Origin of the sequence: Prevotella sp. E13-27 (assembly GCF_023217965.1) — a bacterium.
In the GTDB taxonomy this organism is placed as follows: domain Bacteria; phylum Bacteroidota; class Bacteroidia; order Bacteroidales; family Bacteroidaceae; genus Prevotella.
Window position 1 is genome coordinate 978,561 of record NZ_JALPSC010000002.1, and the last position, 230,686, is coordinate 1,209,246.

The 230,686-nt window shown below is 47.3% G+C and carries 190 protein-coding genes, 4 tRNA genes and 4 pseudogenes (2 of these 198 only partly in view); 114 read left to right on the top strand and 84 right to left on the bottom strand.

The genetic code is table 11. From position 1 onward, the window contains the following. The 28 genes from M1L52_RS13110 to M1L52_RS13245 form a co-directional block, all read left to right on the top strand. Positions 1 to 532: the 3' portion of a nitroreductase family protein gene (locus M1L52_RS13110; protein WP_248615491.1), read on the top strand. It extends 155 nt beyond the left edge of the window; only the last 532 of its 687 coding nucleotides appear in the window; its start codon lies off the left edge, out of view; its stop codon occupies positions 530 to 532. Next, the gene (locus tag M1L52_RS13115) at positions 529 to 903 is read left to right on the top strand and encodes an MmcQ/YjbR family DNA-binding protein (RefSeq protein WP_248615492.1); all 375 of its coding nucleotides are present in this window, start codon (positions 529 to 531) and stop codon (positions 901 to 903) included. The genes M1L52_RS13110 and M1L52_RS13115 overlap by 4 nt, the downstream gene beginning before the upstream one ends. A gap of 37 nt (positions 904 to 940) precedes the next feature. Continuing rightward, positions 941 to 1,519, top strand: a complete 579-nt coding sequence (locus M1L52_RS13120) for a DapH/DapD/GlmU-related protein (protein WP_248615493.1) — start codon at positions 941 to 943, stop codon at positions 1,517 to 1,519. A 10-nt stretch (positions 1,520 to 1,529) separates the two neighbouring features. Beyond that, complete coding sequence (locus tag M1L52_RS13125; RefSeq protein ID WP_248615494.1) at positions 1,530 to 2,171, top strand: CatB-related O-acetyltransferase; 642 nt, start codon at positions 1,530 to 1,532, stop codon at positions 2,169 to 2,171. Between the two features lie 11 nt (positions 2,172 to 2,182). Continuing rightward, positions 2,183 to 2,683 carry a nucleotidyltransferase family protein gene (locus M1L52_RS13130; protein ID WP_248615495.1) on the top strand — a complete coding sequence of 167 codons (501 nt, stop codon included), beginning with the start codon at positions 2,183 to 2,185 and terminating at the stop codon, positions 2,681 to 2,683. A gap of 11 nt (positions 2,684 to 2,694) precedes the next feature. Then, a complete protein-coding gene (locus tag M1L52_RS13135) occupies positions 2,695 to 3,093 on the top strand; it encodes a hypothetical protein (RefSeq protein WP_248615496.1) in 399 nt (132 codons plus the stop codon). A 27-nt stretch (positions 3,094 to 3,120) separates the two neighbouring features. After that, a complete protein-coding gene (locus tag M1L52_RS13140) occupies positions 3,121 to 3,825 on the top strand; it encodes an SDR family oxidoreductase (RefSeq protein WP_248615497.1) in 705 nt (234 codons plus the stop codon). Between the two features lie 24 nt (positions 3,826 to 3,849). Then, a complete protein-coding gene (locus tag M1L52_RS13145; protein ID WP_248615498.1) occupies positions 3,850 to 4,926 on the top strand; it encodes a winged helix DNA-binding domain-containing protein in 1,077 nt (358 codons plus the stop codon). A gap of 10 nt (positions 4,927 to 4,936) precedes the next feature. Then, positions 4,937 to 5,365, top strand: coding sequence for an MmcQ/YjbR family DNA-binding protein (locus M1L52_RS13150; protein ID WP_248615499.1), 429 nt, complete (start codon positions 4,937 to 4,939; stop codon positions 5,363 to 5,365). Between the two features lie 19 nt (positions 5,366 to 5,384). Then, positions 5,385 to 6,041: a flavodoxin family protein gene (locus M1L52_RS13155; RefSeq protein WP_248615500.1), complete on the top strand. Its 657-nt coding sequence runs from the start codon at positions 5,385 to 5,387 to the stop codon at positions 6,039 to 6,041. A 26-nt stretch (positions 6,042 to 6,067) separates the two neighbouring features. Next, a complete protein-coding gene (locus M1L52_RS13160) occupies positions 6,068 to 6,772 on the top strand; it encodes an acyl-[acyl-carrier-protein] thioesterase (protein WP_248615501.1) in 705 nt (234 codons plus the stop codon). A gap of 15 nt (positions 6,773 to 6,787) precedes the next feature. Continuing rightward, the gene (locus M1L52_RS13165) at positions 6,788 to 7,525 is read left to right on the top strand and encodes a DUF1349 domain-containing protein (protein WP_248615502.1); all 738 of its coding nucleotides are present in this window, start codon (positions 6,788 to 6,790) and stop codon (positions 7,523 to 7,525) included. 27 nt (positions 7,526 to 7,552) lie between these two features. Next, complete coding sequence (locus M1L52_RS13170; RefSeq protein WP_248615503.1) at positions 7,553 to 7,978, top strand: hypothetical protein; 426 nt, start codon at positions 7,553 to 7,555, stop codon at positions 7,976 to 7,978. A 29-nt stretch (positions 7,979 to 8,007) separates the two neighbouring features. Further along, complete coding sequence (locus M1L52_RS13175) at positions 8,008 to 8,628, top strand: flavodoxin family protein (RefSeq protein WP_248615504.1); 621 nt, start codon at positions 8,008 to 8,010, stop codon at positions 8,626 to 8,628. Positions 8,629 to 8,631: 3 nt separating this feature from the next. Further along, entirely contained in the window at positions 8,632 to 9,453 is an 822-nt protein-coding gene (locus tag M1L52_RS13180; protein WP_248615505.1) for an acyl-[acyl-carrier-protein] thioesterase, read from the top strand. Positions 9,454 to 9,557: 104 nt separating this feature from the next. Beyond that, positions 9,558 to 10,499: an alpha/beta hydrolase-fold protein gene (locus M1L52_RS13185; protein ID WP_248615506.1), complete on the top strand. Its 942-nt coding sequence runs from the start codon at positions 9,558 to 9,560 to the stop codon at positions 10,497 to 10,499. 24 nt (positions 10,500 to 10,523) lie between these two features. Then, positions 10,524 to 11,819 (top strand): hypothetical protein, encoded by a 1,296-nt coding sequence (locus M1L52_RS13190; protein ID WP_248615507.1) that lies wholly within the window; start codon positions 10,524 to 10,526, stop codon positions 11,817 to 11,819. A gap of 157 nt (positions 11,820 to 11,976) precedes the next feature. Further along, complete coding sequence (locus M1L52_RS13195; protein WP_410896796.1) at positions 11,977 to 12,228, top strand: MmcQ/YjbR family DNA-binding protein; 252 nt, start codon at positions 11,977 to 11,979, stop codon at positions 12,226 to 12,228. A 78-nt stretch (positions 12,229 to 12,306) separates the two neighbouring features. Next, the gene (locus M1L52_RS13200) at positions 12,307 to 12,624 is read left to right on the top strand and encodes a heavy metal-binding domain-containing protein (protein ID WP_248615509.1); all 318 of its coding nucleotides are present in this window, start codon (positions 12,307 to 12,309) and stop codon (positions 12,622 to 12,624) included. Between the two features lie 2 nt (positions 12,625 to 12,626). After that, positions 12,627 to 13,448: a 4Fe-4S binding protein gene (locus tag M1L52_RS13205; protein ID WP_248615510.1), complete on the top strand. Its 822-nt coding sequence runs from the start codon at positions 12,627 to 12,629 to the stop codon at positions 13,446 to 13,448. A 262-nt stretch (positions 13,449 to 13,710) separates the two neighbouring features. Continuing rightward, positions 13,711 to 14,253, top strand: a complete 543-nt coding sequence (locus M1L52_RS13210) for a glutathione peroxidase (RefSeq protein ID WP_248615511.1) — start codon at positions 13,711 to 13,713, stop codon at positions 14,251 to 14,253. 17 nt (positions 14,254 to 14,270) lie between these two features. Next, the gene (locus tag M1L52_RS13215) at positions 14,271 to 14,720 is read left to right on the top strand and encodes a MarR family winged helix-turn-helix transcriptional regulator (RefSeq protein ID WP_248615512.1); all 450 of its coding nucleotides are present in this window, start codon (positions 14,271 to 14,273) and stop codon (positions 14,718 to 14,720) included. Positions 14,721 to 14,724: 4 nt separating this feature from the next. Then, on the top strand, positions 14,725 to 14,910 hold the full coding sequence (locus M1L52_RS13220) for a hypothetical protein (protein WP_248615513.1): 186 nt from the start codon (positions 14,725 to 14,727) through the stop codon (positions 14,908 to 14,910). 9 nt (positions 14,911 to 14,919) lie between these two features. Beyond that, a complete protein-coding gene (locus tag M1L52_RS13225; RefSeq protein WP_248615514.1) occupies positions 14,920 to 15,618 on the top strand; it encodes a 4Fe-4S binding protein in 699 nt (232 codons plus the stop codon). 4 nt (positions 15,619 to 15,622) lie between these two features. Further along, entirely contained in the window at positions 15,623 to 15,943 is a 321-nt protein-coding gene (gene trxA, locus M1L52_RS13230) for a thioredoxin (RefSeq protein ID WP_248615515.1), read from the top strand. A gap of 146 nt (positions 15,944 to 16,089) precedes the next feature. Then, positions 16,090 to 16,335: a DUF4112 domain-containing protein gene (locus M1L52_RS13235; protein WP_248615516.1), complete on the top strand. Its 246-nt coding sequence runs from the start codon at positions 16,090 to 16,092 to the stop codon at positions 16,333 to 16,335. Between the two features lie 3 nt (positions 16,336 to 16,338). Continuing rightward, positions 16,339 to 16,515, top strand: a complete 177-nt coding sequence (locus M1L52_RS13240) for a hypothetical protein (RefSeq protein WP_248615517.1) — start codon at positions 16,339 to 16,341, stop codon at positions 16,513 to 16,515. A gap of 213 nt (positions 16,516 to 16,728) precedes the next feature. Continuing rightward, the gene (locus tag M1L52_RS13245) at positions 16,729 to 17,139 is read left to right on the top strand and encodes an Hsp20/alpha crystallin family protein (protein ID WP_248615518.1); all 411 of its coding nucleotides are present in this window, start codon (positions 16,729 to 16,731) and stop codon (positions 17,137 to 17,139) included. Between the two features lie 178 nt (positions 17,140 to 17,317). On the opposite strand, the gene M1L52_RS13250 is transcribed toward M1L52_RS13245, so the two are convergent. Further along, positions 17,318 to 17,662: a hypothetical protein gene (locus M1L52_RS13250; protein WP_248615519.1), complete on the bottom strand. Its 345-nt coding sequence runs from the start codon at positions 17,660 to 17,662 to the stop codon at positions 17,318 to 17,320. A gap of 100 nt (positions 17,663 to 17,762) precedes the next feature. Here M1L52_RS13250 and M1L52_RS13255 point away from each other — a divergent pair, with 100 nt between their 5' ends. From M1L52_RS13255 to M1L52_RS16495, 4 genes are all read left to right on the top strand, one after another. Beyond that, on the top strand, positions 17,763 to 18,152 hold the full coding sequence (locus tag M1L52_RS13255; RefSeq protein ID WP_248615520.1) for a hypothetical protein: 390 nt from the start codon (positions 17,763 to 17,765) through the stop codon (positions 18,150 to 18,152). 3 nt (positions 18,153 to 18,155) lie between these two features. Beyond that, positions 18,156 to 19,499, top strand: a complete 1,344-nt coding sequence (gene nhaD, locus M1L52_RS13260; RefSeq protein WP_248615521.1) for a sodium:proton antiporter NhaD — start codon at positions 18,156 to 18,158, stop codon at positions 19,497 to 19,499. A gap of 12 nt (positions 19,500 to 19,511) precedes the next feature. Then, positions 19,512 to 20,981, top strand: coding sequence for a potassium/proton antiporter (locus tag M1L52_RS13265; protein WP_248615522.1), 1,470 nt, complete (start codon positions 19,512 to 19,514; stop codon positions 20,979 to 20,981). A 73-nt stretch (positions 20,982 to 21,054) separates the two neighbouring features. Next, positions 21,055 to 21,852 carry a TerC family protein gene (locus tag M1L52_RS16495; protein ID WP_317231492.1) on the top strand — a complete coding sequence of 266 codons (798 nt, stop codon included), beginning with the start codon at positions 21,055 to 21,057 and terminating at the stop codon, positions 21,850 to 21,852. 227 nt (positions 21,853 to 22,079) lie between these two features. Here the strand turns inward: M1L52_RS16495 and M1L52_RS16420 are convergent, their stop codons facing one another. From M1L52_RS16420 to M1L52_RS13300, 6 genes are all read right to left on the bottom strand, one after another. Beyond that, entirely contained in the window at positions 22,080 to 22,211 is a 132-nt protein-coding gene (locus tag M1L52_RS16420) for a hypothetical protein (protein ID WP_262918000.1), read from the bottom strand. Between the two features lie 97 nt (positions 22,212 to 22,308). Beyond that, a complete protein-coding gene (locus M1L52_RS13280) occupies positions 22,309 to 22,617 on the bottom strand; it encodes a hypothetical protein (protein ID WP_091768029.1) in 309 nt (102 codons plus the stop codon). A 13-nt stretch (positions 22,618 to 22,630) separates the two neighbouring features. Next, on the bottom strand, positions 22,631 to 23,914 hold the full coding sequence (locus M1L52_RS13285) for a Y-family DNA polymerase (protein ID WP_410896797.1): 1,284 nt from the start codon (positions 23,912 to 23,914) through the stop codon (positions 22,631 to 22,633). Between the two features lie 163 nt (positions 23,915 to 24,077). Next, positions 24,078 to 25,112, bottom strand: coding sequence for a tyrosine-type recombinase/integrase (locus tag M1L52_RS13290; protein WP_248612889.1), 1,035 nt, complete (start codon positions 25,110 to 25,112; stop codon positions 24,078 to 24,080). Further along, complete coding sequence (locus M1L52_RS13295; protein ID WP_248613499.1) at positions 25,099 to 27,639, bottom strand: tyrosine-type recombinase/integrase; 2,541 nt, start codon at positions 27,637 to 27,639, stop codon at positions 25,099 to 25,101. Before M1L52_RS13295 ends, M1L52_RS13290 begins: the two co-directional genes overlap by 14 nt. Before the next feature lie 205 nt (positions 27,640 to 27,844). Next, positions 27,845 to 28,282, bottom strand: a complete 438-nt coding sequence (locus tag M1L52_RS13300; protein ID WP_248615524.1) for a LexA family protein — start codon at positions 28,280 to 28,282, stop codon at positions 27,845 to 27,847. Between the two features lie 87 nt (positions 28,283 to 28,369). Between M1L52_RS13300 and M1L52_RS16580 the strand changes: the two genes are divergently transcribed. The 16 genes and pseudogenes from M1L52_RS16580 to M1L52_RS13375 all read left to right on the top strand — a co-directional run. Then, a complete protein-coding gene (locus tag M1L52_RS16580; protein WP_410896787.1) occupies positions 28,370 to 28,624 on the top strand; it encodes a hypothetical protein in 255 nt (84 codons plus the stop codon). Positions 28,625 to 28,627: 3 nt separating this feature from the next. Further along, the gene (locus M1L52_RS13310; RefSeq protein ID WP_248615525.1) at positions 28,628 to 29,044 is read left to right on the top strand and encodes an EamA family transporter; all 417 of its coding nucleotides are present in this window, start codon (positions 28,628 to 28,630) and stop codon (positions 29,042 to 29,044) included. Between the two features lie 73 nt (positions 29,045 to 29,117). Continuing rightward, a complete protein-coding gene (locus tag M1L52_RS13315; RefSeq protein WP_248615526.1) occupies positions 29,118 to 29,849 on the top strand; it encodes a DUF1349 domain-containing protein in 732 nt (243 codons plus the stop codon). A 31-nt stretch (positions 29,850 to 29,880) separates the two neighbouring features. Then, positions 29,881 to 29,949: pseudogene (locus tag M1L52_RS16585) on the top strand (AraC family transcriptional regulator); the annotation flags it as partial. 2 nt (positions 29,950 to 29,951) lie between these two features. Then, on the top strand, positions 29,952 to 30,644 hold the full coding sequence (locus M1L52_RS13320) for a flavodoxin (protein ID WP_248615527.1): 693 nt from the start codon (positions 29,952 to 29,954) through the stop codon (positions 30,642 to 30,644). A gap of 228 nt (positions 30,645 to 30,872) precedes the next feature. Next, a complete protein-coding gene (locus tag M1L52_RS13325) occupies positions 30,873 to 31,298 on the top strand; it encodes an Hsp20/alpha crystallin family protein (protein WP_248615528.1) in 426 nt (141 codons plus the stop codon). A gap of 197 nt (positions 31,299 to 31,495) precedes the next feature. Beyond that, a complete protein-coding gene (locus tag M1L52_RS13330; RefSeq protein ID WP_248615529.1) occupies positions 31,496 to 32,725 on the top strand; it encodes a permease in 1,230 nt (409 codons plus the stop codon). Between the two features lie 51 nt (positions 32,726 to 32,776). Then, on the top strand, positions 32,777 to 33,181 hold the full coding sequence (locus M1L52_RS13335) for a NifB/NifX family molybdenum-iron cluster-binding protein (RefSeq protein WP_248615530.1): 405 nt from the start codon (positions 32,777 to 32,779) through the stop codon (positions 33,179 to 33,181). A gap of 15 nt (positions 33,182 to 33,196) precedes the next feature. Then, on the top strand, positions 33,197 to 33,829 hold the full coding sequence (locus tag M1L52_RS13340; RefSeq protein ID WP_248615531.1) for a DUF1304 family protein: 633 nt from the start codon (positions 33,197 to 33,199) through the stop codon (positions 33,827 to 33,829). A gap of 101 nt (positions 33,830 to 33,930) precedes the next feature. Then, positions 33,931 to 34,449 (top strand): PH domain-containing protein, encoded by a 519-nt coding sequence (locus M1L52_RS13345; RefSeq protein ID WP_248615532.1) that lies wholly within the window; start codon positions 33,931 to 33,933, stop codon positions 34,447 to 34,449. Next, positions 34,446 to 34,787 carry a helix-turn-helix domain-containing protein gene (locus M1L52_RS13350; RefSeq protein WP_248615533.1) on the top strand — a complete coding sequence of 114 codons (342 nt, stop codon included), beginning with the start codon at positions 34,446 to 34,448 and terminating at the stop codon, positions 34,785 to 34,787. The genes M1L52_RS13345 and M1L52_RS13350 overlap by 4 nt, the downstream gene beginning before the upstream one ends. Before the next feature lie 35 nt (positions 34,788 to 34,822). Beyond that, a complete protein-coding gene (locus M1L52_RS13355; RefSeq protein WP_248615534.1) occupies positions 34,823 to 35,209 on the top strand; it encodes a hypothetical protein in 387 nt (128 codons plus the stop codon). Positions 35,210 to 35,211: 2 nt separating this feature from the next. Continuing rightward, entirely contained in the window at positions 35,212 to 35,358 is a 147-nt protein-coding gene (locus tag M1L52_RS13360; protein WP_248615535.1) for a hypothetical protein, read from the top strand. Then, entirely contained in the window at positions 35,355 to 35,618 is a 264-nt protein-coding gene (locus tag M1L52_RS13365; RefSeq protein WP_248615536.1) for a hypothetical protein, read from the top strand. The genes M1L52_RS13360 and M1L52_RS13365 overlap by 4 nt, the downstream gene beginning before the upstream one ends. Beyond that, positions 35,543 to 35,818: an MmcQ/YjbR family DNA-binding protein gene (locus M1L52_RS13370; RefSeq protein WP_248616086.1), complete on the top strand. Its 276-nt coding sequence runs from the start codon at positions 35,543 to 35,545 to the stop codon at positions 35,816 to 35,818. Before M1L52_RS13365 ends, M1L52_RS13370 begins: the two co-directional genes overlap by 76 nt. Continuing rightward, positions 35,791 to 36,024: pseudogene (locus M1L52_RS13375) on the top strand (3'-5' exoribonuclease domain-containing protein); the annotation flags it as partial. The gene M1L52_RS13370 and the pseudogene M1L52_RS13375, both read left to right, overlap by 28 nt. 44 nt (positions 36,025 to 36,068) lie before the next feature. On the opposite strand, the gene M1L52_RS13380 reads toward M1L52_RS13375, so the two are convergent. Next, on the bottom strand, positions 36,069 to 36,380 hold the full coding sequence (locus M1L52_RS13380) for a hypothetical protein (RefSeq protein WP_248615537.1): 312 nt from the start codon (positions 36,378 to 36,380) through the stop codon (positions 36,069 to 36,071). 629 nt (positions 36,381 to 37,009) lie between these two features. Between M1L52_RS13380 and M1L52_RS13385 the strand changes: the two genes are divergently transcribed. Then, on the top strand, positions 37,010 to 37,162 hold the full coding sequence (locus M1L52_RS13385; protein ID WP_248615538.1) for a hypothetical protein: 153 nt from the start codon (positions 37,010 to 37,012) through the stop codon (positions 37,160 to 37,162). Positions 37,163 to 37,537: 375 nt separating this feature from the next. Continuing rightward, positions 37,538 to 37,963 carry an Hsp20/alpha crystallin family protein gene (locus M1L52_RS13390; RefSeq protein ID WP_248615539.1) on the top strand — a complete coding sequence of 142 codons (426 nt, stop codon included), beginning with the start codon at positions 37,538 to 37,540 and terminating at the stop codon, positions 37,961 to 37,963. 80 nt (positions 37,964 to 38,043) lie between these two features. Here the strand turns inward: M1L52_RS13390 and M1L52_RS13395 are convergent, their stop codons facing one another. Both M1L52_RS13395 and M1L52_RS13400 read right to left on the bottom strand, forming a co-directional pair. Continuing rightward, positions 38,044 to 39,831 (bottom strand): hypothetical protein, encoded by a 1,788-nt coding sequence (locus M1L52_RS13395; protein WP_248615540.1) that lies wholly within the window; start codon positions 39,829 to 39,831, stop codon positions 38,044 to 38,046. Positions 39,832 to 40,168: 337 nt separating this feature from the next. Beyond that, positions 40,169 to 40,927 carry a sulfite exporter TauE/SafE family protein gene (locus tag M1L52_RS13400; RefSeq protein ID WP_248615541.1) on the bottom strand — a complete coding sequence of 253 codons (759 nt, stop codon included), beginning with the start codon at positions 40,925 to 40,927 and terminating at the stop codon, positions 40,169 to 40,171. Between the two features lie 91 nt (positions 40,928 to 41,018). Here M1L52_RS13400 and M1L52_RS13405 point away from each other — a divergent pair. Together M1L52_RS13405 and M1L52_RS13410 are read left to right on the top strand one after the other, a co-directional pair. Beyond that, positions 41,019 to 41,318 (top strand): annotated as a pseudogene (locus M1L52_RS13405) (hypothetical protein); the annotation flags it as partial. 380 nt (positions 41,319 to 41,698) lie between these two features. Further along, positions 41,699 to 42,193, top strand: a complete 495-nt coding sequence (locus M1L52_RS13410) for a PaaI family thioesterase (RefSeq protein WP_248615542.1) — start codon at positions 41,699 to 41,701, stop codon at positions 42,191 to 42,193. Positions 42,194 to 42,216: 23 nt separating this feature from the next. Here the strand turns inward: M1L52_RS13410 and M1L52_RS13415 are convergent, their stop codons facing one another. The 4 genes from M1L52_RS13415 to M1L52_RS13430 form a co-directional block, all read right to left on the bottom strand. After that, positions 42,217 to 42,510 carry a hypothetical protein gene (locus M1L52_RS13415; RefSeq protein ID WP_248615543.1) on the bottom strand — a complete coding sequence of 98 codons (294 nt, stop codon included), beginning with the start codon at positions 42,508 to 42,510 and terminating at the stop codon, positions 42,217 to 42,219. A 517-nt stretch (positions 42,511 to 43,027) separates the two neighbouring features. Then, positions 43,028 to 43,189 (bottom strand): hypothetical protein, encoded by a 162-nt coding sequence (locus M1L52_RS13420; RefSeq protein ID WP_248615544.1) that lies wholly within the window; start codon positions 43,187 to 43,189, stop codon positions 43,028 to 43,030. Positions 43,190 to 43,207: 18 nt separating this feature from the next. Then, positions 43,208 to 44,782, bottom strand: a complete 1,575-nt coding sequence (locus M1L52_RS13425; protein ID WP_248615545.1) for a hypothetical protein — start codon at positions 44,780 to 44,782, stop codon at positions 43,208 to 43,210. A gap of 310 nt (positions 44,783 to 45,092) precedes the next feature. After that, entirely contained in the window at positions 45,093 to 47,240 is a 2,148-nt protein-coding gene (locus M1L52_RS13430; protein WP_248615546.1) for an LruC domain-containing protein, read from the bottom strand. 466 nt (positions 47,241 to 47,706) lie between these two features. Between M1L52_RS13430 and M1L52_RS13435 the strand changes: the two genes are divergently transcribed. Continuing rightward, entirely contained in the window at positions 47,707 to 48,069 is a 363-nt protein-coding gene (locus M1L52_RS13435) for a hypothetical protein (RefSeq protein ID WP_248615547.1), read from the top strand. A 261-nt stretch (positions 48,070 to 48,330) separates the two neighbouring features. On the opposite strand, the pseudogene aroC reads toward M1L52_RS13435, so the two are convergent. Both aroC and M1L52_RS13445 read right to left on the bottom strand, forming a co-directional pair. Further along, positions 48,331 to 49,430: pseudogene (aroC, locus tag M1L52_RS13440) on the bottom strand (chorismate synthase). A gap of 15 nt (positions 49,431 to 49,445) precedes the next feature. Beyond that, the gene (locus M1L52_RS13445) at positions 49,446 to 50,066 is read right to left on the bottom strand and encodes a peptidylprolyl isomerase (RefSeq protein WP_248615548.1); all 621 of its coding nucleotides are present in this window, start codon (positions 50,064 to 50,066) and stop codon (positions 49,446 to 49,448) included. A gap of 169 nt (positions 50,067 to 50,235) precedes the next feature. On the opposite strand from M1L52_RS13445, the gene menB reads away from it, so the two are divergent. From menB to M1L52_RS13470, 5 genes are all read left to right on the top strand, one after another. Continuing rightward, a complete protein-coding gene (menB, locus tag M1L52_RS13450; protein WP_248615549.1) occupies positions 50,236 to 51,093 on the top strand; it encodes a 1,4-dihydroxy-2-naphthoyl-CoA synthase in 858 nt (285 codons plus the stop codon). Between the two features lie 86 nt (positions 51,094 to 51,179). Next, positions 51,180 to 52,220: a UDP-glucose 4-epimerase GalE gene (gene galE / locus M1L52_RS13455; RefSeq protein ID WP_248615550.1), complete on the top strand. Its 1,041-nt coding sequence runs from the start codon at positions 51,180 to 51,182 to the stop codon at positions 52,218 to 52,220. A gap of 124 nt (positions 52,221 to 52,344) precedes the next feature. Continuing rightward, the gene (locus M1L52_RS13460) at positions 52,345 to 52,953 is read left to right on the top strand and encodes a thiamine phosphate synthase (protein WP_248615551.1); all 609 of its coding nucleotides are present in this window, start codon (positions 52,345 to 52,347) and stop codon (positions 52,951 to 52,953) included. 21 nt (positions 52,954 to 52,974) lie between these two features. Next, positions 52,975 to 53,913, top strand: coding sequence for a ribose-phosphate pyrophosphokinase (locus M1L52_RS13465; protein ID WP_248615552.1), 939 nt, complete (start codon positions 52,975 to 52,977; stop codon positions 53,911 to 53,913). Between the two features lie 19 nt (positions 53,914 to 53,932). After that, positions 53,933 to 55,042: a TlpA disulfide reductase family protein gene (locus tag M1L52_RS13470; RefSeq protein ID WP_248615553.1), complete on the top strand. Its 1,110-nt coding sequence runs from the start codon at positions 53,933 to 53,935 to the stop codon at positions 55,040 to 55,042. Between the two features lie 90 nt (positions 55,043 to 55,132). On the opposite strand, the gene panD is transcribed toward M1L52_RS13470, so the two are convergent. Both panD and panC read right to left on the bottom strand, forming a co-directional pair. Then, a complete protein-coding gene (gene panD, locus M1L52_RS13475; RefSeq protein WP_248615554.1) occupies positions 55,133 to 55,480 on the bottom strand; it encodes an aspartate 1-decarboxylase in 348 nt (115 codons plus the stop codon). A gap of 27 nt (positions 55,481 to 55,507) precedes the next feature. Next, positions 55,508 to 56,359: a pantoate--beta-alanine ligase gene (panC, locus tag M1L52_RS13480; RefSeq protein WP_248615555.1), complete on the bottom strand. Its 852-nt coding sequence runs from the start codon at positions 56,357 to 56,359 to the stop codon at positions 55,508 to 55,510. A gap of 185 nt (positions 56,360 to 56,544) precedes the next feature. Between panC and M1L52_RS13485 the strand changes: the two genes are divergently transcribed. The 3 genes from M1L52_RS13485 to M1L52_RS13495 are packed head-to-tail and all read left to right on the top strand — an operon-like array spanning position 56,545 to position 58,962. Further along, positions 56,545 to 57,357, top strand: a complete 813-nt coding sequence (locus M1L52_RS13485; protein WP_248615556.1) for a glycogen/starch synthase — start codon at positions 56,545 to 56,547, stop codon at positions 57,355 to 57,357. Between the two features lies 1 nt (position 57,358). Beyond that, positions 57,359 to 58,834, top strand: a complete 1,476-nt coding sequence (locus M1L52_RS13490; RefSeq protein ID WP_248615557.1) for a DUF4270 domain-containing protein — start codon at positions 57,359 to 57,361, stop codon at positions 58,832 to 58,834. Beyond that, a complete protein-coding gene (locus M1L52_RS13495; protein WP_248615558.1) occupies positions 58,834 to 58,962 on the top strand; it encodes a dehydrogenase in 129 nt (42 codons plus the stop codon). Before M1L52_RS13490 ends, M1L52_RS13495 begins: the two co-directional genes overlap by 1 nt. A gap of 20 nt (positions 58,963 to 58,982) precedes the next feature. Here the strand turns inward: M1L52_RS13495 and M1L52_RS13500 are convergent, their stop codons facing one another. The 6 genes from M1L52_RS13500 to M1L52_RS13525 all read right to left on the bottom strand — a co-directional run bounded on the left by M1L52_RS13500 (position 58,983) and on the right by M1L52_RS13525 (position 70,079). Beyond that, on the bottom strand, positions 58,983 to 59,636 hold the full coding sequence (locus tag M1L52_RS13500) for an HAD family hydrolase (RefSeq protein WP_248615559.1): 654 nt from the start codon (positions 59,634 to 59,636) through the stop codon (positions 58,983 to 58,985). 67 nt (positions 59,637 to 59,703) lie between these two features. Beyond that, complete coding sequence (locus M1L52_RS13505) at positions 59,704 to 62,388, bottom strand: 4-alpha-glucanotransferase (protein ID WP_248615560.1); 2,685 nt, start codon at positions 62,386 to 62,388, stop codon at positions 59,704 to 59,706. Between the two features lie 77 nt (positions 62,389 to 62,465). After that, positions 62,466 to 63,653: an ATP-binding protein gene (locus M1L52_RS13510; RefSeq protein ID WP_248615561.1), complete on the bottom strand. Its 1,188-nt coding sequence runs from the start codon at positions 63,651 to 63,653 to the stop codon at positions 62,466 to 62,468. 90 nt (positions 63,654 to 63,743) lie between these two features. Continuing rightward, on the bottom strand, positions 63,744 to 64,919 hold the full coding sequence (locus M1L52_RS13515) for a hypothetical protein (protein WP_248615562.1): 1,176 nt from the start codon (positions 64,917 to 64,919) through the stop codon (positions 63,744 to 63,746). A 12-nt stretch (positions 64,920 to 64,931) separates the two neighbouring features. Next, a complete protein-coding gene (locus M1L52_RS13520) occupies positions 64,932 to 66,212 on the bottom strand; it encodes an MFS transporter (RefSeq protein ID WP_248615563.1) in 1,281 nt (426 codons plus the stop codon). Between the two features lie 51 nt (positions 66,213 to 66,263). Continuing rightward, positions 66,264 to 70,079 (bottom strand): DUF4922 domain-containing protein, encoded by a 3,816-nt coding sequence (locus M1L52_RS13525; protein WP_248615564.1) that lies wholly within the window; start codon positions 70,077 to 70,079, stop codon positions 66,264 to 66,266. A gap of 101 nt (positions 70,080 to 70,180) precedes the next feature. On the opposite strand from M1L52_RS13525, the gene rlmN reads away from it, so the two are divergent. From rlmN to secG, 6 genes are all read left to right on the top strand, one after another. Beyond that, positions 70,181 to 71,230, top strand: a complete 1,050-nt coding sequence (rlmN, locus tag M1L52_RS13530; protein ID WP_248615565.1) for a 23S rRNA (adenine(2503)-C(2))-methyltransferase RlmN — start codon at positions 70,181 to 70,183, stop codon at positions 71,228 to 71,230. A 56-nt stretch (positions 71,231 to 71,286) separates the two neighbouring features. Continuing rightward, positions 71,287 to 72,378, top strand: a complete 1,092-nt coding sequence (locus M1L52_RS13535; protein ID WP_248615566.1) for a PdxA family protein — start codon at positions 71,287 to 71,289, stop codon at positions 72,376 to 72,378. A gap of 64 nt (positions 72,379 to 72,442) precedes the next feature. Then, the gene (locus M1L52_RS13540) at positions 72,443 to 73,681 is read left to right on the top strand and encodes a sigma-54 interaction domain-containing protein (RefSeq protein ID WP_248615567.1); all 1,239 of its coding nucleotides are present in this window, start codon (positions 72,443 to 72,445) and stop codon (positions 73,679 to 73,681) included. Positions 73,682 to 73,703: 22 nt separating this feature from the next. After that, a complete protein-coding gene (locus M1L52_RS13545) occupies positions 73,704 to 74,210 on the top strand; it encodes an LptE family protein (RefSeq protein WP_248615568.1) in 507 nt (168 codons plus the stop codon). Positions 74,211 to 74,255: 45 nt separating this feature from the next. Beyond that, positions 74,256 to 75,047, top strand: coding sequence for a tetratricopeptide repeat protein (locus M1L52_RS13550; protein WP_248615569.1), 792 nt, complete (start codon positions 74,256 to 74,258; stop codon positions 75,045 to 75,047). Between the two features lie 6 nt (positions 75,048 to 75,053). Beyond that, positions 75,054 to 75,413, top strand: a complete 360-nt coding sequence (gene secG, locus M1L52_RS13555) for a preprotein translocase subunit SecG (RefSeq protein WP_248615570.1) — start codon at positions 75,054 to 75,056, stop codon at positions 75,411 to 75,413. A gap of 416 nt (positions 75,414 to 75,829) precedes the next feature. Here the strand turns inward: secG and M1L52_RS13560 are convergent, their stop codons facing one another. Continuing rightward, the gene (locus M1L52_RS13560; protein ID WP_248615571.1) at positions 75,830 to 76,501 is read right to left on the bottom strand and encodes a PspA/IM30 family protein; all 672 of its coding nucleotides are present in this window, start codon (positions 76,499 to 76,501) and stop codon (positions 75,830 to 75,832) included. Positions 76,502 to 77,130: 629 nt separating this feature from the next. Continuing rightward, positions 77,131 to 78,291, bottom strand: coding sequence for an IS4 family transposase (locus M1L52_RS13565; RefSeq protein WP_317231464.1), 1,161 nt, complete (start codon positions 78,289 to 78,291; stop codon positions 77,131 to 77,133). A 149-nt stretch (positions 78,292 to 78,440) separates the two neighbouring features. Between M1L52_RS13565 and M1L52_RS13570 the strand changes: the two genes are divergently transcribed. Further along, entirely contained in the window at positions 78,441 to 79,553 is a 1,113-nt protein-coding gene (locus M1L52_RS13570) for an IS110 family transposase (protein ID WP_248614308.1), read from the top strand. 459 nt (positions 79,554 to 80,012) lie between these two features. Here the strand turns inward: M1L52_RS13570 and M1L52_RS13575 are convergent, their stop codons facing one another. Together M1L52_RS13575 and M1L52_RS13580 are read right to left on the bottom strand one after the other, a co-directional pair. Next, positions 80,013 to 80,636 carry a GNAT family N-acetyltransferase gene (locus tag M1L52_RS13575; RefSeq protein ID WP_248615572.1) on the bottom strand — a complete coding sequence of 208 codons (624 nt, stop codon included), beginning with the start codon at positions 80,634 to 80,636 and terminating at the stop codon, positions 80,013 to 80,015. Further along, a complete protein-coding gene (locus M1L52_RS13580; protein ID WP_248615573.1) occupies positions 80,621 to 80,779 on the bottom strand; it encodes a hypothetical protein in 159 nt (52 codons plus the stop codon). Before M1L52_RS13580 ends, M1L52_RS13575 begins: the two co-directional genes overlap by 16 nt. A 585-nt stretch (positions 80,780 to 81,364) precedes the next feature. Between M1L52_RS13580 and M1L52_RS13585 the strand changes: the two genes are divergently transcribed. The 5 genes from M1L52_RS13585 to pyrF all read left to right on the top strand — a co-directional run bounded on the left by M1L52_RS13585 (position 81,365) and on the right by pyrF (position 84,546). Continuing rightward, on the top strand, positions 81,365 to 81,862 hold the full coding sequence (locus tag M1L52_RS13585; RefSeq protein ID WP_248615574.1) for a hypothetical protein: 498 nt from the start codon (positions 81,365 to 81,367) through the stop codon (positions 81,860 to 81,862). A gap of 202 nt (positions 81,863 to 82,064) precedes the next feature. Continuing rightward, positions 82,065 to 82,157 (top strand): smalltalk protein, encoded by a 93-nt coding sequence (locus M1L52_RS13590; RefSeq protein ID WP_248615575.1) that lies wholly within the window; start codon positions 82,065 to 82,067, stop codon positions 82,155 to 82,157. 234 nt (positions 82,158 to 82,391) lie between these two features. Beyond that, positions 82,392 to 83,501, top strand: coding sequence for a peptide chain release factor 1 (gene prfA, locus M1L52_RS13595; RefSeq protein ID WP_248615576.1), 1,110 nt, complete (start codon positions 82,392 to 82,394; stop codon positions 83,499 to 83,501). A 17-nt stretch (positions 83,502 to 83,518) separates the two neighbouring features. After that, complete coding sequence (locus M1L52_RS13600; RefSeq protein WP_248615577.1) at positions 83,519 to 83,722, top strand: hypothetical protein; 204 nt, start codon at positions 83,519 to 83,521, stop codon at positions 83,720 to 83,722. Further along, positions 83,719 to 84,546 carry an orotidine-5'-phosphate decarboxylase gene (gene pyrF, locus M1L52_RS13605; RefSeq protein WP_248615578.1) on the top strand — a complete coding sequence of 276 codons (828 nt, stop codon included), beginning with the start codon at positions 83,719 to 83,721 and terminating at the stop codon, positions 84,544 to 84,546. Before M1L52_RS13600 ends, pyrF begins: the two co-directional genes overlap by 4 nt. Before the next feature lie 88 nt (positions 84,547 to 84,634). On the opposite strand, the gene M1L52_RS13610 is transcribed toward pyrF, so the two are convergent. From M1L52_RS13610 to M1L52_RS13635, 6 genes are all read right to left on the bottom strand, one after another. Further along, positions 84,635 to 86,968, bottom strand: coding sequence for an endo-1,4-beta-xylanase (locus tag M1L52_RS13610; protein WP_248615579.1), 2,334 nt, complete (start codon positions 86,966 to 86,968; stop codon positions 84,635 to 84,637). Between the two features lies 1 nt (position 86,969). Beyond that, entirely contained in the window at positions 86,970 to 87,410 is a 441-nt protein-coding gene (gene rpiB / locus M1L52_RS13615; protein WP_248615580.1) for a ribose 5-phosphate isomerase B, read from the bottom strand. Between the two features lie 103 nt (positions 87,411 to 87,513). Then, positions 87,514 to 89,526: a transketolase family protein gene (locus tag M1L52_RS13620; protein ID WP_248615581.1), complete on the bottom strand. Its 2,013-nt coding sequence runs from the start codon at positions 89,524 to 89,526 to the stop codon at positions 87,514 to 87,516. A 139-nt stretch (positions 89,527 to 89,665) separates the two neighbouring features. Next, a complete protein-coding gene (locus M1L52_RS13625) occupies positions 89,666 to 90,970 on the bottom strand; it encodes a DEAD/DEAH box helicase (RefSeq protein WP_248615582.1) in 1,305 nt (434 codons plus the stop codon). Next, positions 90,967 to 91,710 carry a monofunctional biosynthetic peptidoglycan transglycosylase gene (gene mtgA / locus M1L52_RS13630; RefSeq protein WP_248615583.1) on the bottom strand — a complete coding sequence of 248 codons (744 nt, stop codon included), beginning with the start codon at positions 91,708 to 91,710 and terminating at the stop codon, positions 90,967 to 90,969. Before mtgA ends, M1L52_RS13625 begins: the two co-directional genes overlap by 4 nt. 12 nt (positions 91,711 to 91,722) lie before the next feature. Beyond that, positions 91,723 to 92,421, bottom strand: a complete 699-nt coding sequence (locus M1L52_RS13635; RefSeq protein WP_248615584.1) for an OmpA family protein — start codon at positions 92,419 to 92,421, stop codon at positions 91,723 to 91,725. Positions 92,422 to 92,571: 150 nt separating this feature from the next. Here M1L52_RS13635 and proS point away from each other — a divergent pair, with 150 nt between their 5' ends. The 3 genes from proS (at position 92,572) to M1L52_RS13650 (ending at position 96,665) form a co-directional block, all read left to right on the top strand. Continuing rightward, positions 92,572 to 94,053: a proline--tRNA ligase gene (proS, locus tag M1L52_RS13640; RefSeq protein WP_248615585.1), complete on the top strand. Its 1,482-nt coding sequence runs from the start codon at positions 92,572 to 92,574 to the stop codon at positions 94,051 to 94,053. An 85-nt stretch (positions 94,054 to 94,138) separates the two neighbouring features. After that, the gene (fabD, locus tag M1L52_RS13645) at positions 94,139 to 95,026 is read left to right on the top strand and encodes an ACP S-malonyltransferase (protein WP_248615586.1); all 888 of its coding nucleotides are present in this window, start codon (positions 94,139 to 94,141) and stop codon (positions 95,024 to 95,026) included. Next, entirely contained in the window at positions 95,013 to 96,665 is a 1,653-nt protein-coding gene (locus tag M1L52_RS13650) for an alpha-amylase family glycosyl hydrolase (protein WP_248615587.1), read from the top strand. Before fabD ends, M1L52_RS13650 begins: the two co-directional genes overlap by 14 nt. Before the next feature lie 30 nt (positions 96,666 to 96,695). Here the strand turns inward: M1L52_RS13650 and M1L52_RS13655 are convergent, their stop codons facing one another. The 3 genes from M1L52_RS13655 to M1L52_RS13665 all read right to left on the bottom strand — a co-directional run bounded on the left by M1L52_RS13655 (position 96,696) and on the right by M1L52_RS13665 (position 98,810). Next, the gene (locus tag M1L52_RS13655; RefSeq protein ID WP_248615588.1) at positions 96,696 to 97,340 is read right to left on the bottom strand and encodes an MBL fold metallo-hydrolase; all 645 of its coding nucleotides are present in this window, start codon (positions 97,338 to 97,340) and stop codon (positions 96,696 to 96,698) included. After that, positions 97,337 to 97,957: a 16S rRNA (guanine(527)-N(7))-methyltransferase RsmG gene (rsmG, locus tag M1L52_RS13660; RefSeq protein WP_248615589.1), complete on the bottom strand. Its 621-nt coding sequence runs from the start codon at positions 97,955 to 97,957 to the stop codon at positions 97,337 to 97,339. The genes M1L52_RS13655 and rsmG overlap by 4 nt, the downstream gene beginning before the upstream one ends. A gap of 100 nt (positions 97,958 to 98,057) precedes the next feature. Beyond that, the gene (locus tag M1L52_RS13665; protein ID WP_248615590.1) at positions 98,058 to 98,810 is read right to left on the bottom strand and encodes a DUF5715 family protein; all 753 of its coding nucleotides are present in this window, start codon (positions 98,808 to 98,810) and stop codon (positions 98,058 to 98,060) included. Between the two features lie 540 nt (positions 98,811 to 99,350). On the opposite strand from M1L52_RS13665, the gene M1L52_RS13670 reads away from it, so the two are divergent. Beyond that, positions 99,351 to 99,491 (top strand): hypothetical protein, encoded by a 141-nt coding sequence (locus M1L52_RS13670; protein ID WP_248615591.1) that lies wholly within the window; start codon positions 99,351 to 99,353, stop codon positions 99,489 to 99,491. A gap of 10 nt (positions 99,492 to 99,501) precedes the next feature. Here M1L52_RS13670 and M1L52_RS13675 read toward each other — a convergent pair whose 3' ends face one another. Together M1L52_RS13675 and M1L52_RS13680 are read right to left on the bottom strand one after the other, a co-directional pair. Continuing rightward, the gene (locus M1L52_RS13675) at positions 99,502 to 100,083 is read right to left on the bottom strand and encodes an RloB family protein (RefSeq protein ID WP_248615592.1); all 582 of its coding nucleotides are present in this window, start codon (positions 100,081 to 100,083) and stop codon (positions 99,502 to 99,504) included. Positions 100,084 to 100,095: 12 nt separating this feature from the next. Next, a complete protein-coding gene (locus M1L52_RS13680; RefSeq protein ID WP_248615593.1) occupies positions 100,096 to 101,280 on the bottom strand; it encodes an AAA family ATPase in 1,185 nt (394 codons plus the stop codon). Positions 101,281 to 102,052: 772 nt separating this feature from the next. On the opposite strand from M1L52_RS13680, the gene M1L52_RS13685 reads away from it, so the two are divergent. The 7 genes from M1L52_RS13685 to M1L52_RS13715 all read left to right on the top strand — a co-directional run bounded on the left by M1L52_RS13685 (position 102,053) and on the right by M1L52_RS13715 (position 110,722). Beyond that, positions 102,053 to 102,517 carry an NUDIX domain-containing protein gene (locus M1L52_RS13685; protein ID WP_248615594.1) on the top strand — a complete coding sequence of 155 codons (465 nt, stop codon included), beginning with the start codon at positions 102,053 to 102,055 and terminating at the stop codon, positions 102,515 to 102,517. A gap of 345 nt (positions 102,518 to 102,862) precedes the next feature. Next, positions 102,863 to 103,705, top strand: coding sequence for a prephenate dehydratase (locus M1L52_RS13690; protein ID WP_248615595.1), 843 nt, complete (start codon positions 102,863 to 102,865; stop codon positions 103,703 to 103,705). 198 nt (positions 103,706 to 103,903) lie between these two features. Beyond that, the gene (locus M1L52_RS13695; RefSeq protein WP_248615596.1) at positions 103,904 to 105,187 is read left to right on the top strand and encodes an O-acetylhomoserine aminocarboxypropyltransferase/cysteine synthase family protein; all 1,284 of its coding nucleotides are present in this window, start codon (positions 103,904 to 103,906) and stop codon (positions 105,185 to 105,187) included. Further along, positions 105,188 to 107,401: a RelA/SpoT family protein gene (locus tag M1L52_RS13700; RefSeq protein WP_248615597.1), complete on the top strand. Its 2,214-nt coding sequence runs from the start codon at positions 105,188 to 105,190 to the stop codon at positions 107,399 to 107,401. 63 nt (positions 107,402 to 107,464) lie between these two features. Further along, positions 107,465 to 108,517: a sugar kinase gene (locus tag M1L52_RS13705; protein ID WP_248615598.1), complete on the top strand. Its 1,053-nt coding sequence runs from the start codon at positions 107,465 to 107,467 to the stop codon at positions 108,515 to 108,517. 64 nt (positions 108,518 to 108,581) lie between these two features. Beyond that, the gene (locus M1L52_RS13710; protein ID WP_248615599.1) at positions 108,582 to 109,643 is read left to right on the top strand and encodes a porin; all 1,062 of its coding nucleotides are present in this window, start codon (positions 108,582 to 108,584) and stop codon (positions 109,641 to 109,643) included. A gap of 50 nt (positions 109,644 to 109,693) precedes the next feature. Further along, the gene (locus tag M1L52_RS13715) at positions 109,694 to 110,722 is read left to right on the top strand and encodes an asparaginase (protein ID WP_248615600.1); all 1,029 of its coding nucleotides are present in this window, start codon (positions 109,694 to 109,696) and stop codon (positions 110,720 to 110,722) included. Positions 110,723 to 110,753: 31 nt separating this feature from the next. On the opposite strand, the gene M1L52_RS13720 is transcribed toward M1L52_RS13715, so the two are convergent. The 9 genes from M1L52_RS13720 to M1L52_RS13760 all read right to left on the bottom strand — a co-directional run bounded on the left by M1L52_RS13720 (position 110,754) and on the right by M1L52_RS13760 (position 117,948). Further along, entirely contained in the window at positions 110,754 to 111,263 is a 510-nt protein-coding gene (locus M1L52_RS13720) for a GNAT family N-acetyltransferase (RefSeq protein ID WP_248615601.1), read from the bottom strand. A 30-nt stretch (positions 111,264 to 111,293) separates the two neighbouring features. After that, positions 111,294 to 112,424 (bottom strand): glycosyltransferase family 2 protein, encoded by a 1,131-nt coding sequence (locus M1L52_RS13725; RefSeq protein ID WP_248615602.1) that lies wholly within the window; start codon positions 112,422 to 112,424, stop codon positions 111,294 to 111,296. Continuing rightward, positions 112,421 to 112,864 carry a hypothetical protein gene (locus tag M1L52_RS13730; RefSeq protein WP_248615603.1) on the bottom strand — a complete coding sequence of 148 codons (444 nt, stop codon included), beginning with the start codon at positions 112,862 to 112,864 and terminating at the stop codon, positions 112,421 to 112,423. Before M1L52_RS13730 ends, M1L52_RS13725 begins: the two co-directional genes overlap by 4 nt. A gap of 38 nt (positions 112,865 to 112,902) precedes the next feature. After that, complete coding sequence (gene recR, locus M1L52_RS13735; RefSeq protein ID WP_248615604.1) at positions 112,903 to 113,517, bottom strand: recombination mediator RecR; 615 nt, start codon at positions 113,515 to 113,517, stop codon at positions 112,903 to 112,905. 125 nt (positions 113,518 to 113,642) lie between these two features. Further along, a complete protein-coding gene (gene abc-f / locus M1L52_RS13740) occupies positions 113,643 to 115,499 on the bottom strand; it encodes a ribosomal protection-like ABC-F family protein (RefSeq protein WP_248615605.1) in 1,857 nt (618 codons plus the stop codon). A gap of 25 nt (positions 115,500 to 115,524) precedes the next feature. Next, complete coding sequence (yihA, locus tag M1L52_RS13745; RefSeq protein WP_248615606.1) at positions 115,525 to 116,130, bottom strand: ribosome biogenesis GTP-binding protein YihA/YsxC; 606 nt, start codon at positions 116,128 to 116,130, stop codon at positions 115,525 to 115,527. A 148-nt stretch (positions 116,131 to 116,278) separates the two neighbouring features. Beyond that, positions 116,279 to 116,725 carry a DUF4293 domain-containing protein gene (locus M1L52_RS13750; RefSeq protein WP_248615607.1) on the bottom strand — a complete coding sequence of 149 codons (447 nt, stop codon included), beginning with the start codon at positions 116,723 to 116,725 and terminating at the stop codon, positions 116,279 to 116,281. A 40-nt stretch (positions 116,726 to 116,765) separates the two neighbouring features. Further along, on the bottom strand, positions 116,766 to 117,104 hold the full coding sequence (locus tag M1L52_RS13755; RefSeq protein ID WP_248615608.1) for a DNA-directed RNA polymerase subunit omega: 339 nt from the start codon (positions 117,102 to 117,104) through the stop codon (positions 116,766 to 116,768). Between the two features lie 16 nt (positions 117,105 to 117,120). Beyond that, positions 117,121 to 117,948 carry an outer membrane protein assembly factor BamD gene (locus M1L52_RS13760; RefSeq protein ID WP_248615609.1) on the bottom strand — a complete coding sequence of 276 codons (828 nt, stop codon included), beginning with the start codon at positions 117,946 to 117,948 and terminating at the stop codon, positions 117,121 to 117,123. A gap of 127 nt (positions 117,949 to 118,075) precedes the next feature. On the opposite strand from M1L52_RS13760, the gene uvrB reads away from it, so the two are divergent. Together uvrB and dnaB are read left to right on the top strand one after the other, a co-directional pair. After that, entirely contained in the window at positions 118,076 to 120,100 is a 2,025-nt protein-coding gene (uvrB, locus tag M1L52_RS13765) for an excinuclease ABC subunit UvrB (protein ID WP_248615610.1), read from the top strand. 89 nt (positions 120,101 to 120,189) lie between these two features. Further along, positions 120,190 to 121,755, top strand: coding sequence for a replicative DNA helicase (dnaB, locus tag M1L52_RS13770; RefSeq protein WP_248615611.1), 1,566 nt, complete (start codon positions 120,190 to 120,192; stop codon positions 121,753 to 121,755). A gap of 98 nt (positions 121,756 to 121,853) precedes the next feature. Here the strand turns inward: dnaB and M1L52_RS13775 are convergent, their stop codons facing one another. The 8 genes from M1L52_RS13775 to M1L52_RS13810 form a co-directional block, all read right to left on the bottom strand. Continuing rightward, a complete protein-coding gene (locus tag M1L52_RS13775) occupies positions 121,854 to 122,978 on the bottom strand; it encodes a hybrid sensor histidine kinase/response regulator (protein ID WP_248616087.1) in 1,125 nt (374 codons plus the stop codon). A gap of 138 nt (positions 122,979 to 123,116) precedes the next feature. Beyond that, a complete protein-coding gene (feoB, locus tag M1L52_RS13780; protein WP_248615612.1) occupies positions 123,117 to 125,570 on the bottom strand; it encodes a ferrous iron transport protein B in 2,454 nt (817 codons plus the stop codon). A 104-nt stretch (positions 125,571 to 125,674) separates the two neighbouring features. Next, entirely contained in the window at positions 125,675 to 127,045 is a 1,371-nt protein-coding gene (locus tag M1L52_RS13785; protein WP_248615613.1) for an SLC13 family permease, read from the bottom strand. A 34-nt stretch (positions 127,046 to 127,079) separates the two neighbouring features. Beyond that, the gene (locus tag M1L52_RS13790; protein ID WP_248615614.1) at positions 127,080 to 128,006 is read right to left on the bottom strand and encodes a ribonuclease Z; all 927 of its coding nucleotides are present in this window, start codon (positions 128,004 to 128,006) and stop codon (positions 127,080 to 127,082) included. A gap of 18 nt (positions 128,007 to 128,024) precedes the next feature. After that, on the bottom strand, positions 128,025 to 128,717 hold the full coding sequence (locus tag M1L52_RS13795) for a lipocalin family protein (RefSeq protein WP_248615615.1): 693 nt from the start codon (positions 128,715 to 128,717) through the stop codon (positions 128,025 to 128,027). Continuing rightward, a complete protein-coding gene (mazG, locus tag M1L52_RS13800) occupies positions 128,714 to 129,529 on the bottom strand; it encodes a nucleoside triphosphate pyrophosphohydrolase (protein ID WP_248615616.1) in 816 nt (271 codons plus the stop codon). The genes M1L52_RS13795 and mazG overlap by 4 nt, the downstream gene beginning before the upstream one ends. A gap of 46 nt (positions 129,530 to 129,575) precedes the next feature. Beyond that, complete coding sequence (locus tag M1L52_RS13805; protein WP_410896788.1) at positions 129,576 to 131,687, bottom strand: glycoside hydrolase 43 family protein; 2,112 nt, start codon at positions 131,685 to 131,687, stop codon at positions 129,576 to 129,578. 598 nt (positions 131,688 to 132,285) lie between these two features. Then, positions 132,286 to 134,418: a TonB-dependent receptor plug domain-containing protein gene (locus tag M1L52_RS13810; protein WP_248615617.1), complete on the bottom strand. Its 2,133-nt coding sequence runs from the start codon at positions 134,416 to 134,418 to the stop codon at positions 132,286 to 132,288. Between the two features lie 235 nt (positions 134,419 to 134,653). Between M1L52_RS13810 and M1L52_RS13815 the strand changes: the two genes are divergently transcribed. The 7 genes from M1L52_RS13815 to galK all read left to right on the top strand — a co-directional run bounded on the left by M1L52_RS13815 (position 134,654) and on the right by galK (position 143,258). Further along, on the top strand, positions 134,654 to 136,267 hold the full coding sequence (locus M1L52_RS13815) for an ABC-F family ATP-binding cassette domain-containing protein (protein WP_248615618.1): 1,614 nt from the start codon (positions 134,654 to 134,656) through the stop codon (positions 136,265 to 136,267). 58 nt (positions 136,268 to 136,325) lie between these two features. Next, entirely contained in the window at positions 136,326 to 136,931 is a 606-nt protein-coding gene (locus M1L52_RS13820; RefSeq protein WP_248615619.1) for a nucleotide exchange factor GrpE, read from the top strand. A 46-nt stretch (positions 136,932 to 136,977) separates the two neighbouring features. After that, positions 136,978 to 138,144, top strand: a complete 1,167-nt coding sequence (gene dnaJ / locus M1L52_RS13825; protein WP_248615620.1) for a molecular chaperone DnaJ — start codon at positions 136,978 to 136,980, stop codon at positions 138,142 to 138,144. Between the two features lie 27 nt (positions 138,145 to 138,171). Continuing rightward, positions 138,172 to 139,497 (top strand): bifunctional folylpolyglutamate synthase/dihydrofolate synthase, encoded by a 1,326-nt coding sequence (locus tag M1L52_RS13830; RefSeq protein ID WP_248615621.1) that lies wholly within the window; start codon positions 138,172 to 138,174, stop codon positions 139,495 to 139,497. A gap of 136 nt (positions 139,498 to 139,633) precedes the next feature. Next, positions 139,634 to 140,725, top strand: a complete 1,092-nt coding sequence (locus M1L52_RS13835) for an aldose epimerase family protein (protein WP_248615622.1) — start codon at positions 139,634 to 139,636, stop codon at positions 140,723 to 140,725. Between the two features lie 87 nt (positions 140,726 to 140,812). Beyond that, entirely contained in the window at positions 140,813 to 142,057 is a 1,245-nt protein-coding gene (gene gluP / locus M1L52_RS13840) for a glucose/galactose MFS transporter (RefSeq protein ID WP_248615623.1), read from the top strand. 37 nt (positions 142,058 to 142,094) lie between these two features. Further along, a complete protein-coding gene (gene galK / locus M1L52_RS13845) occupies positions 142,095 to 143,258 on the top strand; it encodes a galactokinase (protein WP_248616089.1) in 1,164 nt (387 codons plus the stop codon). A 72-nt stretch (positions 143,259 to 143,330) separates the two neighbouring features. On the opposite strand, the gene rho is transcribed toward galK, so the two are convergent. Then, positions 143,331 to 145,205, bottom strand: a complete 1,875-nt coding sequence (gene rho, locus M1L52_RS13850) for a transcription termination factor Rho (RefSeq protein WP_248615624.1) — start codon at positions 145,203 to 145,205, stop codon at positions 143,331 to 143,333. Positions 145,206 to 145,629: 424 nt separating this feature from the next. Here rho and M1L52_RS13855 point away from each other — a divergent pair, with 424 nt between their 5' ends. Then, complete coding sequence (locus M1L52_RS13855) at positions 145,630 to 146,331, top strand: iron-sulfur cluster assembly scaffold protein (protein ID WP_248615625.1); 702 nt, start codon at positions 145,630 to 145,632, stop codon at positions 146,329 to 146,331. 15 nt (positions 146,332 to 146,346) lie between these two features. After that, on the top strand, positions 146,347 to 147,360 hold the full coding sequence (locus tag M1L52_RS13860; protein WP_248615626.1) for a GGGtGRT protein: 1,014 nt from the start codon (positions 146,347 to 146,349) through the stop codon (positions 147,358 to 147,360). 72 nt (positions 147,361 to 147,432) lie between these two features. Here the strand turns inward: M1L52_RS13860 and M1L52_RS13865 are convergent, their stop codons facing one another. Continuing rightward, the gene (locus M1L52_RS13865) at positions 147,433 to 148,281 is read right to left on the bottom strand and encodes a patatin family protein (protein WP_248615627.1); all 849 of its coding nucleotides are present in this window, start codon (positions 148,279 to 148,281) and stop codon (positions 147,433 to 147,435) included. A gap of 193 nt (positions 148,282 to 148,474) precedes the next feature. Between M1L52_RS13865 and M1L52_RS13870 the strand changes: the two genes are divergently transcribed. Further along, positions 148,475 to 148,550, top strand: a tRNA-Thr gene (locus M1L52_RS13870). Positions 148,551 to 148,618: 68 nt separating this feature from the next. Beyond that, positions 148,619 to 148,691, top strand: a tRNA-Gly gene (locus tag M1L52_RS13875). 115 nt (positions 148,692 to 148,806) lie between these two features. On the opposite strand, the gene M1L52_RS13880 is transcribed toward M1L52_RS13875, so the two are convergent. Beyond that, positions 148,807 to 149,715 (bottom strand): dihydroorotate dehydrogenase, encoded by a 909-nt coding sequence (locus tag M1L52_RS13880; RefSeq protein WP_248615628.1) that lies wholly within the window; start codon positions 149,713 to 149,715, stop codon positions 148,807 to 148,809. Beyond that, on the bottom strand, positions 149,703 to 150,485 hold the full coding sequence (locus M1L52_RS13885) for a dihydroorotate dehydrogenase electron transfer subunit (protein ID WP_248615629.1): 783 nt from the start codon (positions 150,483 to 150,485) through the stop codon (positions 149,703 to 149,705). The genes M1L52_RS13880 and M1L52_RS13885 overlap by 13 nt, the downstream gene beginning before the upstream one ends. A gap of 166 nt (positions 150,486 to 150,651) precedes the next feature. Between M1L52_RS13885 and M1L52_RS13890 the strand changes: the two genes are divergently transcribed. Then, positions 150,652 to 152,439 (top strand): glycoside hydrolase family 2 protein, encoded by a 1,788-nt coding sequence (locus M1L52_RS13890; RefSeq protein ID WP_248615630.1) that lies wholly within the window; start codon positions 150,652 to 150,654, stop codon positions 152,437 to 152,439. A 73-nt stretch (positions 152,440 to 152,512) separates the two neighbouring features. After that, on the top strand, positions 152,513 to 153,544 hold the full coding sequence (gene mltG / locus M1L52_RS13895) for an endolytic transglycosylase MltG (protein ID WP_248615631.1): 1,032 nt from the start codon (positions 152,513 to 152,515) through the stop codon (positions 153,542 to 153,544). A gap of 57 nt (positions 153,545 to 153,601) precedes the next feature. Here the strand turns inward: mltG and M1L52_RS13900 are convergent, their stop codons facing one another. Then, a complete protein-coding gene (locus M1L52_RS13900; protein WP_248615632.1) occupies positions 153,602 to 156,415 on the bottom strand; it encodes a M16 family metallopeptidase in 2,814 nt (937 codons plus the stop codon). 1,025 nt (positions 156,416 to 157,440) lie between these two features. Between M1L52_RS13900 and M1L52_RS13905 the strand changes: the two genes are divergently transcribed. The 10 genes from M1L52_RS13905 (at position 157,441) to M1L52_RS13950 (ending at position 204,942) form a co-directional block, all read left to right on the top strand. Then, the gene (locus M1L52_RS13905; RefSeq protein WP_248615633.1) at positions 157,441 to 158,688 is read left to right on the top strand and encodes a hypothetical protein; all 1,248 of its coding nucleotides are present in this window, start codon (positions 157,441 to 157,443) and stop codon (positions 158,686 to 158,688) included. A gap of 33 nt (positions 158,689 to 158,721) precedes the next feature. After that, positions 158,722 to 159,312, top strand: coding sequence for a DUF3575 domain-containing protein (locus M1L52_RS13910; protein ID WP_317231502.1), 591 nt, complete (start codon positions 158,722 to 158,724; stop codon positions 159,310 to 159,312). Between the two features lie 17 nt (positions 159,313 to 159,329). Continuing rightward, the gene (locus M1L52_RS13915) at positions 159,330 to 160,493 is read left to right on the top strand and encodes a hypothetical protein (RefSeq protein ID WP_248615634.1); all 1,164 of its coding nucleotides are present in this window, start codon (positions 159,330 to 159,332) and stop codon (positions 160,491 to 160,493) included. A gap of 118 nt (positions 160,494 to 160,611) precedes the next feature. Beyond that, on the top strand, positions 160,612 to 162,834 hold the full coding sequence (locus tag M1L52_RS13920; RefSeq protein WP_248615635.1) for a hypothetical protein: 2,223 nt from the start codon (positions 160,612 to 160,614) through the stop codon (positions 162,832 to 162,834). Positions 162,835 to 162,983: 149 nt separating this feature from the next. Then, a complete protein-coding gene (locus M1L52_RS13925) occupies positions 162,984 to 164,876 on the top strand; it encodes a hypothetical protein (RefSeq protein WP_248615636.1) in 1,893 nt (630 codons plus the stop codon). A 119-nt stretch (positions 164,877 to 164,995) separates the two neighbouring features. Beyond that, positions 164,996 to 166,252, top strand: coding sequence for a hypothetical protein (locus tag M1L52_RS13930; RefSeq protein WP_248615637.1), 1,257 nt, complete (start codon positions 164,996 to 164,998; stop codon positions 166,250 to 166,252). A 52-nt stretch (positions 166,253 to 166,304) separates the two neighbouring features. Further along, positions 166,305 to 167,579, top strand: a complete 1,275-nt coding sequence (locus M1L52_RS13935) for a hypothetical protein (protein ID WP_248615638.1) — start codon at positions 166,305 to 166,307, stop codon at positions 167,577 to 167,579. Between the two features lie 44 nt (positions 167,580 to 167,623). Further along, positions 167,624 to 180,172, top strand: a complete 12,549-nt coding sequence (locus tag M1L52_RS13940) for a hypothetical protein (RefSeq protein ID WP_248615639.1) — start codon at positions 167,624 to 167,626, stop codon at positions 180,170 to 180,172. Between the two features lie 24 nt (positions 180,173 to 180,196). Beyond that, entirely contained in the window at positions 180,197 to 180,415 is a 219-nt protein-coding gene (locus tag M1L52_RS13945; protein ID WP_248615640.1) for a hypothetical protein, read from the top strand. Between the two features lie 68 nt (positions 180,416 to 180,483). Beyond that, entirely contained in the window at positions 180,484 to 204,942 is a 24,459-nt protein-coding gene (locus tag M1L52_RS13950) for a chitobiase/beta-hexosaminidase C-terminal domain-containing protein (protein WP_248615641.1), read from the top strand. Between the two features lie 187 nt (positions 204,943 to 205,129). On the opposite strand, the gene tnpC is transcribed toward M1L52_RS13950, so the two are convergent. The 3 genes from tnpC to tnpA all read right to left on the bottom strand — a co-directional run bounded on the left by tnpC (position 205,130) and on the right by tnpA (position 207,517). Beyond that, positions 205,130 to 206,731 carry an IS66 family transposase gene (gene tnpC / locus M1L52_RS13955; protein ID WP_248614203.1) on the bottom strand — a complete coding sequence of 534 codons (1,602 nt, stop codon included), beginning with the start codon at positions 206,729 to 206,731 and terminating at the stop codon, positions 205,130 to 205,132. Positions 206,732 to 206,841: 110 nt separating this feature from the next. Continuing rightward, complete coding sequence (gene tnpB, locus M1L52_RS13960) at positions 206,842 to 207,189, bottom strand: IS66 family insertion sequence element accessory protein TnpB (protein WP_248614202.1); 348 nt, start codon at positions 207,187 to 207,189, stop codon at positions 206,842 to 206,844. 7 nt (positions 207,190 to 207,196) lie between these two features. Further along, positions 207,197 to 207,517 carry an IS66 family insertion sequence element accessory protein TnpA gene (tnpA, locus tag M1L52_RS13965; protein WP_248614201.1) on the bottom strand — a complete coding sequence of 107 codons (321 nt, stop codon included), beginning with the start codon at positions 207,515 to 207,517 and terminating at the stop codon, positions 207,197 to 207,199. Positions 207,518 to 208,041: 524 nt separating this feature from the next. On the opposite strand from tnpA, the gene M1L52_RS13970 reads away from it, so the two are divergent. Beyond that, the gene (locus tag M1L52_RS13970) at positions 208,042 to 208,299 is read left to right on the top strand and encodes a hypothetical protein (protein ID WP_248615642.1); all 258 of its coding nucleotides are present in this window, start codon (positions 208,042 to 208,044) and stop codon (positions 208,297 to 208,299) included. A 162-nt stretch (positions 208,300 to 208,461) separates the two neighbouring features. Here the strand turns inward: M1L52_RS13970 and M1L52_RS13975 are convergent. Both M1L52_RS13975 and spt read right to left on the bottom strand, forming a co-directional pair. After that, a tRNA-Pro gene (locus M1L52_RS13975) sits at positions 208,462 to 208,537 on the bottom strand. 114 nt (positions 208,538 to 208,651) lie between these two features. Then, positions 208,652 to 209,839 (bottom strand): serine palmitoyltransferase, encoded by a 1,188-nt coding sequence (gene spt, locus M1L52_RS13980; protein WP_248615643.1) that lies wholly within the window; start codon positions 209,837 to 209,839, stop codon positions 208,652 to 208,654. A 157-nt stretch (positions 209,840 to 209,996) separates the two neighbouring features. On the opposite strand from spt, the gene M1L52_RS13985 reads away from it, so the two are divergent. The 4 genes from M1L52_RS13985 (at position 209,997) to M1L52_RS14000 (ending at position 211,832) form a co-directional block, all read left to right on the top strand. Continuing rightward, the gene (locus M1L52_RS13985) at positions 209,997 to 211,037 is read left to right on the top strand and encodes a diacylglycerol/lipid kinase family protein (RefSeq protein ID WP_248615644.1); all 1,041 of its coding nucleotides are present in this window, start codon (positions 209,997 to 209,999) and stop codon (positions 211,035 to 211,037) included. Beyond that, a complete protein-coding gene (locus M1L52_RS13990; RefSeq protein ID WP_248615645.1) occupies positions 211,034 to 211,540 on the top strand; it encodes an NUDIX hydrolase in 507 nt (168 codons plus the stop codon). The genes M1L52_RS13985 and M1L52_RS13990 overlap by 4 nt, the downstream gene beginning before the upstream one ends. Continuing rightward, complete coding sequence (locus M1L52_RS13995; RefSeq protein ID WP_248615646.1) at positions 211,531 to 211,695, top strand: hypothetical protein; 165 nt, start codon at positions 211,531 to 211,533, stop codon at positions 211,693 to 211,695. Before M1L52_RS13990 ends, M1L52_RS13995 begins: the two co-directional genes overlap by 10 nt. A gap of 65 nt (positions 211,696 to 211,760) precedes the next feature. Beyond that, positions 211,761 to 211,832 (top strand) — tRNA-Cys (locus M1L52_RS14000). Positions 211,833 to 211,872: 40 nt separating this feature from the next. Here the strand turns inward: M1L52_RS14000 and M1L52_RS14005 are convergent. From M1L52_RS14005 to M1L52_RS14090, 18 genes are all read right to left on the bottom strand, one after another. Beyond that, positions 211,873 to 212,943, bottom strand: a complete 1,071-nt coding sequence (locus tag M1L52_RS14005) for a DUF2027 domain-containing protein (RefSeq protein WP_248615647.1) — start codon at positions 212,941 to 212,943, stop codon at positions 211,873 to 211,875. Positions 212,944 to 212,962: 19 nt separating this feature from the next. After that, positions 212,963 to 214,183, bottom strand: coding sequence for an S-adenosylmethionine:tRNA ribosyltransferase-isomerase (locus M1L52_RS14010; protein WP_248615648.1), 1,221 nt, complete (start codon positions 214,181 to 214,183; stop codon positions 212,963 to 212,965). A 45-nt stretch (positions 214,184 to 214,228) separates the two neighbouring features. Beyond that, the gene (locus M1L52_RS14015) at positions 214,229 to 214,927 is read right to left on the bottom strand and encodes a phosphatase PAP2 family protein (RefSeq protein WP_248615649.1); all 699 of its coding nucleotides are present in this window, start codon (positions 214,925 to 214,927) and stop codon (positions 214,229 to 214,231) included. Positions 214,928 to 214,948: 21 nt separating this feature from the next. Next, positions 214,949 to 217,582 carry a BatD family protein gene (locus M1L52_RS14020; RefSeq protein WP_248615650.1) on the bottom strand — a complete coding sequence of 878 codons (2,634 nt, stop codon included), beginning with the start codon at positions 217,580 to 217,582 and terminating at the stop codon, positions 214,949 to 214,951. Between the two features lie 63 nt (positions 217,583 to 217,645). Next, positions 217,646 to 219,358, bottom strand: coding sequence for a VWA domain-containing protein (locus M1L52_RS14025; protein ID WP_248615651.1), 1,713 nt, complete (start codon positions 219,356 to 219,358; stop codon positions 217,646 to 217,648). A 23-nt stretch (positions 219,359 to 219,381) separates the two neighbouring features. Beyond that, a complete protein-coding gene (locus M1L52_RS14030) occupies positions 219,382 to 220,380 on the bottom strand; it encodes a vWA domain-containing protein (protein ID WP_248615652.1) in 999 nt (332 codons plus the stop codon). Positions 220,381 to 220,424: 44 nt separating this feature from the next. Further along, entirely contained in the window at positions 220,425 to 221,549 is a 1,125-nt protein-coding gene (locus tag M1L52_RS14035) for a BatD family protein (protein ID WP_248615653.1), read from the bottom strand. Between the two features lie 59 nt (positions 221,550 to 221,608). Then, positions 221,609 to 222,478, bottom strand: coding sequence for a DUF58 domain-containing protein (locus tag M1L52_RS14040; protein ID WP_248615654.1), 870 nt, complete (start codon positions 222,476 to 222,478; stop codon positions 221,609 to 221,611). After that, on the bottom strand, positions 222,478 to 223,473 hold the full coding sequence (locus M1L52_RS14045) for an AAA family ATPase (protein ID WP_248615655.1): 996 nt from the start codon (positions 223,471 to 223,473) through the stop codon (positions 222,478 to 222,480). The genes M1L52_RS14040 and M1L52_RS14045 overlap by 1 nt, the downstream gene beginning before the upstream one ends. 32 nt (positions 223,474 to 223,505) lie before the next feature. Next, positions 223,506 to 224,741 carry an HU family DNA-binding protein gene (locus tag M1L52_RS14050; RefSeq protein WP_248615656.1) on the bottom strand — a complete coding sequence of 412 codons (1,236 nt, stop codon included), beginning with the start codon at positions 224,739 to 224,741 and terminating at the stop codon, positions 223,506 to 223,508. Then, the gene (locus tag M1L52_RS14055) at positions 224,741 to 224,989 is read right to left on the bottom strand and encodes an HU family DNA-binding protein (RefSeq protein WP_317231493.1); all 249 of its coding nucleotides are present in this window, start codon (positions 224,987 to 224,989) and stop codon (positions 224,741 to 224,743) included. Before M1L52_RS14055 ends, M1L52_RS14050 begins: the two co-directional genes overlap by 1 nt. A gap of 35 nt (positions 224,990 to 225,024) precedes the next feature. Continuing rightward, entirely contained in the window at positions 225,025 to 226,326 is a 1,302-nt protein-coding gene (gene rimO, locus M1L52_RS14060) for a 30S ribosomal protein S12 methylthiotransferase RimO (protein WP_248615658.1), read from the bottom strand. Continuing rightward, positions 226,316 to 227,272 carry a signal recognition particle-docking protein FtsY gene (ftsY, locus tag M1L52_RS14065; protein ID WP_248615659.1) on the bottom strand — a complete coding sequence of 319 codons (957 nt, stop codon included), beginning with the start codon at positions 227,270 to 227,272 and terminating at the stop codon, positions 226,316 to 226,318. The genes rimO and ftsY overlap by 11 nt, the downstream gene beginning before the upstream one ends. A 161-nt stretch (positions 227,273 to 227,433) precedes the next feature. Continuing rightward, the gene (rplI, locus tag M1L52_RS14070; protein ID WP_248615660.1) at positions 227,434 to 227,964 is read right to left on the bottom strand and encodes a 50S ribosomal protein L9; all 531 of its coding nucleotides are present in this window, start codon (positions 227,962 to 227,964) and stop codon (positions 227,434 to 227,436) included. A 20-nt stretch (positions 227,965 to 227,984) separates the two neighbouring features. Then, the gene (gene rpsR / locus M1L52_RS14075; RefSeq protein WP_237818556.1) at positions 227,985 to 228,251 is read right to left on the bottom strand and encodes a 30S ribosomal protein S18; all 267 of its coding nucleotides are present in this window, start codon (positions 228,249 to 228,251) and stop codon (positions 227,985 to 227,987) included. A gap of 3 nt (positions 228,252 to 228,254) precedes the next feature. Next, positions 228,255 to 228,602, bottom strand: coding sequence for a 30S ribosomal protein S6 (gene rpsF / locus M1L52_RS14080; protein ID WP_248615661.1), 348 nt, complete (start codon positions 228,600 to 228,602; stop codon positions 228,255 to 228,257). Positions 228,603 to 228,700: 98 nt separating this feature from the next. Then, positions 228,701 to 229,504, bottom strand: coding sequence for an MBL fold metallo-hydrolase (locus tag M1L52_RS14085; protein ID WP_248615662.1), 804 nt, complete (start codon positions 229,502 to 229,504; stop codon positions 228,701 to 228,703). A gap of 121 nt (positions 229,505 to 229,625) precedes the next feature. After that, positions 229,626 to 230,686: the 3' portion of a BamA/TamA family outer membrane protein gene (locus M1L52_RS14090; protein ID WP_248615663.1), read on the bottom strand. The gene runs 1,198 nt beyond the window's last position; 1,061 of the gene's 2,259 nt are visible here — the last part of the coding sequence; the start codon falls outside the window, past its right edge — the gene reads right to left on this strand; the stop codon is at positions 229,626 to 229,628.

Consider the following 230,686-nt stretch of genomic DNA (forward strand, 5'->3'; position numbering starts at 1 on the left):
GGCATTCTTAGGAACGATGGCCAAATATGGGAAGTTCCGTAATGTAGGCAACTATATCGTCATGGCAGGACAGAAAGCTGATGACTTGGATGAGCGCGTAGGCTATTATGGCGAGCAATTGGTACTGTTGGCCCAGACACTTGGCTTGAACACATGCTGGGTAGGTCTCTCGTACTCGAAGGTGTCAGGAACGTATGAGCTTGGCGAAGACGAGAAGATAGCTTGTTACATTGCCATTGGCTATGGTGAGACACAAGGTGTCAGTCATAAAATCAAGACCGTCGAGCAAGTAAGCAATGCCAGTGACATCACTCCATCATGGTTCAAGAAAGGAATTGAAGCTGCTTTGCTTGCTCCAACAGCCGTAAACCAGCAGAAATTTTCGTTTGAGTATATCGGTATGAGAAACAATCGCCATCAAGTGAGGGCAAAGAAAGGTTTCTCCATGATTGGTTATACAAAGATGGATTTAGGCATTGCCAAATACCACTTTGAGATTGGTGCCGGAGAAGTAAATTTTGAGTGGTTATGAACATTGAGCAAGTCAGAGAGTACACGTTGTCACTCCCAGGAGTGACCGAAGACCAAGCGTTTGGTGATGATATTCTTAACTTCCGCTTGGAGGGAAAGATTTTCGTCTGCCTATGGTTAGGCGGTGGCAAGTATGATATGAAGGACGGAGTTGCAAGAATTGCCTTGAAACTGTCACCAGACAGGAATATCGAACTCAGAGAACAATTCTCAGCCGTGAGACCCGCTTATCATTGGAACAAGACGCACTGGAGCGATGTCTATTACGAAGAAATGGACGAAGCAATAGTAAAGGTGTTGATTAAAGAGTCCTACCAACTCATTGCATCGAAACTTCCAAAGGCTATTCGCTCAAAGTATGTGCCTGTATAAGAATGATTTAGATGTGGTAAAATGGAAATAAAGAACAATGACAATACAAGAATTTCGTGATTACATAGCATCGGGCAAACCCGTCGTTGGCGGTGGTGATGTCCACATGATGTTCCATCAGCTGTCACAGGAGGCACTGAAGATTACGGCTGAGATTAACGGCAAGTATCATACTCCAGAGCAGCTGCACGATTTGCTGGAACAGCTTTGGGGACGTGAAGTGCCCAAGACGGTAGGCATGTTTCCTCCGTTTCATACCGACTGCGGCAAGAACACTGTCGTTGGCGAGCGGGTCTTCATCAACATGGGTTGTAAGTTCCAAGACCAAGGTGGCATCACCATCGACGAGGGTGCACTCATAGGTCACAACGTCGTGCTGGCAACCATCAATCACGACCTTGACCCGGCCAACCGTCAGAGCATGAGCTATGCACCAATTCACATCGGCAAAAACGTCTGGATTGGAGCCAATGCCACCGTACTTGCTGGAGTAACCATCGGCGATGGAGCCGTAGTAGCTGCTGGTGCAGTAGTGACAAAGGACGTTGAACCGAATACCATTGTTGGTGGCGTTCCAGCCAAGCTGATAAAAAAGATAGAGATAAAAGACAGATAAATCGGAATTTATGGAAATCAATAATAGACCCAACCACAATGAGGCTTTTCCGAATCCGAAGATTCCAAGCCTCTGCTTCATCAAGAACGTGGTGAAGAACCCGCGTATCATCATCGGCGACTATACCTACTATGATGATGTGGATGGTGCTGACCAGTTTGAGAAGCATGTCACTCATTTCTACGACTTCATAGGTGACCGGCTGATTATTGGCAAATTCTGCGCTATTGCCAAGGGTGTGGAGTTTGTCATGAATGGAGCCAATCATAGGATGGACGGTGTGACAACCTATCCGTTTTATGTCATTGGTGGTGACTGGGGAAGTGCCATTGCTCCAGTGAAAGATGAATTGCCTCTGAAGGGTGATACCGTTGTGGGCAATGATGTCTGGATTGGCCAGCATGTTACCATCATGCCAGGCGTTCACATAGGTGACGGAGCAATTATCGGAGCCAACTCTGTTGTTGCCTCAGACATTCCTCCATACGCTGTTGCCGTGGGAAATCCCTGCCGAGTGGTCAGGATGCGTTTTGATGACGAATTCATCGCCTTTCTGCTGCAACTGAAATGGTGGGATTGGGACATTGAGAAAATTGAGCGCAATTTCAAAGCTTTGTCAAGTGGTGATTTATCATTGATCAGAAACCTATAAATTCGAATTTTATGGTAACTTGTTTTGATGTATATGAGATTCTTGAAATGCTGTCTGAAGCATCTGTAAAGGTATTTTTGGACGGCGGTTGGGGTGTCGATGCACTTATAGGCAGAGAAACAAGAATACATAACGACATCGATCTGTTCGTAGAGAAGAAAGACTACTGTATAACCATATCCGTGATTACAGGGAAGGGATACAGAGAAGTTATAATGGACTATACGACCGACAGCCATACTGTCTGGAAAGATGACAACGGAAGAATAATCGATCTGCATTGTTTCGAATATGTCGAAGATGGAATTCTATATGACGGATACACTTTCCCAAGCGAAACTTTCTCAGGTAAAGGAAAAATCGGGAATATTGAGGTGTTCTGCATAAACCCGGAGGCACAGGTACAGTTCCATCTTGGATATGAATACGATGAAAATGATGTCCACGATGTTCTGTTGTTATGCAGAACTTTCAATCTTGAGATACCGGAGCAATATAAAACTCACATCTGATTCAATATGCTATGATTACTGATAGTTATGATATTGAAACTGAACCAATGATCAATCTGTTTGATTTCTACGGCAGACGTGGAGATTTTGCAGATATATGCCTGATAATATTCTCGAAGGAAATTCATCGGCATTTACTTGATTCCTACGAATCTGAAATTATTGCAACTATGTCGGCTTGCAATGGCGACACGCATATCTATAAAACAACTTATAAAGGAGTTACGATAACTTTCTACCTGTCAGGAATAGGTTCAGCAGTAGCATCCTCTCAATGTCATCTTGCAAGCTGGCTAACTGGAGCATCAAAGTTCATTATGTTCGGTTCCTGTGGCAGTCTTGACCGTACAACCACACAAGGTAGATTTATCATACCGACACAAAGTTACAGAGGGGACGGGTGTTCATAAATTCCAATTTAACGAACTGACACAAATATGGATTTCAAGGATAAAGTAGTCGTCATAACAGGTGGTGCGCAAGGTATCGGAAGATGTATAGCAGAAGAATTCGAGAAACTTGGAGCTACTGTTTGCGTAATCGATAAACAGCAGGGTGACCACTTCGTGGGTAACCTTGCTGACAAACAGGTGCTGGAGCAGTTTGCCAAGGAAGTGATTGCCCAGCATGGGCATGTGGATTATCTCATCAACAATGCCTTGCCACTGATGAAGGGCATAAACGAATGCAGTTATGAGGAGTTTCAATATGCCCTGAGCGTGGGGGTGACAGCTCCGTTCTATCTCACAAAGCTCTTTGCTCCACATTTCGCCAAAGGAGCGGCCATCGTCAATATATCTTCTTCACGTGACCGTATGAGTCAGCCCCAGACGGAAAGCTATACGGCAGCAAAGGGAGGCATTGCAGCTCTGACTCACGCCTTGGCAGTCAGTCTTGCTGGAAAGGTGCGAGTAAACAGTATATCGCCTGGGTGGATTGACACGGCCTACACCGTCTATGAAGGTTCCGATGCCATTCAACAACCGGCAGGACGTGTTGGAAATCCATTGGATATAGCTAATATGGTGCTCTTTCTCTGCTCTGACAAGGCAGGATTCATCACGGGCGAGAACATCTGTATTGATGGCGGCATGACTAGACAGATGATATATCATGGCGATAACGGTTGGACATTAAATTGAAATATGAAATGTAAAATGTGAGATATGAATCCTGTTGCCATCAGACTTCTCAACCAGCAGCTCATCGCTCCACAGTTCAGTACACCTACTGAGGTGGTCAGCTACATGGGTGCCATGCAGGCACAGGAGTATCGTATGATGCGCTGGGCTGTGGCAATGCGCACGCGCAAACCTTCATTCAAGGCTTTCAAGAAAGCTTTTGATGAGGGACTGATTATCCGTCTGCACCTGATGAGAGGCACTTGGCAGTTGGTATCTGCTGAAGATTACTGGTCTATGATAGACCTATTTGCTCCAAAAGCAATTGCCGTCACGAAGGGATGGATGAGCAGCAATAGAATAACCATACCCGATGAAGAACTGATGCGTGTCAGAGATATTCTCGTTCGGACAGCAGCAGGCAAAAGGAGTGTGACAAAAGATGATTTCGTTCTGGCGTTGGCAGAAAAAGGTTTGAAGATGGACGACCATCGCCTGTCTTATCATATCCGCATGGCAGAAATGGCAGGCATCCTTTGTAGTGGAGATTTGTTACCGCTCAAAGCCACCTACGCGCTAACATCAGATAAGATAAAGTCATCCGCAAAGATGGACAGAGACGAGGCGTTGGCTTACTTTACTCATAAGTACTTCCAGAGTCGCCAACCAGCTACACTGGAGGATTTTGTATGGTGGTCAGGACTCAACATCAGCGACTGTAGAAAAGGCATTGCACTCCTTGGCAACGGCATTCACATGGAGAAGTGGAAAGGCAGGGAGTTATATCTGACCGAAGAATGCCGCATAAGGGGATTCCGAAAAGGCAAGTTCCTCCTGATTCCTCCATACGATGAATACCTCATCAGTTATAAGGGAGGGGCCCAGAAACTACCGAGTGTTTCTGGGAGGGGCACCCGTGACATCGTACTGCCTCCAGAACACAGGCATCGTGCCCATAATAATAACGGAATTTTTCAGCCAATAATAGCTTACGACGGAACGGTATGTGGTAATTGGTCACCTTTTAAAGAGAACTTACAAGCATCCTTCTTTGAAGAAAACTTTGAATTTGTTGATGTAAGTGAAGCTTGGCAATCATACAGTAGTTATCGGAATAAATAAAAAATGCAGTATGAACATAGAAGACTATCGCGAGTATTGCCTGTCATTAGGCGAAGACATTGAAGAAAAACTTCCTTTCCAGAAGTTCAAGAACGGAGAGGGGGTATTGGTGTTCTACGTGATGGGACATATGTTCTCATTCTTCGATTGCAATGACTTCTCTGTCATATCACTGAAATGCCAGCCTGAGCGCATCGAAGACCTGAAGGCACAATACAAGTGCATCGGCAATCCGTATAACGAATCGCCCAAGCATTGGATAGGCATCAACCCCTTGACTGCCCCTGATGACCTGCTAAAGGAACTGACCCGAAACTCTTTTGAGATTGTAAAGATTAAATATGCGAGTAAGCGAGAGCAGAAACAAACTCGTTTGGATTCTGCCGAGCGTGAGCATATTCAACCGAAGGTTAAATATACGAAAACGAAGAAGATATAATTCTAAAACCACAAAAATTATGAAAGCATTATTTATCAACGGAAGTCCGCGTAAGAACGGCAACACGGCACAGCTGCTGAAGCGTGCCATGGATGGTGCCAGAGAGTCTGGTGCTGAGGTGGAACTGGTGAACCTCTACGACCGCAACCTGAACTACAAAGGTTGCATGTCGTGTTTCGCCTGCAAACTGAAGGGAGGCAAGAAGGGTGTCTGCTCTTTCAAGGACGACCTGCAGCCCATACTCCAGAAGGCTGTGGAGGCCGACGTACTGGTGTGCGGTTCGCCCAACTATTGTGGCTACCCCTCAGCAGCACTACGTGCCTTTATGGAGCGAATGGAGTTTCCCGCTGTCAACTACTCCGACTATTCCAAGCCCGTCATACTGAAGCGCATCTGTTCGGCCACCATCTATACGATGAACTGCCCTAATGAAGAAGTATATCGTCAGATGATCTATCATATCCTGATGGACGCCTCTGCCCAGCAACTCGGTGTGTTCGGCCCTACGAAAGTACTATGCTCCTACGACACATATCAGTTCCCGAACTACGACCGCTACGATGCCGCCACTTTCAGCGAGGTTCACAAGGAAGAGGTACGCGACACGCAATTCCCCATCGACCTCGAAAAAGCCTTCGAACTGGGCAAGCGACTGGTGGCAAAGGCCAAGGAATAACATACTAAAACAAAGAAGAAATAATCATGTACAGTTTGAATTATAAAGTAACGACAAGTACCTGCGACAGCGAAAGAAAACTGAAACTCTATTCAGCTCTCCAGATGATGCAGGACTGCTCAGAGATGTGGATCGACAGCGAGCCGGAAGTCAAGGACTACTTCTTGCAGCAGAATATGGCGCAGCTGTTAGCTACACGCCAGGTTGAGGTTATCCGTGTGCCTGACTACAAAGAGGAACTGACGGTGACAACCTCCGTCTATGGCATGAAGCCAATGTTCGGATTCCGCAATACGTTCATCTACGACGCACAGGGAAATCCCTGCTACAAGACATGGAGCATGGGAGCGTTCGTTGACAAGGTGGCTGGCAAACTGAAGCGTGTGGACGATGCGACCATACAATCAATGAAGCTGGAGCCGCAGCTGGAGATGAACTACAAAGACCGCCGCATCATCCTGCCAAAGACGGAAGGTGAAGTGCTGGAGCCGATTAAGGTGCTTCGTGCCGACATCGATTACAACAAGCATCTGAACAATGCCAACTATGTCCGCATGGCGATGGAACTGTTGCCGGAGGATTTTGTGGTAAGCGGCTTACGGGTAGAATATCGGGTAGCAGCCAAGCTTGGCGATTGTCTGACTCCTACTATTTACAAAACAGCTGACGGTATCATCATTTCCCTGTCTATAGGGAGTGAGGTGAGTGCCATCATTGAGTTCAATAAATGACACAGTAATTCGATTATGAAGATAAAAAACATCATGCTTATGGCAGCAGTAGCAACAGCAACTCTGACGGGTTGCGGTAGTAGAGAAAATAAGGTGGAGACAACCGACTTTGTGGACGACGTAAAGGTGGCACTTGCCGATAGCGGGCGCATAGACTTGAATGCTTTGCAATGGACGAGGGAGCCTAAAGCCTTTGAGGTCAAAGGTGATACCATAGCCATCACTACCGCTCCGCACACCGACCTATGGCAGCGCACGTACTATCACTTCCAGAACGACAATGCGCCCGTGCTACAGATGAAGACAAAGGAAAAATTCTTCAGTTTCGTGGTGAAGACCGACTTCACGCAGAGCCACCAGCGCTTCGACCAATGCGGCATCGTGATGTATCTGGATAGCGAGAACTGGCTGAAAGGTTCTGTGGAATATGAGAACGACGAGTTCCAGCACTTAGGCAGCGTAGCCACCAACAAGGGCTATTCTGATTGGGCTACGACGGCTATCCCTGCCGATGTCAAGACCATGTGGTACCGTTTCTCGCGCCGAGAGGATGACTACTGCATCGAATGTTCTACCGATGGCGAGAATTTCAGTCATATGCGCATCTGTCACATGTATGCTGCTGCCGACGAAATCAGTTTCGGCATATATGCCTGTTCGCCAGAGGAATCATCATTCACCGCCCTCTTTTCAGACATGAAGATTACCGAGTGTGTTTGGAAGGCTCACGACGGTCAGCAGCCGGACTTGTAAATTCTAATTTATCAGTCTAAGAATCATATGCCCAAGGAACGTAACAAGGCTGATGGCTATCGTGAGAAGGTACCGATTAAGCGAGAGAAAATTGATGCATGCATCGACTCTTCCGAGCGTGAGGTGTCTCGACCAAAGGTCAAGGCTTACAAGGGTAACACCAAGGCGATGAACAGAATGTTTGCCCCTATGGCTTACGCCGCTTCCCCGATTAACGGGGATGCTCAAAGGTATGAGCTGGCGGCCAATGGCGGTGATGCTCAGGCACAGTTCGCCACAGGCTGGTTCTTGCGTCCCTTCGGTAGCAAGCGAGCAGAGCTCGAGCGTCTGATGACTGGCACAGGCGTTCCCAAGGATGAGCGCAAAGGGCTGAAATGGATTCACAAGGCAACGTTTCAGGGATTCCAGCCCGCCATCGACTACTGCAAGGAACAGGGGTATAAGTGGTATTAACGAAAAGAACAAAACTAACAAATACGATTATGAAAGTATTACTATTAAACGGAAGTGCCAACAAGAAAGGCAACACGTTTACAGCACTCACTGAGATTGCCAACAAATTAGAGAAAAATGGTGTAGAGGCAGAAATCATCCAGCTGGGCAACAAGCCCGTCCGTGGCTGTATTGCCTGCGGACAGTGCCGGATGAAACGACTGGGACATTGTGTCTTTGATGATGACATCTGCAACCGTATCGTAGAGAAACTTAACGAGGCTGATGCACTCATCGTTGGCTCGCCCGTCTATTACGGTCAGCCCAACGGAGCGGTGATGGTCGTGCTCCAGCGTGCCTTCTTCTCGGGTGCCAAGGTTCAGGACAAGCCTGCGGCAGCAGTTGCCGTTTGTCGCCGTGGTGGTGCTTCGGCTGCCTACCAGACACTGAACTTGATGTTCGAGATGATGAACATGCCCATCGTGACCTCACAATACTGGAACATCGCCTACGGCATGGCTCCAGGCGAAGTGACACAGGACACCGAGGGTATGCAGACCATGCGCACATTGGCCGACAACATGGCATGGCTGCTGAAGAAGATCCACGCCGATGATCAGCCTGACTATCCTGAGCGTGAACCATGGCAGGGCATGAACTTTATCAGATAAAGAATGATTACAAACGGAAAATACAGACATACCTACACAGCCACGGCATCGGACATCACGCCTTTGTACAGACTAACGCCGAATGTCATGCTGATGTACTTCCAGGACAGTTTCGCCCGGCTGATGACCATCCACCATGTGGCTGCCTTCGACATCGTGAAGCAGCATCGTATGTGGGTCATCACGGAGGTGCAGATGGACATACGACCGACGGTTACATACTGGTCGGAGGATTTCACGGTGGAGATATGGGTGAGCGAACTTACTTCACTCCGCATCTACTGCGATTTCCGCATTGTCCGTAAGGATCGCTCGACCTCAGGTCGCTTGCAAGGCAAGAACGAGCAGTTAATAGCCTCTGGCACAAGTCGGTGGAACATCCTCAATCTCGACACCAAGCGATTGGAAACAACCGATTTCCTTGTCGATAAGCTGACAGTGGTGCCTGAACTGATGACTGCCAGTCATAAGAAAGTGCGGTTCCCCAAACCGCAGTCGTTCGACATGCAGATGGGGCATCGGGCAACACGTCTTGACCTTGATTTTAATTTCCACGTCAGCAACCGCAGCTATGTCACTATTGCCCTGTTGACCATGCCCGACGAAGTGCTGGCTTCGCAGACGTTGACATCCGTCATCGTCCACTGGCTGCATGAGACCTATCTTGATGAAACTCTAACTTGCCACATGTCTCACATAGATGATGGTAGTTACCTCCATACGCTTACGAATGCGGAGGACATAGTGGTCTGTGAACTTATGAGCAGATGGCAGCAACAGCCTGCAATACCAGAAGTCAGCGAAGTGCTGAACAGGCATTTATAAAATGCTAATAGATAAGTCGGATTTTCGCAAACAAGAAGTAAAGTCAATAATTTGAAAGGTCTTGGCAGAGACCAGTGCCTCGTCACGAAACACTCCAAAAAAATATGAAGAAAGTAATGTTTTTATTGGCAGTAGGTGTGATGTGCCTGACAGCCTGCGCTCAGAAAAAGGGTGGCGAACGTGGTACTCGCCAAGGTGGCCGCATGGTGATTAACAAAGATTCTGACAGCGTTTTCGTGGCATTGAAACAGGAAGCACTGGGCAAGTTCAAGCAACTGACGTTCAACGATGAACTGACAGGCAAGACGATGGAGTATAATCTGCTGATTCCCGAAGGTGCAGAGGCAGGTCAGAAACTCCCCTTAGTGCTCTTCATGGCTGATGCCAGTACTGCAGGAAAGGAAGTGACGGCTCCGCTCACTCAGGGCTATGGAGCATTGGAGTTCGCCTCAGACAGGGATCAGAAAGAGCATCCTTCATTCGTCCTGGTTCCCCAATACACGGAATGGGCGGTGCAGGATGACTGGAGCACCACTGACGAGGTAGAAATGACCATCCGACTGCTTCAGACCCTCTGCAAGGAATACAATGTAGATACCAACCGTCTATACACCACAGGTCAGTCAATGGGTGGCATGATGTCGTTCTACTTCAACATCACCCATCCCGACCTCTTTGCCGCCTCGCTCTTCGTCAGTAGCCAGTGGGACACTTCGAAAATGCAGGACTTCGGCAAGAAGCATTTCTTCTACGTCGTAGCTGGTGGCGACCAGAAGGCATCGGGTGGCATGAGAGACCTGGCAAAGGTGCTGAAGGAGAATGATGCCCGTGTTGACTCTGCATCATGGAGTGCAAAATTGCCGTCTGCGGAACAAGAGAAGTTGGCAGAAAAACTGATTGCCCGTGACGGCAATATCAACTTCATCCGTTGGGAGGCAGGAAGCGTACTCCCCGAATCGGGCAAGGGCATGGAGCACATGGCATCCTTCGACTATGGATATAAGATTGCCGCAGTTCGCGACTGGCTGTTCAAACAGAGTAAATAGACTTTGACAAATCCAAACCGACAAATGAAAAGATTATATATTGAGCGTTTCTACTTGAATAGGGCCGATGACGAGTACCCTATGACAGTGCGCATCATTCTGCAGATGAAGGATGATGTGGATAGGCATCTGTTCGAGGAAGCAGTTGCAGCAGCGCAGACGAGATACCCTTACCTGTGTGTCAAACTTGGTGTCGAACGCGATGCTGACGGCAGCGAGCACTATGTCTATCACGACAATCCACAGCCTTGGAAAGTCTCGGGCTGTCGTCAGCCGGTATGCTTGTGCAGTGAAGAAGCCAATGAGCATCTGATGGCATTCGCGTGGTGGGACGATTGCGTGGCATTGGATTTCTTTCATGCGCTCATCGACGGGACTGCCGCCTATCGCATCCTCCGGACATTGCTCTATGAATACTGCCGGCGACGCTACGATAGTGAGTTAGACAATACAGGAGTCTGGGTGGCAGGTGACATCATCGACGAGGCAAAATGGACTGATCCTGCCACACTGCCAAGACCAACGAGCATCCACCCGCAGCAGCTGCCTGAACGTCCTAAGGTTATCAATCTGGCCACCGATGCCATCGTACCCCTTGCTGATAAGAAAGAAGTGGTACAGATACGCATCTCTGAGGAGCAGATGATGAAGCGTGTGCGGGCATGCGGTGCCACGCCTACTTCTTTCCTAACCCTGCTTCTGGCAAGAGCCATCGCCAGTCTGCATCCAGAGAGTGCGCCTCTGGCACCAACCGTTACAGTAGCAGTTGATTTGAGAAAGACACTCGGAACCACTGCGGCACACCATTCACAAGTAGGCGGACTGTTCCTGCCACTGGGGCAAGATATGCAGCAGGCGGACTTTGATACTCAGATAGCAGCTTTCCGCAAGATGATAGCCGAGCAGACTTATCCAGACAACCTGCAAGACTATTTCTGGCAGACCCAAGACCGGATGGAAAGGGTGGAACAACTGCCCACGCTTCAAGCCCGCTATCAGGCCTTTGCTCCAACAAACCAACTGAGCCAGCAGTACGGTTCATGCATGTTCAGCTATGTAGGGAAGGCTGGTCTTGGTGCTGCCGAACAATATATCAGGGAGATGCGCACAGAGACCGACTCTGCCTATATGATTGTGGTGGAAGTAAGTGCTGCCGCAGGTGTTTTCAGCATCAGTTTCATGCAGCGTTTTGCAACCGATGTATATCTTGATACGTTCCTCGACGAGCTGCATCAGCAGGGGCTGACTTACGAGATTCCAGACCGTCATCCGCTACAGATAGCCCCCATTGCCGATTATCGAAATACTAAGCAGAAATGAACATAGAAGACTATCGCGAGTATTGCCTGTCATTGGGCGAAGACATTGAGGAGAAGCTTCCTTTCCAGAAATTCTTTGCAAAGCAAAGCGGCAAAGCCGAGCGCAAAAGTGGCGAAGGAGTATTGGGGTACCCTCCACGAGATTATCAATCTCGCGGATTCCTCCCTTCTACGTCATGGGACACATGTTTTCATTCTTCGACTGCAACGACTTCTCTGTCATCTCGCTCAAATGCCAGCCAGAGCGTATTGAAGACTTGAAAGTAGAGTATGATTGTATTGGCAATCCATATAACGAATCGCCAAAGCACTGGATTGGCATCAACCCAAATTCTGCACCAGACGACTTACTGCAGGAACTGACACGGAACTCATACGAGATAGTCAAGGCGAAATATACGAAGAAATGATATGAAAGTTTCTGTATATGCAACTTTTCGCATCGTTCTTACGTCTAACAGGTAGAAACTTTTAAAAAGAAAACGAATATGATACTCTCAACAACCCCACAAATTGAAGGTCACAGCATCCGCGAGTACAAAGGTATTGTGACAGGTGAAACCATTATCGGTGCTAACATGTTCAAGGATCTGTTTGCTGGCATCCGCGACATCGTAGGCGGTCGTGCAGGTGCTTATGAGAAAGTACTTTCCGAAGCCAAGGACACCTCCATGCAGGAGATGATGCAGCGTGCTCAGGCTATGGGAGCCAATGCCATCGTAGGCATCGACATCGACTACGAGACCGTCGGTGCTGACGGCTCGATGCTCATGGTAGCCACCAGCGGAACGGCAGTTGTAATCTGATAATGAAAAAATACCGCTCTTCCATCATTCTGTGGCTGGTATTCGAAGCCATTGCCATTTGGTTGTGGCAGGCAACAGGGAATCTGTTCTTCTTGCTCAACTTCTCATATATCGGCTTTTGTATCGGCTTCGGAGGAACCCTGTTCGCTGCGGGATGGAAGTACGCCAGGGAGTTCACCCAATTCGGCGTAGGAACTTATATGCTCGTGTTTCTTGGCCTGATATGCCGTGAGAACATGCAAATCGAGGGACTGTGGTATTATCTACTAAGTGGAGTCTGGGGAGCAGGAACACTCCACTATGCCATCGCCAAGATTTTCGGCCCATTGTTGTTCGGCAGAGGATGGTGCGGATATGCCTGCTGGACAGCTATGATCCTAGACCTACTACCATACAAGCAACATCGGACACCAAGAAAAAGCTGGGGATTCATCCGATATATTATGTTCGGTCTTTCGCTGGCCATCGTCCTGCTTCTGTTCTGGCTTGGCAAGGCAAATGCCTACACGATGTTCATGCTTTTCGTCGCAGGCAACATCTTCTATTATGCAGTCGGCATCACCCTCGCTATCCTGCTGAAGGACAATCGCACCTTCTGCAAGTACATCTGCCCCATAACGGTGTTCTTGAAGCCGATGAGCTATTACTCCCTGATTCGCATTAAGTGTGATGAGGACAAGTGCATCAGTTGTTGGAAATGCCTGAAGGCCTGTCCGATGGAGGTCGAGGCGAACAAGAACGCTCGCATTCGCAAGAATGCTACAGAGTGCATCCTCTGTCAGAAGTGTACGAAGGCCTGTCCGACAAAGGCTTTGTCTGTTTGAATTGCAAAGCTGGCCCTGTCACCATTCGGAATGGAAGTCGTATAACAAATATGAGTTATTCAATATCTTTATTATATCGCAGACGATATATTATTAAACTCTCTTAAAGTTTTTAATAAATCGCTTGCGATATAAAATATTATTCTTACCTTTGCAACTGTGTTGCGAAGATGGGCTGCACTCGGCATAGCTCAAGCAAGCTTGGCTCTGCTCTCGTTTGCACCATCTTTATCATCGCAAACGATACAAACAGAATAAAGATATGGCAAAGATTTATGATTTCAAGGCTCAGACGAGCAGAGGTAAGGAGATTGATTTCTCACAGTTTCATGGTAAGGTATTGCTGGTGGTGAACACGGCAAGCAAGTGTGGATTCACGCCTCAGTTCGCCGGACTGGAGGAGCTGAACCAGAAGTATAAGGACAAAGGACTGGTGATTATCGGTTTCCCCTGTAACCAATTCAAGGAGCAGGATCCTGCTGATGACAGCAAAATTGAAGAGTTCTGTCAACTGAACTATGGTGTGACCTTCCAGATTATGAAGAAAGGTGATGTCAATGGTCCCAATGCCCAGCCAATCTTCGAGTATCTGAAGGCTCAGGCTCCCACCGAGGAGTACAACGGTCTGAAGGCCAAAGCTGCCAAGACGCTCTTCAAGGCTATCAGCAAGAGTGTGGAGAAGGACAGTGACATCAAGTGGAATTTCACAAAGTTCCTGATTTCGAAGGACGGTGAGACCATCAAACGCTATGCGCCAACCACAGAACCTAAAGACTTCGAGAAGGACATTGAGGCCATGTTATAGTAATAAGGTAAGGAACTATGCACGAAGAATTGCGACTCGATAAGCAAATTTGCTTCCGTCTCTATACGGCAGCACGACTCATCACACAGGCCTACACGCCGATGCTGAATGAGTTGGGTATCACCTACCCTCAGTATCTCGTTCTAATGGTACTTTGGGAGCAGGATTCCCAGCCTGTGAACGACATAGCCCATCGGTTGTTGCTCGAAACGAACACCGTTACGCCGCTGCTTCAGCGCATGGAGAAGCTTGGCATCGTGGTTCGTAAGCGTGGCAAGGAGGACAAGCGACAACAGATAGTATCGCTGACTGCAAAGGGCAAGGCGATGGAGGAACAGGCCTACGCCATCATCCCTACAGGCATGGGCAAAGAGCTTAAAGCTTGCCCCTTCCAACTGGACGACTATGCCAAGTTTGCCAGTGAACTCGACACGATTATCGAAACATTAAAGAATAAGGAGAAATAGAATTATGGCACAACCATGTGAGAATTGCAAATTAAGAGCACATTACGAGAAGAATCCCAAGTCACTGATGGGCCGCTTCTGGCGTTGGCACATCAATTTCTGCCCAGGTTGGAAGGCATATTTCACTAGTCTGGACGAAGAAAAGAAGTCGGAGCTGAGGAAAAAGTACCAATTCACGAAGTATCAGTAAACATTGAATATGGCACAGAAACGATTCCATAGACATTTCGAGACTCCAGGGCTGCCGCTCTACTGGATCATCATCGCCTACATCATCCTCGGCTGGTTTTTCCCAGTGATTGGCCTGTTGGCCATCATCTGTATGATCGGCCCTGTGGTGACGAGCATCTTTAAAGGTCGCTGGTGGTGCGGACATGTGTGTCCTCGTGGCAATATGTACGACAGATTGCTCTCGAAGTATTCACCCCATCGTCCGATTCCCAAGTTTGTGCGAACCTTCGGCTTTCGTCTGTTCATGGTGTTCTTCATCTTCACTATGTTTGGCATACAACTAAGCTTTGTGCCTTGGAGCGAGGGTGGACTTCCCATGTGGGCTGGTATAGGCAAGGTCTTCTGGACAATTATCGTCATGACTACCATCGTTGGTGTCACGCTTTCTTTCATCTATGCACCACGCACATGGTGTTCGTTCTGTCCAATGGGAACCATCTCCAACTGGGTAGCACCTAAGAAAGCTCCACTGCCAAAAGCATTCACGAACATCCACGTGTCGAGTGCCTGTCAGATGAAATGCAAGCAGTGCGCCCGCGTCTGCCCGATGCAGCTCACGCCCTACGACTCTCGCGGCGAGGTAATCGGCTATCTGCATCCTGACTGCCTGAAGTGCGGTAAGTGCGTATTAGCTTGTCCCACGAAGATTATGACATTGAAACATTAAGATTATGGAGAATATCAAAGATTATCAGCAATATCTCAGAGGCTACAACTATACAGGAGTTACGCCTGTCATTATTGATTTCTACGCCACATGGTGCGGCCCTTGTCAGGCTATGGCTCCCATGCTTAAACGTTTGGCGCAAGAATATGAAGGCAGAATCAAGGTTTTGAAGGTCGATGTTGACAAGAACCAGGCACTTGCAGCAGCAGCCCGCATCCAGTCGATACCTACGCTGTTCTTCATTACGAAAGACGGTCAGATAGAGCGTCAGGTCGGCGGTCTGCCTTTTCAGGAACTGGTAAGGCTGGCTATGCGGATTATGTAATTGTAAGATGCAAATGAACAAAGACGAGAAGCGTGCGCTCGGCTCTGCCGCTTTGCATCGCAAAGAACTGCGGTGCAAGCGGCTGATGGAGAAGGGAGGGTCCACGATGTTGATAACATCGGGGAGGGTACCAGGCCTATCAGACGATGAACAGTTTGACGCGCTACATGGATAGATACTATCTCGATGCACTTATTGGCATCATTCCTGGTTGGGGTGATGCCATTGCCTCGCTCAGCGTTGTGCCGTTCGTCTATTTCTCGTCGAGAGTCATCAAGAGCATTCCTCTTACATTGGCCGTCCTGAATAATGCCCTCCGTGATGTGCTGATGGGTATGATTCCTTTTTTCGTTGGCGACGTTATCGATTTCTTCCATCGAGCCAACATCTAGAACATGCAGATGATTCAGGGTTTCGTTGACGGTGACGAGGCCATCATCAAGCAGGTGAACCAAAGAGCGTGGCAGTCAGCCATCGTCCTCATCATCCTTCTGCTGCTCATAGCCATGATGATATGGGCACTCATCAGCTTCGGCAGCTACCTATATTCATTGGTAGCATCTATCTTCTGAACTGTCAATGTTAAACTGGATTTAATAAATTGTCAGCGTTGTTTAATCAAGTTTAAATTTGATGCCATAATGACCTTTTCGGCGTGCCACTTTGTCATTCGGCACGTATATTGCTTTTAGCATGGTGAGAGCCGGAGCTTAAAAGGCAAAGGAACTCAGAACATACGTTAAACTAAAAAGTATAATTAGGAGGTATTGATTATGTTACCAGTAATGTTTCAGAACAGTTGGATGCCAACAGTATTTGAGGATTTCTTGAACAATGATTGGATGCCTCGTGCCAACAGTACAGCACCCGCAGTCAATGTCAAGGAGACAGACAAGAGCTATGTAATGGAACTTGCAGCTCCAGGCATTAAGAAAGAATATTGCCGTGTGGCTATCAACGACGAGGGCAACCTCACCATCGCCATTGAGAACAAACAGGAGCACAAGCATGAGGACAGTCACCATCACTATCTGCGCCGTGAGTTCAGCTACTCAAACTACGAGCAGAACTACGTGCTGCCAGACGATGTAGTGAAAGATCAGATCTCTGCCAAGGTCGAGGACGGCATCTTGACAATCACCATGCCGAAGACCGAGCCGAAGGAGAAAGTCACCAAGGCCATTGAGGTCTCGTAACGGACATTGATTAACCGCATAAATAAAGGGAGCAGCATCACTATCGGTGTTGCTCTTTTTTTTATGATAGAGTTCTTTTATTACAGATAATTTTAGTACCTTTGCAGCCAGAATGAGACGGACTCTGATAACTGCAAAAATACTAACGGCTCTTTGCGCCGTTTGCTTGACGGTTTTGCTAAACTGGCAAAGCCATAATGATGCGGCTGTCACAGAATCCTATCAGCATCGCCAATCGTCCGTCCTGGCTCCGCAACATCAGCATCAACAGGAAGCCACACTGACAGATGCCTCGCAAATATACCGCATCTGCAGTTCCCGTCCTCAGCGTGTCCTTCCTACCCAAGGTTCCAAGACGGAAAGAACCGTCACGCCCTTTGGCAGTTTTGCCAACCGGCAGCATCAAGTCACACCCATTTATTCCTACTACGACAGCAGATGCCGTCTGGAAACGGCTCCCTTCTGCCTGTCGGCCTCGTGCGACTATTACGTCATCGCACTGAGGCACATCATTCGTTGACATAATTGTCTGTTATCACAGGGACACACGCATTTTTATTCACATTATTTATTTAAACAGATAACCATCCGGCCATAAAAACCGGATAGATACCGTAACAACTATGTCAAGTATTAAAAACTTGGAGATGGCTGCTGCCCTCTCCGCATATCAGCATATCGAGATCAAGAAATCACTGTTTTCCACCAAGGCCATCTATACGCCTACGCAGAGTCAGGCCAAGGCCATCATCCTGGAGTACACCCCCACGGAGGGTGAGCGTGTAGCGCGTCTTTTAGACATGCCGCTCGACAAGATGGCTGCCGACATCCAGCAGAAGGGCAAGCCAGTGGCCGGTGTCAACGGCAACTTCCGGCTGGAGCTCTGCCTGAGTGACGACCGCCAGTTCTGTGCCGTGCAGTTGCTGCGTTTCGGAGACTTCCAGTATAAGCCAGTCTTCGATCCACGTTTCTATGAGGGCAAGGATGTAGAACCCTTCACCAAACTGCTCTAAGTCATGAGTACACTGACGTTAGCGATTGTCATCGTATTCTGCATCGGCTATCTCTTCATAGCCATTGAGAGCGTCACCAAAATCAACAAGGCAGCTATTGCCTTGTTGATGCTGGTGGCAACTTGGACTCTGTTCATGATTTCGCCAGATAGCTATCTGCAGACGGCCATTGGCGAACAGTTGGCCGCTGTGGTCAGCGAGGCCATCGAGCGTCATCTGGGCTCTACCTCCACCACGCTGTTCTTCCTGATGGGTGCCATGACCATCGTGGAACTGGTAGACCAGAACGGCGGCTTCAACTTTGTGCGCGACGTGATGCACACCCACAGCAAGCGCGGCCTGCTCTGGCGCATCGCCTTCATGACCTTCTTCCTCTCGGCCATCCTCGACAACCTGACCACCTCTATCGTGATGATCATGATTCTGCGAAAGCTGGTCAGCGACCACAAGGACCGCATCATCTATGCCTCGCTGGTCATCATTGCTGCCAATTCTGGCGGGGCCTTCTCGCCTATTGGCGACGTTACCACCATCATGCTCTGGAACAAGGGTGTCATCACAGCATTGGGTGTCATCAGCGAACTGCTCATCCCATCCATCGTCTCGATGGTCATACCTGCCTATGTGCTCTCGCTCACGCTGAAGGGCAGCCTGACCTTCACCGCCGAGCAGGCACAGACCGTGCAGGCCAGCGACCTCACGGCCACGCAGCGTAAGGTCATCTTCTTTCTGGGCGTTGGTGGACTCATCTTCGTGCCCATCTTCAAGAGCATCACCCATCTGCCGCCGTTTGTGGGCATCCTGCTCGTACTTGGCGTGCTCTGGACGGTGACGGAAGTGTTCTATGCCCACCTGAAGGAGCCTGAGGAGAAAGGAGCCATGCAGAAGCGTGTCTCTCAGATGCTGTCGCGCATCGACATGTCTACCATCCTTTTTTTCCTGGGTATTCTGATGGCTGTAGCCTGTCTGGAGACCATCGGTGTGCTGACCATGCTGGGACAAGGACTGAACGAGACATTCGACGGCAATCACTATCTCATCACTGGCATCATCGGTGTGCTCTCGTCGATTGTAGACAATGTGCCTCTGGTGGCTGGATGCATAGGTATGTATCCCGTGGCTCCTACTGGTGATATGGCCGTCGACGGCATCTTCTGGCAGTTGCTGGCCTATTGCGCCGGTGTGGGCGGTTCGATGCTCATCATCGGCTCTGCTGCAGGTGTGGTGGTCATGGGGCTGGAGAAGATCACCTTCGGCTGGTACATGCATCACATCTCTTGGATTGCCTTCGTGGGCTATATAGCCGGCATCCTGTGCTATTGGGTAGAGAAGACATACATCTTTTAAACAAATATCGTTATGACATTCACAGCGGAAAACATTTTCTTCCTGGGAGCCGTGCTTATCTTCGCGAGCATCGTCATTAGCAAGTGGGGCTATCGCTTCGGCGTGCCCACCCTGCTGCTGTTCCTGTTTACGGGCATGCTGTTTGGCAGCGACGGCCTGGGTCTTGAGTTCAACAGCCATGAGGATGCCCAACTCATCGGCATGCTCTCGCTGTCGGTCATCCTCTTCTCTGGCGGTATGGACACCAAACGGCGCGACATCGAGCCAGTGGCCTCGCAGGGACTGATGCTTTCCACCGTGGGTGTGCTCATCACCACAGTCGTCACTGGCCTGCTCATCTATTATCTGTCTGAGTGGACACGGCTCGACATCGGACTTACACTACCCATGTCGATGCTGCTGGCTGCGACGGTGTCGTCGACGGACTCGGCCTCGGTGTTCAATCTGCTGCGCACGCAGCGCATCGGACTGAAGCACCGGCTGCGCCCGCTGCTCGAACTGGAGAGCGGTTCGAACGATCCGATGGCTTACGTGCTGACGGTAGCCTTGATGGATATGATTGTGACGGCAGGCGAGTTCTCGGGCATGGCCCTGGCCACGAAAATCATCGGGCAGTTGGCCGTGGGCGGACTGTTAGGCTATATGGGAGGGCGTGCGCTGGTATGGATTGTCAACCGCATCAACCTGCCCAACCCATCGCTCTATCCCATCTTGGTGCTCTGCTCCATCCTCATCATTTTTACTTTTACGGATATGTTTCAAGGCAACGGCTATCTTGCCGTCTATGTGGCAGGCCTCGTAGCGGGCAACAGCCGGCTGTCGTATCGCCGCGAGACCAACACGTTTATGCAGGGCATCACGTGGCTGCTGCAAATCGTGATGTTCCTCACGCTGGGCCTGTTGGTGAATCCCAAGGAGATGCTCAAAGTGTGGCTTGTGGCAGTGGCCATCGGACTGTTCATGATGTTCGTCTCGCGTCCGCTGGCCGTATTCCTCTGTCTGTTGCCCTATCGCGACATCCCCCGCAAGGCCAAGCTTTTCCTGTCGTGGGTGGGACTGCGTGGTGCCGTGCCCATCATCTTCGCCACCTATCCCGTAATAGCGGGCATCGAGGATGCTGATTTCCTCTTCAACGTGGTCTTTGTCATCACCCTGCTGTCGCTGGCCATTCAAGGCACCACCATTACCGCTGCTGCCCACAAGCTCGACCTCGCCACCGAGGAACCCAAGACGGGCAATGACTTCGGCATCGAACTGCCCGACGAGTTGGAGTCGCAACTATCGGAACTGACGCTGACCGAAGAGTCGCTCGCTGACGGCAACCGTCTGCAGGACATGCACTTTCCCAAGGGCACACTGGTGATGATGGTGAAGCGCGGCAACAGCTTCATCGTGCCCAACGGACAACTGGAACTGCGCCCTGGCGATATCCTGTTGACTATTGCACAGCAAAGCATGATGGGAACTCCGGCGAAGCAATGACTTCGTGTGGGGGAGAGAGAGAAATGTAACCATAACGTAATCATAGCATTCGTGCTATTTCCACTTCTTCATCATGGAGAACGGCCGACGAATGGCCACACCGCTGTTCGTAGCCCTGCTGGTCATCGAGACCACCGATGTCGCCTTTGCCGTAGACAGCATCCCTGCCGTATTCGGCGTCAGTCGTGACCCGTTCATTGTGCTTACCTCCAACATCTTTGCCATCCTCGGGCTCCGAGCCCTGTACTTTGCGCTGGCAGCTGTGGCCAAATACTTCAAGTATCTGAAGTACGGACTTGGTATCATCCTTATTTTCGTCGGCATCAAGATGCTGCTGGCCATGAATGAGTATATCAACAGCTTGGGCACGCTCGTAGGCCTGGACCTGAACATTCCTCAGATAGAAGTACCGACCCCTGTTAGCTTGGCTGTTATCTTCGGTGTCCTCGTATTGCCCATGCTTCTGCGCTTCGCCGTAAAATACGCCAAGGACGTTACCATCTGGAAAGAGCATAAGGACGAGATAAACCGTCGCATCAAGAAGTTCAAGAAGAGCCAGGACTACAAACTCATAGACAACAAGGAGCAGGAAATCGAGGACATCATTCAGACCGTCGTACAAGGCATCAGCGTTTACCCGCGCCGCCTGTTCACTCTAGAGCAGAAAGAGGAACTCGTCCGTCAGTATCTTGCAGACCCAGAGCGTCACAAAGATAACAAAATCCGCTGTGAGGACTGCAAGCATTTCTTCTTCGAGGACGAACTGACCGTTGACCACATCGAGCCTTGGAGCAAAGGTGGACGCACTGAGCTTTCCAATGCGCAATTGCTTTGCCGTCCGTGCAATAGCAAGCAGGGAAATCGGAAGTAGATAAAACCATACATTATATATTAGGCGAAAAGGAGGCCATTTCAAAGAGACTATAGGCTATAAGATATAAAATCTGCACTATGAACACGCAGTCCGGCGGTGTCAAAGGGGATGCTGTCGGGCTGTTTTGCTTTTCGTTGGCTGCTCCCGTCGCTGGTCGCAGCCTTGCGGGACAAGCCTCACAAAGAGTCTCGCCCCGTTACAAGGTATCTCCGATGGTCGAAGAATCAAAGATAAAACACGAACTTTGTTCCCTTCGAGCCTACACCGTCATAGTCTGCCTGAACTGGAAACTGATTGATAAGCGCATCGGCATCTTCCTCCTCCAGATACTTGGTCAACTCCAGTTCTATGGCCATCCGTCGCTCATTATAGCTCAGGTTCTAGATACATTCTCCCAGAACAGCATTAACCACCATCCTTATTTCATCCTGAGTGCGCCAGATGGAATCAAAGTCAGTCATAATACTCAATCTTCAATTCCTCGCTGATGTCAATGTTGTCGTGGAAATTATCATCGTAGGTATAGACAAGCCGCAATCCACGATAGACTGACGGCACTTTCAACGTATCAAGCAGATGCCATTTCGGTCTGCCGAAGTCGTAGGATTCCCTGTCGAGCAGGATGCGGTTGGTGGTGTAATCGAAATGATAATAGCCGCCACCGATGCATTGATCTTCTGGCTTCAGCAGGTCTTTATGCTGATTGACCATACCAAGACGGAAATATCCATCCATTGTGATGATAAACTTAGGTAGTGCCATTGTCTAATACTGTTTATTTGAGTTTGATAACATCACTCCAACGGGTCGTTGGATTCTTACTCCTGAAATCGTGCTTGATAGCATTGGCAAAGACTTCTGCCTTTCCCTTGCCGTTTTTCTGAGTATATTGCTGGGCACCAATGACAATGGTCTCTGAGCCGTGCATGCGGTTGATGCGGTCTATCACTTCATCGAGACGGCGCATCTTCTGAATCTGTTCAGCATTCAGGTCGAACAAGTCTTGCTGGATAGAGCTGTCTGGTGAGATACCCATCACGATGACACCTGCTTTCTTATACTGATAACCCTGAATAAAGATGCGGTCGAGCACATCGTGAGCAGCCTGAACAATGGGAATCGTTGAACTGGTTGGTGTGACAAGGCGCAGTTCCTGAAAGTTCCAGTATTGTGCAAGGTCTTCACGGAAGGCATTGGTGTTGACGAATACGCCAACGGTGGTGGCTACTGTCTTCTGAGTTCTCAGCTTCTCGGCACAACGGGCTGCATAGTTGGCAATGTGAGTGCGCAGGGTGTCCTTGTCGCTGATCATACCGTTGAACGATCGGCTGGTGCAGATGCTCTTCTTCTTAGCCAGTTCTTCGTTAGGCACAGCATCTTCGCCGTTCAGTTCCTGCCACGTGCGCACGATGTTGATGTTATTGAACGTCTGTCGTACCCAATCCTTGTGATGCTTGGCAAAGTCGAGGGCTGTCTTGTAACCTAATGACTGAAGTTTGGCAGCATAGCGTCTGCCGATGCCCCAGACATCCTCGATGGGACACCATTCCAGCGCCTTCTCCCGTTTGTAGTCCGTATCAATCATGCAGCAATGCTTATAGGCTGCATATTTCTTCGCCAGTTTCGAGGCAATCTTCGCCAGTGTCTTGTTGGGAGCCAATCCGATGCTGATTGGAAGGCCCACCTCACGCTTCACTCGCTTGTGCAGGTTCTCGCCCCACGTCTGCAACCTATCCAACTCAATGCCGTCAAGATACATGAAGCATTCATCAATCGAGTAGCGGAAATAGGCAGGTGTTTCTTGTCGGATGATGCTTACCACACGGCCCGTCAACTCTCCGTAGAGTTCGTAGTTGGAAGAAAATACGGCAATCTTCTGTCCAGGGAATAACTCTGCCAACTGAAAATACGGTGTACCTTCCTTGATGCCCATCTTCTTAGCCTCATTGGAACGAGCCACTACGCAACCGTCGTTGTTGCTCAATACCACAATCGGTTTCCCCTCCAAATCAGGACGGAAAACCTTCTCGCATGAGCAGTAGCAGTTGTTATTGATAATTAGTAATAATAACTGTTATTCCGAATAATTCTTTATTCCGAATTGTCTGAAAAAGTAATTCTGCATTTACTCAGTTTACAAGATTAATTCGGAATAACATAATAGTAAAATAGCCATCTTTTCAGTTTCTGGGATAGGGACCCCCTAATGGTAAACAGCCATCCTAAAGACCTAATAATCCTCTTAGTCCTCCTTGTATTTTATATTTCTTGGGCTGGTCAAGAGGCATATATTCCCTTTTTCTTAAGGCTGTTTCCAACTCTTCACGACTTATCCCAAGATATACACGGGTCGTTTCGAGACTGGCATGGCCAAGATATTCTGAAATCATGGCGATGTTTATCCCGTCCATGAACCAATGCGTTGCTGCGGAATGGCGAATCTGATGACTATGCATCTTCAAGGGTATTTCCGGACAGGTCTTATGTGCAGTGTAGGAAATGGCGTATAGTCTGGTGTTCACTGCATCAGCGGACATCTTTTCCGTTCGGCCCTTATGGCTTGAATGGAACAGATATGTCTTAGCATCATACGGAATAGAGAAATATGCAATATATGCCTTGAGTGTGTTCACGGTTTTCTCAGAAAGTATGAGGCAACGGTCTTTATTACCTTTTCCTTTGACAATGACATAGGGGGATCCGTGGTCCAGTATGAGGTCGCAAGTCTTAACGGACAGGACTTCACCGACTCTACAGCCTGTGTCATACATGAATGAGAAAAGTGCATAGTCGCGCTTTCCTGCTATAGTGTTGCAATCAATACTGGCAAAAAATGCTTTCATCGCCACTTTACTCAGAGGTGCGACGACTTTGCCTCTTCCGTGAGAAATCATCGGTATCTCGCAGGACTCTATGTACCTTTTCGCATATGCTATATCACGGGACTGAAGATATTTCAGGAGTGACCTTATCACTGTTAGCCTGTGATCCCTCGTACGGCGACTGCATGGTTTCCCTCCACGTCCATTTTGTAACCAGATCAGCCAGCTTTCCACAGTCTCACGGCTAAAACATATATCACTAAAACTGTCGACTGTGACAGATTTCTTTTCTTCCAAATATTCCACATAGAGGCGCATTACCTGCTTGTATGACATAACTGTTTGGACAGAATATCCACATGTCTTGGGAATATATACTTTCAGCCAAAGGTCTATATGACTGACAAGTTCTTTTGCTTGCTTAGATATTTTCATCGCTGTAAAAGTTTGAACGGTCTAATAATATGTCATTGAAAGTCTCAGCCTTGGCAGCCTTTATGTGCTCGGCCATCTTCGGGGTAAAATTGTAATAATACATCGTCATTTTGAAACTCGCATGCCCCATGCTTCTTGACAAGTAGGCAATGTGCTTGTTGAACAGTGCAGAATCAGCAGGGAGGCCATTGATGTTCTCTGTGGCATATCGATGTCTGAAATCATAGGCCACGGCATGTTCTTTGTTAAATTCATACCAACATTTTTGGAAATTGTAATCAACCCATTTCACGCTATGGTGCTCGTCTGTGGAAGTCGGGAAAAAGCACTTCCTTTTTGGTACGAGTCTCTCTATAGCTTTATCATATTCCATAAGCATTTTAAGCATTGAAGGATGGAGGGCCACCCGGTGCTCCACATACCCTTTCGTATGCCTGACATTGATGATGCCGTTTTTTAAATCCACGTCCTTTGTGTCAAGCAGACGTGCCTCAAATGTTCTCAGCCCGGAGGAGAGCAATAGCAAGAAATATATGGGCAGAGATAGTTTTGTGATTTCTGATTCAGGAGAGTCCTTAATTGTCAGGTGAGATAGCGAGAAAAAGAAATTGCACAGTTCGGATTCCGTAAATGCATGGGGCTTCTTCAGCAGAGTCTCTGTCTTCGGTCTTGTCGTAAGGACAGGACAACAAAACGTCCCATATCCCCTTCTATGGAGAAACTTGAGAAATGTACGTAACTCACTTACCCTCTTTGCTTTGGTACAGGCATTCTCCGAACTTTTCTGCATGCACCATCCGTCAATGATTTCCTGACAGAGATCTTTGCTGTCAGGAAAATTCACAAGACAGAATCTGTCGAAGTCATACAAATGATAGGATGCATAATAAGTGGGACTCCCCTTACATGTTTTCTTGTAATCCATGTATTCAAGGATATAAGGAGCGGCACAGCTGACAGGTATGGCATTCAAGAATTGCTTCTTTTTTGTCGGGACCTCATTGTTTGGAACAGTTGGTACATCGCATCCTCCCTCATGTAGGTATCGCAGGAAGCCTCTGATGCCTTGTATCCTGTGTTTGTAATAGTCTGCTGATTCTTTGGGAAAGGGTTGCATCCATAATCTAAGGATCTCAAACATACTGTTACCAATGCTCGTATCACATTCTTGGCAGAAGCTATCAAACGAGTGAAAAGCAATGTTCTTCAGATATGACCATTTGCAGGAATTGAAAGATTCTTGCCGGTATTGCGTGAGTATCTCGGAGAATCTGCATTTGAATGGCTCCATTGTAGGTAATACTTTAATGTAAGAACTGATGTCTAAAGCACACCCCCTCAAATTCTCAATATCTGCATCTATATATGGATTCAGGGATTCCAAGCTCACATGCCCCATCAGTTCACGGACAGTGTTCCTTTCTACATCATTCTCTATCAATGAAAGTGCAAAAGAATGTCTCATTGTATGTAGTCCTTGATTCCGCCCTGTTTCCTGTCTAATGCCAGTCTTTTTAAATATGTCACGAGCAATGTGTGAGATGCGTTTATGCTTTTGTCCACAGTAGGGCTTATTCGTTTCCACAAAGATGTTGTCTGTATTACATGTCGGACGTTCCGACAGTATATAGTCCGCGATGGCATTGCCGATGACCGATAACAGTGGAATTCGTATTTCTGTTCCCGTCTTTTGTTGGACGAACCGAATCTCCTCCTTATCTACATCCACGTCTTCGAATCTTAAATTGCTGATGTCACTCGCCCTCATTCCCATATAGAATGCCAGCATACCAATAGCCCTTTCCTTATAGGTCAGTGGCGTTTCTTCGCCGTTAAGACTTGCTGCTAAAATGTTGCACTCTTCCTTTGTAATGTAGTCAAACAGCTTTCTTTTGTGGGGGAATTCCGGAATCTTTGCCAAGAGCCTATGACACTCACCATTCGGATACATTGCTTGACAAATTGTCAATACCCGCATAACATGTCGGCTCACATGATAGCTGTTATGTCTTCCATACCTATCTCCAAAAACGGTTCGCACCATATATTCCGAAATTTCGTCCAAATCCTTCGCTCCCAAACGCTGGATATCCAGCAACAGAGATGCCATGCAGCCAGCCATTGTTTGGATACTACCTTCTTTGATTCGTCCTTCCTCTCGCTCCTTCTTGACGTATCTGTCTATCAACAATTTGAATTCAGGAGAAAGTTTGTCATAAGCTTTGGGGGATAAAGTAAACATACAGAGTTTACCCGTGTCAGGAAAGAAAATACCCTCTTCTTCAAAAGCCTTGAAATGACCAATTAAACGACGGTAGTCACGAATAGAATCTTTCTTGTAAGGACGTCGGGCCATCAATGCAGAATAGGCCTTCTCATAGGTATTCAAACTCTTGTCATTTTCGACGATATCAAATAAACTCTTGGCTACATACTGATACTTCCCTATATAACCATCACCATAATTCCTTGCCCTTAGCTTTTCATAGAAAGTGGGAAGGAGAATTTTCAATTTTTCTATATCCATAATCTTCTAAAATAAAGTGGTTAATATATAAACGCTTAACTAACTTTATTAGCATAAGGATTAGAAGAATAATGAAATCAAGATTGTTTATTCCGAATAGATTTCGTAGAAGTTTGCTATCTACAACACAGTAAATACTCAAATTCAGAATAACGAATTATTCGGAATAACAATTGTCCAAGTCGGCTATACCATACATCGTTTTCTATAGTTTTTCAAATGTACGAATCAGATGAATCACTGTTCCCCAAATCTGGAAGTTCTCAGGGTCTTTGACCTTGAAAACGGGATAATCAGGGTTGGCAGGACGCAGTTCGATGTAGCCATCCTTCCGATGTGTCAGGTCAAGGAACTTCATTGTGAAGCCACCATCCCACCATGCCACGACGATGGAGCCGTCATGTGGTTCCATTGCCCTGTCGATAATCACGCGGTCACCATCCAACAGTCCTGCATCCTTCATCGAATCTCCCTCCACGTCACCATAGAACGAGGCTTCAGGATGACGGATATAGTCACGGTTAAAGTCCAGCGTCTCGTGCCTGTACTCGTCAGCCGGACTGGGAAAACCTGCCGCAACACCTGCATGTTCCAACTCCAGTTTGGTGTCAAATACACCTTTGATTATCTTAATGTTACCCATAAATCCTAATAATTCTCAAAACATTCCGCAAAGTTAGCGAAAATTCGGCATTTATTGGTAACTTTGTGCACATATTTAATTGAATTTATGAGAAAAGCAAGTTTTATTTTGGCAGCAGCCATGTTGATGGTGTCAGCTGCGGTGATGGCTCAGCAGGCATCAAAGGTGTATCTCACAAGGGAGATTTCACCAGAGTCGTTAGTAAAAATCTTCAAGGCACTGGGCGTGGAAGCCAAGGGCCGTGTGGCAGTGAAGATGTCAACAGGCGAAGGTATCGGCCTGGCTCTGATTATGGCAGGGGTGATAGTCATCAACCTATTTTCAAAAATGGAGGTACATTGAGCGATGTGGAAAACCTACGCACTACTTTCGGCGTTCTTCGCCGCCCTGACAGCCATCTTCGCCAAGGTGGGAGTCAGGGATGTCAACTCCAATCTCGCCACGGCCATCAGGACTACGGTCATTCTCGTGCTGACTTGGGGCATTGTGCTATTTGGCTCACACCTACGGGAGATTCGTGATGTCAGCCGCCATACATGGCTGTTCCTCGTTCTCTCAGGCGTGGCTACGGGACTGTCGTGGCTCTGCTATTTCAAGGCCATCCAGTTGGGCGATGTCGCAAGGGTAGCCCCGATAGACAAGCTGAGCGTGGTCATAACCATCATCCTCGCCTTCGTGTTCCTGCAGGAGAAGGTCGATATGAAGGTTGTTGCCGGTGCCGTGCTAATAACCCTCGGTAGTGTACTGATGCTGATGAAGTGATAAGTGAAGTGTTTTTGGGGTTTAATAGCAGTGACATTGGGATATTTACAAATCAAGAAAATATAAATCGAATATGCGAAAAAACTACGTAACCATGCTTTGTCTCGCCATGATGCTCGTGGCTTGCGGACAACAGACTAAACAAAAGGAAACGACAATGGAGTTTACAGATCAGGTTAAAGAAGCACTTGCCGACGGCGGGCGCATAGCTTTGGACAGCCTTCAGTGGACACGCGAGCCAAAGGACTACGAGGTGAAGGGTGATACCATCCTTATCACCACTGCACCAAAGACCGACCTTTGGCAGCGCACGTACTATCACTTCCAGAACGACAACGCCCCTGTTCTGCAGATGAAGACCCGCGAGAAGTTCTTCAGCTTCGTGGTGAAGACCGATTTCACGGGCAGTCACCATCGTTTTGACCAGTGCGGCATCGTGATGTATCTTGGCAGCGAGAACTGGCTGAAAGGCTCGGTGGAATACGAGAACGAGGAGTTTCAGCATCTGGGCAGTGTAGTGACGAACAATGGCTACTCCGACTGGGCCACCACAGCCATCCCTGCCGAAGTGAAAACCATGTGGTATCGTTTTTCCCGCCGCGAGGATGACTACTGCATCGAGTGCTCTTCCGACGGACAGACGTTCAGCCAGATGCGTGTCTGCCACATGCCAGCAGCTGCCGATGAAATCAGCTTCGGCATTTATGCCTGCTCGCCCGAAGAGTCATCCTTTACAGCCATATTCTCCGATATGAGAATCACCGAATGTGCATGGAAGGCTCACGACGGCCAACAACCAGATTAAATACAGGGCATGAACTTTATCAGATAAGAACCCCACCCATTTCAGCCGTATCTTTAAACAGCAATACGGCATGTCACCATCGTCACTCGTAAATCATTGAATATGAAAAAGAAAATAGTTTTAGGTGTGTTGCTGGCTGTCATCATTTTAGCTGCCATAGGTACATATATGTATCGCCACCGTTTTGACAAGTATGAGCAAAGTCAGGAAGAGCAGACGGCAGGCATCAAGGCCATCGGCAAGGATTCCCGTTTCCTCGTGACTTATTTCTCCTGGCCGAGTCCCGATTATCCTGATCTGGATGCAACGTCTGGAGCCAGCAATGTCGTGAAGGACGGCCATCTCTATGGTAACACGGAGTATGTAGCCGATATTCTGAGCAAGAAACTCAATGCCGATTTGTTCAGGATAGAAACCGTGCGGAGCTATCCTACGCAACCCAAAGCCCTGCTTGACGAAACCAAGGTGGAGAATACCAGCCACATGAAACCAGAACTGAAATCGAGGGTGGACAACTTCTCCGACTATGATGTCATCTTCGTTGGCTATCCCCTGTGGTGGTACGACATGCCGATGGCCATCTATTCCTTTCTCGACGGATATGATTTCAGCGGCAAGACCATCGTCCTTTTCACCACTCATGGCGGCAATCGCTTCTGCAGGACTGTCCCGACTGTCCGTAAAATGTTCCCCAAGGCAAATGTTGTTCAGGGGCCAGCCATCTACGACAGAGAAATGGACAAGGCAGAGCAGACGATTGACAAATGGTTGAAGGATAATGAGTTCATAAACTAGTATGCCTGGAAAATAATACTCCAATGTTTAACCGAGTATAATAAATTGTCAGCATAGTTTAAGCGAGTTTAAATTCCGTGCCAGTTTGACTTCAGCGATTGTCATTCTGGCACGGATTCTTTCCATAGGCATGTACTTTGCATTATCCTTAGTGAAAGTTGAAGCGAAAGCTGAAGCAATCAAGTAACAAATTGTCAAATTTAAAAATATAATTAGGAGGTATTGATTATGTTGAACGGATTAATGAAAAGCAATGGTTGGTTCCCAACAATGTTTGATGATTTCTTTAACACTGATTTCATGCCTCGTGCCAACAGTACAGCACCCGCAGTCAATGTCAAGGAGAGTGAGAAGGTCTACACGATGGAGCTTGCAGCCCCTGGCATCAAGAAAGAATATTGCCGCGTAGGTATCAATGACGAGGGCAACCTTACCATCGCCATTGAGAACAAACAGGAACACAAGCAAGAGGACAAGCACCATCACTATCTGCGCCGCGAGTTCAGTTACTCGAACTACGAGCAGAGCTACACGCTACCGGATGATGTGGTGAAGGATCAGATCTCTGCCAAGGTCGAGGACGGCATCCTGACCGTCACGATGCCGAAGACCGAGCCGAAGCAGAAGGTCACCAAGGCCATCGAGGTTTCATAAAGTGATTCCACTTCAAAACAACAAGACCTCGACCTGCAGTAATGCAAGCCGGGGCCTTATTCCGTTAGCTACCAGAATCTGATAACATAAGGAAGATACTGAAGGAAAGTATATAACAACGAATGAGATCCCAATAAAATATAAATCCCAAGGCAAAATCAACCTGCTTTGGTTTTTATTTTGTATCTTTGCACCCGATGGATATACAGAGTTTCTTCATATCACTTCTGAACGTGGTCTGCGAAATGGCTCCCTATCTGTTGTTGGGATTCTTCATCGCAGGAGTGTTGCACGTATTCGTGCCGCAGAAGTTCTATGCCAATTATCTTTCGCGGAATAACAAGTTATCGGTGCTATGGGCGGCGCTGTTGGGCATACCTTTGCCACTGTGTTCATGTGGAGTCATCCCTACGGCTATCGGTCTGAAGAACGAAAAGGCTTCGAAAGGAGCCATTGCTTCGTTTCTCATCGCCACGCCTCAGACAGGCATCGATTCCATTCTGGCTACGTTCTCGCTGATGGGACTGGGCTTTGCCATTATCCGTCCTACGGCAGCGCTTATCACGGGTGTTTGTGGAGGACTGCTGGTAAACCGTCTGGTTCGTGAGGATGACGTGAAGGAGGATGTGTCCGCTTCATGCCTAGTAGAAAGCGGAAACAGGATTTGGCGTGTACTGAAATATGCCTATTATGATATGCTTCGCGACATAGGCCTGCGACTGCTTATCGGACTTGTTGTGGCGGCATTGATTCAGGTGGCCGTACCTGATGAGTTCTTCCTCAGTTTCGGCAGTCAGCCGTTGCTGCAGATGCTGGTTATACTCATTATCGCCATACCGATGTATATCTGTTCGACAGGTAGCATCCCCGTGGCAGCAGCCCTGATGATGAAAGGACTCTCGCCAGGTGCGGCATTAGTGATGCTGATGGCCGGGCCTGCGGTAAATCTCGCCTCTATCCTCGTGGTTCATAAGTCGATGGGACGTCGCTTCACCACAATCTATCTGATGACCATCGTGGGCTTTGCAATCCTCTTTGGTCTGCTACTCAATGCTACGGGCTGGGACTTCACTATTGCCGCTCAGGATGCTTGCTGCATGAGCACATCCGCCCTACCCAGTCCGTTTAAAATTGTTTGCGCCACAGTATTAACATTATTAATTATATTTGCTCTTATGATGAAGTTTTTCAGCAAGTTTACCGCCCAAAAGCCCTTAGACCCCGATGTGACCGTTTACCGTGTCGAGGACATGCATTGCAGCCATTGCGAGGCCGCCGTCGTCCGTGCCGTCGAGAATCTGCCTGGCGTAGAGAAAGCCAAGGCCAGTGCCTCTGCCAACACCCTCACCATCAAAGGCCCTGCTACGGAAGAAACCATCCGGACAGCTGTCGAGGGTATCGGATATACGTTCAAGGGAAAGGCTTGATATGATTAATCAAAGACTCGACTGATTTATCGTTCCTTTGCACCAAATTTAATGATGAAGAAAATAGCAATTCCAACACGTGAGGATATGGTTGATGACCACTTTGGCCACTGTGCCTATTATACAGTAGTTACGCTTGATGAGCAGAATCAGATTGTGAACCAGGAACGTCTGGATTCGCCAGAAGGATGCGGATGCAAGTCAAATATAGCATCTGTCATACAGGAGATGGGAATCACGCTGATGCTTGCTGGTAACATGGGCATGGGTGCCTATAACAAGCTGTTAGCCCACGGTATAACCGTCATCAGAGGTTGTCATGGTAAAGTGGATGATGTGCTCAGGTCTTATCAAAACGGAGAACTACAGGATTCTTTGGAATCATGCGACCATCACGACTGTACTCACCATGAAGAGAAACCTGTGTACGTAATTCCATCCTTTGGCAAAAAATAATAACGATAATTTAATATGAGCACAATCACAACAGTATTGGCAATATTGGTAGCCTTGGAACATCAGTACATCATGTTCCTCGAAACCATCGCGACGGGTTCTAAAAGCACATCAAGGGTGTTTGGCCTCAGCATTGACCAGCTGAAAAGCAAGACTATTGCAACGCTGCTGAAGAATCAGGGCGTATATAACGGCCTGATTGCCATTTTGCTGTTGGTTGCTGTCTGGCAGCAGGATTTGCTGTGGACACGGTTGTTGCTGGGCTATGTCATTTTGGTGGCACTTTACGGTAGTCTGACCAGTAAGCCAAGCATCATCCTGAAGCGAGGCGGTCATCTTGTGTCTCTTCGAGGACTGCCCAATGGTGAGTTTGCCAGCAGGATGCACATGCCCTTCTGGAAGCGTGTGCTTTTCAACTTGGCGGGCATGAAGTACGACCGTATGGCCACTCGTAACCAGCAGCACTATCATTTCATCTTTGTGCATGAAGACGGGGAAGGTCTTCAAAAAGTGTCACGCCTGTTTGCCGAGAAGCGCATCCCCGCATCCGTTGATGACGTGTTTGGTCTAGACAATGTTAATCAGGCTCTGAAGAAGGTGGCCTCTGGCGGTTCTAAAGGCAAGACTATATTGAAGATAAACAGTTAAATCGGAATAAACGCAAATCATTTTATCAGCAAAACTGATAGGGATATAGAGAATTGATTAGTATCTTTGCAAACGATTTATAAACATCTAAACAAAAAGGTATGAAAACAATTTATGAATGTTCGCAAAGTAAATCGGTGAAGTGGATTACCGCCATTTTCATCTTGGCTATGGTTCTCGGTGTATTAACCGAAATGTACTATGTCTCTAAGGGAATGGATGTTACAGGAGCTATTATTGTATCTGCAACCCTAATTGCTGTTTGTCTCTCGTGCTTCCTCATCTTTCCGATGTATATCATCGCTGATGATGAGGGAATAGGTATTCGTACTCTACTTCGAACTATACGAATCCCTTACGAAAACATAGACCATATAGAGCGAGTGAGTGAGGATAAGCCACTATTAGGCGCCACCAATACAATCCGTCTGTTAGGTGTGGGAGGCGTATTTGGATATATTGGCTGGTTCCGTACAAAAGGAATTGGCACATATCGTTCTTATGTTACAAATGCAAAGAAGTCATTCCTTATTTATCGCATTAAGGGTATGCCTATAGCAATCAGTGTAAACGAACCAGATGAGTTTATACCCTATTATCTGAAAGGAGGTGCAAAATGAATATGCTGTATGATTTCTCTTCCGAACTTTTGCAAGCCCGGCAGCGAAAAGGTGTAACACAAGAACAGATTGCTTTTTCTCTGGACATATCGCAGGCTACATACAATGCTTGGGAATGCGGACACCGCCTTTGTCCTTACAAGCATATCGTTGCACTCATCAGTTATTTTGACGATGAACAGTTTACCCGCAGTATGCTTCGAATTCTCCTGTCTTTACAGCATAATATGGCAGGACTGAATAAGAAGACAACAGCAGAGTTGAAAACCTACTATATGAAACTTAAAGCTGTTCTTGCGGATGAATGTACCGAATGGTTAAAGACATTGGAGAAATAGATAGACAAATTCCAATTTATCAGTCTAAGAATCATATGCCCAAGGAACGGAACAAGGCAGATGGCTATCGTGAGAAGGTACCGATTAAGCGAGAGAAAATTGATGCATGCATCGACTCTTCCGAGCGTGAGGTGTCTCGACCAAAGGTCAAGGCTTACGAGGGCGACACCAAGGCGATGAACAGAATGCTTGCCCCTATGGCTTACGCCGCTTCCCCGATTAACGGGGATGCTCAAAGGTATGAGCTGGCGGCCAACGGTGGCGATGCCCAGGCACAGTTCGCCACAGGCTGGTTTCTGATGACCGGCACAGGCGTACCCGTCGATGAGAAGAAGGGCCTGAAGTGGATTCACAAGGCCACCTTCCAAGGCTATCAGCCTGCTATTGACTATTGCAAGGAGCATGGGTATAAATGGTATTGAGAATGGAAGCATTACTATACAATCATAAGACGATGCACAAGGGAGGAACCTGCGATGTTGATAACATCGTAGGAGGGTACCAGTTCAAGTATGGCCTTCCGCTGATTCTCATTATCCAAATCATATTAATTGGTTATCTGTCAAAATGAATATAGAGGACTATCGTGAGTACTGCCTGTCATTGGGTGCAGACGTGGAAGAGAAACTACCGTTCCAGAAGTTCTTTGCAAAGCAAAGCGGCAAAGCCGAGCGCAAAAGTGGCGAAGGAGTATTGGAGTACCCTCCACGAGATTATCAATCTCGCGGATTCCTCCCTTCTACGTCATGGGGCACATGTTCTCATTCTTCGACTGCAACGACTTCTCTGTCATCTCGCTCAAATGCCAGCCAGAACGTATTGAAGACTTGAAAGTAGAGTATGATTGTATTGGCAATCCATATAACGAATCACCAAAGCACTGGATTGGCATCAACCCAAATTCTGCACCAGACGACTTACTGCAGGAACTGACACGGAACTCATACGAGATAGTCAAGGCGAAATATACGAGTAAGCGAGGGCAGAAGCAAACTCGTTTGGAAATGCCCGCTTCGATGAAGGATGTCTAAAGGCTGTGTTCAGGGTCTATCAGATGGACTATCCTGACTACCGCTTTTACGATACCCTCGCAGCAGCCCGCCGACAGTTCGGTCATTCGCTGCCCAATCATCAGCTCCACACTGTTGCAGCCGCCTGTGGTTACGACCTTCAGAATCATCATCATGCCCTGGCCGATGCCGAAGCCTGTGCCGCTATAGTTCTATACATATTATAGGGAGCAACTTAAAAGCCTCTCCCTAATTCTCTGTTCTATAACAATTATCGCTTGTCGGGTACGCCGTAGTCCATCCAACGCTCCTGGGGGTAGTAGCCCTTTAACGTTTTCTTCTTCTCGGTGTAGGCCTTCTTAACACGATCCATTGCGACCTTCAGTTTGGCCACCGTTGGAGTGAGCTGCTCACGAATACTGTCCACCTCGGCGTTTACGGTCTCCAGTTCCTTGACGGCCTGTTCCATCGCGTTGATCTCATCGTTGGTGACGCCACGTTCACCCATTTCCTTGACATGACGGCGCAGACCCTCTACGAGGCCGCGACTTTTCTCAATCTGAATCTCTACTGTCTTTGACATAATTCTGTTGTTTTTAAAGTGATACATTAGGATTAAAACCTACCGCAAAATTAACAAAAAAAGTCAATTTTACGAACGCTATATAGCATCACTTTTTCGATTTTTTAAGATGAAAACGGCCTTTGTCTTAACTTTTATTTGTACCTTTGCACCCGATTTTTAGAAACGACTCTATAGATTGGTAGAGCTTACAACTCCACAGATTTTTATGGAAAAAACAAACGTTACGAAAAGAGTGACGGCTACGGTCACGGGCTATTGCCACCACAGGTCTGTTGCTCTATGTGGTAGCAGGAGCTGGATGCTTCTTTGTCGACGAAATCTATGTGCTGCTGGTGATGCGTGCTTTGCTGGGCATCAGCGTGGGTTTCATCCCTCCGTCATCGGCATGCTGCTGTTAATGATGATTTTCTTCGTGTTCCCAACCAACTTCGCCATCATCGCCCACCAGCAGACGTCACTTTCCAACGAGGCTATTACGATGATTATGGTGGGACTCGATGTGGTGGCCTTCTTCGTGGGACTTGTCTTTGGCCCTCTGATGCACTGGTTCCGTCAGCCCGTCAAATACTTCGGCCCCGCTATTCTTCCTGCTGGGCTACGCTGTCTATCTCGTTCCCAGCGTCACAATGATACTCCTCGGTTCTGCGTTTATCGGCATTGCCAACGGCGTGGGCATACCTTATCTGAACACCATTGCCAGTATCAAAGGGGGCAAGGACTCTGCCATCACCGTCATGCCCCTGCTCTCCGCAGCCCTCTATCTGGGACAGTTCGTCTAGCCCCTTGTGGTCATGCCGCTGTCGCACAGTCTGTTTGGGGCCGACCTCACTGCTCCTTACAAGGTTGCCATTCTGCTCTGTTTCGTTTTCCTCATTCAGGTCTGGGCAACGCGGCAATTCCAAAGTCTGCCTCCAAAGCAATAACTATGTACTATTGGATAATACTGTCAATGTTTAAACGAGTTTAAGAAATTGTCAGCATAGTTTAAGTGAGTTTAAATTCCGTGCCAATTTGACTTTTCCGATTGTCATTTTGGCACAGATTCTTTCTGTAGGCATGTACTTTGCTTATCTATAAGTGAAAGCCGAAGCAAACAAGCCGAGGCAATCAAGAACAAATAAGTTAAACTAAAAGTATAATTGGAGGTAAAAGTTATGTTGAACGGATTGATGAAAAGCAATGGTTGGTTCCCAACAATGTTTGATGATTTCTTTAACACTGATTTTATGCCTCGTGCCAACAGTACAGCACCCGCAGTCAATGTCAAGGAGAGTGAGAAAGCCTACACGATGGAACTTGCAGCTCCAGGCATCAAGAAAGAATATTGCCGCGTAGCCATCAACGACGAGGGCTACCTCACCATCGCCATTGAGAACAAACAGGAACACAAGCATGAGGACAGTCACCATCACTATCTGCGCCGCGAGTTCAGCTACTCGAACTACGAGCAGAGCTACACGCTGCCTGATGATGTGGTGAAGGATCAGATTTCTGCCAAGGTTGAGGACGGCATCCTGACCGTCACCATGCCGAAGACCGAGCCGAAGCAGAAGGTCACCAAGGCCATCGAGGTATCATAAAGTGGTTCCACTTCAAAACAGCAAGACCCCGACCTGCAGAAATGCAAGCCGGGGTCTATTTAATCCTGATACAATACTTTTTACTCCTTAGTCTTCAACTCCTTACCATTCACATACAGGCAGTGGCCATTGGACTTGATGTGCGAGGCATCGCCTGTAAATGATGTGATATAGGTGTCTGCTGTGAGATTCCAAGTGCAGCCTTCGTCCAGCGTAACATCCACCTTGCCCGTCTCAGTCGAAACGGTATTACCTGCGGCATTGGTAATATTACCACCGATGCTGCCAGTAAAGGAGGAACCGTCGGTGAGCGTCAGTATCAGTTCAGAGTCGCTACCTACAAGGATATTGCCATCTAACTGCTGGCTGACGGCATTGAGCGTAGCCTTGTTTCCGGCTCCCTGCCACCCGTCGGCACATACGGAAAGAAGTACCATAGCGGGGTCTTCATTCACTAGCTTAACGCCGTTGAGGGTGATGATGGCGTTGGTATTGGTGACATGAAAGAGGTGGCCCTGTTGATTCTTCAATGTACCGCCATTCATAGTGAAATGCGAGTTTCCTGTAGCAGCGTCGCCCGAGAACGACTGGAACAGCATGATGCCGTCGAGGAACTGGGCATGACTGTTACGTCGCGTGTTGCTGACGGTCATCTGGCAGTTGTTCAGCGTAATGCTGTTCTTGCCTTCGATGACTGCGCCCTCAGACATAGTAGATGTAAGCACGGCATTGCTCACGGTAATATCAGCCGTAGAATAGATGACGGGTGACCCCTGGCCACTGCTGGTATAGCTGCCGCCCTCGACGGTCACGATGCCACCACCGCGATCACTACGTATCGGAGCCGACGAGCGACCACTGGTATTCACCGTCAGGTTCTTGGCCTTCGTCACACCACCGCCAGTGGTCATGATGCCGCCAGAGCCGTTGCCAGTAGTGGTGATTTTAGTATCCTCGATGATGACCGTTGTTCCGTCACCATCTGCACCGTTTCTGCCACCATTTCCACCGTATGAGAATACGCCATTGGCGCCTGTGGCGCTACTGGAGATTGTGCCACCCTTGATGGTCGTGGTACTGCCACCTTTCACTAGCAAAGCTGCATTTATGCCGTAGAAACTACAGTTGTCGCCGCCATCTGAGTCCCCGGTCTTGCTGATGGTGGGTTGTGAAACGGTCACAGCCTCCTTTGTAGAAATCATCAATGCACTTTCGTCGGTCTTAGTGCTCTCGTAGGCTTTGCCAGTCTCTATCGTTGCAGCTGTTAAGCTCGTCGCTCCAGTGTATTTAATGTCATTTTGACGCGAGCCATGACCGCCAAAGCCACCAGGAGGCATCATATCACTGCTCATGCCATTGCCACCCATTAGGAACTCACGAACCCTGCGCTGGGAGTAGAACTGAGGCTTCAATTTCAGATAGCCCTCATACTGTTCGTCAGAGAGCAATTTACGCATCTGGTTATCGTATTTCGTTTGCTGTTTGTCGTAGTCATAGCTGGCTTGCTGTGAATCGCTGCCACCAGGAGGCATTCCGCCACGAGGGCCGCCTTGCATGCCGCCACCACCGCGACCGCCCATGCCGCCGCCGAAACCACCAGTACCACCAGGTCCTCCAATACCACCACCTGGCATACCACCTCCGAATCCTCCGTTGGGTCTGCCACCTCCACGGTTTCCGTCAGGTCTGCCTTGTCCCATAGGAGGACGTTGCCCTTTCATATTTTCCTGTTGCTCTCCTTCGATAAGCGTCTTGAACTTCTTGTTCAGCTTCGTCACCTTCTTGGCCTGCTTCTCGTCGAGTTTCAGCTCACTGATCATTTTCTCTGTCATCTGCTCTAGCGTCATTCTGACCCTCTTGGGTCTCATTACTTTAGAGTTCTGTCCGTTAAATTGGCTATCTTGACTTTGTCGAATTCCGTCACGACTCGGCCATTCAAGCGAGCTTGATGGCTCTCGCTGTTCCGTCATTTGTGCCATTGCCGAACCAGATAACATCATCAAGCTCAGCATTAAAATCATCACTTTTTTCATCTTGCTATTCAAAATTTTGCTGCGAAGGTAGTAATAATGTCGACTTGGGCCAAAACTATTCTACGAAGCGGGAGATTCATTCAGCGAAATCTGATGAGTTCATCACGCCGATAGTCATCTGACTGGAATTTATGAAAACTGGTGCTCACCGTTTTCTTGTATGTCATAGCTCTTAATTTGTTATGAGTATGATTACACCGCTGATGCAGATATAGGCATAGACGATGTAGCGGAAGATGCGGTTGGGAATGTGTTTGAAGACATAAGCACCCAGCATCGTGCCGATGATGACGCCACCGAGACCATAGAGATAATCAACGGCAACAGTGGTTGTAAAAAAGCCGTTGTAGGCTCTCACGCCTGTCATCATCAGGTTGCCAATCAGGAAATAGGTCTGAGCCATTGCCATATAATGTTCCTTCGTCGGCTCACACTGGATGAAATAAAGCACGGCAGGAGGGCCTTGCATACCGAAGAAACCACCCATCAGTCCACTTAATGTTCCTGCGCCTACCTGAACTTTCTTCGTCGTTCTTGCTCTGGCAAGCGAACAAGTTCGAGCGGGCAGCTTTATGCGCTGGCTGAACAGCATGAAGTAAATGCTAATCAGGATAAGTGCTACGCCAAGGATGCGTCGCAGGATATGGTCTTCGATGCGTGTCAGGGCGAATATGGCGATAGTTGAGACGATGATAAACGTCAGCAGTATCGGCCAAAGTCGCTGCCAAGTGACGTAACTCCGCAATCGCCATACGATAGCTGCAGAGGTGGTGATAGCCAGCAGTCCTGAGAGTGTTGTAGCCTCGCCATAGCTTGGCATGAGGAACGGCAGCATCGTCATGATGAAGATGCCGAAGCCGAAGCCCGTGGTGCGCTGGATGAAACTCGCACCGATGCTCAGCAGAAATATGGAAAGAACTATGCTACTCAAATCCTAATAATTCTCAAATCTTGGCACAAAGGTAGCAAATATTCTTCTTTTTTTTCGTACCTTTACACGCAGATTTAATATGTTTTGTGATATGATAGACCAGATTATCGACTTCAACAAGAACTTCGTAGCACAAAAAGGCTACGAGAAGTATCTGACCGACAAATATCCAGACAAGGGAGAGACCCGCGATGTTGATAACATCGTGGGAGGGTACCAGCTGGCGGTACTGGAAAGCTGGTGCTCACCGCTTTCTTGTATGGACACCAGACTTACCGAACTGCTTCCTGCAGCCCTCGGCCTGAAGAACGGTGATGCCAAGATTATCAAGAACGCTGGAGGCTTGGTGATTTCTGCCTTTGACTCTGCCATGCGTAGCCTGATCATCGCCTTTATATTCATATTTGTAGCCTTGTTTTTATGCTCATGCAATAATATCAAGGTGAATGATACACTGTCCTCTGATGTGCAGTCGGAAGATACGCTAAGAACCATTACGAAAGAAACGGCTTTTGAGGGTGTGAACAACTATTGCCATAGGGAATATGACTGGAGCGTAGCAAAGGACGATCCCGACATCATGTATGTGCAAATGGGCGAAGAGACGGACTCTGCGTATCTAGTGATATTCCGCAGTTACACAGGTGCCTTTGTGCATTTCTATGTCAATAAGACAAATGGCGCTACAAGAATGGTTGAGAGAGTTCCGAACCTTAATGTCGAAGAGGATGCTGGAACCATTAATTTATTTGATTATTTGAAGAAGCAAAAATGAAAAAGATTATAAACCCTTGGCGCAACCATGAGGGATATAACTGTTTCGGTTGCAGTCCTGACAATCCCATCGGGCTTCACTTGGAGTTCTATGAGGATGGTGACTATATCGTTAGTACCTGGCATCCTGAACATAACTATCAGGGCTGGGTAGATACTATGCACGGTGGTATTTTGAGTACGCTGATAGATGAAGTGTGCGGATGGGTAGTCAGCAGGAAACTACAGACCAGCGGCTATACCGTGCAGTTGAATGTGAAGTTCCGGAAGGCTGTCCCTACGACAGAGCCGGAATTGACCATACGGGCCAAAGTGACAAAACAGGTGAGAAACCTTGCCTATATCAGTGCGGAGATCACCAATTCGAAGGGTGAACTCTGCAACGAGGGCGAGGCCATCTACTTCCTGATGAACGAGGAAAAAGCCAAGGAAATGGGATTCCTGCATTGTGAGGTGGAAGTCGATAACAACGATAAAACTATTGAATTATGAAGTACCCATGTGAGAGCTGCAAGCTACGTGCTGCGTATGACAAGGGAGGAGTCCGCGATGTTGATAACATCATGGAGGGCACCACCCGAAGTCTTTAATCGGACGGTGGTGCTCATCCTCTTGCTTCCTTTCAGTGAGCCATCTTCATTCGGCAGACACGAGTAGTTCATCTGCAGCAGCTTCGATTTCAAGCCCTCATTTCCGCTGCGTATGGCAGCCACCAGATGCTTCTGTTCGCCGCCGTTTCTCAAACCAAGATATTCCTCTCTCGTCAGGACGGGGCGCACCATCTTCGCCCCATCCTTATAATAAATCATGTGTACGCTCATGTGTCTTTCAATTTTAGAATTTACATAAAACCTTCCTTTTGTATGTGACCTAAAGGTCTGTTAGGAAAGAAATTGGAAGAAATTATAAGAAATTATCCAAGAATTATTTTTTTATCAAACTCGATAACACATATTTTCTGGAATAATTTCTTCTAATTCTTCGCAAGCGAAGCGCGTAGCGAGTCTTTTAATTTCTTTCCTAACCTCACGACAAGAGGTTGCACTATTATTTCCACCAGCCTTCCGGTGGGGTCGCTGTATCAGTAAGTCAAATATCGCTTGTCGTTGATTGACAATGCAAAGTTAGGCACAAAAAAAGGTGCATGAAACGACTTCATGCACCTCTGTAGGTATTTCTGTAGGTTTTTCTGTAGGTTTATGTCTTCAATCGATTATCTACTGCATTCTTATAAGCTTCCACCAGTCGCAGCACACGCTGCTTGGCACCGTTCTGCGCCCACTTATCGACATTACACAAAAGTTAGAGTCCCTTTTGTGTACTTGTTTACCAAGCCTCCTCCTGGTTGCCACCCTCCTCTTCGTAGCCGTCATTATTCCAGCCGTCCAGATTGGTATCGGCATCCTGCAACGAATTGGACAGCATGTGGCACTTATGCTGCAGCTGTACCACGTTCAACGTAGGTTTTATATAATATTTCTTTTTCATAGCTGTTTCCTCCATTCTTTACTTAATAACGACTTTTTTACCGTTCTTGCCTTGCAAGCGTCCTTCGGCCGAGCGCTGGATATAGATGCCCTTAGCAGGGTTCTGTACTCGGCGACCGCTGAGGTCATACCAGGCTCCCTCGCCTTCGGAGAGGGTTGGGGTGAGGTTTATGATGTCTGTGGTCTGACCGTCGTCGCCGAAGCCCATCGAGAAGAAGCGGGCGTTGGCAATATCATTGTTCAGAATGTGGAAATAGGCGCGGAAGCCCTTCATGCTGCTGCCGCTGCTTGCCCACGTCAGTTTATTTCCGCCGCTTACGAAGAGGTAGCTCTTGTCGCTGAGCGTCAGTGCCGTAGGATTGATAGAGGGCACAAATTCCACCACGTCCGTAACGATTGTCGCCGTTGTGCTGCTCGAGATGGTCACGTTGCTGAACGTTGGATTAACCACGTTGGCTTCCACCTTCACCATATACGCATGTCCTGCCACGATGCTCGCAGCGTCGCTGAACTCCAATGACAGCGTATTTGTGCCAACGTTGTATGAAGCTGTGGAGAGTTCCTTCACCGTCCATCCACTCGGCGTGGCAATGCTGAACGGCACAGAGAATGTGTTCCATCCACCCGCCTTAAGCGTGCGTGTCAGTGTGATGTCATACACCTGTCCGTCGTGTTCGCTAATCCACTCTGAGTTGTCTGTGCTCTCTGCCAGTGTATATGTGAGTACATCCTTCACCAGACGCACTGAGTAGCCATTGACGCGGTTATCACTGGATTGTGCTTGTAAATTGTCTGTACCGAACTTCAAGCAGTAAGCCTTAGTATTATCTTCTGACACTGACGAACTCGACCAATAGAAGCCTTTTGTACCTTTATCCAAGACTTTATCGGAAGAGCGGTAACCAGCTGCGGGCAGGAACACGGCACCGTGAGCCTCCAGGCTGCTGGTCCAGTCGGAGGAATTGATGGTATTGGCGCTAAAATTAACAGCAGCGATATTGGTCGATGCAAGAGTGTAGTAGCTGGTGCTCCAGTCATCGGGCAGCAGGATAACACCTGCAACGCCGTTCACCGTAGCCTTGGCATAACGCACGTCAGAGGTTGTGCTACGGGTGTTGAAAACATAGTCCCACTCATCCTTAGACAGTGTGCGCCAGCCAGCGCCGAACATGTTGCCCCAGTCGGTCTTCAAACCTTCGCCAGCATTATCGTCTCCTTTATTGATACCATACGCAGCATCCCCCGTGAGGGAACTCGACGCGCCCACCCAGTTGAAAAGGTCAACGGTGCCTGCAGCAGAGAGGGAGCCGTTGCCGTTAATGTAGTTGTTGCCGGTCATTGATGCAGAACCTCCGTCATAATATCCGCCGATACAATCCAACTGGTTCGCGGCAAAACGCCATGTAAAGGTTTCTGGGGTGCTGCTGTCACCGTCGGCAGAGCTACATTCGGCCTGAAGGTTGCCGTGTGCGAACAAGACTTGGCTGCCTTCGGCGTTGATGGTGAACCGTCCGTTAATGACAGAGGACTCTGCCCATGCGCTGCCTGCCGTTATGAGCAGCAGCGCGAGCACTGAAAGTAATCTTCTTTTCATAATTTATTTAGGTTTTATTTGTTTACGTTCGAATATGCAACTCAAGCCCTGCTAGCATGCAAGCAAGACCCTTTTGTCAATTTCAGGCTGTAAATATAACAAATATTGCTTAAAAACAACACTTTTCCACTAAAAATAGTCAAGCGTCTCAAAAATCAAACAGCGCAGCTTCTATTTGTTTGCATTTAGTAAGAATGCGAGATGCGTTTAGTAAGAACACCACAAGTAATTAGAAAGAACGCTCACGAGATAAATTAAAAGGGACGTTCCCTTTTGGAGCGTCCCCTTGTTATTATTAGCGTGTCACGACTTATTCTGTTGGCAGGTACCAATTGGTGTATTTCTTGCCCGACGACTTAGACCACTCTATGAAGTTGGGGAAGAAGACGTCGATGGCCTTGCTCTCGTTGTTACGATCAAGAATCGTTGACTTAAAGGCATCGATGCCCACACCTGAGAGACGGAAAGCAAATGGATAGTCGCCACTACGAACGTAGTACTTCTTGTTGTCAGGATCAGACTTGTCATTTTTCGTACCGAAGTATGACATGTCCATCTTGCTTGTTGGAGCCTCCATTGGGATGTGAACCTCCCAACGCTTGCCACCATCCTCGTTTCGATAGAGGAAAGGCTTAACCTTTGCAGCATTAGAAGTCTGAATGCCACCCTCGTAGGTCAGCTCCAAGATATAGGTTGTGTGGAGCTCGCCCTTGATATCTTCTGTCAACAGATAGACATTGCCGTCCTTTACGAAATTAGCTTCAACGGCTTCTGTCTTTCCAGGAAGAATCTTCTTCATCTCAATTGTGGGAGCATTGCTCTTGTTGTATTCTAATGTAAGAGCCAGTCCGCTTTTTATCGTCACATAGTTCTGGTCGGTGGTAAGCTTGAAAATCTGCTTGGTCATGAATACATTGTTCTTATAGTTGAACATGGTCAGCACGCGGTCTTCCTCCACTTCGACAAGAGCATCGTTCATATCGTAGTCGCCAGCTGAAGGCCAAAGGTCTTCAAAAGCATAGACATCACTGGTAGAAGTGGTTCTCGATGTAGGCACAGGCAACTGTTGGAACATGCCAACTGGCTTGAGAGCAAGGATGACGTCGCCGAAGTCCTCATCGTTGGCAGCATCCTCGAATGCTATGATGGAATATTGCTGGCCGTCCTTCTCATAGGCGAACTTAGCTGTGTGTGACTTGCCTTCGGGGTTGGGAAGCTTGACGCTACCATCATCCCACTTATTCTGCTCCTTGTTCTCAGGGCAATAAGAGAGGCCTTCAGTAGAAGCAGCCCAGCAGTTGTACTGGCGTGGAAGAGTACCAGGTGATGCGCCTCTGTAAGCATTGTGATACTTTATACCGTCGTGAGGAATCTGCATGCCCCATCCGTTAGACTTCAGCAGGAAGCCAATCTTTGTTCCTGCAGGGAAGAAAGGTGTAGCACCTTCCTCACTACCCTCTGCTATATTGGGATAGTAGATGAGCTGTACGGCTTCACCACGGTTGAGGGCGATGTTGCCATTATAGTTGCGGCTATAACCAGAGTTAATCATCTGTGAGTTTCCATCCTGTGTGTTGGGGAACAGCATTACCACGTGAATGTCCTTAAGGTTTGTTGGAGCTTCACCTTGATAGAAATAATAGCCAAGAGTGTTGTTCCAGCAGGTGTTAGAACCAACCAAGGTCACTGACACAGCAGCCTGCTGCTTCAGGGTGAGGTCGGCACTCTGGCGGAATTCTTCAGGACATGTCTGCTTTCTTACTACAGCAGCAGCAATGCTCTGACGAATGCCGAGCATCTCTTCCTCAGTAAACGTAAGGGCGCTGTATCCTTCATCACTCTCTTTTACTATGTATTCAGGGCGGCCTGTTCTGGAATCCCACTTGCCAAGCCAGGTTTTCCAGTCGTTATAGATCTGCTTGCCCTCAATCTTGTTGCCAGTCTGATAATCGACCTCATAAGAGAGCTGGTAGAGGCTGGTCAGGTTATTAGTGAGTTCTGAAGCACGGCGAGCTGCACTACGGCGGGCTGCATTAACCATGTTGCTGCTGGCAACGACAGAAACCGAATTGTCAGACACCTGAGCATTCATCAGCTGTTCGTCAACAAAAAAGTTGCCAGTGTAAACATACAGGTCGGTGGCATAGCTGGGCAGTTCTATAGACTGCGAGAACTTACCATTGGCATCAGTGAAGTTAGAATAGATGGGCTTTACACCTGGCTTAAGAGTATCACCGTTGAGAGGATTCTGGCTATAGACGCTGAAGAACACTGGCGTACCAGGTGCACAGGCTGAATAGTCAACTGAGAGATTTACATCGGCTGTAGTTGAGAAATCGAAACTGTTGGCGGCTTCCTCCTCAGGAGCAGAGTTCTTGGGACCCTTGTACTCAATGTCATCAGACACACAACCAGTCAAAAATAAGGCTAAAGTTGATAGGAATACTAATTTTTTCATTAAAATAACGTTATTTAAAAACAATACTTTCATTTTCTGGCTGCAAAAGTAATACTTTTTTTTGAAACGAGCGTCATTTACACCTCATTATTTTTATAAAAAAGAAACAATGTTCGAAAAGGCGGTAATATAAAGAATCCTTAAAGGTGATGGCTACCCAATAAGAATAAGGGCTATTTTTGCCAAAACCTATTGATTTTAGTCAATAAAAGAGGTTGTTTGCGCACACAACACATCAAAAAGTATTGTCGGAATAAAAAAAACGTCTTATCTTTGCACCGTCAAAAGGAACAAAACCTCGCGACAAGGATAACACAACACAAAAAATTATTAAGGTAAGAGTCAAGCCTCAGAAATGTTCCTCGGAACAAAAATAAAAAGGATAACAAAAAGATTAAAAAAGGATAACACAAAAGGATAACACAACCGAGGCTGACTCCGAGTAAAGAAAAGAAAGGGTAAAAAGATGAAAAAGATGATTTTAACAGTAGTTGCAGTGATGAGTCTGAGTATGAGCGCTTTCGCTGAGAACGATAACGCAGAGAACACACTCAATGTAGAAAACTACGACATGAACATCAACATGCGCAAGCTCGCTGTTGCACTTGACATGACATTCGACCAGATGGAGAGCGTTGAGGATGTACACAACATGTTCTGCAAAGAGATGATGCTTGCAGCTCACGCTTCAAAGGATGACCGCGAGAAGATGGTTGATATGGCAGTGAAGAAGGATCTGCGCTACATGCACTACATTCTCGATGAGAAGCAGTACCACAAGTACTTGTTGCTGCTGAACACAACACTCCGCAACCGCGGTCTGAAGTAAACTCAGAAATGGTTTAAATGTGAAATATAGAATTATTGCCTTTAGTAGAGAGAGAGTTTTTCGAAACTCTCTCTCTATTTTTTTAGAGGTGAGAGGTGAGATAAAAATTTGAGGGCTGCACATCGCAGCCCTCAACCAACACAAAAACTAAACTAGACTTAACTAAAGCTTATCAGGATTTTTCGCAAAATCCTTAATAGACCACAAAGGTAGTTATTTTTTGCGAAACCCACAAGCAATTATCTAATCTTTTTTCAATATTCATCCATTTTTCACAATTTTTACAGTTCTATTGAGTAAAAAATTGTCTAAAATGACCATTGCTGCCATTGCTTCAACTATGGGCACAGCACGCGGAAGAACACACGGATCATGGCGCCCTTTGGCCTCAAACGATAGTGGCTGGCAGTTTATATCGACAGTCTGCTGTGTTCTCAACAACGTTGCTACAGGCTTGAATGCAACGCGGAAATAGATGTCTTGTCCGTTGGAGATGCCGCCCTGGATACCCCCACTGTGATTGGTGAGCGTGGTGGGGTTAGATGTATCGCCATCAGGGGAAGGAACGAACACATCGTTTTGCTCAGACCCTCGCTGACACACGCCTGCAAAGCCCTCGCCATATTCGAAGCCCTTTGCCGCATTGATGCTCAGCATGGCTGCACCAAGCTGTGCGTGGAGCTTGTCGAACTCAGGTTCGCCCAAACCGGCAGGACAGCCTTTGACAACACAGGTGTGATGCCACCGATGGTGTCGCCACAGGCTTTCACCTCCTTGATGAGCTCTTCCATGCGCTGTGCTGTTGCTCCATCAGGACACCTCACGGCATTGCTGTCCACGAGACTGAAGTCGAGCTGACGGTAGTCCTTGTCAACAGCGATGTTACCCACCTGCGACGTGTATGCCTGAACGCTGATGCCCAGCTCTTTAAGAGCAAGCTTGGCCAGAGCGCCTGCCACACAGCGACTGATGGTTATGCGGGCAGAGCTGCGCCCCCCTCCCCTATGATCGCGCGCACCATATTTATTATAATAGGTGTAGTCGGCATGCGACGGACGGAAGAGGTCTTTCATGTTGTCATAGTCGGACGAGTGCTGATTGGAGTTTCTTACAAGAAATCCTATGGGTGCTCCAGTGCTCTTGCCTTCAAAAACGCCGCTGAGGAGCTCCACCTCGTCTTGCTCGGCACGTGCCGTGGTCAAGGCGCTCTGTCCTGGACGACGACGGTTCAGCTCATGCTGAATGAAGTCTGTGTCAATGGTTATGCCGGCAGGCATTCCATCGACTACACCACCTACAGCAGCCCCGTGGCTCTCGCCAAACGTGGTGACAGTGAACAGCTTTCCAAACGTATTTCTCATTGGGGGGAAAATAGATTAATGATGGCAATGAACACAGCCACAACCATCGTCGTGATGATGATGACCGCAATCGCCGTCGTGATGATGATGACCACCGCAGTCGCCGTCGCAGTCGTCGCAACCACAGCCGCAGCCCTCGCCGCTCATGTGGTTTATCATGTGCTGAATCTCCTCATTGGTTGCCTCACGGTTCTCAAGCACAGAGCCCTTGAAGAGAAGGGTGCTGCCTGCCAAGGGGTGGTTGGTGTCAACGGTAACGCCGTCTTCCTCAACCTTGATGACGCGAGCCATAAAGCGCTTACCTTCGCTGTCCATCAGGGTGATGACAGCGCCCTCGAAGATGTTCTCGTGGTCAAAATGTCCGTTTATAGAGAAGATGTCGCGGCTCACCTTGTGCTTGCCTTCCTCCTCATATTCGCCAAAAGCGTCGGCTGGCTGGAGTGTCAGCTCGAAGTCAGAACCTGCCTCAAGACCAACGATTGCCTCCTCGAACTTATCGATAGACATGCCGAAGCCACTGATTATCTGGAATGGATTGCCTTCCTTTGTTTCCTCTACCAACTGCTTAGAACCATCAGCCTCAAGTGTATAGAGCTGATAGTTTACTGAAATGAATTTGTTTGTCTTATTATCCATGCTTTTTACTGTATGATTTCTATAATGGCTGCAAAGTTAGTGTTTTTTTTCGTTTTTCCTTTCATGTTGTGCCAAAATATCATAGTATTTTACTATTTTTGCAAACGGATTATGCTCGACGAGCATTACAAGAGGAACAATAACCACACATTATTATAAAAATAGGACGATGGAACAACGTCAATGGAAAGAGATACGCAAGTTCGAAGAGATTCGCTTCGAAGAGTTTGAAGGCATTGCCAAGATAACCATAGACAGGGCACGCTACAGAAACGCGTTTACGCCGAAGACCACGCTGGAGCTGAGTCAGGCTTTCGCCATGTGTCGCGAGATGCAGCAGATAAGAGTGGTGCTGCTGACAGGCGCCATGAGCGAGGTGCCAGAAGGCAAGAGGCTGGAGGATGTGAAGCACGCCTTCTGCTCAGGAGGCGACATGCACGTGAAGGGACGTGGCGGATATGTGGATGACGAAGGTGTGCCACGACTGAGCGTACTTGACGTGCAGATGCAGATACGCCGTCTGCCAAAGCCCGTAATAGCAATGGTCAACGGATATGCCATAGGCGGAGGACACGTGCTACACCTCGTGTGCGACCTCACCATAGCCTCGGAGAATGCCATCTTCGGACAAACGGGCCCAAAAGTGGGCTCGTTCGACGCAGGATTCGGATCAAGCTATCTGGCACGCATCGTGGGACAGAAGAAGGCGCGCGAAATATGGTTCATGTGCCGTCAATATACGGCTAAGGAAGCAGAAGAGATGGGAATGGTGAACAAGGTGGTGCCATTGTCGCAGCTCGAGGACGAATGCGTAAGCTGGGCAAAGGAGATGATGGAACGCTCGCCGATAGCGCTGCGCATGATAAAGGCTGGCCTCAACGCTGAGCTAGACGGACAGGCAGGCATACAGCAGCTGGCTGGCGACTGCACCATGCTATACTATTTCCTGGACGAGGCACAGGAGGGAGGAAAGGCTTTTCTGGAGAAGAGAAAGCCAAACTTCGACCAGTATCCAAAGATTCCGTGATTTTTTAATATTAATCTCTGTTAATCTGAGGTCACAATCGCAAAATATTATTATCTTTGCAAACAATACTAACAACTTACATCAATATGAAGCAAACAATCCTTGTTACTGGCGGTACCGGATTCATCGGTAGCCACACCACCGTAGAGCTGCAGGAAGCAGGCTACGAGGTAGTAATCATTGACAACCTTTCAAACTCTAACGCCAACGTCGTTGACGGCATCGAGAAGATAACAGGCATACGCCCGGCATTCGAAAAGGTAGACTGCTGCGACTTCGAGGCACTGGAGAACGTGTTCAAGAAGTATCCCAAGATTGAAGGCATCATCCACTTCGCTGCATCAAAGGCTGTGGGCGAGAGCGTGGAGAAACCCCTACTCTACTATCGCAACAACCTCACATCGCTCGTGAACCTGCTCGAGCTGATGCCAAAGTACAACGTGAAAGGCATCATCTTCTCAAGCAGCTGCACCGTCTATGGACAGCCATCGGAAGAGAACCTCCCCGTAACGGAGAACGCTCCAATACAGAAGGCAATGTCACCTTATGGAAACACAAAGCAGATAAACGAGGAAATAATTCACGACTACATACACAGCGGAGCGCCAATAAAGAGCGTAATACTGCGCTACTTCAACCCCATCGGTGCACACCCATCAGCACTCATCGGAGAGCTGCCTAACGGAGTGCCCATGAACCTCATACCATTCGTGACACAGACCGCCATCGGCATTCGCCAGCAGCTGAAGATATTCGGCAATGACTACGGAACGCCTGACGGCACCTGCATACGCGACTATATCTATGTGGTAGATCTGGCCAAAGCTCACGTGAAGGCTATGGAGCGCGTGCTCGACAAGCCAGAGACCGACCCAGTGGAGATATTCAACATTGGCACAGGCAAGGGACTCTCAACACTCGAGGTGGTACAGGGCTTCGAAAAGGCTACAGGAGTGAAGGTCAACTGGACCTACGCACCACGTCGCGAAGGCGATATAGAAAAGGTGTGGGGCAATGTTGACAAAGCCAATAAAGTGCTCGGATGGAAAGCAGAGACACCTACAGAGGAGGTGCTGAAATCTGCTTGGAAATGGCAGCAGAAACTGCGCGAAGACGGAATACAGTAAACCGCAGATTCTTAATATACATTATAAAAGCAAGCGTTTTCCTAAACTTTTTGGAAAACGCTTGTTTTTGTCAGAAAGAATGATTAACTTTGCAGTCGAAACGAGAACAACTCAAAGCACGAAGATGAAACTCATCATCATGACAAAAGCCACGTTCTTCGTGGAAGAAGACAAAATCATCACCTCACTTTTCGATGAGGGGATGGAAGCTCTGCATTTATACAAGCCAGGCTCTGAGCCAATATACTCAGAACGACTGCTCACATTACTCCCTGACGAATACTACAGCAAGATAGTTGTGCACGACCATTTCTACCTCAAGGAAGAATATGGTCTGAAAGGCATACACCTGAACAATGTGAAAGACAGCCTGCCAATAGGATTCAAGGGACAGGTGTCAATGACATGCCACTCAATAGAAGAGCTGCACGATGCAAAGAAAGCATCGAAATATGTGTTCCTCAAGACTATCTTCGACAGTCAGAGTAATCCAGAAGACAAACAGACACTCGACTACACACAGCTGAAAGAGGCCGCAAAGAAAGGACTCATAGACAAGCACGTCTATGCAATGGGCGGCATAAACATTGACAACATCAGACTGTGCAGGGAACTGGGCTTTGGAGGAGTGGTCATCTGCGGTGACCTGTGGAACAAGTTCAACATACACCACGAAGCCGACTACAAAGACTTAATCCAACATTTCCAGAGACTGCGGAAAGCAGTTTCCTAAAAATATCAATCTAAAACAAAAATGAGTACTGAAAACTCTTACATGGTCTTCTCGGGCACTGCTACGAGGTATCTGGCAGAGAAAATCTGCCAAAGTTTGGGATGCCCTCTCGGCAAAATCGTTACCACGAAATTCTCAGACGGAGAATTTGCCGTGAGCTACGAAGAATCTATTCGCGGACGCGATATTTTCCTCGTACAGAGCACATTCCCAAATTCTGACAATCTGATGGAACTGCTGCTCATGATAGACGCAGCAAAGCGAGCTTCGGCACGCACCATCAACGCAGTAATACCTTATTTCGGATGGGCACGTCAGGACCGTAAGGACAAACCACGTGTATCAATAGGCGCAAAGCTCGTTGCCGACCTGCTCAGCGTAGCCGGAGTAAACCGAGTGATAACAATGGACCTGCACGCAGACCAGATACAGGGATTCTTCAACGTGCCTGTGGACCATCTCTACGCATCAGGAGTAATACTCCCCTACCTGCAGAGCCTGAAGCTCGACGAACTAGTTATCGCATCGCCAGACGTAGGCGGTTCAAAGCGTGCCAACACCTATGCAAAATATCTGGGCTGCCCACTCGTGCTCTGCAACAAGACACGTGCTCGCGCAAACGTAGTGGCATCGATGCAGATCATTGGCGACGTGGTGGGAAAGAATGTTGTCATCATTGACGATATGGTTGACACAGCAGGAACAATAACCAAGGCTGCCGACCTGATGATGGAAGCAGGTGCAAAGAGTGTGCGTGCATGTGCATCACACTGTGTGATGAGCGGACCTGCAAGCGACCGCGTACAGGAATCGGCTCTCGAAGAGATTGTCTTCACAGACTCTATACCCTACACTCAGCGCTGCGCAAAGGTGAAGCAGATTTCAGTGGCTGAAATGTTCGCAGAAACTATTCGCCGAGTAGTGGAGAACGAGAGTATCAGCGACCAGTACATCGTTTAACATCAATAAAGAAAAACGTATGAAAAAGAGCAAGTTCTTTTTACTGTCTCTTGCTGCACTCGCTTTTACCGCTTGTCAGAAGAACAGCTACAAGATAGACGGAATTGTTGAAGGCCTAATCAATGGCGACACCATCTATCTGACAAAAGACATGTCGACAGGTATACCATCGGACACAATCATTGTGAAGGACGGCAAGTTCGAAATCAGTGGAGTGGCCGACTCAGTAGAAATAGGAATAGTATATGTGAAGAATGCACCAATGTGCAACGCATTCGTATTCCTCGAGCCAGGAACCATCAGTATGTCGCTTAACACAAACGACATAATGAAGAATACCGTAGGAGGAACGAAGTGTAACGACGGACTTCAGGAGCTGAACTCGATGACGGTTGACCTGCAGAAACAGTTGGACGCACTGACAACAACTGCCTATGACGCGACTGCTACTGAAGAGTCGAAAGCAAAGGCTTTGGCAGAGATAGACGCTCTGACAAACCAAGCAAGACAGAAACAATTCGAGATTGCGCTGAAAAACATTGACAATGAGCTGGGCTTCTTCCTCGCTCAGGGTATATGCTTCATGCCAGAGACTGACGTAGAAAAGAGCAAAGAACTTCTCGACGCAATGCCAAAGGCATTCAGCGAGCGTGAGGCCGCAAAGGAAATGAGGGAGCACGTAGAGCTACTCAGCGCTGTCAACACAGGCAAGAAGATTAAAGACTTCACCTTCCCCACCCCAGACGGAACGGAAATGAACGTCATGAGCGAGGTGGAGAAAAACGAGCTGACCATCATTGACTTCTGGGCTTCATGGTGTGGACCATGCCGTCAGGAGATGCCAACAATGGTGGTACTCTTCAACGAATACCAAGAGAAGGGTCTCGGCATAGTGGGTGTTTCGCTTGACGAAGACAAGGAAGCATGGACCAACGCCATCAAAGAGCTGGGTCTGAAGTGGCCCCAGATGAGCGACCTGAAAGGATGGAAGTCTGCTGCTGCAGAACAGTTCATGGTGAACAGCATTCCATTCATGCTCGTTGTTGACAAAAACGGAGTGATTCTCGCTAAGGGACTGAGAGGCGAAGAGCTGAAGTCATTTGTAAAGGAAAAGCTCAACAAAGAATAACGCCACGCGTAAAAAAAACAACTCAAAACAAAAACAAGATAAAACACTGATAATCAGGTTTTATCTTGTTTTTTATATATCTGTTGCTAATTACTTAACAACTTTATTATCAAGTGGGAACACTACTGTAGGCTTAAACGTCTTAGCCTCTTCAAAATCCATCGTAGCATAGGAAATAATGATGACGGTGTCGCCAACCTGTACCTTGCGTGCTGCAGCACCATTAAGACAAACGCAGCCAGAGCCACGCTCGCCCTTGATGATATAGGTCTCAAAACGCTCACCATTATTATTGTCAACAATCTGTACCTTCTCGCCCGCAATCATGTTTGCAGCATCAAGCAAATCCTCGTCAATGGTTATGCTGCCCATATAGTTAAGATTGGCCTCAGTAACCGTGACGCAATGCAACTTTGATTTGAGAACTTCAATAAACATAATTTCTAAACCTTCAACTACAATTGTTTAATCCTTATACTTGATATGGTCAATAAGACGAATAGGAGTCTTGCCGCAATAAACTGTGATACAGCCTACAATATAGGGAGAATCTTCCCACTCAGCAACATCCTGGAGAGTGTTACCGTCAACGATTGCAAAATATTCAACCTCAAGGCCATCGACAGCGTTGATTGAATCAACAACATACTTATGGGTATCTTTCAGCGAATGCTTCTTAGAATAGTCGATGCTGCTCTTCAGAACCTCATAGATACGAGGAGCAATAGCGCGCTCATCAGGAGCGAGAAGAGTGTTACGACTGGAACGTGCCAAGCCGTCGACATCACGAATGATGGGACACTCAACAATCTCTACTGGCAGATGAAGATGCTTAACCATTGCCTTTATGACTGCTATCTGCTGCCAGTCCTTCTCGCCAAAATAGGCACGCTCAGGACGAACAATATAGAACAGACGGCTTACCACCTGACAAACACCATTGAAATGGCCTGGACGATGAGCTCCTTCCATAACTGTTGACACAGGAGGATACTCAAACTGACGAGTATCGGGAGTGGGATACATCTCCTCGACTGATGGTGCAAGGACATAGTCTGCGCCACACTCGTCAAGAAGCTTGCAGTCTGCTTCAAGGGTGCGTGGGTAGTTTTTCAAATCGTTCTTATCATTGAACTGAGTGGGATTGACAAATACAGACACAACAGTAATATCATTATCCTTAACACTCTTGCGTACCAAAGAGGCATGTCCCTCATGAAGAGCACCCATCGTGGGCACTAAACCAATCTTCTTACCTGACTTGCGATCTTCAAACAAAGCATTTTGGAGATCTACAATTTTGTAAAAAACTTTCATTATAAAATATCGTTACATTCAACCTTATATCGCTAAGGCGGTGCAAAATAACAACATTTTTAGCAAATATGGAAAAAAAACGCTAAAAATAAGCCTATAAAATGTCACTTTTTCCTAAAATCACACATTTTATGATGATTTCAGAAGAATTTTTCGTACCTTTGCAGAGTACAAAAACCTATAAGATGGCTAAAAAGAAGATTCTTTTCATCAATCAAGAGATTGCTCCGTATGTACCAGACAGTGCAATGGCACACATGGGACAAGTACTACCACAGACCATGCAGGAAAAAGGTCATGAGATTCGAACCTTTATGCCTAAGTGGGGTAACATCAACGAACGCAGAGGACAGCTACACGAAGTGCAGCGACTCTCAGGAATGAACCTTATCATTGACGACACCGATCATCCATTGATTATCAAAGTTGCAAGCATTCCTTCAGCTCACATATCAATCTACTTCATTGACAACGATGACTATTTCATCAAGGGTCAGATGAGCACAGAAGAAATGATTGAAGGATATGAGGAAAATGGAGAAAGAGCCATATTCTTTGCAAGAGGAGTGCTTGAGACAGTGAAGAAGCTGCGCTGGGCACCAGACATTATCCACTGTCAGGGATGGATGAGCGCCATCGTGCCAATATACATCAAAACGGCATATCACGACGAACCTTCGTTTGCAAACACAAAGGTGGTAACATCACTCTTCGCAAAGTCACTCAAAAAGAATCTAGAACAGACTTTCAAGAACAGCGTAGAGTTTCGCGATGCAACAGCAGAAATACTGAAAGGCTACAAGGATGATTTCGATTTCGAAGAACTGAACAAGCTTGCTATCGACTATAGCGACGGCATCATTGCTGCTGAAGAAGGAATAAGCAAAGATTTGCTCAAGTATGCTGCAGACAAGAACATTCCCATACTGGACTATGTGGAGGACTATGCCGATGCCTACGAAGCATTCTATGAAAAGATTTGCCCAAGCGAAGAGTAATATGAAGAAACAAATAGTAACGATGGCTATAGCCGCAGCTGCGGCAATGGCCATCTCTTCATGTGATGAAGACACAAAGACATTAGGAAACTCGCTTACCAACGATGGTGACAAGCTGAGTATGACGACAAGCGTTTATAATGCATCATCACAGACCATTCTGGCAGACTCAGTACTTACAAGTTCCATAGTATCCTATCTGGGATGTGTGGAAGACCCACAGACGAAAAGCATTGTGAAGAGCGGATTCACCACTCAATTCAACATTCTTGATAACATATATATATCTGACGATAAATATTTCGACCACAGGGACAAGGATGATAACGGTTTAGTGGCTGACTCTTGCGACATTATACTCTATTCAGACACTCCATTCAAGAACTATGGAAAGCTTCTGGCAACGCAGTTAAGAATACGCGAGCTGAAAGAACCTGTTAGTCAGGACCGTTACTACTATTCGAACTACAGTCCAGAGAGTATCATAAGAACTGACGAAGGTGCAATCAACGTGGATCATGTGTTCACTTTCACGAACATGACTGACGGAGACAGCAAACGCTCAGGAACCAACTATCTCAACAACATACGTATTCCACTCAACCAACCCTACTCAAAGGACGGTGTAAAATACTACAGCAACTACGGCACATATATTCTTCGCGAACTGACACAGCGTCTGAAGAACAAGAGCACAAAAATGCTCAACTCATATGTATTTGCCAAGGAGGTTTGCCCAGGACTTAGCTTTGAGGTAACAGACGGACTCGGCTTCCACAGCGAGATAACAGATGTAGGTCTGCGCATATATTATCATCTGAACAGAGACTCATTATTCAATGCGACTCTGACACTTGCTGGAACGGAAGAGGTGATGCATACCACGACAATCACTAACAACAAAGAACGTCTAGCACAGTTGGCTGCCGATGCCAACAACAGCGACTATTCATATCTGAAGACGCCAGCAGGACTGTTCACAGAAGTGACGCTGCCTGTTGAAGAGATTTGGGCTGGACATGAGAAAGACTCACTTCTGGCTGCAAAGATGACTTTCCAGCGTCTGAATAACGATACTGTTGACAGTCGCTCACTTGGCACACCATCGACATTGCTAATGGTGATGAAGGACAGCCTATACACATTCTTTGAGAAGAAAAAGCTGCCAGACAGTCGCACATCATATCTCGTGAGCTACAATTCGTCTTACAACACTTACACATTCACCAATCTGTCTAACCTCATCACAACAATTCACAACAAAAAGGTTAATGGAACAGACGGTGACGCGAACTGGACGGCAAAGAACCCGAACTGGAACAAGGTGGTGTTAGTGCCAGTATATGCTGTGGTACCTTCAAACAGCAGCACACCAACACGTGTTATCAACGACATGTCACTCACAAGTACACGTCTGCTTGGTGGTAAGAGCTACCCCATCGAGGTGAACGTGGTATATGCAAGGTTCAAGAAGTAATGGCAGACGGATATTTGGAGAAACATCAGCAGGACTACGAAAAGCGCAAAGAGGACTATCTCAGAAGAAAGCGTCATCTGCCTGTCATAAAGAGAAAAATAGAACGCCCAGATGACGAGGCGTTCTAACATCTAGCAAATCGCGGAAATCACAAATCCAGAATATCAAGCGGAGCACTCACGAAAGTGGTTGCTCCGTTTGCTTTCAGAAACTCTCTATCACGGAATCCCCATAACACACTGATGCAAGGGAGTCCAGAATTACGGGCTGTGGCAATATCAACATCACTATCACCAACATAAACGGCATTCTCCTTTCCAACATTCAGATGTCGCAGGGCCTCTATCACAGTATCGGGTGCTGGCTTCTTGCGTATTCCCTCAGCCTCGTGCTCCCCTATCGCTACCTCAATGGTGTCAGCAAAGAAATGAGCACACAGTTCCTTTGTTGCAAGATGGAACTTATTGCTTACTACTGCCAGACGACATCCTCGTGACTTCAGTTCAGAAAGCAATTGGGGAATGCCATCATAAGGACGTGTTTTGTCAAGCGAGTGTAAAAGATAATACTCTTGGAATGAACTGAAGGCTGCATCAAATAGTGGATTACTTTCACCCTCTGGGACAGCACGAATCATCAGTTTGCGAATGCCGTTGCCAACAAATTGCCTAACCTCATCAGTTGTCCTTTCAGGCATATTATTAGTACGCAAGGCATAGTTTACAGCTGAAGCCAAATCATCGATGGTATTGAGAAGTGTACCATCGAGATCAAAGATATATGTGGAATAACCAACTTTCATAATAATCAATAGAACATCAAAGCAGGAGGCTGTAATATCAGATAATGTCAAGCAGAGAACTGTAATATCAGGAGAATCGTTTGCTCCTTTCAACCATAGTTCTGATTTTACTATTGAAGCGGTCTGATATTAGCAGATCCTCTATCTTTATGTGCATACGCCACTGCCAATGATTGTATGGATCACTTGGAATATTGATACGCTCTTCACGAGGATTCTTGTTCCACAGCTCACTATCCATTGCAAGCCAGTCCTGAAGACTGAGTATGCAAAGCATAGAAGGCGAATAGAGATGACGGGCAATAATCTCTTCTGCCAGATGGGCTGGCAGATGTTCTGGAGCTCGACCCTGTTTCTGTAACATAGTGGTATAGAAACGCTGAGTACGTTCAGGACATTCCTCCCACCACAGACGAAGTGGTGACATGTCGTGGGTTGATATAGTAGCAACACTACGCACAGGGTTGCCATCGAGATGGCTAAACTCCACACCTGTCTGCTTCGGCATCTGCTGAATCTCGAGAGTAAGAATCCTAAGACTGTCAAGAACGGACTCAACACAATCAGGAAGCATACCCAGGTCTTCAGCACAGATTAGCATAGGCGAATCGCCAAAAATCTCTATCAGACGGTCATAGCCATTCTTTCCCCAGAACATTGAGTGACGCTGATAGAAGAAATTGTTGTAAAGGCGCATGTAAGAATCGCGTTCCTCCATGCTAAGTGCCTCAAACACAGGCTCTTGGTATGCAAGAATTCGTGGGTGATACATGTCTGGCTGACGCGGATCTTCCAAGAACAGAACATTTGCTACAAGACGATAGAGACCGTCGCGAATCCACATACTATTCTCATCGCCCTTGCCATCGAAATAGGTCCGTATTTTCCTCTGAGTGTCAACATCGGAATTAAGCCCATAGAGTCCATAAGCTTTCTTCACAAGGAAAGTGTCTCGCACATACTGGGCATGTATTCCAAACAGGCGGTCAATAATCTTGTCGTTGATAAATGGCTTGGTAAGGAAATCCTTCCTGAACGACAAGCCATAATACTCTATCTCACCTGGCGTTATGGGCAAAGCTGGAGAGAAATGTCCAAGAGTACCAAACAGCTGATTTTCAGGTATCTCCCATATACGGAAGAAGCCAAGCACATGGTCTATTCTCAAAGCATCGAAGTACTGAGCCTGATGCTTCAACCGTTTGTGGAACCACTCTGTTATGGTTTCTTTCTGCGTTTGGGCTAAATACTCCGAGTGTTCTTCCCAATTATATGTAGGGAAGCCCCAATTCTGTCCTTGCATAGTGAAGGCATCAGGGGGCGCACCAGTAAGCATGTCCATATTGAAGAACTCTGGATGCTCAAGCGTCTCAGCACTATTACGACTCACTCCAATTGGCAAGTCACCTTTCAGGAAAATGCCTTTCGAACGTGCATAGTCTGCAGCATCCTTTAGCTGAAGGTGCAGATGATACTGAATGAAATGGGAAAGCTGGCTGTCGTAATCAGGTCGCTCATGAAAGTTGTCAAGTGCTGTTAACCACGAGATATTCTCCTCTTCCCATTGTTTGAATTCCTTTGAACAAAGTGTCTGGGAGCCACGCTCATCAAACAGTTCCTTAACATACCCCATCTTCACTCTGTCAACAGCGACATAGTCACTATAAGAAAGTGCGTTGAGTTCGCGCTGTTTACGACGGAAGGCCGTCATTTGCTTCTTGTCTTTTAGCTCACCCAATTGCTCCAAGTCAATATAATGTGGATGGAGGGCAAAAGCAGAAACAATATTATAAGGATAGCTGTCACCCCACGACCCGTTTGTCGAAGTGTCATTGACAGGAAGGAGCTGAATGACTTTCAGTCCTGTTATTGAAGCCCAGTCAATGAATCGTTTCAGGTCGCCAAAGTCACCAACACCACAAGAGTGTTCACTTCTTAGCGAGAACACGGGTATTGAGACGCCTGCCACACGCCAGTTTCTTTCAGCAATGCGAAGTGGCTCACCATATGTCACATAAACCTCGCCATCATCAAGCTCTTCAGAAACACAACGATTATCACCTTCTTCCCAAGCAGTAAGCTCGTGCTTCTCATCGTCAATGACTACATATTTGTATTCCATTGGAAGTCCCATCCAGTCCACATTCAGAGTAAGCATCCAGTCACAATGGCCAGCATACTGCATGAGCTGATAACGTGTAGGATTCCATGAGCCGAGAGCTGGGTGACTGCCAATAACTGCCAAATGCTTACCCTTGGTCAGTTGGGGAGCCGACACACGGAACATAACAGTCTTTCTGAAAAGGGGCAGACGAAGAACATCACTATCTAAAGAAGAAATGTCTTTATCGTTAGTATGGAAATCTTCGTGGTTCTCTTCTTTAATATAATTATGTGATGCCACATTATAGGCAGCAGTATAAAGATGACTGGGCAGAGGAGAATCGCGCCATCTGTCAGCAAAGATATAAGTCCTCGAAGAATCAAAGGCATAGTTTCGTGCTACAAGATTCCATTCACGACGCTCTACTTTTTCATTTCCATCCTCTACAGTATATAAATAAGAGAAAGAGGTTACGGCATTCCTTCTGCTTTCTAATACTGACGTTTCTGCAAACCAATGCTCGCCATCTTCTGTCTGCATGGGCAGACGTACAGAACGTACTGAGCCGTCATTATGGTGATATGAAATGACTATCACAACAGTTTGTCCCCAAACGGTGCAATAGTTTATGGTGAATTTCAGTTTCATAGTTGATAGGTTATAAGGAGTCAGGTTATAAGGTGTAAACAGATAAACAAGTCATGAATATGAGATTATCCACAACACTAATACAGGAAACCAAGAAGCCAAAGAGGAATCTGATTATCCTTACCTATCTCAGTATTATAACGCGCATAGATAGTGTCAGGAGTATATCTCATCTTTGTATGAGCTGTTGCATCACAGATACGGAACTTTTGTTTTCCATCAACAATATAGAACTGGTCACGTCCTGACTGGTTGACAGTATGGTCTTTCCATAGCGTATTTACGAAGAAAGTCTCCATAGCAGCCTGTTTCTCCACATGTATGGGATAAATGGCATACAAAAGATTGCTGTTGTGAAGCATCACCTTTGATGGCTTTTTGGGGAACTCCTCTCCAACAGGATAAATCATATTCAACAGACGAGCATCAGCCAGATACTTGATGTAGTTCATCACTGTTGCGCGACTGGTTTCTATGTCCTGTGCCAACTTTGAGACATTGGGTGCCTTAGGTCCGCCCTCAGCAAGCTGATAGAACAGCTTTTTAATCTTTGTCAGATATTTCAGCTCTATCTGCTTGATAAGCAATATATCAACCTCAGTCATCATATTCATGGTCTTCAGCAGGTTCTCGGAATAGTTACGGTCTTCCTGGAAGAAAGGATAGAATCCATGATGAATGTAGTCTTGGAAATATCTGCGTGGTGAAACCTTGGGCAATATTTGCTTAACTATGCGCTCATGGTCGGAAAGTATTTCTTCAAGAGTATAGGAGCGGAAATTGTTTCCTGTCATGAGATTCAGAAACTCGCGGAACGAGAATCCACGAAGGTTATACGACTTCACGATGCCATTCAGTTCAGGGTTCTCATCTTTCAGTCGCATGACACTTGATCCAGTAAACACAATCTTCAATCCAGGATAGAGATCATAGCATTTACGAAGCTCCTTTGACCAGTTGTCCTGTTTGAACACCTGGTCTATAAGCAACACTCTTCCACCATGATAGTAGAATTCGCCTGCGAAATCAGCTATTCCTCGACCTTGAAAATAGAAATTGTTCATGTTAATGTAGAGACATTGTTTGTCATCTACACTAAAATTATCTTTGGCATACTGCAACAAGAATGTGGTCTTCCCTACTCCACGTGTTCCCTTAATACCGATAAGTCTCTGACTCCAGTCTATTTCATCCATGAGCGAGCGTCTCACGGGAGCTTTTACATGTTCAACCAAGTAACGATGAGTTCTAAAGAAAGCTTCCATTCTGTTGTTTTAGTATATGCAATTCTTAATGATACTGCAAAGATACAAAACTTATATCTAAAAACCAAGCGTTTTTATAAGAAATATGCTTTATTTGCAATAACGAGTTTGCAAAATGTATATTGAAACGCCTATTGTGAACACTTCAAGGAACAATATAAACAGGAAAGCATTGGAAAATCCCATTTGCGATTCAAGTAGTCCTGAGAGTGCGCAACCAATCATCATTGAAGCAGCCATTATCGATTTTGACACATCATTTTTCTTTAGCCGTTTAATGTATAATGATATTCCAAAACCATATGCCGTCTGTTCCAAAAACACACAAAGGCATACTATCATCAGGCTGTCTGGCAGGAAACTGCTCAATAAAGAATAGACGAAAGCAGGCAAAACCATTAATATTGCCAAAGGCTTAAGCAGTCGCTCTGTGCCATAATGCTCGAAAAGCTTCATTCCACGAGTTATGCCTATGGTCACACCAAGGACACCTATCGTTCCCATGACAAAGCCAAACTCCTGTGGCGATAGTCCAATGCCTCCAGCGCTCTGATTCTCAACAAGAAACAGCACCGACAGCTTACTCACCATTGTTGGAACAAGTATATATCCAACAAGGAACACCGCATCAGAAACACTTATGGCACCGTTCTCTTCAACTTCATCATTATTTCTGTGCTGAGGAAGGTTCAGAAGATGCCAGAAGAATAGCAAGAGGAGCAGCGTTGATACGATATAAGCCATCACACGCCAAGAGTATAGCTGAGCAAAACGATATATGACCTGCAGGTTGCCAACAAACATTACCAACAGTCCAATACCAAACACATCTGCCGTCTTGCGTGCCAGTTCCCTTACTGTGAACAGTCCGTGGGCTTCGTCTTCTGTGTGTGTCTGTCTGAAGAACTCGTCTGCCGACACATTGTGTATAGCTGTGAAACATGCAATAACGAACAATAAAGCCAATGTCTGCGCTGTCTCAGTTATGACGAAGGTGAGTACCCAAAAAGCAGGTACGAGCAACAACTCCATGAGCAGTATCCAATGGCGACAGTTCAGCACGTCCAGTACACGTGGTTTCCATAGCCATTTTGTTACCCAGGGCAAATAAAGAAGTGATATGCTTAATGTTGTTTCTGCAACACTCATGCCCGTCTGGCGCAGCATTATCAGCATAACGACAAACAGCAATACATGAAGAAGCCCCTTCACAAAAAAAAGCGAAGGAAGCCACTTCAGAACTTGCCATTTTCGTACTTCTTGCATTAAAATATTAAGTTATTGTTTTTTACCAAACGATGGGTCAACCTTAATAAGTGTTGTTACGGCAAATGTTACTGAGCATAGGAACATAACCATAACGAAGAAAGACTGATAGCCCATTGCATCTTTCAGATAGCCAGACACTATTCCTGGCAACATTAATCCTATGTAGGATATTGCAGTACAGAAAGCATAGTGCGATGTCTGATAATTGCCTTTGCTGAAATAAAGCATATATAGCGTCAGAGCTGTAAAGCCAAGTCCATAGCCGAACTGTTCAACAAACAGGCAGGAGCTGATAACATACAGATTGTGTGGCATCGCATAGCTCATATACACATAAACGATGTCTGGAAGAGTTATGGAAAACACCATTGGCCACAACCATTTCTTAAATCCATCACGTCCTGCAAGGATACCACCTACTATGCCTCCAAGCGTAAGACCTATAACTCCAACAGTGCCACTCGCAATACCAAATTCCTCCATAGACAATCCCAATCCACCTTCTTCGTTAGAACGCATAAGGAATGTTACGCTCATCTTAAGCATCAAAGCCTCAGGAAAACGGTAGAACAGAAGGAATAGCATTGGTGCTATCATCTCACGTGGAGGCAGTTTCTTGAAGAATGTTCCAAAGGCCTTTACTATACCCTTCCACACTTCTTTTGCACTTGTTCCCTGACGCGGCTTGTCTGCATCGGCTTTTGGCATTGCAAAAGTATGGTAAAGCCATATACCAATGAACAATCCTGCTAAGGCAAAGAAAACGAGACTCCACGAATAAGCAATTCTATTATTCAACAGTTTCTGCAATATACCTGCCAAAGGTATAAGTGCTCCATTGCCAAAAATAACTGCTAAACGATAGAACGTATTACGTATGCCAACAAACCACACCTGATCATGGTCAGAAAGCTCCAGCATATAGTAACCATCAGCAGCAATATCATGAGTTGCACTGGCAAAAGCCATTAGGAAAAAGAATGCCATTGTACCCTGAAACCAGAACGGGGCATTCATCGTAAACGCTACACCTGCCAATGACGAGCCCAACAGCATCTGCATCGCAAGTACCCACCATCTTTTTGTTGCATAAAGGTCAACAAACGGACTCCATAATGGCTTGATCATCCAAGGTAGTCCAAGTAGTCCTGTATAGACAGCTATCTCTGTGTCACTCATGCCCATCTGCATATACATAACGACAGCAACTGTCATCACCACAACATTGGGCAGGCCTTCAGATATATATAAGGTGGGAATCCACCACCATGGATTATGTTTACTCTTCATTTATTTATTAGAGAATAATTGTGTCATTGAATTATGCTTGGCAAACCAAAACTATTTATACAGGCGCTTAATTTCTGCACCACGATAGTAGTAAAGGAGTATCTCGTCGTAGCTGTAGCCCAGTTCGCCCATAACAGCAGCACCTATCTGGCATAGTCCGACGCCGTGTCCCCACCCTTTACCATGTAATATGAAGCGATCGCCTTGTTTCTCCACGTCAAAGGCAGAACTGTAGAGATGACTCTCGCTCAGTGCACGACGTATCTCAAGTTCCTTACCTATGGTGAAGCTACGCTCTGAGCCTACTATCTGAAGTTTCCAGATACGTCCGCTCTTTCCTCGCTCTAATGGCACAAGGTCGGTTATCTCGCCAAGATCCATCTTCAGCTTATTCTTAATGAGCTCAGTAAGTTCCTTGCTTGTATATTCCACTGTCCAACGATAGAAATCTGGTGTTTCCTGATCATAGTCATTGAGAACCTCGCGCAAGACCTTAGCGTCATTAGTGTTGCAGAACGGGTCGTTAACTGACAAGAGATAAGGCTTCGGAGTATCCTCCCAACAATACTGGAACTCTTCTGTCTTTCCTCCGCAGCATTTTGAAAAACGAGCGTCGCATAGCTCTTCGCCATACATCAGCACTTGTCCTCTTGTTGCCTTTATTGCCTCAGCAACAGATGAGTTCGTTGCGCGAGTTATGCCTTGATAACGCTGACAATGGTCATCAGCGCAAACGTCGAAGAGTGTGTGGTCTTCGCGATCATACCATCTTATAAACTCATCGTCCTTGCGCACAAACGAGAAGAAGTTGTTTCCACGTTTGTCACCATCACTCTTCCTGTTCTCTTTCTGAGAGAGCAACCATGAACGCGAAATGACGGCATGAGCCTTCAGCAGCTCTGGAGATGAAGTGGCACTCATCTCACTCGATATCACACTCTCCAGATACTGTTCAACAGGCAACTCGTTTATTGCAACTATTCGGTCTGCATCAACCACAAGTCGCAATGCACCTCTGAACACCTGTGTCTCCTGTCGTTCCCAATGGAAGTTCACACCAATTGTAACGTCATAGAGTGAGAAAGAAGCAATGTTACGCTTCTGGCCATAACTACTGTTTACCTCTTTCTTATTACCAGAATCGTTAGGCTGAGGTGTGAAAAGAAGTTCGCGGTATTGCTGACCGTGCCACATTATTCCACCTTCAGACAGTTCTACAATCTGTTCGCCAACGATGACCTCGCCCTTTGCCACATACGGTGTGTTAAGTGCGAATCGTATCTTCTGTCCGCTTACTATTCCCACGGTTACCGTAGGCTCTTTCTTATCGTTAATGGTCTGACGGATGTCAAATGTGATATGCTTAACCTTTTCAGCAAGAGCCTTGAAGCCTTTGTCAGAGATGGCACACTCCCTGAGTATTCCAACAGCTGTTGAAGCATCAATGCTTTCAAAATCATTCTGACGGGGAGTAATTATCAGTCCAGCCATATCCAGTGCACCTGGACTTATGAGCATCTGACTGCTGTCTTCTTTATAGTAGCAATCAGGACGATGCTTCTCTCTTGGGAAGACTACGGATATCCAGTCCTGTCGCAGATGTGAGTCGTTCACAGCGCCTTCACTCTGTCGCCAACTGATAATATTCATCATTGGTTCAGAATCGCCGTCAACAATATACATCTGTTCATAAAGAGCAGCAAAAAGTCTCTGTGATGCATGTTCCGATCGGCTCTTTATGACAAGAGCATTACAGGGGTAGTCATCTATTGTTGCAATGATGGCATCATCACCAAGGCGCGACAGTACGGTAAGATTCCTGCTCAGTCTTTGCCATTCTTTCTGTAGTGGAAGCAAGCCTGTCTGTATTGCCTGAAGATGAGCATGATCAGGAGCCGATGCACCACATCTTGGACCATTATAGAAAATGGTCATATCAGGATAGTTGGCCAGCATCTTTATCATATCGCCATACATAGGCATTATTGCCTGAGGCTGGTGCTGCAACATCGGTATAGTGAAGTGCATGGGAAGAATGGGGAACGGATTGAGCAGTAGCTCATAACGTCCAAATATCACCTTCCTCATCTGTACTTCAGGACGTGCCTTCCTACAGAGGAAGCACTCACGTTTTGCTATCGATTCCTTTGTTATTGATGCGCCTGTAGATACTATGCGTGATGGGTTGAACTGCACCATTAACGGCATCTCGTCAACACTCAGCTCACGGGTCTTCGTTTGCGACAAATCCCTGTATCTGTTTCGTGCATCGTCCCACACTCGCAACTGTCTTGTAAAGAAGCGGCTCAGCATTCCCATTCCGTTGTGAATGTCCACTCGCTCCACATCTACATCATCATCGCTCAGTTGCGCACGTTTGGCATTCTGTCGTTGACGCGCTGTTATCTCAATCGTACGCAACTGGTCTTTATATGAGTTGTTAGCGTTTATGCGGTCTATGCTCAACGCAGCATCGCTATTACCACCCCAACGGCGACAGAGATAGAGCTCGTCATAGATGCGTCCTATGCGATATCTGCGCGAGAAATAAAGCCCCATCGCATAGTCTTCACCATACGATGTGTTTGGCAACTGCACCTGCCTTAGCAAAGGAGTATAGAATGCTCTTGGTGCTCCTAACCCATTAATCCTCAATGCGTTGTTAGGTCCATTCTCTTCAGTCCACTCTTTATGAGCAATAAGTCCTGGTGGCAGAGTGTTCAGTTCAAAGTCACACATGCGATAAGAGCCTATCACCATTGCAGCCTGCTGTTTGTAGAAAGCATCAACGATGTGCTGTAATGTCCGCTCCGATGAGTACAAGTCGTCAGAGTCAAGCTGCACAGCAAATCGTCCGCAACGACTATCATTGACTGCCATGTTCCAACAGCCGCCTATTCCCAGGTCGCTACGTGTCGGACGTAATACCACGAGATGCTCCACGCCATCAGCATTAGCTTTAGCCTGCACTTCATCAAGAAGAGCACCTGTCTTGTCTGTTGAGTGGTTGTCCACAACTATGACATTATACTTGAACTGTGTCTTCTGAGACAGAGCGCTCTCAACAGCATCACAAATGGTTTTCTCGCGATTATATACTGGTATGATGACAGAAGCCTCTACATCAAACTCCTGTTCGTCAAAATCCACATTCCTGTAAGAAGATGTGTCAACCATTGCGTTGATGGCTTTAAGATGTAACGTAGCCACATTTTCCATCTCTATCTGAACATCGCGGTTTGAGGGATTAACATAGTCAAACTGCTTCACACCACTCAGGCGTGTGTCGAGTTCCTCTTCAGTGTATAACATCTCCTTGAGATGCAGAAGTGTTCCCTCACGGCTGAGGAAAAGACGCAGGTCGTAGAGACCGGCATATTGCAATTGCAGCTCACGTGCATTTGTTGCCCACTTCTTCATTGCCGATGTCCTGATAAGCAGTAAAGAGCCGAAGTCAAAGTCATCACGAATACTACCCATCTGGTAGTCTATTGCAGGATGTTTCTCCACGACAGTCTTTCCATCAATCACCTTTTGTTCATAGTGGTCTGCATATACCATCATAGCGTGAGTATCTGAAGCTGCTCTTACCATACGCTCCAGAGCACCCTCACCCAGAACCATCTGTGTAGGCTTTGTGAGCAGTAGCACATAGTCTGACTGAGCAGCACTGGCTATATTAACCATTGTAGCACTTGACAGCAAGCGCCCGTCAACAGCCACCTTCTGCCACTTTGTCGCCACATTCTCATCGTTGGTCAACAAAAAGACGCCACGCAGCTGAGTACTTGGCAGGAATTGCTCCACAACGCTTTGCGCTACATCAATATCTTCACAAGGAATAAAAATATCTACAGTTTTTGTCATTGTTCACAATTTTTCTGCAAATTTACAAAAAATAATTTAGATACGACAAACAACATGACATTTTGTTGGCTATTTGAAAAAAAACGCTTAACTTTGCAAGCATGAACAACAATAAACGCGTACTTATGGGTTTGTCGTCAGCTGAGCTGAAAGACATAGCCAAGTCTCTTGGCATGCCAGCTTTTACTGGCGGCCAGATTGCGAAATGGCTATACGATAAGCATGTGACAAGCATTAGCGAAATGACTAATTTGTCAAAAGCCAACCAGCAAAAGCTTTCAGAGCAATTCATTGTAGGAGCAGCGCAACCCATTGATTGTCAGAAGAGTATCGACGGAACCATTAAATACCTCTTTCCTGTTGGCCAACAATCAGAATCCAACAATAAGTTTGTAGAAACCGTATTCATCCCTGATGGAGAACGTGCCACACTTTGTGTATCGAGCCAGGTGGGATGCAAGATGAACTGTCTGTTTTGTCAGACAGGCAAGCAGGGCTTTGAGGGCAACCTGTCTGTCTCCGATATATTGAATCAAATATACTCCCTTCCTGAACGCGATAGTCTTACAAACGTCGTTTTCATGGGTCAGGGAGAACCGATGGACAATCTTGACAATGTCCTTAAAGCCACCTCCATACTCACAGCCCCTGATGGCTATGCGTGGAGTCCCAAACGCATCACAGTAAGCTCTGTAGGAGTACCCAACAAGCTGCGCCGTTTCCTCGATGAAAGCCAGTGCCACATAGCAATATCCATGCACTCGCCTATTCACGAACAGCGTGCCATGCTCATGCCAGCAGAACGAGGCATGGCAATCAGTGAGGTTGTGAATCTGCTTAAGAAGTATGACTTCACCCATCAACGCCGATGCTCATTCGAGTATATCTGCTTTGCCGGTCTCAATGACACTTTGGAGCACGGACGCAAGATTGTCGAACTACTCAGCGGACTGGAATGTCGTGTAAACCTCATACGTTTCCACCAGATACCAAGCGTTGACCTTCCTGGTTCCGACGAGAAGCGCATGGAAGCACTTCGCGACTATCTCACATCCCACGGTGTGTTTACTACCATACGCGCAAGTCGCGGACAGGACATATTCGCTGCATGCGGACTGCTCTCAACAGCAAAGAAGAACGGAGCGGCGTAATCATGACAAAAGGGAAAAACATATTAGCTATATAACGAAAAACAATATTTAAAACTATGATTGAAAATAGACTGAAAGTAGCCATAACCCACGGTGACACCAACGGTGTGGGCTATGAAATGATAATCAAGGCTTTCGAAGACCCCACAATGCTTGAAATATGCACACCTATTATATATGGTTCTTCACACATTGCTGAACAGCATCTTCGCGCCATACACTCTGAAGTAAAGTTCAATGTTATCAACGATGCACGTCTGGCACGCGAAGACCGCATAAACCTTGTAGAATGCTTCAACAATGAAGAGGTAGAGGTTTCTTTCGGCACACCTACAGAGGCATCGGCAAAAGCTGCCCTGCGCTCTTTTACTCGTGCTTTCGATGACTACAAGCAGAAGCTATACGACGTATTAGTTACCTCGCCTGTAAATCGCAGCACCATAAATAGTTTTCAGGGACACTCCGACTATATCGAGCGTAGCCTCAATACCGATTCAAAGAGCATCAGCATTCTCATAAACGAGAGTCTCCGCGTAGCTCTGGTAACAAACAACCTGGCAGTAAAGGACATTTCCGAGTCAATAACCAAACAGAAGATTGTTGAGAAAGGAAAGCTCTTCTTCGAGGCTCTTCGACGTGACCTTCGCGTATCGAGCCCACGCATCGCCGTGATGTCACTCAACCCACGCTGTGGTGAAGACGGTGCCCTGGGCGATGAAGAGAAAGAGATAATCAAGCCTGCTATTGATGAACTGGTGTCAATGGGTATCAATGCTTATGGTCCCTACGCCACCGACGTATTCTTTGGACGTGGTGACTACTATCGTTTTGACGGCGTTATGGCAATGTACCACGATCAGGGCATGGCTCCATTTAAGACGCTCACCCCAGAAGACGGTGTCAGACTGACAAGCGGACTGCCCATAGTAAGAACAGCGCCAGCAGTAGGCACCCAGTTCCAGGAAGCTGGTAAGGGAATCGTATCTCCCGACTCGCTGCGCCACGCCATCTATATGGCTATCGACGTTTTCAACAATCGGGCTAATTACGACGAGCCACTTGCCAATCCGCTGCCTAAACTCTATCACGAGAAACGTGACGATAGCGAGAAAGTAAGATTCCGTTCCTCAACCAATAATCAGCAGTAGGAATCACTTTTTTACTGACATAAAAGCATATTATTCAAAAAAAATGCGTAATTTTGCCAGCTGAATGAAGAATTCGGATTTACAAGCCACTAAACAGCGGTACAACATCGTGGGCAACTGCGATGCCTTGAACCATGTAATCGATGTTGCCTTACAAGTAGCGCCGACCGACCTTAGTGTGCTCATCATCGGCGAAAGCGGAGTAGGAAAAGAAATCATTCCACGTGTCATCCACGACAACTCTCCACGACGTCGCGAGAAGTACTTTGCCATCAACTGCGGTTCCATTCCAGAGGGCACTATCGACTCTGAGCTGTTCGGCCATGTGAAAGGCTCCTTCACAGGTGCCATAAACGACTCTCCTGGCTATTTCGGCGTAGCTAACAAGGGTACACTCTTCCTTGACGAGGTGGGTGAACTGCCACTCGCCACTCAGGCACGCCTGCTACGCGTACTTGAAAATGGCGAGTATATTCCTGTAGGAGCTACAGAGGTTAGGAAGACCGATGTGCGCATAGTGGCAGCAACTAACGTAAACATACAGAAAGCCATAAGCGAGGGACGTTTTCGCGAAGACCTCTACTTCCGTCTGAATGAAGTACCTGTTCAGATGCCCCCTCTTCGCGAGCGAGGCGAAGACATAGTGCTGCTCTTCCGTCTCTTTGCCATGCAGATGGCAGAGAAATACAAGATGGATCGCATACAGCTGACCGATGAGGCAAAGCAGATGCTTATGCGCTATAAGTGGCCAGGCAATGTACGTCAGCTGAAGAACATCACCCAGCAGATATCTGTGCTCAGTACTGAGCGCATTATAACGCCAGAGATCTTAGCAAAGTTTATACCCCAAGACCGTGAGAGCACTCAGCTAACTGTGGTTAACAATGGTGGTGACCACTCGTTTGAGAACGAACGCGAGATACTCTACAAGATTCTCTTTGAACTTCGTGGCAATGTCAACGACATGCGACGCGAGATGAGTCTTCTCAAGAAGCAGCTCGACGATGTCCAGCATAAGCCTCAGACCATCATCAGCTCTACTACCTCCCACCCTGTAGCAACATCAATGCCTGCACATCTGCAGACCATTCAGACTGTACAGCCCACTATGGAAGATGCCGAGGCAGAGGAATTCTTCGAATCTGCTCCAGAGCAGGAGAACCTTAATCTGAACGAGCTGAGCCGACAGATGCTGGAGAAAGCCCTCGAGCGAAACAACGGTGTACGCAAGAAAGCTGCACAGGAACTTGGCATCAGCGACCGCACCCTCTACCGATGGCTTAAACAGTATGGGATAGTGTAAAAGCTAAGCATTTATTATCACTATGAAATTTAGGATCATCATAACACTTGCCCTTCTCCTATTGTTGAACGCCTGCTCAGTGAGCTATAAGTTCAACGGAGCGAGCATAGACTATACGAAGACGAAGACAATTCAGATCAACGACTTCCCCATTCGTTCAGCCTATGTGTGGGGCCCCATGGCAAACATCTTCAACAACCAGTTGAAAGACCAGTATGCCAACCACACCAAACTCATTCAAGTGAAGCGAAATGGTGACCTTAAGATAGACGGCGAGATAACACGCTACGAACAGCGCAACAAGTCGGTATCATCCGAAGGCTACTCAGCACAGACAGAACTGTCTATGACAGTCAACGTGCGCTTCACAAACAATGTGAACCACAACGAAGACTTTGAACGACAGTTCACTGCCTCAGCATCCTACGAGACCACGATGTCACTCAACTCTGTTCAGGAAGAGCTCGTGACCCAGATGGTAAAAGAAATCTGCGACCAGATATTCAATGCCACCGTAGCAAACTGGTAAAAAGAAACGAAATTGATCATCAGCTAATATTCTTGACATAAGAAAGTGGAACTGACAGAGCTAATTAAACATCCTGACTACATGGATCGCGACACGCTATACGAGTTGCGGTCATTGGTAGCGCTGTACCCCACTTTCCAGACGGCGCGTCTGCTGATGCTTCAAAACCTGTTCATCCTTCACGACCAGTCGTTTGACCAAGAGCTACGTCGCGCTGCCATATATATTACCAATCGCGACGTCTTGTTTCAGATGATTGAGGCAAGCCACTACAAGCTTCGTCAGGAACAAAGCGACAATCGTCCCAAGCCAAAGAGCGATAACGAGACAAACAGCAGCCGCACCATATCACTTATCGACACATTCCTTGAATCCATACCAAAGGATGAAGAGGAGGAAGAGAAGAAGGCGAGCAAAACGAAGAAGCGTCGCCCCACCCCAGCCGATGCAGCTGTTGACTATGTCGCCTACCTGCTTGAGACTCAGGACGAATCAGAAGAAGACAAGAAAGAGAATACCCCTCAGCTGTTAGGTCACGACCTGATAGACAACTTCATCGACACAGAGAAAGGTCGCATCTCCCTTAGTGACACACCATCCATGCCACCTATCGAGGAAGATGAGCATGACGATGCAGAAAAAGACTCAAATCAGTCAGAAGACAGCTTTTTCACTGAGACTTTAGCCCGAATTTACATAAAACAGGGCAGATATTCTAAGGCTTTAGAAATTATTAGCCGATTAAGTTTGCAATATCCAAAAAAAAATGCTTACTTTGCAGACCAAATTCGATTCTTAGAAAAATTGATTATAAATAACAACAAAAAAAAGCAATAAAAAGACATGTACACAATTTTAGTAGCTCTTATCGTTTTGGCATCAATCTGCATGATCATCATCGTGCTGATGCAAGAGTCTAAGGGTGGCGGTTTGGCATCAAACTACGCCTCTTACAATCAGATTGGCGGTGTTCGCAAGACCACTGAGTTCATTGAGAAGGCAACATTCTTCCTCGCTGCTTTCATGGTAGTCATCAGCGTTCTCTGCGCTTACGTTGCTCCTAAGGGTGCAAGCGAAGGTTCAGTCATCGAGGGAATTGAGCTTCCTGCAACCAACTCAAGCAACCTTCCTGGTTTCAATGCCAGTCAGACACAGCCCACTGAGGCTCCTGCTGCTCCAGCAACAGAGACTCCTGAAAACTAAAGCTAACGAGAAAAGGTTTAATAAACGAGGGTGCGTTCAAGAATTTGAGCGCACCCTCTCGTTTTCCCTCTTACCTCTCACTTCTCGCCATCCTACGTTAGGCGAGACTAGTGCCTCGATTTAGATCGAGACACTGACCTGAATTTTATGTTAGGAGACTCCCCTGAGACGTGTTTTTTATTATCATCTTTATCACCAACGATTAATAGAATTATCCATGTCAGCACAGGCGAAACAAATAATGAAAGTAGCACCCACCCCAATGGGTCACGATGCCTGTTTCTTGCCATATTCAAAGTTATACCAATGTATATCCAATAAGCTATAACAATCACGCATGCTATAGCCATTATGCCCATTGGAATCTTCCACACTAAAGGACTAACCACAATTTCAGCTATAATCCTCATCATTGATTATTTTGTTTTATACGATTTTAGCTCAAACTCAACCTTATACTTACGGTCCGGACTACCAGGTACGATTCTACTTTTATAGTATGCATAATTATCATCATGCCCATATCCTTTTAATGAAAAACTCTTTACCATGCCAGACTCTATAATAACATTTTTCGTAAAATCTTGATAATCCAGCATATTACCACTCATATCGTAGTAAATCATACGCCCAGTAACTTGAGTGATAACATAGTCTGTATTGTTTTTCAATGCCACCGTAGCATCAGATTGCACCCAATCATGGTTATAGTTTGCCAATGTCAGCGCATTTGAATCAAAATCTTTCGACGATTTGGAAGCATCAGGATGCGTTGTGGCTGTATTTGCCTTCGCAACAGTCTGCTTCTTATCAGCCACAGCCTCATTACGTTTCGATTTCAGTTGTTCCAATTCCTGACGAAGCTGTCCTACCTCGTCTTTAAGAGCTTTCCATTCAGCAGCAGGCACCACTATATCACCATCTGCCCTATGTATCACTTCATCATCTAAGTCGACACGCTCTTTCGGTGAATCTTCCCATCGAATCAAGCCTGAAGCCCAAAGTAACACAATCACGAGTACCACGCCTATAAACACGATGAACGCCTTGGCATTCCTACTTTTACTTTCTTCCCAGTCGTATTTCATAATCGTTATATATTTTGAGGTGTCAATGGACCTGTTCCTGCGTCACCAGGACGGTTAATATTAGTGTAAAAGTTCTTTTCTTCATATTAGTTCTTGTTTTAGGTTTCAATACTGCAAAGATACAAAAAAATCCGCTTAGTACGACCAAACGGATAGTTTTTTTGAATACTTTTATTTCAAAAAAGGTATTTTGGCATCAATATCCTCATGCAATTGAAGTAGTCCAGTCTAATAGATTAGGCCTATACAACGAGGATTAGGGGATTGGACTCTGAATTAAAATCAGTACATTTACCTCTTACCTTTGCATCCGATTATAGAGATTGTTCCATTTTCATGAAATATTTCTTGCAGATGGATGCAATACGGTTTAAGTTTTGTAGCTTTGCTAGAGATTTATGCCGTTGAGGGTGAGAAGACACTCACCTAGATAAGTAGAGACTATATCGTGGGACAGGATAAGCTTCCACCCTCGTTTTCAGATCTTTGGAGCCAGGACAAAGTATCAGAGGACATCCTTTATGTATGGCAGAGGATGATTCAGAGTATATACAAGAGGAAAGGCGGTGAGGATTTGAGGCTATAATCATCAACATTATTAACTCAAAACACTACTGTCCGGTTAAATTTCACCAAAGCGAAAGTTGGCGGTCATCTTCCGGATTTTGATTAATAATTGGTTTGTCAAAAAGTTCATTCAGCGGAGTCCTCTCAAAGAGAACTTGGCCGATGACATTAGAGAATATGTAAAGATTTTGTTCGATATGATACATCTTCAGAGCAATAATAAGCAGCAGGTAGTCACAGATGGCAATCCATATCTGTGTGAAGACTGCGTTTTGGGACGTCCCATAGAACGTCTTGATGTGCAGGTGCTGCTTGATCCATTTGAAGAACGTTTCGATAGTCCAGCGCTCTCGGTACAGTTCCGCAATGGTAATTGCTTCAAGGGTGAAGTCATTCGTCAGGAATCGATACACTACGTTCTGCGCAAAGTCCTCATAGACGACCAGACGCAACAAATCAGGGTACTTCTTGGCTGTAAAGAGACCAGTAAGACTGATGGACTCGTCAGAGATGACGCCAGTCTGCCTGTCAACCTCTCTTGCCTCGAATACGGAATATTTCATGTTGTCCTTTGCTCTGGTTACAAAGTAAGCCTTCTGCTGTTGGAAGAGACGGAACAGACGGTCAAAGTCCACATAGCCTTTATCCATCAGATAGTAAGCCCCTGCTTCTACAGGCAAGCTGTCCATAGCCTGAGTATCATGCACATTGCCAGGAGTAAGCATGATGAAGTTGGGTATGTTGTTCTTTACATCAATCAAAGTGTGCATCTTGAAAGCACCTTTGTCATGATGGAACTTCGCCCATGGACAGAGATGCAGACACAGGTTGATGGTACTGCTGTCAAAGGCATACACCATATTGTCAATTCCCAACCGATAGTATTCATCTTTATACAGGACTTTAGCCCTCTCGACAAGTACCATTGCGTAGTCCTGATAGATACGCCAGTCCTTCTTCTCGTTCATGTCGGCGAGAGTGGACTTGGGCATCACCTTCAGACCGGCATGATACAACTTGGAGTTGAAAGCAGTCAACTGAGCCTCTATGCTACGAAGGCTTGCGCTGCTGGTCAGCTGAGCATAACTCATGACAAGGAACTGGTCACGGCAAGTGAATCGTCTTGCATGAAAATCCCCTCTATATCTGTCAATACATTTCCTGAGCTCGTAGTCAGGGATGAGAGACATCAGTTGCGAGAATACAGTATTTCCGGCATTCATATCCTGTGCTATCTTATATATGAGACAGTACAAAGATAAAAAATCAAATCGGAAAATTTTTAAATCGCTGTATCTCATTGAAATTTAAACATTTAATTAACGTTCGGAAAAATTTAACCGGACACTAGTGAACTCAAAATTCAAACCGTATGAAACCGAATTTCAAACCTGGCAAGTGGTTTATGCAGTGCGTGGGAATCGACATTGCAAAGGGTACGTTCACGGCCTGCCTGTGTATGTATGAGTTCGATCAGGGATGCTCTACCGCCCCTGTAGTGTTTAACAACGACAAGACTGGTTTCAACCAGTTCGTCAAATGGAGCCGTAAAGAGGCTCTGAAGGGCTACCCTCTGCGCTATGTGATGGAACCCACTGGTGTCTATTACGAGCAGCTGGCATCCCATCTGAACAAACTCAGTCTGAACGTCTGCGTTGTGTTGCCTAACAAGGCCCGTGAGTTTGCAAAGTACGAGGGTATCCTCACAAAGACCGATAACATGGATGCCTATACTCTTGGGATGCTTGGGTGTTTGGACAAGCGCCTCAAACCTTGGGCACCGCCATCTCCTATCTATAGGGAACTGCGACAGATGACGCGTTTCGTGGCCGACATCAACAAGGTCAAGACACAGTTGAGGAACCATCTGGAGGCACTCGCACACAGCGAGATAGCGGAGAAGAGCATCGTCAAGCACTATAACAAACTTATCAACGAGATAGACAAACAGCTGGACAGTAATCAGAAGGCCATCCGCGAGAAGATCAAGCAGGAGCCCGGACTGTCAGAGCGTATTGACCGTATCACAACCATCAACGGCATAGGGTTTATGACTGTAGCTACAGTGGTTGCAGAGACAAATGGCTTTGCGCTGATAACTAACCGCAAGCAACTGACAAGATATGCAGGGCTTGATGTTCCTGCACATCAGTCGGGACCTGTAGACCCTAAGCGTCACATCTCAAAGCAGGGAAACGTACACATCAGAACGGCACTCTATTTTCCTGCCATTGTCAGCACTCAGTGTAATCCTCAGATGAAAGATTTCTATGGGCGCCTATGTGACAGGAATACACAGTCGAAAATGATTGGAGTGACAGCCACCATGCGCAAGCTACTACTGCTCATATACAGCCTTTGGAAAAGTGGAGAGAAGTATGACCCGACACGTAACAAAACTGCATGTGATAAGCAAAAGAAAGAGGCTGAAACCACTGAAGGCCAGCCTCACGGGATAGATGTTGGGACATTGGCTGAAGAATAGCCGCAGAACGCTGTCTTCCCTTGATGGCTGCAAAGTTAATCAAATTCTTTTAAATAACAAAGAAATAATCATAAAACATAGCACACTGCTGAGGAGAAACAGTGCGGCAGCACCCGTAAACATCAGAAAAAAAATCGCCGCAGACGATAAACGCTATACACTGATTGTTGTTATGGAACTCACTAAGCATTGAATCTCACATCACAGCAGAGCCCTGTCGCAATTTACATTGAAAACAGGGCATGAATGCTGCGTGTAAATGCAATCAATAGACAAGAATTGTTAAAATGCCTCACTTTTAATCCAAAAAGTTTGGTTTTTAAAACAGTATCTGTCCCTGGTGTCATCCAAAAGGCAGAAAACATTAGAGAAAAACGCATGATTGTAAGGGCTCATCAATGACTTACGGGGGCTGTCCCTGTGAACGATTGAGTATTACCGCTTGCGCCTGTGTCATAATTATGAGTTTACTTTCAGTTTAAGCAAATCGAAATACATCAGACGGGTATTAAGCGGCAGGTGACCTACACCTATACCCATGTATTTTGCCTCCAGCCGTTCGTCAGCAATAAGATAACGGAAGCCGTTCTTCTCGTAATAATGGAGCGTATCTGGGCGGTTCAACGCATCGACAATAAGGAAACGGCAACCCGTGCGGTTATTGGTGCGGAAGAGCACTTTAATAAAGTCCATGATGGCCGTTCCATAGCCATGACCAGCAAAGTCCTTGTTCGTACCAAGACGACCGATGAGTACGGCTGGGAAACGCTTCAACGTCTTGTCGCGCAAGTCTGTATCATCAAGAAACTGCTCCTTGTATTCATCGGCAATGCGGTTGGTCAGACGGATGCTGTCGTTAGAGAGTGAAAAAGCGGTGACTATGGTATCAGGCTGATTTTTTAGACAGAATAAGTAGGTCTTGCCAAGCAGCTTTCGCTGATTGACAAGGCAATCTTTGGTAAATAACTCATCAAGGTCACCTTCACCACAACTGAAAGGCTTGCAATCGGCAAGTTTTTCTTCTGTGAGACGTACGAGGTCACATTCGCTTAGAAGCTGCTCTACGGTCATAGGGCTGTACATGTCTTCAGGTAGTCTGCAACCACCTGTGCCTCATGGCGATAGTCCTCTGTGCCTGGGTTTTGCTCCGTGAGCGTGGCCTCGCTTTCAAATGTTCTTGCTGTCTCGCCATAGAGAGTCGGGATAGCTCTTATTGCTGTTGCCATAGTCTTAAACTAATGTTCTATTTCACGTTGCAAAAGTAGCAAATAAAATCTGAACAGCCAAATAAAAGGGTAATTAAATAACAATGGAACAGGTACACAAGCCCTGAATATGATTGAATGACATGATGACAAGATGACATCGTGACATTAAGGATATTCAACATGTAGTAGGGTTAAGAGTGATAAATTGAAAGAAAGAATATATAGTAATAATATATAATATATATATTATATATTATTACTAACCATAGTTTTGCGTATCATGATATTCCTTAATGTCACGTTGTCATGATGTCATTGTCACTATTCGCGAGTTACGTCTCCCTTTAACAGATTTTTACAGGTTACGCTATACCAAAATTAGGTGTCCCAAGAAAAATGTCGTACCTTTGTACTGTGTTTAGGATGCATCACAATGACACACAAGAGCGTTTAGAAAGAACGCACGCGGCGAACAGAAAAAACACCGCCAGCAATCAGAAAGAACGCTCACGAGAGAACTCAAACTACTTAAACAACTTAAACTTTTAAACCTTTAAACCTTTAAACCATTAAACAACTTAAACCTTTAAACTATTAAAAACTATGGGAACAATTACAATTAAGAAGTATCAGAACACAAACGAGAAGCTGACGAAGTGTTACGGCAAGTGGTATGGCAAGGTGCTCCACCGCGGCACAATGGGCACCGATGAGCTGGCCAACCACATCATGAAGCACGGCTCTGTGTATACCGACGACGTGGTGCTGGGCGTGACCCGCAAGCTCATGCACTGCATAGCAGAGCAGCTGGCAGAGGGCTACAAGGTGAAGCTCGACGGCATTGGCACACTCTACCTCGGCGCCAGCTCCACAGGTGCGGACAGCTCCGAGGACTTCGACATCTCAAAGAACATCACTCGCATAGGCGTGAAGTTCCTCGCCGACCAGAGCAAGAACAGCATCTACACCGCAAGGGTGATGCGCCAGAGCAACACGCTCACCACAAAAATCGGTCTCGAGGGCGGATATCTGGTCGACGGAAGCGCAAGCGGCAACAACAACGACACGCCGAACCCAGGAGCAGTGGAAGAGGAGCCTTAAAACTTAAAACCTAAAACCCACCCCTTCCATTCTTGGACGAGCCAAGCGTCGCAAGCGCCGAGCGCCCGAGGGGAGGGGGATGAGTTAGAAAAGAACGCGAGAAAAAAATCCGTGAAATCCGTGAAATCCGTTGTTAAAAAAGAAGAACGCGAGAATAAAAATCCGTGAAATCCGTGAAATCCGTTGTTAAAAAAGAAAAGCTATGAAGAAAGAAACGTGGAAATTTGTGTTGCAGACGCTCGCGGCGATACTTACCGCGATAGCAACAAGCCTCGGAGTGCAGAGTTGCATGTAGACCCACCCCTTCCATTCTTGGACGAGCCAAGCGTCGCAAGCGACGAGCGCCCGAGGGGAGGGGGATGAATTAGTAAATTAGTAAGAGCATTAGAAAAATTATCTGTAGTCTGTAGTCTAAGCCTGAAGTTTATAGTCTAAGTCTGAAGTCTATAGTCAGAATCTGAAGTCATAATTTTATTTTTGCAATTAATGAACAAAAATTGAAAGAAAATTCGTACCTTTGCACGCGAATATGGAGAATAATAGCATACTACAGAAACTTGACGGACTGGAGGCTCGCTTTGAGGAGGTGTCGACATTGATTACAGACCCTTCTGTGATAGCCGATCAGCAGCGCTTTGTAAAGCTGACAAAGGAATATAAAGACCTGGGCGACATCATGGATGCACGCCGTCGTTATATCACATGTCTGAACAGCATCAAAGAGGCAAAGGACATTCTTGCTAACGAGGATGATCCTGAGATGAAGGAGATAGCTCGTGAGGAGCTGGCTGAAAACGAGGCTCTACAGCCACAACTGGAGGAGGAGATAAAGATAGCACTCATTCCGAAAGACCCAGAAGACGGCAAAAACGTACAGATGGAGATACGTGCAGGAACAGGCGGCGACGAGGCTTGTCTGTTTGCCGGTGACTTGTTCAAGATGTACAAGAACTACTGCGAGTCGAAGGGCTGGCAGCTATCAGTAACCGACTTCAACGAGGGTGCCGTTGGCGGATACAAGGAGATTGACTTCGCTGTATCAGGAGCCGATGTGTATGGCACGCTGAAATATGAGTCAGGTGTACACCGTGTGCAGCGTGTGCCTGTAACAGAGTCTAACGGACGCATGCAGACATCGGCAGCAACTGTTGCCGTGCTTCCAGAGGCTGACAAGTTCGAGGTTCACATCAACGAAGGTGAGATAAAGTGGGACACATTCCGCTCATCGGGTGCTGGTGGTCAGAACGTGAACAAGGTGGAGTCTGGCGTGCGTCTGCGCTACATGTGGAAGAACCCAAACACTGGCGAGACGGAAGAGATTCTCATTGAGTGTACTGAGACCCGCGACCAGCCAAAGAACAAGGAGCGTGCTCTCTCGCGTCTGTACACGTTTATCTATGACAAGGAGCACCAGAAATATGTTGATGACATTGCTTCGCGTCGTAAGACCCTCGTGAGCACTGGCGACCGCTCTGCAAAGATTCGCACATATAACTTCCCACAGGGACGAGTGACGGACCATCGCATAGGCTATACGACTCATGACCTGCAGGGATTCCTCGCTGGCGACATACAGGCAATGATTGATGCGCTGACAGTGGCTGAGAATGCAGAACGTATGAAGGAGAGCGAACTCTAATTAAAACAAATTAAAATATGGGATTTTGGGAAGAAGTTAAAAAAGAATGGACATGGTCTAGCATCAAGAAGCAATGGTCTGACTTTTTGGCAATATTCATTGCCGCAGCAATCGCCGAAGTGTTCCGGGAAGATGGCTTTTGGCTTTATTGGCTGGTATGGCTAATCCTCTTCTTCCTATCAAGATTTATACTATTATTAATAAAGAAAAGCATTTCATGACAAGAACAGAATTAATAGAACAGATTCGCGAGAAACGCTCGTTTCTTTGTGTAGGTCTCGACACTGACCCAAAGAAGATGCCTAAGTGTGTCTTCGACCTTCACGACCCCATCTTCGAGTTCAACAAGGCCATCATCGATGCTACAGCAGCATACTGTGTGGCTTACAAGCCAAACCTTGCTTTCTATGAGGCTTTCGGACTGAAGGGCATGGAGTCGTTTGTCAAGACATGCGACTATCTTAAGAAGAACTATCCTAACCACCTGATCATTGCCGACGCAAAGCGTGGTGATATAGGCAACACCAGCCAGATGTATGCTCGCACCTTCTTTGAGGAGTATGACATCGACGCGCTTACCGTGGCACCATACATGGGTGAGGACAGCATTACTCCATTCCTGCAATATGACGGCAAATGGGTTATCGTGCTGGCGCTGACAAGCAACAAGGGCTCTTATGACTTCCAGTTGACTGAAGATGCTCAAGGCGAGCGCCTGTTTGAGAAAGTTATGAAAAAGTGTCAGCAGTGGGGTAACGACAAGAACATGATGTTCGTTGTAGGTGCCACTCAGGGTAAGATGTTTGAGGACATACGGCGCATTGCTCCTAACCATTTCCTGCTTGTGCCTGGCGTAGGTGCTCAGGGTGGCTCGCTTCAGGAGGTGTGCAAGTATGGCATGAACAAGGACTGTGGATTGCTCGTCAACTCTTCTCGTGGAATAATCTATGCTTCTTCTGATGACCATTTTGCTGGAATGGCAGGCAACAAGGCTCGTGAGCTTCAGCAGGAGATGGCAATAGAGCTTGAGAAGGCTGGACTTTAATTGAATACATAATAATAAAATACATAATAATAACAGAAATAGGGTTGACAAGCAAATGTCAACCCTATTCTTGTATTGTGATGTGATGTTACTTGACTACTACCTTCTTGCCGTTTACCACATATAGGCCAGCAGGGAGCTCGCCAATCGATGTGGCATGCATGCGCATACCCTTAAGGTTGTAGATGCCCTTTGATGTGTCGAGAGACGTGTCTTCCTTAATATCATCAATGGCATTTGGCACACCTCCGAGTCCTTTAACAAAGCCAGAATAGACATGCTTGCGATAGTAGTTCAGATCCCAGATGCCTACAGGAGTGTTGGCTCGCCATCCGCTGTGTTCAGGCGAATCGGTAGGACACCAATGGCAGATGCCCCATTGCTGTGAGGCAGGCACGCAACGGAAGAACTCCTTGATGATCCACTCGTAGTAGTTAGCCATTCGCTTATGCTGTGCCTCGGTCATGCTTGCTGTGGGCACATCGTTTCCACTGGAATTAACATATCCCATGTCGAGCTCACTTACACGCACGTACTTGCCTGTTGCAGCCATGAGCTTGAACATGTTAGTGATGGCGCTCTTCTTGCTTGACAGCGTGCTGCTGTTCTCATAATAAGATATGTGCATCTGAGTGCCTATGCCGTCAATCTTGGTGATGCTGTCAGCCTCCCATTTCTTTATCCAGTTGATGAGTGACTTAAGCTTCTTGTTGCCGTCCCAGTCAGACTCGAGGTTGTAGTCGTTGATGAAGAGTACAACACTGTCAGGACCATATTTGCGTGCAAGTCTGCATGCCTGGCGCACATATTCGAGGTCGCCCATATAGTCCTGCCAATAGAAGGCATCGCCACCTACGTCCCATGTTCCGTCAGGGTTATAGCCCTGTGAGTGCTGCAGGGTATAGTTGCCTGAGCCATCGTTGCCACCGCCTGAGATAGCCTCGTTGACGAGGTCCCATGCCTTAACCTTGCCATTGCAGGCATTCATCATGCCCTTTATCCACTTGTCCATAGCATAGACGAGAGTGTCGTGACGCTCCTGTGCTGTCAAAGGAATAGAGCTTGGCACATAGACATAAGTCAGACTGTCGATGACTGTTGGAGCGACAACACTGCCTCCATATTCCTTTACCTTGAACGAGCTGAGGTCTGTGCCTTCGAGGTCACCATTCTTTATCTTCTCAGTGCCGTTAATCTTCAGGCTTACATTATCGAAATAGTAGTTGTTCTCATCGGCAAGCTCACTCAGGTTGAGTGCTATGCTCTGTCCTGCAGCGCTGAACTTTCCACTTACTGTGACAGTCTTCCACTCAGTAGTAAAGCTGATGTTGCCAAAAGCATCAGAGTTCACATAAGTTCTGGGGGCGTTATGTATCTGTGTGGAGGCATAGGCAGGCTTGTCGGCACGCACATCGGCAGTGAACACATAGCTTGCTCCTGATGCGAACGAGCCAGGAACAATCCACATCTGATTATCCCAAGCCTCAGACTGCTTTGCCTTAGCATGAGCCTTAATGCAGCGACGCTCCTCTTTAATGGTCTTACCCTTCTTAACAGCTTCAAACTTGATGCTCTTAATATAGACATCGCCCACAAAATTTGGGAACTGCATCAGCAGGAAGCTGCTCTCCATAGTAGGCTTGACGTTTACTACAACATCTTGCCATGCTGTTGTGAAAGGCACGCTTACGCTCGCTCCCCCACTCCAGTCGCCAAGACGTCCAGACACCTTACCCGACTTTGAGCCTTTTACTGTCATGGTCATCTTATACTGCTTTCCCTTTTGGAGAATGATGTTATCCATGCCAACGAACTGCACCTGATAGGAATATGATTTCGTGGAATTGAGATGGAGACCATCAGTAGAGTTGAAGCTTACCGTAAAGCCGTATTCCGACTCGTTAGCTTTCCACCCCACGCTCTGATTAGTACGGAAATCCTTACTGGCAGCCAACTCCACCACTTCAACATCGCCATCGGTGAGTTCTGGCGCAGGCTTGTCGGCAAGCAGCTTGAGCAGCCATCCCTTAGGCTGCTGAGAGTGCCAGGCAAGAACGTGGCCATAGACATTAAGTCCAGCATTGGTAGCAGCATTCACATAGTTCTTTACAGTAGTGAAGTTCATGTTACCATTGCCATCCACACAACTTCCCATCTTCATGGCGTTGCCAGCCACCGTCTCAGTAAAGTTCTTGTTGGTAAGGTTCTTTACAAGTGTGTTGTTGAGGTAGTCGTTGACAGTTGTGCCTATGCCGAGCTTAAACTTTGGATGAGCTGTGTGGTTGATATATTCCTTCAAAGCCAGATAGTCATCCAAATAACGATAGTTGTCGTCATTTGGCTTACCCAACTCGAATTTGGACTGTGCGACAGCAGAAGTCATCAGACCAGCCACAAACAACAGTAAGCATAGTTTCTTCATATTACTTTACAGGAATCTTGTCAATACGCTTCTGATGGCGACCACCCTCAAACTCTGTTGAGAAATATTCGTCCATAATCTTGCGAGCCATATCCTCGTCGATGAAACGACCTGGCATGACAAGAACATTTGCATTGTTGTGCTGACGTATGAGATGTGCTATCTCTGGAATCCAGCACAGACCAGCGCGTATGCTCTGATGTTTGTTCAAGGTCATGTTGATGCCCTCGCCACTGCCACAGATGGCAATGCCTGGGAACACCTCACCTTTCTCAATGCCCTCTGCAAGTGCGTGTCCGAAGTCGCTATAGTCGCATGAGTCCTCTGTGTAGGTGCCATAGTCCTTGAACTCGTAGCCCTTTTCCTCGAGGTACTTCTTCACAAACTGCTTAAGAGCATAGCCAGCGTGATCGCTGGCGAGACCGATTGTTTTTATTTCCATATCAATTAGTAATTAGAAATTAGTAATTAATAATTATGATTACCAGACACGCGCAAAGTCTGTGCGTGAGAGGTAATCATAATTACTCATTTCTCATTACTCATTATTTGAGTAGAGCTTTCACCTGCTTGTAAACATTCTCGCCAGTGAAGCCGAGCTTCTCGTCGAGCACCTTGTAAGGAGCAGAGAAGCCGAAGCTCTCGAGACCCCAAACAGTACCGTCGGCACCTACCAGACCCTCGAGGTTAACAGGCAGACCAGCGGTGAGACCGAACTTCTTCTTGCCAGCAGGCAGAACGCTCTGCTGATACTCCTTAGACTGGCTGCGGAACAGACCCTCAGAAGGAACGCTCACGATGCGAACCTTTACGCCATCCTCGCGGAGGAGCTTAGCACCAGCCTCGAGAGTAGAAACCTCTGAACCAGAAGCAAGCAGGATAACATCGTAGTTCTCGTCTGAGCCAGCTACAACGTAAGCACCCTTTGTTGCCTGGTTGTAGTCGTTGCCCTCTGGCAGCATCTCGATGTTCTGACGAGAGAAGATGAGTGCTGTAGGAGTATCGATGTTCTCCATAGCCATGCGCCAGCAAACGGTGGTCTCCTCAGCATCAGCAGGACGAACTACCAATACAGAGTTCTTACCGTGGTGGTTCTTCAGCTTCTCCATCAGACGGATCTGTGCCTCCTGCTCAACAGGCTCGTGGGTAGGACCATCCTCACCTACACGGAAGGCATCGTGAGTCCAGATGAACTTAACAGGCAGCTCCATGAGGGCAGCCATACGTACAGCGGGCTTCATGTAGTCAGAGAATACAAAGAAGGTACCGCAAGCTGGGATAACACCACCGTGAAGAGCCATACCGATGCAGCAGCAAGCCATGGTGAGCTCAGCAACACCTGCCTCGAAGAATGCACCACTGAAGTCGCCACGAACCATGTCCTTGGTCTTCTTCAGGAAGCCATTAGTATTATCAGAGTTAGAAAGGTCGGCAGATGCGCAGATCATGTTAGGAACCTGCTCAGCCAGCTGACCGAGAACGGTAGCTGATGCGTTACGTGTAGCGCAACCAGGCTTCTGCTCAACCTTGCTCCAGTCAATCTTTGGAGCCTTGCCGCTGAACCACTCCTCGAGCTGCTTAGCCTGCTCTGGATGTCCCTTTGCCCACTCTGCCTTCTCAGCATAGCGCTCAGCGCAGATCTTCTTCAGTTCCTCGCGACGCTTTGCATAAAGCTCCTGTACCTCTGGGAAGATCTGGAATGGATTCTCAGGATCAGCGCCGAGGTTCTTCATGGTGTTGATGTAAGCATCGCCACCGAGAGGAGCACCGTGGGTAGCGCAGTTGCTCTCATAAGAAGAGCCGTCAGCCTTGCGAGCGCCCTTACCCATTACGCAGTGACCGATGATGAGTGAAGGACGGTTCTTCTCAGCCTGTGCCTTCTTGATGGCCTCGCGAATCTCGTCAACATTGTTTCCGTCGATTTTCTGAACGAACCATCCCCATGCCTCATATTTCTTTGCTGTGTCCTCGCATGTTACGACCTCAGTCTTTGTTGAGAGCTGAATGTCGTTAGCGTCATAGAACATGATGAGGTTGTCAAGACCAAGGTTACCTGCGATACGACCTGCACCCTGAGAGATTTCCTCCTGCACACCACCGTCAGAGATGTATGCATAGATGGTCTGGTTCATAACGTTGCCCAGACGAGCCTTCAGGAACTTGGCAGCGATGGCAGCACCTACTGCGAAGCAGTGACCCTGTCCGAGGGGACCTGATGTATTCTCAATGCCACGCTCAATCTCGCGCTCTGGGTGACCAGGAGTTACTGAACCCCACTGACGAAGATTCTTCAGATCCTCGAGAGTGTACTTGCCAATGAGAGCAAGCTGGCTGTAGAGCATTGGAGCCATGTGGCCTGGGTCGAGGAAGAAACGGTCACGACCTTCCCATGCGGGATTCTCTGGGTCATAAACAAGGAACTCGCTGTAGAGAGTGTTGATAAAATCGGCACCACCCATAGCACCACCTGGGTGACCAGACTTTGCTTTCTCAACCATTGAAGCAGCCAGAATACGGATATTGTCGGCTGCTTTGTACATCACTTTGTTGTCGTTCATAATTTTAGTTATTTAATAAATAATGGTAATTTATTTTTCCAGTAAAAATTCGATTTATCGGTTTCTGTTTTTAGGATTCTGCAAAGATACGAAAAAATACGCTAAACAGACAAGCTAATTCGCCATTTTAATATATTTTTTATCTCACAGGCTCTACGACAGTCTTCAGACCCTTAATCTTCTGTCCGCTGACGTTCTTTAGCATACTGTTGATAACCTCGCGTCTTACAGCCACATAGGCATAACGGTCAGTAACATCTATCCGTCCTATATCCTGCGAAGAGAGTCCTCCCACCTTGCAGAGGAATCCAGCAATATCGCCCTTCGAGATCTTGTCTTTCTTGCCTTTACCAATATATATTGTTCCCATGATGGGTTTAGGCAGAACGCTAACCGCGTTTAGTTCAAACGGCTCTGCGTCTATTCCCTCAACCATGATTTTCTCTTCAGGACCCACTATGAAGAACGTTCTTCCAGAGGCTTGCCAGCGTGCTGTGCGCCCCACCCTGTGTATGAGTGCCTCCTCGTTGACTGGCAGATGATAGTGAATAACATTCTCGAGGTTTGGAATGTCCAGTCCTCGTGAGGCGAGGTCTGTTGACACGAGTACTGTTGACGAGCCATTGCTGAACTTATAGAGAGCGTCTTCTCGCTGACGCTGGTCCAGTCCGCCATGAAAGGCGCTTGTCACGAATCCCTGCTGACGCAGATACTGGTCAACACGCTCCACAGAGTCGCGATAGTTAAGGAACACCACGCTCTGCTGTTCACCTATATTCTTAAGCAGCAGGCTAAGCGTATCGAGCTTATCCTTCTGCGGACTTTTCACTTCATATACCTCCACTCTTTCAGACACCTCCTGCTCATCGTCAAGATAGTCCAGGCGCTGAGTCTTCTTCATCTCCACGAAGCGAGGTATCTGCTCTGCTTCAGTAGCAGAGAGCAGCACTCTCCTACGCAATGCAGGAAGCGTGGCAATGAGCTTTGACATCTCGTTTTGGAAACCCATCTCGAGACATTTGTCAAACTCGTCTATAACAAGATATTTTATATTGTTTGCGTCTATATTTCCCTTTTCCAAGTGGTCGTTGATACGCCCTGGTGTGCCAAAGACTATTTGCGGACGGTTCTGCTTCAGCACCTTGTGTTCCTCCATAGCTGTGCGTCCACCATAGCAAGCCTGCGAGCGCACTCCACATCCCATCTGTCTCAGCACCCTGTCCGACTGCAAAGACAGTTCTCGTCCAGGCACCACGACAAGTGCCTGCACGTTATCATTGTTTGCATCAATCAGCTCCACAAGCGGCAGCAGATATGCCAGCGTCTTACCTGAACCTGTAGGCGACAATATCAGAACGTCGTTCTGTGTACGCAGTATGGCATCATAGGCCTCCTGCTGCATGCTGTTAAGCTCTGCTATGCCCAGTTTCTCTAATCCTTTCATTTCTTTTTCTTTATATTATCGCCTTCATTTTTCTTTACGTCCTCGCCCGCCTTTGGGAACAGCGGCACGTATCTCATCTCTCGCTCTATTCTTGCCTGACGTTTCAATATGTAGGCACTTGGATTCTTTGAGCTGAACTTGCGTGGGTTGGGCAGCGTTACAGCTATTAGCGCACACTGGCTGCGAGTAAGCTCACTCGCCTTGCAGTTGAAGTGTGCCTTCGCCACAGCCTCTACGCCATAGATGCCGTCGCCAGTCTCTATGGAGTTCAGATAGACCTCCATGATGCGCTGTTTGCTCCACAGCAGTTCTATAAGCGTGGTGAAATAAGCTTCAAAACCTTTGCGAACCCAAGAGCGTCCTGGCCAAAGGAACACGTTCTTTGCTGTCTGCTGTGATATGGTCGATGCTCCCAGCTTTCGCTTCTCAGGATGGTCCATGTTCCTCTTTGCAGCTTTCTCTATGGCTTCAAAGTCAAATCCGTGATGTTCCAGGAAATTGGCGTCCTCGCTTGCTATCACCGCTACAGGCATGTACTTCGACATGTGATCTATCGAAGTCCATGAGTGTTTCATCTTTATTTCCTTGCCATCGCCTATCTGCTCTATGACACGTATCACCATGAGTGGTGTGACGAAGACAGGAACGAAACGATAAATGATAACAGAAAGAATCGTGGAAGCAAAAAATGCCACCACGATCCATTTAAGTGTTTTTTTCAGAAAGTCTAAAACCACCATATAGTAATAGGCTTACTGCAGTGTGCCTGCCTCGGCAGCCTTGATCATTGCCTCGCTTGCATACATATAAACCTCTACACGACGGTTCTGCTGCTGACCAGCCTTTGTTGAGTTGTCAGCTACAGGATTAGCCTCGCCGAAACCAGTTGTGCTGCGAATCTGAGAAGCTGAAACGCCCTGAGTCTGCAGGAATGATGTAACAGCCTGTGCACGCTCCTGAGAGAGGTTCAGGTTCTTCTGAGCGCTCTGCTCTGCTGTGCTGTTCTTCCAGCCCTGGTTGTCAGTATAACCCTGAACGGCAACGTCGCAGTCAGTGTTCTGCTTCAGCACGTTAGCGAAGTTAGCGAGTGATGTCTTAGCTGTCTGGCTGAGAACTGAGCTACCTGTAGTGAACAGAATGCCTGAATCGAAGGTAACCTTTACGGCCTGCAGTCCGTTAGCGTCAGTAACCTCTTCTACCTGAGCGTTCTGAACAGCCTGAGCCTGAGCCTTAACCTTGTCCATCTTCTTGCCGATGAGAGCACCAGCACCAGCACCAACAGCTGTACCTACGGCAGCGCCAACAGCTGTGTTACCAGCCAGCTTACCTACTACAGCACCCAGAACTGCGCCACCGGCAGCTCCGATAGCAGTACCCTTCTGCAGATTGTTACAACCTGCCATCACGATTCCTGCGCAAAGCGTCAGGATTACAACTTTAAATTTCTTCATGATTAAAAAATTTGTAAGTTTAAATGGTTAAATATAAAGATCAATTACTTTCGTGGTGCAAAGATAAGCTATTTATTTGTTATAATTGTCATCTTTTCCAACTTTTTTTAGTATTTTTGCACCCAAATTTCAAACAACGACATAAAAATCATGGCAAAAGAATTAAAAGAATTGACGAAAAGAGCCGATAACTACAGTCAGTGGTTCAACGACTTGGTTGTAAAAGCCGACCTTGCTGAGCAGTCGGCTGTACGTGGTTGTATGGTTATAAAGCCCTATGGCTATGCTATCTGGGAGAAGATGCAGCAGCAGCTTGACAAGATGTTCAAGGAGACTGGTGCTCAGAACGCTTACTTCCCCCTGCTCATCCCTAAGTCGTTCCTTTCTCGCGAGGCTGAGCATGTAGAAGGCTTCGCTAAGGAGTGCGCTGTTGTAACCCACTATCGTCTGCGTGCTAAGGACGACAAGAGCGGTGTTGAGGTTGACCCTTCAGCTAAGCTTGAAGAGGAGCTCATCGTGCGTCCTACTTCTGAGACTATCATCTGGAACACCTATAAGAACTGGATTCACTCTTGGCGCGACCTGCCCCTGATGTGCAACCAGTGGTGTAACGTTATGCGCTGGGAGATGCGCACACGTCCTTTCCTCCGCACCTCTGAATTCCTCTGGCAGGAGGGCCACACAGCCCACGCTACTCGCGAGGAGGCTGAACAGGAGGCACAGAAGATGCTGAAGGTTTATGCTAAGTTTGCTGAGGAGTGGATGGCTGTACCTGTTATTCAGGGTGTGAAGAGTGAGACCGAGCGTTTCGCAGGTGCTCTCGACACCTACACCATAGAGGCTATGATGCAGGATGGTAAGGCTCTTCAGAGCGGCACCTCTCACTTCCTTGGCCAGAACTTCGCAAAGGCTTTCGAGGTGACTTATCTCAACAAGGAGAACAAGCCTGAGTATGTGTGGGCTACCTCATGGGGTGTTTCTACACGTCTCATCGGCGCTCTCATCATGACCCACTCTGACGACAACGGCCTCGTTCTGCCTCCACGTCTTGCTCCTCTGCAGGTGGTAATCATTCCTATCGCCAACAAGCCTGAGCAGCTCGAGCAGGTGAACAGCGAGGTTACACCAATCATTGAGAAGCTGCGTGCCAAGGGCATCAGCGTCAAGTTCGACGATTCTGACAACAAGCGTCCTGGCTTCAAGTTTGCCGACTACGAGCTGAAGGGTGTTCCCGTTCGCCTCGTTCTTGGTGCTCGCGACCTTGAGAACGGCACCATAGAGGTTATGCGTCGTGACACTCTCGAGAAGGAGACACGTCCTCTGGAGGGCATCGCTGAGTATGTTGAGCAGCTGCTCGACGACATTCAGGCCAACATCTTCAAGAAGGCCAAGGACTATCGTGATGCTCACATCTTCGAGTGCGAGAACTACGAGGAGTTCAAGGAGAAGGTTAAGGACGGCGGCTTCTTCCTCTGCCACTGGGACGGCACAGCTGAGACTGAGGCAAAGATCAAGGAGGAGACTCAGGCCACTATCCGCTGCGTGCCTTTCGGCGTAGAGCAGACACCTGGCGTGGACATGGTAACAGGCAAGCCTTCAAAGGCTCGCGTCATCATTGCTCGCAGCTACTAATTCTACACTGACACCTTATTTATATATAGAAAGTCATCAACGATTCAATTACAAACATAAAAATACATTTAAAAGAACTTAGACAATGAAAGCATTTGTTTTTCCTGGACAGGGAGCACAGTTCGTAGGCATGGGCAAGGACCTCTACGACAACAACGCAACAGCAAAGGAACTCTTTGAGAAGGCCAACAACATTCTCGGCTATCGCATCACAGATATCATGTTCGAGGGAACTGACGACGACCTGAAGCAGACCAAGGTCACTCAGCCTGCCGTGTTCCTCCACTCAGTAATCTCTGCCATCTGCATGGGCGACGCTTTCCAGCCAGCCATGACTGCTGGTCACTCTCTTGGTGAGTTCTCAGCTCTCGTTGCAGCAGGCGCCCTCTCTTTCGAGGACGGTCTGAAGCTGGTCTATGCACGTGCAATGGCTATGCAGAAGGCTTGCGAGGCAGCTCCTTCTACTATGGCAGCCATCATTGGTCTTCCTGACGAGAAGGTTGAGGAAATCTGCGCTGGCATCAATCGCGAGGGCAACGTTGTTGTTTGTGCTAACTACAACAACCCTGGTCAGCTGGTTATCTCTGGCAACGTAGAGGCCATCAACGAGGCTTGCGAGCAGCTGAAGGCTGCTGGTGCTAAGCGTGCACTTCCTCTGAAGGTTGGTGGCGCGTTCCACTCTCCTCTGATGCAGCCTGCCAAGGATGAGCTCCAGGCAGCCATCGAGAAGACCGAGTTCCAGACTCCTAAGTGTCCCGTCTATCAGAATGTTGACGGAAAGCCTCACACCGACCCAGCTGAGATCAAGCAGAACCTCATTGCTCAGCTCACCTCAAGCGTACGCTGGACTCAGTGTGTACAGTCTATGATTGCCGACGGTGCCGACGACTTCACAGAGTGTGGTCCTGGCAAGGCTCTGCAGGGAATGATTGCAAAGATCAATAACACTGTTAGTGCTCATGGCATCCAGTAAGATACACATCTACCAAATCTTTACGCGTCTGTATGGCAATCGCTGTCAGGCGCGTAAACCTTTTGGAACGATTGAGGAAAACGGCTGTGGAAAGCTCAACGACTTCACGCCGAGCGTGTTGAAGCAGATTCGCGAGAAAGGCTTCACTCATGTGTGGTACACAGGCGTCATACGTCATGCCACCATGACCGACTATACCCCTTACGGCATCCCTCGCCAGCATCCTGCTGTGGTGAAGGGACGCGCAGGCTCTCCCTACGCCATTGCCGACTACTACGACATAGACCCCGACCTGGCTGTCAATGTTGACAAGCGCATGGAGGAGTTTGAGAAGCTTGTCAATCGCACCCATCGCGCTGGCATGAAGGTCATCATCGACTTCGTGCCTAACCATGTGGCACGCCAGTATAAGAGCATCTGCAAGCCAAAGGGTGTGAAGGACCTTGGCGAGGACGATGACCAGACTCAGGGCTTCGCTCCTGCCACTAACAACTTCTACTACTGCCCAGGCGAGCGCTTCACCCCCTACTTCGACCTCTATCACGGCGAGAAGGAGCCCTACTGCGAGGAGCCTGCCAAAGCTACTGGCAACGACTGCTTCAACAACGCACCTGGTCAGAACGACTGGTACGAGACGGTGAAGCTGAACTATGGCGTTGACTACTATGCAGGCGGTATAGGCCATTTCGACCCTGTGCCTGACACTTGGAACAAGATGACAGACATCCTGCTGTTTTGGGCATCAAAGGGCATCGATGGCTTCCGCTGCGATATGGCTGAGATGGTGCCTGCCGCCTTCTGGGCTTACGCCACAGCAAAGGTAAAGGCTGCATATCCGTCTCTTTTGTTCATAGGCGAGGTCTATAACCCATACGAGTATCGCAACTATATTGCCTCAGGCTTCGACTATCTCTATGACAAGGTAGGCATGTACGATGTACTGCGCGACATCACCTGCCATCGTCGCGGCACCCACGACATCACCCATGCGTGGCAGCAGACTGACGATATTCGCCAGCACATGCTCTATTTCCTTGAGAACCATGACGAGCAGCGCATAGCCAGCGACTTCTTTGCAGGCAATGGCTTCAAGGCTGTTCCAGCACTCATCATCTCGGCTCTGCTCCAGCAGAATCCGCTCATGATCTATGCCGGACAGGAATATGGCGAGCGTGGAATGGATGAAGAGGGATTCAGCGGACGCGATGGTCGCACCACCATCTTCGACTACTGGTCGGTAGATACACTCTGTCGTGCTGCTGAAGGTAAGCTCACGGAAGACGAGCAGCTGCTCTCAAACCTCTACACGAAGGTGCTGTCTATAGCTCAGAAAGAGAAGGCTGTAAGCGAGGGGCAGATGTTCGACCTCATGTATGCCAACACGCAGTATGGTGGTCAGTATGCGTTCCTTCGCAGCGATGGCAAGAGCCATCTGCTTGTTGTTGTCAACTTCGAAGACGTGGCTCGCAGCATAGACCTCACCATACCGTCTCATGCGTTCGAATACATGAAGATTGATGAGCGCGACTATTCAGCCACTGACCTGCTCACAGGCGAAAAGCTCACATTGGCTCTGCGCAGCAATGCTCAAGTCTGCATTGCCCTGCCTGCACGTGGTGGTGTGGTGCTGAAGTTTTAAAGGTGCTGAAGTTTTAGTGGTGCTGAAGTATCAGCGCATATAAGGATTCATAAGTTTTTCGTCATCTATCGTAGTCTTCGGACCGTGTCCGCAATAGATGACGGTGCCATCAGGAAGCGTGGCGGCAATTTTCTTCAAACTGCAGGAAAGTTGCTGCCACGAACCTTTTTCAAAGTCTGTGCGACCTATGCTCATGCGGAAGAGCGTGTCGCCTGAGAATGCCGTGTTTTCCTCCTCACACCAGTACATCACTCCTCCTGGAGTGTGTCCAGGCGTGTGTATCACCTTCAGCTTGTGGTTTCCAAAAGTTATGATGTCGTTCTCTGTGAGGAAAGCGCCTATTGGAGGTGTTGGGTGGTCATAGGGAAATCCGAAGAAGTCGGCAGCCTGCTTAGTCAGGTCGGCAGCCAGAAACTCGTCCTCGCTGTGCAGCTCAGGCTTCAGTCCGAACTCGTCATAGATGGTGTCGTTGCCAAAACAATGGTCCAGATGTCCGTGTGTGCAGAGCAGATGAACAGGCTTCAGGTTGTTTGTCTTTATATAATCTACTATTGCCTGTCGCTCAGAGTTGTAGAAAGCGCCACAGTCTATGATGACACACTCTTTCGTGTCGTCGCTCACCACATAGGTATTCTCCTGCAGCACATTAAACTGAAAAGTCTTTACGTCTATCATAGTGGCAGATATATGCAGTATTTCTCCTTGAACCACTCCTCGCTGAACCATTCCGAGAGAGCCTGAGTCATCACTATTCTACGGTAAGGCTGCGTCTCCGCCTGAAGGTCGCCACCTTTGAGGCATATAACGCCGTTTGGCAGAGCGTTACGCTGTTCCTTGCCTATATTCTTGCGCACAATCTTCACGAGGTCAGGCAGAGGCATCACGGCACGGCTCACCACGAAGTCATACTTTCCCTTCTCCTCCTCGCCACGAAGATGCTCCGGATGGCAGTTCTTCAGTCCTATGGCATTGCTCACCTCCTGTGCCACTCGAATCTTCTTTCCCGTTCCGTCTATGAGTTTGAACTCACACTCTGGGAAGAGTATGGCAAGCGGCACTCCTGGGAATCCCCCACCCGTTCCGAAGTCCAGAATCTGTGTGCCTGGGCGGAAGTTCACCATCTTCGCTATTGCCAGCGAGTGAAGCACATGGTGCTCGTAGAGGTTATCAATATCCTTTCTCGATATCACGTTTATCTTCTCGTTCCACTCGTGGTAGAGCGCGTCCAGCTTAGCAAACTGCTCTCGCTGTTCGTCACTCAGTTGTGGGAAATATTTTTCTATCAGTTCCATTCTCAATTCTCAGTTCTCAGTTCTCAATTCTCACCTCTAACCTCTCACCTCTCGCTCGGCGCGAAGCGACGCTTTGCTTGCAAAGAACCTCTCACCTCTTTCACCTCACCGTCATGTGAAAGCATCCCTGTTTCACCTCATACTTTATGTAGCATCGGTTGTTCTCACGCATGTCGCGCAGCACCTCCGAGAGCACATATTTCAGCGTGTCGTTGCGCACCACTCGTCGTGCAGGTCCTTCAGGATCTTCCACCGTCTTATATCTGTTATAGCAAATATCCACCGTTGTGCCATAGAGGTGACATGAGTTCTCTGTCGCATTGCCATTAAATCGGCGCAGCTTCACCACATCATTCTGTGTGCGCAATACGCTTGTCACTATAAACTTATGCAGAGGCACACCCTTCACTGCCAGACTGTCGAAGAACGCGCGGCCTATGTCTTCAAGCAGTATTGCGGCACGTGGCACCATGTAAGGAATGCTCTGATGCAGCGGATCCACATGATAGTATGGCGATGCACCTATATACACCAGCTCAGCCTTTCTATTCTCTGCGTCCTCGCGGTCTTTCACAGGCTTCACGCCCCATCGCTGTGCTGCTGTCAACTGCACAGCATTTGTATCAGGAAAACACTCCTTGAAGCTGCGTACCGACCTTATTGGGTGATGCTTTCCCTTCTTCACGGCGTTCACCTCTGTCGTCTCTTTTATCACCACCTCTGTCTGAGCCACCACAGCCTCCTGCTCGCCCGACGGAGTAAACCCATCATAGGCGCAGCGTCCCAGCGCCAGCACTATCACCACTATGCCGAAGCACTCTATATATTTCTCTTTTATACCCTTGAAATCCATCTTTTCTTTTGTGTCGCAAAGGTACTAAAAAAAGAGCAAAACGCAAAATAAATCACACTTATTTTTCTTATTTTTACATACACAGTACGCAGTTACACTGTTACGCAGTTACGCAGTTGCATAAGGTATATCTGCATATCGTCTTAAAAGAGAAGAAAAAAATTATATTATATATTATAATAATATATTATTATAATATATAATATAAAAAATTATTACCGTTTATTTTTGACACTTCTCCGAACAGAAATGCAACTGCGTAACTGCGTAACTGCGTAACAGCCTGTACGGATTTTGTTGACTTTTGCTTCTGAGAATGTTGACTACTTTACTGAATAGGTTTACTTTTTTCCTCTAATACAGCAGGCAACATCTCAATTTTAACATTTGAAACAAATCTGAGATAAATGAAAAGAATCCTTGCGTGGCACATATTTATTTCGTACCTTTGCAATGCGTTTAGAAAGAACGCAAGCAGCATTTAGAAAGATCACCACAACCAATTAGTAAGAACGCTAACAACTTAACATTAATCTGAAAATGACAAGAAACTATATCAGACTCGCTGCCTTTCCGCTCTTTGCATTATTGCTGACAGCTTGTAGCAAAGACGACGCTACGCAGGACCAGCCGCCCCAGCAGAAGGCCACGCCAGTAGAATCCACTGACGTGAAAAAATAATCACAACAAGTTATTTGTCTTCAATGACCTCAAAAGCCTTGGGGAGATTGCTGTATGATTCTCCCTCCGTTCCAAATGCCTGAGCACGTTGGATGGCTGTTTCAAGGCGGTGGTCTGCCAATAGGTCTGCCACCCATTTTTCTTTCGAGAGGAACTTCTCTTGCTTGGAGAAGTCGGGGATGTACTTATGAAGCACGTCAATCACATCGTCGGATGTTGCAAAATACCTGTTGGTGTTCAGATAGTGCAGCAGGAACCAGAACTCGATGGATGGCATACTGTCGCAGATGATAACGTCTTTACGGTCTTTATACTTCTGGCATAGCGCCTCGAACTTAGCACGCTCCGTAGGATTGTTGCGTGTGATGTCAGTATCGAACACGCATACAGCAATACCTCGGTCTGCCAAAACTCTATCTACTTGCTTCTGAATCTCGTCTAATGACTGTTCTGTGAAGTTGCGAGGCTTGCAGGTATAGCGGTAGCCTTTGAGCCTACGAAGATTGGTGAAGTAGAAGCGTTCTGTCGCTCCCTCGCCTATAATCGTAATCTCAGGCTGTCTGAGTGATCTTTGCTGGGTCTTTCTTGCCATTTACAGTCCTCCTTACATGATGATGTTAGGCAACGCTCCAAACTGCCCGTTCATGTAGGCACGGTGGATGGATGACAGTTTGTTAAGCCCTCGGAACTCGACCAGAGAGAACAGGTTGCTGTTGCCGTCCTTGCCCTTCTCCGTAAACCAGACGGAATCCTTGCCGAAGATGTCATCAATATCTCGCAGGATGGGGTCGTAGTGGGTGGTGACAATTAGTTGCGACTGGTTGTCCTTCTTGTTGACGAAAAGGGTAAGCATATACTCCATCAGGTTCGGATGGATAGAAGCCTCCAACTCATCGACACACAACAACCCTTGGCATTTCAGTTGCGAGTAGATGATAGATTCCAGTTCCACCATACGAGTCGTACCGGCACTCTGGCTGTTTTCTGGCAGTACATAATCCTCTTCGCCTCGCTCCGTCTCCACCTTGTGTCCAAAGAGTGCAGCCATCTTCTTGATCTTGATGTCGGAGATGTTGAAGTCTGCCTCCTTCACAAAGTGCATGAGATATTCCTTGAACGTAGAATCCTCCGACAACATGTTCTTGGTCGTGTCAGAGATAGCAGTGTCTGAACCATTGATGAGTGGCATCATGCGACTGTCAATCCAACGGCGCATATCGTCGAGGTAGCTCACAGCCACATTCACTTTCTTCAACACTGCCAGGATAGACATGTTACGCAGACAGTTGACAGAGAGCGCATCAATCTCAGCCTGTGAGAGCTTGACTGCGGCAGGGTTGAAAGTCAGCTTCGATATGCCGTTGACATCCTCACGGGTAAAGACCTTGGTGGGGCGGTTGCTGAGATAGACATACAACACCTCGCTGCACACCTTCTCAGGGTTGACCACCAACTGGTACCAATAGCGTATGCCATTGACGTAGAGTTTTACGTCAAACTCCGTGTCGTATTTCAATGCGTCAGGCTGCATCAAGAACGGCTGCACATCCGTACCCTCATCGTTCTTCATCGGAATCTTATTCCAGAACACCCGAAGGAAGTCGATGGCTTCAAGCAGATTTGACTTGCCGCTGGCGTTGGCACCCAACACCACAGCGAAGCGTAGCAGCTGAACACCATCGGGCATGGTCACGACACTATTGTATTTGTCATTCCCTGATGTCTCGAAACTCAGTACCACCTCGTCACGAAACGACTTGAAGTTTTTTATCTTTAATTCTTGTAGCATATCTAAGAGCGAAATTACGTCGCAAAGATACGAATAATTTTCGTTCGTTGACATCAAACCCGTCATAAAATCAAATTTTGTTTTTAAAATTAGCATGATTTAACCAAATTAAGTGATTAAAATTGTAAAAACATCAATTTTATAGAAATCTGGGTACCGCCGTCACCTGCGACGATGCCGCCGTGTTGCCCGCCATCACCATCGATTTGGAAAAAGCCTACTATCAGAAGACCACGCCAGTAGAATCCACTGACGTGAATAGTTAATCGAAAAAGATTTAGGTAACGCTCCAAACAGTCCGTTCATATGTACTCTCCAGTAGCAGAGTCGTACAGACCAAAAGTCTTCGAAAACAAAAAAACTTCATCCGCCTATTGGTCGTAGGCGGATTTTTTTGTATCTTTGCATCAAATATTAATTACGAACACCTATAACAATGAAGAATTTACCTGTTATCTTTTTATTACTATCATCTATATTGATCACCTCCTGCTATGACTATAATTATACAGAGGGAACAATAGAGTATGATATAGAAAAAGAGTATGTTAAATCAGAATCGGGTGTGAGAAGTGTAACAGTAACCTATATTGATAGCTTTGATACAAGATCACTGACAAATAGGATTCAACGATACAGGGAAACAATCAGAATTAAATTATTCGCTAGTACAATATTAAACAAATGATATGAAAAAGACTTTTCTCGATTATTCTTCGTACCTTTGCATTCCAATATAAGACGAATGAGCAAGTATATTACTGAAAAGACTATGGAATATACATATAAATATCCAAGACCAGCAGTTACTGCGGACTGCGTGGTAATAACGAAGGAAGCTGAGCCAAAGGTGCTGCTTATCCAGCGAGGCATTGACCCATACAAAGGTTGCTGGGCATTCCCTGGTGGGTTCATGAATATGGATGAGACTACAGAGCAATGCGCTATCAGAGAGTTGGAGGAAGAGACAGGTCTGAAGATTTCCAACCTACATCAGATTGGTGCATACTCCAAGGTGGACCGTGACCCACGAGGACGAACGATTACAGTTGCGTATCTAGCAATCGTTGACAGTCCTTTGGACGTGAAAGGTCAGGACGATGCAGCCAATGCTGCATGGTTCCCTATCAACGCACTCCCTACCCTCGCCTTTGACCATTCAGATATCATGGCGGACGCAATTAAGCTTTTATATAACATTCAGTATTTGCTATACTGCCAAGAAACGGACACTTAATCGAACTGCTTCTTGTAGTTCGCAATAAACAACTCGGTCTATAGTCTATAGGCTAAAGTCTGTAGTCTGAAGTCAAAAAACTGTAGTCAAAACACTTTTTTCTTGAAGATTATTTGTCTGTTTCGCGGAAAAGTGATAATTTTGAAGCCGCTAAGCAAATAATAAGCAAAAAGAGACTAGACAATGAATAAGTTGAACACCATGTTTTTCCGCTTCTTTTTCTTTACAAGGACATTGTGAAGCGGGGAGTTGCGTGAAAAATTTCAACTTAAGAATGAATAAAGAATCAAGGTCCCGCTTCACATTGAGTGAAAGCGGGGCTTTTTAATTAAAACGAAAAGAAAAATGAAGAGAATTGCAATTCAGGGACTGATTGGTTCGTTCCACGACATCGCAGCACACCTCTACTTCGAGGGAGAGCAGATACAGCTGATATGCTGTTCAACATTCGAGCAGGTGTTTGAAAGCATAAAGCAAGACCCTACAGCCATTGGCATGCTCGCCATAGAGAACACCATTGCCGGCTCGCTGCTGCACAACTATGAGCTGCTGCGCGACAGTGGCACAACGGTGGTGGGCGAGCACAAACTGCACATAACCCACTGTATATGCTGTATGCCCGACGACGACTGGTCAACCATAAGCGAGATACACTCCCACCCCGTGGCCCTGATGCAATGTCGCAATTTCCTGTCGCAACACCCCTCGATAAAACATGTGGAGGCAGAGGACACGGCTGGTTCGGCAAAGATGATTGCCGAGGGTCAGAAGCACGGATGGGCTGCCATCTGTCATGCCGAGGCTGCACGGCTCTACGGACTGAAGGTGCTGGAAGACCATATTGAGGACAACAAGCACAACTTCACACGATTCCTCGTGGTGTCGAACCCCAACAAGGCCGACATGCTGCGTAGTCTGACAGAGTCGAACAAGTCAAGCATAGTCTTCTCGCTACCACACGAGGAGGGATCGCTATCGCATGTGCTGGCCATACTGTCTTTCTACAAGATAAACCTCACGAAGATTCAGTCGCTGCCCATCATTGGCCGAGAGTGGGAATATCTGTTCTATGTCGATGTGATGTATGACGACCTGACAAGATACCGACAGGCCATTGATGCAATAATACCGCTGACAAGGGAACTGAAGATACTTGGTGAATACAAAGACGGGAAACAGACGAACTGAGAGGTTAGAGGTGAGAGGTAAGAGGTTAGAGGTGAGAGGTTCTTTGCAAGCAAAGCGTCGCTTCGCGCCGAGCGAGAGGTTAGAATAAAAATTGCAGCGATTATTCGCTAATGTCGGAAAAAACATGTAATTTTGCAAAGCAAAATGAAGCGTTGACAATAACCAACAAAAACATAACTTAAAAATTAGAACAGACTCATGGAAAAGAAGCTAAGCAAAGCAACCATCTGTGTACAGGGCGGATGGGAACCTAAGAACGGAGAATCACGCGTGCTGCCCATCTATCAGAGCACCACATTCAAATATGACAATACAGAGGAGATGGCCGACCTCTTCGACCTGAAGAAAGAAGGCTATTTCTACACCCGACTGCAGAACCCTACCAACGATGCCGTGGCAAAGAAGATTGCTGCACTGGAAGGTGGCGTAGGTGCCATGCTGACATCGAGCGGACAGGCTGCCAACTTCTACGCCATATTCAACATCTGCGAGGCTGGCGACCATATCGTGGCTTCCAACGAGATCTATGGCGGAACATATAATCTCTTCGGAGTAACAATAAAGAAGCTGGGCATAGACTGCACATTCGTGAACCCCGAGGCTTCTGAGGAAGAGATAAGCAAGGCATTCCGTCCGAACACGAAAGCGCTTTTCGGCGAGACAATTTCGAACCCGGGCTGCAAGGTGCTCGACATAGAGAAGTTTGCACGTATAGCCCACAGTCACGGAGTACCCATCATTGTTGACAACACCTTCCCCACCCCAATAAACTGCCGTCCATTCGAATGGGGAGCAGACATAGTGACCCATTCCACAACGAAATATATGGATGGTCACGCCACTCAGGTAGGAGGATGCGTGGTTGACAGCGGCAATTTCGACTGGGATGCTCACGCAGACCGCTACCCTGGACTGACAACTCCTGATGAGTCATATCACGGACTGACATACACGAAGGCATTCGGAAAGATGGCATACATGACAAAGCTCGTGGCACAACTGATGCGCGACCTCGGCTCAATACCATCGCCACACAACGCATTCCTGCTGAACCTCGGACTGGAGACGCTCCACCTGCGCATGGCTCGCCACTGCGAGAACGCACAGAAGATAGCAGAATTCCTGGAACAAGACGAGCGCGTGGCATGGGTTCACTACAGCGGACTGAAGAACGACGAGGCTCACACGCTGGCAGAGAAATATCTGCCTAACGGCTCATGCGGAGTGATGGCCTTCGGACTGAAAGGCACTCGCGAGACAGCTGTGAAATTCATGGACTCGCTGAAGCTGATAAGCATAGTGACCCACGTGGCCGACGCACGCAGCTGTGTGCTACACCCAGCAAGCCACACACACCGTCAGCTGAGCGACGAACAGCTGCGCGAGGCAGGAGTGGCTCCCGACCTTATCCGTCTGTCAGTAGGCATCGAGGATGTTAACGACCTGCTGGCCGACATCAAACAGGCACTGAACAATATTTAAATGACAGACAGACTTCATTTTACATCAGAAGAGCGAGAGGCTGCTCTGAAGCTCTACAACGAAGTAAAGGAACTCACATCAAGCAGTCTGAGCGCTGAGGAAGAGGCATTGCTGCGCAGCCACATAATGACGGTGATAGAGCAAGGCCAGGTGCAACGCGACGTGTTCGGACTGAACCCCATACTGCTGGCTCTGCAGACAACGAAGATTGTTGTAGAGGAGATAGGACTGCGTCGCGATGCCGTGCTGGCTGTCATGCTGCGGCCAAGCATGGAACAGAGCGTGATATCGCTCGACGAAGTGCAGGAGAAATATGGCGAATCAGTGGCAAGGATTCTTCACGGACTTGAGCGAATACAGGAGCTCTACAAGAAGAATCCCGTCATAGAAAGCGAGAACTTCAGAAACCTGCTGCTGTCGTTTGCAGAAGACATGCGCGTAATCCTCATCATGATTGCCGACCGCGTGAACCTCATGCGACAGATACGCGACACGGATAACGACGAGGCGAAGATGCAGGTGAGTCAGGAGGCTGCATATCTCTATGCACCACTCGCCCACAAGCTCGGTCTCTACAAGCTGAAAAGCGAGCTGGAAGACCTGTCGCTCAAGTATATGGAGCACGACGCCTACTACCACATCAAAGAGAAGCTCAACGCTACGAAAGAGGCACGTGAAGCATATATAGCAGACTTCATAACACCTATAGAGCAGAAGCTGAAGGCGGCAGGACTGAAGTTCCACATGAAAGGGCGCACAAAGTCTATACACAGCATCTGGCAGAAGATGAAGAAGCAGCACTGTGCCTTCGAGGGCGTATATGACCTCTTTGCAATACGCATCATTATAGACTGTCCGCTGGAAAAAGAAAAGCAGAGCTGCTGGCAGACTTTCGCCATCATTACCGATATGTACACCTCTAACCCGAAGCGCATGCGCGACTGGCTCTCAGTGCCGAAAAGCAACGGCTATGAGAGTCTGCACATAACCGTGCTGGGCCCGCAGCAGAAATGGGTGGAGGTGCAGATACGCACAGAGCGAATGGACGAGATAGCCGAGCGAGGCGTGGCTGCACACTGGCGCTATAAAGGCGTGAAAGCTGAGGGAGGCATGGACGAATGGCTAACAGGCATACGCCAGATGCTGGAGAACGCCAACGAGGGCATGGAGGCTATGGATCAGTTCAAAATGGAACTGCAAGACGAAGAGGTCTATGTGTTCACACCAAGAGGCGACCTGCTGAAATTCCCCACAGGAGCAACGGTGCTCGACATGGCCTACTACATACACTCGAAGGTGGGTAGCGCATGTACGGGCGCGCGCATAAATAATAAGGTGGTAACATTCCGTCAGGAGCTGCACTCGGGCGACCAGGTAGAGATACTCACATCGTCGCAGCAGAAGCCTAAGCAGGAGTGGCTGAACATAGTCAAGACATCGAGAGCCAAGGCGAAGATAAAGCTGGCCCTGAAGGAGACTCAGCAGAAAGAGGCCCTGATGGTGAAGGAGATGCTCGAGCGAAAGTTCAAGAACAGAAAGATTGAACAGGACGAGAGCCTCATGATGCGCACAATGAAGAAGCTGGGCTACAAAGAGGCCAGCGACTTCTATCGCGACATAGCCAGCGAGACACTCGATGTGGGTGTCATCATAGACAAATATCTCGAACTGCAACAGGGCGAGAAAGTCGTAACAGGCGACAATCAGGCACGCTCGGCCGACGAGTTCGTATTCGATGAGCGCGTGGCTCCAACAACGACTCAGAACGAGGACGTGCTCGTGATAGACCAGAACCTCAAGGGGGTGGACTATCATCTTGCCCACTGCTGCAACCCAATCTATGGCGACGACGTCTTTGGATTCGTCACGGCTGGCGGAGGTATAAAGATTCACCGCTGCGACTGTCCTAATGCGCCAGAGATGAAACGACGCTTCGGCTACCGCATAGTGAAAGCCAAATGGAGCGGAAAAGGCGGTTCGCAATACAGCATAACCCTGCGCGTGATAGGCAACGATGACCTGGGAATAGTGAACAATCTGACAAGCATCATCTCGAAAGACGAGAAGCTGGTGCTCAGAAGCATCAACATCGATTCTAACGACGGACTGTTCAGGGGCAACCTGGTCATCATGATAAACGACAATACGCGACTGGAAACACTCATCAAGAAACTGCGCACGGTGAAAGGCGTGAAGCAGGTGGAGAGAATTTAAAAAAAAATCGAATAATCGTTTTAACGTTTAACCGTTTAAACGAATAAACGAAAGAAAGAAAAAATGGCAAAAATAGTTACCTTCGGAGAGTTGCTGCTACGCTTCTCAAAGCTCGACCACATGAGAATTACTCAAGGGGACATGTTCACAAGCAAATATGGTGGCAGCGAGGCAAATGTGGCTGTGTCGCTGGCTACGCTTGGCGATAACGTGGAGTATATCACCCGATTGCCCGACAACGCCATAGGACACGCTGCATCGCAGAACCTCATGCAACTCGGTGTGGACACACGACGAGTGCTCTACGGAGGCTCGCGCATAGGCACCTACTATCTCGAACCGGCTGCAGGTATGCGCTCTTCGAAAGTGATCTACGACCGCAACGGCTCTGCATACTATGAGCTGAAGCCTGGCATGATTCCCTGGCGAGAGATTCTGAAAGATGCCGACGTGCTACACGTATCGGGCATTACGGCCGCCATATCGCAGAATGCTGCCGACGCAACATTCGAGGCGCTCGACATAGCCGATGAGCTTGGGGTGATGGTGTCCTACGACATAAACTATCGCAAGAATCTGTGGAAATATGGTGCCGACGCACGTGAAACGCTGAAGAAGATGCTCAGCCGATGCGACATGATGTTTGGCGACGCTATTGAGTTCGAATGGATATGCGAGAGGAAGCAGCCACCGTTTACTGCCATAGACTCAAACTTCGAGATGCAGATGGACGAATATAGGGAGTGGTTCGACGAGCTGCATCGCGACTATCCGCGCTGTAGGAAGTGGCTCATGGGAATGAGAAACATGGTGGCATCGAGCCATCACACGCTCACCGCCCTACTCTGGACCGACGGCAAGCTGCTCGAAGCGCCCATCTACGACATACCCGACGTGGTGGACCCAGTGGGCGTGGGCGATGCGTTCATGGCAGGACTGCTTCACTCATACTACGCCTTCCCTGGCGATGACAACATGGCACTGAACTACTCACTCGCAGCTGCTGCAATGAAGAACACCATACCTGGTGACTTCAACCTCGCCTCAGACGACGAGATAATGGCAGTGGTGAACCATCAGTTCGGACTGAACTCGCTGTATAAGACAACGGTGTAATCAGAGAAATAAGATATCAACAATAGACCTAATAGATAAGTAAAAAGAATAAAAACAAGTAAAAATGAAGAAACTATTTTTCACCATGCTGATGATTGGCGCAACGACAAGCAACATCAGCGCACAGACAAACAACTGGTTCCAGAACGTGAAGTTCAGCGGATACGGAATGGTGCAGTATCAGGGAACGGACAAGAAAAACTCTGAGGAGAACGGCTTTAACCTCAGACTGGTGCGTATGGCTCTCGAAGGACGTGCTCACAAGGACTTCTACTGGAAGGCACAGATGCAGATAAACGGTAACACATACGATCCGGACAAGTCGAAGACCGACATACGACTCGTAGACCTCTTCGGAGAGTGGCAGAAGTATGAGTTCTTCAAAGTTAAGGCTGGTCAGTTCAAGCGCCCATTCACTTTTGAGAACCCCATGCATCCTATCACACAGGGATTCATGAGCTATTCACAGAACGTAAGCAAGCTGGCCGGATTCTCTGACCGCACTGGCGAACATGGCAGCAACGGACGCGATTTAGGCGTGCAGGTTCAGGGTGACCTGCTGTGGTTTGGCGACAGAAGCTTGCTGCACTATCAGGTAGGTGTGTTCAACGGTGAGGGCATCAATCAGAAGGATAAAGACAATCGCAAGGACATCATCGGAGGATTCTGGGTATCACCAATAGAAGGACTGCGCGTAGGAGCATTCGGATGGACAGGTTCACGTTATATGGAGATAACTGACCTGGCTGGCGCAAAGACAAAACGCAGCGTGTCAAAGAATCGCTACGCCATCTCGGCCGAATATGCTAAGGACGACTGGACTCTTCGTTCAGAGTATATTCACAGCCAGGGCTTTGGCGCAAATATGAAGGATGGCGACAAGGCCGACGGTGTGTATGCGCTCTGCATAGCTCCTGTCATCAAGAATAAGTTCCACGTGAAGGCTCGCTATGACCTATATCGCGACAAGAAGGACTGGCAGTCGAGCAAGACTTTCTATGAGGTTGGCGCTGACTATGTGTTCACAAAGAACCTGCAGCTGAACCTCGAGTATGCTCGCGTGAACGAGCGCAAGAACCACATGAACTACAACATGGTTGACGTGGAGCTCGATTTCCGCTTCTAATCGTAAAGTATATTGCGGCTATGTCGCAATAAAACAAAGAAACAACTCCCATGCAGACAAAGGTACTTCTCATCTACACAGGCGGAACGATTGGCATGAACTGCAACCCGCGAACAAAGGCGCTCGAACCATTCGACTTCGAGCACCTGCTGAGCAACGTTCCTGAACTGAACCAGTTTGACACAGAGATATCAACCTATCAGTTCCTGCCGCCAATAGACTCAAGCGACATGTCACCCATGCGCTGGACAGACCTGTCGCATGTGATAGCCGACAACTACGACAACTATGACGGATTCGTGGTGCTGCACGGAACAGACACAATGGCTTACACGGCATCGGCGCTGAGCTACATGCTTGAGAACCTCACAAAGCCTGTCATCTTCACAGGGTCGCAGCTACCCATAGGACAGCTACGCACCGACGGCAAGGAGAACCTCATAACGAGCATTGAGATAGCTGCGGCAAAGAATCAGGACGGAACAGCCATTGTGCCTGAAGTTGGAATATACTTCAACGGACATCTGCTGAGAGGCAACCGCACTACGAAGCAGAGCGCCGACGGATTCAACGCCTTTGAGTCGTTTAACTATCCGCATCTGGTGGAAGCCGGAGTGAACATCACCTACCACAAAGAGATGATAAGGAAGCCAGACTTCAGCAAGCCGATGACACCTCATTTCAAGCTTGACAACAACGTAATTATCTTCTCACTCTTCCCAGGAGTGCGCGAAGACCTGATACGCCACATCATAGCAACGCCAAACCTGAAATCCATAGTGATGAGAACCTTCGGCTCAGGCAACGCGCCACAGAACCCATGGCTGATAAGTGCGCTGAAAGAAGGCACGAGGAAAGGCAAGGTCATCATCAATATTAGCCAATGCTTGGAAGGACGAGTGGAGATGGGACGCTACGACACCGGCTACCAGCTGAAAGAGGCAGGAGTGGTGAGCGGATTTGACTCAACGGTGGAGAGTGCAGTAACGAAACTGATGTTCCTGCAGTCGCAATATGACGACCCAGAACAGATAAGACGCTACATGCAAAGAAGCATTAGAGGAGAGATAACGGTTTAATTAGAAATTTAGTTAGAGAAGAGAAAACGGTTTAAAGCGCGAGAATCTTCTGCATCATAACTGCCTGACGATAGTTTTTCCCATCGAAAAGCCAGTCGGGCAGTTTTGCTGTCTTCTGGAAACCATATTTCTCAAATAATGAAAGCGAGGCAACGTTATCTTCATCGATAATGACATACAGTTGATGAAGATGAAGAACAGAGCAGCAATAGCTAGTTATCTCATTAAGGACAGACATGCCGTAGCCCTGATTTCGATAGGGTTTCTCAATGATAAGCCCCAACTCTGCCCTATTGTTTCGGGCATCGAAATTCGTAAGGTCAACAACACCTATGGTTGTCTTATCCTCATCCTCAATAATCAGTCTCACCTGTCCGTCGGCATAGATGTCGCCAGTTGCATTGGAAATGTATTCGTGAAGCAGGAAACGTGAATAAGGAACATTTGTGGTGCTGATGTCCCACAACTCCTTATCGTTCTCAATACGATAGAGCAAATCCAAATCTTCCGGCTCAAGTGCCCGTAGCTTCACGTGCTTCATAACAGTACTGATTTATGTTAGGGATAATTATTATGAACCAACGATTACCTCGGTAGGAGTAATCAGTATGTGATTGCGACGACTATAAGTACCTATATTGAAGCTGCCGGCATGTTTGTTGGCATGCTTAATAATCTCTTCGTAGCTGAACATCTCTGTATCATAGACAAGAACATCGCAAGGCTGAATGTCGTCAAGCGACTTGCAGAACGAGGCTTCAAGACCCTTGCGACGTGCTATTTTCTTACACTCGCCCAGCATGCCACTGGAGCCTACGAAACAGAAAATCGTAGAGAAACCCTCGTTAAACGTCAAACCAAGCTTCTTGTGAAGGTGTACATATTCCATAGTCAACAAAGCCAGGAAGGCACGAAGGTAGATGGCAAGCTTGATGGGAATGGTAATAAGGAAAGACAGGTGACCATAGTGCTTGCGGAAGAACTTTATCATTGCCTGATAGAACACATGGACATAACGGTAAGACGTCTTTTGGGTTGACTCTCCCTTGTAATGCAAGATGTTTGCAGGAACATACCAGTTCTCATAGCCAGCCTTCAGTATGCGATAGGAAAAGTCGATGTCCTCGCCATACATGAAGAAGTCCTTGTCGAGACCGCCTATCTTGTCAACGACCTCTCTGCGAACCATGCAGAACGCTCCGCTGATAATCTCAATCTGTCCAGGCTCATCCCAAGAGAGACGGCTCATATAGTAGCGAGTGGAAAGGCCAAGCATCTTAAGCAACGACACGAAAGGCGTAGGAATGGCGCGACGCGACTCCTTTGCGAGACTACCATTGGAGTTGTGCATCTTAACACCTACTCCACCTGCTTTAGGATGGCTCTCCATGAAGTCTAAAACAGTCTTTATGGAGTTTTCGCCAACGATGGTATCTGGATTGAGAAGAAGTATATAATCGCCATCAGACTGGCGAATAGCCATGTTGTTGGCTCGCGCAAAACCAAGGTTATAGCTACTCTCAATAATCTCCACTCTGTCTTTCAGACGATTGTGAAGATAATGCACGGAATGGTCGCGCGAATCATTGTCGACGATGAATATCTCAGTATCAATATTCCTCGTGGCTCGCTCTACGCTGTTGACGCATTGCTCAACATAGTAGCGCACGTTATAGTTGACTATGATAACACTAAGCTTCATCTCTGCTCTTCAAAATGAGTTTCGTTATAGAATCGCTCCTTTGTGGGATAGATGAAAGGACTCGCGAGCAAGGCTATTGTGGCAAGCCAAGCATAAGAGCTGTTTCCAAAGCACATGTAGGAAACTATGTTCAATATGGCTACGCCTTCTAACATAGCAAATCTAACTATGCTGTATTCGCGGAATTTTGCTATCGGGTCGGCAATAAGCTTTTTCTCAATCATCTTTATCTTTGGAAGACGAAGCGAAAGATATATTGCGCCAAGAGTAATAATGACAAGACCACTCTCAAAAGCGAAATCGAGTGTTGGGGCATCTACAGTTATTGAAGAAGAGAACATGTCACCAATGACGAACTCTACTATGGCAAAAAATGTCAACACTCCGCTGAATAATGCGTAGAATATTGTCTGTAGCGTTTTTATCTCATTATCTATCATATTGCGAATCGTTATAATTGTCTATACATATTTTTATATTACTTTCCATTGAATGGCGTTCGATTGAGTATTGAGCGTCCAAGGGTTATCTCGTCAGTATATTCAAGCTCATTGCCAACGCTAACACCACGGGCTATAACGCTAAGCTTAACATCGTAGTCGGCAAGCTTGCGAAAAATGTAGAAATTGGTGGTGTCGCCCTCCATCGTAGGACTAAGGGCAAGAATGACTTCTTTCACCCCACCCTCCTGAACACGAGCTACAAGGGAATCAATCTCGAGGTTCGAGGGGCCTATTCCGTCCATAGGCGAGATGATGCCACCAAGAACATGGTAGAGGCCCTTGAACTGCTGGGTGTTCTCAATGGCCATCACGTCCTGAATATTCTCAACGACACATATCGTAGATGAATCTCGACGCGAATCGCTACAGATGGAACACACATCGGTGTCGCTTATGTTATGGCAACAACGACAGAACTTCACCTCTTTCTTCATAGTAGAGAGGGCGCTGACAAATTTCTCCACATCATCGTCTGACTGGCGCAACATGTGAAGCACCAGACGAAGAGCCGTCTTTCTTCCTACTCCTGGAAGTTTGGCGAACTCCTGAACTGAACGTTCCAACAGACGTGAAGGATATTGTTGCTGCATCTCTATTTTTTATCTTTTTTTTGTCAATATCTATTTTATTTCTTTGTAGCCTTAAGGAAGCTTTATGAACTATTTAGAGCGTTTTCTGAAATTTTAAAATGCTTTCTGAAACTATCGGGAACAGCCTAAGCAAACTCCGACAGCTCCAGCCATCTCATGGATTTCTCGTCTAACGTATCAGTAAGAACAGGCAGTCGCTTGCTCAGAGCAGTCAGCTCATCTACAGCGAGTGTGCCTGAACAAAGGGCATCCTCAATATGCTTCTTCTCCTGCTCGAGCTCCTCAATTTCTTTCTCCAACTGCTCAAACTCGCGCTTCTCCTTGAAAGTGAGTCGGCGTGGACGAGCATCTGGCTGTTTCTCTCTCGTTGCACCACTATTGTCTTCACTTGCTGACGACTTTGCCTTGGTGGTCTCGTCCTTGGGTTGAAGCGTCTCCCACTCTCTGTATTGCGTATAGTTGCCTGGGAAGTCTTTCACGACACCCTCGCCTCTGAAGACGAGAAGGTGGTCAACGACCTTGTCCATGAAATAGCGATCGTGAGACACTACTATGACACAGCCAGGGAAATCCTGAAGATACTCTTCAAGAATCTGAAGCGTAACGATATCCAAATCGTTGGTAGGCTCGTCGAGAACAAGGAAGTTTGGATTGCGCATGAGAACCGTACATAGATAGAGCTTACGGCGCTCGCCACCTGACAGCTTATAAACATAGTTATGCTGCTGCTCAGGTGTGAAAAGGAAATGCTGAAGGAACTGGCTTGCCGTGAGATGGCGTCCAGAACCTAAATCAACATATTCGGCTATCTCGCGAACCACATCGATGACTTTCTGCTGTTCATCAAACTTCAGACCTTCCTGAGAGAAATAGCCGAAGCGAACGGTGTCGCCAATAACGATACGTCCCTCGTCGGGCTGTTGCAAGCCGAGAAGCATCTTTATGAATGTTGACTTGCCTGTGCCGTTGTTTCCAACGATGCCCATCTTCTCGAAACGCGAGAAGTTATAGTAGAAGTCCTTCAGAATGGTAATCTCAGAACTGCCGTCTTCACCATTGCTCACAGAAGTGGGGAACTTCTTCGAAATATACTGACACTCGAAAATCTTCGAACCAATATACACATTAGATGCCTTCAGTCGCACCTGACGTTCCTCAATCCTTGACTTGGCGATACGCTCAAGCTCGTAGAAAGCATCTTCGCGATACTTCGCCTTGTGGCCTCGAGCCTGAGGCTGACGGCGCATCCAGTCCAACTCTGTGCGATAAAGGTTGTTGGCACGAGCTATCTCTGCCCTACGATTATCAATACGCTCCTGACGCTTCTCAAGATAGTAGGCATAATTGCCACGATAGGTATAGATGGTGCGGTCATCGAGTTCAAGAATGACGGAGCACACACGATCAAGGAAATATCGGTCGTGGGTAACCATCAACAGAGTCTTGCGCCCTCTGTTAAGGAAGCCTTCAAGCCACTCAATCATCTCAAGGTCGAGATGGTTGGTAGGCTCGTCAAGAATCAACAAGTCGGGCTCCTGAATAAGCACATGAGCAAGAGCGACACGCTTCTGCTGACCACCAGAAAGCTGTCCCATAGGCTGTTGAAGATCACGAATCTTCAACTGGGTCAGAATCTGCTTTGCCTTCAACACCTTTTCGGCATCCTCCGAATGGTCGAGGTCAAACGAGCGACCATAGGCAGAGCGGAAGCAGGCATCGAGCACTCGCTCTTCAGGATCGAAGACCGGCGATTGCTCAAGCATGCCAACCTTAAGGTCACGACGGAAGATGATGGAACCTTCGTCATAGCCTTCCTTTCCAGACAGCAGGGAGAGAAGCGTTGACTTGCCAGTACCATTCTTGGCAATGAGTCCCACCTTCTGTCCTTCTGCTATGGAGAAGTTTATGTTTTCAAAAAGAAGTAATGACCCAAACGATTTCGTTAGGTTCTGGACATCTAAGTATGGAGTTTCCTTAGGCATAGAACTTCAACCAAACCGAATGGTATTAAGTGTTTGATAATTCTTTGTTTATCTGCTCAATATAATCGAGAACCTCGTCGCGCCCCTGCTTGCTGTCGGAAGAAGTAATAAAATAAGGAGGCATCTCTTCCCAAGTCTCAAGCATCTTCTTCTCATAGGCCGCAACATTTGTCTTTACTTTTGAAGCTGACAACTTGTCGGCTTTTGTAAAGATGATGGCAAACGGAATGCTCGATACTCCTAACCAGTTAATGAACTCAAGGTCTATAGCCTGAGGCTCCAAGCGAATGTCAACAAGCACAAACACGTTGACAAGCTGGTCGCGACCAAGGATATAGCCACGAATCATCTGGTCAAGGCGTGCCACCTCCTTCTTTGAACGCTTGGCATAGCCATAGCCTGGGAGGTCAACAAGATACCACTCCTTATTAATAATAAAGTGGTTTATGAGAAGAGTCTTGCCTGGAGTAGCCGATGTCTTAGCCAGCTTCTTGTTGCGAGCGAGCATGTTTATAAGGCTCGACTTTCCAACATTAGAACGGCCGATAAAGGCATATTCAGGCTTAGTATCTGCAGGACACTGAGATACCATTGGGGCTGACAATACAAATTCTGCCGTTTTAACTTCCATAAGAATAAACCTTGAGTTTTAACTAATTAGATTTTGCGTTCTTACCAAACGCCTCGAGTGTTCTTACTAAACGCTTCGAGTGTTCTTACTAAACGCCTTATGAGTTCTTACCAATCACTTTTAGGTTTCTTGCCTATATAATCTATAGTCATCTTATACGGTCAAGCGAACGCACAAGCTTCTCGTCTGCCAGAATGCCTTTGCGTGCCATAAATGAAAGAATTATAGCACATGCAGGAAGTACAGCTGGCCAACAAAGAACCATGTTTCCTCCTGTCTGCTGTGGCAATACAGCCAACCCGATGTACCACAACACAAGCAGTATGATGTTTACCATGCAAAGGGCGGCCTGAAGCTTGCGCTTCATGTAGAGGAAGATTGTGACAACGCTTAATACCGAAGATGTCAATAGGCATACAAAAAGAGGGGCTGACAGAAAGGAATGATTTCCCTGTCCGTCAGTCAACCACAGATTGTATATACGAGCAAGCTCACTTCCACTATCATTGTATAATGCAGCCACTTGTGTTGACATGCAAATGACAGTAAGTATGAGAGCTACGAGCAAGAATAGCGTTTGCTTGCGTTGAATCATAGAATCTTAGCAAATGAAAACTAACAGTGTCTTATGACTCTTATGCTTCAGCAGCCTGGTTCTCCTGCAGAGGATCGCGGAAGTAAACCTTACCCTCAATGAACTCCTGAGTAGCGAGAAGTGTTGGCTTTGGAAGCTTCTCGTAGTAACGAGATATCTCTATCTGCTCGCGATTCTCAAACACCTCGTCAAGTGAGTCGTTGTAAGAAGCAAACTCAGCCAGCTTCTTAGAAAGGTCTTCCTTTATCTGAACTGAAATCTGGTTTGCGCGCTTTGCGATGATGACAACGCTCTCATAGAGATTGCCTGTCTCATCACACAAATCCATAATGTTGTGGGTAACGGTGTTAACCGGAGCTTTTGATTTCTTGTAATCCATGTCTTCTAAAAATATATTAATCCTTTGTTATTTTTTTACACTTTGCAATGTATTTCTCTGCCAGTTCCTTATCCTTGGAATCAGGAAACTCGTTGATGAAGCCGTAGCACTCGTCCTCAGCATCTCTGTAGCGCTCAAGCTGCTTGTCGCGAGTTGAGTTCTCAGCAAGATAGAACTTGCTCTTCATGATGAGCAGCGAGAAGTCTTCACGCCATTTCGAGAACGGATAAGTCTTCAAAGCGTTCTGAGCTGTAACAATACATGAAATATAGTTACTCTCAGTTCCAGAGTTCACATTTCCGAAATAGCCTCCAAGATTATAGTAGAGCTTTGCTGAAAGCAGTTCTTTCATAACCAGCTTGTCCTGCAATTCCATGAGACGATTCTGCGCAGTAGAGCGCAGCTTAGAGTCTGGAAAGAAGTCGAGGAATGTCTGATATGCGCTGATTGCTCCTATGGTTGGTGTCTGGTCAAGACGAGGCTCTGGAGCACCCATATACAGAGACTGACCAACATAGAAGGACGCATGCTCTGCATAGATGCTCTTCGGATAGGTGGTATAGAACTTACGGAAAGTCTCTGACGCAGTCTCGTAGTCCTTGTTCATATACTGCGACATAGCCAGCATATAAAGAGACTCCTGAGCTTCGTCAGTACCTTTCTTCAACGTTATCAAATCAATAAGCAGATTTTCCGCATTGCCATATTTGCCTTGTGCAAAGCACTGCTTTGCATACTCGTAGCGAAAATCATAGTCAGTGGACTTGTAAACCCTGTTCAACTCGTTAGCACATCCTGAAACAAGCAGAGCGAAACAAGCTATGATGAAAATACTATTCTTCATTTTTCTACAAATTAGCGTGCAAAATTACTTATTTATTCTCGAAAAACAAAGCGTTTTATAGTTTTTTTAACCGCTTGAGCACTAGTTTTCACAGATTATATGTAATTTTGCAGACGATTTAGTGTTTATGGATTTCAAACTTACTTCAAAATACAAGCCAACAGGTGACCAGCCAGAAGCCATACGCCAACTAACTGAAGGACTGAATCGCAACGAGCGATCACAGGTGTTGTTAGGCGTTACGGGCAGTGGTAAGACTTTTACTATGGCTAACGTCATAAACAACTATCAACGCCCCACTCTGATACTCTCACACAACAAGACTCTTGCTGCACAGCTTTATGAGGAAATGAAAGGCTTCTTTCCAGAAAACGCGGTAGAGTATTATGTTAGTTATTATGACTATTATCAGCCTGAGGCCTACCTTCCTCATACAGACACTTACATAGAGAAAGACTTGGCAATAAATGAAGAGATAGACCGCCTCCGTCTAAGAGCTGTATCTAGCTTATTGTCAGGTAGAAAGGACGTAGTCGTTGTATCATCGGTTTCATGCATTTACGGCATGGGATCACCTGTTGCATTAGAGGAAAATATTATAGAAATCCACGTCGGCGAAATACTTAGTCGCAACGCTCTTCTTAGAAAACTCGTGCAGGCTCTATACACCAGAAACGACATCACTCTTGAAAGAGGAAATTTCCGTGTGAAAGGTGATACTGTTGACATTTACATGGCATATAACGAGACTGTTCTGCGTGTAGTTTTCTGGGACGACGAGATTGACTCCATTGAAGAGCTTGACCCTTTAACTCTTCAGCGAAAGGCTTCCTTTAAGGAATACAAGCTCTACCCTGCCAACCTGTTCATGACTACTCAGGAACAGACCAACAAAGCCATTCACGACATACAGGACGACCTGACTAAGCAGATTGAATTCTTCACAGAAATTGGAGACGACATAAAAGCTCAGAGAATAAAGGAACGCGTGGAGTACGATATGGAGATGATTAAAGAGCTTGGACATTGCTCTGGCATTGAGAACTACTCGCGCTACTTCGACGGACGCCAGGCTGGCGAACGGCCTTATTGTCTGCTCGACTTCTTCCCTGACGACTATCTGCTTATCGTAGATGAGAGTCATGTGTCAATACCACAAATCGGAGCGATGTATGGTGGCGACAGAGCGAGAAAGACAAATCTCGTGGAATATGGCTTCCGTCTGCCTGCAGCTTTCGACAACCGTCCACTCACCTTCGAAGAGTTCCAAGAACAAATTAATAAGGTAATATATGTTTCTGCCACTCCTGCTGACTTCGAGCTTCAGGAGGCTGAAGGTGTAGTCGTAGAACAAGTGATACGCCCCACAGGACTGCTCGACCCAGAAATAGAGGTGCGTCCGTCAGAGAATCAGATTGACGACTTGCTCGAAGAGATAAACCTACGCATAGAGCGCAAGGAGCGCGTTCTTGTTACCACGCTTACCAAACGAATGGCAGAGGAACTTACGGAGTTTCTGATGAATCACGGCATTCAGACGGCCTATATTCACAGCGACGTCGCAACACTTGACAGAGTAAAGATTCTTGAAGACCTGAGAAACGGAGTATATGATGTGCTCGTCGGTGTCAACCTTCTTCGTGAGGGTCTTGACCTGCCTGAGGTGTCACTCGTTGCAATCCTCGACGCTGACAAAGAAGGATTCCTTCGCTCTCATCGCAGTCTGACACAGACAGCAGGAAGAGCAGCAAGAAACGTTAATGGAAAGGTAATAATGTATGCTGACAGAATAACTCAGTCCATGCAGCTCACTATTGACGAGACTAATCGTCGTCGCGTTAAACAGTTGCGCTATAACGAGGAGCACGGCATTACTCCTACTCAGATTGTCAAGTCGCTGAAACAGAGCGTATTGTCTGCCGACGACCGTGCCGACATCAAAGAACTCAAGCGCTCGTTCAATACTGGTTCTTCAAACAGCAGCATAGCAGCCGACCCAATCATAGAACACATGACGAGGCCTCAGATGGAGAAACTCATCATCGAGACTACGAACAAGATGAAAGAGGCTGCCAGACAAATGGACTTCATACAAGCAGCCCAGTATCGAGACGAGATTATACGTCTGAAAAACGAGCTTGAACTGAAATAGAGAAAACTGAATGAAGAAAGACTCGAAATAGAAAACAGTAATAATAAAAACTGAAATAGTAAGAATACACATTATTAATATAAAGAATCATGGCTGATCAAAACAATACCCCAACAAGCAGACGTCGTACACAGCGCCAACAGCCAGTTGACAACACCTATGGACACCTGCAGCCACAAGCCCTTGAAGTGGAAAAAGCTGTACTTGGTGCACTTCTGATAGACAAGGATGCCTATGCTGTTGTCTGCGAGATGCTCTATCCGGAAAGCTTCTACGAGCCTCGCAACCAGATGGTCTATGCTGCAATACGCGACCTTAGCATAGAAGAGCGTCCTGTGGATATGCTCACCGTTACAGAACTTCTAGCACACAAAGGACAGCTGGAAGAAGTTGGCGGACCAGCATATATTGCAGAGATTTCGTCGAAGGTTGCTTCAAGTGCACACATCGAGTATCATGCTCACATCATTGCACAGAAGTTCCTTGCACGTCAGCTCATCTCGTTTGCAAGCGTAATAGAGACAAAAGCTTTCGACGAGACTATCGATGTTGACGAGCTGATGCAGGAAGCCGAGGGTTCTCTCTTCGAGCTTTCCCAGAAGAACATGAAGAAGGACTACACACAGATTGACCCTGTAGTAGCCCAGGCGTTGAAAGTCATTGACCAGGCAGCTCAAAACAAAGGCGGCCTCACAGGTATCCCAAGCGGCTACCACGATCTTGACGACAAGACCAGTGGATGGCAGTCAAGTGACCTTGTCATCATTGCTGGACGTCCTGCGATGGGTAAAACGGCATTCGCTCTTTCTATGGCCAAGAACATAGCATCAGACCATAAAGTGCCTATTGCCTTCTTCTCATTGGAAATGTCTAACGTACAGCTTGTGAACCGTCTCATATCAAATGTCTGCGAAGTGTCTGGTAAGAAAATTCTAAACGGACAGCTTCAGCCTGACGAATGGGACCGTCTTGACAAACGTATCAACGGACTACTTGGCGCCCCTCTCTACGTTGATGATACGCCTGGTCTGTCTGTCTTCGAATTGCGTACTAAGGCTCGCCGACTTGTACGCGAACATGGAGTGAAGATTATCATGATAGACTACCTCCAGCTTATGAATGCCAACGGTATGCGTTTCTCATCACGACAAGAAGAGGTGTCAACCATATCTCGTTCGCTGAAAGGTCTGGCTAAAGAGTTAGACATTCCCATCATCGCCCTGTCACAGCTGAACCGTGGTGTTGAGTCGCGTGAAGGCCTTGAAGGAAAACGTCCTCAGTTAAGTGACCTGCGTGAGTCGGGAGCCATCGAGCAAGATGCCGATATGGTGCTCTTCGTTCACCGTCCTGAATATTATCACATATTCCAGGATGACAACGGACGTGACCTTCACGGAATGGCCCAGATTATTATTGCCAAGCACCGTAAGGGCGCTACAGGCGACGTGCTGCTCAACTTCCGAGGAGAGTTCACTCGTTTTGAAAATCCTGATGATGCCCATCTCAACAACCGTCCTGTCAACGATAACGGTGGAGAGATTATCGGCTCGAAGATTAATGGAGGCGATGGAGGCAATGTTCCACCAGACTTCAATACGCCTTTTGTGGGAGGCGACATGCCTATGCCAAACAATGACGGTCCTCTACCTTTTTAGTAGAAGACCGTCAGTCTTTTTTATACGTTTAAGGTTCACGTTTTATCACATATAAAAGGACGTGAATGAATTATCGTTTCAGTTGTTCGTTTTTCAGACTATTTCTTCAATGGAACAAGCACGCTGAACACAGAGCCTTCTCCGAGTACTGATTCGACCCTTACATCACCTCCCATTTTACGTGAGAAGTCTGCACAGAGCTGAAGTCCAAGTCCTGAACCTTCCTCACCACCTGTGCCATAGGTACTTTCACCCTTGTGGAAGATACTGTCTATACGTTCAGGTGCTATACCAACTCCGTGGTCTTTGACGCTAATCTTTGCAAAATCGCCCTCAACATCCATATCAATCTCTATAGTTGAGTTTTCAGGGCTGAACTTTATAGCATTGGAAATAAAGTTTCGCATTACAGTCTTGAGCATGTCGTTATCGGCTCTTACCACAAGCGGAGCATTAGTTCCACTAAGCTGAAGCTTTATTTTCTTTGTGACAGCAATCATCTCGAAGATGTCAACCACTCCTGGGATAATGTCTTTCAAGTCAAGATCCTGCAACAAAACATTCAGTCGGCCAGTCTGACTCTTTGTCCACTTCAACAAGTTATCAAGCAGATCGTGACAATCTTCCGACTCCTTGTTTGCCTTGTCAAGCAGTTCAAACAACTCAGGACCAATCATCTCTGGCGTCATAGACGATACCAACAAGTTCAAAACCATTCTTATGGAAGCCATTGGCGAACGAAGGTCGTGAGCTATGACAGAATACATCTTGTCACGATTGTTGATTGTAGCACGCAACTCATCATTCTGTTTCTGGATGAGTCGCTTAGCAGCCACGAGTGTAATCTGGTGCATTACGCGCACCACGAGTTCTTCCTTGTTGAAAGGCTTAGTGAGGAAGTCGTTTGCACCGACTTGGAAACCGTGAACGAGGTCACTCGGATTGTTCAGAGCTGTAAGGAATATGATAGGAATATCAGCAGTAGCTGGGTCTTTCTTTAGAATCACAGCTGTATCGAAGCCGCTGATATCAGGCATCATGACATCAAGAAGAATCAAGTCGGGTTTTTCTGTCTTTGCCTGTTCAATACACATATTTCCGCAATTGGCAGTACAAACCTGGAACTTCTCGTTTGTCAGCAATATCTTCAACAGCAAGACATTACTGACAACGTCATCTACGATAAGGATTTTATAATCAGAACGGTTAATTTTCGACTCCAGTTTTTCTTCCATTGGATTTCAATTGGTTAGCAAGTTGAATTTTTTTAATTGCAAAATTAGCGCAATTATTTGGAAACTCCAAACAAATTGCGCCAATTTTTTATCTAATAAAATAATTTTGTTACGATTTTCCTATTATCAGAACAATTGTCCAACCTGATATACTGTTGCCGATACCACCCATGCAATTAAAGTGGTATAACATGCAGCAATCAAGGCCCAACGCCAAGAGCTTGTCTCGTTCTTTATTGCCACTATCGTTGCTACACAGGGGAAATAGAGCAGAATGAACAGCAGGTAGCAATAAGCGGTGAGAGGCGTCATGCCATCTTTTCTCATCAGTTCTCCAAGTGTGGTATAGCGATCAGCATCGTCGCTGAAGCTGTCGTCATCGGCAAAGGAGTCGTCACCACTATATAGCACACCAATTGTAGAAGCCACTATTTCCTTTGCTCCAATGCCTGTCACAAGGCTCACGTCAAGTTTCCAGTTAAAGCCCTGAGGAGCAAAGACTGGCTCTATGGTCTTACCTATCTTTCCTATGTAAGAGTGCTCCTGCTGTTGTTGTGTAGAGAGGCTGTCATCATGAGGAAAATATCCGAGTGCCCATACTATGATACTTGCCACGAGAATCACTCCACCCATTTTCTTCAAATACTCCTTACCTTTCTCCCAAGTATGTCGGCCTATTGCTTTTGCCGTAGGCCACCTGTAAGGCGGAAGTTCCATAACAAACGGAGTGTCACTTCCTTTTATAACAAATGTTGCCATCAGTTTGCTCACTATCACAGACATGACTATTCCCACCATATAAATAGACAGCATGACCCATGACCTGTATTGTACAGAGAAGAATGTTCCTACTATCATTATATAAATAGGTAGGCGTGCAGAACAGGACATGAACGGAAGTATCATCATTGTTATCAGACGCGAGCGCCGGCTTTCTATCGTTCGTGTAGCCATCACCGCAGGCACGTTGCATCCGAATCCCATGATGAGTGGAATGAATGATTTTCCGTGAAGTCCCATCTTGTGCATAAGGCGGTCCATGATGAAGGCAGCCCTCGCCATATAGCCAGAATCCTCCATGAGCGAGATGAAGAAGTATAATATCAATATCTGTGGCAGGAATACCACCACCGACCCGACTCCTGCTATTGCTCCATCTACAACCAGCGAGCGCAATGGGCCTTCAGGCATTGTGCGCCCTACCCAGTCTCCAAGCCACGCCACGAAGGCTTCAATCCAGTCCATCGGATATTGTCCTAACGAGAACGTGGTGTGGAACATGACGTACAGTATGAGAAAGAATATTGGGAATCCGAAATATTTATGCGACAGCACATTGTCTATGATATGTGTTGCCTTATATGTATCGTTCTTCGAACCTGTAGTATAACCCGCTTCAGTGAGAGCACCGTTTATGAATCCGTATTTGGCATCCATGATGGCAGTCTCAGCATCTGTGCCTGTCTCCTCAAGCACACGACTTGCTGCATAGGAGCGTGCCGCATTAAGCTGCTTACGGTCTTCTGGACGATTCTCGTCGTTCATGTGCTGTCCCACATAATGCTCTACATCATGGTCGTTCTCAAGCAACTTTATGGCAAGATAGCGTGTAGAATAGCTTTGTGTGATATGTTCGTCGGCTTTGAGATATTTCTGCAGATGCTTTATTCCGTCTTCTATCTCGTGACCATAGTTTATGTGCAGGTGGCGAGCAATTTTGTTCTTGCCCTCATATACCTGAATGATGACCTTGAACAGGTCTTTTACTCCCATTCCAGTCTTAAACGATGTTGGTACTATTGGCATTCCGAACAATGTTCCCAATGTTGTGAGGTCAACATTATCGCCACGCTTCACGAACTCGTCGTACATATTGAATGCTCCCACGAGCCGCATGTCCATATCAACGAGCTGCGTAGTGAGATAGAGGTTTCTCTCAAGATTCGTGGAGTCAATCACGTTTATGACTACATCTGGCAGTTTCTCGTTCAGGTACTTGCGCACATAGAGTTCTTCAGGAGAATAGCAGGATAGTGAGTAAGTACCTGGCAAATCAACGAGGTTGAACTCATATCCATACATCGAAGCGTGGGCTTCTGAAGCATCGACGGTAACGCCTGAGTAGTTTCCAACATGTCCGTGTGCACCGCTGGCATAGTTGAACAGCGAAGTTTTTCCGCAGTTAGGGTTTCCTATGAGTGCTACATTTATTGTTCGGCGCTGGCGCAGAGCCTCGTGTACATGCTGTTTCAGAAGGTCGGCTTTTTCGCAGTCATCAGCCTCGACAACCATTTTTTCTGTCTGGGTATCGTTTTTCAAGAGTTCTTTCACGACAGCAGCATCAGCAGCCACCGAAGTGGAAGCCACCACTTCAATCATTGCTGCCTCCTGATGTCTCAGCGACACCTCATACCCCATAATCTTGTATTTCACAGGATCGTGAAGAGGAGCATTCAGCAGCACTTCCACCTGCTTGCCCTTCACAAAGCCCATCTCAATTATTCGCTTTCTGAAGCCACCGTGGCCTTGAACCTTCACGATGATTCCTGTCTCACCCGTCTTTAAATCTGAGAGTTTCATAAACTTCTACTGTTATATCGTCTGCAAAGATACATCTTTTATAAATAATGGCCGATAAAACAAGCGCAGTTTTATCGACCAATACCTAAAAATGATGATGCCAATTAAGCAAAATAGTATTCGAGATAGAGAATAACGAGACCTACAACGAAGCCAGCGAGAATCTTTGGTGTCAGATTACGCAGATACCACGAAATTCTGATGCGCTCCATCTTCATCAGCGCTATGCCGCTTGTAGAGCCGAACAGCAGCAGACATCCTCCGATGGCTGTGCAGAATGCAATCAGCGTCCAGTAGATTCCGTTCTGTGCAAAGATGCCGTCACTCACAGGGAAGAACGATATATTCGTCATAGCGACAGTAAACGTATCAACAAACGATGCGAGCAGTCCTGACATGAAAGCTATCACCCACACATGTCCTCCGAAGACGGAGAAGATTGTGTCAGCAATATCGCCCAGCACACCTGTCTCTGTCATAACTCCCATTGCGAGCATTATGCCCATTACGAAAAGCATCTGTTGCAGAGCGCCGTACTGTAACGCCTGTGGTATTCGGCGCTGTATCATCTGGTCGGCTTGCATCAGCTTTCTGTTGAACGCCTCATTGACAATCCACAGCAGCGACAATATGCACAGAGCTCCAAGGAATGGCGACAGCTTCGTAATGTTGTGGAATGTTGGTATGAACCATAGTCCGCAGATGCCAAGAATAAGCATCAGCGCACGCTGCCATCTGTTCAGTCTTGTATCGTTGCCACGATAAGGCGCAGGCCCCCACTCTGTTGCTATGCGGTCAGGCAACTGGTAGTTGATTAGTATTGTAGGCACTATCCATGCTGCGAGTGCAGGTGCTGCGAGATAAGCTGAGAAATGAGTAGCCGTGATGGCACCGTCGCACCAGAGTATCAGTCCTATTGGATCGCCGATAACGGTGAAGCATCCTCCTGCGTTAGCAGCCAATACGATGGCTGAACCTATAAGCAGGCGCTGCTGACGATTTGTCACGATGTCGCGCATTATGACGAGCATCAGCGTCGCTGTGGTGAGGTTATCAAGGTTTGCCGACACTATGAACGTTGCAAACGTGATGGTCCATAGCAGACGTTTCGAGTTACGTGTGCGAATCCATTCCTTGATGAAGTCGAAACAGCCATTGTTGTTCAATATCTCGACTATGCTCATCGTTGCTACGAGGAACATCACTATCGATGCTGCCTTGCCCACATATTTCAGGAAGATGTTATCATGTATGAAATACTTTACAGTATCACTTGTTGGCTGACTTCCTGCAAGAAACTCTGTGTAGTCCTCTTCATAGAGTCTCATGACGAAGTCAGAACCCCAGCATACATACACCACCCATCCGGCGGTGCCTATGAACATTGCCACAGCAGCCTTGCTTACACCAGTGAAATGGCTGGTCGAGATAAGCAGATAGCCGAAGACGAGTAGCAATACTATGATTAGTGTCATATTCTATGTGTTATAGTTTAATTATTGGTCAGCGTTATTTCTTATGTTCAATGTCTATTACGTTCAGTTCGTCAGCAAGAACGGTGTTTTCAAACACAGCCTTTGCCTCGTTCAAAAGTACATTCTCGTCAGTATATCGCGAGCTGTAGTGTCCTATGAGCAATTTTCCAACTTCTGCGTCGCGTGCCGTCAGAGCAGCCTGTCGCGCTGTCGAGTGACAATATTTCTCTGCCATCGCAAGATTATCGTCTGCATAGGTTGCCTCGTGATAGAGCAGGTCAACGCCCTTGATTGCTTCTGCAAGCTGCGGCATATACTTGGTGTCGCTGACATAGGCATAGGATCGTGGCTGTTCGGCAGGAAAGACGAATCGCTCGTTGGGTATCACTGTACCATCACTGGCGATGAAGTCCTGTCCGTTCTTAATGTTCTGTATCTGCGACACAGGCACCTCAAAGCAGTCTATCATGTCGCGGCGTATGTGTGGCAGCGACGGTTTCTCGCGGAAGATGAAACCAGAGCAAGGAAGGCGGTGCTCCAATGGCAGAGTCTCTATGGTAAGCGAACGGTCTTCATAGATGACAGCCTGTTTGGTAGTGTCAATGGCGTGGAACTCTACTTCGTAGCCGAGGTCGCGACAGAATGTTGACATCATCTGAAGAAGAATTTTCTCCAACCCCTTGTCGGCATAGACATGCATCTTTGCCGTTCGTCCGAGCAGCCCAATAGTGCTGAGCAGTCCTATCAGTCCGAAGCAGTGGTCGCCGTGCATGTGAGAGATGAAGATATGTCCTAGCTTCGCGAATGACAGCCCTGCGCGTCTCATCTGCAGTTGCGCACCTTCTCCGCAGTCAATCATAAACAGCTTGCCACGACAGTCCACCACCTGACATGTTGGCAGATGGTGCATCGTAGGCAATGCGCTTCCACATCCAAGTATGCTTAGACGAAATGGCTCCATATTCTATGTGATGATAGATTAAAAATACATGTCGGCTTCAGCGTCATCGTCGAGCTTCACATCCACATCGTCAAGTTCTTCGAAGTCGGGCACCTTTCCTGGGCGGTTAAATTCGAAGACCTGTTCTGAGTTGCGATATGACAGCGAGTCGTCAGATAGGAACAGAAGTGTGTACAGTTCGCTTTCCTCAAAGTCACCACCACCTTCTCTGACGCTGGTCAGTTCGAACTTTCCGTTTATCAAGCGCCAAGTCTTGTAGATTATCGATCCCTGGTTTATGCCTTCCACAATACCGCCGTCATGAATACTGAATCCCATGACTGAAGAGCCGTCAAGCGGATTCGGCATCACCCAGTCCCCCATGAGCACATTAAGGTTTACTAACCATTCTGCGCGATTCTTGGCATCGTTTGCGAGAACTGCCATTCTGTCACCAATGGTAAAACCGCCAAACAATTTGTTGTTTTCCTCGGCATCCATGAGGTTAAGGTGAAGGGTGTCGCCATTGTCAGAAATGAGCTGCATCACGTGCATTGTTGAACCATCACTGCAAACGCCATAGATTGTTGAGTCGCGACGCTGGCGCTCAACATTCTCAGCCCACTGGTTTCCATCTTCCGAATCACCTGACGTTGCAGATTTCTTCTCGCCACAGGCTACACACATGAGTGCAGCAAAAAAGGCAAATAGTATTATCTTTTTGTTCTTCATAACTCTTGTTGTTTAGCTTCATTCCACAGGGCATCCATCTCTTCGAGAGTCATCTCCGTAAGCGGTTTTCCCACGCGGATGCTATGTTCTTCTATGTATGTGAAGCGACGAATGAACTTTGCATTAGTCTTCTCAAGGGCATTGTCTGGATTGAGCTTGTAGAGGCGCGCTGCATTGATGAGCGAGAATAGAAAGTCGCCCAGTTCTGCTTCCTGCAACTCGCGGTTCTTGGCGTCGGATGGGTCTTTTCTCAGCTCTGCCTCAAGCTCGCCGAGTTCCTCTCTCACCTTGTCCCACACATCTTCTTTCTTCTGCCAGTCGAAGCCCACGTTGCGGGCCTTGTCCTGTATGCGGTATGCCTTGATGACACTGGGCAGGGCAGCAGGCACTCCTGAAAGCACACGCTTGTTACCGTCTTTCTCCTTCAGTTTTATCTGCTCCCAGTTCTGCAGCACTTGGTCGGCTGTCGTTGGGTTCTGGCTTGCCATCTGCTCTGTGTTGTAGATATGCGGATGGCGGAAGATGAGCTTGTCGGTCTGCTTCTGAAGCACGTCGTAGATGTCGAACGCTCCGTGTTCCGATGCAATCTTTGCGTAGAAGCAGAGGTGCATCATCACGTCGCCCAGCTCTTTCATGGTATCATGCTCATCGCCACGGCTCAGTGCGTCGCAAAGCTCATAGGTCTCTTCTATTGTGTTGGGACGCAGGCTTTCATTGGTCTGTTTCCTGTCCCACGGACATTTTTCGCGCAGCTCATCGAGCACGTCGAGCAGTCGTCCGAAAGCCTGCATCTGTTCTTCTCGTGTATGCATTTTCAGTCTGTTGTTGCAACGAATTATTGTGTTTTCGTTATCGTTATCACTTCTTCACCTCTTCCCATCTCATCACAGCACCGTTGCGGCGTGCTGGGTCGGCTCCCTTGAAGTCCATTGAGTATGGGCTGCCTGTTGTGGGACTCTTACCAACATAGGTATGAGTGCGTAGCGACATGAGCATGAACTCTCCGTCGAGATAGTCCTGCCAGAGGAACACCTCTGCCTTGCTGGCGTCATTGGTGAGGCGCACGTCGCCTGGCAGTCCGAGTCCTGACACCCACACATAGCGTCCGTCTTCACACTGGAGCGCTACGCATCCACGACCCTTGTCTATGAGTCGGAAGTGAGTTCGTGGTGAATTGTCGCGTCTGTCTGTGTCGTACATCAGTCCATGATCCAGAGCATTCATGGGTCGGCCTGTGGCGAGGTTCACTATGCGTATGGTCTTTCCGTAAGGAATGTTCTGCGAGCGGTCTGCCTTTGGCTCTGCTACGGTGAAGTTGTCGAACTCGGCATATCCGCCGTTCTTGCCGTTCTTGTTGAAAGCAAACAGAGCGTGGCGTGAGCCTTGGAAGGTAATGAGCTGGTATGACAGCTTCATAGTGTTTCCTACAGGATAGAAGTGCTCGCCATCGATGGAGTATGAGTACTCAGCCTGGTTCTCATCGTAGTTACCGAATACGCGCAGCCATATCTTTCCGTTTGCCAAGTCAATGGGAACGTTTACGGTGTCGTTATTTGCCTGTTCGAAGCAGCGCAGGGTGAGTGTCTTGCCGTCTTTCACCACTCCTATCCAAGAGCAAGGCACATTGATGTTTCCAAGACCTGCCACGTCGCCGTCTTTCATGCCTTTGGTATAGAGCTCCACGGTTGTCACGCTTGTAGGACCAATGACGCGCTGTGTCAGCGAGTTGCGAGACCACATGAGCTGGTCGGCAGGCATGGTGTTAAGTCTCAGGCGACCTCCCTTGAGAGCCCACATCTTGTCGTCAGGATTATGGTTCCACTGCCACACGCGTCCAAGTTTCTTGCCGTCAAAGTTCTCGTTGCGCTCGTAGGGGGCGTGAGCCACAGCATCCTGCTGAGCGACTTTGATGTTTGGCTTGAACCAAGTGCGAGGAGCGCGTCCGAGGTTTCCCTCCAGTCCGAGGAATGGCCACCCGTCTTTCCATGTTATTGGAGCCAGCGTTGTGGTGCGTCCTATGGAGTGGAAGTCCATCATCAGCAGCGCCCACCACTGTCCGCTCTGGTCTTCCACTATACCGCCTTGATGTATGTTTGTGCATGCCGTAGCGTTCTTGTCGGCTGTAGGTATGCCGAACTTCGTTCCGTCGGGCATTATTCGTCCGCGAACCTGGGTGATGGGTGCTGCGTGGTAGCCGAAAGTCTCATCGGCTGTTATCACTATCGTCTCATATGGTCCCCAGATGCTCTTCGAGCGCGAGCAGAGAGTGCGGCCGTTAGGCTTATAGTCGGTAGAGATGAGGTAGTACATGCCATTGATTTTATACATGTGGTGGCCCTCGCCTACTGCGCTTCCCTTGGGAATGATTATGCGGTCGGTCTCTTCCTTGGGTCCGCTCATGTCGGGCTTAAGCTCCGTGCAGTGAACCTCACCATAGCCATGGATGGCATAAATCTTTCCGTCGTCGTCGAAATGAACTGCGAGGTCATAGATTTTTCCCTGCAGATTATGGTGTGTCCAGGGGCCGTGTATGTCTTTCGCCGTGTAGCACTGGAGCCCCTTGCCGTTGACATTAGAGAATACATAGAACTGTCCGTTGGCATAGCGGATGCATGGTGCCCAGATGCCCTGTCCATAGACTTCCTTCTTGTTCTTCAGCGAGAAAGCGTCGTCGTTGAAGTCGAAGCGGTCGAAGCAGTAGCTGATGTTCTCCCAGTTAACAAGGTCCTTGGAGTGAAGAATCACGAGACCCGGAACAGAGTGCATCGTTGTGCCTGCCAGATAGTAGTCGTCGCCTACTCGCAGTATGTCGGGGTCGCTGAACTCGTCGTAGAACAGAGGGTTTGTGAAGGTACCATTGCCATTGTCGGCAGTCCACGATGCGGTCTGAGCGTTGGCCGTAGTGCATGTCATTGCTGTCAATGCAATAGCAATAGCACGGAGATTTCTGATTAGGGTTTTGTTTGTCATTATAGTTCCTGATTTTAAAAACGTTGGCAAAGTTACGAAAAAATGAGAGAAGTGCAAAAGGAAAACCAAGTTTTTCTTTTCACTTCCGAATGCAAAGTAAGTTCTGCGAAGCAAAAGTTACGAAAAGTCGGGCGAAACACAAAGAAACTTGTTTCTTTTTTGGCGAGACAGAGATGATTTTCATAGTGAAAGAGTTGTTTTAAAGGGTTTCAGACTGGTTGTTAGCGTTTTATTAGAACACTTCGCGCGTTTGGTTAGATCTCTCGCAGCGTTTGGCATAAACGCACTTGAGCATCATTCAAATATACTGCAAAGGTACGAAAATAATAATGAAACACCAAAAATCGTTATAGCGTAACTTGCATATTTCTTTTATTCTTTGACATTTCGTCGTCTTGGCCCAAATCGTGACAATGACATCGTGACAACGTGACATTAAGGAATTTCATGATACGCAAACTATAGTTAATAATAATATATAATATTATTATATATTATTATTATATATTCTTTCTTTCAATTTATCACTCTTAATCCTTCTTTATGTTGAATATCCTTAATGTCACGATGTCACTTTGTCATTGTCACTATTTTATTACTACATCTTGAACCTCATTCCTACCACAGCAGATATACCAGGCTGAGGCACATTGCCATAATCTACATAGCTGGTATTCAGCAAGTTATTAGCCTCCGCATAGAAAGAGCAATGCGATGACTGTGCCCATGAAAGACGAGCATCAACGATGCCGTAAGGCTTATAACTTTCGTAACTACCATCGAAAGTAGTGTAGCCTCCGACACGATTTTGCCATCGATAATAGATGTTCATGTCAAGTTTTTTGCTAAGATTCAGGTCACATTGAGCCGTAAACTTATGCTTCAGATACTCCAAAGCATACTGCGAAACAATGTTTTCGTACTCTTTTTTGTCTTGTTCCATGAAGTTGTAAGCAACCTTGAAAGAACGCAAAAAACGCTGAGATGGGAAGGCTTTTGCAGCATTAAGTAAAACAGAAGCTTCAAAGCCATAACTATTTATGCGAGTGAAGTTTACGCTTTTCCATTCAGCTTGTTTTCCTTTAGAAATGTCCATTATCCAGTCAATCAAATGACTGCCTTGATGATGATAAAAACTCACCTTCGATTCCAGCATTTCCGAGTCATATTTCACACCTAAATCCAAAGCTTTCATTTCTTCAGGCTTCAAATGAGGGTCGGCAGCATAGCCCTGAAGCTTGTAATACATCTCTGTGAACGACGGAAGTCGCATGGAAGAGTTGTATCCGGCAAAGATTTTTACCCCATTTCCAAGCTTATAACTCACGTCGATGCCTGGGTAAAAGCGCCACGACATGTCGCTCTGAGTGCTTTTTGAAGCCACCACACCTGCTGAGACAACCAAGCGTTTAAGCAGTATATTATGCTCCAGATGTAGTGAAGTATTGGTGCGACCAATGCCACGAGTATAGTCACGGTCTGTACCACCGATATGGTGATTATGAGCCAAAGGCTCGCCCAGATTACCACTCAAAAGCTCTTCACGACGCATCTCACCGCCAAAAGCAGTACGCCCAAGCGTCCAGTCGAGATAACTGTTGAGCGAAGCGCCATAGACATTGCAGAGATTATAGTTGAATTTCATCTTTTCGGGCTTGTCGCGATAGCCTTCATAGCGATCCTTGTGAAGATTCCAGTAAAGGGCAGGACGCAGATGCAGAGCGCCACGCTTATTCTCCCCTTGAACAGACGCCATCACCTTCGTAACGTGCTCATACTGGTCGTCGGCCTGCCATTTAGGCGAAGCATAAAACGTGCTTGAACCCCAGCCCTTATCGGCTATTCCGGCATACCACGAACAGCTTACGGCATCGCTGTCAAACAAGCCCTGATAGAAAGCCTTGCTGCCACTGAAATCGGTATTCAAACCACCTGCTTGCGAACGACTGAAGCCATCGCTACGCTTGTAGCTGCCCGAGAGCTGATGAGAGAAAACAGAGGCGGAAGAAGACGTGACATTGGCCACAAACGAGGCCTTACCATAGCCGAAGGACCCTCCTTCAAGCCCCACGTCGGCACTCGCAACAAGCGCCCTACCCTGCTGTGCATCAACGAGTTGTCGCTTCTCGTCAGTACGAGGTTGCGCACGGGTAACAATGTTGATAGCACCAAGCAGCGACGAAGTGCCATAGGCACGACTCGCAGGTCCCTCAAGCACCTCAATGCGCACAATCTCGCTAAGCTCTACAGGCAGTTCCATGACATTATGGGCCGTCTGAGGGTCGCAGATATTAATACCGTTAAGGAGGATTGCAACTTGTTCCTGAGTTCCACCTCTGACGCTGATGTCCGTCTGGGCTCCAATTGCTCCACGCTGACGCACATCAATGCCTACAGCCAACTTCAACAAGTCATTAACACTTTGTACTGGCGCCGCCTGAATATCCTCACGGCTCAGTACAGTTACCATTCTCGCCGCCTGGCTCTGAGCCAACGGCGCTCGCGATCCGGTGACGCCTACGTCGTCGAGCCACACCTCACGCTGAACCCTTGCAGAATCGACACGCCACACTTCATCGCTGATGCTGTCGGCTTTTGCAGAGGAAAGCGTTGCCACGCTCAGCACGGAGATAATAACCTCGCGTCCGAGACAGGCAAAGAGAGAGTAGCCCTTCCGTTTGAACTGACGGAAGACGAGCACCTCACGCTTCATAAAAACTGGTTTGTACATAAAAAAATTTTTTAACGAATTACACAAAAAAACCGTCCCTTTTGTGTAAAAAAGCCGTCTCTTTTGTGCAAAAACGGCGCAAAGTTAGCAAAAATCGAGGAAAAATCAAAACACAAAGGAGCAAAAGACAAATAAAATTTCAAAGATTTCGGAAAGAATGGCAGTAATACATTTTTTTTTCGTACCTTTGCACGAAAATAATGAACGCATACAAAATTTAATAAAGAGATTAAAGATGATTACAGTAACGAATCTGGCGATTCAATTTGGAAAAAAGGTTCTCTACAAAGACGTGAACCTGAAATTCACAGGTAACAACATTTATGGCGTGATAGGCGCCAACGGAGCAGGAAAGTCAACCCTGCTCAGAGCGATCAGCGGTGAGCTCGAAGCAAACAAAGGTACTATCGAACTTGGCCCAGGCGAGCGCTTGTCGGTGCTTGAACAGGACCACTTCAAATATGACGAATATTCAGTCATGGACACCGTACTCATGGGACACGCCCCTCTGTGGAACAACATGAAGGAGCGCGAAGCCCTCTATGCTAAGCCGGAGATGACTGAAGAAGACGGTGTGAAGGCAGCCGAACTGGAGATGGCCTTCGCCGAGATGAACGGATGGGAGGCCGAGAGCGAGGCAGCACAGCTGTTGCAGAACCTCGGAATAAAGGACGACCGTCACTACATGCAGATGGCAGACATGTCGAACAACGAGAAGGTGCGCGTCATGCTGGCAAAGGCTCTCTTCGGACACCCTGACAACCTGCTGCTCGACGAGCCTACCAATGACCTCGACCTCGACACCGTGCAGTGGCTTGAGGAATATCTCAGCTCGCTGGAGCAATGCGTGCTCGTGGTAAGTCACGACCGTCACTTCCTCGATGCTGTGTCAACACAGACCGTAGATATCGACTTCGGCAAGGTGACACTGTTCTCAGGCAACTACTCTTTCTGGTACGAGTCAAGTCAGCTCGCGCTGCGTCAGGCTCAGAACCAGAAGATGAAGGCCGAGGAGAAGCGCAAGCAGCTGGAAGAGTTCATTCGCCGATTCTCTGCCAATGTGGCAAAGTCAAAGCAGACCACATCGCGCAAGAAGATGCTTGAGAAGCTGAACGTGGAGGAAATCACGCCTTCAACACGCAAATATCCTGGCATCATCTTCCAGATGGAGCGCGAGCCAGGAACACAGATACTCGAAGTGGAAGGACTGAAGGCCACCGACGCTGACGGAACAGTACTCTTCGACAACGTGTCGTTCACCATCGAGAAAGGTCAGAAGACAGTATTTCTGAGCCACAACCCGAAAGCAATGACAGCGCTGTTCGAAATCATCAATGGCAACCGCGAGGCTGACGCAGGCACATTCAAGTGGGGCGTAACCATCACAACGGCATACCTGCCACTCGACAACACAGAGTTCTTCCAGTCAGATATGAACCTCGTGGACTGGCTGTCACAATACGGTACAGGCAACGAAGTGCTCATGAAGTCATACCTCGGACGCATGCTCTTCCGCGAAGAAGACGTGCTGAAGCATGTCAACGTGCTCTCAGGTGGTGAGAAAATGCGCTGTATGATTGCTCGCATGCAGTTGAAGAATGCCAACTGTCTCATTCTCGACACGCCGACAAACCACCTCGACCTTGAGTCTATCCAGGCATTCAACAACAACCTCGTACAGTTCAAGGGCAACATTCTCTTTGCTTCTCACGACCATGAGTTCATCCAGACTGTGGCTGACCGTATCATAGAACTGACGCCAAAGGGCACCATAGACAAGCTGATGCAGTATGACGACTACATCTACGACGAGCAGATAAAGGAGCTGAAAGAAAAGTTGTATTCTTAAAAACTTATTTCGGCACGGTTTTTGCTACATAACAGCAAAACAATTAAACAGCAAAACTATGACAGAAAAAGAAGAATATACTCCACAAAGTGAGAGTGAAACCCAGAACATGAAAGAACAAGAAGAGAATTTGGAAAGCTCAGAATACTCAGAAGATTCTGAAATTTCAGAAAACTCCGATAATTCAGAAAACTCTGAAACCCCAGAAGAGAAAGACCCGCTGGCAGCCGCTCAGGAAGAGATAGCCGACCTGAAGGACAAGTACCTGCGCCAGGTGGCAGAGTTCGACAACTACCGCAAACGTACGCTCAAAGAGCGCGCAGAGCTCATACTGAATGGCGGTGAGAAGGTCATCACCACCCTACTCCCTGTGCTCGACGACATGGAACGTGCTATAGAAAACGGCGCAAAGACCGACGATGTGGCTGTACTGCGCGAAGGTATTGAACTTATCTATCACAAGCTGACAAAGGTGCTCGAGGGTCACGGAGTAACGAAAATCGAAACCGAGAATGCCGACTTCGATACCGATGTACACGAGGCTGTGGCAATGGTTCCAGGCATGGGCGACGACAAAAAAGGCAAAGTGATTGACTGCCTCACCCCGGGCTACAAACTCAACGACAAAGTAATTCGCCACGCCAAAGTTGCCGTTGGTCAGTAAAGTAAATAGTCAAATTGTGAAATAGTCAAATAGTCAAACAGACAGAATGGCACAGAAAAGAGACTACTATGAGGTGCTGGGCGTTGAGAAAAACGCATCAGAAGACGAGATAAAGAAGGCATACCGAAAAATTGCCATAAAATATCACCCAGACCGCAACCCTGGCGACAAAGAGGCAGAGGAAAAATTCAAGGAGGCTGCAGAAGCCTACGATGTGCTCCACGACCCGAAGAAGCGTCAGCAGTATGACCAGTTCGGATTCAACGGTCCTATGGGCGGCGGATTCGACGGATTCGGAGGCGCTGCGATGAACATGGACGACATCTTCTCAATGTTCGGCGACATCTTCGGAGGTCACGGCTTCGGAGGAGGATTCGGTGGCTTCGGAGGAGGCGGTGGACGCGGACGTCAGCAGATGCGCGGCGGAGACCTCAGACTGAAGGTTAAGCTCACGCTGGAAGAGATAAACAAAGGCGTGACGAAGAAGTTCAAAGTTCGCAAGGACATTGAGTGCAGCCATTGTCACGGAAGCGGTGCAGAGGGAGGTAGCGGAAAGGAGACCTGCCCCACATGTCACGGCTCGGGCGTCATCACCCACACCACACAGAGCATCTTCGGAATGATGCAGACCCAGGGCGTTTGTCCCACTTGTCACGGCTCAGGTGAGGTGATAAAGAACAAATGCCACGAATGCGGTGGCACCGGCGTGGTGAAAGGTGAAGAAGTGGTAGAGATAAACATACCTGCTGGCGTAGCCGAAGGAATGGTTATCAACGTGCCAGGCAAAGGCAACGCAGGACCAAACAACGGCATCAATGGCGACATACAGGTGTTCATAGAGGAAGAACCTAACGATACCTTCGTTCGCGATGGCAACGATCTCATATACAATCTGCTGCTCGACTTCCCCACAGCAGCACTCGGAGGCGAAGTGGATGTACCTACGATTGAAGGCTCAAAGCTGAAAATTAAGATTGAAAACGGAACACAACCTGGAAAAACGCTGCGACTCAGAGGAAAAGGTCTGCCTGCAGTACAGGGCTATGGCAACGGACGTGGAGATCTCGTTGTGAACATCAGCGTTTACGTGCCAAAGACTCTGTCACGCGAAGAGAAGCAAATGCTGGAACAGATGAAGAACAGCGACAACTTCAAAGGCGACAAGCAGACACACGACTCAATATTCAAGCGTTTCAAGAACTACTTCTCTTGATATGAGTGTTGATAAATACAAACCATCATGAAATATAAAGAGGCAATCGACTATCTCTATAGCCAAGTACCGAGTTACGAGAAACAAGGTGCATCGGGCTACAAGGAGGGACTTGACACCACGTTGAAGCTCGATGAGCACTTCGACCATCCACATGAGCACTTTCGCTCAATACATGTGGCTGGAACAAACGGAAAGGGCTCTGTGTCACATACAATAGCTGCACTGCTACAGGTGTTCGGCTATCGTGTGGGACTCTACACATCACCCCACCTCGTAGATTTCAGAGAGCGCATAAGAGTAGATGGCAGGCCTATCTCAGAAGATTATGTTTGCGACTTCCTCAGCAAGGAGCAGCAGTTTCTCGACACGCTGTCGCCATCATTCTTCGAGATAACTACAGCAATGGCGTTCAAATACTTCCGCGATATGGATGTTGACATTGCCGTGATAGAGGTAGGTTTGGGAGGAAGACTCGACTGCACGAACATCATCACTCCAATACTGTCGGTCATAACAAACATTTCATTTGACCACACACAGTTCCTGGGCTCTACACTTGAGGAGATAGCAAGAGAGAAAGCCGGAATAATAAAGACTGGAGTGCCCATAGTCATTGGCGAGACACAGCCAGAGACACGCCCCGTCTTCGAAGAAGTGGCAAAAGAGAAAAAAGCACCCATCTACTTTGCAGAAGATGACGACGAGAAAGAAGTCATCTCGGCTACGCCACAACCCAACGGAACGATCCTCTACAAGTGCAAACATCTTGCAGAATTCACAGGAGAGTTGGGCGGCATCTATCAGACAAAGAACACAAACACCATACTTGTGGCTATGCACCGTCTGGTGGACGCAGACTACCTCTGCCAATGCTATGACCCAGAGAACAACAGGAAGATTCAAGAGGAGATGACCCTCGCCTTCATGAACGTTAGCAAAATAACTGGACTGCAGGGACGCTGGCAGACGCTACATGAAAATCCGAAGGTAATCTGCGATACTGGTCACAACGTGGCAGGATGGGAATACATTTCCAAACAGCTGCAGACCGTAAAATGCAATAAGATGCATATAGTAATAGGTATGGTTGACGACAAGGATATCTATGGAGTGATGAACCTCCTACCCAAAGACGCCACCTATTATTATACTAAGCCAGACACAAAGAGAGCATTCCCGGAAACATCACTCCAAGTATTCGGAGAGCAGTTCGGACTTCACGGACAGTGTTTCCCAAATGTAGCCGATGCTGCTGATGCAGCCATCGATATGGCAAATACAGACGACTTTATCTTCATTGGAGGAAGCACTTATGTGGTTGCAGATTTCATGAAATCAAGGCAATCTTAGAGTGAAAATTTCCTCAATAAAAATAGAAGAGAAGACAATTAGCTGTTTTTAACACCAATTTTTCGCCGATATGCTTGTGCATGTCGGCTTTTTTTTGTTATTTTGCAACAAATACAATAACCAAAACCAAACAATTATGGCAAACACAACAGAAAATGCGAATCTTTGTGGTCTGAAGCGTGAAGACTTCCAGACCACTATCAATGGTAAGAAAACTGATTTGTACATCCTGCGCAATCGCAAGGGTTACGAAGTAGCAATTTCAAATTATGGTGGTGCTATCTGCGCTATCATGGTGCCTGACAAGAACGGCAACGTTGGCAACGTCATTCAGGGACACGCCAACATCGAGTCGCTCATGAGCGGCAACGAGCCTTACCTCTCTACCCTCATCGGACGCTGGGGTAACCGCATCTGCAAGGGTCAGTTCATACTGAACGGCAAAGAGTATCAGGTAGCTATCAACAATGGTCCTAACCATCTGCACGGAGGTCTGAAGGGCTTCAACGCAAAGGTTTGGGACGCTCGTCAGATGGGTCCACGCTCGCTGGCTCTCCACCGCGTTTCTTCTTACGGTGAGGAAGGCTACACAGGCGAACTCGACGTAACAGTAGAATTCACATTCACAGACCAGAACGAGCTCGTGCTTGAGTATTTGGCAACAACCAACAAGAAGACCATCGTGAACCTCACTCATCACGCATTCTTCTCACTTGCTGGCACAGCCGACCCAACACCAACTATCGACGATCTGATTTGCGAAATCAATGCCGACTTCTATCTCCCAACAGACGCGACAGCCATTCCTACAGGCGAAATCCTCAAGGTTGAAGGCACACCATTCGACTTCCGCAAGCCAAAGGCTATCGGCAAGGACATTGATGCAGACAACGAGCAGATTAAGTTCGGCAACGGCTATGACCACAACTACGTGCTGAACAAGCAGGAAGAAGGCGAACTGAGCCTCGCAGCTAAGCTGACAGAGCCAAAGAGCGGACGCACAATGGAATGCTGGACCACAGAGCCAGGCATGCAGCTCTACACAGGCAACTACCTCTGCGGCTACAAGGGTGCCAACGGCGCTACATACCCACGCCGCTCAGCTGTTTGTCTTGAGACTCAGCACTTCCCCGACTCTCCTAACCGTCCATACTTCCCAAGCGTGGTACTGAACCCAGGAGAGCGCTACAAGCAGAAGACCATCTATAAGTTCGGCATCGCAGAATAATAGTTCATATGTTTGCTCATGGTAAACGATTTGTTTGCCATGAGCAATATATTTTTGCTAATGAAAAATCACTAATAATTAATAACTATGTCACAAAAACAAACACCGAACTATCTGTTCCCCTTGATTATTGTGTTCATTGTGTGCTTCCTCATTGGATTTATCACCACAATGAACAACTCTATGATTGCGTTCCTTTCTCAGGCATTCAATCTTAGTGCACAACAAGGTCAGTATGTCAACACAGCATTCTATGGCGCTTACTTGTTAGCTATCCCATTTGCCATGCTCATGAGCAAGATTGGCTATAAAGGTACATTGCTACTTGGATTAGCTGTTGCAGGCATTGGCTTCGTTATCAATTCTTTTGGAATTAACTGGGCCATTGATGCTGGTGCAAACGTCTATATCGTTTTCTTGCTCTCTATGTGTATTGTTGCCATGGGAGTAGTAATGCTTCAGAACGTAGCCAACCCCTATGTGATGGTATTGGGCAAACCTGAAAGCGGAGCGTTCCGCATGACCCTGTCACAGGCACTGAATTCAGTAGCAACGACCGTTGCCCCAATGTTCATTACATATATCATCATAGCAGGTAAGACACCAGCTCCTGAATATGTTCCCGGACCATTCCTTGGATTAGGTATCTTCACACTAATCATCTGCGGCATTCTTGTATTCCTCAAGCTCCCGAAGATTGACGAAGGCAAGCAAGCAGAAGAAGAATCTGGCGAGAAGAAAGAATACAAGTCAAGCGTCTTCAAATATACACATGTTTGGCTGGGTGCACTGGGAATCTTCATGTACATGGGTGTAGAAATTGGAGTACCCTCGATGCTTCCATATCGTTTCCAGTTGCTTTATCCTGATATGGACTCAGCAGCATTAGCAGCCCTTTGTACAAGCTATCTGTCATGGTACTGGGGTGGTATGATGGTTGGTCGTTTCGTTGGCGCTGGTATTCTGACAAAATTCGAGCCACGCAAGCTGCTCACAGCTTGTCTATGCCTTGGTGCCGCATGCATTCTCCTATCTTTGCTTACCGCAAGCTCAATGGTAGGCATTTGGTTCATGTTGGCTGCTGGTCTGTTCCACTCAGTAATGTGGCCACTCATCTTCAACCTTGGTCTGCAAGAGCTTGGTCCTCACACTAAGGCCGCCTCAGGCGTTATTAACACTGGCGTAATAGGTGGAGCATTGCTCATGCCTGTAATGGGAGCTGTAGTTGACGCTGCTGGCATTATTATTGCGATGTGCCTCATGTTTATATTCTATGCATACATCATTTGGTTCTGCAACTTTGGCAGCAAGATCGGCATAAACGTGAAATAACTTTTATACTATTAATAATTAAAACTATTAAGCTATGATTGACATTGAATTTGTAAGAAGCCGCTTCATCAAGCACTTTGACGGAAAAACTGGTAATGTTTACACATCGCCTGGTCGTATCAACCTGATTGGTGAGCACACCGACTATAATGGCGGATTTGTATTCCCAGGAGCAGTAGATAAAGGCGTTACAGCAGAGATGCGCGCTAATGATACAGAAGACACTGTGATGGCTTACGCTATCGACCTTAAGGACCGCGTGGACTTCAAACTTAGCGACCCTGCAGGTCCTAAGGCATCATGGGCTCGCTATATCTATGGTATCGCACTCGAGATGAAGAAGCTTGGCGTTCCCGTTAAGGGCTTCAACATTGCTTTTGCTGGTGATGTTCCCCTTGGTGCAGGCATGTCTTCTTCTGCTGCTATGGAGAGCTGCTTCGCTTGCGGTCTGAACGACATCTTTGGCGAGAACAAGGTTTCTCAGTGGGATATGGTTCTTGCTGGACAGGCTACTGAGCACAACTACTGCGGTGTGAACTGCGGCATCATGGACCAGTTCGCTTCTGTCTTCGGCAAGGCAGGCTGTCTGATGCGCCTCGACTGCCGCAGCCGCGAGTTCGAGTATTTCCCATTCAAGCCCGATGGCTATCGTCTTGTTCTGCTCGACTCTGTCGTTAAGCACCAGCTGGCAGGCTCACCTTATAATGATCGTCGCAACTCTTGCGAGAACGTTGTTAAGCACATCCAGGCTAAGCACCCAGAGGGCAAGTTCGAGACATTGCGTGACTGCACATGGGAACAGCTTGAAGAAGTAAAGGGCGAGGTAGGTGAAGAGGACTACAAGCGTGCTAAGTTCGTTCTTGGCGAGAAGGACCGCGTGCTTGCTGTCTGCGAAGCCCTGAACGAAGGTGACTACGAGAAGGTTGGCGAGATGATGTACAAGACTCACGAGGGGCTGTCAAAGGACTACGAGGTTTCTTGCGAGGAACTCGACTTCCTGAACGATGTTGCAAAGGAGAACGGCGTAACAGGTTCTCGTATCATGGGTGGCGGTTTTGGCGGATGCACCATCAACCTCGTTCGCAACGACCTCTACAAGAAGTTTGTTGATGACGCTAAGAAGCGCTTCAACGAGAAGTACGGTCATGAGCCAAAGGTTTACGATGTTGTCATCGGCGACGGCTCACGCAAGCTCTGCTAACTCAAATAAGTAGCACAAAAAAAAACATCACTATCCTGTTGGGTAGTGATGTTTTTTTATATCTATCGTTTTTTATCCGTTCATAGACAGAAGGAACTCCTCGTTGTTGCGAGAATGAACCAGTCGGTCTCTTACCATATCCATTGCCTCGATAGGATTCATCTCAGCTATGAACTTACGTATTATCCACATGCGGTTGAGCGTCGTAGAATCCTGAAGCAGGTCATCGCGACGAGTACTTGACTGAACAAGGTCGATAGCTGGGAACACGCGTTTGTTAGAGAGCGAGCGTGAAAGCTGAAGCTCAGAGTTACCTGTACCCTTGAACTCCTCGAAGATAACCTCATCCATCTTTGAACCAGTATCTATAAGTGCTGTAGCAATGATGGTAAGTGAGCCTCCGTTCTCAATGTTACGTGCAGCTCCAAAGAAACGCTTAGGCTTCTGCAGGGCATTGGCATCAACACCACCAGTAAGAACCTTACCACTGGCAGGAGCAACTGTATTATAGGCACGAGCCAGACGAGTTATTGAATCAAGGAAGATAACCACATCGTGACCACACTCCACCATTCGCTTTGCCTTCTCGAGCACAATACCTGCAATCTTTACGTGACGGTCGGCAGGCTCGTCAAAAGTAGAAGCGATAACCTCTGCGTTGACGGTGCGGCTCATATCTGTCACCTCCTCAGGACGCTCGTCGATAAGAAGCATCATGATGTATGCTTCAGGATGGTTGGCAGCTATAGCGTTGGCAATATCTTTCATCAGAATGGTCTTACCGGTCTTTGGCTGCGCAACGATAAGAGCACGCTGTCCCTTACCTATTGGAGAGAAAAGATCCACGATACGTGTTGACGGATTTGTGGTTGCAGGGTCGTTGCAAATCATGAACTTCTCCTCAGGGAAGAGAGGTGTGAGATGCTCGAAAGATACTCTGTCACGAACCTCAGACGGATTACGTCCGTTAATCATGTTCACATTTGACATAGCGAAATACTTCTCTCCGTCGTGTGGCGGACGCACGGTGCAGTCAACCACGTCACCAGTCTTCAGACCATATTTCTTAATCTGCTGAGGAGCAACATAGATATCATCAGGAGAAGACAGGTAGTTGTAGTCGCTTGAGCGGAGGAAGCCATATCCGTCCTGAAGAATCTCAAGAACACCATTGCCTGGTATGAGATCCTCAAAGTCGTAGTTTCCATTCTGCTGTGAAACAGGTGTCGGAGTTGATATAGGCTGGAATGAAGTATCTACATGTTGTGACACGGGACGGTCGAAGATATCGAGTGTAGGCATTGCCGACTGATCCTCAATAGGGAGGTCAACTACAGGAATGAAGTCTGTTCCGTCGTTAGGGTCGCCATCCCACACCCCGTCAGGATTTGGCTCATAGAATGAATCCAGGTCTGGCTGTGTCAGACGACCATTCATCTTTTCCTGAAGCTGAGCTACAAGTTCCTCTTCATCGTTCGACACATTATTATTATAATTATCACTTGCCTCTGGAACAATGTCAAGTTCTGCTGCGTTGCCTTCTTCTGCAGCATTCTGCATTTCAGCAGGCATCTCTGCATTGTCAGCACCGTCGTTCACCTCTGTTGCCTTTGCCTTCTCAGCTTCTTCAGCAGCAATCGCAGCAAGTTCAGCTTTCGACTTTCTTCCACGACGCTTAGGCTGAGCTGCAGGCTTCTCTTCATCATTTGTTTCAACTTTTGCATTACTTTTCTCTTCTGTGTTGGCTGCTTCAGTGTTTTTCTTTGAAATCCTTGTGCGCTTACGCTTTGCGGTAGCACCTGTTGCGCTGTCTATCGCAGCCTGGTCAAGAATGGCATAGACCACCTTTTCCAATTCATCGTTCTGTGAAACCTCCACACCTAGTTCGGCTGCAATAGTAAGCAGCTGGGCAGGTTCCATCTGTTCTAATTCTTCTTTGTTATACATAGTATAAGCCTATAACTTTTACTTTAAAAAAATCTTGTTGGAATTGTAGTTAAGGAAAAAAGTTCTGTAACGAACTAATTCTGCGCTTCACAGAATGCGAAGCTAAGGAGATATTCCTTTTGTGGATGCAAAGTTACACATTTTCATCCAAACATTAGTTAAATGAAACAGAAAAAACTGACGAGTTACAAAAAATTAACAGTCGATAACAACTCTCGTTTGTCAATTCTACGCTCTCAATTCTTAATTCTCAATTTCCAATTCTCAATTTCCTCACTCTCCCCTTGCTAAATTTCCTTAATACGCTCAAAAAGCATCACCTATTTTAGGTAATTGTAAGAAAATTTACTATCTTTGCAGCCCAAATACGCAACAATAAGCGACACATTATTTTATACTATTTTATATTTTATAAAATTACACAATGATTTATTCAAAGGAAGTTGAGAACATGTGCGTTGTGGCCAAAGGCCCCAACCACGGTCCTGCACCCATTCCCGAAGAGGGCAAGTGGATTCAGGCAAAGGAGATTAAGGACATTTCGGGTTACACCCACGGTATTGGTTGGTGTGCTCCTCAGCAGGGTGCCTGCAAACTGAGCCTTAACGTTAAGGACGGTGTTATTCAGGAGGCTCTCGTTGAGACTATCGGCTGCACAGGTATGACTCACTCTGCTGCTATGGCTTCAGAGATTCTGCCTGGTAAGACCATTCTTGAGGCTCTGAATACCGACCTCGTTTGCGATGCTATCAACACCGCTATGCGTGAGCTCTTCCTGCAGATTGTCTATGGTCGCACACAGAGTGCTTTCTCTGAGGGCGGTCTCGTAATCGGTGCTGGTCTGGAAGACCTCGGTAAGGGTCTGCGTTCACAGACAGGTACACTCTATGGCACAGTTGCTAAGGGTACCCGTTACCTCGAGCTTACTGAGGGTTACATCACCAAGCAGTTCCTCGATAAGGATAATCAGGTTTGCGGCTACGAGTATGTACACCTGGGCAAGATGATGGAAGCTATCAAGGACGGTATGGACGCTAACGAGGCTGTGAAGAAGTTCACAGGTTCTTACGGTCGTACAACTGCCGAGCAGGGAATTGTGAAGGTTATTGATCCACGTAAAGAATAAGAGGAGGACAGACACATGATTAGAAAAGTATCATTCGAGAGCTACGAGCGTCGCATCAATCAGGTGCTGGCTGCTCTTAAGGAGAACGGAATCAATAGCATTGAAGAGGCTAACGAGATTTGCGAGAAGGCTGGTATTGATCCTTACCAGATGTGTGAGGAGACTCAGCGTATCTGCTTCGAGAACGCTAAGTGGGCATACGTTTGTGGTGCTGCTATCGCCATTAAGAAGGGCGTAAAGAACGCTGCCGAGGCTGCTGAGGCTATCGGTATCGGTCTGCAGAGCTTCTGTATCCCCGGTTCTGTGGCTGACGACCGTAAGGTTGGTCTAGGTCACGGTAACCTGGCTGCTCGTCTGCTCCGCGAGGAGACTGAGTGCTTCGCATTCCTGGCAGGTCACGAGTCATTCGCTGCTGCTGAGGGTGCCATCAAGATTGCTGAGAAGGCAAACAAGGTTCGTAAGAAGCCCCTACGCGTTATCCTCAATGGTCTTGGCAAGGATGCAGCTATGATTATCAGCCGCATCAATGGTTTCACATACGTACAGACTCAGTTCGACTACTATACTGGCGAGGTTAAGGTTGTTAAGGAGACTCCTTACAGCGACGGTCCTCGTGCAAAGGTAAAGTGCTATGGCGCTGACGATGTTCGTGAGGGTGTTGCTATCCTGTGGAAGGAGAACGTTGACGTTTCAATCACAGGTAACTCTACCAACCCAACCCGCTTCCAGCACCCAGTAGCTGGTACTTACAAGAAGGAGCGCGTGCTTGCTGGCAAGCCTTACTTCTCAGTAGCTTCAGGTGGTGGTACAGGTCGTACTCTGCACCCAGATAACATGGCTGCAGGTCCTGCTTCTTACGGTATGACTGATACCCTTGGCCGTATGCACTCTGACGCTCAGTTCGCAGGTTCTTCTTCTGTTCCTGCTCACGTTGAGATGATGGGCTTCCTCGGCATCGGTAACAACCCAATGGTAGGTGCAACAGTATCTATCGCCGTTGAGATTGACCTTGCCCTGAACAAGAAGTAATCAGAACTAATTTCTTCGCACGTCGGAGAATTAATAAAAACACGCGTATCGCAAAAACGGTACGCGTGTTATTTATTTTGCGTAAAACGCCTGTATTTTCTCAAGATAGCTCTCGCCTACCCTGCGTCCTATTTCGTAAATACGCTGCATGAGCTGTGGATCATGAGATATGTGGCCAATGGGAATCTTTTTCTCAGGACGTATCACGAGGCAGCGTCCTTCACGCTCAGCCTGAGCTACATATTCGAGTTGATGATTATACATGATGTGTCGATTCTTCATTGCCTCAATCATGTTGGGATAGTGACGAAGAGCTATTCGCATGAGCGGCATGAGTTTATTTGGTCCCTTCTGGTAACCAAGAGGCTGAGTCAGAATGACAACATTATTCCTATAGCCCAACGACTCGAAATACTCAAGGGGTATAGAGTCAGAGACGCCACCGTCGAGAAGTTTATAGTCATCAAGCTGAACCACTCGCGAAGCCAAAGGCATCGAAGCCGATGCTCTTATCCAGTCATAGCAGTTGTGGTCAGCTTTAGTCAGTTGACGGTAAACGGGCTTACCCGTCTCCACATCAGTACATACCACGTGGAACTCCATTGGGTTGGAGTCGAAAGCGTCGTCGTCGAAAACATCATATTCCTTTGGTATGATGTGATAGCCAAACTCGGCATTAAAATAGTCGCCGGTGGTAAGCAGAGAGCGCACTCCGCTGTATCGCGGATCTTTGGCGAAGCGCACATTATAACGTATTGCACGTCCAGGCTGACGCGATTTATAGTTACAGCCAAAGGCGGCACCTGCCGACACTCCGATGAGTGCATCAGGAGCCACGCCGTTTTCCATCATCACGTCAATGATTCCTGCTGTCCAGAGTCCTCTCATGGCTCCGCCTTCAAGTACGAGTCCGTTTTTCATGCTATCAACATGTGGGAAAAAGTAATATTCAAAAAAATGGTTCAGACTGCAAAAATACTACTTTATTTTTATTTTCCTACACGCAGGAATGTTTTTTGAAAATTATTTCTGCAAAATTTGGTAAAGTAAAAATTATTACCTAACTTTGCACTCGCTTTTCGCGCAAGGCTCCAGTCCTGTTGGAAAGCAGTCGGCCGACATGGCTCAGTTGGTAGAGCAACGCATTCGTAATGCGTAGGTCCCCGGTTCGAGTCCGGGTGTCGGCTCCAAGATAGTCCATTGACTTTCTGATTAGTTTATTTAAAAAGGTTTGGGAAGATTTCTTCCCTTTTTTATTGCGGAATTAGCTCAGTTGGTAGAGCATTGGCTTCCCAAGCCGAGGGTCGCGGGTTCGAGTCCCGTATTCCGCTCCCAAACCAATTAGTTAGAATACAACCACTATTCTTACTAAACACAAGCAGCATTTTTACTAAACACAACCGCTTATATTATTAAAGACAACTCCTGAGAGTTGTCTTTGAGTAATCAGTCTATTGCGCCGATGATTTCTTTTACTGAGTGACATCCGTGACGCTCAAGCCAATCGTTTATTCCGTCGCGAATCTTCATCGTGACAGCCGGGTCAATGAAGTTTGCTGTGCCCACCTCTATCGCTGTTGCGCCACACATGAGGAACTCAATAGCGTCTTCAGCCGTCATTATGCCTCCCAGTCCTACTACAGGAATACCAACAGCCTTTGCCACCTGATATACCATTCTCAGGGCTACTGGCTTAAGGCAAGGACCGCTCAGTCCGCCAGTACCTATTGATAGAAGTTTTCGACGGCGCTCTATGTCAACAGCCATTCCCATCAGAGTGTTGATGAGCGACACGCTGTCGGCACCTTCTGCCTCTACCGCCTTTGCTATATCCACGATACTTGTCACGTTTGGCGACAGCTTTACAATGAGTGTCTTGTCATAACGCTTGCGTACAGCCTTCACCACGCTCGATGCTCCTTCACATGTAACTCCGAACGCCATTCCGCCGTCGCGCACGTTTGGACACGATATGTTCAGCTCTATGGCAGGAATACGCTCCAGTTCGTTAATGCGTGCGGCACACTCGGCATAGTCCTCTGGCGACGAACCGCTCACATTTACTATGAAGTTGGTGTCTATGTCTTTCAGTTCCGGATAGATGTGCTCGCAGAAGTAGTCCACGCCCTTGTTCTGCAGTCCCACGCAGTTGAGCATGCCCATTGCTGTCTCTGCCATTCGCGGATAGTCGTTGCCTTCGCGAGGCTTCAGCGTTGTGCCTTTAACTATGATGCCTCCTATCTGGTCGAGCTCTACAAAATCCTGAAACTCCAGTCCGTAGCCGAAGGTGCCTGAAGCCGTCATCACGGGGTTCTTCAGCTGCAGGTCTTTTATCTTTACGCTTAAATCTGCCATAACAATTGATCAATATTAAACACCGGTCCTTCCTTGCACACACACACATTGCCCTTAACCGTCTTCTCCACACAGCAGAGGCAGGCTCCCAGTCCGCAAGCCATAAGATTCTCGAGCGACACCTCGCAGTTGAGGCCAGATGCTTTGGCATATTTGGCCACAGCCTTCATCATCGGCGTTGGTCCACAGCTGTAGATTGTGTCAAACTTATTCTCCTTCAACAGCGAGTGCTGTGTCACAAATCCTTTCTCTCCTTCAGAGCCATCCTCGGTAGTGACATATACCTGTCCATACTTTGAGAACTCGCTTATCAGCAGTAAGTCTTTATTTGAGCGGGCGCCAAGCAGGAAGATTACTTCGTGACCTTTTGCGTTAAGCTCAGCACCGAGATTCAGCATCGGAGCCACTCCCACTCCACCTCCTACTAGCAGCAGTCGGCGTTTGGGCTCACTCTCAGCAGGCAGAGAAAAACCGTTTCCGAGGGGCAGTACACAATTCAACTTGTCGCCCTCCTTCAGTTGCGCCATACGCTTTGTTCCGTCGCCTACCGTAGCCACAAGGAGCCACAGCTCATTTGCTTTCTTGTCAACGTAGCAGATAGAAATCGGCCTTCTCAGAAATGTTGTCTGTGAGCCGTCAACGCGCACTTCCACGAATTGTCCGGGAAGCATCTCTGGCAATGGTTGTTCATGAGTGAGCTTCAACAGCACATACCTCTCATGCAGTCTCTCTACAGACCTAACAGTCAAGTCAAGAATTGTTTTTTTCATCTAAAGAAAAGTGTGTTATAATTTGGATTGCAAAATTACGAAAAGTCGGGCGAAATACAAAAGGTATACACAAAAAAGCATTCCATTTTTATTGAATTATCAAATTATTCCGTACATTTGCATTTTAAAACGAACAAGAACCAACAACTATTTCACTACGAAGAATATGAAGAACGTCATTTCTGCATTTCTGCTTACTGCTTTTTCCTTCACGAGTGCAGCCGCACAAGAGTGCCCACTCATAGGCAACGTGTTTGCACGCAACACCACATCGCTCAACGGACAGTGGAACTATATTGTCGATGTTCAGGAGGAAGGCTACTACGACTATCGCATGAATCCCACACGCTGGGGCTTCTTCCTCAACGCCAAGCCGCAGCGCCCTGAAGACCTCATAGAGTATGACTTCGACAAGGCTGCAACTATGCGCATACCTGGCGACTGGAACACCCAGGACGAGCGTCTGTTCTTCTACGAGGGCACGGTGTGGTTCAAGAAGTCGTTCCGCCACAAGAAGCAGGAAGGCAAACGCACGCTGCTCTACTTCGGTGCCGTGAACTACGACTCCCACGTCTATGTCAACGGTCATCATGTAACCCATCATGTGGGCGGCTTCACTCCGTTCAACATCGATATTACAGACCAGCTCCACAATGGTGACAATTTCGTCATCGTGAAGGTTGACAACAAGCGCCATAAGGATAATGTGCCAACACAAATCTTCGATTGGTGGAACTATGGCGGCATCACCCGCGACGTGCTCCTTGTTGACGTGCAGCCCACTTATGTAGAGAACTACAGCCTTCAGCTGGCCAGTCTCGAGGGACGCCGTCTGACGTTCTACCTGAAGCTCAACAAGCCCGAGGCAGGCAAGGAGATTCAGCTCCGCATACCCGAACTGAAGATAAAGAAGAAGCTCACCACCGATGCCAACGGGTGCACCAACATTGCCATTAAAGCAAAGCCTGTGCTTTGGACTCCCGAAACTCCTCGCCGCTATCGTGTTGAGATTGAAATGAGCGGCGAGACACTCGTTGATAGCATCGGTTTCCGCACCATTGAGACACGCGGCAAAGAGATTCTGCTCAACGGCAAACCCATCTTCCTCAAGGGTGTGAGCATGCATGAGGAGAAGACCGACGGCGGCGGACGTGCCAACGGCACCGAAGATGCCCACAAGCTGCTCTCTATGGCCAAGGAGCTTGGCTGCAACTTCGTGCGCCTTGCCCACTATCCCCACAACGAGTTCATGATTCGCGAGGCCGAGCGCATGGGCATCCTCGTGTGGAGCGAGATACCTTGCTACTGGACCATCTCGTGGACTAACGAAAAGACCTTCAAGAACGCTCAGCGCCAGCTTACCGACATGATACGCCGCGACCAGAACCGCGCCAACATCATCATCTGGAGTATTGCCAACGAGACTCCCCACTCTGCCGAGCGCGACCGTTTCCTCGGACGCATGGCTCAGTATGCGCGCTCCATTGACAGCACCCGTCTCATCTCTATGGCTATGGAGGTGACGTCGGCTTCCAACTACAAGAACCGTCTGCAGGACAATATGCACGAGTTTGTCGATGTGGTAAGTTTCAACCAATATATCGGTTGGTATCGCGACGTCAACGATGCTCCTAAGATGGAATGGGAAGTGCCCTACGAAAAGCCAGTCATCGTGAGCGAGTTTGGCGGTGGAGCGAAGTATGGCTATCACGGACCTAAGAACTTACGTTGGACTGAGGAGTTCCAAGAGAATCTCTACGAACAGAACCTGCGCATGCTCGACAAGATTGAAGGTCTCTCGGGCACTACACCTTGGGTACTGAAGGACTTCCGTTCACCTCGTCGCGTCCTCGACGGCATTCAGGACTACTACAACATGAAGGGACTATACTCTGACCGCGGTGAGCGCAAGAAAGCGTCCTATGTGCTGCAGGAGTGGTATAAGACGAAGTAGTGGTGAGAGATTAGAGGTTAGAGGTGAGAGGTTAAAAGTGAGAGGTTAGAGGTAAGAACATATTTTTTATAACATGAATAATAAGAAAGACATTTCGAAGAAATACTATATCATTGCGGCCACAGCGAGTCTTGTTGCCATCATCGCGCTGGTCATCTACTATTTCTTCACAGGCTTCAGTCATCAGCAGCAGACACAATACGTCTATATCGATGACAACGACAACATCGACTCCGTGTTCACCAAGCTCTCGGCAGTTGGCTCTCGCCACGGCTCGTCGGCATTGTGCACCCTTCTGCGCCACAGCGACTACGAGTCAGACATTCGCACCGGTCGCTTCGCCATTGAGCCTGGCGATGGTGTCATTACCGTCTTCCGCCGACTGAAGAACGGACAGCAGAGCCCAATCATGCTCACCATCCCCGAGAGCCGCACCGTGCGTCTGCTCGCCTCCGCTTTGGGCAAGCGACTGATGATTGATAGCACCACCATTGCCTGTGCACTCATCGATGAAGTCTATTGCCGCCAGCTGGGCTACACACCTCAGACCATCCCCGCCATGTTCGTACCTAACACCTATGAGGTCTATTGGAACACCAGTCTCGACAAGCTGATGCAACGCATGAAGAAGGAGCACGACAAGTTCTGGGCAGGCGAGCGCACTCAGAAGGCCGAAGCCATAGGACTGAGCCCCGACGAGGTGTGCACCCTTGCCAGCATCATAGACGAGGAGACAGCCAATACCGCCGAAAAGCCCATGATAGCCGGCATGTATCTTAACCGCCTTAAGACGGGTATGCCCCTTCAGGCCGACCCAACCATTAAGTTTGCCCTTGGCGACTTCTCAATCAAGCGCATACGCCACGGCATGCTCACCGTTGAGAGTCCCTACAACACCTATCAGAACGAAGGTCTTCCTCCCGGCCCCATCAAGGTGGCAAGCATCAAGGGCATCGATGCAGTTCTTAACCGTGTGGCTCACGACTATCTTTACATGTGCGCCAAGGAAGACTTCTCCGGCACCCATAACTTTGCCGTCACATACAAAGAGCACCTTCAGAATGCTGCTCGCTATTCGAAGGCGCTCAATGAAAGGGGGCTTTAATTTTTTTCGATTAATCGACTTCTCGTTTAAACGATTAAACGTTTTAACGATTAAGCCTTATTCCGACAACATCGTGACCTCTATGCGGCGTCCCTGGCGCAGCAGTTCGCGGGCCATCTGTTTTACTTCGTCGGCGGTTATCTGCTCACACATGAGGCAGTAGTCGCGGTCGAAGTCCTCGTTGTCCTCTATCTCGTGACGCAGGATATAGTTCCAGTAGTCGTTGGTTATGGCAAACTGCGCATACTGCTTTATGAGATATTTGCGCACCTTATCCATTGATGACTGTAGCGGTCCGTTCTCTGCAATATTTTCCAACTGTCGGTAGATGATAGGATTGAGTTCCTCATACCTATCAGGATCGGCATTATATGCTATGCGTAGCATAGCGCCATACTCATCTTCACGCTCCAGTTCGAAGCCCACGCTTACGCCATAGGTGCCGCCCTTTTCCTCGCGCACAGAGTCTGTGTAGGCTATTGAGAGACAACGCTTCAGGAAGTCGAGCACAAGGTCGTTCTTAGCCGTGAAGGGCACCTTAGCCGTGTAGTATATGCTGACGTTTGCCAGCGGAGTAGCCATCTTCTTACGGAACTGCTTGGTGAAATTGCCTGCCACCACCTCTGGCACATTGGCACGATTTGCGCGCTCGTGCTTGTTAGTTGCCGGCAGCGAGGCGAGATACTTGCAGAGCATTGGGCGCAGCTGTTCAAGACTCACGTTGCCAATGATAGTCACCTTGAAATTCGACGCATCGGCGAATCGCTCACGGTATATCTCGAGTATGCGGTCGTAGTTGGCCTGGTCAAGACGTTCCTTCGTCGTTGGAGCCACGCGCGGATGGTGTCCGAAGAGTGTGGCATTGATAGAGTCGTTATAGTCAACCTTCGGCGATGCGTTTCTGTTGGTCAGGAACGAGCGTGTACGGCTCAGCAGTCCCTCAAACGCCTTGTCGTCGCGTCGTGGCTGTGTGAAGTACAGATACGACATCTGAAGCATCGTCTCCAGATCCTTAACCGAGCTCGTACCGTTTATGCCCTGTGCCTGTGAGTTGATGAAAGGCTGCAGGCGTACCATGTGACCTGTCAGTCTCTTGCGCAGCTTGATGGCGTCAAACTGCCCCACTCCGCCCTCTACTACGGCGCTGCTCAGCAGAGCGAACTGCGGTATGTCCTCATCGCCATAGAGCGACGTGCCGCCCTCGCCCTTGATGCTCATCTGCACCTCGTCGGCCTGGAACGTCGTTGGCTTCACATAGACCTCCATTCCGTTGCTCAGCTTCAGCAGAGTAAAGCCGTGCTTGAATGGCTTCTCGCTTACTATGGTGCCCGCCTTTGGCTCGTTAGCGATAAGACTCATATTGTCGAGGTTCTCCTCCATATATGGACTGTAGCTCAGATGCTGAGTAGCGCTCACCACCCGCTCTATGTCGTGTTCGCTTGGAAGCACGAGCTCAGGCTGGTCTGGAGCATAGACCAGCATCACCTGGTTGCGGTCGGTAATGAGTTGCTTCACACCCTCGTTCACCTCTGACAGCGTCACCTCATTGTTCATGCGTTTCATCAGCTCATAGCGAGCGTCGGCTGAGAGCATAGGCTCTGCTGCGAGGAAGTGCTGCACACACAGGTTCACGAGCGTAGAGTTGCGGCGATCGTCACGATTGTTCCAGTGGCGCTCAGCTGCTGCCAGCTGCAACTTCTTCGCGCGGTCCAGCTCCGGCTGAGTGAAACCATGCTGGCGCACTCGCTCGGCTGCAGCCACACCACTTATTATACTTCCCAGCACATCGTCCTGCCTGCAGCTTATGCTCATAGTGAAAGCCTCCTTTGTGCGGCTCACAAAGAACTGGCTGGCGCGGCCCGTAGCGCTTAGGAACGGCGTGTTCTTGTCCTGACGCATCTCGTTCAGGCGGCTGTTCATCATCACACCAATGAGTCCATCGATATAGTTCGAACGGAAATAGTCCACCGTGTTCTTCTCTGCGTCGGGCGTAGCGTCACGCTTCATGTAAAGATGCGCTATGACCATTGGCTGCTCGCGGTCACGCTCTATGTGTACCATCATCGAGTCGTTGTCGGGCACAGGATAATACACCCTCTCGGCAGCATTCTTCGGCATAGGTATAGAGCCGAAGATTTTCTTTATCTTCTTCTCCACCTTCCGCGTATCTATGTCGCCCACAACTATTATTCCCTGAAGGTCGGGGCGATACCACTTGTGGTAGTAGTCGCGCAGGTCTTGGTAGGCGAAGTTGTCCACTATGTCCATCGAGCCAATTGGCAGACAGTCCTCATACTTCGAGCCCTTGTAGAGATAAGGCATGGCGTTCTCCATGAGTCGCTGCATGGCCTTTCCTGCACGGCGTGTGCGCCACTCTTCGTGTATCACGCCACGCTCCTTGTCTATCTCCTTGTCCTCAAGCAGCAGATAGTGGCTCCAGTCGTGTAGCACCAGCAGGCACGAGTCTATTATACCCTCGCGCTTCAGCGGAGCCGAGCCAATGTGATATACCGTCTGGTCAACCGATGTATAGGCATTGAGGTTTGCTCCGAACTTCACTCCTATCGACTCACACCAGGGCACTATTCCCAGTCGCTTGCCTTTGCCGGGGAAGTTCTTTGTGCCGTTGAAAGCCATGTGTTCCAGGAAGTGTGCCAGTCCTCTCTGTCGTGGCTCCTCAAGTATTGAGCCCACACGTTGTGCAATATAGAAGTCGGCCAGACCCGCCTCCTTTGCATTGTGGCGAATGTAGTAGGTCATGCCGTTCTTCAGCTTTCCCACCACCACGTCAGGATCTTGCGGCAAAGCCTCTTGTGCAGTAGCATAAGAGCATGTTGCCAGCATCGAAACAAATAGGATAATTTTTCTCATATTATCGTTTTATAGGTTTTCTGTTGGCAAAGTTACAAAAAAACGAGAGAAGAACAAAGAAAATCACATTTTCTTTTTCTTCCGAGTGCCTGTAACTTCGGCGAAGCCAAAGTTACGAAAAGTCGAGAGAAATACAAAACAAAAGCTTATTTTTCTTTTCATTTTCGATTCAGCGTGCCACAATTCGCAAAGGGCGTGGCCAATGAACTGCTATGGGCACTGGAGAGCCTGATATAAGAAGTGAAGAGTGAAGAATCACAGTATCACAAATCACAGTTTTAAAAAAGGGTACCCTCAAATCAAAAATCTTCCCCTCTAATAATTGTAACTTATTGATTATTAGATATATATATAATATATATAGTTATAAATAAGAAAAAGGGGATACCCTTTAAAATAAACTGTGATACTGTGATTTGTGATAGCGTAAAAAAATAATTAACTTAAATAATTAATAGTCAATTAATTACAAATTTTTAGCCACACCACTCCGGCGATGCCTAACCTCGGAAAAGGCACAGAAATTGTGAAATCACTTCTCTAATAGGCTTAAAAACACATATTTTCCCCTTCGTTTTTGATGCTTTTCCCTCACTTAGTGCATTATATCAGCAACGCAGAAATTCAGCTTATTGACTTATTTTTAAGGAAATGTGCGGCAAACGACGCATCTCGTTGCAGATTTTGCAACAATAAGCGTCAATTGTGAGTATAATTATAAACAAAAAAGCGTTTGGCCTAAACGCTTGGAGAGTTCTTACCAAACGCTCCTGGCGTTCTTACTAAACACTCGGAGCGTTCTTACTAAACACTCGGAGCGTTCTTACTATTTCCATTGTACAAAGCAGAAAACATTATGAAATAGAGAGTTTTCTTGCCTTTTATCAATAAAATGAACATTTTTTCCGAAAATAAACACAAAACTCTTGCGTAGTTAAGAAAAATTTATTAATTTTGCGACATAAACAACAATCAACCAAGGGGGTAAAAAGCCCTTTCCAATAACTTTTTGACAAAGATCACACATGAAATTGCACGATTATAGTTCACCCTTCGAAACGATTTCGAGAACATGGCTGACAAAGATTCTTTCAGCCCTGCTTCTTTTCGTCGTTTCGGCAGCCCAAGCTCAGAAGGTCATACCTTTGGCGAGAAGCACGAGCGACGGACTGTCTGTCTATATTGACAGCATCCAGTTGGCGCCTCTTGCTGACACGAGCCACTACGGGTTGCAGTTCCGCTTTGCCGTGAAGGGCGGCAAGGTGCCGCAGGGAGAGCAAGTAATTATCAGTCCACACCTATCGTCAGGCGGCAATATAGCGAACTTCCCCACCATGACCATAGACAACAAGTGGATTTATTACCATAAGCTCAGGGGAGACAGGGACATACCGCCATTACCTATATTATATAAAGACCAGAACACTACCGCCTATATGCATTATGGGCAGACTGTTGTCTCTGCTGACTGGATGCAGTCGGCTTCGCTCGCCTTCCGTGTTGACCGCGTAAGCGCCAGTGGGGTCCTGTTGTCCAGCAAATCTTTTATTTTACGCGCGCCCACGCCCGTTTATAACGTGTACAAGGAAGCCGACAGCTACTCAGAGGAAATACAGCATCTGTATGACCGTGCCTATGTTGACTTCCCCATAAACCTCACGAAGATATATCCAAACTATCACAACAATGCCCGTGAGCTGGGTCATCTGCGTCACACCATAGACAGCGTGAACCGCGACAGCACCATCAGGATTATACGTATCGACATCAAGGGCTATGCCTCGCCTGAAGGCCCTTATGACAACAACGATCGTCTGGCACGTGGACGTACTAAGAGTCTGGCGCGCTTCATTGCCGACAGCACCAACGTACCGTCCTCGCTGTTCCATACTTCCTACGAGGCTGAGGACTGGAAAGGACTGCGCATGTTTGTCGATACCATCACTACCATTGGCAACCGCGAGGAGTTGCTTCGTATCATTGATAGCAACCGCGAGCCCGACGCCAAGCTGGCCTACATCAAGACTACATATCCTGAGGAGTATGCCATAATCAAGAAACACGCTCTCCCCTACCTGCGCCATACCGACACTCGTATCGACTACACTCTGAAGCGCGTGCAGTTCACGCCAGGTGCCGAGCGCATAGACACTATCTACCGTCTGCAGTTCGATTCGCTGGCCATCTGGCCTGAGCTTTGTGACGGTGGAGCATCTTGCTATATTCCTCGCCGCGAGTTGCTGGCTATTAAGACCAACCTGCTGTTCTATTGAGCCTATATTCCTGGCTACAACCGATGGGCACCCATACCCAATGTTGCTCTGGAGTACTATCCTAAGAAGGGACACATCACAGCAGGCGCATCGTTCGACATGCCTTGGTATCAGGACTACGATGCCCATAAGTATTTCCAGTTCCGCAACTACCAGTTGGAGGGTCGTTACTACTTCAAGTCATCGACTGGCGCTAATGGTGACAGACCAGCCTTCTCAGGACTGTATCTTTCTGCCTACGCCAATGCTGCCATCTTCGGCATTTGCTTCGATGCCAAACGCGGTTGGGTTGGTGAAGGTGGTGGCGGCGGCCTTGGTGCCGGCTATGTCATGCCACTGTCGCGCAATGGTCACTGGCGCCTCGAGTTCTCACTTCAGGCAGGTTACTTCTACTGTAAGTACGATCCCTACCAGTACGAGAACCCCATCAACACATCCTATCACGACAATCTCTACTACTACAAGTGGACGAATAAGCCCGAACTATTCAAGAAGCGCCAGTACCGCTGGAGCTGGTTTGGTCCTACTCGTGTCGGCATCACCCTGTCTTACGACCTGCTCTACCGTCGAGTGCAGAAGCGTGGCGTGAGCTTCATCAGCAAAGAAAGGAGGTACCACCCATGATTAAGCGGATTGAACAAATGGGTCAGAGAGTCCTCTTGGGTCTTATAGGGCTGATGGGCGTTCTGGGTATTGGCTTTACAGCCTGCACCCCTGAGCCACCGTTGCACCTCTACGATGCAGCACAGGCAACGATGGACCTGCCTCAGATTGACCTCGATCTCGATGTCTATTGGGACTACGAGATAGCCTTTGGTGTGGAATACGACTGGCGGGCAGAGTGGTATTACGGCTGGGACGAATATGACGTGGCTATGTTTGGTGAGATAGGTTACACAGAACCCTCCGCCTTCCAGATGCGCCGCTACTACACAGGTCAAACGCCATTTGCGCCCCACACCAGTGTTATCAGGGCCTATATCGAAGGCACCCACTTCCAGGGACTCTATGACTGGGGCTTCTGGGACGTGCTGCTTTGGAACGACATCAAGACGAAGGATGGTGTGCAGAGCATCATCATCGACGAATCTACGACCCTTGATTCCGTCTTTGCCTACACCAACCAGACCATGCATGCTTCTCGCTATAATGCTCCACGCTATACCCACGCGTTCAATATGCCTGAACCACTCTTTGCTGCCTACGAACAGGGCATCGACATCAATGAGAACCTTGAGGGTTTCGTCTTTAACGAGGAACGTGGCGCCTGGGTCAGGACGCTGAAGATGAAGCTGCTGCCCATCACCTATATCTACCTGCCGCAGGTCATCCTGCACAACAACAAAGGTCGTATCACCAGCATCGATGGTACTGCCGACCTCTCTGGCATGGCTCGCAGCACTAATGTCAATACACATGTGGCTGGCGAAGACGCTATCACGGTGTACTTCAATGCTAACCTGAAGAAGAACTGCAAGAAAGAAGGCGAACTGGTGGACATCATCGGTGGCCGACTGTTGACTTTCGGCATCTGTGGCAGCGAAGCGAACAAGATAACTCGAGCCTCTGAGGTGAACGACCAGCATCGCCACTATATGGACTTCACCATGCAGTTCAACAACGGTATCGACTCCACCTTCGTGTTCGACGTCACAGACCAGGTGCGCAAACGCTACAAGGGCGGCGTCATCACCGTAGAGCTTGATGTAGATACCGTCCCCATCCCCACCCGCTCTGGTGGTTCCGGCTTCGATGCCGTGGTCAAGGACTTCGAGGACGGTGGAACCCACGAATTCGAAATGTAACCTCGCACCCTCTCAATTAATCCTCGTGGCCATCGAGACCCCCGAGGACTTAGAAAAAAAGAAAACAAAACCAATTTTTTTAATTAACTTTTTTATTAACTTTTTAAACTTTTCAATTATGAAGACAAAGTATTTTTTCCTCGCAGGTTTGGCAACCATGATGTTCGCCAGCTGCGCCGATGATGCCTTCGTTGGTGACAACAGTCCAAATGCTCAGGATGTCGCTGATAATGGTGCCATCAAGTTCGGATTCAATCTACCGAACAGGACCCGTGCGGGTGAATTTGTAGGCGCTACTGCTGCTGAAAAGCTCGGTGGCATGTTCGTTGTAGAAGGAACCAAAGGTTCTGAACAGACAGAATCTCCTTCTACAACAGTTGTTTTCGACAACTATCTCGTTGGTTACACAGCCAATACAGCTGGCGAAACAAAGTCTAACACTCACAACTGGGAGTATGTTGGCAAACAGACTGGTATTACTAGTCGTATGACAGGTGAAACCTGGAATGCTCTCCATGATGGTGGTACCGACGCTAAGGTTCAGAGCATCAAGTACTGGGATTACAGCACTGATCAGTATGACTTCATCGCATGGTCAACAGGTACTTGTGAGGCTATTGCTACTGGAGATGCTGCAAGTGGTAAGGTGAAGGTAACTCGCATCAACAAAGGAACGACACTTGCATCAGATGGTTTTACTTTGACCGCAGCAAGTGCTGCAGACCTCTTGCAGTGCTACTATACTGACATAAATACCGTTCTGAAAGCAAATTATGGCCAGCCTGTAACCCTTACATTCAGAAATATGGCTGCTAAGGTTCGTGTTGCTCTCTATGAGACCGTTCCTGGCTATTCTGTTAAGAATGTACGATTCTATACATCAGATGCAAATCCTACTGCTCCTGAAGATCTCGCTTATGATAAAGAAACAGCAGCTACCCTCTTCACCATGGGTGGGGACAAGCTCCCACAGAGTGGTGCTGTAACTGTTATGTATCCTCACATCGGTACAACTCATCGTGATGCACCTTCTGGGCAGACTAAAGATTACAACAAGGCTAGCGTAACCGTTACTCCTGGTAGTGCAACTGCAACAACGCAGGAATTTGGTGCGTTCTCTAACCTTGCTGCTGCAGAGTTAAATGAGACAGCAGGCAACATCTACCTTGGCAGAAATCTTCCTGCTGCATCATTCGCAGGTGTTAAAGCAGATGATTATTACACTGCAGTTATCCCCAACACCAACGGCAAACCTCTGACTCTTCGTGTTAACTATACACTTGTTTCTACTGATGGTTCTAATGAGGAAATCAAGGTTTATGGTGCAAAGGCTGTAGTGCCTTCTACTTATACAGTATGGCAGCCTAACTACGCTTATACCTATATCTTCAAGATAAGCGACAACACCAATGGTTGGACAAGCACAACTAACACAGATCCCAAGGGTCTCTTCCCCATCACCTTTGATGCAGTTGTGACAAACTTCGTGGATGCCAATGCAGAGCAGACCACAGTAACTACTGTTGCTACTCCCTCTATCACAACTTATCAGCAGGGACATGACCATGCTGCAAAGGATGAGTACAGCAAATCTCAGACTGCTGGTGTATCAACTGATGTAAAGGATGTTTATGTTCAGGTGATGAACAACAGTGGTGCTACTCCATCTCTCGTAGCTGATTTGAATACTGCTGGAAAGTCACTCCTCTTCTTGGTAAGTAAGGATAATGCTTCTGAGGCAGAGGTAATGGACGCTCTCCAGAACCGTACAAATACTTGGGAGGCTACTGACCCAATTGGTCGCAATGGTATTACTCTTACGAAGGATGCTACTCATCTTAGCAATACTGAAACACAAATTGTTAATGGTGTTGACGATCAACCCATCACAAAGATTGCAGGTGTTGATATCTCTGCTGGTCAGGTTGCCAAGATTGATATTGATCAGTTGACTGCTAACAAAACATATGCTTATGTATATTGTACTACTATTCCTTCTGCAGATGAGAAGGTTTACCATGTTGCAGCCGATGCAACTAATGAATTATCAGTAAAAGACAAGTACTATGACGTTGATCCTTCTACCATAGTTGCTGAAACTTCTGATGATGATAAAGCTAAAGCTGGTAAGGTTTACTTCGTTAAGAATGTTGATGCAAATGGTGATTTTGTATCTTGGACCTTCAAGCAGACTAAGGTCGGTGATAGTGTAATAGGTCTTTTTGAGGCTCCTATTCCTGGAAGCAAGGCATCTACTTACACAGCAGGTCACTTCTACTTCGATGTTTACAACAAGAACAACGGTGCATACGCTGTGAAGGTAATTAAGGTGGTTGGCTAATCCTCTCAATAAGCTCGACACGGTTCGACTCCGTGTCGGGCTACTAAGTAAAAAACTAAGTAACAAACAAAACAATGAAAGAAAGGGCCGGTGCCCTCAAAGAGAACAAATAACAATATTTATTAATAACATTTTAAAACTTTACAATTATGAAAAAGAACTATCTATTAGCAACAGCACTCGCCATCATGACTATGGCCAGCTGCTCAGACAATGACTTCGTAGGTGACCAGAGGGCACTTAATGCGGAGAGTGAGGGAGCGATAAGCTTCAGCATGAATACTCCCGCAGTGACAAGAGCTGCAGATAAAACTGCTGGCGATGCCGCTGCAGATCTGAATAACCGCTTTGTCATTTGGGGTGAGAAGAATGAGGCAGGTACTGGAGCTGCTGCATCAGACGCAAATCTAGTATTCAAGAATTATAAGGTAGAATACACAGCTAATACTGCTTATAACACTACTTCCAATACCAAGAACTGGGAGTATGTGGGTTTAACACCTTACACTCAATTTACGCCCTACTTATCTACAACGCAGACTATTAAGTACTGGGACTACGCGGCAACGAAATATACATTTACTGCTGTGTCTGCCTTGGATGCTGATATCACTAACGGTAAGGTCGTGATTGCAAAGAACACAACAGGAGCATCATCCTCCGACTTCAACAAGGGTTATGAAATTGAGGTTAAAACAGGAGCTTCATTAGATGATATCTTCGTTGCAGATCGTAATGTGATTAATCAAGGAAATGGTAAAGACCGTACAGCAACGAATGCTTATGGTGGTAATGTTACTATGCGTTTCCGCAACTTTATGTCTAAAATTCGTTTTGGTATTTACGAGACTATACCAGGATATAAGGTGAAGATTACGAAGGTATATTACAATAGTTCGAACAGCACAACTAACTTTGGTGTTGATGGTAAGTTCTTAACAGTAGGAGATGGAAGCTCTACTCATACACAATTCACAGTTACTTATGAGGATCCCTCAAATAAGGCTGTTGTAAATGTGAAGAGTGAAACGACTCCTGCAAGCGGTACCTATTTTGAGACTGCAAAAGCTGATGGTAGCTTCCCCAAGACTACTGTCCCCTTCCTAAGTGCAACGGAGATTGGTTCTACGGCTCCAACAGCGACTTTTAACAAGTCTGTTCAGGAGACAGATGGAGGACCCATTAAGACTGGTGTATACACAACAATTCTTCCATTCACAAGTAATGACGCCAACATTAAGTTAAAGATAGATTTCCAGTTAATCTCTGAGGATACGGGTGAAACTATCGATATAGCAGAAAGAACTGCGGAAGTTCCTGCAGCATATTGTCAGTGGAAGAGCAACTATGCTTATACTTACATCTTTAAGATTAATGACGACAATCTCTATCCTATCACCTTCGACGCTGTTGAGGTTGTTGATGAGAACGGCACAGCTGAGTACATAACAACAGTTACCGAGCCGAGCATCACAACGTTTGGTGTGAAGGATAGCAAGTACTCTTCCGGCAAGAATGAGTATGTAACTGGTACAGATATCTATGCAACATTCGTGAAGGGTAGCGCTGTTCAGACTCCTTCGTTAACAGAAAGTACTAAGGCAAATTATGTACAGATTTATCAGGTATCAACAGCTGACGCCGTCAACTTCCCGATTACAGAGGCTTCTGTAGCTGAAAGACTGGCTGAAACACCTCTTGGATCAGCTAAGATAACCTGCACCAATGTTACCACATCTAGCGATGGAACATACTTCACGGATACAAAAGCACCTTCTGTTGAATCTTCTGTTCCTGCTGAGGATGGTACAACAAAGACCATTAAGGCTGTGAAGCTGCCAGGTGCTAAGACAAACACCTATGCTATCGAGTATATTACATACGATGCTGGTACGGTTCTCACCACTGAACAATCAAAGGTTGGCTATTATGCTGAGTCTGGCGGTGTTTATACTAAACAGGCTGATGGAAATGGTGATAATAGCACCAAGTACTACAAACAGATCAAGACCTACAAGATTATCAAGGTTGTAGCTGAGTAGCCCTAACCCTCTCTACCATAAACTCAGCGGGGTTCGACTCCCCGCTGGGTTACAAAGAAAAGAAAGAAAAAAACTGCGCACAACATGAGGCCGGGCCTTTGGGCGCAAAGAAAGAATAAATGACAAACAACTATCACGATAATAAGGCGATGGCTTTGGGCCTAATGAGCACAATGAGACTCATGGGGCTTAAGAGACTCATAGGACTTATGGGACTTATGAGCCTCACAGCCTGCTCTATCAGTAGCGATGAGGTGACTGAGATCCAGTCACAGACACCTGCTACGATGGAAGTAGCCATCAGCTTAAGTGGTAGCGAGAGTCAGGAAGATGCAGTCACCAGAGCTGCGGGCAAGCCGCTGCATGATGCAGGACCTACGCAGTTCACGGTATGGGGATACAAGGATATGAGATTTGTAGCTGACGTCTATGGCGACATGCAGACCGTGTTCCCCGGATACGCCGTAGATTGGCACGAAGGCAGCGCAGCCACAACAACAACGAACAGCAACGGATGGGAGTATATAAAGGCCGATCCAGAACAGACCATCAAGTACTGGGACTTCAGCGCCAAGGCGTATCGCTTCTTTGGGGTGACAGGAACCCCAAGTGGAGCTGAGGGAACCTATGGTGGCGTCGGGACCTATTGGACCTCTGGGTCTTATAAGACATATAAGCTAACCCTCAGCGCTGACGCGAGTGGTGTCGATAAAGCCACAATAGATGCAAACATCGCGGCTACCCCCTACTTCTCGCGACTGTGGTTCTCAACGGGAGACCCTGTAGCCTACCCTAATAAGAAGTTCGGAAAGCCGGTGACTCTGGAGTTCTTGAAGCCTCTCACGCGCGTGCGATACATATTTAAATACGCGTACCCGCGCGAGGGCATCAAACTGACGGATGCCAGCTTCAAGCCAACAGCAGATGTCGCTGCCGCAGAAGAGGAAAAAGTAAAGATAGCCCGTAAGGGCACCGTAACGGTTCACTACCCCAAAGACGGTACAGAGACCAAGGAGTGGTACACCACAGAGGTTGATGCAGATAAGTCAACCCGTCTAACAGACCTTACCGTGGACTACGACCCAGAGGACGACAGCAAGAACTACGTGACATTGTCGTCAGGCCTGATGACCAGCGATGGCTGGTACGTGTTGTTGCCAAACAATACGCAGGGCAGCTATACCCTGAGCGTCAAGGTAAATGGAGAAACAAAGACGGCTGTAGTGCCGCAACAATATATGCAGTGGCTGCCAGGCTACAGCTACACCTATATCTTCAAGATTACCGATGAAGGTGGCGTGGAGATTGGATGGGTAGAATATGCCGTGACATCGTGGACAGAACTGGAAGCGGACCGACCGGTGTACAACTGGTAAGTGAAGAGTGAAAAGTGAAGAGTGAAGAATCGGCTTCGCCGGTTTAAGTAAAATGAAGAGTGAACAGACCATAGTAAGCGAGCTGAGAAGGCTGATGGGACTCATGAGACCAATGGGGCTTATGGGACTCATAGGGCTTATGGGGCTTATGAGCCTTGTGGGCTGCTCGTCTGACGATGACGAGCTGAAGCCTCAGACACCGCAGGGAACGATTATCCCAGAGGTTGCCAGCTATGTTACCTGGTTTGAAGAGCTTCAGGGAACGAGTGGATCCAGTAGGACTGAGGGTTCTAGTAGGTCTAATGAGCCCATTAAACCCATCAAGACCATCAAGCCCAACAAAGTTTGGAGCGCCCCTTCAGGATTTGTGGACTACGAGGGTGGCAAACAGCCTATTGGTATTGCCTTTACACAGAACGACCAAGCGCCAAAGATGGGCAACTTCTTCTTTAGCAGCGGCAAGTGGCGCACGAGTGTGGAAGACATCCAAACGGCTACCTACTACCTCTATGGCTATATACCACACTTGCCCGCTATCCATTACACCCTTACGGATATTGACCCTGGTACAGGTGGCGCAAACGACAAATACAGCACAGGAGCTATCATGACGCTGGAGAACGTTCCATCTGTGATGTCCAGCGACCTGTGTGTAGCAATAGGTGCCAAGGAGGGAACTGACAAGGAGACTGTTGAGGGACTGCGCAGGGGTAGCTTCGCTTTCGCAGCAGAGCCAACAGCGAAAGATGCGCCAAGGAACTACGTCTTCCTGCTCTTCGACCACCTGTATGCTGCAATCCGCGTCAAGATGAGGGTACATGGCGACTATGCCACTATGCGCACCATTAAACTGAAGTCGCTACAGCTAAGTACGATGGCTGGCGAGACAATGAGTAAGGATCATAACACCATCACCATTACGCTGCAGGCCAACGATGGTAGTGCGAGTCCCATTCAGAGCATCACCTACGAGCAAACAGGCATGGAGATTGGCTCAGGCGACGAAGAAGGACTTGAGTTCTGGAAGTCAGAGGCTTCAGCTGGCCATGAGCTGACAACAAGCTACCAACCATTCATCGGATACTTCATGCCGAGTGGTATCACGACGATGATACTGACCAGCAAGTATGATGTCTATGACACGAAAGGCAACCTGATTCGCGAGGACTGCAAGGCTACTAACACAATGGTACTCAAGGACTTGCTGACAGAACAAAAGTTAACAGGACGAGGCAAAAGATATACCATAAATATGACCATCCATCCGACGTACTTGTATATGTTGTCGGAACCGGACTTGGACAACCCAACGGTGGTGGTTAATTGAGAATTTATAATTGAGAATTGACGATGAGACGATATATTACCATAATGTTAATTGTACTCCTGAGCACGATTGTAGCGCAGGGGCAGATTAGGATTGGCGGTAATGTGTATGGCGGTGGCAACCAGGCAATGGTGAAAGGCTCTACGAGCGTTACGGTGAAGGCTGGCGACATCGGCGCTGTACTTGACGCGCAGGCAACACGACCGCTTACTGACCCTAAGGGCAGAGTGTTTGGCGGTGCCCGTATGGCAAATGTGGGTGGAAACGCATTTGTGAACATTGATGGTAAGAACGCTACCGACTATATCCTTATTAATCAGGTATATGGCGGCAATGATATATCAGGACGCATTGGTACTGGAACTGTTCCCACGTTGCTGGAAGCTGTGCTGAAAGGTGCTGAGACCAAGGAGACCTATCCGAATAAGAACGCTATAGATAACACCTTCAACAGCTTTGTGCGCATCAGCACTAAGGTATTGATGGATAACGGAGACACAGTTAAATATTCTCAAGAAGAGGTAGATTTAGCTTCTACCGACCTTGATAATGCTGCTTACGGCAAGACACCTGGTGTAGATGCGAAGCCCGATCCTACAGCCAAGAAGATTTATATCGGACAGCTCTTCGGTGGCGGTAACGGTGACTTTAAATATCTGGATGAAAATGGAGACTCGCTAAGAGATAATGATGACTATGTCGTCAAGGAAGGTGACAGCATCATTGCAAGGAGTAAAGTTCCTTTCGTACTGCCCGAACTGAACAAGACATATCTTGAAATCAATGGTGGCTCTATTGTTTATGGCTATGGCGGCGGTAATAATGCCACGGTGAAGGAGGAAACGGTAATCCACTTCAACAACCCCAGTGCGGTGGTGAACCATATCTGGACCATTGCTGCTGGTGTGGAGGTTGCCGAAGGCACGACAGGTGCCATCGACCTGCTCACTAACGCCCGCTTCAAGGAGATGGGTATCAACACCACCTTCTCGCAACCCAGCAGTGGTGCCTATCAGGTAGGCCGCTTCTTTGGTGGTAACAACAAGGCTGAGATGCACATCCGTCCGACGTGGAACCTGCTGGCAGGTAAGGTGCGTAACCTCTATAGCGGTGGTAACCGTGGTGCTATGACCTCTCCGACGGGTCTGCTGCTTGAAATCAAGGACTACTCCAGCCTTATCGTTGATAACCTGTATGGCGGTTGCCGTATGGCAGACGTGAAGCCAACGGTGAACGGCGAATATTCGCCTTGTACGAACCTGCCAGGCTATAACTTCCCCAACGAACTGTCGGCACGTACGCTGGTACGTGGTGGATATGTGCATAATGTCTATGGCGGTAACGACGTGACGGGTACCGTCTATGGCGGTAATGCCGTAGGTATCTATACCAACGTCTATGGTAATGTGTATGGTGGTGGTAACGGTGCCTACCCATATACTGACTTGATCAGTGAGGACAATGAAACGTATGGTGAGACCTATGGAGATTTCCATTACAACGTTACTACGGGAAGATCAGTAGATGCACTGAATGCGTTCCGTCCGAATGCTGAGCAGGTGTCTATCCGATTGAAGGGTAAAGCTGCCAACGATCAAACCATCATCCACGGTTCTGTCTTCGTCGGTGGTAACTGTGCATCGCTGCATGTCAAGAAGAAGAATCCGTTGATAGAACTGAAGATGGGTTCACACGTCGTTGTTGATAATGTATATCTCGGCAACAATGGTGAGGGTATGATAGACACCGCATTCCTGAATAGATATGCCGATGATAACTACTCGACACTGAATTTGACTAATGCTGCGACCTTCGCTGAGTATATGGAAGGTGTCGCCATGACTCAACAGCCTCGCATCGTGTTTGACAACGTTGCCAACGGTGACCCTGATAACTATGTCGATTTCTCCAGTTACGTAGGTTCCTTCTTCTGTGGCGGTAACGTAGGTAGTATGGCTATTCCTGGCAAGATGAGCATAACCATCGACAAAGGCCTGAATATCTATAATAAGTTCGTGGGTGGCTGTAACAATGCCGATATTACTGCTCAAGAAGGTCTGAATGCTTTCTACGAAGGCGGTATCATAGGCTCTAAAGATGAACGTGGAGATATTGTTGAAAATACAAACTATTATACCGACGACGGAACGGAATCAGGCAATATCAAAGACCGTCTGGAGATTAATTTCCAGAACATGGTTATCATGCCTCTGCGATGGAATGAGACATTTGAAAATGTATTTACTAAGAATGGTAACGTTGCTACTAAACTTACGGCAGGAAAGGAATATTATCATACGGATTTGCGCTCAACCAAGTTCGTTGCTGATGGTACGGAGACGGCAGATGCAACTCACACATACTATGAGCTGACGAAAATTGGTAATGCCCTTGAGTGGAATACGGCAAAATGGTCTATTCCGGAAGATAACTTCATCAGAGTAGCAAACGGTTCTTCTGTGGATGAAGACACCCGTCTGATAGAAGGTAATGTCTATGGTGGTTGTTACAACAGTGGTCACGTCAACGGTAACATCGTCCTCAATATTAACGAAGATGTATTGAAGAGGGAAGATATCTTCGGTACGGGAACGAGCGAATTGTTTGGTCATGAGAAATCTCATGTGAAATTCGATGACCAGCGCGACGACGTGATGGCTGTAGCCCTGTCAGTGTTCAGTGCCGGACATGGTGAGAAGACAGAGGTATGGGGTAGCACTACTGCAAACCTCAACAAGGGCTACACCTTACAGATATTCGGAGGTGGCGAGCAGGGTGTTGTCGGTAAGAGACTGCATGCCGAAAATGGTACACCTATTGTGGATGGTGAGGGCAACTATAGTTATGAGTTCGACCCGAGATATAGCACCACGGTAAACCTGAAAGGTATTACAACGGTAAACTCTAAAGATGAAAAAGTAGAGAATCTGGCAGAAGCAGAATATCTGTATGGTGGTGGTAACGAGGGTGACGTCTGTGGCAATACGCTTGTCAACCTGGGTAACGGACGTATCTACGATGCCTTCGGTGGTGCCAGTGATGCAGATATTCTGGGACATGCCGAGGTGTATATCGGTCGTCAGCCCACCAATACCGGTGGCTATAATGACGCCTTCCCATTTATCAGGGATATCGTCTATGGTGGTAACGACTTCGGTGGCGAAATCTCGGGTGAGTATGAGGATGGCTATAACTTCACACAGCGCGTAAAGAACTATGCTACTGACAAGGCACAGATACACGGTTACAAGGACGATGAGATACCTGAAGTGCTGAAGTCCTCAACGTATGTGGAGTACCTGCAGGGTAGGGTGGATACCATCTTCGGTGGTGGCTACGGCTCTTATAACTATAATAATACTGCTCTCTATGGCACTGATGCTGCCATGCCTAAGCAGCACAGCTCGTTTGTAAATGTCCGTCCGAAGGATCATGCACATAACGCCTTGAAGGCCGTCTTTGGCGGTGGAACCGGTTATCCTGGAAACAGAGACGATGACAAGGCACAGGATTGCAGCTATGTGCTTATCGACATCCCTGATGGAGATTCGAAATTCAAGGCTATGGAGGTCTTCGGAGCTGGTAGCTATAATGGTCTGGGCATGCGCCAAGAGAAGACAAAGACCTTTGCTCCCGGCTTTGATCGCGACAGTATCTCGTCCATTATCGATCTGCTCCATGGGCAGATAGCAGCTGCCTACGGAGGCAGCTACAACGAGGGTGTGACAGCACGTACCGTGGTGAATGTGCCCGCGGAATCGACCATCAAGATCAATAATATCTTCGGTGGTGCTTACGGTACCCAGATTCTGCCTCCTTGCGATGTCATTCAGGCCATCGTGAACTATAATAACACGAGCGAGAAGGCAAGCGTCAGCAAGATCTATGGTGGTAACAACAACGAGCGTCGTTCCCTCTTCACTCAGGTGAACATCTCGTCGCCCGTATGGTCGGACAAGTCGAAGGGCTATCTGGCCACCGTCTATGGTGCTGGCCACGGTATCGACACTTGGTCGGAACACACGCTGGTGAACTTGAACAAAGGTGCCAAGGTCTATGAGGTCTATGGCGGCGGCGAGATGGGACATGTGCTGAATGCCGAGAGTATTCAGAAGTACATGCAACTCTACAAGGACAAACCATCAGCGCAGATTTCCAAGCAAGATACTAAATGGAGAGACCCAGCCAGATGGGATGGAGAAGTGGGTAAAGGTACCATTAAAACAACAAAACTACACGAGGGCGACACGAAGACCATCAAGGAAGAATGGGATGAAGACTGGAAGGATGCTTGGAAACTGGGCAACTACTACGAACCGAATGCTGAGTTTAATAACTATTTCGAGGCCTTCGCAGGTTTAAGAAACACCTCTCTGGTCTATCATGCTGATATCGATGACAGAAATTTCTCGGCCTTCTCGGACGATGAAAAGGCTAAGCGCCAATTCATTTATAGCACCAATGTCATCATCAACGAAGGCGCTGAGGTGGTGAACTATGCCTACGGTGGCGGTTATGGTTCGTCCGACGAGGAACGCAGCGGTGATGTCTATGGCCACACCTATATTGCCTTGCTCGGTGGTACGGTGAAGAAGGATATCTATGCTGCCGGTACGGCAGGTGCCGTCAACGACGTCTTCCATGTGGGTCGCTACAATGGTGATTCCGAAAGTAAAAATTACAATCCCTATGGCTTCACCGCCAGTGCCACGGCTTATATCAAGGGTGGTACCTGTCGTAACGTCTATGGCGGTGGCTGGGAAGGTAATGTGGGACATCACACAGGTGGCATCAGCGCTAGTCCTGCCAGCGATGTTCCTGCAGAGACCCACGTGGTGATTGGCGACCTGGCCGGTAGCTCCTTTGTCAATGGTATCCCTGCTGTGCAACGCAACGTCTATGGCGGTGGTGAGGGTGGTGCCGTGTTCGGTACAGCCTATCTGACCATGAACAATGGCTATGTGGGTTATCAGTATAATTCAACAGGTAGCGACGATGCAACGACCAAGGACTTTGACGAGCACTATGAGGAGAAGATAGAAGACGACACCAAGGAGACTCCTAACACGCTGCTGACGGATGCGGGCTGTTTGTTTGGTGGTGGATATATCGACAACAGTACCGTCGACAAGACGTATGTGACCATCAATGGCGGAAACGTACGTAACAGCGTATTCGGTGGTGGTGAGATTGCTGCCATCGGACGTGGTGACATGAATGAGAAGACCGGTGGCACTGATTATGAGCTGAAGGGTATCTATCGTCCTGGTAAGACAAACGTCAAGATGTATAGCGGCCACGTACACCGCAATGTGTATGGTGGCGGTCGTGGTTATGACAACCTGAACAGACACGGTTCACTGCATAGTGACGGTTACATCTTCGGTCAGACCGAAGTAAGTATACACGGTGGTGAAATCGGTACAGTGTCCGGTGTGGCCGACGGTGACGGTAACGTCTTTGGCGGTGGCGATGTCGGCTTTGTATATAGTGCCTATGAGAAAGCTGACGGCTCCTTCGGCAAGGGTGTGAAGGAAGGTGTACGCTACGACGGTCTGTACCAAGGCTACTATTATAAATATGAGAATGGGGCCTATGTAACGGAAAATATTTATTATACAGCTGAAGAGGCTGAGGCCTATAATACGGAACACTCTTTAAATGAGGGTGATGAAGGCTTTAAGACAACATCGGATGTAAAAAAGACCGAGCGCCAATTCACCGAGGACTGCAAGGTGCTTGTAGAACCCCAGTGTAAGGTGATTTCTGCCTTGGATATCGATGGCACAACATTCTCCGTTGGTAAATATGTGCCTATTGAGAAACTGAACAAGCTGGAGAATAAGAATACAGATAAGGCAAAATGGGATTGTTTAGACCAGACGGGTATCATCATCCATAATGCCGTGTTTGCCGGTGGTAATGCCAATTCCGGTTCTATGACGTCGGGTGCCAATACCAACACGGTGTTTGGTAATGCCACCGCCTCTATCAACGATGTGTTCCATCGCGACATGATTACGCTGGGCACGCGTCATACGGGTGGTCTCTATGGCGATGGTAACCTGACGCTGGTTGATGGCTACCGTGAACTGAATATCACCAACTACGGCACCGACTACTACTCGATTGCCAAGGAAATCGACATCAATACATACCATAATCTGCCTGATCGTGAGGCAGCCTACTACGAGTTGAACTACACCTGTATGGCGGAGTGTCAGGACAAGAACAATACCGTTTATCATCCTGCCAATCCCAGTGTTCCCAGCTCAAAGGCAGCAACTATCACGGCTGACGACATGCTGGATTTGTTCCTCGTATATGACGAAGTAAATAAGGAATACAAATCATTTGAATATGGAGGGAAGGCAGTCCTCCAGTGGAACACACCCCAAGAGAGATGGGAGCCTAATCCAGATGCTGGCTATTGGGTAGAGAGTGGTGTGCTGCCAGTCTATGCCGGTCGTCTGATGAACTCTATCCAGCGTGCTGACTTCTGTGGTGTCTTCGGCAGCCGAATGGTGATGCAGGGTGCTCAGGACCGTGTGCCTGAGGAGGTCGACTACACCAACTACACCGTTAACCGTGTACGTGAGGTATCGTTGAACAAGAATTACTCTGTTATTACGTCAGATTTGACGTTGAAGGAAGGGGCAACGCCTGCTGCAAAAGTAGAAGACCAAAATATCGATGATTTTGCTAATCCCAACAAAGCCATTCACGGCAATTATTTCGGTATCTACAATGTGGTGAACTACCTGGGTGCGTTGACCAGTGACGTGCATTTCAGCGATGTGCGTAAGACCGACAATGACAGCAATGACGAATTGTATAAGAAAGCTATTGATGGTGGTGCATACGGCACGGCAACCTTCTACGACTGGAAGAAGGAGAACATCAAGAACAAGACCCGTAACAACGGTACCAGCCATAATAAGGTAGCGCTGGCTTCGGGTGTGTATCTGGAAATCACCACAGAAAAGAGCACTGGCACCGATTTGCATGAGAAGGATTGGGGTCCCATCACCGGTGTCGTGGAACTCGACCTCATCAACGTCTCTCCGGGTATCGGTGGTGGCTTCGTCTATGCGAAGAACGTACATGGCATACCTAGCCTAAGTGGTGCTAAGAATACCACGCTGACAGCCCTGAACCAAGATGCCGTTACCCAGTGGGACTACACGTATGATACAACAGACGATGCCGACCACCAGAAGGAGTGGGAGAGCTCGGGTAACTTCGTACATAGTACACAGACCATTATCGACGACTGCTACAATGTCAGCAACAGATACTATGGCACAGACAAGATGCCGGCCCACTTCTGGTATATCAAGGGTTCTACGTATGTCTACGACCAGTATATCTCAGCTTACACCGGTCAGTCGAACGCCTTTAGTGAAGTCGTTGATATCCCGTTGACCATTGCTGCTGCCTCACATGGTAAGATGAAGTTGCTGAACGTGATGCCTAACCGCTATGCTTACTACGCAAAGCCGGGCGTAGAATTGGGCGATGGCAAGAAGATGATTGTCAATGGCAAGACATACTACAAGAACGACCCCATCAGTTATTGGGATTGGTATCTGTTGAGCAACTATGAAAAGGATTTGTTCGTGCAGAAGACCTATACGAACTGCATTACCTGTAAGATTGACGGCACAGAATATGCCGCCGGCACCTATGTCATGACCGACACAGAGTTTGCCACTTACAAGATCACGCCCCCTGAAGGAAAGACAAAACATGAATATACCGATGCTGATAACCAGCCCATCAAGGATGCTGATGACAAGGTAGTTGGTGACGATTATATCTTCCGTGAGTCGAACAACGTCAGCCACGACAAGGGTTATATCCTGACCTATGAGGTGAACAACCCCAGCCAGTGGGACAACTGGTACACACCGAAGTCAGATGCTACGGCTGGTGGCAAGATTACCCTTGCTGCATACAATGCAATCGAAACTGCTTCAGACAAGGCTAAATATGAGGATGGTCCTACCTATCGTCTGAATACATCAGATGGTGCGGTACTCGGACAGAGCGAATACAAGTATGGCGACCTCATCCCAGAGGACATCTACACTACCTACGAAGGTATTAAGAGCCATGTAACCGCATCGAATGGCACACAGGCAACCTTCGTGAAGGCGTATATCGTGAAGAATAAGATTACCGTAACCGAGGGTGTTCACGAGACATACTATAATCCGGGTACTGCGGTGTCTGCTACCTTTGCTGGTTCTCACAGCACCGACTGCGAAGAGGCCTATATCTGCACCAAGTCCATCGAGCTCACAAAGGAGAAGGTCATCTATAAAGGCTCGAAGATGAAGAAGTCGGAGGCAGAAGACTATGTCACGGATGTCAACGGTAAAATGAACACCATAAAGACAGGTGCGAGTGACATGACTACAGAAGCTATCAAGGCTTTAGCAACCACAGGTGAAGGTGCTATCACTGCCGAGAAGAAGAAGGAACTGATAAGTCTGGCTACCTTGCGTGACGACCTTAAGAACTGTCTTGTCCAGGCTTACTTATGTACCAGTGAACCAACTGTTGATTCGGAAGGGGATCCTGTCCATTATTACTATGGTGGTAACTACTATGAGAGTGGTTGTAACTACCGTGCTCTGGAGGCTTGGAGTTCGATGTCGGCAACTGATCGTGCGAAGTTCGACTTCAACTACGACGTCCTCGACCTGCTCATCGATAAGAACTATACCACCGCAGCAAGTGGTGCTAAATCCGAAGGTCATAAGTACCAGTACGACTCTGCTGATGGCAACTTGGAAGGTGCCACCGCTAACAAGGCCCATTACTCGCTTGAGACGTCTGTGGACTACACGGCAGAATACAATAGCGCCAGCCCTTCGTCGACCTTGACAAACTCTGTTACTGTTAAGCATTCCAACGGAACGACACAAAGTGGTGTGACTGAATTGACAAAGGGCGATGAACTCAGCCGCGAAGAATTTGAGGGCAAGCTAGTCAACGAACAGCGCCACTACTCTACCATCGCGGTGAAAGAAGCAGGCACATACTATGTGGTGAACACGCCATTCCAGATTGGTAGTACACCTTATGCCATCGGTGAAACGATTAGCAGTGAGACCTACACCAGTCTGACCACAACAGAACAGGGTTATGTCACCCGTCTCACGTTTGGAGAAAGCGATAAGAACACGAATTTCTACTATTGTCGCGAGGCCTATACTATAACAACTGGAAATAAGGTGAAGAGTATCAAGGGTACCTACAACAACGAATATGCTAATGGTGCTACCGTTCCTATCGGAGCCATTATCGCTGCGGATAATAGTGGAGACTTTATAGGTTATACCAAGTTGGTAAACGAGCAGAAGAACTTCACCATCCATGGTATCTCGCCGAAGGAGACCTCGACGCTGTACGTCAGCCGCGAGAGCAATATCTACGACCTGTCGAAGGAGAAGATCATCACCGTCATCTACCAGTACGACTATGACGAGACCGATACGCAGGGTAATGTGACACCTGTCAGCGAGCGCCATGTGCTGAATATCCACCTGACGTTCAAGAGCGGTGTACCTACCATAGAGAATATTACCCCGCCGGAGATTATCCTGCCAGGTGACCGCGTTAGCCTGCGTCAGCCGACTGTCACACCGGGGGCCTACGAGGTAACAGGTGGTGGCTGGGAACTCTTTGCTACGCAACGTGATGCCGAAAGCCATACCAACGGTGTGGATTACAATCCGGACTTCAATCAACTCTATTGGTATCAAGACAACTACTATGTGGCCTACTACGCTAAGAGCTATCTGGGTCGCACGTACTCGAATGCCGTACCTGTTAGCGTGGCTAACTACCACGACCTGAAGAAGGTGATGGATGATGCTGAGCACCACTATTACATTGACCATATGAACGTGCAGCGCGACTCGAAGATATACATCAACGACTACAGCAAGAGTGACCAGAACGGCCTCGACCTGTTCAAGAACCTGTATGACCTGAGTTTGCTGAAGACTCCTGCAGAATCGGGTGCTCTTACTGGTCATGCACTGTTAAATGAGAAGGTGAAGGGTGGTAAAGACCTGGAATTCTTCATGCGCACAGATATAGACCATAGCAGTAGTTCATGGACACCTATCGGCTCTGAAGATAATCCTGAGACACCAGAGGTTAATGAAGAACAGTGCTTCGAGGGAACGCTCCATGGCGATGGCCATACCATCAGTGGTCTTGACAACTCACTGTTCAAGAACCTCTGTGGTAATGTCTATAACCTCGGTGTTACCGGTTCGTTCAATACGGCCGGTGTGGTTGATATGGGTACTGGATATGTGGAGAGTACTTGGGTGAATACGACAGGTACACCAGATGGAAGTGTACGTGCAGTATTCGGCAATCCTTCTGCAGGAAGTGGTTACAAGCAGGTTGTCAACAGCTATTGTCAGACAGACAAGGGCTATAGCACTACCGATACTGATAATCACGGACTTGCTACCGCTAAGCCTGACCGTGCTTTCTACAACGGTGAGGTGGCCTATGACCTGAACAACTTCTACCTGTACAAGCGCTACAACGACCAGAAGGTGAATAGTGGGGTAGAGTATAAGTACTGGAAGGCTGGTGAAGCTGAGCCGCAAACGGCATATTATGCAGAAAATGCAGACCTCTGCTCGTCTGGCTACAATGGTATCAAGTATGTCGAGGACCGCTTTGCTGATGGTGACTATCGCTTCGCTGCAGGTGTTATCCCAGAGGACGAGGACGAGCGCTGCCATGAGAAGTCCATCACCGTGGAAGGTGTGCCTACTACGACGATTGACTTCTATCCCATCTGGCCTGACGACTATATCTTCTTCGGACAGAAGCTGACCTACGGCTGGGCTGCCGAGGCTCATCAGAACGTGCCGACTGCCGTTGCACGCAATGGTGGACGCCTGTCGACAGGCGATGATGCTAACCGCGTATATCGTGCTCCGGCATACTACCGTTCTATGGAAATGGGTATTGCTCACTTCAACCCTGCTGCCTACTTGGCACAGCAGGAGAAGCTAAGCGACGAACAGATAGAGGCTAACGAGAAGGCTGTGGCCGATAACCTTCCTGAGAAGGTTGTCACACCGCGTGATGCATATCCTAACATGACGGCTATCGACTTCAAGGGACACTATGATGGCAATGATGGAGCCTATACGGCTTACGGGGCTTATCATAAGGGTAATGAGGGTGGCCTGTTCTACACACCGCTCCTCGATGACGACGGTCTGTTGAGTATCGAGAACTGCGACGAGACACAGAACCTCGTGGTTTATGCTCCTGCATCAGATGTCAATGAAAAGACATACACTGTGCTGAACAGCTACTTCACAGAACCTGACTATAGCGAGCATTACGATAACTCTAAGGGCTATCGTCTCGTGACTGAGGCTTCTGCAGCAAGTGTTCATGGTCACCTCGTTCAGAGCAATAAGCAAACGACCAATGACCATCTGCTCGTAGATTATCAGGACTTCAATGCGCCAATAGCATATAAGCTCGGTGGTGATTATCGTATGTGGTACCAGCGCTTGCCTCTTGACAAGGAATATGTAGACCTCACGAAGGGTTGGCAGGGCATCAGCGTACCGTTTACTGCGGAACTGGTTACCACCGACCAGAAGGGTGAGATTACCCACTTCTACAATGATGGCGGTGAGAATTCGAAGGGTCATGAGTACTGGCTGCGTGAGTTCAATAGTATTGAAAAAAAGACCATAGATGAGACCACTGTGGCTTACGCAGACTTCCTCTACCCCACTGCTGCTGGTGAAGACAAGAACGTCACCAACACCTTCCTCTGGGATTACTATTATGAGAACACCGCTGTTCACGACCAGAAGGATAAGAATGCTGATGAGTATCAGGAGTATTATAGTAATTCTCGTACATACAACAGCTATCCGTTGCTGACAAAGGCTACGCCATATATCCTCGGTCTGCCAGGTTCTACCTACTACGAGTTCGACCTCAGTGGTAACTTCGAGGCCAAGAATACTGCTGTAAGCATTCCTAAGCTTGGTAAGCAGATTATCTCGTTCGTATCGCAGCCAGGTATCAGTATCGGTGTGAGCGATAACGAGATGACTGGCAAGATGATTACCTACGGCGACAATGACTACATCTTCAAGCCCAGCTATATGAACGAGAGCTTAGCCGTTGACGAAGGCAATTATGCCCTCAATGCCAATGGTGATAGCTACGACAAGGTGACTGGCTCGGCAAAGAGTGTCGGTGCGTTCCGTCCATACTTCACCAGTCAGGTACATCCAACCAGCAGCAGGAAGTACATGCCTGAGCGCATCGTCTTCAGCGGTGATCATCACGGTCTGGAGGAAGAGCCTCAATCTACGCTCGATGGCAGTCTCTCTATCTATGTGAAGAATCACAAGATTATCACTACGTCGCACCTCAAGGAGCCTGTAACCATCTGCATTAGGAATGTTAGTGGCATCGCAATTGCCAACTACGTGCTGCAGCCAGGCGAGACACAGGAGACACGCGTCAAGTACACTGGCGTTTACATCGTGAACAAAAAGAAGATAATAGTAAAATAAAAATAGTGCCCAGCGGTTCACCCGTTGAGATATAAAGAAGAAAACAAAATTAAAACAACATATAAAAAAGATATGACACAAGATATGACCGAAACGTTATTGAGTGAAAGAGATATAAACAGCAAAATAGCACAGGGGGTTAGCCTCGGTGCACTAAGGGAGAAGACAGCCTCTACCCATACTCTACCCATACTCATTGAGTATGCCTGGAGTATGCCTAGAGTATGGCTAGAAGCAGCCTAGAGTATGGCTAGAGTATGGCTGGAGTATGCCTAGAGTATGAATTGAACGATTAAACAAGATATATAGATATGACACGAATTATGAATGTTAACGGTAAGTTTACAGACATCTATTCATACGTTAAGAATATACTATTCCTAACGGTACTGCTGACTGTCGGGGTAACCAGTGCGTGGGCGCAGACTGACTGTTCGGGAATCTATTATATAGTTAATGATAATAGTGGAGGAGCTAATAGCGGTAGTACTGAAACAACTGCTTACAGCAATGCAACTGATGCTATAAGATGGTATCTTGTTCCTGCAGGTAACCCGCAGGAAAAAGCTAAATATATGGATGCTTATTATTCTCCCAATCATAATACTACCCAAGGTGATTCTAATAAGCCGTTTCTGACAACTTACCAGAACAATAAGGATAAAGCCGCTGTTCCAGAGGGTATGACCGTACCCGACAACAACTCTCTCTGGATAGTTAAGAAAACTGGTAATTTTTATCATGTCATTCATGCTGCCACAGGCAAGTATGTAATTTATGAGGTACCATTGCCCAATGACCCAAATAAGAATAATGATGCGACTGAAGGAAACAATGGTAAGCGAAAGACCATGCACTTGCAGACCCCAGACGATGGGACATACAGTCTGAGCACTAATGAGAACTTTAAGTTCACAATAAGCCGTTCTGGTAGCGAAAACAACTATATCTACCTAATTGAACCCCAAAGTCGTCCTGGATGGTACTGGAATCCTGCAAATGGCAACAGGGATTCGTATTCAGGAATAGAGAATGGTAAAAAAATATACCAAGCTGGTCTGGTGGGCGTGTATAACGTTGCAACCGATGGCGGTTCCAAATGGCGCTTTGAGTCGGCCCCTATCGCAGCTTCTACCATCAGCATCAACACTGCTGGTTATCCTACTGTTACAGTAACTAATACCAATACTTGGTTACCGAGTGGATATCATTATCGCTATACCTTTGGTGACGGGACACAGGATGATCCTACGGCAGATAGTCCCATTTTGGAAGGTGGCAGCTATACCGTTACAACATCCGGGACCTTGAAAGTGGTCATTGAACAGCATGGCGTAGTACTGTCAGAAGTTGCTTCTCAGGAAGTGGGTCCTGCAAAGCCGACATTCACGGTGAATGCTAATGGCTCTGTAACGATTTCCGCAACAGGTTCCATTTATTATACACTTGACGGCAATACCCCAACAACATCAAGTTCATCATACAGTAGCTCCATTTCTGCCAGTGATATCGCCTCAGCAGAAGGAACGGCTATCAAGGCCATTGTTGTTGATGCTAGCGGTGTCATTTCTCAAGTGGCAGAGCTGCCTTTGGCTACCTATACCTATAAGATTGTAAATAGGTCGTACAAGGTGGCCGCCATCAAGGCGAAGAAGCAGGCAGAGGGTACACCGCTAAGCGACTATAATAATATTCCCGCAGAAATCAGAAGTGAGTATTTGAATGGAGAGAATGTGTACTTCCGTTCATTTGCAGGTAGCGAAGGGATAGGTGATGCTGTTACACAGGAGACCTTGAGTGGTTATAATGTGATTCATCAAACACCACAGGGGAATGCGAATATTTATGTGACCTACGACACAGATCATCTAGGGGAAAAGACACCACGCCTGCAAGGTGCCCGTCCGTTTAATATCAAGTATGGCAGTACCTACCTCTATGACGAAGGTGGTACACTGAAAACCGATGGAGCTTCGGAATCAAACGAAGTGAACCACGTGTGGTATTTTACCGGCGGTGACCCATACGCCGTGACAGTACAAAATGGTGCTACGAGTAGTAAATTGACCTACCAATCTGCAGCATTTGGCTATAACGGAACCGTCAAAACGTTCATCATCAAGAATACGACCTCAGTAGATGCTACCCACACCAACCTAACACTGTGGTATCTTGATGGCGAAAATATCCGTGAAGTCGAAGTTACCATCAATACCGTTGTTCTTCAACGATCCTATACGCTGATAGACAGGAAGGGTGAGGTTATACAGGCAAATATTGCTTATGTGGATGATGATGGCTTCGGACTGCCCACTGCTTGGCGTAGCCCGGTAGCGAGCTATCATTACTGGAATGCCAATGCATTTGTAGACGCCAACAATGACGGAAATCCTGATGTGCCGTATGTCTTAAAATCAGGAGAGTCTACCCCAACAGAAATCACGAGTGTTACACAAGTAACGAGTAATAATACCATTTACGTGACTTACGATGTCGATCATTCGAAACTGGATCTGGATGGTCGTAATAGTCTCGGTTTGTCGGCAGAATTGAAGCCGAATAATCTGACTTATATGCTGAGATTCCTGACTCCTGATACTGAAGCGTACAAATTCTATCAGGAGGATGGTAAAGACGGCGTGATGCCTACTAAGCGCAGAGCTGTCTATCCTTATAGCAATGGTGATGCTCAGCTCTATGTCTATGGAACAGATAAGTGGAATGAGGACCTGGAAAAAGGTGCCAGCACGCGTACCCGTTGGCTGTGGTATATAGAGCCGGCCAACAGTCCTGCTTCTAAAGATCAACTTGACCCTTACCATGTGAAGATATCCTCGTACCAGACACAGACGAGCTATAAGATAGACGACGACAACACACGCAATTTCCACTCTTATCTGAAGACGTATGCGGTCAGTTATGGAAGTCCTGAGACCACTCACATTGTGACTGGTGTCACTAACAATAATCCAAAAGTGATGAATCCATCTGCGGCTGACAGTGCTCCTGCCGACAACAGCGATGCGACGGAATACATGATTCTGGGTACGTCAGCGGGCATGAAGTTAGTGACTACTAAAGGGATTGACGGTGCTCCTACAAATGGGGTGTATGGCACTCGACAAACAGTTCACAACTTTGAGCAGTATTGGAAGACCTATGAAACAGTGAGTAAGAAGGGTACAAAAAATTATGAGCCACCAGTCAACAACACTGATTTTACCGGTAAGGGTATTGACCTACACCGCTATCAGGTATGGGCCAATGCACGTCCTATCAATACATTGTCACCAACCTCTCAAAACAATAAGGTCTTTGAGAAGGAATACCATTGGTTCCAGACTATTGAGATGGGTGAGAACTTTATCTTCGAGCCGACAGAGATCAAACCTATGCTCATTCTGCTTGACCAGCACGGATGGGAGATTGTTCGTTTGCCGTTGCCTACAGGTAATCCTAAAGAACTGAATGCAGAGCAGCAGACAAAACGTGCACAGGCTTATGCCAATCTTCACAAGTTCAGCAGTCCGATGGTGGAGCGCTATCACTATTGGAAGACTGGTAGCAAGATACCTGGCTATCATAAGTTCAAAGTATCTGACTATGCTACGAAATCGGATGGATCGGAATACACTTCAGACGAGTTAGGCAGTGCAGATATTACAAATCCTTCAACACCACCCAACCTCCCAGACTACGAGACGCAAGCTCTGGTAAGTGGTAAAGAGCGTGACTGGTATGTTACCTATGATGTAAAGACCGAATATGCCAGCAAATATGCAGGTGCTGATACTTATGAAGGGACATCAGCTTCTGATTATCTGGTGAAGTATGGAAATGACTATGCCACGTACGCAGGTACTGGTACTACATTAGGAACAGTATCCTCACTACCTGAGACTATTACTGATAACATGAAGTGGAAACTGCGCCCCAACTTCAACATCGACCGAGAGATGAGTTATCTCTATGCCGGTGAAACAGATGCAGAGTCTGAAGCAAAAAGTAAAGATAATACGGAAGCAGATTATTGTGACAGTACGAGAGAAGGCTGGGTTTCCACATGGTCTAACGGCTTTGACCCCTATAACGTACAGATTCAGAATGTTGGGAGTGATACTCGTTACCTCACTGCTAACACGTCAAGTCCGACTGTCGGCAGTACATGGACGGGCTCAACGAGCAAATTGAGTGTAGAGGAGCAATCTGAACGTCTGCATGTTGCGAGTCTTGACCAGAACAATGTACACATCACTAACGCCACGTTTATGGTGGTGGATGATGGCAGTGGCAACATGATTCTGATGCCCCGTTTCGACCATGATCATGTCGTAAACACTTTCTCTGGTTCCTCACACTTTGTTGATGCAGGTAGCAGCTCCCAACATCTGACTATCGAAGTGGTACCTACTATGATTAGCAGCTCATCTGAGATAAAAGCTATGGGTGGCTCTTATATCTTGAAGGAAAACTTTAGCTGTAGTTCTTCCGTCGGTACAGCAGATAATCCTTTTATAGGAACCATTGATGGTAAGCTTCGCACAATGGGTACGTTCTCTGCGCCTTTATTGGGTTATGCCAAGGATGCTACTATCAAGAATATTATATTGAAAGATGTGCGGATTTCCGGTACAGGCTCTACAGGTGCCATCTGCGGTACGGCAGACGGCAAGACACGTATCTATAACTGCGGTATCCTGCCCAAATACCCAACATTTAAAGATGAGACATCAGAAATTAGTAGTACTACAGGTTACTGCGGCAGTATTGCGGGTGAGCTGAAATTCAATGCCCGTGTGATCAACTGCTTCAGCTATGCTACGATAACTGGTGGAACAACAGTTGGTGGTATTGTGGGTTATATTGGTGAAACGAAGATTACTCAAGTCAATGTGGATACAGTGCCTATGGTGATGAACTGTATGTTCTATGGTGAAATCACCGGTGGCTCAACGAAATACCCTGTCTATGGCGGTGCAACGATTGAGAATGACGAAAGCAATAACAAGGGTGTGAATCCCTACAACTATTTCCGCAAAGGTGCCACCTTCGACGACAGTTATAATAGTATTAGCAACTACAACCGTTCATGGCCTGCTGAGGAAAAGAACCTGACGCGTTTTGAGTATTATCGCAGTGTTCTGAACAGCAATAAGAACCTTGTTACCTACTGGATAACAGATAAAGCGTATAGTAATCAGACAGATGATGACCATGCACTGATGGCCAAGTGGGTACTTGATCCAAGTATTGCCCCTTATCCTATCTTGAAGAAGTGGGGGTACTATCCTTCTGTCATCAATCTGGATACAGAATACAGAATCAATCCCGAAACAAAAGCCAAGGAACAACGTAGCGGAGCTAACGAATGGGAAGGTAAGAGCTACGGTACATTGACAGTTAACATTGATGCAGGTACAAACTACAGTGGTAGTACTTCTCGCAACATAACTATCACTGACATGGATACGCTGAACTGCGACTATGGCTACTATAAGATTCAGTTGCCTTATTACAACAAGGTGTTTGGTAATCCGAATGGTGCAACACATGCAGCGAAATACGCTAACAACTACACCGACAAGGTGGTGACGGGTTGGAAGATTACTTCTGTCACTGGAGGAACATCTGGAACCTTTACGAAAAACTGGGAAACGGGATATAACTTTGCAGACCGCAACTGTACCAGTAAGGATCTTTATGCCACCAGTGGTCGCGTCTTTGCCCAGGGCGGTTACTACTATGTACCTGTAGGTGTCACAGCCATTAACATCGAAGCTTACTGGGGTGATGCTGTCTATCTGGCAAATCGTGGTCACAGTATTGACCGAGTGAGTCTTACATCAGCAGGTTATAAGTCTGATGTTGCGTTTGCTCCCGCTGGAACAATGCCTAACACATTCCAGGGGCAAACGGTATATAACGACTTACAAAATGCCATCAAAGCACTTAAAGAATCCACTGCTTGTCCTACTGTCTATGATCAGGCCATCGTATTGATTGGTAATCATCAGGTAAAGAATGGTAGTAATGATATTGGATATAATTTAGATAGCAAATGGCATCCGTTTACCTTTATGAGTGCTGACTTTGACTTCGACTGCGAACCTGACTATTGTCTGGAGTGGCAGTTCAGACATCAAACTCCCCGTCAAGGTATTCAACCTATTCGTTTCGACTTCTTGCCGATTGTAGAACTCGGTCTGGCAGTCAGACATGATAAAAAAGCTTATGCTATCGGTATCTTTGTACCTCAAGGTCATTTTGAGGTGACAGAGACTGCATTCTTACGTACCACACAGTTTGAATATGATGGATTTCAAAGCTACACAGATAAGCGTATAGAAGATAAATCTCCTATGATTATCAATGGCGGTGAGTATGAAATGTTCAATTTCAGATACCATGACTCCAATCGTACCCTCTATTTCCTTTTAGGTGGAAAAGCATGGGTTCACCGTTTCGCCCCTGGTGCCCATCCAAGTACGAATACTTCTCCAAAAGCTTATTTTTGCGCTGTAAATGCTATCGGTGGTGAGTATCCGGAGTTTTATCTTTCAGGTATTTATCGTCCAGACATTGCTGCCCCTCAAAATCAGGGTGCACCGCATTGCTATACCAATGGTGGTAAGTTTGGCACTATGGCAGGTGCTGGCTATGACAAGGTGGCCGGTGGTGTCACATTCCAGATTAATCACTCGCTGATTAACGAATTCTATGGTGGCGGTATTAATGGTTCCAATCCTATAGGCGGTAATATTGATGTGACCATAGACTATAGCCGCGTAACAAAATACTGCGGTGGTCCGAAGGTGGGTAATATGCCTGGTAAGACGGTTACGACCAATGCTACAGGTACAACCTTTGGCGTGTTCTATGGTGCTGGTAATGGTGGTAACAGTTATTATAGGGAATTAATTAAAGATGGTGACCAGAACTCCAGTAATATAAGTAGCTGGGATGGCCAATATGGTTGGGGGAATTTCAATCCGCTGAAAACTACTTACGATGACTCAAAAGTAAACAGAGGTTACCATGCCGAATATGAGTTTGAAGTGTTCAACCATTCTAATGGTGTTACTGACCAAATTACCCAACGCAGTTTCATTCATTGGATACAGTTTGGTATTACAACCACAGGTGATGTGACGAGTAACCTAACCAATTGTACTGTTAATACCAACTTCTATGGTGGTGGTAACTTGGCCAGTGTGACGGGTAATGTGAGATCTACACTGACCAATACAACCATTGTCGGCAATGCTTTTGGTGGTGGTTTCTCGGCTGCCATTCCAAAATTTAGCGTTCATGATAAGAACAATAAGACGTTCCCATCTATGGACTTCGCTGGTACGATTACCGATGGTAGTATTGAGTATATAAAGGATGATGGAAAGGTTATTGTTTACGAATGGACCAATGACTTGAATGGAATGTCAGAGGCAAATCGTAAGAAGGATCCTGCTTACAAGAAAGACGGCAAGTGGTATTGTTATACATGGAACCCGTTGGTGAACCTCGGTGCTGTAACTGGTAATGTCACCTTGAATATTGAAGGAAACACCTTGGTGCAAGGTAATATCTATGACGAAGAAGGTGAGGTCATAGACCATGCCGGTGTGTTTGGTGGTGGTGATGCTTCTAAGGTGATAGGTAACACCCAGGTGACTATTAATGCCTCAGGACAAAAGACGGAAGGTATTAATACCTATAATGTCTATGGTGGTGGTAATACAGCCGACGTAGAGGGTAATACAAATGTAACGCTGTCTCATGGTAAGATTAGCCAGGATATCTTCGGTGGTGGTAAGGGTGCATCAACGACGGTAACGGGTGACGTGAACGTAACTATAGGAGCAAAATCCACTGATCCTACTCCTGCCTATACTGGTACTGGTACAGCACGTAATATCTATGGCGGTAGTGCCCTCGGTGCTGTGAATGCAACGAAGGGAGAAGGTGATGTATTATCGGTAACTCCTGAAAAGACGACAACGGTCAATGTCTATGCCGGTACCGTTAATAATGTCTTCGGTGGTGGTTTGGGACTTGATGATGAGGAGGATGATACAAAGGACATCACTGCCCAGAATTTTGGTAATACGACTGTTGTTATTGAAAACAGTGACAATAGCAAAGTCAAGGTCAGTGAAGCAGTCTATGGCGGTGCCAACGTGAATGGTGTGCTGAAGGCAAATGCCGAGGTGACATTGCTTGGCGGAATGATAGGAGATTCCGAAGATACGAGTAAAGATGTTGTCTTCGGTGGCGGTAAAGGTATTCCTACACTGGTGAATGGTAGTGTATTGGTGAATGTAGGTAATTCCACCCATACTGGTGATGTCAATATCTACGGTAACGTCTATGGCGGTTCCGCATTGGGTCATACAAGTGCTACGAGTAATGCGGATTTCAATACCAGCGCGACTACGAATGTAAACCTCTATGCCGGTACGATTAATGGTTATGTATTCGGTGGCGGCCTGGGTCGTAAGGCAGCAGCAGCTGTAGGCACAGAAGGGCAAGAAGGATATATTGCTCCTGTAACAGCTGTTGAATCATTCGTTGGTGGCGACGTAAATGTGCTTCTTGATGGTGCGAAGGTGCATCAGATCTTTGGCTGTAACAACCTGAACGGTACGCCAAAGGGCCATGTGAAGGTGCATGTGAAGCAGACAAATAACTTCGATGGTAATAACGATTATAAGAATAATAGCGAAACAGCACTCGACGCTCGTACCACATACGATGTGGAAGCCGTCTATGGCGGTGGTAATAAGGCAGACTATAACCCGACAAAGGCTACTGGTTCTGACGCTGACAAGAAACAGGCCTTTGCTGAAGTTCTGATTGAAGGTTGTGATAAGACCAGTATTGAATATGTCTATGGCGGTGGTAATGCTGCTGCCGTGCCAGCAGACTCTATTACGATCCATAGTGCATACATCATTGGTTATCTGTTTGGTGGTGGTAATGGTGCTGGCGCTGACAACCCAGGAGCTGATGTGGGTGTCATTGATAAAGTTGCGTATGCGGCCAACAATTCAAACGGTATCTATGGTACTGGTGTCGCAAAAACGAAGTTGATAGGTGGTCAGGTTCGTTACGTATATGGTGGTAGTAATACCAAGGGTAACGTGCGTGGTGGAACATCGTTGGAGAGAAAAGAATCTAATACTCATTGTGCATTGAAGATCAAGGAAATCTATGGTGCCGGTCAGTTGGCTCCAATGGATGGCGATGTCATCATCAAGCTGGACTGTATGCCTGAAGATTTCGTTTCTCAGGTGTTCGGTGGTGCCAAGAATGCTACTATCAACGGTAATGTCTCCCTGACAGTTTCCAGCGGTAAGTTCGGACGTGTCTTTGGTGGTAACAACTGGGGTGGTAGCATCAATGGCTCTATCGAGGTAAATGCTTATGAGGATGGATGTAAGCCTTTGATTATCGGCGAGCTCTATGGTGGCGGTTTCAATGCCCCCTACTCTATCTGGGGTTGTAATGATAGTGATAATGATGGAAAATGGACACCCAATACTCCGGCAGGCGATCCACATGTTGCAGCTGATGCTGATGCTATTTCGGTGAATGTATATTCTTGTACTTCTATCGGTAAGGTCTTTGGTGGCGGCTTTGGTGCTACTGCCAATGTGGTTGGTAACACCCACGTCTGGATCAACACCATTCAGGGTATTGTTGACGGAGAAATGCAGACCTATGGTGAAGGTGTGTACATCGGCAAGATAGGTCAAGTCTTTGGCGGTGGCAATGCTGCTCCAGTGAAAGGCAATGTTACCATTGATATCGGTACGGCAACGGTTAGCAAAATACCTTCCACAGGTGAGGATGCAGAAAAGATAGGTATCAGAATCATCAATGGTACCGACTATCTCAAGACGACAACGGATGCTGATACTACAATTACTGCCGGTATCTATGGCGGTGGTAATGCAGCCGACGTAGATGGCAACGTTACGATGAATATCGGTACGGTTAGTCAGAACCAGGGCATCAACATTGGTGGCGATATCTATGGCGGTGGCTATGGTGAGACGACCCATGTTACTGGCAATGTTGTCGTGAACATTGGTAAAAAGACAGAAACTACTGTTGATGAGACTACGACTTACGGTTACGAGGGTTATGCAATAATCACTGGTGATGTCTATGGCGGTAGTGCCAAGGGTAAGGTGAATACTACCGATGGAAGTTCAATTATTGATGGTTCTCCAACCACTCAGGTAAACTTCTATGGCGGTACTATACAAGATACAGAGACTCCAAGTGGTAAAGGTAACATTTACGGTGGTGGCCTCGGTGAAGATAACGAAGGAACAGAGACTGATCACGCAGCAGACGTCTATGGTCCTGTCACTGTGACATTGGAAAAGGGTAGCACGACCAATACTGTTGTTAACAACGTATTTGGCTGTAACAATGTACTGGGTACTCCAAAGAATACAGTAACGGTCAATATCAATGGCGGTACTGTTAACCATAGTGTCTATGGCGGTGGTAACCAGGCTGCCTATACCCCGAGTGAGAGCCAGAATTATCCTGCAGTAAACGTTATCAATGGTACAGTCACAGAAAATGTCTTTGGCGGTGGTCTCGGTCTGACGGCAACAGTTACAGGCAATCCACAAGTAACGATTGGTGACAATGTAGAAGGTCATACGGTTACTATTCTGGAGTCTGTCTATGGCGGTGGCTCATTGGCAGGTGTGAATGGCAATACCAATATCGTTGTCAACAGCGGTATCATAGGAACTGAAGGTGAGGGTGGCGCTACTTATGGCAATATCTATGGCGGTGGTTTCGGTACAATGAGCACCAGTGAGATGACTGAAGCTCAAGCTGTCAAGGAAGCCGGTATCGTTAAGGGTAACACTACCATTACTGTCAATGGCGGTAATGTTCTCCATAATGTATATGGTGGTGGTGCCTACGGTTCGGTAGGTACCTATACCTATGATGCTTCTAACGTCATTACCGGCTACACCTCTGGTGGTGTCGCTACTATTAACATTCTGGGTGGTACCATTGGTACTGACGGTCATGAGAATGGTATGATCTTCGGTGCCTCACGAGGTGATGTGGGAGTTACTGGTTCTATCCACGACAAGTTGGCATGGGTATATGATACTAATGTAACCATAGGTGATAACGACGAAGAGACTCCTGATCCTCAGGTCAACGGTTCGCTCTATGGTAGTGGTGAGAACGGACATACCTACCGTAATGCCGCTGTAACCATCCATAGCGGTAAGATAGGTATTACCGATACCAGCATTGACGGTGGTGCGGCTTATGCTTATCGCGGCAATGTCTATGGCGGTGGTTGTGGTACGGATAAGTATGACTCTGACGATGATAGTACTCTGGATGCTTACAACTCAAAGGCTGGTATCGTTGGCGGTAATGCTACGGTAACCATCGATGGTGGTCATGTGGTTCGAAACGTCTATGGCGGTGGAGCTATGGGTTCTGTAACTGGTGGAACAACTGTAAACATCAGTGGCAATACTGAAATCGGTTATACAGGCATGCCGGGTGGTTATGTCTATGCTGCTTCTCGTGGTAATAATGATATGGAAGCTGGCTATGCCACTGCAGGTAGCACCGCGTTGAACATCAGCGGTGGTACTATCTGGCGTAGTGCTTTCGGTGGCGGACAGTTAGGCTCCGTCAAGGGAGATGTTGCTGTCTCTGTCAGCGGTGGTGTCGTTCATGAAGATGTCTATGGCGGTGGCGCCTTGGCAAATACCAATACGGATAACTGGACAGGTGATGATGGTACTCCATCGTATGTTGCAGTTGCTGGCCTTGCCACAGAAACCTACAGAGTAAAGGAAATGGCTATCGGCGCTTCTGTCACAGGACTCTATACATACGATAGTGATACGTCAACTTACGTAGCGGCTACCGGTACAGCTCAAGAAGGTATCGTCTATTACGAAAAACTTTCTGGTGCACCTGTGGCTGGATATTATACGAAGTCGGGAGACGTTTATACCAGAATAACAAACAGTACTGCTACAGCTGATGGCTCAACGACTTACTATAAGAAGATGGTTAAAGGTTCTTGGGTTGTGACTCCTCCTGTAGATGGTACAAGTTATTATACTACAACGGTCAGCCTGACAGGTGGACTTATTGGTAATGCCTATGGTGGAGGTTTGGGTAATTCAACTAAGGCGGCTAACGTCTATGGTGATGTTACCGTAACGGTTAATCAGGGTGTTGAAGACGAGACAAAGGGTGTAGCCTTCATCCAACAGATGGAGACGGCTACCATCGGAGGAACCCCTTATCCGACACCTGTGCCAGTATCTGGTCGTGTCTTTGGTGGTAACAACCACAATGGTACGCCTACGGGTAACATAACGGTTCATGTCTATTCCACCCGACAGTTGGATAAAGACGACAACATCCTTCCAGGTCACGGTTCTCCTGACAGAAAATATTCTTATGATATACAGTCTGTTTATGGCGGTGGTAACCAGGCTGATTACCTGCCTGCTGACGGCAAGAAGAGTCATGTGATTATCGATGGTTGTAATGAAACCAGCATTGAGAAGGTCTATGGCGGTGGTAACTCTGCCGTTGTGCCTGAAACAGATGTGCTGATTAACGGTGCATACGATATCGGTTATGCCTTTGGCGGTGGTAATGGTGACAAGCCCATCAAGTTGGACGACGGCACTTGGCGTGAGAACCAAGGTGCCATCGTCATCGGTTTGGCTTCAATCGTCTGTAAAGGCGGTAAAATCGGTCAGGTCTTCGGTGGCGGTGATGCCAAGGGTAGTTGTGGTAATACGAATGCCGTAACCAAACAAGATAGTGACTGTCCATTGCACATTACCAGACTTTATGGAGCGGGCAACAAGGGTGATGTAAGTTCTGTAAACATTGTCCTAGCAGCCTGTTCAGAAAATGCGATAGACTATGTCCATGGTGGTTCCTATAATGCCCATGTCCACGGTGATGTGCATCTGACCATTACCAGTGGTGTCCTAAAGAATGTGTATGGCGGTAACGATGCACGTGGTGGTATCGAAGGTAATATCATCGTGGATATTGAAGAGACGAATGGTTGTAAACCTATCATCATCCAGAACCTCGTAGGTGGTGGTAATGAAGCACCTTATCCAGGTACCAAAACGAACGATAAAGGTGATGAGGTTCCAATAGGAACACATGGTAAAATTACTGTAAACGTTAAATCTGCTACCCGTATAGATAATATATATGGAGGTAGTTATATGGCAGAGGCCAATGCCGACACTGAGGTGAACATCAACATGATAAAAGGTTGTAAGGCAGGCCAGGACGTGACGATTCCACAGGAGTTCAGCTATATACCTAATATTTCTGGCAAGAGTGCTCCGTCTGATGGCGTCATCGCATGTACTATTAATAATGCTATCGGTACTATCGGCAATGTGTATGGTGGCGGTAATTTGGGCTTGGTCAATGGAAAGACCACAGTAAACATTGGGGTATCTGATCATGTGGAAATCATGGCACGTGATGCTAATGGTAAGATCCTTGATGTAGAGAACAACCCGTTGGATGTTGAAGATGGTAAGAATATCACAGCAACAATTAAATACGATAGTATAACAGATGCAACATCCCATCTCGGTGTCAATATCACGGGTAGCGTGTATGGCGGTGGTAGAGAAGCGGATGTCACTGGCAATACCTATGTGAATATCTGTGCTAAGGAGAGTGCTACGCCAGGCACTTACGAAGCTGTTGCAGAAGGTTCTGATAAGGTTACCATTGCCGGTAATGTCTATGGTGGCGGTAAGGGTATTGCCAACTCCTTCACGTGCGAGAAAGCCATGGTGGGAATTGTTGACGACGGAGCAACAGTTACAGGCGAAGATGAATCTGCAACATATACTCTAAAAGAGGGTGGTACGACTGTTACCATAGGTCATGGTACTGTGGGAACGCTTGAGGCAGGAAAACTCGTAGAGGGTACGGGTAATGTCTATGGCGGTGGTGAGATAGGCCGTGTAGAGAGAAATACAAAGGTAACCATCGGAATCGGTAACGGAACTGGAGAAACTGCATCACCTGTTATTGAAGGTGAGGTGTTTGGTGCCGGTCAGGGCGTTGCTACACATGGTTACTCAGGCTTGGTACGTGGCAACAGTACAGTCACCGTCCAGGGTGATAGTTGGGTAAAACAGAGTGTCTATGGTGCTGGTAAGCTGGCTTCATTAGGACGTTACTGGATTGCCACAACATCAGCAGATGCTACTGCGCATAATGTAGAAATAGGTATGCCTTGGGGTTTGAAGTGTGGTGGACAAAGTACTGTCACTATCCAAGGTCATGCTAAGATAGGCCCTGAGGCACCGATGGCGATGCCTACCTTCGATGGAAATGTCTTCGGTGCAGGTAAGGGCGCTCTCCCATACGATGTCACTGGTGAACCAGGGCGTTATTATATGAATGGCGGCAAATATACTTGGGAAAGTTATGCCGACGAAAGTAAAGAGGGTGATTACCTGAAATATGTGGAAACATTAGGTGTCACCAACAATTCCATTGTTACCATTGGTGGTGACGCTTTCGTAATGGGTTCTGTCTATGGCGGTAGTATGAATGGCTCTGTCTTCGATGGTACAGTGGTTAATATCGCTGGTGGACAGATTGGTCGCAGTAAAGTGAATCCACTTCCTGATGGAGTCTGGGGGGCGAACTATACTCCAACGTCTGATTTGGAGTGCCCAAGCTGGCCGTATGCTAGCCCTCATGCTCCATACGATAAATATGCAAATTCGAGTGGTAAGTATCCAGATGGGTCGTCTGCTGATGAGGGCCGGCCTGAGGCTGAGGCTTCCGATGGTCACACCTTCTACGGTAACGTATTTGGCGGCGGCTCAGGTAAGGATCCTTATAAGCCAGGTAAGTGGCATCGTAAGGCTGGTTACGTAGGTGGTAATACTGAAGTAAATATCACTGGCGGTCACATCCTGACTTCTGTCTATGGCGGTAACGAGTTGACTGATGTCGGTTCAGGAGAAGATTTGAAGGTTGTATCAGGCAAGGGTAAGTGTACCATCAATATGACGGGCGGTACGCTTGGTGTGCCTCGTACAGAAGCACAGATAGCTGCTCACCCAGTAACCTGTTATCTCTTCGGTGCCGGTAAGGGTGACCAACGTATTTTCTTCAATAAGTGGACGAATGTAAGTGAAACAGAAGTAAACGTTACTGGTACTGCCCGCATCTACGGCTCAGTCTTCGGTGGCGGTGAGGATGGTCACGTGCTGGGTGATGTTACAATGAATATAGGTAATGTGACTATTGGTTCTACACCATATACTGGCAATGATGTTAAGATTGGTACAAGGGGTATTTCTTACGTAGATGGTAACGTCTTCGGCGGTGGTCGTGGTTTCAGTGGTGAAGCTCTGACTGCTGGTGCTGTTGTAGGAAATGTGACAATGAATATTTCTAACGGTACGATGTTGGGCTCTATCTATGGTGGTGGTCGTTTGGCTTCTGTGGGAACGAAGCTGGAAGATGTTACTGATGGAGAAGGTAATCCTAATCCTAAATATGGTCTGATATCTGATGATACGGACACTGAGGAATTTGGTCATATCGCTATTACTATCAGTGGTGGTACTATTGGTAACGGAACAACCGAGGTAGGAACAACTCACTCTGTAAGCGGTAATGTCTTTGGTGGTTCTATGGGACGTATCACATTGCTTGATGGTACACGTAATTCGGTATGGCCTAAATTGGCTGTGGCTAAACTGACAAACGTTACCATTAGCGATGGCACTATCTACAACAGCGTCTATGGCGGTAGTGAGTATGGTGTCGTACGTAATCGTGCTACTGTGAATGTTGAAGGTGGTACCATCCATGGTAACGTCTTTGGCGGTGGATATGGTAGTGGTGAACAAGATAAACAGACTATAGAAGTTGCTGGTTATGCGGATACTTACTATACTTTCACTCCATTGATATGGACTGGCTGTGTGTCAGGTGATACATTCGTTAATATCTCCGGTGGCTCTATTAAAAAGAATGTATATGGTGGTGGTAACTTCGCTTCTGTAGGTCTCATAGACTTCGTAAGCGATAAAGACGGAAAATTTACCAATATGCCAAAGCACGATAATCTGTTGAACGGCTTCGGTTTGAGTTGGCCATATAAGTTCAACTATCACTCTGCAGCTCCGAAAGATGCTTCTGCAGTTGGCGGTGGTGAGCTTGGCGGTAAGGCAACAGTAACTATCACTGGTGGGCTCATCGGTACTGCGACTGGTGACGGTACTGGCAATGTCTTTGGAGGTAGTAAGGGAGAAGTTGACTTTGATGGAGTTGCGGAAACCAATATTGACGATCAGCGCTATACAGAGGCCATGGCTGCCAATGTTCGTGAGACAGAGGTGAATATCAATTATACCTCTTCAGATGCATCCAATCAGATTCTTGGTGCTGTCTATGGCGGCGGTCAGGATGGTCACGTCTATGAAGATGCTAAAGTAAGAATTACAGGAGGCTTAATAGGCCTGAGCGTCTATGGCGGCGGTGAAGGTAATGGCACCTATAATACAACGTTGTTAGATCTAAGCACTGGCAGTCGTAAGGGAAGCCCAGACAATATTCATAGTTGGACAGCTGGTAAGGTTTATGGTAACACTTCGGTAAGCATGAGTGGCGGTCAGGTTAATGGTCATGTCTATGGTGGTGGTAACCTTGCCTCCGTTGGTAAGGGTAACTATGCTGGTGGTAATGATGACTACTATCCTGCCGGTTACGGTGAGACACTCACAGGTAACTTGTGGACCAGTGCCACTGTGGGCGATGGTTATACCGCCGCCCAGCGTGACAATGCTTGGCACTTCTTGAATAGCGGTAAAGCTACTGTTGTCATAGCTGGTGGTTCAGTAGGTACAGCGAATGGTACATCTGGTAGCGTGTATGGCACTACCGATGCTACACCTACAGGTATGATTTTTGGCGGTAGCCGTGGCCGTGCAGCACAGAATGTCGCAGATGTTGCAAAACTTACGACACTCTATAAGTATGTACCTGACTTCTATCTCGGTTACGTCAACAAAGCCGAGGTAATTATTGGTGGCGGTCATGTCTGCATTAAAAAATGTGAGGCTGCTGGTAATACGTACAAGCCTGGCGACTTCCTGTCAGATGCTGACTTTACAACAATATTCGGTGGTTCAAATGAAAATTGGAAGGCAGGTAGTGCTCCAACCATCTATAGCCAAGTCTTTGGTGGTGGTCGTGACGGACACGTGCGTAACAGTGCTCACGTCATAATAAACGATGGCACCATCGGTCAACCATATAGTGACTTTGATGATACTGATGCTGGCAATTACCAGCGTTATCATCGTGGTAATGTTTATGGCTCTGGTTCTGGTTTGGGTCAGTGGACTTCTGGAAAGCATGGTATGGCTTCCGGTTCTGTGACCCGCAACACAACCGTTGATATCAATGGTGGTACTATATATAATAATGTATATGGTGGCGGAGCCTTGTCATCTGTCGGTCCTCCAAAACTGGATTCGGAGAAGGACTATGCTGCTTCTACATGGTCAAAGTGCGTTGTCAACATCAATGGTGGTACTATCGGACAAGCTACACCTTATGAAACTCATAAGTACGGCGGCTGTGTCTATGGTGCCAGCCGTGGTAACGATTTCGCAGAAGGTGAGTCTGAAGAGAACTTTGCTACCGTTCTGTGGACTAAGGTGAACATTAACGGTGGTAGCATTGCCGGCAACGTCTATGGTGGTGCCAAAGGTGGTCTCGTTTGGAAAGATACTGAGGTACACCTGCAGGGCGGTACGATTGCTCACAATGCTTATGGTGGCGGTCAGGGTACATCGACCATTGCTGCCAACATCGGTGGCAACACTACGGTGAAGCTGAATGAAGGCAAGGATAAAGACGATTCTGGATGTATGGTTGAAAGGATATTCGGTTGTAACGACTTGAACGGTACACCGAAGGGACATGCCTTAGTACACGTTTATGCTACGCAGCACAAAGGCAAGGCAAAGATTGTTCCTGATGGCGGTAAGTATGTGAAGTTCAATAATATTGATGGTTATTCAATAGACAATTATGATGGACTCGTTACGCTGGCAACAAGTTATAGCCTGAATGTGACTTCTTACACGAGTGTCCTCAGTAATTCAGGAAGCACAAAAGAAGCAAAGCAAACTGCACTTCAAAATATGAAGGATGTTGTCTTACGTGCAGAATTGGAATACTTCGCTTCATCAAGTATGTTGAATATAGCATCGGAAATAGCTTCTTATAAGGCGATTCTTGATAGTGGCACTTCTACTGCAGAGGAAAAAGCGGAAGCCTTGCAGGGTATGGAGAATGTCGTACGAAATGCGAAATATGATGTCGTAGCTGTCTATGGCGGTGGTGATTTGGCAAAGTACGAGCCTACAGATCCTACACCAGAAACTCCGTTGAATGATACGGAGGAATATGCCAAAGTCATCATCGATGGTTGTGACCTCACAAGTATCAGACAGGTATATGGTGGTGGTAATGCTGCTTCTGCACCAGCTACTGATGTTAGAATAAATGAGGCCTACGAAATCCATGAGGCATTCGGTGGTGGTAATGGTAGGGATAATTACCAGTTAGATGGTAAGTGGTATGAGAACCCAGGTGCTAACGTGGGATACTATGCAACATACCATCATAGTGGTGGCGAAGGATCGTCAGCAACCCCTTATCAGGCTGTGGAAAATGATGGTTCAGATGGTTATAAGGATGCAAAAACCAAGGAGGCACGTATAGCGAACTACTCTTATGGTGCTGGTTATACAAATCTTGTAATTACTGGTGGTCGCATTCACAAGGCCTATGGCGGTAGTAACATACGAGGAAATATTCGTTATTCAGTTAATTCTGCATACGAGGAGTCTGGTTCATGTCCTATGCTTATTGACGAGACGTATGGAGGTGGTAATGAGGCTGAAACAGATGGCGATATACATACCAAAATGGAATGTGTAGATTATATGTCAAATTATTACGGTGGATCTGAAAAAGGTGACGTGAACAGTGACATAGTACTCGAAATTACCAATGGTACGTTTGGTAATGTGTATGGTGGTAATAATAAAATTGGTAGAATTCTTGGTTCTATTACCATCAATGTACATGAAGAAGGTTGTAAGCCAATTATTATAGATAATTTGTACGCTTGTGGCGATGTGGCACAATACTCTATATATGGCTACTCAGGTTCAACTCATGAAACTGTACGTACGAAGGCTGAATGGGAAGCATTGTCTGACGAAGCTAAGGCTGCTTCACCTATCAGGAAGGATCCTCGTGTCAATATTATCTCAGCGACGAGAATCAACAATGTCTATGGCGGTGGAGACCATGCTCGTGTAATCGGTAGCCCACATATCAACGTCAATATGGAGGAAGGTACCTTGTTGGCTAAATATATAAAACAATATCCAGCATATTTGACTACTGACCAAACAGACACACGTATTAGTGGCACTACCGTTACGTGGCGTTGTCGTGAGGGAGAAGCAGTTGGAACTGATGGCCACATGGGTATTCTCCCTGTTGGTACTATAGGTAATATCTTCGGTGGTGGAAACTACGCTGATGTTGAAGGTAATACGTACGTTGAAATCGGTACTGGTAAGCATCATAATGGTGAAGGTGAGGAAGTGGTAATCACTCCTGCTCGTAATGCAGCGTACATCACTGGTCGTGTCTATGGTGGCGGTAACTTAGGTGATGTGACCGGTAATACTATTGTTGAAATGTGCAACGGCTATGTAGCTGACCGTATCTACGGTGGTGGTAAGGAAGGCAATGTGGGAACTGTTACCTCGACATCTAAGCATACTGGCGCCAAAGCTCACGAGGGCTGTATCGGTAAGCCATCCGCCTTTGCTGCCAATACCGGTAAGTGTACTGTCACCGTAAGTGGTGGACGTGTAGGACCATATACCTATAGTTATGGCAGCGATGTGATAGCAAAAGCAACACCTAATGCAATGGCTATGCCTGAGGACTTCGGTTATGTATTCGGTGCTGGTCGAGGTGAGTTGACGAATCCTGCTACTGATCCAGATATTGACTTCAGAACCTACGTCAAAGAAACGGAGGTCATCATCAAGAATACCTATGAGGAGTCATTTGAAGGCGATTCCCTTGATCATATCGTCAAGTCACCTTTGATTGCCGGAGGTGTTTATGGTGGTTCTGAGAACGGACGTGTACTCAACAATACCCATGTGAACATCTGGGGTGGCCAGATTGGTATTGGTGCTGGCATGTCAGAGGCATTTAATGAAGGTTCTCGTACATCGGAAGCGTACGCTGAAAGCGATTTCATCAATCCGACGACGGCTACGGCAGAGCAGATTACAGCAAAGGCTGCACTGATGCCTGAGTGTGCCGCATGGACGTATGGAAGTCCATGGTTGCCATACGATGAAAATGCAGGCAATGGTTATTATAAAACGGACACTTATGGCGCTGCCAGCACTACTGGTTCTGACGGTCATACGTTCTATGGCAACGTCTTTGGTGGTGGCTCTGGTTACTTTGCCTATGCAAAGGGCGATGGCACTTACGAGTGGCTGCCGTCTGCCGGTCTGGTAGAGGGCGACACCTACGTGAACATCAGCGGTGGTCATATCCTGACGAACGTATATGGCGGTAACGAGCTGACAAATGTCACCGGTACTGCTCACGTCACGATGACGGGCGGTACGCTTGGTGTGCCTCGTACGCTGGCACAGATAGCTGCCCACCCCGTAACCTGCTACCTCTTCGGTGGCGGTAAGGGCGACCAGCGTGTACACTTCAACATGAGCACCAACGTAGGCCATGCTGTCGTAAACGTCTCTGGCGGTATCATCTACGGCTCCGTCTTCGGTGGCGGTGAGGATGGTCACGTCTTAGGCAACGTGACGATGAACATCGGTACGGCGGCAGTGGGAACCGAGGGACAGGAAGGCTACGTTGCAGCTGCCGGGCCAACCATCGGCACATGGGGCACCAGCTACGTCGAGGGTAACGTCTTCGGCGGTGGCCGTGGCTTCGCAGGCGATGCGCTGACTGCCGGCGTGGTGTGCGGCAATGTCGATATGAACATCAAGGGCGGCAACATGCTCGGCTCCATCTATGGTGGTGGCCGACTGGGTTCCATCGGTACCCATCTGGAGCCGTCTGACAATGCCAACTATGGCAAGCTGATACCTGACGACAGAGACGAGGACTACGAGACGGGAGCTGACTATTTACAAGAGGGCTCCACTCACGGTCACGTCACCATCAACATCAGCGGCGGTACCATAGGTAACAATAATGAGTACATCATACCTAATGCCACCAACATTGCGGCTGCTGGTATTGCAGAGACGGATATTAGCAAGTGGAAACCTGAGAGCGAGGATGGTAGTGAGTGGACAACCTGGAAGACTTATCATCATGTGCCCAGTACTACCTATGATACCTCTGATGGCAAATTGCACCACACAAGAGGTGGTAACGTTTATGCCGGAGGCATGGGACGTCGTGAGAATCTGAATGGTCAGGTCATCTCAATGGCAAGAGAGGGCATCAACTGGCTCAAGTTGGGTAATGTCAAGAGTACCAAACTGACGATTACTGGTGGTACCATCAAGAGTAATGTCTATGGTGGTGGTGAGTACGGTGCCGTGCAAGGCAACCACAAAGTGCTTGATGGTAAAGGTAATCCTATTGTTGTGAACGAAAAGAATGTGGTCGCTGGTACTGAAATTATCATCACCGGTGGTACCATCGGTTCCGAGATTCTTGGCAATAGTGCTTCAGACGTGAAATACACCTATGGTAGCGTCTTTGGCGGCGGTACAGGTACGACAGACGATGTTGCGATGACTGATCCTGTTATAAAGGCTGATACGCTGGGAGCTTATGTTGCTGACAGTACGAGGATCACATTGACAAACGCTATCGTGAAAGCCAGCGTCTTTGGCGGTGGTGAGTTGAGTGCTGTGGGTGGTAACACTAATGTCAATATCAGTGGAACTACTGCGATAGGACGCAACGAGGTACGGCCAAAGAGTGACCCAAATCCAGGCTACGTAATGTTCGGTAGCTGGCGTATGGGTAACGTCTATGGCGGTGGCCGCGGTAGTGAGAAGGCTGCTATTGCCGGACTGGTAAAGGGTAATACCAACGTGCGCATCGAGGGCGGTCATATCTATCATAACGTCTATGGCGGTGGCGCCTTAGGCTCTGTGGGTTCCTTCTTCGTTTCGGGAGCATCCGATGGAGGAACGGCACCAGGAAACATACCTGCAGGCGTTCCTTACTGGACGGTTGGTCCAGGTGGTACAACGGGTTCGAAAGGTTCAGAAGAAGGTGACAAGTACACCGGTATAGCTACTGTCACCATCACTGGCGGTACGATTGGTATCAGCGGACGTGACAATGGTATGGTGTTCGGCTCATCGCGCGGTGACATCGCAGCACCGACTGGCTCACCCACTCCCATGGATCCATATAACAAGGTTGCTTGGGTTAGAGGAACCGTTGTCAACATCGGTACTGAAAACGGTAATAGAACCACACCGCTTATCAAAGGTTCTGTCTATGGCGGTGGTGAGAATGGTCACAACTACCGGAATGCTACCGTGAATGTGCTTAGCGGCACCATCGGTATTCCGGATAAGAATCCTGCTACCGGTGCGGATGAAGAATGGTGGGACTTCAGTGATGCTGGAAGAACTGCCGAACAAAATACCGCGCTCAATGCGGAATACCGCGCTTATCGTGGTAACGTCTATGGTGCCGGTAGCGGTACTGACACCTATAAAGGTGCTGGCGGTAAGGAGTATCACAACCCGAGAGCCGGTATGGTAGGCGGCAGTACCGTGGTCAACATCAAGGGCGGTCACATAGGACGCTCTGTCTATGGTGCCGGTGCTATGGCATCGCTGGGTAATATTATTAATGCAGGCGATACTATTACAAAGATTGTCGCTGGTGAAAAGCAATATGGCTCTGCCGTTCACTATGATGAAACAAAGAGTTTTGCCCTCAGCTGGCCATATCTGTTTAACTTTGTTCCCCAGACGGGTAAGGCTACGGTCAATGTGACGGGTGGTCACATCGGTACGTTGAATGTTGATGGCGGCGACGTCTATGGCAGTGCCCGTGGTGAGGCTGGCGACCGTTATGAGATGGCACACTTTGCATACGCTAACGAAACCGTGGTAAATATCGATTATCCTGAGACGGCAGAGATGAACAGTGCTATAGAGTCTGACTACGACATACCTTGCGTCACTGGCTCCGTACATGGCAGCGGTGAGAACGGCTATGTGTATGGCGACACCCATGTAACGCTGAACAAGGGTCTCATCGGCCACTCGCTCTACGGCGGCGGTAAGGGTAAGGGCACCTATACACAGAGTCTGAACAAGATTGGCGGTGGCGGCACTTATGATGCCAAGATCTACAGTCTTATCGCTGGTAAGGTGTTCGGCAACACCTACGTCACCATGAACGACGGCTATGTAGGACGCAACGTCTATGGCGGTGGTAACATGGCCTCTGTAGGTAAGGGAAGCTACGCCGGCGGTGCTGACGACTACTATCCTGCCGGCTATGGCGAGAAGATCACCGGCAACTTGTGGTCAAGTGCAGCCGATGGTGATGCTGCATGGGAGTTCCTGAATAGTGGTAAGACAACTGTTAATGTCATCAGCGGTAACGTAGGCTACATTGACGAGAGCAACCCTGCCAACAGCATGAAGAACGAGTTGCCTTACGGTAATGTCATCGGTGGCAGTGCCGGTGAGGCTGCACCAAACCTTCCTGCAGATCTGCTCGAGAACCGCTACCTCTATAGCCCAGCCTTCTACTCTGGCTATGTTAACGAGACCGATGTCACTATCGGTGGATACCGCTGTAAGACGGCTTATACGGGTCATGTCGTAGGCGAACTGATTACTGCTAATGATTTCAAAGATGTGGCAGTTGGTGATACAGCCAAGTGGCAGCTCGTTGGTCCTACTATCTTCGCCAATGTCTATGGCGGTGGTCAGGACGGTCACGTGCGTCGCGATACTAAGGTGACTGTCTTAAGTGGAGAGATTGGCCGTCCGTATAATAGTGATAACGTGGCCATCTTGGGCAATCTGCAACTCGTCAACGGCTCGCTGAACCCACAGTGGCTCCACCGCGGCAATGTCTATGGTGGCGGCTCGGGTATCACGCAGTACACTTCTACGTTGCAGTATAAGGATGGTACACCTGACGCTGACAAGATTCCAACAACAGGCTACAGCAGCTCTTCCGGTTCTGTGTCACGCTTCACTGAGGTAAATGTCCTGGGCGGCATCGTTCACCGTAATGTCTATGGCGGTGGTTCGCTGGGTTCTGTCGGTGCCCCTGATTTGGGACAGGGATATGACCCATATAAGAAAGACCTGAGTGAGGGTAATAAAGCCAATTGGGGCAAGCAGTCACAGTGTACTGTCAACATCAGTAGTCAGATAGGTACAGTTCTCAACAGCCGCTCTCACTACGGCGGTGATGTCTTCGGTGCATGCCGCGGCAACACGTCGCTGAATGCCGATGAGTTCGGTACTGCAGTCTGGACGCGTGTCAGCATTCTCGACGGTGCCACCATCTTTGGTAACGTCTTCGGTGGCGGCGATACCGGTATAGTGAAGAAAAATGCCGAAGTTATTATCGGTGATAACGCCGAGTAACCGCCAAGGCTATGAAACTAAATGGGGGCTGGCAGAATAGTAATCTGTCAGTCCCCATTTTTGTTAAGTGTAGGCATTTTCTTTGTAAGCATTCGATAAACTACAGGTAGTAGTACCTATATATTACAGTAACAGCAGCTACATCATTTTCGATTTGTAACTGCTGTTGCTATTTGTTAGTGTCTGTTCATGCTTTCTTTGTCATAATGGCTTCTGGATGCTTCATTTTCCACTTATGCGGCAGTAATTCTATCAGTTCCTCTGGTTTTGCCTTCGCACAATATGGCATCTGGCTGATAATGTCATTGAGGTAATCCCTCGGATTGACATCATGGTTCCTGCATGTTGCCAGTAGTGAGCAGACGACAGCCATATTCTGTGCAGCCTCGTGATTTCCACAGAAGAGATAGTTCTTCCTGCCCAGCGTGATGGGACGTATCTCATTCTCCGCAAGATTGTTGTCAAGCAGGAGTCTTCCGTCCTCCAGATAGCGCATCATATTGTCCCAGCGGGTATAGGCATAGGTGATGGCCTTGCCTATCAGTGAACTCTCGCTGTACTTCACCCCCTCGGTCTCCATCCACAGTTTCATGGCTTCCATAATGGGACGGGCGAGTTCCTGACGCTTGGCCTTGCGCTCATCGGGTGACAGTCCTGCACCATCGCACATGTTTTCTATTTTGTAGAGATGTTGTATCTCCGTAAGGGCATGTTCTGCCATCGGGCGGTTCTCATCGAGTGCCTGCTCAAAATGGCGACGGATATGTACCATGCAGTTAACCAGCCACACGTCAGGATTTGTCTTGAAGGCCGTCTCATAGCCCACAAAACCGTCACATTGTAGATATCCCTTAAAATCGTATTTGTTTGCCAGTGCTTCTATCACTGCTCCTGCCCTGGAGCCCTGGTCGTAATGGAAGAGCACCAGCCGCTGGATTACAGCCCTCACCATCCAGAGATATTCCTTCGCTGCCCTGTGGGTATCCTTGTTCATCACTGGCGTGGTGGTCTCATCTGCCTGTACATAGTCGGCTTTCATCACCTCTGCCTTGAGCACTTCATAAAGTGGCCTGAGCAATTCCATCGTCTGCTTGAACCAACCGTCCATAGTACTTTCCGTAAGACCCTTCATGCCAAGATGACTGTACTGTTTAATCTGACGGTAGTAAGGCATGTGGTACTCATATTTCTGAAGCAGGATCTCTGCCAGCAGGCTGGCACCGGCTATGCCCTTGTAGATAGGCAGAAGGGGCATTGGGGCTATCAGCACTCCACTCATTCCTTTTGGCGCAGTAGCGGTATTATCCTTCAGACCCCACTTCTCGCGGATGATCTCCTTGATATACAGCTGGCCAGGTTTGTGCTCCACGATACGTGTCACCTCCTGGCCAATCTTCTTATAGAGATTCGTGTCGAGATTATCCGGTGTGAGTATTACCTGTTCCAGTACAGGAAGATCCTCCATCATGATACGGTTCTTCCTGTCCTGACGGCGCTCCTCCTTGGTCTTCGTGATCTTCTCCACAGCCTCGTCATGGGCATCTGCTATCTGCTGTGCATTTTCAGGCAGCATACTAGCAAAGAGGTCCGGGTAGTTGGGATCGATGATGGGGAGCTTTTCGGACTTGCGCCCGAAGAGCTGGCGGTTAAGCCATGCCACTTGGGCTGTCAGTTCCTTGATGCGCTCGTTAAGGGAATCCACCTCCTTCTTATGGTTCTCGGACAATGTGGCGATAGAGGCGTTGAGCGTCTCTATCGTTTTCATATACATCTCTTCTCTTTCTTCCATTGTCCGTACCTTTTAAATATAGTGCAAAGGTACAAAAAATATCTGAGAAAGAAGAATATTTTGTACTATAAATAACTAATAATCAGTAATATATGTGTAATAAATTTTGTCTATACCACATACTCCCTCCGTTGTGCGCGAAGGCGCCTGAGTCGCTGGTCAGGAGACTCCTGTATGCCCTCCACCATTACTACAAGATCGCGCCACTCCATCTGATAACTCCGAGTATTCTCATCATACTCAGGCAGCTTGAAGCGCCCTGCCTCCAAACGCTTGACGTACATTACCATACCGCCATCCTCTGCATGGAGCAACTTCATCAGCTTACGACTTGAGCCGATGAAGATGAATACGTCACCATTACGCACGTCACTTCTCATCTTCTCATGCACAACACCGCAGAGAGAGCTGATGCCTTTACGCATATCAGTTCTTCCCGGGCACAGATAGTAGCGCATTGTATCGTTAAGGCAGAACATGGTTCACAAGGCTTTTGTCCAACAGATCGCGTAGCACATCCTCCGTGCCACTGCCGAAGTGGGCACGAAGACCATTGGGAAACAAGAGAGTGGCACCAGTGGGCACAGAACCGGAAAATACAGGGTCGGCATGTTGGGAGAAACTGATAGGAGCTATTGGTAGCTGCGGCTTCTTCTCTGAATCAGCTTTCCTGCGCCAGTAGGTATAGGTAGAGTAATTGATACCAGACTCTTTCAAGTAACTCATCAGTGGCTTACCACTCTGCTGTAGGTCTAACTGCAGCACTTCAAATTCTTCCTTAGTCATAAAAATAACAGTTGTAGTTCGGTGCACTATTGCGACTGCAAAGGTACTATCAAACTACAACTGCTACAACGTGTATTTCAACGAATGCTTACTTTTCTTTTTATAGCATATAGAAGTGACTACCATAGTTCACGTCCATCGTCTGCCAGACCCCACGCGTAGTACCCCTGAGTGTGCTGCGCCGCGACGTGCATATAGAAGAGCCTGGATTCAGTGTGGCACAATTCGCTACCGCCGTGGCCAACGAACTAATGTGGGCATTGGAAGGCCTGGTAGAGGAAGTGACGGTTTACGGATTAAAGTAGAAAAACGACCGACCTTAGTTTAGTTATACAATTATACAGTTATACAGTTAAAAAAATGGGATACATCATTTCTTCTATTATTATATAACTTATTGATATATAGATATTTATATATAAAATAAGGAAAAAGCATACCCTCAAAAATAAACTGTATTACTGTATAACTGTATAGATTTCCTAAAAGTATTATTTAATTATTCTCTAAAAAGCTAATAATCAATGAGATACGACATAACAACAAAGAAGGCACCCGAGATGCCTAACCTCGGAAAGGGTACAGAATGTATCAAATTACTGCTCTCACAGGCCTCAAAAGACATGTACGAACCCCTCGTTCCGATGCTTTTCCCCTCACTTGGCGCACATATCAGCGGCGCAGAATTTCAGTATCCTGATCGCAGTTGGAAGGAAATGTGTGGCCAAATGGCTAATCTGGTTGGCGAATCGGGGTGTAACAAGGGTCAATTTGGAGTATAATTATAAACCCAAAAACGCTTAGTCTAAACGCTCGTAGCAATCTTACTAAACGCTCTGGGCGTTCTTACTAAACGTTGCTCTGCGTTCTCTATGTTTCTGTAGTAAAAACTTTAGATATAAAGCAATCGGGCTAAGCTCTTGTGAACTTAGCCCGATTTGCTTTGGTCGAGGTGACAGGACTCGAACCTGCGACAGCCTGGTCCCAAACCAGGAACGCTACCAACTGCGCTACACCTCGTTTTTGCGGGTGCAAAGGTATTAAGAAAAATTGAGAACCGAAAATTTTAAGGAAGAAAAATACGCTTGAAGCGGTATATTTAACATTCTTTCAACTCTCGGTTCTCAATCATTGTTATTTTATGATACCTTGCTCTACGAAAATCTTCTTCAGCGCGATTACGGAACGCTCTACCTGCTCCTCTGTGTGAGTAGCCATGAGGGCATAGCGCACGAGGGTGTCCTGTGGTGCACATGCTGGTGGAATGACAGGATTGATGAACACGCCTGCATTGAATGCGAGTGCTGTTACAAGGAATGTCTTCTCTGTGTCGCGCACGTAAAGAGGAATGATGGGGCTCTCGGTATCGCCAATCTCGAAGCCTTCCTCGCGGAAACGCTTCAGGGCGTAGCGAGTTACGTTCCACAGCTTCTCAATGCGCTCTGGCTCCTGCTGGATGATGTGGAGTGCCTCGAGGGCAGCAGCTGTTGCAGCAGGTGTGTTTGATGCAGAGAAGATGTATGTGCGGCAAGAGTGACGCAGATAGTTGATGGTGTCGAAGTCAGAAGCAATGAAGCCACCGATGCTGGCAAGTGACTTAGAGAAGGTGCCCATGATGAGGTCAACCTCCTTAGTGAGACCGAAGTGGTCGCACACGCCCCTACCCTGACGGCCGAAGACGCCAACGCCGTGGGCCTCGTCAACCATCACTGAGCAGTTGTACTTATGCTTAAGCTCGATGATTTCAGGCAGCTTGGCAAGGTCGCCCTCCATAGAGAACACGCCATCGACAACGATGAGCTTGATAGCCTCATGAGGCAGACGCTGGAGCACGCGCTCGAGGTCTTCCATGTCGTTGTGCTTGTAGTGGAGCTGCTTAGCAAAGGCCAGACGGCGTCCGTCAACGATAGATGCGTGGTCGCGATCGTCGCAGATTACATAGTCATCCTTGCTGAGCAATGCGGGAATAACGCCCTGGTTAACGCTGAAACCGGTAGAGAGGCACAGACAGTCATCCTTGCCAATGAACTCTGCTATTTCTTTCTCTAACTTTACGTGGAGATCGAGCGTACCGTTCAGGAAGCGGCTGCCTGCACAGCCAGTGCCATATTTATCAAGAGCTTCCTTGGCCTTGTCGATGATACGCTGGTCGCCAGTGAGACCTGTGTATGCGTTAGAACCGAACATCAGTACTTTATGACCGCCCATTTCTACTTCCGTACCCTGCTTGCCTGTGATTTCACGGAAATAAGGATAAACGCCCTTTTCCATGAACTGCTGTGGGATACGGTATTCTTTGTATCTTTCTTGTAATTGTCCCATATTAAAGTTATAGGTATGAATACTTTTAATTACAGCCTGCAAAATTACACAAAAATCTTCAAATCATGCATTTTTTTCGTAATATTTACAACAAAGAGGTAATTTTCTTAGTAAGGAAGCCACAAAATCAAATAAAAAGATGTACATTTGCATTGTCATGACAGATAAAAAACTGAAAATAGCATTTATTGTCAATCCTATTTCGGGTACTGGCAACAAGGAGAAGATTCCAGGTCTGATAGAACAGATACTTGACAAGAATCTTTTCGACTACAGCATATCGTTCACTGAACGTTCGGGTCATGCTGCCGAGATGGCCTCGCAGTTTGCCCAGCAGGGCTATGACATCTGTGCTGCCGTTGGAGGTGACGGAACGGTGAACGAGGTTGCCCGCTCGCTGATAGATACCGACACGGCGCTGGCAATAATCCCCTGCGGAAGCGGCAACGGCCTTGCACGCCACCTCTGCCTGCCCTTGGAGACGAAGAGCGCCATCAACATAATAAACTCCGCTCAGATAGAGCGTTTCGACTACGGCATCATTAACGGTCTGCCATTCTTCTGCACTTGCGGAATGGGCTTCGACGCATTCATCTCGCTGAAGTTTGCCGAGGCAGGCAAGCGCGGCCCAATAACATACGTGGAGAACGTGCTGAAAGAGGGCTTGAAATACAAGCCTGAGACCTACACCGTGGAAGACGAGAGCGGCACCCACCACTACAAGGCGTTCCTCATAGCCTGTGCCAACGCAGCACAATACGGCAACAACGCATACATAGCCCCTGGCGCTTCGATGAAAGACGGACTTATGGACGTGATAATCATGGAGCCGTTTGACGTGATAGATGCGCCAAAGATTGCTATGGACCTCTTTGCCAAGACGCTGAGCAGCAACTCGCGCATAAAGACTTTCCAGGCAAGGAAGATTCACATACACCGCTCAAAGCCGGGTGCCATACACTTCGACGGCGACCCCATCATGACCGATGCCGATATTGACGTAGCAATGAAGCCACTGGGCATAAAGATTGTGGTTAATCCCGACATGCCCGAAGACGAGGCACAACCAAACCCCATACTCAACGCCTTCAGCGACTTCTTTAATAATATAAATAATGTACGCGACGACATAGTACGTGGCGGTCATCGTATTCAGGCGCTCAACAAACTGATGCTCCGCAAACTATCAAGACTATGACAGACAACCTGGAAGAACTCTTTCCTGTGGTCAACGAAGACGGTGTGACTACAGGCAAGATAACACGCAAAGAAGCTCATAGCGGAACGAGGATACTCCACCCAGTGGTGCATCTCCACCTGTTTAACTCGAAGGGTGAGCTGTACCTGCAGCGCCGCCCATTGTGGAAAGACATACAGCCAGGCAAATGGGACACGGCCTGCGGAGGACACATGGCCTACGGCGAGACGCCCGAGGAAGCGCTGCGCAGAGAGGTGAGCGAAGAGCTTGGGATAACTGATTTCGAGCCTGAATTTCTTGGGAAATATGTCTTTGACAGCAAGAGGGAGCGCGAACTGGTATATGTGAACAAGGCTGTCTATGACGGCAAGGTTAATCCCAGCGACGATGAGCTCGACGGCGGACGGTTCTGGACAGAAGAGGAACTGCGCGAAGCTATGGGAAAGAACATTCTCACTCCGAACTTCGAACAAGAATACAAGGCGTTTTTCCCATGCAGATGACAGTCATCATAGTGATTCTCGCTTCATGCGTGGCCTATGCCTCATGGCGCACCTATCGCCTCATAAGCGAGAAAGAAGACCCATGTGCAGGCTGCGAAGGGTGCGAACTGAAGCACAAAATAAAGGAAAAAAGCGAGTGTCAGAAGAAAAAGTAAGAAAATTATTTGGCTGAAAGAGAAAAAAGCATTACCTTTGCACTCGCAAAAAAGCAAAGACCTCTGGTGCCTTGGATGAGTGGCTTAGTCAACGGTCTGCAAAACCGTCTACGGCGGTTCGAATCCGCCAGGCACCTCAGAAGAAAATAGGAAGCATTTCGCTTCCTATTTTTTGTTTTACTTTATCGTTACCTGCGTAGCACCGTAGCCATATTCCTGGAATGACGCATCCTGATAGGTGTAGTTCTTGAACCTGTAGCGCAAATCGTTGATGAGCGCCTGACGCAGAACACCCTCACCCTTGCCGTGAATGAAGATAATCTTCAGACCTTTCTTGTTGGCATGCTCACGCAGAGTCTTGCGGAACACGTCGAGCTGGTAGTTAAGTATGTCGGCAGCTTCCATGCCGTTGGTCATCTCAAGCACCTCGTCAGCATGAAGGTCCACAACGACTGGCTCGCCTGCCTTTCGTGCTGGCTGAATGAGCGGACGCTTAGCCTTCAGCTGCTCAGGCTTGTGGAACATGTTCTCCTTCAGCTGCTGAGCATCGACGAAAAGCGGTTTCATGGGTTTGTCGTTCTCAATGAGCGTGTAGATAAGTGCGGGCTGCTCAAAGAAATCGTTCTCCTGGAAGGTGTGAAGCTTGTAGAACTTCACGGAGTCAACTCTGAACTGAACGTCAACAGCAGGCTTCAGCATGAAGTTTTTCTCACGCTTATAGGGAAGAATCTGAACTGCTACGCGCTCAAGGTCGTTAAGGTCCTCACGACCGAACTCCTCAACAAACAGCTTTGTGTTTGGCTCTACCTCGGCTGCAGCACGAAGATGCCAGCTGTTTCCCTCGGCCGACATATACGTGAAGCGCATGTAGTAGTTGGAATCGTTGACGAAATATGCCTCGAAACGCGTCTGACTGATCTCCTTGACATCCATCGGTACGAAGGCAAGATAAGCTGAAAGCATCTCGCCACCCTTGCGCTCTTCAGGCAGAGGCTTAAAGGTTACCGGACGGTCGGCAGGCTCTACATCGGCCTCCTCGACATGCTTCTGCTGAGCACCCTTCTGCTTAACCTCCACCACATGCTGGGTGTCATAGTTCTCTTCACCGATAACAACAACATCGCTGACTCTCATGGGAACCTGAAAGCCGTCTTCGTCTTCCACGAGGACAACATCCTTTCCCTGAAAGCCTGCCACTTTTCCTCCGCCAATCTCGCTGAGGAATCTCACTTTATCTCCTATCTTCATAGTAATGTTTCTTTCTTTTTTATGGTATCAATAATGAGCTGTCGCCATAGCTTAGGAAGCGGAAGTCATGGCCGAGTGCATAGTCATAGATTTTCTTCCAGTCACCCTTGACAAAAGCGCTGACAAGCAACAGCAGCGTTGATTGAGGCTGATGGAAATTGGTTACCAGCATCTTTACAATCTTATATTCATAGCCAGGGGCAATGATGATTTGAGTGCTGCTGTGAAGAGTGTTCAGACCATTGCTGTCGAGCCACTGAAGCAGAGCCTCAATAGCAGCCTTTGCCTCTACCCTCTCGCCAGCGGCTTCATCGTAGGGTTCCCACTGGTTTACATGCAGCTCGTCTTCCTTCAGCGACGGATTGCGCAGCACCTTCAGTCCCATGAAGTAAAGACTCTCCAGAGTGCGCACGCTTGTCGTTCCTACAGCAATAGCCTTGCAGTCGTGACGGAGAAGCTTCTCGAGAGTCTGACGCTTAACAGCCACATACTCGGTATGCATCTCATGACCATTGATTTCCTCGCTCTTGACAGGCTTGAATGTTCCTGCGCCAACATGAAGGGTGAGCTCTTCGCGATCAATGCCGTGAGCATCGAGAGCCTCGAGCACCTTCGGAGTGAAATGAAGACCTGCCGTAGGCGCTGCCACGCTGCCCTTAATCTTTGAATAAACGGTCTGGTAGGTGGTCTTGTCGCTCTCCTGAGTCTCTCTGTTAAGATATGGAGGGATGGGAAGCTCGCCCATCACATCGACAATTTCAGCAAACGACACACTATCGGCATTCCACTCGAAGTCAATGCGGAAACTGGTGCCGTGCTCGCCGTTACGAGTGGCACAAACGGTAACAGGCGTTCCCTTGACCTCAATGTCACGCTTGAGGGTTCCCTCTTTCCATTTCTTCAGATTGCCCACCAGACAATACCAGGCACAATGGCCCGTGGTCTGGAACATCTGCTCATAGTCGCTCGGCTCGGCAGGCTCAAGCAGGAACACCTCTATGAGAGCACCTGTCTCTTTGCGGAAGTGCATTCGTGCCTGAATAACCTTTGTGTTATTGAAAACCATCAATGCGCCAGAGGGCAGATAGTCGGGAAGATTACAGAAGGTATCTTCACTAACCACTCCCTTGTTATAGACAAGCAGCTTAGACTGGTCACGCTGACTAAGCGGGAACTTCGCTATGCGCTCATCGGGAAGCGGATAATTATAGTCACTAATACGTATGTGTTTTGTATCCATAGAATCAATCAATTGTAAAATAAATCGGTATAACGGAAGAAACCGTTACTTATAAATGAAAAAGCAGGCTTTTACCACAGCATAGACAAAGATGAGCACAAGCACGCTTATCACAACATCGACATCGGCTACCTGATAGCCTGTAGATGTATATTGTTCGGAGACGAAAGCCTTACCCTTGGACCAAGTGCCAGAAACCTTCTGATGAACGTACCACATCGTAGTACCAACGATTGAACCCCATATCAGACCAACAGTTATGTCGCCAGGATAATGGACGCCAAGATAAAGGCGAGTCCAGCAGTTCACTAACGACCAGATTACGAGGGCAATCGTAAGATAGGTGTTGCGTACGATTAACGAAAAGAATATGGCAAGGCTGAACGTATTGCAGGCATGGGCAGAAAAGAAACCATAGTTTCCTCCGCGATAGCCGTTAACAACATCGACAAGTGTGCCAATCTCTGGATCGTGAGTAGGACGCCAGCGTGCTACAGATGGTTTTACCAAGCCATCATCAACAGCACCGGCAAGAACGGCACAGAAAGCGGCACAGCCAACGACAAGAAGAATCTTCTTGACATTTTCGTTGTTCTTCAGCACCATATAGAACAATGCCACATAGAGCGGAATCCATGTAGCTGCAGTTGTCAGTGTCTTCACCAGTCCATCAAGGAATAATGATTCGCTGCCGTTGACGGCCAGCAACAACTGCTTGTCAAATGATATCAGACTGTCCCACATATCTCTGCCTCACATTTACGGTTAAATCATTTCTATCTGCTGAGTCTTAATCCAGCCCTGCTTACCATCAGACACACGCACCTCTTTCCACTCTCTCATAGAGTCATCGACAATGGTAACCTTAGTACCTTCATGCAGGATGAAAAGGTCAGTACCATTGGCAGCAGGAGTGCTCTTCACGCTAACTGCCGACTCCATGATGATGGCTCCTCGCTGGGTGTCCATCATGTGTTTCTGCTGCCATGCGAAAATGTTGCCAAACACAAAGAGAAGCAGCGCTACGATAGCTCCAAAGAATCCTATCTTGCGAAGGAGCAACATGTCTGCAAACAGATAGAGCAGAACGAGCAGAAGAGCCAGACCGAGCATTGTCAAAGCGAAATAAGCCCATCCGTCAACACTTGCCATGTTAATCAGCGAGCGATACCAGGTGACGAAGAACATCTCCGACTCAGGCAGAATCTTGTCGATGGTCTTTGAACGAGCCATCTGCAGATTGAAACGCACGTCGGCATCGCTTGGCGACAACATTAGTGCACGTTCATAGTTCAGAATGGCACGTGTGTTGTCTTCCGTGCGGTAATAAGCGTTGCCGAGATTATAATAAAGCTCAAAGCTCACGCCGCTCTTCAACAGCGAGTCATAGAGCACAACGGCTTGCTGATAGTTGCCACTTGCATAGGCGCTGTCGGCCATAGCCTTCGTAACGCCTGTATCCACGCCCTCGGCATCAGCACTTGAAGGCATCAGCGAGAGGAGAGAACATGCAAGTATGAACATCACGGACTTGAACACATTGTCTGACGACTTTTTCTTATTCTTCTTCATCATCGACTCTAACTTTTCTATCACAGAGACTGCCTCTTTATAGACCTTGCTCATGTTGCCACGAGGATCGCCTGGGGCATAGCGCTGATATTCACACATATCGAGGATTTCGACAAAGGCGTTAACTGCCTCAGGCTCAGCGCCTCGCTCATCGAAACGCTCACGGATATTGTCACGATTCAGCTTGGCAACAGGAATGTTCAGCTTGTCGCCCACATATCCCCACATAGCACGGAGCACTTCATCGAAGAACTCGTTGGACTTGTTGTCGTTCATAAGCTTGGCAGCTTTCTTCAGTCGCTTGGTAGCAACCTTGTTTGCCTTACCCGCACGAGAGCCTACAACATCGGCATTAGCGATGGCACGCTGGCGGAAGATGACAAAGAGAGCCACAAAGATGGCGAGAAGAACGCCCATAACAGCCCAATAGATGCCGCTGCCGAAGAAGAACGAACCAACCTTCTTCTGCTTAACATCGCCAAGCTTGATGTAGCGGATGTCCTTTGCCAGAGTCTGCACTTCCTCCTGAGACGAATAGTCTCTCATGGTGTTAACCTCTGAGCCGTCACCCTTCTCGACATGAATATGGAAGGCTTCTGTCTTAACAGTTTCATACTTACGGGTGGCTGTGTTGAAGAATACGAACTCCACTGGAGGAATGTCAAACTCTCCCTGATGACGGGGAACAGTAAGGAACTCATAGACCATGCTTCCTTCAAGGCCATTGGTAGTGAGTTTGGTCTTGTCGGTCTGCTTAGCATCGTAGCGGTCGAAGTCCTTGGGGAATTCTACAACAGGTTCCTTGATGAGCTTCAAGTTACCAACGCCACTCACAACAACCTTCATGTTTATTGGGTCATTGGCCTTTACTTCGGTCTTATCGACAGTAGCAGAAATGCTGAACTTGCCTACTCCACCGGAGAAGTTTACAGGACGCTCAGGAAGAGGCTCTACTTCGATGTCTATGCCTGGTGCCTTGATGGACTTCTTGACTTCAACATATCCTGAGCCACCATTGAAGAAGGCTTCGAAAGGATCAACATATCTGTTACGCATAGCCACGATGCCGTTAAAGGTAAGGCTGGGAATATGCAGCTTACCAGTAATCTGTGGGAACATGACATACTGACTCCACGTAACGGTATTATAGTTTCGGCCATTGAACTGCTCCAATGAAAAACTCTTCTGCTGAGGAAGAGGCACCTCCTGAGTATGGAAGCCTTTCAAGTCGGGCATCTTACCCTCAAGCTGGGTGAGGTTAACGAGCGAATAGACCTTATAAGTGAGTAAGATAGGCTCCTGCTCATAGACGCGCTTCTTGTTGGCACTGACACGAATGAACAGCTCATTGCCAGAGATGTTCTTACCCATATCCTGCTCTTGAGCATCGCGATGATGACGACTGTTGCCACTACCTGAACCACCGCCATTATTCTGACTCTGGGCCTGTCCGCTTACAACAATCTTGACTGTGTTGGAAGAAATCTTCTTACCGTCGGCAGTAACACTTGCTGAAGGCAGAGTGAACGTTCCGTTCTTGTTGGCCACCAAGATATAGGTCAGCGTTGTAGATGAAGACTGCGACGTCTTTCCGTTTATGATTTGAAAGCTCGATGATGTAGAACGGCTCGGACCCATGAGTACCTCAAAGGCATCAGGAACGTGACCCATACTGAAATCACTAATATCCTGAGTGTCAATGGAATATTGCAGTCGGAACTGCTGACCAGTTGCCACCTGCTGAGGCGCATTGGCTGTGATGTGCTGAGCCAATGCTGCTACGATGTTTAAGATTAGAAACGATAAAAATAAAAACAGTCTTTTCATTACCTATTCTATCTTTTGTCTTTTTATAATCTGTTCTGTCTTTTGTCTTTAATAATCAAACGACTACCAGTTCTTTTCATTGCGACGACGATCGCCCTGCTTCTGAGCTTCGTTCATACGCTTCTGTGTCTGTTTCTCCTGCTGCATGGCAGCGTTAAGCAACTGTTCAGCATTCTCCTTACTCATCTGAGGCTTCTGCTGTTCCTGCTTCTTTTCCTGCTGCTTGTCTTGCTGCTGATCCTGCTGCTGTTGCTGCTGTTGTTGCTGCTGCTGATTCTTTTTGTCTTTATCCTGATTCTGCTTCTGTCGTTTGCAAAGCTCAAGATTGTAACGCGCTTCATCGTCACGAGGATTCAGGCGCAGACACTGTTTATAGTTCTCAATAGCCTCACCATACATCTTGTGCTGCTGGCACACTACGCCTAAGTTATGATAGGCCATAGACTTACGTGTGGGGTTGGTCTCCAGCTTGCACGACTTCTCATAAGCGACAACAGCTGCAGAGTCTTTCCTCTGAGCAAGCAGGGCGTTGCCGAGATTATAGTGAGCCTGCGGATTCTTGTCGTTTTTCTCAATAGCCTTGCTGTATGACGTCTCAGCATGCTCAAAGTCCTTCTTCTGATAGAACTTGTTTCCATGACGCACATGAGAACGGTCATTCTGCGCAGACACAGGGAGCGACACAAACAAGCCCATCGTAAGAACACACATGATGAGGACTGACATGAAGACAGAAGACTTCTTTGAATTATCCTTCTTTCCGAATATCTTTATTCTACTCATAAGCGGATTCTTGCTTTCCAAGATGATTACCTCAAGTATCAACAGCAACAGGACTATTATGCCAACAGCCTGAAACTGTTCGTCGAAATCACTATACATGGTGCTTTCAGTCTCACTCTTCTCGAGTTTGTCGAGCTCTGCGTCAAGCATACGCTGAGCATTGGAGTTATTCTCCACATGAATGTATGCTCCTCCGCCAGCCTGAGCAATCTCGCTACACATCTGCTCATTCAAGGCAGACATAACTGTATTGCCAGAATTGTCTGTCATATATTCGCCAGTCTCCTTAACAGGAATAGGAGCACCGCTGGTAGAGCCAAAACCGAGAACATAGACACGCATGCCCATCTCTTTCGCCTCCTTGGCAGCATCGAGCGCCCCACCCTCGTGGTCTTCACCATCGGTAATAACGATGATTGCCTTGCCAATGTTCTCCTGCTGAGTGAAGCTGTGAGATGCCATACGAATGGCTGCAGCAATGTCTGTGCCTTGATTCAGAATCATTGACGGATCAATGCTCGAAAGGAACATCTTTGCCGACACATAGTCGCTCGTTATAGGCAACTGAACGAAGGCATCGCCAGCAAAGACTATCAAGCCTATCTTGTCGTTGGTAAAGTTATCGACAAGATTCTCAATCATCATCTTTGCACGGTCAAGACGACTTGGCTGCACATCCTGTGCCCTCATGGAGTTACTGATGTCCATTGCGATGACAGTCTCGATGCCAGTACGTTTCTCATGACTGATGCGAGTACCAAACTGCGGACGGGCCAGCATGACGAAGAGAAGTGCCAAGGCAGCCTCAAGGAGATAGAACTTTACTGCTTTTCTCGCACGTGACACATCGGGCATCAGTTGCTTCAGCAGCTCTGGGTCGCCAAACTTACGCAAGCGTTTCTTCTGACTCCTGTTCGAGATGAAACGAACAACAGCCAAAAGTGCCACAAGCACCAATCCATATAGATAAATAGGGTCTTCAAATCTAAACATAAGATACAATCTAAAGAATCTTGTTAAGGAATTCGTCTAAACACCGTAATTCTCATGAGCACCTCAAGTAACAGGAAGATAACAGCGAACAAGGCAAATGTCTGATATGCCTCATAGCGACGACTGTACTGCTTAACGTTGAGCTTGCTCTTCTCAAGTTTATCAATCTCTTTATATATCTGATTAAGTTCCTTATTGTTCTTGGCACGATAGAAATCGCCATCAGTAGCAGAAGCTATTGAGCGAAGTGTCTGCTCGTCAATCTCAACAGGCAGATTGACATACTGTGTGGCACCGCCTACATTCATAGGATAGCGGGCCGTACCTGTGGTTCCTACTCCAATGGTATAGACTCTTACGCCAAGACTCTTGGCTATCTCAGCAGCTGTCATAGGAGAAATGTCGCCTCGGTTGTTAGAGCCGTCAGTAAGCAGTATCACCACCTTGCTCTTAGCCTTAGAGTCCTTCAGACGGCTTACTGCATTAGCCAATCCCATACCAATGGCTGTTCCGTCTTCGATAAGGCCACGAGCAGCAATATCAGTACGTATATTCTGAAGCAATGAGAGCAGCGACGAATGGTCGGTTGTCATAGGACACTGTGTGAAGGCTTCGCCAGCAAAGATTGTTAGTCCGATATTATCATTAGGACGACCAGCCACGAATTCTGCTGCGACATTCTTTGCTGCCTCGATGCGATTAGGGCGCAGGTCTTCAGCAAGCATTGATGTAGAGACGTCCATAACCATCATAATGTCTATTCCCTCAACAGTCTGATCCTTCCATGCGTTATGGGTCTGAGGACGAGCCAAAGCCAACACCAGTGCCACGAAGGCTGCTATGCGAAGTAAAGGCAGAACAGGCATCAGCGTTATTCGCCAGCTTCGCGGAGCATAACGGAAGGCAAAGGTGTCTGACATCCGCATGGTGGGTTCTGTTTTCTTGCGATACATCGCATACCATAGAATATATGGTATGATGAGCAATAGCGCAAGAAGATATTCTTTATTGGCAAATTCCATATATTGTAAACTTTACCTTTTTCTTTATTCAATCAAAACAAATACTAATCCAACAGAGCATAGAGGCTATAGACGATATAGCAGAACAACACTACAGAAGCAACAGTCAGCGTTATTATGACTGTCTTCAGAAGTGTTCTCTCCTTCTTAGACTTCTGTTCCTCCTCTGTGTACTTTGGCTGAACAACCTCAACAGTCTGCATGTCCTCACGCTTCGTTTCATTGATAAACTCCAATGCACTAACCAAGTTGGCATCGTTCTCATTTATCAGCGTAGAATATTTTGCAAACTTAACAAGGTCGGCAGTCTGGAACAGATGTCTGAGCTCATCGAGGGATTTGGCATCGGCAGATGCCATGAGCTGCTCAATAATCTCGCTACTTGTCATCTCCATAGCAGAGAAGCCGTAACGTTCCTCGATGTATTTTCGCAGAGCATCAGTAAGCCTTGTATAGTACTTCTTAAGTTCTTCCTGGTTATCGTCGGCAGGACGATGGTCTGTTCTAAGTGTCTCAATCTCCTTTATAGCACGCTGGTGAGGCAAGATGCGCTTCACGAAACTAATTGTCTTAATGATTGGCTTGTTGTCGCGAAGTCTAAGATAGAGATAATAACTCACAATCATCAGCACAAGCAAAAGAACGCTCAGCCAGAACGGAGTCTTCCACTCACTCCACAGGAATGGGTTTGACTGCACATCCTTAGGACCAAAGAAATTCTCAGGATGAAGCGTATCTACATCCAAGGTAAGAACCTTGAGAGCCAGACTCTTGCTCTTATAAACCTTACCACCAATCTTTACCTCAAAGGGTGGCAGATAATAGAGAGTATCGTCAAATGAGGTGATAGTATAAGTAACCGTGCGCTCAACAAATCCGTTCTCAGTTCCGTGAACACCTTCTTCCTTGCTTTCAAGAACCTCAACACCTGGAGTTATCTCCTGACTGGCTTTGAAAACAGGAAACACGGCATCACTACCCTCCTTCATTGTTGCCTTAACCTTCACTTTCGCCTGCTCACCAATCAAAATCTCGATTGGACTGATAGTTGCCTCAACAGAAGCATCCTGTGAGAAAGACGGCATAGTAAAAAGCATAGCGACAACAATCATTGACAATCTGCTTGTCAGACGGGCTACGGTTAATTTACTCGATTCTATATATTTCATTACGATTCAAATAAACAATGATGTTTGTTTCATCTTCCTGAATACTCAAACAGATGTTATTAACGTCTTTGCATGAACAAGCCCATCAGAGCCTTCACATAATCTTCATCTGTTGCAACACTAACGTTGTCAACATTACATTTAGCAAAGGTCTCCTTAAGTCTTATCTGATGAGTATTCCAATATCGATGATAGGCATCACGGAGCTTCTTGCTGCTTGTGTCAATATACTGTTCGTAACCTGTCTCAGCATCGACAATCTTCATCAGACCCACATCAGGCAGTTCCTTAGCACGCTTGTCATAGACCTGAATAGCTACAAGATCATGCTTCCTGTTAGCTATAGTCAGCTGCTGAAAGAAATCCTGTCTAACATAGAAGTCACTCAAGAGGAATGCTGTGCAACGACGCTTTGACACACTTGTAAGGAACTCCACAGCCTGTGCCACATCGGTGCGCTTTGATTCTGGCTGGAAGTCAAGCATCTCGCGAATGATATAGAGAATGTGCTTTCTGCCTTTCTTGGGAGGAATATATTTTTCCACCTTGTCAGAGAAGAACACCACACCAATCTTATCATTATTCTGGATGGCAGAGAATGCTATCGTTGCAGCAATCTCAGTCACCATATCACGTTTCATCAGCTTCTGAGTGCCAAAGTCCTGAGAGCCGCTGACATCGATAAGCAGCATAACAGTAAGCTCACGCTCTTCCTCGAACACCTTAACGTATGGCTTATGGAAACGCGCAGTAACGTTCCAGTCAATATCGCGAACATCGTCACCATACTGATATTCTCTTACCTCAGAGAATGCCATACCGCGACCTTTGAACGCTGAGTGATACTGACCGGCAAAGATGTTCGAGCTAAGACCGCGTGCCTTAATCTCGATTTTTCTTACCTTCTTAATTATATCAGATGTATCCATCAGGGAACTTCCACCTTATTGATAATCTTTGAAATGATTTCTTCGCTTGTAATATTGCTTGCCTCAGCCTCGTATGTCAATCCGATGCGATGACGCAACACGTCGTGTGCCACAGCTCTTACGTCTTCTGGAACAACATATCCTCTACGCTTGATGAAGGCATAGGCACGTGCTGCCTTTGCAAGATTTATAGATGCACGAGGCGAACCACCGAATGAAATCATGTCTTTCAGTTCCTTCAAACCATAATGATCAGGATAACGGGTGGCAAAGACAATATCAGCAATATACTGCTCAATCTTCTCATCAAGATAAACCTCTCGCACTACTTCACGAGCCTTAAGAATCTCTTCGGCTGTTGTGACAGGTGTCACCTTAGGAAGTGAGCCACCAATATTCTCGCGAATAATCTTCTTCTCCTCGTCGAGCGTAGGATAGTCTATCACAACCTTGAGCATGAAACGGTCAACCTGTGCCTCAGGCAACGGATATGTGCCTTCCTGCTCGATAGGGTTCTGTGTAGCCATCACAAGGAATGGTGTTGGCAAGTCAAATGTCTCGCCACCAATTGTTACCTGCTTCTCCTGCATGGCTTCGAGCAATGCGCTCTGTACCTTTGCTGGAGCACGGTTAATCTCATCTGCCAAGACGAAGTTTGCAAATACAGGACCTTTCTTGGTCATGAACTGTTCGTCCTTCTGAGAATATATCATTGTGCCTGTTACGTCTGCAGGCAACAAGTCTGGGGTAAACTGTATTCGACTATACTTTGAGTCTATGAGCTGTGACAATGTCTTGATAGCCAACGTCTTAGCCAAGCCAGGCACACCTTCGAGCAGAATATTACCATCGCTCAGCAAGCCAATGAGTAATGAATCCACAAGGTGTTTCTGTCCTACAATAACACGATCCATACCAGCCACGAGGTTGGTTACGAATGCGCTTTGCTGTTCAATCCGGATATTCAATTCACGGATATCAATTGCTTCTGCCATAATTCTGTTTGTTTTTTTTATTCTAATTGTTTTTATTGCTTGTTTTTCTTATTGACATTTTTCTTCCATTCCAACTTAGGAATCTTAATATCCTGGCCTTCTGGGAGTACGCTTGAAGCAGTAATGCCATTATAGACTTCTATATAACAAGCCATACCCTCACCAAGGTAGCGACGTGAGAGACGGTCTGAAGTATCGTCTTTCTTCGTTTTCACGACACTTGCCGTACCCATAATATAGTAGGCTCCGTAACGTACTCGAGAGTCCATCTGTTCATACTTCTTGTATTCAGGCTCTGATTCTACGACATTGGTCTTAGCAGCCTCAGTAGTTTGTGGTTCAGCCTTAACCGCCTGGACTGAGTCTTTAAAAACAGAGTCTTTCTTAGCAGCTGCTGAATCATTGGTTGCAGCAATAATCATGCTGTCTTTATGCTGCTTTTCGTCAGAAGGAACCAACTCTTGTTCAACAACATCTTCTTTCTGACTATTAATCAGGTTCTTTACATTATCAGACAAGAATACGCCTGCTATGAAACCAACCAAAAGTGCTGCAACGACAGCGCCGTAAATTACCCATGACTTATTGTCATTACTAATGTCGGTATTATCGGTATTATCGGTATTATCGATATTATCGTCACTATCAGTAACCACTTCTGTGTCATCAGATGCGGGAACTTCTTCTTCAGCAATCTCAATCATCTCGCTGTTGTCATCAGCAGTAGTTGTAGTTTCTTCCTGCTGTTCAACTTGTTGGGGCTCTTCGATAGCAGTTTCATCAACAGTGTCAGAAGTAACGATTTCTTCTGTTGAAGTCTCAACTTCCTCAACAGGTGCTTCTGGAGCTTCAGGTTCAGTATATACCTCAGTCTCATATTCTGCTGCATCCTCAGACTCAATATCAGATTCAGTAGCAACAACAGGATTCATATCGTCAAAGGTTACGCCCTCATTCAATATCACTGTCTCAAAGCTGGAGAACGGCTTGTTGACAATGTCCTTCATCGTGGTATCAGGAGTAAAGGAAATCTTTGCGTGACTATCAATAAGCACCCTTTCACCTGTATTCACATTTACGCTCTCACGAGCTTCAACATTAACAAGCTTGAAAGTGCCGAGTCCTTTAACCTTTACAATCTCGTCGATGTTCATTCCTTCTTGGATAAGGTCAAAGAAAGCATTAACGAAACTCACTGCCTCGTCATTGCTCAGTCCACCCTTATTCACAAGGATAGTTGCCAGTTCTTGAACACCAAATTTTGCCATTATTCACGCCCTCCTTTTTTCACTTTGTCTTTCCACGTTGTATTAGGTCTGAAGGTAAGTGCCATCTTAGGCGGAACAAGCATCTGTTGGCCTGTCGTAGGATTTACGATGACACGTTCGAGTTTCTTCCTAACCTCAAACGTACCAAAGCTTGATATCTGGAGTGAGTCTCCGTCAATGAAACGGTCTCCAGCCTCACCAAGCATAATGTTAATCAAACGTTGGGTATTATTATTCTTGTACCCCATTCTTTTCGCAAGTTCTGCGACAAACATCTTATTGTTCATACCACTTCTCCGTATAAATCAAACTCTTCGGAATCGACAATCTTAACCTGATAGAACTCGCCAATCGTTAATATGCCGTTATCTTTTCTTATAAGAACTTCTGGGTCAACTTCTGGTGAGCAGAACTCACTACGTCCTATATAGTAGTCGCCTTCCATTCTATCAATAACAACCTTCATTGTCTTTCCCACTTTCGCTGCTTCTATCTCTGCAGAGATATTCTGCTGCAAACGCATCAGGCGATCCAAACGTTTCTGTTTTACATCTTCAGGAACATCATCGTCGTAGTGTTCAGCAGAATAGGTTCCGTCTTCTTCAGAATAGGCAAAGGCACCCATACGCTCGAAACGAGCCCAGCGTGTAAATTCCAGCAGTTCGTTGAAGTCAGCATCAGTTTCACCAGGGAAGCCAACCATCAGCGTTGTGCGTATATGTATTCCTGGTACTTCCTTACGCATACGCTCAATCATTGTCATTGTTTCTTCCTTAGTGACATTTCTGCGCATGCGCTGAAGCATATTGTCGGATATATGCTGCAAGGCAATATCAAGATACTTGCATACATTATCGTTCTCACGCATTACCCTCAGCAGGTCCCATGGGAAATGAGCAGGATAGGCATAATGAAGACGTATCCACTCCACACCTTCAATCTTCGCCATACGCTCCACGAGCTCAGCTATACGCTGTTCACCATAAAGGTCAACTCCGTAATAGGTCAGTTCCTGAGCTATTACCTGAAACTCCTTCGTTCCTTGAGAAACGAGCCACTTCACTTCGTCAAGAATCTCTTCCATCGGACGGCTCTGATGCTTTCCTGTAATCAAAGGAATAGCACAGTAAGCACAATGGCGGTCACAGCCCTCGCTTATCTTGATATATGCATAATGATTAGGAGTCGTTATTACTCGGCGAGCATTTCTCTCAATCTCTTTTTCGCTCTCTAACAAGTCATCAACAAGCTGGCGATAGTTGAACTTACCATACCAACCATCAACTTCAGGTATCTCCTTTTCCAAGTCTGCAAGATAGCGTTCAGATAGACAGCCCATCACATAGATGCGCTCTACCCTATTCTCTTTCTTGGCTTCACAGAACTCCAGGATGGTGTTAATACTTTCCTCCTTTGCATCTGCTATGAATCCACAGGTGTTTATTACGACTATCTCACCTTGTGGATTATCAGAATCGTGGGTACACTTAAAGCCATTTTTCTCAAAAAGCCCCATCAACATTTCAGAGTCAACGAGGTTCTTTGAGCAACCCATAGTTATTATATCTACCGTCTTATGCTTCATTGAACAAGGAATCGACAAACTGACGTTTATTAAATAACTGCAGGTCTTCCATACCTTCTCCCAATCCAATATATTTCACAGGCACTTTCAGCTGGTCACTAATACCAATCACGACACCGCCTTTAGCTGTGCCATCAAGCTTAGTGATAGCAAGAGAAGTTATTTGTGTAACAGCTGAGAACTGCTTTGCCTGTTCAAAAGCATTCTGTCCTGTAGAGCCATCGAGCACGAGCATCACCTCATCAGGTGCCTCAGGCAGCACTTTCTTCATTACTTCCTTGATTTTCTTCAGCTCGTTCATCAGCCCAACTTTGTTGTGCAGACGGCCTGCTGTGTCGATAATCACAACATCGGCACCATTAGCCTTTGCACTCTGCAAAGTATCGAAAGCCACACTTGCCGGGTCGCTGCCCATCTGCTGCTTTACTACGGGAACGCCTACACGCTCACCCCAAATGCAAATCTGCTCTACAGCAGCTGCTCGGAACGTGTCAGCAGCGCCGAGATAAACCTTCTTGCCAGCTTTCTTGAACTGATATGCCAGCTTGCCTATCGTGGTGGTCTTACCAACGCCATTTACACCCACAACGAGTATCACGTATGGGCTGTGGTCTGAAGGAAGATCCCAATTGTCATTATCGCCTGTATTATTCTCTGACAGCAATGATGCAATCTCATCGCGCAGTATTGAATTCAGCTCAGATGTAGAGACATACTTGTCACGTGAGACACGCTCTTCAATGCGCTCAATAATCTTCAGCGTAGTGTCCACACCAACATCAGACGTAATCAGCACTTCCTCAAGATTGTCAAGTACGTCATCATCGACTTTTGACTTTCCTACAATGGCTCGTGCCAACTTATCGAATACCGATGTCTTGGTCTTTTCAAGTCCTTTGTCAAGTGTCTCTTTGTTCTTTTTACCAAAAAATCCAAAAATTCCCATATAGCTATACTAAAATTTCGTACAAAGGTAGTGCAAAAAGCGCAAAGCACAAAGAAAAGCGAAATTCTTTAACATTATTCAAACAAAAATATAAAAAAAGGCTCGACCATCGTATTTGACAGTCGAGACCTCTCGTCAATTAATGATGTGCTTTACAGCGATTATTCTGCAACAGGCGCTTCAGCCTCCTCAGCTTCAGAAGCTTCAACAACGGGAGCTTCAACAGCAACAGGAGTCTCCTCTACAGGAGCATTCTCAGCAACTACCTTTACAGGAATCTCAACGGTTACCTCCTTGTGGAAGTGAACCAGAGCAACATAGTCACCTACCTTCTTGATGTCGCGCATTGTGATGATCTTGCGATCAACATCATGGCCGAGCTTCTTCAGCTCCTCAGCCACAGTAGCAGCGTTAACTGAACCATAGAGCTGACCAGTAGCACTAACCTTTGCAGCTACGCAGATAGCTACGTTCTCAAGTGCGTGTCCACGCTCCTCAGCAGCGGCCTTCTGTGCAGCCAGCTTATGTGCCTGCTGCTTGAGGTTCTCTGCCAGAATCTTCTTAGCTGACTCAGAAGCGATAACGCCCTTACCCTGAGGGATGAGGTAGTTACGGCCGTAGCCAGACTTTACATTCACGATATCGTTCTTGAATCCCAAGCCGATAATATCTTCTTTCAGTATAATTTCCATTCTTGCGTCCTCCTCTTTAATTATTTCATCAAATCGGTTACGTAAGGCAGCAGTGCAATCTGACGTGCACGCTTCACGGCCTGAGCCACGCGACGCTGATACTTCAGTGAAGTGCCAGTGATGCGACGGGGAAGAATCTTACCCTGCTCGTTCAGGAACTTCTTCAAGAATTCGGGATCTTTGTAGTCGATATACTTGATACCGCTCTTCTTGAAACGACAATACTTCTTCTTCTTTGTGTCAATAGAAGGAGCTGTGAGATAACGGATTTCTGATACTTCTGCCATGATTTAAGCCTCCTCTGATTTAGTTGCATACTTCTTACGACGCTTTTCAGCATACTCTGCAGCATACTTGTCAAGCTTCACAGTCTGGAAGCGCAGCACTTTCTCGTCACGACGATAAGCGGTCTCCAGTGTCTTGATAACTTCTGGCCCAGCCTTGAATTCAACGAGGAAATAGAATCCCGATGTCTTCTTCTCAATCTGGTAAGCCAGCTTCTTCAGTCCCCAGGCCTCTTCATTCAGGATCTCAGCACCTTTGTCGGTGAGCACTTTCTTGAACTTTGCGACCGTTTCCTTTGTCTGATCGTCAGACAAAACGGGAGTTAAAATGAAAACGGTTTCGTACTGATTCATACGTTTTTTAATGTTTAAATAATGTTATTTTGCAAAATGCGGGTGCAAAGGTACTACTTTTTTCCCTTTCCTGCAAGTTTTTATTATCATAAAAAAGCTTAAAGCTCGAATAAACCCGTGGGGTTTGTTCTTTTCAGAACTTCCAGCTCAAGATCTTTCCCCACCACGATACCATAGGAGCGCAGTATTGTCTCTACTGTCTTGCGTGCCAGTTCGGGATGATTATTTTCCTCCGACAGATGGCAGAGCCACACGTGTTTCAGCTTCTCACTCATGTTGTTTGCAAGTGCTTCACCACAGGCATTGTTGCTGAGATGTCCAGTTCCGCTAAGTATTCGTTCTTTCAGATGCTGTGGATATGGTCCTTGTTGTAGCATCTCAATATCGTGGTTGGCTTCTATCACAAGATATTGGGCTTTGGAGATGAATGACTTCATCTCTTCTGTCACCATACCGGCATCAGTAATTATGCAGATATTCTTGTCATCATGTTCCACGAAGTAGCCCACATTCTCGCTACTGTCATGTGGCACAGCAAATGGAGTGACCTTGAAGACATCATCAAGGTTGATGCTTTCACCTGGCACGACATATCTGCGCAATTGTGACGTAATCTTCCTCGCAACGCAATAGTTACGGTCTATTCCCTCGTGAACAGCTTCAGTGGCATAGATGGGCAGATGATAGTCGTGACTGATACTTCCTACGGACTTTATATGGTCTGCATGATCATGTGTAATGAACACATGATGAATCTGCGTAAGGCTGAGTCCATAGTCTTTGAAGTTTTTCTTCAGAGTCCTGATTCCAACTCCAACGTCTATGAGCAGTCCTTCTTTTTCTGTATATATAAAGTAACAGTTGCCACTGCTTCCGCTACCAAACGATATAAAATTCAGCATCTATTTGTTTTTAGCCTGCAAAGTTACTATTTAGTAAGCAAAAAGCCAAAGGAAATCTGTATTTTTCTATACAAATTTTACTCGTCGCCATATTCGAATACAAATAGAAATTCCCCTTGTGTTAGAAAGGCAGTCCCACTGCGAAGTGGAAAGCTGCATCGCGGCTGAATTTCGGATGCAACAGCGGATAGTGTTCATCTGTATCAGGTTCGTATGCAGGATTAACAGCCTTCATACCAAGGTCAAAACGCAGAATGAAATAGTCAAAGTTGAAGCGTATGCCAAGACCGTAGCTTGCAGCCAGCTGTGACAGAAATTCATTGAAACGGAACTGTCCGCCAGGTTGACCTTTATAGTCGCGTAGTGTCCAGATATTGCCTGCATCGATGAAGAAGGCGCCTCCAAGTTTCCAGAACAGATGTGTGCGATATTCTGCATTCAAGTCTAGCTTCATGTCACCAGTCTGATTGATGAAGTTTATACGTCCGTCATTTTCTGTATATTTACCAGGTCCCAGTCCTCTGACGCTCCATCCTCTGACGCTGTTTGCGCCACCCGAGAAATAGCGCTTTTCAAAAGGCAGCACATTGCTGTTTCCATAAGGATAGGCTATGCCGAATCCCATATGAAGCACAAGCTGGTTGTTGCTGTCAATCATGAAAGAGCGTGACAGATCAAAATCAGCCTTTACATATTGAGCAAACGCAATATTAAATAAGGTATATTGTCCTTCGCTGTTTTTACCTGCATCAAACATCTCGGCTCCAAGTGACAGCAGGTTGCCCGATGTTTCAAGGTTTGTCTTAAACGCAATGTTTCTGTTGGCATAGGAATAGCCTATGCCTATCTTAGTGATGAACAGGTCTTCATAGTTATAGCGGAGAATGGCGTTACGCGAGTTTTCGCTCTCCAGATATTCCTTTCTGAAAGTATTTGAAATCCAAGGCATGAAGACATAGTTCAGGTCAAGGAGATCAAGCTGATAACGATCATGACGATAAGGGAACGACCACTTATACCTCCATGATGCAGAGAGCACACGACGGTGGAATTCTGGTCGGTCTTGCATGTCATATAGCAATGCCAGCTCGCTTGTGGCATTCACCTCGCGTCGTATTCTATCAGAGATGAAAGGCAACATGAAGCGCGGATAGCTGAGTCGTGCTTCAACAGAGTATTCTA

Bases quoted from the DNA above. Each gene is read 5' to 3' on its own strand.
- M1L52_RS13750 (WP_248615607.1), bottom strand. From the start codon at position 116,725: ATGATTCAACGCAAGCAAACGCTATTCTTGCTCGTAGCTCTCATACTT.
- M1L52_RS13210 (WP_248615511.1), top strand. From the start codon at position 13,711: ATGGCAAAGATTTATGATTTCAAGGCTCAGACGAGCAGAGGTAAGGAG.
- rsmG (WP_248615589.1), bottom strand. From the start codon at position 97,957: ATGGAACTGATAGAAAAATATTTCCCACAACTGAGTGACGAACAGCGA.
- M1L52_RS13760 (WP_248615609.1), bottom strand. From the start codon at position 117,948: ATGAAGAATAGTATTTTCATCATAGCTTGTTTCGCTCTGCTTGTTTCA.
- M1L52_RS13700 (WP_248615597.1), top strand. From the start codon at position 105,188: ATGACAGACAGACTTCATTTTACATCAGAAGAGCGAGAGGCTGCTCTG.
- M1L52_RS13425 (WP_248615545.1), bottom strand. From the start codon at position 44,782: ATGAAAAGAAGATTACTTTCAGTGCTCGCGCTGCTGCTCATAACGGCA.
- M1L52_RS13315 (WP_248615526.1), top strand. From the start codon at position 29,118: ATGCGAAAAAACTACGTAACCATGCTTTGTCTCGCCATGATGCTCGTG.
- M1L52_RS13805 (WP_410896788.1), bottom strand. From the start codon at position 131,687: ATGACAAACAAAACCCTAATCAGAAATCTCCGTGCTATTGCTATTGCA.
- prfA (WP_248615576.1), top strand. From the start codon at position 82,392: ATGGAGAATAATAGCATACTACAGAAACTTGACGGACTGGAGGCTCGC.
- M1L52_RS13295 (WP_248613499.1), bottom strand. From the start codon at position 27,639: ATGGATATAGAAAAATTGAAAATTCTCCTTCCCACTTTCTATGAAAAG.
- M1L52_RS13880 (WP_248615628.1), bottom strand. From the start codon at position 149,715: ATGGCAGATTTAAGCGTAAAGATAAAAGACCTGCAGCTGAAGAACCCC.
- M1L52_RS13865 (WP_248615627.1), bottom strand. From the start codon at position 148,281: ATGAAAAACGGACTCGTACTTGAAGGCGGAGCCATGAGAGGACTCTGG.
- M1L52_RS13200 (WP_248615509.1), top strand. From the start codon at position 12,307: ATGATACTCTCAACAACCCCACAAATTGAAGGTCACAGCATCCGCGAG.
- M1L52_RS13165 (WP_248615502.1), top strand. From the start codon at position 6,788: ATGAAGATAAAAAACATCATGCTTATGGCAGCAGTAGCAACAGCAACT.
- M1L52_RS13610 (WP_248615579.1), bottom strand. From the start codon at position 86,968: ATGAAGAAACTATGCTTACTGTTGTTTGTGGCTGGTCTGATGACTTCT.
- panD (WP_248615554.1), bottom strand. From the start codon at position 55,480: ATGTTTATTGAAGTTCTCAAATCAAAGTTGCATTGCGTCACGGTTACT.
- M1L52_RS13495 (WP_248615558.1), top strand. From the start codon at position 58,834: ATGGCAGACGGATATTTGGAGAAACATCAGCAGGACTACGAAAAGCGC.
- M1L52_RS14005 (WP_248615647.1), bottom strand. From the start codon at position 212,943: ATGAAGATAGGAGATAAAGTGAGATTCCTCAGCGAGATTGGCGGAGGA.
- M1L52_RS13920 (WP_248615635.1), top strand. From the start codon at position 160,612: ATGAAGACAAAGTATTTTTTCCTCGCAGGTTTGGCAACCATGATGTTC.
- M1L52_RS13695 (WP_248615596.1), top strand. From the start codon at position 103,904: ATGGAAAAGAAGCTAAGCAAAGCAACCATCTGTGTACAGGGCGGATGG.
- M1L52_RS13545 (WP_248615568.1), top strand. From the start codon at position 73,704: ATGAAATTTAGGATCATCATAACACTTGCCCTTCTCCTATTGTTGAAC.
- tnpA (WP_248614201.1), bottom strand. From the start codon at position 207,517: ATGACTAAGGAAGAATTTGAAGTGCTGCAGTTAGACCTACAGCAGAGT.
- M1L52_RS13365 (WP_248615536.1), top strand. From the start codon at position 35,355: ATGAATATAGAGGACTATCGTGAGTACTGCCTGTCATTGGGTGCAGAC.
- tnpB (WP_248614202.1), bottom strand. From the start codon at position 207,189: ATGCGCTACTATCTGTGCCCGGGAAGAACTGATATGCGTAAAGGCATC.
- M1L52_RS13690 (WP_248615595.1), top strand. From the start codon at position 102,863: ATGAAGAGAATTGCAATTCAGGGACTGATTGGTTCGTTCCACGACATC.
- M1L52_RS13855 (WP_248615625.1), top strand. From the start codon at position 145,630: ATGATTTATTCAAAGGAAGTTGAGAACATGTGCGTTGTGGCCAAAGGC.
- M1L52_RS13535 (WP_248615566.1), top strand. From the start codon at position 71,287: ATGATTGAAAATAGACTGAAAGTAGCCATAACCCACGGTGACACCAAC.
- M1L52_RS13255 (WP_248615520.1), top strand. From the start codon at position 17,763: ATGTCAAGTATTAAAAACTTGGAGATGGCTGCTGCCCTCTCCGCATAT.
- rimO (WP_248615658.1), bottom strand. From the start codon at position 226,326: ATGAAGCATAAGACGGTAGATATAATAACTATGGGTTGCTCAAAGAAC.
- M1L52_RS13755 (WP_248615608.1), bottom strand. From the start codon at position 117,104: ATGGATTACAAGAAATCAAAAGCTCCGGTTAACACCGTTACCCACAAC.
- M1L52_RS13935 (WP_248615638.1), top strand. From the start codon at position 166,305: ATGAAGAGTGAACAGACCATAGTAAGCGAGCTGAGAAGGCTGATGGGA.
- M1L52_RS13905 (WP_248615633.1), top strand. From the start codon at position 157,441: ATGAAATTGCACGATTATAGTTCACCCTTCGAAACGATTTCGAGAACA.
- M1L52_RS13185 (WP_248615506.1), top strand. From the start codon at position 9,558: ATGAAGAAAGTAATGTTTTTATTGGCAGTAGGTGTGATGTGCCTGACA.
- M1L52_RS13685 (WP_248615594.1), top strand. From the start codon at position 102,053: ATGGAATATACATATAAATATCCAAGACCAGCAGTTACTGCGGACTGC.
- M1L52_RS13490 (WP_248615557.1), top strand. From the start codon at position 57,359: ATGAAGAAACAAATAGTAACGATGGCTATAGCCGCAGCTGCGGCAATG.
- M1L52_RS13785 (WP_248615613.1), bottom strand. From the start codon at position 127,045: ATGACACTAATCATAGTATTGCTACTCGTCTTCGGCTATCTGCTTATC.
- M1L52_RS13390 (WP_248615539.1), top strand. From the start codon at position 37,538: ATGTTGAACGGATTGATGAAAAGCAATGGTTGGTTCCCAACAATGTTT.
- M1L52_RS13235 (WP_248615516.1), top strand. From the start codon at position 16,090: ATGAACAGTTTGACGCGCTACATGGATAGATACTATCTCGATGCACTT.
- M1L52_RS13820 (WP_248615619.1), top strand. From the start codon at position 136,326: ATGACAGAAAAAGAAGAATATACTCCACAAAGTGAGAGTGAAACCCAG.
- M1L52_RS13220 (WP_248615513.1), top strand. From the start codon at position 14,725: ATGGCACAACCATGTGAGAATTGCAAATTAAGAGCACATTACGAGAAG.
- M1L52_RS14015 (WP_248615649.1), bottom strand. From the start codon at position 214,927: ATGTGGGACAGTCTGATATCATTTGACAAGCAGTTGTTGCTGGCCGTC.
- M1L52_RS14020 (WP_248615650.1), bottom strand. From the start codon at position 217,582: ATGAAAAGACTGTTTTTATTTTTATCGTTTCTAATCTTAAACATCGTA.
- mltG (WP_248615631.1), top strand. From the start codon at position 152,513: ATGAATAATAAGAAAGACATTTCGAAGAAATACTATATCATTGCGGCC.
- M1L52_RS13245 (WP_248615518.1), top strand. From the start codon at position 16,729: ATGTTTCAGAACAGTTGGATGCCAACAGTATTTGAGGATTTCTTGAAC.
- M1L52_RS13250 (WP_248615519.1), bottom strand. From the start codon at position 17,662: ATGTCAACGAATGATGTGCCTCAGTGCGATGACGTAATAGTCGCACGA.
- M1L52_RS13215 (WP_248615512.1), top strand. From the start codon at position 14,271: ATGCACGAAGAATTGCGACTCGATAAGCAAATTTGCTTCCGTCTCTAT.
- rpsR (WP_237818556.1), bottom strand. From the start codon at position 228,251: ATGGCAGAAGTATCAGAAATCCGTTATCTCACAGCTCCTTCTATTGAC.
- M1L52_RS13170 (WP_248615503.1), top strand. From the start codon at position 7,553: ATGCCCAAGGAACGTAACAAGGCTGATGGCTATCGTGAGAAGGTACCG.
- pyrF (WP_248615578.1), top strand. From the start codon at position 83,719: ATGACAAGAACAGAATTAATAGAACAGATTCGCGAGAAACGCTCGTTT.
- M1L52_RS13410 (WP_248615542.1), top strand. From the start codon at position 41,699: ATGAAAAAGATTATAAACCCTTGGCGCAACCATGAGGGATATAACTGT.
- M1L52_RS13355 (WP_248615534.1), top strand. From the start codon at position 34,823: ATGCCCAAGGAACGGAACAAGGCAGATGGCTATCGTGAGAAGGTACCG.
- M1L52_RS13465 (WP_248615552.1), top strand. From the start codon at position 52,975: ATGAGTACTGAAAACTCTTACATGGTCTTCTCGGGCACTGCTACGAGG.
- M1L52_RS13680 (WP_248615593.1), bottom strand. From the start codon at position 101,280: ATGCTACAAGAATTAAAGATAAAAAACTTCAAGTCGTTTCGTGACGAG.
- M1L52_RS13350 (WP_248615533.1), top strand. From the start codon at position 34,446: ATGAATATGCTGTATGATTTCTCTTCCGAACTTTTGCAAGCCCGGCAG.
- M1L52_RS13140 (WP_248615497.1), top strand. From the start codon at position 3,121: ATGGATTTCAAGGATAAAGTAGTCGTCATAACAGGTGGTGCGCAAGGT.
- M1L52_RS13790 (WP_248615614.1), bottom strand. From the start codon at position 128,006: ATGGAGCCATTTCGTCTAAGCATACTTGGATGTGGAAGCGCATTGCCT.
- M1L52_RS14030 (WP_248615652.1), bottom strand. From the start codon at position 220,380: ATGGAATTTGCCAATAAAGAATATCTTCTTGCGCTATTGCTCATCATA.
- M1L52_RS13225 (WP_248615514.1), top strand. From the start codon at position 14,920: ATGGCACAGAAACGATTCCATAGACATTTCGAGACTCCAGGGCTGCCG.
- uvrB (WP_248615610.1), top strand. From the start codon at position 118,076: ATGGATTTCAAACTTACTTCAAAATACAAGCCAACAGGTGACCAGCCA.
- M1L52_RS13160 (WP_248615501.1), top strand. From the start codon at position 6,068: ATGTACAGTTTGAATTATAAAGTAACGACAAGTACCTGCGACAGCGAA.
- M1L52_RS13265 (WP_248615522.1), top strand. From the start codon at position 19,512: ATGACATTCACAGCGGAAAACATTTTCTTCCTGGGAGCCGTGCTTATC.
- M1L52_RS13125 (WP_248615494.1), top strand. From the start codon at position 1,530: ATGGAAATCAATAATAGACCCAACCACAATGAGGCTTTTCCGAATCCG.
- trxA (WP_248615515.1), top strand. From the start codon at position 15,623: ATGGAGAATATCAAAGATTATCAGCAATATCTCAGAGGCTACAACTAT.
- M1L52_RS13565 (WP_317231464.1), bottom strand. From the start codon at position 78,291: ATGAATGCCGGAAATACTGTATTCTCGCAACTGATGTCTCTCATCCCT.
- M1L52_RS13500 (WP_248615559.1), bottom strand. From the start codon at position 59,636: ATGAAAGTTGGTTATTCCACATATATCTTTGATCTCGATGGTACACTT.
- M1L52_RS13915 (WP_248615634.1), top strand. From the start codon at position 159,330: ATGGGTCAGAGAGTCCTCTTGGGTCTTATAGGGCTGATGGGCGTTCTG.
- M1L52_RS13320 (WP_248615527.1), top strand. From the start codon at position 29,952: ATGAAAAAGAAAATAGTTTTAGGTGTGTTGCTGGCTGTCATCATTTTA.
- M1L52_RS13525 (WP_248615564.1), bottom strand. From the start codon at position 70,079: ATGACAAAAACTGTAGATATTTTTATTCCTTGTGAAGATATTGATGTA.
- secG (WP_248615570.1), top strand. From the start codon at position 75,054: ATGTACACAATTTTAGTAGCTCTTATCGTTTTGGCATCAATCTGCATG.
- M1L52_RS14010 (WP_248615648.1), bottom strand. From the start codon at position 214,183: ATGGATACAAAACACATACGTATTAGTGACTATAATTATCCGCTTCCC.
- M1L52_RS13190 (WP_248615507.1), top strand. From the start codon at position 10,524: ATGAAAAGATTATATATTGAGCGTTTCTACTTGAATAGGGCCGATGAC.
- M1L52_RS13180 (WP_248615505.1), top strand. From the start codon at position 8,632: ATGATTACAAACGGAAAATACAGACATACCTACACAGCCACGGCATCG.
- M1L52_RS13620 (WP_248615581.1), bottom strand. From the start codon at position 89,526: ATGAACGACAACAAAGTGATGTACAAAGCAGCCGACAATATCCGTATT.
- M1L52_RS13995 (WP_248615646.1), top strand. From the start codon at position 211,531: ATGCAGATGACAGTCATCATAGTGATTCTCGCTTCATGCGTGGCCTAT.
- M1L52_RS13115 (WP_248615492.1), top strand. From the start codon at position 529: ATGAACATTGAGCAAGTCAGAGAGTACACGTTGTCACTCCCAGGAGTG.
- M1L52_RS13330 (WP_248615529.1), top strand. From the start codon at position 31,496: ATGGATATACAGAGTTTCTTCATATCACTTCTGAACGTGGTCTGCGAA.
- M1L52_RS13985 (WP_248615644.1), top strand. From the start codon at position 209,997: ATGACAGATAAAAAACTGAAAATAGCATTTATTGTCAATCCTATTTCG.
- M1L52_RS13940 (WP_248615639.1), top strand. From the start codon at position 167,624: ATGTTAATTGTACTCCTGAGCACGATTGTAGCGCAGGGGCAGATTAGG.
- M1L52_RS14025 (WP_248615651.1), bottom strand. From the start codon at position 219,358: ATGTTTAGATTTGAAGACCCTATTTATCTATATGGATTGGTGCTTGTG.
- M1L52_RS13710 (WP_248615599.1), top strand. From the start codon at position 108,582: ATGAAGAAACTATTTTTCACCATGCTGATGATTGGCGCAACGACAAGC.
- M1L52_RS13385 (WP_248615538.1), top strand. From the start codon at position 37,010: ATGATACTCCTCGGTTCTGCGTTTATCGGCATTGCCAACGGCGTGGGC.
- dnaJ (WP_248615620.1), top strand. From the start codon at position 136,978: ATGGCACAGAAAAGAGACTACTATGAGGTGCTGGGCGTTGAGAAAAAC.
- M1L52_RS13290 (WP_248612889.1), bottom strand. From the start codon at position 25,112: ATGAAAATATCTAAGCAAGCAAAAGAACTTGTCAGTCATATAGACCTT.
- M1L52_RS13585 (WP_248615574.1), top strand. From the start codon at position 81,365: ATGGGAACAATTACAATTAAGAAGTATCAGAACACAAACGAGAAGCTG.
- M1L52_RS13300 (WP_248615524.1), bottom strand. From the start codon at position 28,282: ATGGGTAACATTAAGATAATCAAAGGTGTATTTGACACCAAACTGGAG.
- M1L52_RS13665 (WP_248615590.1), bottom strand. From the start codon at position 98,810: ATGGATTTCAAGGGTATAAAAGAGAAATATATAGAGTGCTTCGGCATA.
- M1L52_RS13395 (WP_248615540.1), bottom strand. From the start codon at position 39,831: ATGAGACCCAAGAGGGTCAGAATGACGCTAGAGCAGATGACAGAGAAA.
- M1L52_RS13540 (WP_248615567.1), top strand. From the start codon at position 72,443: ATGAAGAATTCGGATTTACAAGCCACTAAACAGCGGTACAACATCGTG.
- fabD (WP_248615586.1), top strand. From the start codon at position 94,139: ATGAAAGCATTTGTTTTTCCTGGACAGGGAGCACAGTTCGTAGGCATG.
- M1L52_RS13860 (WP_248615626.1), top strand. From the start codon at position 146,347: ATGATTAGAAAAGTATCATTCGAGAGCTACGAGCGTCGCATCAATCAG.
- rho (WP_248615624.1), bottom strand. From the start codon at position 145,205: ATGTATAACAAAGAAGAATTAGAACAGATGGAACCTGCCCAGCTGCTT.
- M1L52_RS13340 (WP_248615531.1), top strand. From the start codon at position 33,197: ATGAGCACAATCACAACAGTATTGGCAATATTGGTAGCCTTGGAACAT.
- M1L52_RS13890 (WP_248615630.1), top strand. From the start codon at position 150,652: ATGAAGAACGTCATTTCTGCATTTCTGCTTACTGCTTTTTCCTTCACG.
- rpiB (WP_248615580.1), bottom strand. From the start codon at position 87,410: ATGGAAATAAAAACAATCGGTCTCGCCAGCGATCACGCTGGCTATGCT.
- rplI (WP_248615660.1), bottom strand. From the start codon at position 227,964: ATGGAAATTATACTGAAAGAAGATATTATCGGCTTGGGATTCAAGAAC.
- M1L52_RS16580 (WP_410896787.1), top strand. From the start codon at position 28,370: ATGAGAAAAGCAAGTTTTATTTTGGCAGCAGCCATGTTGATGGTGTCA.
- M1L52_RS13625 (WP_248615582.1), bottom strand. From the start codon at position 90,970: ATGAAAGGATTAGAGAAACTGGGCATAGCAGAGCTTAACAGCATGCAG.
- yihA (WP_248615606.1), bottom strand. From the start codon at position 116,130: ATGGAAGTTAAAACGGCAGAATTTGTATTGTCAGCCCCAATGGTATCT.
- M1L52_RS16420 (WP_262918000.1), bottom strand. From the start codon at position 22,211: ATGGCCATAGAACTGGAGTTGACCAAGTATCTGGAGGAGGAAGATGCC.
- M1L52_RS13120 (WP_248615493.1), top strand. From the start codon at position 941: ATGACAATACAAGAATTTCGTGATTACATAGCATCGGGCAAACCCGTC.
- M1L52_RS13815 (WP_248615618.1), top strand. From the start codon at position 134,654: ATGATTACAGTAACGAATCTGGCGATTCAATTTGGAAAAAAGGTTCTC.
- proS (WP_248615585.1), top strand. From the start codon at position 92,572: ATGGCAAAAGAATTAAAAGAATTGACGAAAAGAGCCGATAACTACAGT.
- M1L52_RS13715 (WP_248615600.1), top strand. From the start codon at position 109,694: ATGCAGACAAAGGTACTTCTCATCTACACAGGCGGAACGATTGGCATG.
- menB (WP_248615549.1), top strand. From the start codon at position 50,236: ATGGAACAACGTCAATGGAAAGAGATACGCAAGTTCGAAGAGATTCGC.
- M1L52_RS13675 (WP_248615592.1), bottom strand. From the start codon at position 100,083: ATGGCAAGAAAGACCCAGCAAAGATCACTCAGACAGCCTGAGATTACG.
- ftsY (WP_248615659.1), bottom strand. From the start codon at position 227,272: ATGGGAATTTTTGGATTTTTTGGTAAAAAGAACAAAGAGACACTTGAC.
- M1L52_RS13720 (WP_248615601.1), bottom strand. From the start codon at position 111,263: ATGAAGCACGTGAAGCTACGGGCACTTGAGCCGGAAGATTTGGATTTG.
- M1L52_RS13325 (WP_248615528.1), top strand. From the start codon at position 30,873: ATGTTGAACGGATTAATGAAAAGCAATGGTTGGTTCCCAACAATGTTT.
- M1L52_RS13370 (WP_248616086.1), top strand. From the start codon at position 35,543: ATGTTCTCATTCTTCGACTGCAACGACTTCTCTGTCATCTCGCTCAAA.
- M1L52_RS13175 (WP_248615504.1), top strand. From the start codon at position 8,008: ATGAAAGTATTACTATTAAACGGAAGTGCCAACAAGAAAGGCAACACG.
- M1L52_RS14045 (WP_248615655.1), bottom strand. From the start codon at position 223,473: ATGGCAGAAGCAATTGATATCCGTGAATTGAATATCCGGATTGAACAG.
- rpsF (WP_248615661.1), bottom strand. From the start codon at position 228,602: ATGAATCAGTACGAAACCGTTTTCATTTTAACTCCCGTTTTGTCTGAC.
- gluP (WP_248615623.1), top strand. From the start codon at position 140,813: ATGTCACAAAAACAAACACCGAACTATCTGTTCCCCTTGATTATTGTG.
- M1L52_RS13705 (WP_248615598.1), top strand. From the start codon at position 107,465: ATGGCAAAAATAGTTACCTTCGGAGAGTTGCTGCTACGCTTCTCAAAG.
- M1L52_RS13730 (WP_248615603.1), bottom strand. From the start codon at position 112,864: ATGATAGATAATGAGATAAAAACGCTACAGACAATATTCTACGCATTA.
- M1L52_RS13280 (WP_091768029.1), bottom strand. From the start codon at position 22,617: ATGGCACTACCTAAGTTTATCATCACAATGGATGGATATTTCCGTCTT.
- M1L52_RS13380 (WP_248615537.1), bottom strand. From the start codon at position 36,380: ATGTCAAAGACAGTAGAGATTCAGATTGAGAAAAGTCGCGGCCTCGTA.
- M1L52_RS13130 (WP_248615495.1), top strand. From the start codon at position 2,183: ATGGTAACTTGTTTTGATGTATATGAGATTCTTGAAATGCTGTCTGAA.
- M1L52_RS13670 (WP_248615591.1), top strand. From the start codon at position 99,351: ATGACAAGAAACTATATCAGACTCGCTGCCTTTCCGCTCTTTGCATTA.
- M1L52_RS13360 (WP_248615535.1), top strand. From the start codon at position 35,212: ATGGAAGCATTACTATACAATCATAAGACGATGCACAAGGGAGGAACC.
- M1L52_RS14035 (WP_248615653.1), bottom strand. From the start codon at position 221,549: ATGAAATATATAGAATCGAGTAAATTAACCGTAGCCCGTCTGACAAGC.
- M1L52_RS13930 (WP_248615637.1), top strand. From the start codon at position 164,996: ATGACAAACAACTATCACGATAATAAGGCGATGGCTTTGGGCCTAATG.
- M1L52_RS13950 (WP_248615641.1), top strand. From the start codon at position 180,484: ATGACACGAATTATGAATGTTAACGGTAAGTTTACAGACATCTATTCA.
- spt (WP_248615643.1), bottom strand. From the start codon at position 209,839: ATGGGACAATTACAAGAAAGATACAAAGAATACCGTATCCCACAGCAG.
- panC (WP_248615555.1), bottom strand. From the start codon at position 56,359: ATGAAAGTTTTTTACAAAATTGTAGATCTCCAAAATGCTTTGTTTGAA.
- M1L52_RS13635 (WP_248615584.1), bottom strand. From the start codon at position 92,421: ATGAAGAAATTTAAAGTTGTAATCCTGACGCTTTGCGCAGGAATCGTG.
- abc-f (WP_248615605.1), bottom strand. From the start codon at position 115,499: ATGCCTAAGGAAACTCCATACTTAGATGTCCAGAACCTAACGAAATCG.
- M1L52_RS13590 (WP_248615575.1), top strand. From the start codon at position 82,065: ATGAAGAAAGAAACGTGGAAATTTGTGTTGCAGACGCTCGCGGCGATA.
- M1L52_RS14040 (WP_248615654.1), bottom strand. From the start codon at position 222,478: ATGGATACATCTGATATAATTAAGAAGGTAAGAAAAATCGAGATTAAG.
- dnaB (WP_248615611.1), top strand. From the start codon at position 120,190: ATGGCTGATCAAAACAATACCCCAACAAGCAGACGTCGTACACAGCGC.
- M1L52_RS13655 (WP_248615588.1), bottom strand. From the start codon at position 97,340: ATGATAGACGTAAAGACTTTTCAGTTTAATGTGCTGCAGGAGAATACC.
- tnpC (WP_248614203.1), bottom strand. From the start codon at position 206,731: ATGGAAGAAAGAGAAGAGATGTATATGAAAACGATAGAGACGCTCAAC.
- M1L52_RS13795 (WP_248615615.1), bottom strand. From the start codon at position 128,717: ATGAAGAACAAAAAGATAATACTATTTGCCTTTTTTGCTGCACTCATG.
- M1L52_RS13505 (WP_248615560.1), bottom strand. From the start codon at position 62,388: ATGAAACTGAAATTCACCATAAACTATTGCACCGTTTGGGGACAAACT.
- M1L52_RS13600 (WP_248615577.1), top strand. From the start codon at position 83,519: ATGGGATTTTGGGAAGAAGTTAAAAAAGAATGGACATGGTCTAGCATC.
- M1L52_RS13240 (WP_248615517.1), top strand. From the start codon at position 16,339: ATGCAGATGATTCAGGGTTTCGTTGACGGTGACGAGGCCATCATCAAG.
- M1L52_RS13650 (WP_248615587.1), top strand. From the start codon at position 95,013: ATGGCATCCAGTAAGATACACATCTACCAAATCTTTACGCGTCTGTAT.
- recR (WP_248615604.1), bottom strand. From the start codon at position 113,517: ATGCAGCAACAATATCCTTCACGTCTGTTGGAACGTTCAGTTCAGGAG.
- M1L52_RS13150 (WP_248615499.1), top strand. From the start codon at position 4,937: ATGAACATAGAAGACTATCGCGAGTATTGCCTGTCATTAGGCGAAGAC.
- M1L52_RS13835 (WP_248615622.1), top strand. From the start codon at position 139,634: ATGGCAAACACAACAGAAAATGCGAATCTTTGTGGTCTGAAGCGTGAA.
- rlmN (WP_248615565.1), top strand. From the start codon at position 70,181: ATGAACAACAATAAACGCGTACTTATGGGTTTGTCGTCAGCTGAGCTG.
- M1L52_RS13155 (WP_248615500.1), top strand. From the start codon at position 5,385: ATGAAAGCATTATTTATCAACGGAAGTCCGCGTAAGAACGGCAACACG.
- feoB (WP_248615612.1), bottom strand. From the start codon at position 125,570: ATGAAACTCTCAGATTTAAAGACGGGTGAGACAGGAATCATCGTGAAG.
- M1L52_RS13570 (WP_248614308.1), top strand. From the start codon at position 78,441: ATGAAACCGAATTTCAAACCTGGCAAGTGGTTTATGCAGTGCGTGGGA.
- M1L52_RS13470 (WP_248615553.1), top strand. From the start codon at position 53,933: ATGAAAAAGAGCAAGTTCTTTTTACTGTCTCTTGCTGCACTCGCTTTT.
- mazG (WP_248615616.1), bottom strand. From the start codon at position 129,529: ATGCATACACGAGAAGAACAGATGCAGGCTTTCGGACGACTGCTCGAC.
- M1L52_RS13560 (WP_248615571.1), bottom strand. From the start codon at position 76,501: ATGAAATACGACTGGGAAGAAAGTAAAAGTAGGAATGCCAAGGCGTTC.
- M1L52_RS13435 (WP_248615547.1), top strand. From the start codon at position 47,707: ATGAAAAAGATGATTTTAACAGTAGTTGCAGTGATGAGTCTGAGTATG.
- M1L52_RS13515 (WP_248615562.1), bottom strand. From the start codon at position 64,919: ATGCAAGAAGTACGAAAATGGCAAGTTCTGAAGTGGCTTCCTTCGCTT.
- M1L52_RS13135 (WP_248615496.1), top strand. From the start codon at position 2,695: ATGATTACTGATAGTTATGATATTGAAACTGAACCAATGATCAATCTG.
- M1L52_RS13575 (WP_248615572.1), bottom strand. From the start codon at position 80,636: ATGTACAGCCCTATGACCGTAGAGCAGCTTCTAAGCGAATGTGACCTC.
- M1L52_RS13580 (WP_248615573.1), bottom strand. From the start codon at position 80,779: ATGGCAACAGCAATAAGAGCTATCCCGACTCTCTATGGCGAGACAGCA.
- nhaD (WP_248615521.1), top strand. From the start codon at position 18,156: ATGAGTACACTGACGTTAGCGATTGTCATCGTATTCTGCATCGGCTAT.
- M1L52_RS13445 (WP_248615548.1), bottom strand. From the start codon at position 50,066: ATGGATAATAAGACAAACAAATTCATTTCAGTAAACTATCAGCTCTAT.
- M1L52_RS13830 (WP_248615621.1), top strand. From the start codon at position 138,172: ATGAAATATAAAGAGGCAATCGACTATCTCTATAGCCAAGTACCGAGT.
- M1L52_RS14050 (WP_248615656.1), bottom strand. From the start codon at position 224,741: ATGGCAAAATTTGGTGTTCAAGAACTGGCAACTATCCTTGTGAATAAG.
- M1L52_RS13430 (WP_248615546.1), bottom strand. From the start codon at position 47,240: ATGAAAAAATTAGTATTCCTATCAACTTTAGCCTTATTTTTGACTGGT.
- M1L52_RS14055 (WP_317231493.1), bottom strand. From the start codon at position 224,989: ATGGGGTACAAGAATAATAATACCCAACGTTTGATTAACATTATGCTT.
- M1L52_RS13990 (WP_248615645.1), top strand. From the start codon at position 211,034: ATGACAGACAACCTGGAAGAACTCTTTCCTGTGGTCAACGAAGACGGT.
- M1L52_RS13725 (WP_248615602.1), bottom strand. From the start codon at position 112,424: ATGAAGCTTAGTGTTATCATAGTCAACTATAACGTGCGCTACTATGTT.
- M1L52_RS13420 (WP_248615544.1), bottom strand. From the start codon at position 43,189: ATGAAAAAGAAATATTATATAAAACCTACGTTGAACGTGGTACAGCTG.
- mtgA (WP_248615583.1), bottom strand. From the start codon at position 91,710: ATGGTGGTTTTAGACTTTCTGAAAAAAACACTTAAATGGATCGTGGTG.
- M1L52_RS13335 (WP_248615530.1), top strand. From the start codon at position 32,777: ATGATGAAGAAAATAGCAATTCCAACACGTGAGGATATGGTTGATGAC.
- M1L52_RS13970 (WP_248615642.1), top strand. From the start codon at position 208,042: ATGAGATACGACATAACAACAAAGAAGGCACCCGAGATGCCTAACCTC.
- galE (WP_248615550.1), top strand. From the start codon at position 51,180: ATGAAGCAAACAATCCTTGTTACTGGCGGTACCGGATTCATCGGTAGC.
- M1L52_RS13205 (WP_248615510.1), top strand. From the start codon at position 12,627: ATGAAAAAATACCGCTCTTCCATCATTCTGTGGCTGGTATTCGAAGCC.
- M1L52_RS13345 (WP_248615532.1), top strand. From the start codon at position 33,931: ATGAAAACAATTTATGAATGTTCGCAAAGTAAATCGGTGAAGTGGATT.
- M1L52_RS13885 (WP_248615629.1), bottom strand. From the start codon at position 150,485: ATGAAAAAAACAATTCTTGACTTGACTGTTAGGTCTGTAGAGAGACTG.
- M1L52_RS13900 (WP_248615632.1), bottom strand. From the start codon at position 156,415: ATGAGAAAAATTATCCTATTTGTTTCGATGCTGGCAACATGCTCTTAT.
- M1L52_RS13485 (WP_248615556.1), top strand. From the start codon at position 56,545: ATGGCTAAAAAGAAGATTCTTTTCATCAATCAAGAGATTGCTCCGTAT.
- M1L52_RS14085 (WP_248615662.1), bottom strand. From the start codon at position 229,504: ATGCTGAATTTTATATCGTTTGGTAGCGGAAGCAGTGGCAACTGTTAC.
- M1L52_RS13810 (WP_248615617.1), bottom strand. From the start codon at position 134,418: ATGTACAAACCAGTTTTTATGAAGCGTGAGGTGCTCGTCTTCCGTCAG.
- M1L52_RS13520 (WP_248615563.1), bottom strand. From the start codon at position 66,212: ATGAAGAGTAAACATAATCCATGGTGGTGGATTCCCACCTTATATATA.
- M1L52_RS13510 (WP_248615561.1), bottom strand. From the start codon at position 63,653: ATGGAAGCTTTCTTTAGAACTCATCGTTACTTGGTTGAACATGTAAAA.
- M1L52_RS13415 (WP_248615543.1), bottom strand. From the start codon at position 42,510: ATGATTTATTATAAGGATGGGGCGAAGATGGTGCGCCCCGTCCTGACG.
- M1L52_RS13925 (WP_248615636.1), top strand. From the start codon at position 162,984: ATGAAAAAGAACTATCTATTAGCAACAGCACTCGCCATCATGACTATG.
- M1L52_RS16495 (WP_317231492.1), top strand. From the start codon at position 21,055: ATGGAGAACGGCCGACGAATGGCCACACCGCTGTTCGTAGCCCTGCTG.
- M1L52_RS13310 (WP_248615525.1), top strand. From the start codon at position 28,628: ATGTGGAAAACCTACGCACTACTTTCGGCGTTCTTCGCCGCCCTGACA.
- M1L52_RS13460 (WP_248615551.1), top strand. From the start codon at position 52,345: ATGAAACTCATCATCATGACAAAAGCCACGTTCTTCGTGGAAGAAGAC.
- M1L52_RS13145 (WP_248615498.1), top strand. From the start codon at position 3,850: ATGAATCCTGTTGCCATCAGACTTCTCAACCAGCAGCTCATCGCTCCA.